At 27.7% G+C, this 230,686-nt stretch carries 246 protein-coding genes, 8 tRNA genes, 1 rRNA gene, 8 pseudogenes and 1 riboswitch (1 of these 264 cut by a window edge); of the genes and pseudogenes, 223 read left to right on the top strand and 40 right to left on the bottom strand.

Going from position 1 to position 230,686, the window contains the following annotated elements; translation table 4 throughout:
- Positions 1-143: 143 nt before the first annotated feature.
- The 30 genes from rpsJ to SCITRI_RS01705 all read left to right on the top strand — a co-directional run bounded on the left by rpsJ (position 144) and on the right by SCITRI_RS01705 (position 15,941).
- Entirely contained in the window at positions 144-452 is a 309-nt protein-coding gene (rpsJ, locus tag SCITRI_RS01560; protein ID WP_071938046.1) for a 30S ribosomal protein S10, read from the top strand.
- A gap of 66 nt (positions 453-518) precedes the next feature.
- Positions 519-1,295, top strand: coding sequence for a 50S ribosomal protein L3 (gene rplC / locus SCITRI_RS01565; protein WP_071936944.1), 777 nt, complete (start codon positions 519-521; stop codon positions 1,293-1,295).
- Between the two features lie 22 nt (positions 1,296-1,317).
- The gene (rplD, locus tag SCITRI_RS01570) at positions 1,318-1,944 is read left to right on the top strand and encodes a 50S ribosomal protein L4 (protein ID WP_071936945.1); all 627 of its coding nucleotides are present in this window, start codon (positions 1,318-1,320) and stop codon (positions 1,942-1,944) included.
- The gene (gene rplW, locus SCITRI_RS01575) at positions 1,944-2,231 is read left to right on the top strand and encodes a 50S ribosomal protein L23 (protein ID WP_071936946.1); all 288 of its coding nucleotides are present in this window, start codon (positions 1,944-1,946) and stop codon (positions 2,229-2,231) included. Before rplD ends, rplW begins: the two co-directional genes overlap by 1 nt.
- A gap of 55 nt (positions 2,232-2,286) precedes the next feature.
- Entirely contained in the window at positions 2,287-3,123 is an 837-nt protein-coding gene (gene rplB, locus SCITRI_RS01580; protein ID WP_071936947.1) for a 50S ribosomal protein L2, read from the top strand.
- A gap of 83 nt (positions 3,124-3,206) precedes the next feature.
- Positions 3,207-3,482, top strand: a complete 276-nt coding sequence (rpsS, locus tag SCITRI_RS01585; protein ID WP_004028426.1) for a 30S ribosomal protein S19 — start codon at positions 3,207-3,209, stop codon at positions 3,480-3,482.
- A 29-nt stretch (positions 3,483-3,511) separates the two neighbouring features.
- Positions 3,512-3,850 carry a 50S ribosomal protein L22 gene (gene rplV, locus SCITRI_RS01590; RefSeq protein WP_004028427.1) on the top strand — a complete coding sequence of 113 codons (339 nt, stop codon included), beginning with the start codon at positions 3,512-3,514 and terminating at the stop codon, positions 3,848-3,850.
- A 19-nt stretch (positions 3,851-3,869) separates the two neighbouring features.
- On the top strand, positions 3,870-4,628 hold the full coding sequence (rpsC, locus tag SCITRI_RS01595) for a 30S ribosomal protein S3 (protein ID WP_071936948.1): 759 nt from the start codon (positions 3,870-3,872) through the stop codon (positions 4,626-4,628).
- A complete protein-coding gene (rplP, locus tag SCITRI_RS01600; protein ID WP_004028429.1) occupies positions 4,628-5,041 on the top strand; it encodes a 50S ribosomal protein L16 in 414 nt (137 codons plus the stop codon). Before rpsC ends, rplP begins: the two co-directional genes overlap by 1 nt.
- Before the next feature lie 3 nt (positions 5,042-5,044).
- Positions 5,045-6,064, top strand: coding sequence for a 50S ribosomal protein L29 (gene rpmC, locus SCITRI_RS12410; RefSeq protein WP_071936949.1), 1,020 nt, complete (start codon positions 5,045-5,047; stop codon positions 6,062-6,064).
- Positions 6,061-6,321, top strand: coding sequence for a 30S ribosomal protein S17 (rpsQ, locus tag SCITRI_RS01610; RefSeq protein ID WP_037551401.1), 261 nt, complete (start codon positions 6,061-6,063; stop codon positions 6,319-6,321). The genes rpmC and rpsQ overlap by 4 nt, the downstream gene beginning before the upstream one ends.
- 21 nt (positions 6,322-6,342) lie before the next feature.
- Positions 6,343-6,711: a 50S ribosomal protein L14 gene (rplN, locus tag SCITRI_RS01615; protein WP_071936950.1), complete on the top strand. Its 369-nt coding sequence runs from the start codon at positions 6,343-6,345 to the stop codon at positions 6,709-6,711.
- 11 nt (positions 6,712-6,722) lie between these two features.
- On the top strand, positions 6,723-7,043 hold the full coding sequence (rplX, locus tag SCITRI_RS01620) for a 50S ribosomal protein L24 (RefSeq protein ID WP_071936951.1): 321 nt from the start codon (positions 6,723-6,725) through the stop codon (positions 7,041-7,043).
- A gap of 19 nt (positions 7,044-7,062) precedes the next feature.
- Positions 7,063-7,605, top strand: coding sequence for a 50S ribosomal protein L5 (gene rplE, locus SCITRI_RS01625; RefSeq protein WP_071936952.1), 543 nt, complete (start codon positions 7,063-7,065; stop codon positions 7,603-7,605).
- Positions 7,606-7,618: 13 nt separating this feature from the next.
- The gene (locus tag SCITRI_RS01630; protein ID WP_004028437.1) at positions 7,619-7,804 is read left to right on the top strand and encodes a type Z 30S ribosomal protein S14; all 186 of its coding nucleotides are present in this window, start codon (positions 7,619-7,621) and stop codon (positions 7,802-7,804) included.
- 19 nt (positions 7,805-7,823) lie between these two features.
- A complete protein-coding gene (gene rpsH, locus SCITRI_RS01635; protein WP_071936953.1) occupies positions 7,824-8,213 on the top strand; it encodes a 30S ribosomal protein S8 in 390 nt (129 codons plus the stop codon).
- Positions 8,214-8,237: 24 nt separating this feature from the next.
- Positions 8,238-8,777 (top strand): 50S ribosomal protein L6, encoded by a 540-nt coding sequence (gene rplF, locus SCITRI_RS01640; protein ID WP_071936954.1) that lies wholly within the window; start codon positions 8,238-8,240, stop codon positions 8,775-8,777.
- A gap of 21 nt (positions 8,778-8,798) precedes the next feature.
- The gene (gene rplR / locus SCITRI_RS01645; protein WP_071936955.1) at positions 8,799-9,164 is read left to right on the top strand and encodes a 50S ribosomal protein L18; all 366 of its coding nucleotides are present in this window, start codon (positions 8,799-8,801) and stop codon (positions 9,162-9,164) included.
- 156 nt (positions 9,165-9,320) lie between these two features.
- On the top strand, positions 9,321-9,794 hold the full coding sequence (gene rpsE, locus SCITRI_RS01650) for a 30S ribosomal protein S5 (protein WP_162302579.1): 474 nt from the start codon (positions 9,321-9,323) through the stop codon (positions 9,792-9,794).
- A gap of 12 nt (positions 9,795-9,806) precedes the next feature.
- Positions 9,807-10,244, top strand: coding sequence for a 50S ribosomal protein L15 (gene rplO, locus SCITRI_RS01655; protein WP_071936957.1), 438 nt, complete (start codon positions 9,807-9,809; stop codon positions 10,242-10,244).
- Positions 10,244-11,671 carry a preprotein translocase subunit SecY gene (secY, locus tag SCITRI_RS01660; protein ID WP_071936958.1) on the top strand — a complete coding sequence of 476 codons (1,428 nt, stop codon included), beginning with the start codon at positions 10,244-10,246 and terminating at the stop codon, positions 11,669-11,671. Before rplO ends, secY begins: the two co-directional genes overlap by 1 nt.
- A gap of 18 nt (positions 11,672-11,689) precedes the next feature.
- Positions 11,690-12,328 (top strand): adenylate kinase, encoded by a 639-nt coding sequence (locus tag SCITRI_RS01665; RefSeq protein WP_071936959.1) that lies wholly within the window; start codon positions 11,690-11,692, stop codon positions 12,326-12,328.
- A 24-nt stretch (positions 12,329-12,352) separates the two neighbouring features.
- Positions 12,353-12,571, top strand: coding sequence for a translation initiation factor IF-1 (gene infA / locus SCITRI_RS01670; protein WP_071936960.1), 219 nt, complete (start codon positions 12,353-12,355; stop codon positions 12,569-12,571).
- Between the two features lie 37 nt (positions 12,572-12,608).
- Entirely contained in the window at positions 12,609-12,722 is a 114-nt protein-coding gene (rpmJ, locus tag SCITRI_RS01675; RefSeq protein ID WP_071938047.1) for a 50S ribosomal protein L36, read from the top strand.
- A 17-nt stretch (positions 12,723-12,739) separates the two neighbouring features.
- Positions 12,740-13,105 carry a 30S ribosomal protein S13 gene (gene rpsM / locus SCITRI_RS01680; protein ID WP_071936961.1) on the top strand — a complete coding sequence of 122 codons (366 nt, stop codon included), beginning with the start codon at positions 12,740-12,742 and terminating at the stop codon, positions 13,103-13,105.
- Positions 13,106-13,123: 18 nt separating this feature from the next.
- A complete protein-coding gene (gene rpsK / locus SCITRI_RS01685) occupies positions 13,124-13,513 on the top strand; it encodes a 30S ribosomal protein S11 (RefSeq protein WP_071936962.1) in 390 nt (129 codons plus the stop codon).
- A gap of 15 nt (positions 13,514-13,528) precedes the next feature.
- On the top strand, positions 13,529-14,482 hold the full coding sequence (locus SCITRI_RS01690) for a DNA-directed RNA polymerase subunit alpha (RefSeq protein ID WP_071936963.1): 954 nt from the start codon (positions 13,529-13,531) through the stop codon (positions 14,480-14,482).
- Between the two features lie 15 nt (positions 14,483-14,497).
- Positions 14,498-14,857 carry a 50S ribosomal protein L17 gene (gene rplQ, locus SCITRI_RS01695; RefSeq protein WP_071936964.1) on the top strand — a complete coding sequence of 120 codons (360 nt, stop codon included), beginning with the start codon at positions 14,498-14,500 and terminating at the stop codon, positions 14,855-14,857.
- A gap of 74 nt (positions 14,858-14,931) precedes the next feature.
- On the top strand, positions 14,932-15,675 hold the full coding sequence (map, locus tag SCITRI_RS01700) for a type I methionyl aminopeptidase (protein ID WP_071936965.1): 744 nt from the start codon (positions 14,932-14,934) through the stop codon (positions 15,673-15,675).
- Positions 15,676-15,761: 86 nt separating this feature from the next.
- Entirely contained in the window at positions 15,762-15,941 is a 180-nt protein-coding gene (locus SCITRI_RS01705; protein ID WP_071938048.1) for a hypothetical protein, read from the top strand.
- On the opposite strand, the gene SCITRI_RS12270 is transcribed toward SCITRI_RS01705, so the two are convergent.
- On the bottom strand, positions 15,862-16,383 hold the full coding sequence (locus SCITRI_RS12270; RefSeq protein WP_334199016.1) for a hypothetical protein: 522 nt from the start codon (positions 16,381-16,383) through the stop codon (positions 15,862-15,864). The two genes, SCITRI_RS01705 and SCITRI_RS12270, sit on opposite strands and share 80 nt — an antisense overlap.
- Positions 16,384-16,502: 119 nt before the next feature.
- Between SCITRI_RS12270 and SCITRI_RS01715 the strand changes: the two genes are divergently transcribed.
- The 28 genes and pseudogenes from SCITRI_RS01715 to guaA all read left to right on the top strand — a co-directional run bounded on the left by SCITRI_RS01715 (position 16,503) and on the right by guaA (position 36,382).
- Positions 16,503-17,477, top strand: a complete 975-nt coding sequence (locus SCITRI_RS01715) for a glycosyltransferase family 2 protein (RefSeq protein ID WP_071936966.1) — start codon at positions 16,503-16,505, stop codon at positions 17,475-17,477.
- Positions 17,478-18,215 (top strand): RDD family protein, encoded by a 738-nt coding sequence (locus tag SCITRI_RS01720; RefSeq protein WP_071936967.1) that lies wholly within the window; start codon positions 17,478-17,480, stop codon positions 18,213-18,215. It abuts the gene before it with no gap.
- Positions 18,216-18,253: 38 nt separating this feature from the next.
- Positions 18,254-20,446, top strand: a complete 2,193-nt coding sequence (locus tag SCITRI_RS01725; RefSeq protein WP_071936968.1) for an ATP-dependent helicase — start codon at positions 18,254-18,256, stop codon at positions 20,444-20,446.
- A 128-nt stretch (positions 20,447-20,574) separates the two neighbouring features.
- Positions 20,575-20,838 carry an HPr family phosphocarrier protein gene (locus SCITRI_RS01730; RefSeq protein WP_071936969.1) on the top strand — a complete coding sequence of 88 codons (264 nt, stop codon included), beginning with the start codon at positions 20,575-20,577 and terminating at the stop codon, positions 20,836-20,838.
- Positions 20,839-20,971: 133 nt separating this feature from the next.
- On the top strand, positions 20,972-21,928 hold the full coding sequence (gene tsaD, locus SCITRI_RS01735) for a tRNA (adenosine(37)-N6)-threonylcarbamoyltransferase complex transferase subunit TsaD (protein ID WP_071936970.1): 957 nt from the start codon (positions 20,972-20,974) through the stop codon (positions 21,926-21,928).
- A gap of 5 nt (positions 21,929-21,933) precedes the next feature.
- Entirely contained in the window at positions 21,934-22,749 is an 816-nt protein-coding gene (locus SCITRI_RS01740; RefSeq protein ID WP_071936971.1) for a MurR/RpiR family transcriptional regulator, read from the top strand.
- Between the two features lie 4 nt (positions 22,750-22,753).
- On the top strand, positions 22,754-22,930 hold the full coding sequence (locus tag SCITRI_RS11060; RefSeq protein ID WP_237238016.1) for a hypothetical protein: 177 nt from the start codon (positions 22,754-22,756) through the stop codon (positions 22,928-22,930).
- Between the two features lie 76 nt (positions 22,931-23,006).
- Positions 23,007-23,585, top strand: a complete 579-nt coding sequence (locus tag SCITRI_RS01745) for a MurR/RpiR family transcriptional regulator (protein ID WP_237238017.1) — start codon at positions 23,007-23,009, stop codon at positions 23,583-23,585.
- Positions 23,586-23,665: 80 nt separating this feature from the next.
- Positions 23,666-24,375, top strand: a pseudogene (gene deoD / locus SCITRI_RS01750) (purine-nucleoside phosphorylase).
- Between the two features lie 20 nt (positions 24,376-24,395).
- Entirely contained in the window at positions 24,396-25,763 is a 1,368-nt protein-coding gene (asnS, locus tag SCITRI_RS01755; protein WP_071936972.1) for an asparagine--tRNA ligase, read from the top strand.
- A 125-nt stretch (positions 25,764-25,888) separates the two neighbouring features.
- Complete coding sequence (locus tag SCITRI_RS01760) at positions 25,889-26,206, top strand: helix-turn-helix domain-containing protein (RefSeq protein WP_071936973.1); 318 nt, start codon at positions 25,889-25,891, stop codon at positions 26,204-26,206.
- A 159-nt stretch (positions 26,207-26,365) separates the two neighbouring features.
- Positions 26,366-26,854, top strand: a complete 489-nt coding sequence (locus SCITRI_RS01765; RefSeq protein ID WP_071936974.1) for a hypothetical protein — start codon at positions 26,366-26,368, stop codon at positions 26,852-26,854.
- On the top strand, positions 26,854-27,324 hold the full coding sequence (locus SCITRI_RS01770) for a hypothetical protein (RefSeq protein WP_071936975.1): 471 nt from the start codon (positions 26,854-26,856) through the stop codon (positions 27,322-27,324). Before SCITRI_RS01765 ends, SCITRI_RS01770 begins: the two co-directional genes overlap by 1 nt.
- Positions 27,325-27,565: 241 nt before the next feature.
- Positions 27,566-27,829, top strand: a complete 264-nt coding sequence (locus SCITRI_RS11070; protein WP_237238020.1) for a hypothetical protein — start codon at positions 27,566-27,568, stop codon at positions 27,827-27,829.
- Positions 27,808-28,260 (top strand): hypothetical protein, encoded by a 453-nt coding sequence (locus SCITRI_RS11075; RefSeq protein ID WP_237238021.1) that lies wholly within the window; start codon positions 27,808-27,810, stop codon positions 28,258-28,260. Before SCITRI_RS11070 ends, SCITRI_RS11075 begins: the two co-directional genes overlap by 22 nt.
- A gap of 115 nt (positions 28,261-28,375) precedes the next feature.
- Positions 28,376-28,735 (top strand): 30S ribosomal protein S16, encoded by a 360-nt coding sequence (rpsP, locus tag SCITRI_RS01780; protein ID WP_004028469.1) that lies wholly within the window; start codon positions 28,376-28,378, stop codon positions 28,733-28,735.
- A gap of 27 nt (positions 28,736-28,762) precedes the next feature.
- The gene (locus tag SCITRI_RS01785) at positions 28,763-29,014 is read left to right on the top strand and encodes a hypothetical protein (RefSeq protein ID WP_071936976.1); all 252 of its coding nucleotides are present in this window, start codon (positions 28,763-28,765) and stop codon (positions 29,012-29,014) included.
- Complete coding sequence (locus tag SCITRI_RS01790; protein WP_071936977.1) at positions 29,015-29,506, top strand: ribosome maturation factor RimM; 492 nt, start codon at positions 29,015-29,017, stop codon at positions 29,504-29,506.
- A 1-nt stretch (position 29,507) separates the two neighbouring features.
- The gene (gene trmD, locus SCITRI_RS01795) at positions 29,508-30,239 is read left to right on the top strand and encodes a tRNA (guanosine(37)-N1)-methyltransferase TrmD (protein WP_071936978.1); all 732 of its coding nucleotides are present in this window, start codon (positions 29,508-29,510) and stop codon (positions 30,237-30,239) included.
- 25 nt (positions 30,240-30,264) lie between these two features.
- A complete protein-coding gene (rplS, locus tag SCITRI_RS01800; RefSeq protein ID WP_071936979.1) occupies positions 30,265-30,621 on the top strand; it encodes a 50S ribosomal protein L19 in 357 nt (118 codons plus the stop codon).
- A gap of 70 nt (positions 30,622-30,691) precedes the next feature.
- Complete coding sequence (locus SCITRI_RS11080; protein ID WP_237238022.1) at positions 30,692-31,165, top strand: P-loop NTPase family protein; 474 nt, start codon at positions 30,692-30,694, stop codon at positions 31,163-31,165.
- A complete protein-coding gene (locus SCITRI_RS11085; RefSeq protein WP_237238023.1) occupies positions 31,140-31,328 on the top strand; it encodes a hypothetical protein in 189 nt (62 codons plus the stop codon). The genes SCITRI_RS11080 and SCITRI_RS11085 overlap by 26 nt, the downstream gene beginning before the upstream one ends.
- A gap of 71 nt (positions 31,329-31,399) precedes the next feature.
- Positions 31,400-31,537, top strand: a complete 138-nt coding sequence (locus SCITRI_RS11090; RefSeq protein WP_237238024.1) for a hypothetical protein — start codon at positions 31,400-31,402, stop codon at positions 31,535-31,537.
- Between the two features lie 55 nt (positions 31,538-31,592).
- The gene (gene ylqF / locus SCITRI_RS01810; protein ID WP_004028475.1) at positions 31,593-32,483 is read left to right on the top strand and encodes a ribosome biogenesis GTPase YlqF; all 891 of its coding nucleotides are present in this window, start codon (positions 31,593-31,595) and stop codon (positions 32,481-32,483) included.
- The gene (locus SCITRI_RS01815) at positions 32,476-33,099 is read left to right on the top strand and encodes a ribonuclease HII (RefSeq protein WP_071936980.1); all 624 of its coding nucleotides are present in this window, start codon (positions 32,476-32,478) and stop codon (positions 33,097-33,099) included. Before ylqF ends, SCITRI_RS01815 begins: the two co-directional genes overlap by 8 nt.
- A 197-nt stretch (positions 33,100-33,296) precedes the next feature.
- Positions 33,297-33,914, top strand: a complete 618-nt coding sequence (locus SCITRI_RS01820; protein ID WP_257785694.1) for a DNA-processing protein DprA — start codon at positions 33,297-33,299, stop codon at positions 33,912-33,914.
- Positions 33,915-34,117: 203 nt separating this feature from the next.
- Positions 34,118-34,215, top strand: a riboswitch (purine riboswitch).
- A gap of 103 nt (positions 34,216-34,318) precedes the next feature.
- Positions 34,319-34,843 carry a hypoxanthine phosphoribosyltransferase gene (gene hpt, locus SCITRI_RS01825; protein WP_071936982.1) on the top strand — a complete coding sequence of 175 codons (525 nt, stop codon included), beginning with the start codon at positions 34,319-34,321 and terminating at the stop codon, positions 34,841-34,843.
- Complete coding sequence (gene guaA, locus SCITRI_RS01830; RefSeq protein WP_071936983.1) at positions 34,844-36,382, top strand: glutamine-hydrolyzing GMP synthase; 1,539 nt, start codon at positions 34,844-34,846, stop codon at positions 36,380-36,382.
- Positions 36,383-37,381: 999 nt separating this feature from the next.
- Here the strand turns inward: guaA and SCITRI_RS09800 are convergent.
- Positions 37,382-38,692: an Mbov_0401 family ICE element transposase-like protein gene (locus SCITRI_RS09800; protein WP_071936984.1), complete on the bottom strand. Its 1,311-nt coding sequence runs from the start codon at positions 38,690-38,692 to the stop codon at positions 37,382-37,384.
- Between the two features lie 114 nt (positions 38,693-38,806).
- Here SCITRI_RS09800 and SCITRI_RS01840 point away from each other — a divergent pair, with 114 nt between their 5' ends.
- Positions 38,807-40,543 (top strand): hypothetical protein, encoded by a 1,737-nt coding sequence (locus SCITRI_RS01840; protein WP_071936985.1) that lies wholly within the window; start codon positions 38,807-38,809, stop codon positions 40,541-40,543.
- Positions 40,544-41,154: 611 nt separating this feature from the next.
- Positions 41,155-41,652: a lipoprotein gene (locus tag SCITRI_RS01845; RefSeq protein ID WP_071936986.1), complete on the top strand. Its 498-nt coding sequence runs from the start codon at positions 41,155-41,157 to the stop codon at positions 41,650-41,652.
- Between the two features lie 31 nt (positions 41,653-41,683).
- On the opposite strand, the gene SCITRI_RS01850 is transcribed toward SCITRI_RS01845, so the two are convergent.
- A complete protein-coding gene (locus SCITRI_RS01850) occupies positions 41,684-42,760 on the bottom strand; it encodes a DUF3688 family protein (protein ID WP_071936987.1) in 1,077 nt (358 codons plus the stop codon).
- Positions 42,761-43,703: 943 nt separating this feature from the next.
- On the opposite strand from SCITRI_RS01850, the pseudogene SCITRI_RS01855 reads away from it, so the two are divergent.
- Positions 43,704-44,795 (top strand): annotated as a pseudogene (locus SCITRI_RS01855) (uracil-xanthine permease family protein).
- On the opposite strand, the gene SCITRI_RS09805 reads toward SCITRI_RS01855, so the two are convergent.
- From SCITRI_RS09805 to SCITRI_RS01875, 5 genes are read right to left on the bottom strand one after another with little or no spacing between them, the layout of a single operon-like run.
- Positions 44,752-44,979: a hypothetical protein gene (locus tag SCITRI_RS09805; RefSeq protein WP_147076800.1), complete on the bottom strand. Its 228-nt coding sequence runs from the start codon at positions 44,977-44,979 to the stop codon at positions 44,752-44,754. The pseudogene SCITRI_RS01855 and the gene SCITRI_RS09805 sit on opposite strands and share 44 nt — an antisense overlap.
- Positions 44,960-45,241: a hypothetical protein gene (locus SCITRI_RS01860; RefSeq protein WP_071936988.1), complete on the bottom strand. Its 282-nt coding sequence runs from the start codon at positions 45,239-45,241 to the stop codon at positions 44,960-44,962. Before SCITRI_RS01860 ends, SCITRI_RS09805 begins: the two co-directional genes overlap by 20 nt.
- Before the next feature lie 15 nt (positions 45,242-45,256).
- Positions 45,257-45,787, bottom strand: a complete 531-nt coding sequence (locus tag SCITRI_RS01865) for a hypothetical protein (protein ID WP_167693717.1) — start codon at positions 45,785-45,787, stop codon at positions 45,257-45,259.
- A 25-nt stretch (positions 45,788-45,812) separates the two neighbouring features.
- The gene (locus tag SCITRI_RS01870; RefSeq protein ID WP_071936990.1) at positions 45,813-46,523 is read right to left on the bottom strand and encodes a hypothetical protein; all 711 of its coding nucleotides are present in this window, start codon (positions 46,521-46,523) and stop codon (positions 45,813-45,815) included.
- Complete coding sequence (locus SCITRI_RS01875) at positions 46,516-46,872, bottom strand: hypothetical protein (protein ID WP_071936991.1); 357 nt, start codon at positions 46,870-46,872, stop codon at positions 46,516-46,518. Before SCITRI_RS01875 ends, SCITRI_RS01870 begins: the two co-directional genes overlap by 8 nt.
- A gap of 240 nt (positions 46,873-47,112) precedes the next feature.
- On the opposite strand from SCITRI_RS01875, the gene SCITRI_RS01880 reads away from it, so the two are divergent.
- The 26 genes from SCITRI_RS01880 (at position 47,113) to SCITRI_RS12030 (ending at position 81,320) form a co-directional block, all read left to right on the top strand.
- A complete protein-coding gene (locus tag SCITRI_RS01880; RefSeq protein WP_071936992.1) occupies positions 47,113-50,079 on the top strand; it encodes a chromosome segregation protein SMC in 2,967 nt (988 codons plus the stop codon).
- Between the two features lie 93 nt (positions 50,080-50,172).
- A complete protein-coding gene (ptsS, locus tag SCITRI_RS01885) occupies positions 50,173-51,495 on the top strand; it encodes a phosphate ABC transporter substrate-binding protein (RefSeq protein ID WP_071936993.1) in 1,323 nt (440 codons plus the stop codon).
- 2 nt (positions 51,496-51,497) lie between these two features.
- Positions 51,498-53,612, top strand: a complete 2,115-nt coding sequence (pstA, locus tag SCITRI_RS01890; protein WP_237238025.1) for a phosphate ABC transporter permease PstA — start codon at positions 51,498-51,500, stop codon at positions 53,610-53,612.
- Positions 53,590-54,399, top strand: coding sequence for a phosphate ABC transporter ATP-binding protein PstB (gene pstB, locus SCITRI_RS01895; protein WP_004028485.1), 810 nt, complete (start codon positions 53,590-53,592; stop codon positions 54,397-54,399). Before pstA ends, pstB begins: the two co-directional genes overlap by 23 nt.
- 20 nt (positions 54,400-54,419) lie before the next feature.
- Positions 54,420-55,079, top strand: a complete 660-nt coding sequence (gene phoU / locus SCITRI_RS01900; RefSeq protein ID WP_071936994.1) for a phosphate signaling complex protein PhoU — start codon at positions 54,420-54,422, stop codon at positions 55,077-55,079.
- Positions 55,080-55,603: 524 nt separating this feature from the next.
- The gene (locus tag SCITRI_RS01910; protein WP_071936996.1) at positions 55,604-57,280 is read left to right on the top strand and encodes a phospho-sugar mutase; all 1,677 of its coding nucleotides are present in this window, start codon (positions 55,604-55,606) and stop codon (positions 57,278-57,280) included.
- Positions 57,281-57,321: 41 nt separating this feature from the next.
- Entirely contained in the window at positions 57,322-59,070 is a 1,749-nt protein-coding gene (locus SCITRI_RS01915; protein WP_071936997.1) for a 2-oxo acid dehydrogenase subunit E2, read from the top strand.
- Between the two features lie 44 nt (positions 59,071-59,114).
- Complete coding sequence (locus SCITRI_RS01920; RefSeq protein ID WP_071936998.1) at positions 59,115-60,056, top strand: 3'-5' exoribonuclease YhaM family protein; 942 nt, start codon at positions 59,115-59,117, stop codon at positions 60,054-60,056.
- Between the two features lie 231 nt (positions 60,057-60,287).
- Positions 60,288-61,646 (top strand): FAD-dependent oxidoreductase, encoded by a 1,359-nt coding sequence (locus SCITRI_RS01925; RefSeq protein ID WP_071936999.1) that lies wholly within the window; start codon positions 60,288-60,290, stop codon positions 61,644-61,646.
- 5 nt (positions 61,647-61,651) lie between these two features.
- Complete coding sequence (locus SCITRI_RS01930) at positions 61,652-62,638, top strand: lipoate--protein ligase (protein WP_071937000.1); 987 nt, start codon at positions 61,652-61,654, stop codon at positions 62,636-62,638.
- 37 nt (positions 62,639-62,675) lie between these two features.
- Positions 62,676-63,779, top strand: a complete 1,104-nt coding sequence (gene pdhA, locus SCITRI_RS01935) for a pyruvate dehydrogenase (acetyl-transferring) E1 component subunit alpha (RefSeq protein ID WP_071937001.1) — start codon at positions 62,676-62,678, stop codon at positions 63,777-63,779.
- Positions 63,779-64,768, top strand: a complete 990-nt coding sequence (locus SCITRI_RS01940; RefSeq protein ID WP_071937002.1) for an alpha-ketoacid dehydrogenase subunit beta — start codon at positions 63,779-63,781, stop codon at positions 64,766-64,768. Before pdhA ends, SCITRI_RS01940 begins: the two co-directional genes overlap by 1 nt.
- A gap of 19 nt (positions 64,769-64,787) precedes the next feature.
- Positions 64,788-66,071: a dihydrolipoamide acetyltransferase family protein gene (locus SCITRI_RS01945; protein ID WP_071937003.1), complete on the top strand. Its 1,284-nt coding sequence runs from the start codon at positions 64,788-64,790 to the stop codon at positions 66,069-66,071.
- Between the two features lie 16 nt (positions 66,072-66,087).
- Complete coding sequence (gene lpdA / locus SCITRI_RS01950) at positions 66,088-67,470, top strand: dihydrolipoyl dehydrogenase (RefSeq protein ID WP_071937004.1); 1,383 nt, start codon at positions 66,088-66,090, stop codon at positions 67,468-67,470.
- A gap of 141 nt (positions 67,471-67,611) precedes the next feature.
- Positions 67,612-69,654 carry a hypothetical protein gene (locus SCITRI_RS01955; RefSeq protein ID WP_071937005.1) on the top strand — a complete coding sequence of 681 codons (2,043 nt, stop codon included), beginning with the start codon at positions 67,612-67,614 and terminating at the stop codon, positions 69,652-69,654.
- Positions 69,655-69,736: 82 nt separating this feature from the next.
- Positions 69,737-71,947: a hypothetical protein gene (locus tag SCITRI_RS01960; protein ID WP_071937006.1), complete on the top strand. Its 2,211-nt coding sequence runs from the start codon at positions 69,737-69,739 to the stop codon at positions 71,945-71,947.
- Between the two features lie 112 nt (positions 71,948-72,059).
- Positions 72,060-72,629, top strand: coding sequence for a hypothetical protein (locus tag SCITRI_RS01965; protein ID WP_071937007.1), 570 nt, complete (start codon positions 72,060-72,062; stop codon positions 72,627-72,629).
- A 12-nt stretch (positions 72,630-72,641) separates the two neighbouring features.
- On the top strand, positions 72,642-73,400 hold the full coding sequence (locus SCITRI_RS01970) for a hypothetical protein (RefSeq protein ID WP_071937008.1): 759 nt from the start codon (positions 72,642-72,644) through the stop codon (positions 73,398-73,400).
- Positions 73,401-73,414: 14 nt separating this feature from the next.
- A complete protein-coding gene (locus tag SCITRI_RS01975) occupies positions 73,415-74,128 on the top strand; it encodes a hypothetical protein (RefSeq protein WP_071937009.1) in 714 nt (237 codons plus the stop codon).
- Positions 74,129-74,177: 49 nt separating this feature from the next.
- Positions 74,178-76,919: a hypothetical protein gene (locus SCITRI_RS01980; RefSeq protein ID WP_071937010.1), complete on the top strand. Its 2,742-nt coding sequence runs from the start codon at positions 74,178-74,180 to the stop codon at positions 76,917-76,919.
- A gap of 95 nt (positions 76,920-77,014) precedes the next feature.
- Entirely contained in the window at positions 77,015-77,683 is a 669-nt protein-coding gene (locus tag SCITRI_RS01985; RefSeq protein ID WP_004028503.1) for a hypothetical protein, read from the top strand.
- Positions 77,684-77,696: 13 nt separating this feature from the next.
- Positions 77,697-79,238 (top strand): AAA family ATPase, encoded by a 1,542-nt coding sequence (locus SCITRI_RS01990; RefSeq protein ID WP_071937011.1) that lies wholly within the window; start codon positions 77,697-77,699, stop codon positions 79,236-79,238.
- Positions 79,239-79,264: 26 nt separating this feature from the next.
- Positions 79,265-80,824 carry a VWA domain-containing protein gene (locus SCITRI_RS01995; RefSeq protein ID WP_071937012.1) on the top strand — a complete coding sequence of 520 codons (1,560 nt, stop codon included), beginning with the start codon at positions 79,265-79,267 and terminating at the stop codon, positions 80,822-80,824.
- Positions 80,825-80,890: 66 nt separating this feature from the next.
- Entirely contained in the window at positions 80,891-81,019 is a 129-nt protein-coding gene (locus tag SCITRI_RS12025; RefSeq protein WP_250638254.1) for a dUTP diphosphatase, read from the top strand.
- Positions 81,020-81,045: 26 nt separating this feature from the next.
- Positions 81,046-81,210, top strand: a complete 165-nt coding sequence (locus SCITRI_RS11095) for a hypothetical protein (protein WP_237238026.1) — start codon at positions 81,046-81,048, stop codon at positions 81,208-81,210.
- 26 nt (positions 81,211-81,236) lie between these two features.
- Positions 81,237-81,320, top strand: coding sequence for a dUTP diphosphatase (locus SCITRI_RS12030; protein WP_250638255.1), 84 nt, complete (start codon positions 81,237-81,239; stop codon positions 81,318-81,320).
- Between the two features lie 34 nt (positions 81,321-81,354).
- Here the strand turns inward: SCITRI_RS12030 and SCITRI_RS02005 are convergent, their stop codons facing one another.
- Complete coding sequence (locus SCITRI_RS02005) at positions 81,355-81,600, bottom strand: ferredoxin (RefSeq protein ID WP_071937013.1); 246 nt, start codon at positions 81,598-81,600, stop codon at positions 81,355-81,357.
- A gap of 95 nt (positions 81,601-81,695) precedes the next feature.
- Here SCITRI_RS02005 and SCITRI_RS02010 point away from each other — a divergent pair, with 95 nt between their 5' ends.
- The 12 genes from SCITRI_RS02010 to SCITRI_RS02055 all read left to right on the top strand — a co-directional run bounded on the left by SCITRI_RS02010 (position 81,696) and on the right by SCITRI_RS02055 (position 92,087).
- Entirely contained in the window at positions 81,696-82,397 is a 702-nt protein-coding gene (locus SCITRI_RS02010; RefSeq protein ID WP_071937014.1) for a hypothetical protein, read from the top strand.
- Between the two features lie 13 nt (positions 82,398-82,410).
- Positions 82,411-83,082 carry a (d)CMP kinase gene (cmk, locus tag SCITRI_RS02015; protein WP_237238027.1) on the top strand — a complete coding sequence of 224 codons (672 nt, stop codon included), beginning with the start codon at positions 82,411-82,413 and terminating at the stop codon, positions 83,080-83,082.
- Entirely contained in the window at positions 83,083-84,399 is a 1,317-nt protein-coding gene (gene der / locus SCITRI_RS02020; RefSeq protein ID WP_071937016.1) for a ribosome biogenesis GTPase Der, read from the top strand.
- Between the two features lie 11 nt (positions 84,400-84,410).
- A complete protein-coding gene (locus SCITRI_RS02025; protein ID WP_071937017.1) occupies positions 84,411-85,421 on the top strand; it encodes an NAD(P)H-dependent glycerol-3-phosphate dehydrogenase in 1,011 nt (336 codons plus the stop codon).
- Between the two features lie 87 nt (positions 85,422-85,508).
- Entirely contained in the window at positions 85,509-86,519 is a 1,011-nt protein-coding gene (locus tag SCITRI_RS02030; protein ID WP_071937018.1) for a hypothetical protein, read from the top strand.
- 101 nt (positions 86,520-86,620) lie between these two features.
- The gene (locus SCITRI_RS12035) at positions 86,621-86,923 is read left to right on the top strand and encodes an HAD family hydrolase (protein ID WP_250638247.1); all 303 of its coding nucleotides are present in this window, start codon (positions 86,621-86,623) and stop codon (positions 86,921-86,923) included.
- On the top strand, positions 86,839-87,435 hold the full coding sequence (locus SCITRI_RS02035) for an HAD hydrolase family protein (protein ID WP_250638248.1): 597 nt from the start codon (positions 86,839-86,841) through the stop codon (positions 87,433-87,435). The genes SCITRI_RS12035 and SCITRI_RS02035 overlap by 85 nt, the downstream gene beginning before the upstream one ends.
- 44 nt (positions 87,436-87,479) lie before the next feature.
- A complete protein-coding gene (gene gpmI / locus SCITRI_RS02040) occupies positions 87,480-89,057 on the top strand; it encodes a 2,3-bisphosphoglycerate-independent phosphoglycerate mutase (protein ID WP_071937019.1) in 1,578 nt (525 codons plus the stop codon).
- 128 nt (positions 89,058-89,185) lie between these two features.
- Entirely contained in the window at positions 89,186-90,145 is a 960-nt protein-coding gene (locus SCITRI_RS02045) for a CPBP family intramembrane glutamic endopeptidase (RefSeq protein WP_071937020.1), read from the top strand.
- Positions 90,146-91,288: 1,143 nt separating this feature from the next.
- On the top strand, positions 91,289-91,462 hold the full coding sequence (locus tag SCITRI_RS09810; protein WP_147076818.1) for a pentapeptide repeat-containing protein: 174 nt from the start codon (positions 91,289-91,291) through the stop codon (positions 91,460-91,462).
- A 191-nt stretch (positions 91,463-91,653) separates the two neighbouring features.
- Positions 91,654-91,938 carry a hypothetical protein gene (locus SCITRI_RS02050; protein WP_071937021.1) on the top strand — a complete coding sequence of 95 codons (285 nt, stop codon included), beginning with the start codon at positions 91,654-91,656 and terminating at the stop codon, positions 91,936-91,938.
- Positions 91,893-92,087, top strand: a complete 195-nt coding sequence (locus tag SCITRI_RS02055) for a hypothetical protein (protein WP_071937022.1) — start codon at positions 91,893-91,895, stop codon at positions 92,085-92,087. Before SCITRI_RS02050 ends, SCITRI_RS02055 begins: the two co-directional genes overlap by 46 nt.
- A 150-nt stretch (positions 92,088-92,237) precedes the next feature.
- Here the strand turns inward: SCITRI_RS02055 and SCITRI_RS02065 are convergent, their stop codons facing one another.
- From SCITRI_RS02065 to def, 11 genes are all read right to left on the bottom strand, one after another.
- A complete protein-coding gene (locus tag SCITRI_RS02065; protein WP_071937024.1) occupies positions 92,238-92,909 on the bottom strand; it encodes an ERF family protein in 672 nt (223 codons plus the stop codon).
- The gene (locus SCITRI_RS02070) at positions 92,893-93,546 is read right to left on the bottom strand and encodes a hypothetical protein (RefSeq protein ID WP_071937025.1); all 654 of its coding nucleotides are present in this window, start codon (positions 93,544-93,546) and stop codon (positions 92,893-92,895) included. The genes SCITRI_RS02065 and SCITRI_RS02070 overlap by 17 nt, the downstream gene beginning before the upstream one ends.
- A complete protein-coding gene (locus SCITRI_RS02075; RefSeq protein WP_071937026.1) occupies positions 93,537-93,962 on the bottom strand; it encodes a single-stranded DNA-binding protein in 426 nt (141 codons plus the stop codon). Before SCITRI_RS02075 ends, SCITRI_RS02070 begins: the two co-directional genes overlap by 10 nt.
- Positions 93,962-94,204 (bottom strand): pentapeptide repeat-containing protein, encoded by a 243-nt coding sequence (locus tag SCITRI_RS02080; protein ID WP_071937027.1) that lies wholly within the window; start codon positions 94,202-94,204, stop codon positions 93,962-93,964. The genes SCITRI_RS02075 and SCITRI_RS02080 overlap by 1 nt, the downstream gene beginning before the upstream one ends.
- Before the next feature lie 46 nt (positions 94,205-94,250).
- Positions 94,251-94,514 carry a hypothetical protein gene (locus SCITRI_RS02085; RefSeq protein ID WP_071937028.1) on the bottom strand — a complete coding sequence of 88 codons (264 nt, stop codon included), beginning with the start codon at positions 94,512-94,514 and terminating at the stop codon, positions 94,251-94,253.
- Between the two features lie 2 nt (positions 94,515-94,516).
- A complete protein-coding gene (locus SCITRI_RS09815; protein ID WP_157092843.1) occupies positions 94,517-94,654 on the bottom strand; it encodes a hypothetical protein in 138 nt (45 codons plus the stop codon).
- Between the two features lie 5 nt (positions 94,655-94,659).
- Complete coding sequence (locus SCITRI_RS09820; protein WP_155522077.1) at positions 94,660-94,833, bottom strand: hypothetical protein; 174 nt, start codon at positions 94,831-94,833, stop codon at positions 94,660-94,662.
- 13 nt (positions 94,834-94,846) lie between these two features.
- Complete coding sequence (locus SCITRI_RS02090; protein WP_071937029.1) at positions 94,847-95,035, bottom strand: hypothetical protein; 189 nt, start codon at positions 95,033-95,035, stop codon at positions 94,847-94,849.
- Positions 95,036-95,044: 9 nt separating this feature from the next.
- Complete coding sequence (locus SCITRI_RS02095) at positions 95,045-95,329, bottom strand: hypothetical protein (RefSeq protein WP_147076824.1); 285 nt, start codon at positions 95,327-95,329, stop codon at positions 95,045-95,047.
- Positions 95,330-96,050: 721 nt separating this feature from the next.
- Positions 96,051-97,811, bottom strand: a complete 1,761-nt coding sequence (gene rnjA / locus SCITRI_RS02100) for a ribonuclease J1 (protein ID WP_071937031.1) — start codon at positions 97,809-97,811, stop codon at positions 96,051-96,053.
- A 173-nt stretch (positions 97,812-97,984) separates the two neighbouring features.
- Positions 97,985-98,566 (bottom strand): peptide deformylase, encoded by a 582-nt coding sequence (def, locus tag SCITRI_RS02105; protein ID WP_071937032.1) that lies wholly within the window; start codon positions 98,564-98,566, stop codon positions 97,985-97,987.
- Between the two features lie 70 nt (positions 98,567-98,636).
- Here def and rsmD point away from each other — a divergent pair, with 70 nt between their 5' ends.
- The 13 genes from rsmD (at position 98,637) to SCITRI_RS02165 (ending at position 112,084) form a co-directional block, all read left to right on the top strand.
- Positions 98,637-99,251, top strand: a complete 615-nt coding sequence (gene rsmD, locus SCITRI_RS02110) for a 16S rRNA (guanine(966)-N(2))-methyltransferase RsmD (RefSeq protein ID WP_257785695.1) — start codon at positions 98,637-98,639, stop codon at positions 99,249-99,251.
- The gene (gmk, locus tag SCITRI_RS02115; protein WP_071937034.1) at positions 99,230-99,805 is read left to right on the top strand and encodes a guanylate kinase; all 576 of its coding nucleotides are present in this window, start codon (positions 99,230-99,232) and stop codon (positions 99,803-99,805) included. Before rsmD ends, gmk begins: the two co-directional genes overlap by 22 nt.
- Positions 99,806-99,822: 17 nt before the next feature.
- Entirely contained in the window at positions 99,823-101,094 is a 1,272-nt protein-coding gene (rsmB, locus tag SCITRI_RS02120; RefSeq protein ID WP_071937035.1) for a 16S rRNA (cytosine(967)-C(5))-methyltransferase RsmB, read from the top strand.
- 54 nt (positions 101,095-101,148) lie between these two features.
- Positions 101,149-102,822 carry an arginine--tRNA ligase gene (gene argS / locus SCITRI_RS02125; protein ID WP_071937036.1) on the top strand — a complete coding sequence of 558 codons (1,674 nt, stop codon included), beginning with the start codon at positions 101,149-101,151 and terminating at the stop codon, positions 102,820-102,822.
- A gap of 47 nt (positions 102,823-102,869) precedes the next feature.
- On the top strand, positions 102,870-104,396 hold the full coding sequence (locus tag SCITRI_RS02130) for an MFS transporter (RefSeq protein ID WP_084566872.1): 1,527 nt from the start codon (positions 102,870-102,872) through the stop codon (positions 104,394-104,396).
- A 71-nt stretch (positions 104,397-104,467) separates the two neighbouring features.
- Entirely contained in the window at positions 104,468-105,826 is a 1,359-nt protein-coding gene (locus SCITRI_RS02135; RefSeq protein WP_071937037.1) for a BMP family ABC transporter substrate-binding protein, read from the top strand.
- Between the two features lie 67 nt (positions 105,827-105,893).
- Positions 105,894-106,154: a hypothetical protein gene (locus SCITRI_RS02140; protein ID WP_037551429.1), complete on the top strand. Its 261-nt coding sequence runs from the start codon at positions 105,894-105,896 to the stop codon at positions 106,152-106,154.
- Between the two features lie 53 nt (positions 106,155-106,207).
- Positions 106,208-107,920: an MSC_0882 family membrane protein gene (locus tag SCITRI_RS02145; RefSeq protein ID WP_071937038.1), complete on the top strand. Its 1,713-nt coding sequence runs from the start codon at positions 106,208-106,210 to the stop codon at positions 107,918-107,920.
- Between the two features lie 492 nt (positions 107,921-108,412).
- Entirely contained in the window at positions 108,413-109,492 is a 1,080-nt protein-coding gene (hemW, locus tag SCITRI_RS02150) for a radical SAM family heme chaperone HemW (protein ID WP_071937039.1), read from the top strand.
- Between the two features lie 114 nt (positions 109,493-109,606).
- Complete coding sequence (locus SCITRI_RS11100) at positions 109,607-110,143, top strand: M20/M25/M40 family metallo-hydrolase (protein ID WP_237238028.1); 537 nt, start codon at positions 109,607-109,609, stop codon at positions 110,141-110,143.
- Positions 110,144-110,152: 9 nt separating this feature from the next.
- Entirely contained in the window at positions 110,153-110,908 is a 756-nt protein-coding gene (locus SCITRI_RS11105) for a M20/M25/M40 family metallo-hydrolase (protein ID WP_237238029.1), read from the top strand.
- Between the two features lie 271 nt (positions 110,909-111,179).
- On the top strand, positions 111,180-111,410 hold the full coding sequence (locus SCITRI_RS02160; protein WP_071937040.1) for a hypothetical protein: 231 nt from the start codon (positions 111,180-111,182) through the stop codon (positions 111,408-111,410).
- Between the two features lie 44 nt (positions 111,411-111,454).
- The gene (locus tag SCITRI_RS02165) at positions 111,455-112,084 is read left to right on the top strand and encodes a hypothetical protein (protein WP_071937041.1); all 630 of its coding nucleotides are present in this window, start codon (positions 111,455-111,457) and stop codon (positions 112,082-112,084) included.
- A 36-nt stretch (positions 112,085-112,120) separates the two neighbouring features.
- Here SCITRI_RS02165 and SCITRI_RS02170 read toward each other — a convergent pair whose 3' ends face one another.
- Positions 112,121-112,384 (bottom strand): hypothetical protein, encoded by a 264-nt coding sequence (locus tag SCITRI_RS02170; protein ID WP_071937042.1) that lies wholly within the window; start codon positions 112,382-112,384, stop codon positions 112,121-112,123.
- Between the two features lie 292 nt (positions 112,385-112,676).
- Here SCITRI_RS02170 and SCITRI_RS11110 point away from each other — a divergent pair, with 292 nt between their 5' ends.
- From SCITRI_RS11110 to treC, 9 genes are all read left to right on the top strand, one after another.
- Positions 112,677-112,979 (top strand): hypothetical protein, encoded by a 303-nt coding sequence (locus SCITRI_RS11110; RefSeq protein WP_237238030.1) that lies wholly within the window; start codon positions 112,677-112,679, stop codon positions 112,977-112,979.
- A 3-nt stretch (positions 112,980-112,982) separates the two neighbouring features.
- Positions 112,983-113,426, top strand: coding sequence for a hypothetical protein (locus SCITRI_RS02180; RefSeq protein ID WP_004028532.1), 444 nt, complete (start codon positions 112,983-112,985; stop codon positions 113,424-113,426).
- 165 nt (positions 113,427-113,591) lie between these two features.
- Complete coding sequence (locus SCITRI_RS02185) at positions 113,592-114,302, top strand: hypothetical protein (RefSeq protein WP_071937043.1); 711 nt, start codon at positions 113,592-113,594, stop codon at positions 114,300-114,302.
- Between the two features lie 20 nt (positions 114,303-114,322).
- Positions 114,323-115,111, top strand: coding sequence for a TrmH family RNA methyltransferase (locus SCITRI_RS02190; protein WP_071937044.1), 789 nt, complete (start codon positions 114,323-114,325; stop codon positions 115,109-115,111).
- Positions 115,111-115,710, top strand: coding sequence for a ribosome biogenesis GTP-binding protein YihA/YsxC (gene yihA, locus SCITRI_RS02195; protein WP_071937045.1), 600 nt, complete (start codon positions 115,111-115,113; stop codon positions 115,708-115,710). The genes SCITRI_RS02190 and yihA overlap by 1 nt, the downstream gene beginning before the upstream one ends.
- Before the next feature lie 83 nt (positions 115,711-115,793).
- Entirely contained in the window at positions 115,794-116,057 is a 264-nt protein-coding gene (locus SCITRI_RS02200; protein ID WP_071937046.1) for a TIGR04570 family membrane protein, read from the top strand.
- Entirely contained in the window at positions 116,047-117,036 is a 990-nt protein-coding gene (locus SCITRI_RS02205) for a LacI family DNA-binding transcriptional regulator (protein WP_071937047.1), read from the top strand. Before SCITRI_RS02200 ends, SCITRI_RS02205 begins: the two co-directional genes overlap by 11 nt.
- 68 nt (positions 117,037-117,104) lie before the next feature.
- Positions 117,105-118,673: a PTS transporter subunit EIIC gene (locus SCITRI_RS02210; RefSeq protein ID WP_071937048.1), complete on the top strand. Its 1,569-nt coding sequence runs from the start codon at positions 117,105-117,107 to the stop codon at positions 118,671-118,673.
- Between the two features lie 28 nt (positions 118,674-118,701).
- Positions 118,702-120,351, top strand: coding sequence for an alpha,alpha-phosphotrehalase (gene treC, locus SCITRI_RS02215; protein ID WP_071937049.1), 1,650 nt, complete (start codon positions 118,702-118,704; stop codon positions 120,349-120,351).
- A gap of 127 nt (positions 120,352-120,478) precedes the next feature.
- Here the strand turns inward: treC and SCITRI_RS11115 are convergent, their stop codons facing one another.
- Both SCITRI_RS11115 and SCITRI_RS11120 read right to left on the bottom strand, forming a co-directional pair.
- Positions 120,479-120,721 carry a hypothetical protein gene (locus SCITRI_RS11115; RefSeq protein WP_237238031.1) on the bottom strand — a complete coding sequence of 81 codons (243 nt, stop codon included), beginning with the start codon at positions 120,719-120,721 and terminating at the stop codon, positions 120,479-120,481.
- A gap of 87 nt (positions 120,722-120,808) precedes the next feature.
- Positions 120,809-121,072, bottom strand: coding sequence for a hypothetical protein (locus tag SCITRI_RS11120; protein WP_237238032.1), 264 nt, complete (start codon positions 121,070-121,072; stop codon positions 120,809-120,811).
- Between the two features lie 452 nt (positions 121,073-121,524).
- Between SCITRI_RS11120 and SCITRI_RS02225 the strand changes: the two genes are divergently transcribed.
- From SCITRI_RS02225 to SCITRI_RS02320, 23 genes are all read left to right on the top strand, one after another.
- Positions 121,525-123,408: a prolipoprotein diacylglyceryl transferase gene (locus tag SCITRI_RS02225; RefSeq protein WP_071937050.1), complete on the top strand. Its 1,884-nt coding sequence runs from the start codon at positions 121,525-121,527 to the stop codon at positions 123,406-123,408.
- 46 nt (positions 123,409-123,454) lie between these two features.
- Positions 123,455-123,979, top strand: coding sequence for a ferritin (locus SCITRI_RS02230; RefSeq protein WP_071937051.1), 525 nt, complete (start codon positions 123,455-123,457; stop codon positions 123,977-123,979).
- 182 nt (positions 123,980-124,161) lie between these two features.
- A complete protein-coding gene (locus SCITRI_RS02235) occupies positions 124,162-124,371 on the top strand; it encodes a hypothetical protein (RefSeq protein ID WP_071937052.1) in 210 nt (69 codons plus the stop codon).
- Positions 124,372-124,682: 311 nt separating this feature from the next.
- A complete protein-coding gene (gene rny / locus SCITRI_RS02240; RefSeq protein ID WP_071937053.1) occupies positions 124,683-126,212 on the top strand; it encodes a ribonuclease Y in 1,530 nt (509 codons plus the stop codon).
- An 86-nt stretch (positions 126,213-126,298) separates the two neighbouring features.
- Complete coding sequence (gene ffh, locus SCITRI_RS02245; RefSeq protein ID WP_071937054.1) at positions 126,299-127,657, top strand: signal recognition particle protein; 1,359 nt, start codon at positions 126,299-126,301, stop codon at positions 127,655-127,657.
- Between the two features lie 147 nt (positions 127,658-127,804).
- Entirely contained in the window at positions 127,805-128,017 is a 213-nt protein-coding gene (locus SCITRI_RS11125) for a hypothetical protein (protein WP_237238033.1), read from the top strand.
- A 72-nt stretch (positions 128,018-128,089) separates the two neighbouring features.
- On the top strand, positions 128,090-128,461 hold the full coding sequence (locus SCITRI_RS11130; protein ID WP_237238034.1) for a hypothetical protein: 372 nt from the start codon (positions 128,090-128,092) through the stop codon (positions 128,459-128,461).
- A 276-nt stretch (positions 128,462-128,737) separates the two neighbouring features.
- Positions 128,738-128,977, top strand: a complete 240-nt coding sequence (locus tag SCITRI_RS11135; RefSeq protein WP_237238035.1) for a hypothetical protein — start codon at positions 128,738-128,740, stop codon at positions 128,975-128,977.
- Between the two features lie 125 nt (positions 128,978-129,102).
- Entirely contained in the window at positions 129,103-129,828 is a 726-nt protein-coding gene (gene pyrH, locus SCITRI_RS02255; protein ID WP_071937055.1) for a UMP kinase, read from the top strand.
- Positions 129,829-130,377, top strand: a complete 549-nt coding sequence (gene frr, locus SCITRI_RS02260) for a ribosome recycling factor (protein WP_004028567.1) — start codon at positions 129,829-129,831, stop codon at positions 130,375-130,377. It abuts the gene before it with no gap.
- A gap of 61 nt (positions 130,378-130,438) precedes the next feature.
- Positions 130,439-131,146 carry a polyprenyl diphosphate synthase gene (uppS, locus tag SCITRI_RS02265; RefSeq protein WP_071937056.1) on the top strand — a complete coding sequence of 236 codons (708 nt, stop codon included), beginning with the start codon at positions 130,439-130,441 and terminating at the stop codon, positions 131,144-131,146.
- Positions 131,127-132,215, top strand: a complete 1,089-nt coding sequence (locus tag SCITRI_RS02270; RefSeq protein ID WP_071937057.1) for a phosphatidate cytidylyltransferase — start codon at positions 131,127-131,129, stop codon at positions 132,213-132,215. Before uppS ends, SCITRI_RS02270 begins: the two co-directional genes overlap by 20 nt.
- 3 nt (positions 132,216-132,218) lie before the next feature.
- A complete protein-coding gene (dxr, locus tag SCITRI_RS02275) occupies positions 132,219-133,361 on the top strand; it encodes a 1-deoxy-D-xylulose-5-phosphate reductoisomerase (RefSeq protein ID WP_071937058.1) in 1,143 nt (380 codons plus the stop codon).
- A gap of 39 nt (positions 133,362-133,400) precedes the next feature.
- Positions 133,401-134,750 carry an RIP metalloprotease RseP gene (gene rseP / locus SCITRI_RS02280; protein ID WP_071937059.1) on the top strand — a complete coding sequence of 450 codons (1,350 nt, stop codon included), beginning with the start codon at positions 133,401-133,403 and terminating at the stop codon, positions 134,748-134,750.
- A gap of 24 nt (positions 134,751-134,774) precedes the next feature.
- Positions 134,775-139,136: a PolC-type DNA polymerase III gene (locus tag SCITRI_RS02285; protein ID WP_238336040.1), complete on the top strand. Its 4,362-nt coding sequence runs from the start codon at positions 134,775-134,777 to the stop codon at positions 139,134-139,136.
- A gap of 59 nt (positions 139,137-139,195) precedes the next feature.
- The gene (era, locus tag SCITRI_RS02290; protein ID WP_071937061.1) at positions 139,196-140,080 is read left to right on the top strand and encodes a GTPase Era; all 885 of its coding nucleotides are present in this window, start codon (positions 139,196-139,198) and stop codon (positions 140,078-140,080) included.
- 10 nt (positions 140,081-140,090) lie between these two features.
- Positions 140,091-140,249 (top strand): recombination protein O N-terminal domain-containing protein, encoded by a 159-nt coding sequence (locus SCITRI_RS11140; RefSeq protein ID WP_237238036.1) that lies wholly within the window; start codon positions 140,091-140,093, stop codon positions 140,247-140,249.
- Complete coding sequence (gene recO, locus SCITRI_RS02295) at positions 140,213-140,836, top strand: DNA repair protein RecO (protein ID WP_237238146.1); 624 nt, start codon at positions 140,213-140,215, stop codon at positions 140,834-140,836. The genes SCITRI_RS11140 and recO overlap by 37 nt, the downstream gene beginning before the upstream one ends.
- Positions 140,837-140,887: 51 nt before the next feature.
- The gene (locus SCITRI_RS02300; RefSeq protein ID WP_071937062.1) at positions 140,888-142,255 is read left to right on the top strand and encodes a glycine--tRNA ligase; all 1,368 of its coding nucleotides are present in this window, start codon (positions 140,888-140,890) and stop codon (positions 142,253-142,255) included.
- An 18-nt stretch (positions 142,256-142,273) separates the two neighbouring features.
- Complete coding sequence (gene dnaG, locus SCITRI_RS02305) at positions 142,274-144,154, top strand: DNA primase (RefSeq protein WP_071937063.1); 1,881 nt, start codon at positions 142,274-142,276, stop codon at positions 144,152-144,154.
- Between the two features lie 5 nt (positions 144,155-144,159).
- Entirely contained in the window at positions 144,160-145,497 is a 1,338-nt protein-coding gene (locus SCITRI_RS02310; protein WP_071937064.1) for a sigma-70 family RNA polymerase sigma factor, read from the top strand.
- Positions 145,498-145,508: 11 nt separating this feature from the next.
- Positions 145,509-146,171 (top strand): tRNA (adenine(22)-N(1))-methyltransferase, encoded by a 663-nt coding sequence (locus SCITRI_RS02315; protein WP_071937065.1) that lies wholly within the window; start codon positions 145,509-145,511, stop codon positions 146,169-146,171.
- On the top strand, positions 146,171-146,914 hold the full coding sequence (locus SCITRI_RS02320; protein WP_071937066.1) for a Nif3-like dinuclear metal center hexameric protein: 744 nt from the start codon (positions 146,171-146,173) through the stop codon (positions 146,912-146,914). Before SCITRI_RS02315 ends, SCITRI_RS02320 begins: the two co-directional genes overlap by 1 nt.
- 9 nt (positions 146,915-146,923) lie before the next feature.
- Here SCITRI_RS02320 and ispH read toward each other — a convergent pair whose 3' ends face one another.
- Positions 146,924-147,805 carry a 4-hydroxy-3-methylbut-2-enyl diphosphate reductase gene (gene ispH, locus SCITRI_RS02325; RefSeq protein WP_071937067.1) on the bottom strand — a complete coding sequence of 294 codons (882 nt, stop codon included), beginning with the start codon at positions 147,803-147,805 and terminating at the stop codon, positions 146,924-146,926.
- 287 nt (positions 147,806-148,092) lie between these two features.
- On the opposite strand from ispH, the gene SCITRI_RS02330 reads away from it, so the two are divergent.
- From SCITRI_RS02330 to SCITRI_RS02355, 8 genes are all read left to right on the top strand, one after another.
- Complete coding sequence (locus tag SCITRI_RS02330) at positions 148,093-148,473, top strand: hypothetical protein (RefSeq protein WP_071937068.1); 381 nt, start codon at positions 148,093-148,095, stop codon at positions 148,471-148,473.
- A 158-nt stretch (positions 148,474-148,631) separates the two neighbouring features.
- Positions 148,632-149,309 carry a hypothetical protein gene (locus SCITRI_RS02335; protein ID WP_071937069.1) on the top strand — a complete coding sequence of 226 codons (678 nt, stop codon included), beginning with the start codon at positions 148,632-148,634 and terminating at the stop codon, positions 149,307-149,309.
- 137 nt (positions 149,310-149,446) lie between these two features.
- Positions 149,447-150,829 (top strand): DEAD/DEAH box helicase, encoded by a 1,383-nt coding sequence (locus SCITRI_RS02340; protein WP_071937070.1) that lies wholly within the window; start codon positions 149,447-149,449, stop codon positions 150,827-150,829.
- 300 nt (positions 150,830-151,129) lie between these two features.
- On the top strand, positions 151,130-151,987 hold the full coding sequence (locus SCITRI_RS11145) for an ABC transporter permease (protein WP_237238037.1): 858 nt from the start codon (positions 151,130-151,132) through the stop codon (positions 151,985-151,987).
- 57 nt (positions 151,988-152,044) lie between these two features.
- Positions 152,045-152,941, top strand: a complete 897-nt coding sequence (locus SCITRI_RS11150) for a hypothetical protein (protein ID WP_237238038.1) — start codon at positions 152,045-152,047, stop codon at positions 152,939-152,941.
- Positions 152,934-153,572, top strand: a complete 639-nt coding sequence (locus SCITRI_RS11155) for an ABC transporter ATP-binding protein (RefSeq protein ID WP_237238039.1) — start codon at positions 152,934-152,936, stop codon at positions 153,570-153,572. The genes SCITRI_RS11150 and SCITRI_RS11155 overlap by 8 nt, the downstream gene beginning before the upstream one ends.
- A gap of 102 nt (positions 153,573-153,674) precedes the next feature.
- Entirely contained in the window at positions 153,675-153,887 is a 213-nt protein-coding gene (locus SCITRI_RS11160; RefSeq protein WP_237238040.1) for a hypothetical protein, read from the top strand.
- A 164-nt stretch (positions 153,888-154,051) separates the two neighbouring features.
- Entirely contained in the window at positions 154,052-155,647 is a 1,596-nt protein-coding gene (locus SCITRI_RS02355) for an MATE family efflux transporter (protein ID WP_071937071.1), read from the top strand.
- A gap of 86 nt (positions 155,648-155,733) precedes the next feature.
- On the opposite strand, the gene SCITRI_RS02360 is transcribed toward SCITRI_RS02355, so the two are convergent.
- Positions 155,734-156,849, bottom strand: a complete 1,116-nt coding sequence (locus SCITRI_RS02360) for a GNAT family N-acetyltransferase (RefSeq protein WP_071937072.1) — start codon at positions 156,847-156,849, stop codon at positions 155,734-155,736.
- A gap of 242 nt (positions 156,850-157,091) precedes the next feature.
- On the opposite strand from SCITRI_RS02360, the gene SCITRI_RS02365 reads away from it, so the two are divergent.
- The 17 genes and pseudogenes from SCITRI_RS02365 (at position 157,092) to SCITRI_RS02445 (ending at position 172,977) form a co-directional block, all read left to right on the top strand.
- Entirely contained in the window at positions 157,092-157,487 is a 396-nt protein-coding gene (locus SCITRI_RS02365; protein WP_071937073.1) for a hypothetical protein, read from the top strand.
- A complete protein-coding gene (locus SCITRI_RS02370; protein ID WP_071937074.1) occupies positions 157,468-157,725 on the top strand; it encodes a hypothetical protein in 258 nt (85 codons plus the stop codon). Before SCITRI_RS02365 ends, SCITRI_RS02370 begins: the two co-directional genes overlap by 20 nt.
- Positions 157,726-157,886: 161 nt before the next feature.
- Positions 157,887-158,177, top strand: a pseudogene (gene rplU, locus SCITRI_RS11165) (50S ribosomal protein L21); the annotation flags it as partial.
- A gap of 204 nt (positions 158,178-158,381) precedes the next feature.
- Positions 158,382-158,696 carry a ribosomal-processing cysteine protease Prp gene (locus SCITRI_RS02380; protein WP_004028591.1) on the top strand — a complete coding sequence of 105 codons (315 nt, stop codon included), beginning with the start codon at positions 158,382-158,384 and terminating at the stop codon, positions 158,694-158,696.
- 2 nt (positions 158,697-158,698) lie between these two features.
- On the top strand, positions 158,699-158,989 hold the full coding sequence (rpmA, locus tag SCITRI_RS02385) for a 50S ribosomal protein L27 (RefSeq protein ID WP_071938050.1): 291 nt from the start codon (positions 158,699-158,701) through the stop codon (positions 158,987-158,989).
- 727 nt (positions 158,990-159,716) lie between these two features.
- Positions 159,717-160,685: an SLC5/6 family protein gene (locus SCITRI_RS12040; RefSeq protein WP_250638249.1), complete on the top strand. Its 969-nt coding sequence runs from the start codon at positions 159,717-159,719 to the stop codon at positions 160,683-160,685.
- 8 nt (positions 160,686-160,693) lie between these two features.
- Positions 160,694-161,209 (top strand): hypothetical protein, encoded by a 516-nt coding sequence (locus SCITRI_RS12045; RefSeq protein WP_301338130.1) that lies wholly within the window; start codon positions 160,694-160,696, stop codon positions 161,207-161,209.
- 3 nt (positions 161,210-161,212) lie between these two features.
- On the top strand, positions 161,213-161,425 hold the full coding sequence (locus SCITRI_RS02400) for a hypothetical protein (protein WP_071937076.1): 213 nt from the start codon (positions 161,213-161,215) through the stop codon (positions 161,423-161,425).
- Positions 161,426-161,676: 251 nt separating this feature from the next.
- Complete coding sequence (locus tag SCITRI_RS02405) at positions 161,677-164,343, top strand: valine--tRNA ligase (protein ID WP_071937077.1); 2,667 nt, start codon at positions 161,677-161,679, stop codon at positions 164,341-164,343.
- Positions 164,324-165,659 (top strand): annotated as a pseudogene (gene trmFO, locus SCITRI_RS02410) (methylenetetrahydrofolate--tRNA-(uracil(54)-C(5))-methyltransferase (FADH(2)-oxidizing) TrmFO). Before SCITRI_RS02405 ends, trmFO begins: the two are co-directional and overlap by 20 nt.
- Positions 165,660-165,719: 60 nt before the next feature.
- Positions 165,720-167,138: an NADP-dependent glyceraldehyde-3-phosphate dehydrogenase gene (locus tag SCITRI_RS02415; protein ID WP_071937078.1), complete on the top strand. Its 1,419-nt coding sequence runs from the start codon at positions 165,720-165,722 to the stop codon at positions 167,136-167,138.
- 59 nt (positions 167,139-167,197) lie between these two features.
- Entirely contained in the window at positions 167,198-167,536 is a 339-nt protein-coding gene (locus SCITRI_RS02420; protein ID WP_071937079.1) for a hypothetical protein, read from the top strand.
- A 31-nt stretch (positions 167,537-167,567) separates the two neighbouring features.
- Positions 167,568-168,023, top strand: coding sequence for a peroxiredoxin (locus tag SCITRI_RS02425; RefSeq protein ID WP_071937080.1), 456 nt, complete (start codon positions 167,568-167,570; stop codon positions 168,021-168,023).
- Between the two features lie 142 nt (positions 168,024-168,165).
- Positions 168,166-168,857 (top strand): annotated as a pseudogene (locus SCITRI_RS12415) (type 1 glutamine amidotransferase domain-containing protein).
- Positions 168,835-169,762: pseudogene (locus SCITRI_RS12420) on the top strand (NAD-dependent epimerase/dehydratase family protein). The pseudogenes SCITRI_RS12415 and SCITRI_RS12420 overlap by 23 nt, the downstream one beginning before the upstream one ends.
- Before the next feature lie 434 nt (positions 169,763-170,196).
- A complete protein-coding gene (locus SCITRI_RS02440) occupies positions 170,197-171,795 on the top strand; it encodes an MATE family efflux transporter (protein ID WP_071937081.1) in 1,599 nt (532 codons plus the stop codon).
- Between the two features lie 138 nt (positions 171,796-171,933).
- Positions 171,934-172,977, top strand: coding sequence for a hypothetical protein (locus SCITRI_RS02445; protein WP_071937082.1), 1,044 nt, complete (start codon positions 171,934-171,936; stop codon positions 172,975-172,977).
- Between the two features lie 146 nt (positions 172,978-173,123).
- Here SCITRI_RS02445 and SCITRI_RS02450 read toward each other — a convergent pair whose 3' ends face one another.
- Positions 173,124-173,480, bottom strand: a complete 357-nt coding sequence (locus SCITRI_RS02450; RefSeq protein ID WP_071937083.1) for a hypothetical protein — start codon at positions 173,478-173,480, stop codon at positions 173,124-173,126.
- Between the two features lie 139 nt (positions 173,481-173,619).
- On the opposite strand from SCITRI_RS02450, the gene thyA reads away from it, so the two are divergent.
- The 9 genes from thyA to SCITRI_RS02495 all read left to right on the top strand — a co-directional run bounded on the left by thyA (position 173,620) and on the right by SCITRI_RS02495 (position 181,167).
- Entirely contained in the window at positions 173,620-174,489 is an 870-nt protein-coding gene (thyA, locus tag SCITRI_RS02455) for a thymidylate synthase (RefSeq protein ID WP_071937084.1), read from the top strand.
- Positions 174,489-174,971, top strand: coding sequence for a dihydrofolate reductase (locus tag SCITRI_RS02460; protein ID WP_071937085.1), 483 nt, complete (start codon positions 174,489-174,491; stop codon positions 174,969-174,971). The genes thyA and SCITRI_RS02460 overlap by 1 nt, the downstream gene beginning before the upstream one ends.
- A 1-nt stretch (position 174,972) precedes the next feature.
- Positions 174,973-175,758 carry a lysophospholipid acyltransferase family protein gene (locus SCITRI_RS02465; RefSeq protein WP_071937086.1) on the top strand — a complete coding sequence of 262 codons (786 nt, stop codon included), beginning with the start codon at positions 174,973-174,975 and terminating at the stop codon, positions 175,756-175,758.
- Positions 175,759-175,783: 25 nt separating this feature from the next.
- Positions 175,784-177,094: a thymidine phosphorylase gene (locus SCITRI_RS02470; protein ID WP_071937087.1), complete on the top strand. Its 1,311-nt coding sequence runs from the start codon at positions 175,784-175,786 to the stop codon at positions 177,092-177,094.
- Between the two features lie 100 nt (positions 177,095-177,194).
- The gene (locus SCITRI_RS02475) at positions 177,195-177,956 is read left to right on the top strand and encodes a segregation and condensation protein A (RefSeq protein WP_071937088.1); all 762 of its coding nucleotides are present in this window, start codon (positions 177,195-177,197) and stop codon (positions 177,954-177,956) included.
- Between the two features lie 5 nt (positions 177,957-177,961).
- Positions 177,962-178,510 (top strand): SMC-Scp complex subunit ScpB, encoded by a 549-nt coding sequence (gene scpB / locus SCITRI_RS02480; protein WP_004028618.1) that lies wholly within the window; start codon positions 177,962-177,964, stop codon positions 178,508-178,510.
- A complete protein-coding gene (locus SCITRI_RS02485) occupies positions 178,510-179,247 on the top strand; it encodes a pseudouridine synthase (protein ID WP_071937089.1) in 738 nt (245 codons plus the stop codon). The genes scpB and SCITRI_RS02485 overlap by 1 nt, the downstream gene beginning before the upstream one ends.
- A gap of 15 nt (positions 179,248-179,262) precedes the next feature.
- The gene (locus tag SCITRI_RS02490; RefSeq protein WP_004028620.1) at positions 179,263-179,871 is read left to right on the top strand and encodes a deoxynucleoside kinase; all 609 of its coding nucleotides are present in this window, start codon (positions 179,263-179,265) and stop codon (positions 179,869-179,871) included.
- Between the two features lie 102 nt (positions 179,872-179,973).
- On the top strand, positions 179,974-181,167 hold the full coding sequence (locus SCITRI_RS02495) for an IS3 family transposase (RefSeq protein ID WP_071937090.1): 1,194 nt from the start codon (positions 179,974-179,976) through the stop codon (positions 181,165-181,167).
- Positions 181,168-181,202: 35 nt separating this feature from the next.
- Here SCITRI_RS02495 and SCITRI_RS02500 read toward each other — a convergent pair whose 3' ends face one another.
- Positions 181,203-181,766, bottom strand: coding sequence for an inorganic diphosphatase (locus tag SCITRI_RS02500; protein ID WP_071937091.1), 564 nt, complete (start codon positions 181,764-181,766; stop codon positions 181,203-181,205).
- Between the two features lie 519 nt (positions 181,767-182,285).
- Here SCITRI_RS02500 and SCITRI_RS02505 point away from each other — a divergent pair.
- The 20 genes and pseudogenes from SCITRI_RS02505 to SCITRI_RS02595 all read left to right on the top strand — a co-directional run bounded on the left by SCITRI_RS02505 (position 182,286) and on the right by SCITRI_RS02595 (position 205,237).
- Entirely contained in the window at positions 182,286-182,672 is a 387-nt protein-coding gene (locus SCITRI_RS02505) for a hypothetical protein (protein WP_237238045.1), read from the top strand.
- Between the two features lie 88 nt (positions 182,673-182,760).
- Entirely contained in the window at positions 182,761-183,354 is a 594-nt protein-coding gene (locus tag SCITRI_RS02510) for a hypothetical protein (protein WP_237238046.1), read from the top strand.
- Positions 183,355-183,723: 369 nt separating this feature from the next.
- Positions 183,724-184,428: an ECF transporter S component gene (locus SCITRI_RS02515; protein WP_071937092.1), complete on the top strand. Its 705-nt coding sequence runs from the start codon at positions 183,724-183,726 to the stop codon at positions 184,426-184,428.
- 59 nt (positions 184,429-184,487) lie between these two features.
- Positions 184,488-184,564: transfer RNA gene (locus SCITRI_RS02520), tRNA-Arg, on the top strand.
- Positions 184,565-184,680: 116 nt separating this feature from the next.
- Positions 184,681-185,439 (top strand): DUF3196 family protein, encoded by a 759-nt coding sequence (locus SCITRI_RS02525; protein WP_071937093.1) that lies wholly within the window; start codon positions 184,681-184,683, stop codon positions 185,437-185,439.
- Positions 185,440-185,557: 118 nt separating this feature from the next.
- A complete protein-coding gene (gene tig / locus SCITRI_RS02530; protein ID WP_071937094.1) occupies positions 185,558-186,853 on the top strand; it encodes a trigger factor in 1,296 nt (431 codons plus the stop codon).
- Between the two features lie 316 nt (positions 186,854-187,169).
- Positions 187,170-189,488: an endopeptidase La gene (gene lon / locus SCITRI_RS02535; RefSeq protein WP_071937095.1), complete on the top strand. Its 2,319-nt coding sequence runs from the start codon at positions 187,170-187,172 to the stop codon at positions 189,486-189,488.
- Between the two features lie 179 nt (positions 189,489-189,667).
- Complete coding sequence (locus SCITRI_RS02540; protein WP_071937096.1) at positions 189,668-190,186, top strand: hypothetical protein; 519 nt, start codon at positions 189,668-189,670, stop codon at positions 190,184-190,186.
- Positions 190,187-190,546: 360 nt separating this feature from the next.
- On the top strand, positions 190,547-190,837 hold the full coding sequence (locus SCITRI_RS02545) for a hypothetical protein (protein ID WP_237238047.1): 291 nt from the start codon (positions 190,547-190,549) through the stop codon (positions 190,835-190,837).
- Positions 190,838-191,114: 277 nt separating this feature from the next.
- Positions 191,115-191,411: a hypothetical protein gene (locus SCITRI_RS02550; protein ID WP_004028632.1), complete on the top strand. Its 297-nt coding sequence runs from the start codon at positions 191,115-191,117 to the stop codon at positions 191,409-191,411.
- 112 nt (positions 191,412-191,523) lie between these two features.
- Entirely contained in the window at positions 191,524-193,569 is a 2,046-nt protein-coding gene (locus SCITRI_RS02555; RefSeq protein ID WP_237238048.1) for a type IV secretory system conjugative DNA transfer family protein, read from the top strand.
- A gap of 415 nt (positions 193,570-193,984) precedes the next feature.
- On the top strand, positions 193,985-196,651 hold the full coding sequence (locus SCITRI_RS02560) for an Mbov_0397 family ICE element conjugal transfer ATPase (RefSeq protein WP_071937098.1): 2,667 nt from the start codon (positions 193,985-193,987) through the stop codon (positions 196,649-196,651).
- A 15-nt stretch (positions 196,652-196,666) separates the two neighbouring features.
- Entirely contained in the window at positions 196,667-196,828 is a 162-nt protein-coding gene (locus tag SCITRI_RS10485) for a hypothetical protein (protein WP_004028635.1), read from the top strand.
- A gap of 140 nt (positions 196,829-196,968) precedes the next feature.
- On the top strand, positions 196,969-197,187 hold the full coding sequence (locus SCITRI_RS02565) for a hypothetical protein (protein WP_071937099.1): 219 nt from the start codon (positions 196,969-196,971) through the stop codon (positions 197,185-197,187).
- Positions 197,175-197,486, top strand: coding sequence for an Mbov_0395 family pilin-like conjugal transfer protein (locus SCITRI_RS02570; RefSeq protein ID WP_071937100.1), 312 nt, complete (start codon positions 197,175-197,177; stop codon positions 197,484-197,486). The genes SCITRI_RS02565 and SCITRI_RS02570 overlap by 13 nt, the downstream gene beginning before the upstream one ends.
- A gap of 6 nt (positions 197,487-197,492) precedes the next feature.
- A complete protein-coding gene (locus tag SCITRI_RS02575; protein ID WP_071937101.1) occupies positions 197,493-198,971 on the top strand; it encodes an Mbov_0396 family ICE element transmembrane protein in 1,479 nt (492 codons plus the stop codon).
- Positions 198,972-198,998: 27 nt separating this feature from the next.
- Positions 198,999-199,565, top strand: a complete 567-nt coding sequence (locus tag SCITRI_RS02580; protein ID WP_071937102.1) for a hypothetical protein — start codon at positions 198,999-199,001, stop codon at positions 199,563-199,565.
- 210 nt (positions 199,566-199,775) lie between these two features.
- Positions 199,776-202,706, top strand: a pseudogene (locus SCITRI_RS12425) (Mbov_0399 family ICE element protein).
- Positions 202,707-202,778: 72 nt separating this feature from the next.
- Positions 202,779-203,819 carry a rod shape-determining protein gene (gene mreB / locus SCITRI_RS02590; protein ID WP_071937103.1) on the top strand — a complete coding sequence of 347 codons (1,041 nt, stop codon included), beginning with the start codon at positions 202,779-202,781 and terminating at the stop codon, positions 203,817-203,819.
- A 182-nt stretch (positions 203,820-204,001) separates the two neighbouring features.
- Positions 204,002-205,237, top strand: a complete 1,236-nt coding sequence (locus SCITRI_RS02595; protein WP_071937104.1) for a replication-associated recombination protein A — start codon at positions 204,002-204,004, stop codon at positions 205,235-205,237.
- Between the two features lie 206 nt (positions 205,238-205,443).
- On the opposite strand, the gene SCITRI_RS10490 is transcribed toward SCITRI_RS02595, so the two are convergent.
- Positions 205,444-206,085 carry a hypothetical protein gene (locus SCITRI_RS10490; protein ID WP_162302544.1) on the bottom strand — a complete coding sequence of 214 codons (642 nt, stop codon included), beginning with the start codon at positions 206,083-206,085 and terminating at the stop codon, positions 205,444-205,446.
- Positions 206,085-207,494 (bottom strand): hypothetical protein, encoded by a 1,410-nt coding sequence (locus SCITRI_RS02605; protein ID WP_071937105.1) that lies wholly within the window; start codon positions 207,492-207,494, stop codon positions 206,085-206,087. Before SCITRI_RS02605 ends, SCITRI_RS10490 begins: the two co-directional genes overlap by 1 nt.
- Positions 207,495-207,553: 59 nt before the next feature.
- Here SCITRI_RS02605 and SCITRI_RS02610 point away from each other — a divergent pair, with 59 nt between their 5' ends.
- Positions 207,554-208,468, top strand: coding sequence for a hypothetical protein (locus tag SCITRI_RS02610; RefSeq protein WP_071937106.1), 915 nt, complete (start codon positions 207,554-207,556; stop codon positions 208,466-208,468).
- Between the two features lie 7 nt (positions 208,469-208,475).
- Here the strand turns inward: SCITRI_RS02610 and SCITRI_RS02615 are convergent, their stop codons facing one another.
- The 8 genes from SCITRI_RS02615 to SCITRI_RS02645 form a co-directional block, all read right to left on the bottom strand.
- Positions 208,476-208,802: a hypothetical protein gene (locus tag SCITRI_RS02615; protein ID WP_071937107.1), complete on the bottom strand. Its 327-nt coding sequence runs from the start codon at positions 208,800-208,802 to the stop codon at positions 208,476-208,478.
- A gap of 326 nt (positions 208,803-209,128) precedes the next feature.
- The gene (locus SCITRI_RS09830; RefSeq protein WP_155522079.1) at positions 209,129-209,299 is read right to left on the bottom strand and encodes a hypothetical protein; all 171 of its coding nucleotides are present in this window, start codon (positions 209,297-209,299) and stop codon (positions 209,129-209,131) included.
- 149 nt (positions 209,300-209,448) lie between these two features.
- The gene (locus tag SCITRI_RS02620; RefSeq protein WP_071937108.1) at positions 209,449-210,981 is read right to left on the bottom strand and encodes a hypothetical protein; all 1,533 of its coding nucleotides are present in this window, start codon (positions 210,979-210,981) and stop codon (positions 209,449-209,451) included.
- Positions 210,982-210,984: 3 nt separating this feature from the next.
- The gene (locus tag SCITRI_RS02625; RefSeq protein WP_071937109.1) at positions 210,985-211,455 is read right to left on the bottom strand and encodes a hypothetical protein; all 471 of its coding nucleotides are present in this window, start codon (positions 211,453-211,455) and stop codon (positions 210,985-210,987) included.
- Between the two features lie 67 nt (positions 211,456-211,522).
- Positions 211,523-211,822: a hypothetical protein gene (locus SCITRI_RS02630; RefSeq protein ID WP_071937110.1), complete on the bottom strand. Its 300-nt coding sequence runs from the start codon at positions 211,820-211,822 to the stop codon at positions 211,523-211,525.
- A gap of 4 nt (positions 211,823-211,826) precedes the next feature.
- A complete protein-coding gene (locus tag SCITRI_RS02635) occupies positions 211,827-213,119 on the bottom strand; it encodes a hypothetical protein (RefSeq protein ID WP_071937111.1) in 1,293 nt (430 codons plus the stop codon).
- 25 nt (positions 213,120-213,144) lie between these two features.
- Positions 213,145-213,345 carry a hypothetical protein gene (locus SCITRI_RS02640; RefSeq protein WP_071937112.1) on the bottom strand — a complete coding sequence of 67 codons (201 nt, stop codon included), beginning with the start codon at positions 213,343-213,345 and terminating at the stop codon, positions 213,145-213,147.
- Positions 213,345-213,704, bottom strand: coding sequence for a hypothetical protein (locus tag SCITRI_RS02645; RefSeq protein ID WP_071937113.1), 360 nt, complete (start codon positions 213,702-213,704; stop codon positions 213,345-213,347). The genes SCITRI_RS02640 and SCITRI_RS02645 overlap by 1 nt, the downstream gene beginning before the upstream one ends.
- A gap of 227 nt (positions 213,705-213,931) precedes the next feature.
- On the opposite strand from SCITRI_RS02645, the gene SCITRI_RS02650 reads away from it, so the two are divergent.
- From SCITRI_RS02650 to SCITRI_RS02665, 4 genes are all read left to right on the top strand, one after another.
- Positions 213,932-214,924, top strand: coding sequence for an IS30 family transposase (locus tag SCITRI_RS02650; RefSeq protein WP_071937114.1), 993 nt, complete (start codon positions 213,932-213,934; stop codon positions 214,922-214,924).
- Between the two features lie 192 nt (positions 214,925-215,116).
- A complete protein-coding gene (locus SCITRI_RS02655; protein ID WP_071937115.1) occupies positions 215,117-215,575 on the top strand; it encodes a hypothetical protein in 459 nt (152 codons plus the stop codon).
- A gap of 291 nt (positions 215,576-215,866) precedes the next feature.
- Entirely contained in the window at positions 215,867-216,256 is a 390-nt protein-coding gene (locus SCITRI_RS02660; RefSeq protein ID WP_071937116.1) for a hypothetical protein, read from the top strand.
- A gap of 117 nt (positions 216,257-216,373) precedes the next feature.
- Positions 216,374-218,077, top strand: coding sequence for a terminase large subunit (locus SCITRI_RS02665; protein ID WP_071937117.1), 1,704 nt, complete (start codon positions 216,374-216,376; stop codon positions 218,075-218,077).
- Positions 218,078-218,088: 11 nt separating this feature from the next.
- On the opposite strand, the gene SCITRI_RS02670 is transcribed toward SCITRI_RS02665, so the two are convergent.
- Positions 218,089-218,337, bottom strand: a complete 249-nt coding sequence (locus SCITRI_RS02670; RefSeq protein WP_071937118.1) for a lipoprotein — start codon at positions 218,335-218,337, stop codon at positions 218,089-218,091.
- 161 nt (positions 218,338-218,498) lie between these two features.
- Between SCITRI_RS02670 and SCITRI_RS02675 the strand changes: the two genes are divergently transcribed.
- From SCITRI_RS02675 to rpsU, 8 genes and pseudogenes are all read left to right on the top strand, one after another.
- Complete coding sequence (locus tag SCITRI_RS02675; RefSeq protein ID WP_237238149.1) at positions 218,499-219,422, top strand: IS30 family transposase; 924 nt, start codon at positions 218,499-218,501, stop codon at positions 219,420-219,422.
- Between the two features lie 196 nt (positions 219,423-219,618).
- Positions 219,619-220,212 carry an HAD-IC family P-type ATPase gene (locus SCITRI_RS11205; RefSeq protein WP_257785696.1) on the top strand — a complete coding sequence of 198 codons (594 nt, stop codon included), beginning with the start codon at positions 219,619-219,621 and terminating at the stop codon, positions 220,210-220,212.
- Entirely contained in the window at positions 220,209-220,481 is a 273-nt protein-coding gene (locus SCITRI_RS11210; protein ID WP_237238160.1) for a hypothetical protein, read from the top strand. Before SCITRI_RS11205 ends, SCITRI_RS11210 begins: the two co-directional genes overlap by 4 nt.
- Positions 220,482-220,599: 118 nt before the next feature.
- Positions 220,600-221,370, top strand: a pseudogene (locus SCITRI_RS02685) (IS30 family transposase); the annotation flags it as partial.
- A gap of 460 nt (positions 221,371-221,830) precedes the next feature.
- Positions 221,831-222,115 (top strand): DDE-type integrase/transposase/recombinase, encoded by a 285-nt coding sequence (locus tag SCITRI_RS11215; RefSeq protein WP_237238051.1) that lies wholly within the window; start codon positions 221,831-221,833, stop codon positions 222,113-222,115.
- Positions 222,116-222,139: 24 nt separating this feature from the next.
- Complete coding sequence (locus SCITRI_RS11220; RefSeq protein ID WP_237238161.1) at positions 222,140-222,220, top strand: IS3 family transposase; 81 nt, start codon at positions 222,140-222,142, stop codon at positions 222,218-222,220.
- A gap of 87 nt (positions 222,221-222,307) precedes the next feature.
- Positions 222,308-222,430 (top strand): hypothetical protein, encoded by a 123-nt coding sequence (locus SCITRI_RS12105; protein WP_257785684.1) that lies wholly within the window; start codon positions 222,308-222,310, stop codon positions 222,428-222,430.
- A gap of 160 nt (positions 222,431-222,590) precedes the next feature.
- Complete coding sequence (gene rpsU, locus SCITRI_RS02700) at positions 222,591-222,755, top strand: 30S ribosomal protein S21 (protein ID WP_071937120.1); 165 nt, start codon at positions 222,591-222,593, stop codon at positions 222,753-222,755.
- A 29-nt stretch (positions 222,756-222,784) separates the two neighbouring features.
- Here rpsU and SCITRI_RS02705 read toward each other — a convergent pair whose 3' ends face one another.
- The gene (locus SCITRI_RS02705) at positions 222,785-223,747 is read right to left on the bottom strand and encodes a GMP reductase (RefSeq protein WP_071938051.1); all 963 of its coding nucleotides are present in this window, start codon (positions 223,745-223,747) and stop codon (positions 222,785-222,787) included.
- A 220-nt stretch (positions 223,748-223,967) separates the two neighbouring features.
- Here SCITRI_RS02705 and SCITRI_RS02710 point away from each other — a divergent pair, with 220 nt between their 5' ends.
- From SCITRI_RS02710 to SCITRI_RS02750, 9 genes are all read left to right on the top strand, one after another.
- Positions 223,968-224,921, top strand: a complete 954-nt coding sequence (locus tag SCITRI_RS02710; RefSeq protein ID WP_237238052.1) for a hypothetical protein — start codon at positions 223,968-223,970, stop codon at positions 224,919-224,921.
- Between the two features lie 165 nt (positions 224,922-225,086).
- Positions 225,087-225,162, top strand: a tRNA-Val gene (locus SCITRI_RS02715).
- Positions 225,163-225,174: 12 nt separating this feature from the next.
- Positions 225,175-225,250, top strand: a tRNA-Thr gene (locus SCITRI_RS02720).
- Between the two features lie 6 nt (positions 225,251-225,256).
- Positions 225,257-225,340 (top strand) — tRNA-Tyr (locus SCITRI_RS02725).
- 15 nt (positions 225,341-225,355) lie between these two features.
- Positions 225,356-225,430: transfer RNA gene (locus SCITRI_RS02730), tRNA-Gln, on the top strand.
- Positions 225,431-225,434: 4 nt separating this feature from the next.
- Positions 225,435-225,510, top strand: a tRNA-Lys gene (locus SCITRI_RS02735).
- 15 nt (positions 225,511-225,525) lie between these two features.
- Positions 225,526-225,612 (top strand) — tRNA-Leu (locus SCITRI_RS02740).
- Between the two features lie 330 nt (positions 225,613-225,942).
- A tRNA-Gly gene (locus SCITRI_RS02745) sits at positions 225,943-226,016 on the top strand.
- A 69-nt stretch (positions 226,017-226,085) separates the two neighbouring features.
- Positions 226,086-226,673, top strand: coding sequence for a DxFTY motif-containing membrane protein (locus SCITRI_RS02750; protein WP_237238053.1), 588 nt, complete (start codon positions 226,086-226,088; stop codon positions 226,671-226,673).
- Here SCITRI_RS02750 and SCITRI_RS02755 read toward each other — a convergent pair whose 3' ends face one another.
- Entirely contained in the window at positions 226,674-227,459 is a 786-nt protein-coding gene (locus SCITRI_RS02755; RefSeq protein ID WP_084566873.1) for a phosphotransferase, read from the bottom strand.
- A gap of 83 nt (positions 227,460-227,542) precedes the next feature.
- Here SCITRI_RS02755 and rdgB point away from each other — a divergent pair, with 83 nt between their 5' ends.
- From rdgB to SCITRI_RS02775, 3 genes are all read left to right on the top strand, one after another.
- Positions 227,543-228,157, top strand: coding sequence for an RdgB/HAM1 family non-canonical purine NTP pyrophosphatase (rdgB, locus tag SCITRI_RS02760; protein ID WP_071937123.1), 615 nt, complete (start codon positions 227,543-227,545; stop codon positions 228,155-228,157).
- Positions 228,135-228,659, top strand: a complete 525-nt coding sequence (locus tag SCITRI_RS02765) for a tRNA (cytidine(34)-2'-O)-methyltransferase (RefSeq protein ID WP_071937124.1) — start codon at positions 228,135-228,137, stop codon at positions 228,657-228,659. Before rdgB ends, SCITRI_RS02765 begins: the two co-directional genes overlap by 23 nt.
- A gap of 879 nt (positions 228,660-229,538) precedes the next feature.
- A 16S ribosomal RNA gene (locus tag SCITRI_RS02775) occupies positions 229,539-230,686 on the top strand; it runs 372 nt beyond the window's last position.

The following is a 230,686-nucleotide window of genomic DNA, read 5'->3' on the forward strand; positions in this document are numbered from 1 at the left end:
AGACTTGCATTATTAATTATTATCCAATAAAATGAGTAAGCATGTATATTTTGTGGGAACATCTTTTTTGTTCTATCATTGATACACTGATAGGCGTTGTAAATGTTTACACAAAAAATATGAATAAATTAGGAGGAAAAGTAATGGCTCAAACTAAAATGAGAATTAAATTAAAAGGTTTTGATCATCGTGTGGTTGATCAATCAATTAAAAAAATCATTGAAGCAGCTCAATCCGCAGGAGTACAGGTAAAAGGGCCAATCCCTTTACCAACTGATCGTAATATCATTACTATTTTAAGAGCAACTCATAAATATAAAGATTCAAGAGAACAATTTGAAATGAGAACACATAAAAGAATTATTGATATTATTAATCCTGATGGTCCAAAGGTAATTGACACTTTAAAAAGAGTTCAACTACCAAGTGGTGTGGAAATTGAAATGAAATAAATAACCATTTTCTTAAGTTTAATTTATAGACAAGATATACATGACGTATTTTCAAGGAGGAAAGAAATGAAAGGAATCTTAGGACGCAAAATTGGTATGACACAAATTTTTGCTACCGATGGTAGATTAATACCAGTTACAGTAGTTGAAGTAGAACCAAATGTTGTTTTACGAGTGTTAACAAAAGAACAAAATGGTTATCAAGCGCTTCAATTAGCTGTTGAAGATAAAAGAATTAGCTTGGTTTCAAAACCAGACCAAGGACAATTCAAAAAAGCGAATACAACACCTAAGCGCTTCGTTAAAGAAATCAGAAATATGGATGGTTATAATCCTGGTGATATTATTAAAGCTGATATCTTTACTGCTGGGGAATTCGTTGATGTTACAGGAACTTCAAAAGGGAAAGGATTTACAGGTTCAATTAAAAGACACAACTATTCACGGGGGCCAATGGGACATGGTTCAGGTTATCACCGTGGCGTTGGGTCAATGGGAGCTATTGCCCCAAATCGAATTTTAAAATCTAAAAAAATGCCTGGACATATGGGAACCAAAAAAGTAACAATTCAAAATTTAGAAGTTATTGCAATTGATACTGAAAAAAATGCTTTATTAGTAAAAGGTTCAATTCCAGGTCCCAAAAAACAATTTGTAATTATTAAAGAAGCAATTAAAGGTTTAGAACCAAATACACCAACAGAACTAGTTAAAAGAACTGTTGAAACAAAAACACCAGAACCCAAAATAAAAGAAGAAAAACCAGTTGAAGTAGTTGTTGATGCATCAGTTGATACAACACCAACAGAAGTCACTGATGCACCAGCATCAAAGACAGAATAGTTTTGTAGAAAGGGATTTTAAAATGAAATTACAAGTACTTGATGCGAAGGGAACGAGCGTTAAAGAAATTAGTGTAAATGATGCCATTTGAGGAATTGAGCCACATCAGCAAGCAATGTTTGATGCTGTTATTGCGCAACAAGCCGCAATGCGTCAAGGTACACACAAAACTAAGACAAGAACTGAAGTATCTGGTGGGGGGAAAAAACCTTGAAGACAAAAAGGAACTGGTCGTGCTCGCCAAGGTTCAATTAGAGCACCACAATGAAAAGGAGGAGGGATTGTCTTTGGTCCAACTCCGGAGAAAAATTATTTAAAACATGTCAATAAGAAAGTTAGAAAATTAGCAATTAAATCTGCATTATCATTAAAAGTTCAAGATAAAAACATTATGATAATTGATCAATTTGGAATTGATAAACCTTCAACAAAAGCAATGGTTGAAGTCTTAAATAATTTAAAAGTTAATGGTGAAAAACTATTAATTATTACCACAGAAGGTGATGAAGTTAATTTTAAATCATCACGTAATATCGAAAAAGTAAATATAATTACATCAACTGGTATTAATATTTATGATTTATTAAATGCAAACAAATTATTAGTAACAGAACAAGCAGTAAAAGCAATTGAGGAGGTATACGCATAATGCATATTACAAATGTCATTAAAAAACCAATTTTATCAGAAAAAACATATCGTAATATGGCGAATGGGGTTTATACTTTTGAAGTTGCGCGTACTGCAAACAAAGTTCAAATTAAAAAAGCTTTTGAAAAAATCTTTGAAGTAAAGGTTGAAAAAGTTAATGTTATTAATTATGACCCAAAAGAAAAGAAAATGGGAAAATTTGTTGGAGAGACAACATACGCAAAACGTGCAGTTATTAAATTAAAACCAGGTGAGAAATTAGATTTATTAGGAGAAGATAAATAATTCCAGGATACACTATCTGGGACTGTTTATTGGCGAAATAGGAGGATAAATAACAATGCCAATTAAGAGTTTTAAACCAGTCACACCAAGTCGTCGTAATATGACGTCATTAGATTTTTCCGTGCTGACAACTGACCGCCCGGAAAAATCATTAGTTGAAACTAGGAAAAAACATGCTGGTCGTAATAACCAAGGAGTTATTACAACAAGACATAAAGGTGGCGGCCACAAAGTTAAATATCGTATTATTGACTTTAAACGTAATAAGGATAATATTGTTGGAAAAATTGCAACAATTGAATATGATCCAAATCGTAATGCCTTTATTTGTTTAGTTAATTATGTTGATGGTGAAAAAAGATATATTTTGGCACCAAAAACCATTAAAATTGGAATGCAAATTGTTAGTGGTGAGAAGACGGATATTAAAGTTGGAAACTGCATGAAATTAAAAAACATTCCAGAAGGGACTGTTCTACATAATTTAGAATTACGTCCAGGCAAAGGTGGGCAATTAGCTCGTTCAGCAGGTTCATCAGTGCAATTATTAGGGAAAGATGAAGATGGCAAATATGTCACAATTCGGTTAACATCAGGTGAAGTTCGTAAGGTTTTAGGAGAATGTCGAGCAACAGTTGGTGAAGTTGGAAACGAAGATTATGCCCTAGTAAATTGAGGAAAAGCGGGACGAAACCGTTGACGTGGAATTCGTCCAACTGTTCGTGGGTCAGTTATGAACCCAAATGACCACCCGCATGGTGGGGGAGAAGGTAAAGCTCCAGTTGGGCGAAAAGCACCAATGACACCATGAGGTAAAAAAGCATTAGGGGTCAAAACTCGTAACAAGAAAAAAGCTTCAACTAAATTAATCGTTAGAAGACGTACTAAATAATCTTACTAATTAGGGTCAATCCGACAAATAATAGTTGAAAGTAAAAATCAAAATTAGAGAGATTATATATAGGAGGTAAAACGATGTCACGAAGTCTGAAAAAAGGGCCATTTGTTGATAAACATTTACAAAAAAAAGTTGAAGCGTTGAATGCTGCGAATAAAAAAGAAGTTGTTAAAACTTGATCAAGAAGAAGCGTTATCTTCCCAGAGTTTATTGGTCATACTTTTGCTGTCCACAATGGAAAAGAACATATCCCAGTTTATGTTACCGAAGATATGGTTGGTCATAAATTGGGAGAATTCTCACCAACGAGAAAATTTGGTGGACATGGCGACGATAAGAAGAAGAAAAAATAATTAAATTCAGAAAGTGAGTATTTATATAAATGGATGTAAGAGCAAACTTAAGAAGTATTAGAATATCGCCGCGAAAAGTAAGACTAGTTACCGATTTAATTCGGAATAAAAAAGTGGGAGACGCAATAGTTATTCTTAACAACACAAACAAAAAATCATCAGTTCCAGTTCAAAAATTAGTTAAATCAGCGGTAGCAAATGCTGTTAATAATAATGGATTGGATGCTGATCGCTTATTTATTAAAGAAATCTTCGTTAACGAAGGACCAACATTAAAACGTTTCCGTCCGCGTGCACATGGACGAGCATATGAAATATTGAAGAGAACAAGTCATATCACAGTTACTGTTAGTGATGGGCAACAATAAGAAAGGAAGATAACAAGAGATGGGTCAAAAAGTTAGTCCAACAGGATTACGAGTTGGAGTTATTAAAACGTGAGATTCAAGATGATACGCTGAAAAGCAAGAATATGTCAAATGATTGCATCAAGATATCAAGATTAGAAAAGCTCTAATGAAAGAATTAAAAGGAGCAAGTGTTTCTAAAATTGAAATTGAACGAACAAAAAAAGAAATTGTTATCTTTATTAGAACTGCTCGTGTTGGTGTTGTCTTAGGACAAGAAGGAAAAAACATCGCAAAATTAGTAAAATTAGTACATATTACAATTGGCGATCGTAAAATGGAAGTAAAAATTAATGTTGTTGAAATTAAAAACCCGGACACTGATGCACAATTAGTGGCAAATACCATTGCTGAACAGATTGTTAATCGTGCATCATTTAGAAGTGTACAAAAATTGGCAATTAAAAAAGCAATGAAAGCTGGAGCACAAGGAATTAAAACTTCCGTTTCAGGACGTTTAGGAGGCGTAGATATGGCGCGAACAGAAGGATATACCAAAGGAACCGTCCCATTAGCAACTTTACGTAGTGATATTGATTCTGCTTTAGCAGAAGCTTTAACAACCTATGGCCAAATTGGAGTTAAAGTTTGAATTTGTAAGGGAGAAATCTTAAGCAAAGAATTAGTTTCCACAAGTGATGAAAAACCAAAGTTTGAAAAACGCGATTTTAATCGTTCAAACAATAATCGTCGTGATCAAGCACCAAAATCACATCCTGTTGCTAAGGAGGCAAAATAATGTTATTACCAAAAAGAACAAAATATCGTCGTCCGCATCGTATTAAATATGAAGGAAAAGCAAAAGGAAATACGAAAGTAGATTTTGGAGAATTTGGATTAAAATCACTAGATGGAGCCTGAATTACAAACCGCCAAATTGAAGCAGCGCGGATTGCGATGACACGTTATATGAAACGTTGAGGAAAAGTTTGAATTAGAATTTTTCCTCATATGGCAAAAACAAAAAAACCATTAGAAGTTCGAATGGGTTCAGGAAAAGGTTCACCTGAAGAATGAGTAGCAGTTGTTAAAACAGGAACTGTTATGTTTGAAGTAGCAGGGGTTTCCGAAGAAACTGCCCGTGAAGCATTACGATTAGCAATGCATAAATTACCAGTAAGATGTAAGATTGTTAAAAAAGGAGAAGAGTAAGAGATGAATGATTTAACCAAAAAATCAGTTGAAGAATTGAAAAAACTGGAAGAAGAATCACGTGCTGAATTATTTGCGTTACGATTCCAATCAGCAATGGGGAATTTAGAAAAACCACATCGCATTGGGGAATTAAAAAATCAAATTGCTCGCATTTTAACAATCTTATCTGCTCGTAAAAATTCTGGGGAAAATACAGCAATTAATGTTAAAGTTAATTTAAATGAAACATATGCGAAAATTGAAAAAGAATCACAAGCATTTGCAAAACAACGCAAGGCAAAAATTGAACAAATGATGGCTGAGCAACAAGCTGCTGAAGGAAAAATGGCAAATTTAATGGATTTACCAGTAAATGATGCAATGGATTTAACAGAAGAACAAGCTGTTGTTTCAACACCAACAGGAGAAACAAATGGTCTTGATGAACAAAAAGCACCAGTTGCTGCAAAGAAACCAGCCGCTGCTAAAGATTTTCCTAAGCAAAAAGATGTTGTGGAAGAAAAAACTGCAACTGGAAAACCAGCCGCACCATCTGCTAAAAAAGCACCAGTGGCTAAAAAAGATGTTGCACAAGAAACTAAAACTGATAAGGATGCAGCATTAAAAGCTTTAATTAAAGAAAAAGCTGCGGCAAAGAAACCAGCCGCAAAAAGTAAAACATCAACACCAAGCGGCAAAACAACAGTGACTGTTAAATCAGTTACTTCTGCTAAAGCAGATATTGAAGTACCGAAAGAAACATCAAAACCAGTACCAACAAAGACTGTCAAAAAAGCAGCTGAACTTAATGCAAAAGAAAAATTAGTAGCAATTAAAAGTTCTGTTGCGATGGGTGGTACTGCAAAAGAGCCTGGGTCAGGAGTTAAGATTGATTTAGAATTAAAAGCAAAAGATCCTAACGCAAAAGAATATACTTACGGCACAAATTGAAAAGAAAATCGTGATAAAATTTTAACCGCTAGTAAAACAACAAAAAAAGCCGATGACAAAACAACTAAGAAAGGGACAGGAAAAAAATAATGGAAAGAAATAGTCGTAAAGTCTTACAAGGACGTGTTATTTCAGATAAATCTGAAAAAACAATTACTGTTTTAGTCGAAACATATAAAAATCACCCCTTATATAAAAAACGTGTAAAGTATTCAAAAAAATATTTAGCACACGATGAACAAAATCAAGCCCATATTGGAGATAAAGTAAGCATTATGGAAACGCGTCCTTTATCAAAAACTAAACACTTTCGTTTAATTGAAGTTATTGAAAAAGCAATTGGTTAGTAAGAAGAGGATAATAAAAAAATGATCCAACAAGAATCAAGATTAAAAGTTGCTGATAACTCTGGGGCAAAAGAAGTGTTAGTAATTAAAAATTTGGGTGGTTCATGACGAAAGTTTACTAATATTGGGGATATTGTTGTATGTACAATTAAAAAAGTAACCCCTGGTGGAATTGTTAAAAAAGGACAAGTTGTTAAAGCGATTATCGTGCGTACTAAACGTGGTTTGAAACGAAGTGATGGAACACAAATTCAATTTTCAGAAAATGCTGTTGTATTAATTAAAGATGATAAAAACCCACGAGGAACACGGATTTTTGGGCCAATTGCCCGGGAAGTTAAAGATGCTGGTTTTGTAAAAATTGCATCATTAGCACCAGAAGTATTATAGGAGGCTATATTATGGATAAAGTTAAATTTAAAAAAGGTGACTTAGTGAAAGTTATAGCCGGAAAACACAAAGGAACAGAAGGACCAATCATTCGTGTCTTACGTGAAAAAAGTCGTGTGGTAATCGAAGGAATTACAAATATTAAACATGTAAAACCTTCGCAAGATAACACTGAAGCAGGAATTCAACAAGTTCCCGCTTCAGTTCATATTTCAAATGTTGCATTAATTGATCCAAAAAATAAAAAAGAAATTACTAAAATTAGTTATCAAATTGCTGATAATGGTAAAAAAGTTCGCATTGCTCGTAAATCAAAAGCGCATTTAGCGTAGAAAGGAATAATGATTAATAATGAATGTTAATTTAGAAAAAAAATATAAGAATACAATTGTTAAAGAATTATTCAAAGAGCAAGATTTTCAATCAATAATGCAGGTTCCTGTTGTTAAAAAAATTGTTGTTAACATGGGAGCTGGTGATGCAACACAAAATAGTAAAGTAATTGAAGATATTACAAATCAATTAGCATTAATAACTGGCCTACGACCAGTTGTTACCAAAGCTAAAGGTTCAATTGCTTCCTTTAAATTACGTGAAGGAATGCCAATTGGAGCAAAAGTTACTTTACGTGGGAAAAAAATGTATCAGTTTTTAGACAAACTAATTAACATTGCTTTACCACGAGTAAGAGATTTCCGTGGGCTTAATAAAGATGCCTTTGATGGGCGTGGAAATTATACCCTAGGAATCAAAGAACAAATTATTTTCCCTGAAATTGACTATGATAAAGTTAAAAGAGTACGGGGAATGGATATTACAATTGTCACAAGTGCAACTAATGATGCTGATGCTCGAACATTATTAAACAAAATGGGAATGCCATTTAAAAAATAGGAGGAAAGAAGATATGGCCAAAAAATCATTAAAAGTTAAACAACAATGCCATCCAAAATTCAAGGTAAGAGGTTATACTCGATGTGGAAACTGTGGGCGACCTCATGCTGTGTTACGTAAATTTGATTTATGTCGTTTATGCTTTAGAAATTTAGCAAGTAAAGGACAAATTCCTGGGGTTAGAAAAGCTTCATGATAGAAAGAGAGACTAATTAATTATGATGATTGATACAATCGCTGATATGCTAACAAGAATTCGCAATGCTAATCAACGTTTACACAGAAGTGTAAAAATGCCATCAAGTAAAATGAAAGTAAGAATTGCTGAGATTTTGAAAGAAGAAGGCTATGTCGAAGATTTTAAAGTATCAGGGGATATTAAAAAAGACTTAACGTTAACTTTAAAGTATAAAGGTAAAACAAAAGTTATTTCAGGATTAAAACGAATCTCAAAACCAGGTTTAAGAGTTTATGTAACCGTTGAAAAAGTACCTCAAGTTTTAAATGGGATGGGAATTGCAATTATTTCAACAAACCAAGGAATTATGACAGACAAAACAGCAAGACAAGCTCACTTAGGTGGGGAAGTTATTGCTTATGTGTGATAGAAATATTTAAAGGAGAGCAAAAAAATGTCTCGAATTGGTAATAGAGAGTTAAAAATTCCAGTTGGTCTTGAAGTAACAATTCAACCAAATAATGTTATTGTAAAAGGCGTAAAAGGACAATTAGAACAAACAATTCCAAGTGTTATTACTGTTGTCGCCAAAGAAGGTGTTGTGACAACAACTAGAGCAAATGATGTGAAACATAGTAAGCAATTACATGGCACAATTAATTCTTTAATTCAAGGAATGTTAGAAGGTGTCAGCAAAGGTTTCAAAAAAGAATTAGAAATTAATGGAGTAGGGTATCGTGCGGCGTTAGTTGGTGATAAGTTAACGTTAAGTTTAGGATATTCACATCCAGTTGAATATAAAATTCCGCAAGGAATTACAATTACACTTCCAAAGCCAACACAAATTATTGTGGAAGGAATTTCAAAACAATTAGTTGGTGAAGTAGCTGCAAACATCAGAAATTATCGTAAACCAGAACCTTACAAAGGTAAAGGAGTTAAATACAAAAACGAACACATTATCCGTAAAGAAGGAAAATCTGCTGGTAAATAGCAGAAGAAAGGAATATCAACAATGGCAAATTTACAAAGTCAAAGCCGTAGTGCAAAACGAAAAAGAAGACATTTTCGTGTTCGTGCCAAAATTAATGGTACAACAGCTGCTCCTCGTTTAAATGTGTTTAAATCAAATGGGCATTTTTATGCCCAATTAATTGATGATGTGAAGCAAAAAACAATTGTTGCAGCCTCAACATTAAAAATGGCTGGTTTAAAATCAAGAAGCAATATCGCTGCGGCAGAAAAAGTTGGCACTGAAATTGCAAAAAAAGCACTTGAAAAAAAAGTTACAACGGTAGTATTTGATCGTGGTGGATATTTATACCATGGAAAAGTAAAAGCATTTGCAGAGGCTGCTCGTAAAGCAGGATTGAAATTTTAAAAGGAGCAATAAGAAGATATGGCAGAGAATAAAACAGATTTAAAACCAAATACAGGAAACCCAGTTCATCCAGCAGCAAAAAGAGAAGGGCCACAACATAATCCTCGTCAAGGCAATCAACGTTTTGAGCGTAATGATCGCCGTGGCGATGAAAATATGTTTGAAGAAAAAGTCGTAACAATTCGTCGTGTTACTAAAGTAACAAAAGGAGGACGTCATTTCCGCTTTGCGGCAGTTGTTGTGATTGGTGATAAAAAAGGTCGTGTTGGTTTTGGGACTGGGAAAGCAAACGAAGTTCCTGATGCAATCAAAAAAGCAATTAAAGAGGCAAAAAAACAATTAGTAAAAGTGCCACTAGTGGGAACAACTGTTCCGCATGAAGTTATTGGTCATTTTGGAGCAGGAAAAGTATTAATTAAACCAGCTCGCAAAGGGACAGGAGTTATTGCTGGAGGGCCAATCCGAGTTGTGATTGAATTAGCAGGTTTAGCAGATGTTTATACAAAATCATTAGGATCAAATACCCCAATTAATATGATTCGTGCAACATTAGATGGTTTAAGTAATTTACGAACAATTGATCAAATTGCAAAATTACGTGGTAAAACCGTAGAAGAGTTACAAGGATAAGAGGACAGAACAATGAAATTAAACGAATTACAGTATACTGATGGAGCCCGTCATAGTAAGAAACGACTAGGACGAGGAACTTCATCAGGATTAGGAAAAACAGCTGGTAAGGGACATAAAGGGCAAAATTCCCGCACAGGTGGGGGTGTTCGCCCTGGATTTGAAGGGGGACAAACCCCAATATTCCGTCGTTTACCAAAGGTTGGTTTTACTAATTTAACAACCAAAAAATATATCTTGTTAAACTTAAGTGATTTGGAAAAGTTAGGATTAAATGAAATTAACCATCAAACATTAGTTGCCAAAAAAGTGCTAAAAAATGAAAAAGAATTAATTAAAATTTTAGGTAATGGTACAATATCTAAGAGTGTTAATGTTAAAGTTAACAAAGTTTCGCAAACTGCAAAAACAGCAATTGAAAAAGCTGGAGGAAAAGTGGAGGTAATATAGTGAAAACTAAAGCGAAAAAAAGAAAAACAACTCGCCGTAATCGTGAGGTTGATATTGTTAAATCATCAAATTTTTTTGTTAAAAATAAAGATTTGATTAAACGAATTGGCTTTACTTTATTAATTTTAGTTTTAATTCGTTTGGGTAGTTATTTAACAGTTCCAGGCGTAAAAATTTCACCTAACTTTCAAGATTTATCAAACAATGATCAGTTCTTTAGTTTGATTTCGATGTTAGGGGGAGGAACACTTGGAAAGTTTTCAATTTTAGCTTTAGGAGTATCACCTTATATTACTGCATCTATTATTGTGCAGTTATTATCAACCGATGTAATTCCGCCCTTATCACGCTGAGCAAAAACTGGTGAACGTGGGCGGAAAAAATTAGATCGTTTAACAAAATGATTAACAATTCCGTTTGCAATTATGCAAGGAATTGCCACAATTTTTACTATGACAAACCAAGGCATTATTTCTCCAAAATGAGATTCATCTGATTTTGGAACTGGAAGTCCAATCTTTTATTATACATTAGTTCCGACAGCCTTAATTGCAGGAACAATGTTAATGCTTTGATTAGCTGATCAAATGACAATTAGAGGGATTGGTAATGGGGTCTCATTAATTATTTTTGCTGGAATTGTTGCGCAATTACCAAATAATTTACAAACAACCTTTAAATTCTGAATTTCAGCACAAGAAGATATTAACTTATTATTTGATGGAATTTTAAAATTCTTAGTGTATGTCGTAATGTTCTTATTGGTTGTTTTATTTGTTGTAATGTTAAATGAATCAGAACGTAAATTGCCAATTCAGCAGACAGGAAGTGGTTTAGTATCAGGAAATGAAGAAAACCGCCCCTTCTTACCATTAAAAATTAATTCCGCCGGAGTTATTCCCGTAATTTTTGCCTCGGCATTAATTTCAGCCCCAATTACTGTTGCACAAATTATTAGTGTAAGTAATCCAAATAATGGTTTTGTGCAATTTACAAATAATTATTTATTGTTTAGTACATGACCAGGAATTATTATTTATGCAATTTTAACAATTTTATTTACTTTCCTATATTCACAAGTACAAATGAATCCTGAAAAAATTGCTGAGAATTTTCAGAAGGCCGGAACTTTTATTCCTGGCGTTCGCCCTGGGAAAGAAACGGAAAAATACATTAAAGGAACAATCAACCGTTTAAGTATTTTAGGATCAGTCTTTTTAGCAGCAATTGCGATTTTACCCTATGTGATTAGTAAATTAACAGCTTTACCAAGTGCATTAGCAATTGGAGGAACAGGGTTAATTATTATGGTATCAGTAGCATTAGAAACAATGCGTCAAGTTAAAGGGCGAATTACGCAACAAGCGTTTATTGATAAAAAATCACAACAATTAACTGATGATACTAAAGATTCATATTTATGATAGAAAGCCAGAGGAAAGTTAATGCGAAATTTTATTTTGTTAGGAGCTCCTGGAAGTGGAAAAGGAACCCAATCAGACCATTTAGTCAAAAAGTTTGGTTTTACTCATATTTCAACTGGCAATATTATTCGAGATAATATTAAGCAAAAAACACCATTAGGTATTTTGTGTCAACAGTATGCTGACCAGGGAAAATTAGTTCCGGATGATATTATGATTCAAATGGTTGAAAACCATTTACAAATAGTAAGGGGTGATTTAATTTGAGATGGTTTTCCACGCACAATTGCACAAGCAAAAAAATTAGATCAATTATTGCAAAAACTAAATAGCAAAGTTGACCATACGTTATATTTTGAAATTGATGAAGCAAAGTTAATCGAACGAATTATGGGACGTTTAACTTGTCCAACTTGTGGGCGAACATATCATAAAACAGCATTGCCACCAAAAGTAGCATGAGTTTGTGATGATGATCAAACCCCATTAGTACAACGAAAAGATGATAACGAAGAAAAAATTAAAATTAGATTAGCGGCATATCATGCTGATACTGCACCGTTAATTGAATATTATTTAAATCAGCAAGTATTAACCGTTATTGATGCTGATATGGAAGGACATGCTGTTTGAGATCAAATTATGGCAGTTTTAAAATAACGGAGATTGGAGGTAATAGATAAAATGGCCAAAACTAATTTATTAGAAGTACAAGGAACAATTTTAGAAGTATTACCAAATACAATGTTTAAGGTGCAATTAGAAAATGGCGCAACTATTTTAGCTCACGTTTCGGGTAAAATCCGAATGAATTACATTCGCATTTTACCCGGCGATACAGTAGTTGTGGAAATGTCACTTTATGACTTAGAACGTGGGCGTATTGTTTTTAGACATAAATAAACAAAATAACAAAAATTTTGGTAAAGGAGTATACACGATGAAAGTAAGATCATCAGTTAAAAAAATCTGCGACAAATGTCGTGTAATTAGAAGAAAAGAGCGTGTGATGATAATTTGTTCACAGCCAAAACATAAACAACGACAAGGTTAAAAAGGGAGGAAAATAAAATGGCACGTATTGGCGGAGTAGATATTCCAAATGATAAGCGCGCAGTAATTGCGTTAACATATATTTATGGAATTGGAAAACCACAATCACAACAAATTTTAAAAGAAGCAAAAATATCAGAAGATATTCGTGTTAAAGATTTATCAGAAGATGAATTAACAACAATTAGAAATGAAATTGCCAAATTAAAAATCGAAGGAGACTTACGACGTGAAGTTGCCTTGAATATTAAACGTTTAATGGAAATTGGTAGTTATCGTGGAATGCGTCATCGTAAAAGTTTGCCTGCACGCGGACAGTCGTCAAAGCAAAATGCGCGAACAGTTAAAGGACCACGTAAAACAGTTGCTAATAAGAAAAAATAGTAGATAAGGAGAACAATTATGGCTGTTAGAAAAAAAACGAATAAGAAAAAAGTTAAAAAAAATGTCCTAAAAGGAATTGCACATATTCATTCAACTTTCAATAATACAATTGTTACTCTTTCTGATGAAGCGGGTAATGTCATTTCATGAGCATCAGCAGGGGCAATGGGTTTTAAAGGAAGCAAAAAGTCAACTCCTTATGCTGCTCAAATGGTTGCTGAAGCAGCTGGGAAAGCAAGCCAAGAACACGGAATGAGTAGTGTTCAAGTTGAAGTAAAAGGGCCAGGCCCAGGGCGTGATGCTGCGGTACGGAGCATTCAAACAATTGGATTAGAAATCACTTCAATTAAAGATGTAACTCCAATTCCTCACAATGGGGCACGCCCACCAAAAAGACCAAGAGGATAGGAGAAAGATTAGGCGATGAAACAATTTATTAGACCAGAATTTAAATTACAAGCAGAAGATAAAGCCAATAATTACGGAAAATTTTTAGTTGAACCATTAGAACGAGGATTTGGTGTAACATTAGGAAATGCGATACGTCGAACATTACTATCAGCAACACCAGGAGCCGCCGTTTTTGCTGTTCGAATTAAAGGTGCCTCGCATGAATTTACTGCTATTCCTGGTGTTGTTGAACATGTTACAAAAATAATTTTAAATATTAAAAATTTAGTATTAAAAATTAATCAAGATATTATTCCCGATGGAGAATCGGTAATTTTAAAAGTTGTTTCTTCAAAAGAAGGAGAAATTTACGCAAGAGATTTAGTTGTCCCAACGGGAGTAGAAGTTATTAATGGTGATTTATTATTAGCAACAATTGCTAAAGGTGGAGAATTAGATTTAGAGTTACATGCTCGTAATTCACGTGGGTATAAATCATTTACAGATAATAAAAAAGAAAAAAAATATGCTGATTTAATTGTCATTGATTCAAACTATTGTCCAATTCAGCGTGTGGCATATAATGTTGAGCCAACAAAGGTTGGAAAAAATGCTGACTTAGAAAAATTAGAATTAGAAATTCAAACTGATAGTTCAATTACGCCAGTTAATGCTGTTGCAATGGCAGCAAAAGTTATTACTGAGCATTTAGAATTCTTTGTTAACTTGAATGAAGCAATTAAAGCAACCCAAATTATTTCATCGGAAGCAGAGGCTGAAGAAGATGAATTAGAGCGTAGCATTGATGAACTAGAATTTACGCAACGTTCACAAAATTGTTTAAAAAGAGCAAAAATTGATACCTTGCGTGATTTAGTTTCAAAATCAGAAGATGAAATTCAAGAAATTAGAAACTTAGGGAAAAAATCATTAACAGAAATTAAAGATAAAGTGGCCCAATTAGGTTTAAACTTTCGACGTGATTAAGAGAGGTGAAATAGGATGTCCTATCAACAAAAAAGAGGGAAAAATACTGCATGAAGAAATGGCTTAATGCGTAATTTAGCAACCGAGTTAATTATTAATGAACGTTTAGAAGTAACAGAAACACGGGCAAAAGAACTACGCCGCCATGTTGATAAATTAGTTACATTAGGGAAACGACAAGATTTACATGCTCGTCGTCGTGCTGCTAGTTTTTTACGTGATATTGTTGCAAATGAAAAAGAAACTGCATTACAAAAATTATTTAATGGTATTGCCAAAAAATATAAAACTCGTAATGGTGGCTATACACGCATTTTAAAATTAGATAATCGTAAAGGAGATAATGCTCCAATGGTGATTATTGAATTAGTCTAAACCAAAAAAACTAACTGTTATATCGTTAGTTTTTTTCTTTTTATGATAAAATAAAATCTGAAAGGAATTTAACGATGATTACAATTAAAACAGACCAAGAAATTGAATATATGCGCAAAGCTTGCACAACATTAAAACAAATTGACCAAGAATTAAAAGCGATGATTAAACCAGGAATGACAGGCATTATGCTTAATCATCGCGCAGAAGAAATTATTCGAGCAAATAATTGCAAACCAAATTTTAAAGGTTTATATGGTTTTCCAGCTGCAATTTGTGTTTCTTTAAATGAAGTTTTAGTTCATGGAATTCCAAATCATACGCCATTTATGGAGGGTGACCTTGTTTCTGTCGATGCAGGCTGTTCATATGAAGGTTATAATAGTGATGGGGCTTTTACTGTAATTGTTGGTAAACCGCGAACAGCAGAACATGTGAAGTTATTAACTGTTACTGAAACAGCCTTAGCAAAAGCAACTGCAATTTTAAAACCAGGAGTGCGAATTGGTGATATTGGTGAAACAATTCAAACATATGTTGAAGGAGAAGGTTTTTTCTTGCCAACTGAATTTACCGGCCATGGGATTGGGCAAGAATTACATGAAGATCCAATGATTCCTAATGTTGGAACAGCAGGCGTCGGAATGCGCTTACAAGCTGGAATGACAATTTGTATTGAACCAATGGTTCAAATTGGAACTAAAGCAATTAAAATGTTAGATGATAATTGAACGCCAGTGTCAGCTTTGCACTTATGCAGTGCGCATTTTGAAGATACCATTTTAATTACACCAACTGGATATGAAGTTTTAACTTAAATTTTCTTGTTAATAAATTGAAAAATCGGTAATTATTGTGTATCATAAATAAATAGGGCTTTATGTTTAACATGAAGGGAGATATTATGCGATTTAAACAAAGAAATTGAGTTTGAAAAATTAATATTTTTGGCAAACATATTAAAGTTGGAGCAGGGAAAAGAAATCCGTTTGATTATGCCCGAGTTAAAAAAATGACACGAGAATTAACAAAAAAACAACGATTAGAAGCAAAAACAAATAAAAATAATAACTATCAATTTTAAAAAACCATACTAAGAAAGTATGGTTTTTTAAATTATTTATTAAAATGATAACTATTTTTAATTTTTTGATAAATCATTGTTTTGCAATCTTAATCAAGAAATCCAATAAAAGTAAAAACACCAACAAAATGATAACCAATGCCGATTTTTTTTCATTTAATTTTGCAAAAGTAATTAATAAAATAGTAAATTTAAGTTCAATCATCTGACATATAATTTGCATACCCCTTTTAATTGCTAATTCTTTTTGCTGCAGAGGAACAATATTAGGAAATCAAACTTGCTGATAGTGATTAATATTATAACCACTTGTTAAAGTTGAAAGATGATTTTCATCAGTAAACAAGGTGCTTAAGACATCAAAAATTGTCTGAAATATTATTTGATCATCAGTTGTAATTCCTTTTTGTTGTAAAATTTTTTGTAATGTTTCATTTGGCATTTGAGGAATCCTTCTTTTTAAACTTGTCAATTATTTTACTTTTCTAATATAATAATTATACTAAAAAGAGATTAAAATGTTATAATTATGGCAAGAATTGATTGAGAGAGGGGATTACAATGTTTTTATCATTTCTTATTGTAGCACAAAATAATCAGACAAAATTAATGAAAACTTTACTATCAATTAAAGAACAAACAAGTGATGATTATGAAATTGTTTTAATTGATGATAGTGGATTCCAACCAAAATCACCACTCTTAGAATTTATGAATGAATGTTTTTATAATAATATTGGTAAACAAATTCAAATAATTACAAATTTACGAAGTCAAGGTTTTTCATATGGCATTAATACCGCTATTTCAATTGCGCAAGGAGATTTTTTTATGATTGTTGATGAAGGACAAACAATTCATAAAACAGCAGTTGCAGTTTTAAAAGAAAAAGTTGAAACATATCAAGTTGACCATAAAAAAATTGATATGCTTGAATTTTGTTTACAGTATGCTAATTCAAAGGAAAAAAGCGAAATTTGAAATAAATGTAATGTTTTACTATCACCTAAAACTAATAAAGAAGTGTTAGCATATATTAATTCTTCACTTTTTACAAAGATATTTCGTCGAAACCTTATTTTGCAAAAAAATATTACATTACTTGATTATCGTCGTACCGATACTTTCTTTATTTATAACGCATTAGTTTATACTGGTGGTTTTGTTGCAATTAAAGATGTTTTAGTTGAGTATGACTTAGGAATTGTTAATTATAGTGTTTTTGATTTAATTAAACAATGAATTTATATTTTTAATTTATATCGTGATTTAAATTTATATCGTGAATATCAAGAAGAATTAGAGTATTCTTTTATTCGTTTTTGCTTAATAACATTTTTAGAAATTGTTAGTTTACAAAACAATAAAAGATTATCAATTAAAGCTATTCATAGTGCCGAGAACAAGTTAGAACGTCGTTATAAAAGTTTTGTGAAAAATAAATATATTAAAAATGTGAAAGAACCACAATTTAAAATGATTGTTGCTGATATTAAAGGTTTTATTAAACATTGAAAACTGGAAAATACAAAATAAATGATGCAAGAGTTAGCAAACAATAAAAATTCAACCGTTACTACGATATCAGAACCGGAAGAAGAATATCAGCTTCATCAATTAGCGCGTCCAGTTCGTGTGATTTTTGCTCGTTTTTTCGATATTATTTTAGCGAGTTTAATTCCCTTAGCATTAACTTTAACGATGAAATATTGAGATCAAGCTCGAACAATTTGAGCTCCTATTTTAGTTATTGGGATTACTTTTGTTCTTTTCTTTCTTTATTTTATTCTTATTCCTTATTTTTGAGATGGTAAAACAATTGGAAAGTTTTGTTTTCAAATTAAATTAGTTACTAGTGAAACAAAATTAAAATTAGCGGTTATTTTTACTCGTGAGTTATTTATTACATTTTTACCATGATTTGTTGTTTTATTAACAAATTTAAGTTTAAATTTAATTTTTAAAGTTAGTTTAAGTGATTTGTTTCGGGCAACTAATAAAAATCCAATAGCATTAATTATTATTCGAACTATAACAACAATTTATTTTTTATGATATATTGGTTTAATCTTTGGTTTAGTATTAAATCCAAACCATCAAATTTTATTTGATCGTCATTTTCATTTATTTACTGTAAAGAAAAACCCCATTTCTAAAAAAGAACCAAAAGAACCCAAAAAATTAATAACAAGAAAAACAAAACATATTCATTTGCAAGAAAACCAACAAGGAAATATTTCTGATGAAATTTTAAAAGAAATTGATGAATTATAGGGTAAAATGTAATTGTTTGTAAAGAAAGGCAGAATATCATGTTCAATGAATTTATTGAAAATTTAAATCCAAATCAACGCGAAGCTGTTTTAGCAATTACTGGACCAGTGCGAATTATTGCTGGCGCTGGAAGTGGCAAAACACGTATTATTACTAATAAAATTGCATATTTAATTAAATATGCTAATTTGCAACCATGACGGATTTGTGCTGTTACGTTTACTAATAAAGCTACTAATGAAATGAAAACACGTATTGTTGATATGATTGGAAATAGTGGTCAACGTTGTCTGATTGCAACTTATCACGCTCTATGTGTTCGTATTTTACGAGAAGATATTATTCATTTAAATTATGATCGGCAATTTAATATTATTGATATGGCAGATCAAGATAGCATCATCCGCAATATTTATAAAACATTACCTGTGAAATATGATGCACAAGAAGCAAAAATGGTCAAGAATTTTATTTCCAAATGAAAAAATGACTTTATTAGTCCAAATAGTGCAAAACAATTGGCAAGTGGGGATGAAGTACGATGAGCAGAAATTTATGACGTTTATGAAAAACGTTTACGAGAGATAAATAGCGTTGATTTTAATGATTTAATTTTATTAACATATAAGTTATTTAAAAATAATGTGGAAGTATTGAAAAAATGACAAAATCGTTTTGATTATTTTTTAGTTGATGAATTTCAAGATACTAATGAATTACAATTTGATATTATTAAATGATTAGTTGGTGACAATCACAATATTACCGTTGTTGGTGACCCTGACCAAACCATTTATTCGTGGCGAGGAGCAAAAATTAATTTAATTTTAAATTTTGATAAGTATTTTCCACACACCCAAACAATTATTTTAAATGAAAATTATCGGTCAACACAAAATATTTTGTCATTAGCTAATAATTTAATTATTCATAATAAAAATCGAATTGAAAAAGATTTATTTACTATTAAAGCTTCAGGTCAATTACCAATTTTATATCATGGTGCTAATAGTAGCGATGAAAGTGATTTTGTAGCTCATAAAATTAAAACTTTAATGAAAGAAGAAAATTATAATTATAATGATATTTTAATTCTATATCGTGCCAATTACTTATCGCGTGATTTAGAAGGAGCTCTTGCTGATTATGGCCTTTCATATCGTATTTTTGGTGCTTTTAAATTCTATGAACGAAAAGAAATTAAAGATGCCCTTGCTTTTTTAAAAATAATTATGAATAATGATCCTTTAGCCATTGAACGGATTTTGTTGTTAACGCCAAAAATTGGACCAAAAGCATTTGAACAAATTATGCAAATATTAAAAGAACAGCAAATAATGTTTACAACATTATTGGAACAAAATTTTGATTTGTTACCATTAAATCTTCAACATAGTTTAAATAAACTGCGAGAAGCAATTGTAATAGCATTAGGACAATTACCAACTGCTAAGTCAATTGAAAGCCTATTAGTACTACTATTAGATAAAACAGGTTATTTGCAGCGCTTACGTGATAATTTTGAAGAAGAACGAGAAGAAAATATTTTAGAATTAATTGCTTCAGTTGTTAAATTTGATAAGCAAAATAAGTATTTAGAAGGAACGGAATTATTAAATGAATATTTACAATTGATTTCATTACAAACTGACAGTGATAGTGATGATTTAACTGATAATACTATTTCTTTAATGACAATTCATAATGCAAAGGGATTAGAAAAAAAGGTTGTTTTTATTGTTGGTTTAAATGAAGGAATCTTTCCGACAACGCAAGCTATTAAAATGGAAACTGAACAATTAGAAGAAGAACGACGAGCCTTATACGTTGCCATTACAAGGGCAAAAGAATTGTTGTTTATAAGTTATGCTGATGGTTATTCATATATTACGGGTAATGAACGCTTTGAATCACGATTTATTAAAGAATTAAATGGTGATTTTTATGAAAAAGTTAATAGTGAAAGGTTGTTTAGTAAGCCAAAGTCAATTACTATTTCTTTTCATAATCAAAGTGAAAAACAATCACGCACTACTTTTCATCTTAATAAAAACCTTGAGTCATCTTTTAAATCTAATCCATGAAAAGTAAATGATACTGTTAGTCATGAATTATTTGGAATTGGAGTTGTTGTTAAAATCATTGCCCAAAATGTACAAATTGCTTTTCCGAGCCCTTATAATATAAAAATTATTTCAGCAGATAGTCAAGCAATTAAAAAAGTAGAATAATAAAAGAAAATAATAATGTCAATTATTTGAAATTTTTATTTAAAAACATAAAAAATTGTTAAGGGATAATATACTTATTTTTATTTTTTTGATATAATAGGTGAGTATATTTTAAAGGAGGAAATTTAATGGCATCATTTAAAGCTGTTATCGCTGATCCTGTTGGTATGCATGCACGTCCAGCAGCATTGATTGTAGGAGAAGCAGACAAATACCAGTCAGATATTACTATTTTCTCAGGAGGAAAAACTGGTAACTTAAAATCAATCATGACTATTATTGCGTTAGGAATTCATCAAGGTGCAGAAGTAGAAATTGTTGCGACTGGTTCTGATGAAGACGCAGCAATTGTAGGGATTGAAAAAGTAATGAAGGATAACAAGGTTATTTAGGGCAATTTTATTAAATATACAAAAATTAAAAAATAATAGATAAATCTATTATTTTTTTGTATATTTTTGATACTTGTTTCTTTCTTAGTATTTTAAGGGAAAATTATTATATAATAATGAGGAGGTGTATGAAATGGTAATTCTTGCAATTGAGACAAGCTGTGACGAAACTAGTATTGCGATTTTTAAGAATGGAAAAATTTTAGCAAATACTATTTCGTCACAAATTAAAGAACATACAAAGTATGGCGGAGTTGTTCCAGAACTTGCTTCGCGGTTACATTTAAAAAACTTTTCTTATGTTTTACTTGAAGCTTTGCAAAAATCTAAGATTAATATAACAGAGTTACAATACATTGCATACACAGCAAAACCAGGTTTAATTGGAGCATTACATATTGGGAAAATAATAGCAGAAACATTGTCTAATTATTTAGAAATTCCAATTTTACCTTTAAACCATTTATATGGTCATATCTATGCTAGTGCAATCAATAATGATTTTTTATTTCCTCTTTTAGCAGTTCTAGTTAGTGGTGGCCATACTCAGTTAATATTGATGAAAAAACATTTGAATTTTGAAATTTTAGGCTCAACATTGGATGATGCAATTGGTGAATGTTATGATAAGGTTGCCCGAATGTTGGACTTAGGGTATCCGGGCGGGCCAGTTATTGATAAGTTAGCAGCGACAGGCACAACAACACAATATCACTTACCATTACCATTAAATGACCAAAGTTATAATTTCTCTTTTAGCGGATTAAAATCAGCCGTGGCTATTTTAATTGTAAAAGAACAACGTAATACTAAAATTAACCTGTCTAATTTTTGCGCGACATTTCAAAAAACATGTGTTGATATTATTATGCGAAAAACAAAATTAGCAATTCAAAATTTTCAACCGCAAATGGTTACGTTAGTCGGTGGGGTTTCAGCTAATAGCGCATTACGAGCAGCAATTTTAAATTTGGCAGCACCAAATTTAAAAGTCATTATTCCAAAATTAGAATATTGTACGGATAATGCTGCAATGATTGCTCGGTTAGCAGCACAAGAACTACTGGAAAACAACATAAAAGGAGACTAGATAAAATGGCATCATTTTTATCAAAATTAGAAACATTCGATTCAAAGAATTTTACTAAAAAAGAAAATGAAATTATTAAATATATTAAAGAAAATATGAAAGAAGTAACAACAATGAATATTGAAGTTTTAGCACAGCAGGTAAATACTGGTTATAGTGCAATATATGGTTTATTACGAAAAATGCAAATTAATGGTTATCGAGACTTTTTAATTGCGATTGCTGCTGATATTGAAATTAAATCATTAGATTTTGAAAATATGGAAAGTCTAATGAAGAAGACATATTTTGATATTCTTAATCAAAATGATACGATGATTAATAATGAAAAGATGAATCAAACAATTAATGCAATTAAAGGAGCATATCGAATTTTTGTAATTGGAATGGGTTCAACAAATGCTTTATCACAAACATTAGCGTTAGAATTATATCGTTTTGGCTTTAATGCTTTTAATCTAAATGAGAATGAAGAAGACTTAATGGTTCGTTCTCGTTTTATGAATAAAAATGATTTAATTTTAGCCTATTCATTATTCGGTGATAATGAAGCAGTTAATAAAGCATTAACAATTACAAAAGAAAAAGGAGTAACTATTGTAGTAATTTCTGGGAAAGATATGTCAAAAGCAGTTAAATTAGCGAATTGGTCACACATTATTTCAACCCCAAATCAACGGGTAAATGATCATAAAATTTATGTTAACAAATTATTACCTTGAATGTATTTTACTGATGATTTAATTAATAAAGTTTGATCATCAGATATTGTTGATAAAGATTTTGTAATGGATCAACAAGATAATCGTTGAGATTATTAAAACAATGGATAATATTTCAATTCTCTCAAAGTTATCAATGATTCAAGGAACTTGCACAAAAAAAGAAATTAAAATTGCAAATTATATTCGTGAAAATATTCATAATATTCGAAATCTTAAAATTGAAGATTTGTCAAAAGTAACTGGAATAGGTTATTCACCAATTTATTCTTTAATTTAAAAATTAGGCCTTATTTGGTTATCGTGATTTTATTATTGCAATCGTTGCAGAACAAGAACGTTTGGAAACCAATAATTTGTATTTAGATTCAACAGAAAATATTTTTTTATATTATCAAGATATGTTAGAACGTAATCAACAGACTTTTGATAATGTTAAAGTTTTAGAAACAGTTACTTTACTAAAAAAAGCGAAAGTAATTTATTTAGCTGGTTTGGGAATTTCATCGTTAGCAGTAAAAGAATTAGCTACCCGTTTATTTAGTTTTGGGTTTACTTGTAGTTTGTTGATGGAAAATGAAAGCAATATTATTACCCGTGCGAGTTTAATACAACCAGATGATTTATTAATTTGTATAAGTTTAGAAGGAAAAACAATGGCTGTGATAGCAGCAGCTAAGGAAGCTAAAAATAATGGGGTAAATGTAATTGGTATTACATCAAAGTATAATTCGGATTTATCAAAATATACCGATATTATGCATACTATTATTTCTTCAACTTTGTATGAAAAAAATGAAATTTTTATTTCTGCTTTATTACTGTTAATATATTGAAATGATAATTTAATTAAAACTCTTTTATCTGTTGATAAAGAGCATCAATATTTAGAAAATAGAATTAAAAGTAATAAAATTTTAAAAAAATATTGTTAAAATCAAAGGAACTAATGTTCCTTTTTATTTTTTATAGTATAATATAAATTAAATATAGAAAATGTTAAAAGGGAAATAAAATGACACCACATATCAATGCTAAACAAGAAGAAATTGCCGAAACAGTCTTAATGCCCGGAGACCCATTACGAGCAAAGTTTATTGCGGAAACTTTTCTAGAAAAGATAAAATTAGTAAATGAAATTCGAAATATGTATATCTACACTGGAACTTATAAAAATAAAACAATTACAGTTGCTGGAAGTGAAATGGGCTGTCCAAGTATTGGGATTTATTCATATGAATTATTTAAATTTTATAATGTTGATAATATTATTCGAATTGGTTCAGCGGGTAGTTATGATGATGCACTAAAGATTTATGATATTGTTAATGCAACAGCAGCTTATGGTGAAAATAATTATGCTAGAATTGTAGCAGGGATAGAAGATGAAGTTTTAAATTCTTCACAACATCTTTTTGCAACAATTGAAGAAGTTGCTAAAGCAAAGCAAATTAAAACTTTCCCTGAAATTGTTCATTCATCTGATGTGTTTTATCGTAAAAATGAGTATGATTGAAAAAAAATAAAGCCAAGTATAATACAGTATGTGTAGAAATGGAAGCATTTGCTTTGTTTGCAAATGCATTAACATTAAAGAAAAGTGCAGCAGCATTATTAACAATTTCTGATTCCTTTATTACAGGTGAATTAACAACAACAGCCGAACGACAAAATAATTTTTACCAAATGGTAGAGTTGGAATTAGAAAGTGCAATTAAATTATAAAAGAAAAAAGGAGAAAAAATATGACAACAGTTTTACAGTTATATCAAGATCAAATTAAAGATCAAAGTGAAGTTACAATTTTGGGATGAGTGCGTTCTAATCGTAGTAGTAGTAAATTAGGTTTTTTAGTTATGAATGATGGGACTGTTTTTGATAATGTGCAAATTGTTTATAGACCAGAGCAACTTGCTAATTTTTTAGCAATTAGTAGTTTACGAATTTCATCAGCAATTAAAGTAGTTGGAAAGTTTTGCTTAACACCATCTGCAAAACAACCATTTGAAATTCAAGCATCAGTAATTGAAATTCTTGATGAGGCAACCGAAGATTATCCGTTACAAAAAAAAGAGCATTCTTATGAATATTTACGTGAAATTGCTCATTTGCGAGCAAAAACTAATACATTTAATGCAGTTTTCCGAATTCGTAGTAGTAGTTCTTTTGCAATTCATGAATTTTTTAATAAAAATAATTTTATTTATGTTCATACACCAATTATTACTGGAAATGACGCTGAAGGTGCTGGTGAATCATTTATTGTAACAACGAGAACGGATGACAATTATAATGAAGATTTCTTTGGAAAAAAAGCTAGTTTAACTGTTTCAGGTCAGCTTCATGCTGAGGGTTTTGCACAAGCTTTTCGCAATGTTTATACTTTTGGCCCAACATTTCGTGCTGAAAATTCTAATACAACAAGACATGCTGCTGAATTTTGAATGATTGAGCCTGAAATTGCTTTTATTGATCTAGAAGAAAATATGGCATTAATTGAAAAAATGATTAAGCATATTATTAATTATTTATTTGTTAATAATAGCCATGAACTTGCCTTTTTAAATAGTAACGTTGATGATAAATTATTGAAAAGATTAAAAAGTGTTATAAATGATGAATTTGTTCGTCTATCATATACAAAGTCAATTGAAATTTTACAAAAAGCTGTGACAAAAGGCCAAAAATTTGAAAATACGAATATTTTTTGAGGAATGGATTTACAAACTGAGCATGAAAGATATTTATGTGAAATAGAAACAAAAAAACCAACCTTTTTATTTAATTATCCAAAAGAAATTAAAGCATTTTATATGAAAATTAATGATGATAATAAAACAGTTGCGGCTTGTGATTTATTAGTGCCAGGAATTGGAGAATTAGTTGGTGGTAGTGTTCGTGAAAATGATTATGATAAAATTGTCAACCGTTGCAATGAATTAAAAATTCCAACGATAGATTTACAATGATATATTGATTTACGAAAATATGGATATTATAAAAGTGCAGGTTTTGGATTAGGGTTTGAACGTTTTGTTATGTATGTGACAGGAATGACAAATATTCGTGATGTGATTCCATTTCCACGCACCCCACGAAACTTATTATTTTAATTTGATGCATATAAAAATTTTATTTAATTATAATTTTTTTTGTTATAATTTTAGCATTGCATAGATAGAGAGACATAAAATATTTAACTTAGTTACTTATGATAATATGAAAGGAACATATATAAATGAACGAAGTTATTAGACAATTACGAATTCATAAAGGATTAACTCAACGTGAATTAGCCAAAATGTCAGGGTTACAACAATCAACTATTTGTCTAATTGAAAAAGATTGTTCAAAAACAAGTTGAAATAAAATTTTAAAATTACTCGTTGCACTAAAATTAGATGTTAAAAAATTTATTGATAAATTATATACATACAATGAATATAAAGTATATGAGTTTTTATCATTAATTATTGATAATCCCAAAATTCGTAAAGAGCTTGATCAAAATCCACGATTATTAGCATTAAAAGTATTACGAATTTTTACTAATTAAGAAAAAAGTTAGATAATTTTGTCTTACCATGCAGTTGAATTAACTATAAAAATAAAATAAAGACCTATTAGGTCTTTTATCTTTTAATAAACGGTTTAATTAAAAAATGATATAATAATACTACTTAATTATTAATTATAGTAATGTGAGGAATAAAAATTGATTTGAGATTATTATTTTATCTTTGATGGTAATGGTAAAGAACAAAATTTACGATGTATTTGTAAAACAGCTGCTGATGCAGAACAAGCATTAGAGGATTGTTATTTAGATAATAAATATAATGTAGATATTATTAAAGCAATTTCATTTTGTTTAATATTTACATTTGATAGTACAACTGATAATTACGAATTAAACAAACAAGGAACAGAAAGTTTTTTTAAAAAATTATCAATTTGTCAACAATGTAATCGTGTTAAAAATAAATTAGATTGCCATCAACTTTGTTCAGAATGTGAAAGTGAATTAGTTGGTTTGGAAACTTTTCAATGTGATTTATGTAAAAAACACCGTCTTGTTCGTGATGACTTTAATCGCGAATTATTTGGAAAATTATTAGTAAATAATAAAGAGTATATAATTTGTTTTAAATGTGCTGCACAAAATTTTCGAAAGGACGCAAAAACAGAAGGGATGAAAAGATAGTGAATACAATTAAAAATTTATATATTGTTTTTTATACTGATAATGCGCATTATCCTAATCAAGGAAAAATTGTTAAAGTTTTTACTGATAGTGAACCAGCAAGAAAATATTTATTGACAAAAGTTAATTTAAACGGAAAAAAAATTACAAAAGATAATAAATGAATTTTAAAAGTGTATAGTTATGTTGGAGCTAATGATTTTTATGAATACTCAAAATGAGAAACAACTCAATTTAAAAATATGGTTGGCAATTGTATTCATTGTCATAAATATTTTTTACGAGAAAATAATGCTAATATGTGTGATGAGTGTTTAGGGCAAGTAAAACAAGGTTTAAAAGAATGTGAAGTTTGTCATAATTTTTTTAATCCAGCTGGGATTAAATTTGTTTCAAATGGTGATGTTTTTCCATCTTTAGCTTGTCAGGAATGCACACAAACATTATTACAAAATTTAAATATTAAATAGTTTTTTTAAAAATAAAATTTTAACAAAAAGATACCATTAAGATATTAAAATAATATTAATTAAATATTAATTATAGGAGGTTTTTTATGTTAAAGTGGAATACTAAAATTTTATTTTATGTACGGTTAAATGTTTTATTTTTAATTTTATTTTTTTAATTACTGATTTAGTATTAGCAATAATTAGTCCGCAACCCCAATTTTCTGATTTAGGATATGCAGAACGAGTATCAAATTATTATTTGTTTTTTACAACGCAAACTAATTATATTATTGTTGCTGTCTCCTTTTTCATTTATTTATTTGAAAATAAGTTTAAAATTCAAAGTCCTAGTTATTTAATTAAATTAGCGGTGACAACATATATTACAATTACAATGGTAGTTTTTTGACTTGGAATTTTTACAAGTACACAAGATGCTAATCAATACAATGTATATGCTTGAATATCAACAATTGTTTTGCACTTAGTAATTCCAATTAGATGATTATTAGTTATATTTTAACAGCAGGTACTTTTCAATATAATTTAAAACAGCATTATAAATTAGCATTATGATTAATTTTAATTTATCCAGTTTGTTATTTTATTGTAATTTTAATTCAAGGAACATTACGCCATTTAGATGATAGACCATCTGATACTTGATATCCTTATTTTTTTCTTAATGTTTATCAAGAGTGAGGATGATTAATTTTAACTTTTTCTTTTATTTGTATTTTAACTTTATTTATTGGTTTACAATATTTATATATTTTTTTAAATAATAAGTTATATTCGAAATATCAGGGAGAAACATTAAACAAACGAGTAAATGAAAAAATATTTGGTATTAGTGGAAAAAGAATGACATTGCATAAAAAAGATGTTTTCATTCCACAATCAGTGCTAAATGTTTTTAAAAATGATTCTTATGAAGGAGAAAAATATGATTAGCAAAAAATAAAGTGTTAAGTTAAAAAACTTGACTCTTTTTTAATTTCGGGTATTATATAAAGGATGTTAAGTTTTATAGTTTAACATGAACACAGAATTAGAAAGGAAATTATTAATGGTAAAATTACGTTTAAAAAGAATAGGGAAAAAGAAAGCAGCATTCTATCGAATTGTTGCAACAGATGCTCGTGTCAAACGTGATGGAGAATATATTGAGTTAATTGGAACATATAATCCTATTAATGGTGATGTGAAAATTAATCATGATCTTGCTTACAAATGATTATTAACAGGGGCACAACCAACTGATACTGTTCGTAATTTGTTGAGTAAAGAAGGTTTAATGACTAAATTGCATAATGAAAAATATGTTGCTAAAACAACAAAGAGTACAAAAGAAAAGATAGCAACAAATTCAAAAGCAAAGGTAACAAAAAGTACAAAAGCAAAGACAACAACAGAAGCAAAAAAATAGTTGTAATTAAGAATGTGGTGTTAATTAATGTATATTACCGAACTTAAAAATTTAATTAATCCGTTAATTTGTCAGGCTAATAATGAATTATATTATGAAATTCGCCAAATGCCACCGACAAAAATAGAAGAAATTAACTTATTAGTAATGTGTAGTGAAGAAGTGTTTGGGTATGTTGTTGGTAAAGCAGGAATAATTGCTAATAGTTTGCGAATTTTATTAAATATTAGAGCACATGTTGATCAAAATAAAGTTAATATTAAGTTTGAGGTTTTATAGATGGAAGATTTATTAAAAATTTTTAAGATTAAAAAGCCCCATGCAATTAAAGGCGAGGTTAAAGCAACTTTATTAATAAACATTAAAAATATAAATAAATTACTTAATAAATTAATGTTTATTCAAGTTCAAATGATGTATACACCAGTAACATTAATTAAGATTACTGCTACCAAACAAGATTATATTTTAAAGTTTAAAGATTTTACTAATATTAATGAGGTAATATCGTTTAAAGAATGCTATTTGTTTGGTCAAAAAACAGATTTGAATTACGCAGAAGTTATTAATCAAGAAAATTTAATTAATTTTACAGTCTTTCATAGTCATAAAAAAATTGGAGTCTTAGTAAATCAATTTGAAACAAAAGCACATCTTGTTTTTGAAATTAAAACAACAGATGGTACATTAATGATGATTCCAAATGTTGATGCGTATGTTGAACAAGTTAATCTTCAACAACAAAAAATTATTTTAAAAAGGATGATTTAAGATGAAAAAGTTTACAGTATTAACTTTATTTCCAGAAATGTTTAATAATTTTATGACAACATCAATTATTAAAAAAGCACTTTGTGAAAAGATGATTACAATTAAAATTGTTGATATTCGTGATTATAGCATTGGCAAACATCATCAAGTTGATGATTACCAATATGGTGGTGGTGAAGGCATGGTTTTAATGATTGAACCATTAGTAGCAACTATTAAAGCTCACCAAACAAAAGACAGTCTAACAATTTTGTTAACACCACAAGGGAAACAATATGTTCAGGAACAAGTGCAACAATTTGCAGCAAATAATAATGATTTAATCTTAGTTTGTGGGCATTATGAAGGTTTTGATGAAAGAGTTTTATATTATATTGATTACGAATTATCAATTGGTGATTATATTTTAACTGGTGGTGAATTAGCTAGTATGGTTGTAATTGATAGTGTCACTCGTTTATGCAAAAATGTAATTAATACACAATCACATTTAAATGATTCTTTTTCTAACAATCTATTAGATTATCCTGTTTATACAAAACCAGTTGAATATGATGGACATTATGTTCCTGAAGTTTTATTAAGTGGTCATCATCAGAAAATTGCCCAATGACGAGAATATGAAGCATTAAAAAAAACTTGATTAAAACGTCCTGATCTTTTAGAAAAAAAAGTTTTAACCACAGAACAACAAATATTATTAGAAAAAATTAAAAGCGAAAAAAAGGTTTAATTACCGTAGAAAGGAAAAAACAGTTATGAAGATGAATTTAACAGAAGAAATTACAAAGCCTCAACTTCGTAGTGATTTGCCACAATTTTCTTCAGGAGATACAATTAAAGTACATTATAAAATCCAGGAAGGAAATAAGTTTAGAATTCAGGCTTTTGAAGGAGTAGTAATTAAGTTACAAGGTAGCGGAATTGTTAAATCAGTTACAATTCGTAAAATTAGTAATGGAGCTGGAGTTGAAAGAAAATTCCCTTTACATTCACCATTAATTGATAAGATTGAAATTGTAAAATATGGACGAGTTTGTCGTGCTAGAATTTATTACATGCGTAATCGTACTGGTAAAGCTGCTCGAATCAAAGAGATTATTAAAACAAAATAACCCTAAAAGACTGATAAAGTCTTTTTAATTTGTATTAAAATAATAACACAAGGAAGAAACACAATTATGTGTGATAAGAAATTTTCAATTCCCAAATAATTTATTAAAAATAATTAAAAAGGTTTATAAACTTGCTGAAACAGCTGATGTTATTATTGAAATTGTTGATGCAAGAATTGCACATTCTGGTGGTAATCTTTTAAATTATGCAAAATTAAATGATGTGAAAAGAATAATTTTATTTTTAAACACACAAAAAGCTGATGTTGAACAAACAAAAAAATGAATGGAATATTATCAAAACCAAGGAATTTATTGCCAAATGCTATTGTGTCATGATGAGCAAACTAGTAAAGAATATCATCAGTGTTTAGCCAATTTTAAGAAACTTTTAAAAAAGTATGCTAATAAGAAAATATTAATTATTAGTTTACCAGATAGTAATAAAGAGATTTTATTAGAAAAAATATTTGATAATAATGAATTCTTTGAGAAAGCAAAAGGAATATTTTTTGCTCGTGAAAAGATTTATCGTTATAATTAATATTGAATTTATTGACACAGTACCAATTACGGGGATTAATTTTTCTCAACCAAATGTTTATTGAAATACACAAATTTTAGGGCTTTTTAAAATAGAAGATAATACGGAAATAGTGGCAATTAAAGCATTCCAATTATTATTATCAAAATATCAAAAAAAATAGAAACAGCATATAGTGTCCGGATTCAACCAAAATCATCAGTAAAATAAATTGTTAAAGAATTTATTAAATTAATGACAACAAATTTGTCTTTACTAGAATGTGAAACAACCGATAATTTATTTCTTTGTGCTAAATTTTTAGAAGATATTAAAAAAGGGAAAAAAATTCCCGCAATTTCATTAGAATGAGTTGAAGATTACTTTAAATAATTTTTATTTAAAATTATAAAAGTTTTCAAAAAAAGGTTGAAAGGAGGAAAATAAAATGACAACAAATATTCATTGATTTCCTGGCCACATGGCAAAAGCAATTAAACAAATTGATGAACAAAGTAAATTAATTGATTTAGTAATTGAAATCGTTGATAGTCGAATTCCGTTTTCCTCTTCAAATCCATTAGTTGATAACTTAAGGGGTTTAAAACCAAAGTTAATTATTTTAAATAAAAAAGATTTAGCGGATCCAGTTGTGATTAAGGCGTGACTTGAATATTATCAATCTCAACAAATTGCTGTTTTACCATTAGATAGTAAGCATGGCAATATTACAAAATTAATTATTGAAAAAATTTATCATGTTTTATCTGGTAAAATTGAGCGCGACCAAAATAGAGGAATTAAGTCACCAAAACTAAAAGTAATGGTGATTGGGATTCCTAATGTTGGAAAATCTACTTTTATTAATGCTTTAATAAAGCGAAATTCAACTCGAGTTGGTAATAAACCAGGTGTAACAAAAGGCCAACAATGATTAAAATTAAATCATCAAATTGATTTAGTTGATACTCCGGGAATTTTATGACCCAAAATTAATGACCCACAAGTAGCAATAAATTTAGCTTTTACTCGTTCAATCAAAGAAGATATTTTACCAAAAGAAGAAATTTGTTTAGCTGCAATAAAGTGAATGTATAAACATTATTTTTCTTTGTTAGCTAAGCAATATCATCTTACAGCAAGTGACAATTTTGATGTAACAGATGAACAAAAACTTTTTGAGTTATTATTAATAATGCAACAAAACCGTTTTCATAAAGTTAATGAAGATAATGTTAATGATATTGTTACTGATTTTTTAAATAATTTATGAAATAATAAGTTTGGGTTAATGTCTTTTGAGTTTCCACCTGGAAGAGGAATATTTAATTATGAATAAATTTGAAAAAGAGATTCTAATATCATATCCTAATACAACAATTCTGGCAGGAACTGATGAAGCTGGTCGTGGATGCTTAGCAGGTCCTTTAGTTGTTAGTGCTGTTATTTTACCACTAGATTATGTTAACGATGAAATTAAGGATAGTAAAAAAATAACAGCAAAACAACGAATTAAATTAGCAGATGAAATTATGTCCATTGCAATTAGTTATACGATTGAAATTATTTCTGTTGCAATGGTTGAAGAATTGAATCCCAAGCAAGCAAGTATTTTTGGAATGCAACAAGCAATTGACAACTTAATGGTTAAATCAGATATAATTTTAACTGATGCAGAAAAGCTAGGACCTTCTTATAATCACCAAGCAATTATTAAAGGAGATAGTCTTTCGCAATCAATTGCGGCAGCTTCAATTTTAGCAAAAGTAACAAGAGATAATTTAATGCTCAAATTTGATCAGGACTATCCACAGTATGATTTTAAAAATAATAAAGGATACGGAACCAAAAAACATTTATTAGCATTGCAACAATTTGGAATTACATCATTGCATCGGAAAACATATCGTCCCGTTCGTGAAACTATGTTAAAAAATAATGTTAATTATAAATAAAAATAAAGAAAGTAAAACTGTTAATGTTATATTCTTTATGTTAATAAGATTCTAATTATTAAATAGAAAGGAATTAATATGCGTCAAGTTTTACTTTTTTTGCTTTAAAATATGATGGTGATTGACTTAAAATTTATCAAACTTTAGAAACAAAAGAAAAAATTGCTTACGAAGATTTAATTGATATTGAAACTAAAATAACATGTCATTATGTTACTATTATTGACAGTGAATATCCAAAATCATTGTGCAATATTTATCGGCCTCCCTTTGTTTTATTTTATGTTGGTAACTTAGCCGTTCTAAATGACCAAAGACATAAATTAGCAATTTGTGGAACAACAGTACCAAATAAAAGAGGGCTAGTTACAGCTAAGATGTTAACAAAAAAAATCTTAAAGCAAAAAATAACCTTAATTGTTACTTCAGAAGCAGGAGTTAATGAATGTGTGGTCAAAAATCTTGGCAATGGAAGTAGTATTTTAATTCTTAAAAATTTAAACGATTATAAACAAATAACAAAACAATATCCTAATACAAAATTTCAAATCATTATTTCTGAAGCATATCAAAATAGTGTTAATAAAAGTCAGTATGAACTTTATCGTATTATGTCGGGGTTGATGGATGGTGTTGTTATTGTTCAATCAACTTTAGATGATGAAACACATCGGATTGTAACATTGGCTAAACATGATGGCAAAGAAGTTTTTTGTTTTCCAGCTCAAATTACTGTTGCTAATAAAAATAATGGCTTTATTAAAAACGGAGCACAATTAGTAGAAAATGTTGATGATATTTGTGGAAAATTATAATTTTTAAAGGAATATGGATTAATTTATTCCATCATATTAACAAATAAAAAAGATCCAAAAGAGAACTTAGTTATAATGAAAAGTTTAAAAAATTAGTTGATAAATAAAATGTATATATCATATACATTTTTTTAATTAAATTACCTAATTAAAGATTTTACAAATTATCTTGCATTAATACTAAGAATAAGTTATAGTTAACGTGTGATAAAAAATAAAATGCTGATATATGTTAGTATTATGGACTAATGTTTCTACATCTTACCGTCATTAAGATACTATAGGGCATAATTTTTTTTGTTTTATTTTCGGAATTTAACAAAAATAATTTGCATAACCTATTTCGCATTAGCAATGATAGTTTATGCTTTTATTTTTTTATTTTGTAAAGGAGAGTAACAATTGTGCAAACAGACAAATTAGAATTATATCTATCAGAATATAAAATTCAAGATAAAATTAAGGATTATGCGGAAAAAATAAATAAGTTATACGCGGGGAAAAAGTTATATTGTATTGGTTTACTAAATGGGGCATTATTTTTTATGAGTGATTTATTAAAACAACTTAAAATCCAAATTGTGATTGATACAATGAATATTTCAAGTTATATTGGGATCCAGTCTACAAATAAGATTACTATTCATAAGGATATTTCAAAAGATATTACTGGACAAGATGTTTTATTAATTGAAGATTTGATTGACACTGGTAAAACATTATCGGTTGTCATTGAACAAATTCAAGCAAAAAAACCAAATAGTTTACGAGTAGTTTGCTTAGCAGATAAGGTTGCTATGCATTCAAATTTTAATTATCCCTATGATGCACTATTTACTGTTCCAAATGAGTTTATTGTTGGTTATGGTTTTGATTACAATGATCAATTTCGACAATTACCAAATGTATATATATGGAGAGGTGAATAAATGAAAACAGCAAATAAAATTATTATTTTAGATTTTGGGTCACAATATACTCAATTAATTGCCCGTCGAATTCGTCACTTAGAGGTCTATTGTGAAGTATGACCGTATAATACAACATTAGAAAAAATTAAAACAACACCAATGAAAGGGATTATTTTATCAGGTGGCCCTGCTTCTGTTTATGCAGAAGATGCATTTCTAATTGATAAAAAATTATTTGAATTAGAAGTTCCTATTTTAGGAATTTGTTATGGGATGCAATTAATAAGTCATCTGCATGGAGGCACAGTACAACGAGCAACAAAACAAGAATTTGGTTTTTCAGAATTAATTATTGATAATCAAGAAGATTTGTTTGCTAAGGTTCCTATTAAATCACAAGTATGAATGAGCCATGCTGACCACATTGAAATAATGCCAACAGATTTTATTCAAATTGCTCATAGCGAAAATTCAATTAGTGCAATTAAACATTTAGAAAAGAAAATTTATGGTTTACAATTTCACCCTGAAGTAACTCACACTTTAATTGGTGAACAATTATTAAGCAATTTTGTTTTTAATATTTGTGGTTGCGAACCAACATGAAAAATTACAGAGTTTATTTCAACAGCAACAACCGAAATTAAAGGTAAGGTTGGAAGCGATAATGTTGTTTTAGCATTATCAGGCGGTGTTGATTCTAGTGTTTGTGCAGTTTTATTACATAAAGCAATTGGGAAACAATTAACATGTATTTTTGTTGACACCGGATTGTTACGACAAGATAGTGGATGAAATGATTTACAAAAATTTCAAGAAAAATTTAAATTAAATATTATTAAAATTGCTGCTCAAGAAAGATTTTTAACTGCCTTAAAGGGAGTTACTAATCCAGAACAAAAACGAAAAATTATTGGAAATTTATTTATTGAGATTTTTAATGAAGAAGCGATAAAAATTAAAAATGTTAAATGATTAGGACAAGGAACAATTTATCCAGATGTTATTGAATCAATTTCCGTAAAGGGACCCTCAGCCACAATTAAATCTCATCATAATGTTGGGGGATTACCAAAAGATTTACCATTTCAATTAATTGAACCATTACGCGAATTGTTTAAAGACGAAGTTCGCCGAACTGGCGAAGCATTGGGAATTGATTCTAAATTTGTGTACAAGCATCCTTTTCCCGGGCCGGGATTAGCAGTCCGCATTATTGGTGAAATTACAGCAGAGAAAGTAGCCTTATTACAAGCAGCTGATCAAATTTTTATTGATGAATTATATCAAACAAATTTATATGATCAAGTTGCACAAGCATTTGTTGTTTTATTACCTGTTCAGTCGGTTGGTGTAATGGGCGATGTGCGAACATATGGATACACTGCTGTTGTGCGTAGTGTTGATACAACTGATTTTATGACGGCAAATTGAAGTCGTTTACCATTTGAATTATTGGAAAAAGTATCAACTCGAATTGTAAGCGAAGTGCATGGAATTAATCGAGTTACTTATGATATTACATCAAAACCACCAGGAACAATTGAATGAGAATAATAAAAAAATATTAATGAATTCTGTTGATATCTAGCAAAAATTTAGCAGAATGAGTTAGTTGATAATTGCTTCATATTATATTTTTCAGTTCATGGATGATTTGATAGCTGAAAGATTAGGTTTATGAGTTTTGGATTTTGGCAATGCTTTTTCTATATTTTTAATTATAGGAATATATGCTAATAGATTATAAATTTTGTTTTCATACTTAAGATATGAAGTAGTTGTGATTTTGACACCTAATTCATTACAACATTGGTTGAATTGAATAAAGGTGTTTTTTTGTTTTTACTATTAGTTTTTGATATGTAAAAATTGTTTGTTTATCTCTGTAAAATGACATAGGAACGCCATAATTTTTTAAAATTTAATACAAAACATGGCAATAACCATTTAAGGTTTCTTGATAATCAAAATATAATCCAACAATTGTATTTTGTTGTATCATTAATAACACCCACACCATGTCAAAATATTTTAGGATGATTTAATGCTAATCATAAATGCTCACTAGCATCAGCTTGTAATAATTCACCAAAACATTTATTGCGTTCTCTTAAAGGATGTGATTTATCTTTTTTTCATAATTTTTGTTTTTAGGAGATTTTATTTGGTTTAAAAACATTAAATTATATAAAACTGAATAAGAATTTTTATTTCCTTATTTTTAAGTAATTTTTAAATAAATATAAATTATAAATATGCTACAATAATCCTGTATAAAAATTATCATAACATTTTTATAGAGAAAGGAATGATTATTTATATGAAAAAATAATATTTCCGGTAGTATATATTATTTTGAGGTTTTTAATAAAATTAAGTAATTAGAAACAAATTATGTCTCGCTTATGAATAAATGATAACAAAATTTATAAAAAATTCAACTTTTTTAAAAATTATATTTTTAATTAAATAAAATAATTTTATAAAATTATGAATTTTGACACACTAAAAAGTACTTTTTAAAGTTATTACCAATTTTAAAAAGTTTTTTATTTATAAAGATAAAAATTGATTTTGAGATTGATTTATTTTAAAAATATTAAATTCAACTTTTTCTTTATTTTTATTAATTTTAACTTCATTAATTCTGCTATTAAGTCTTAACATTGAAGCAATTAACATATTATTAAATGTTTCTTTACAATATATTTTTGCACCTCGCCCCTTAACAGCCTTAATATAATGTGAAACATCACCTTCAACATGACAACCAATATTATATTCTAATGCTTGATTTTCAATACCATCTTTATTATTTTTAATTAATTCAATAGTTTCTAATAAAAATTTCTTTTTGCTGTCAATAACATAGGGTAAATGACAAATTAAAAAATCTAATAATGTTTCATAATTTCCAGTAAAAAAATATATACTTGCTAATTTATATTTTAATCTATTAATTTTGTTTCTATTTCTATATGAAAATAAGTCTTTAAATCTTTTTACTAAATAAAATTTATCCAAACTATATGATACAGTGTTATTTTTATAGTTTGTTTTTATAGCTTTGTAAATTTTTTTAATTTGTTTTTCGCCATCACTTAATACTAATATTATAGTATTTTCATTAATATCATAAGTATCCATTAGTTTAAAAATTTTGTCAATAAAATTATTAAAACTAGATTTTTTATTTTTAGTAACATTTTTATCCATTATTTGAAAAACACCTTTTTTCTTTTTAATTACTTTTCTTGTTTTAGTTGATTTTTCTTCATCAATACCAATATGCATAGTTGAAAAAAATATTTTCTTTTCAATTCTTTTTTTATTTTCTCGCATAGGAACAAAAGCACCATCAATTTGAATATATAAAACATTATTGGAAATTTTAATTTTATTGTTATTTTTGTTGCTAATATAGTCAACTTTTTCTAAATCAGCTTTTTTAAAAATATTAGATATTATTTTTTCACTGATATTAGCATTTTCTGTTGTGTGCATAATATCTTTATATCGTTTTCCATCACCCATAAAAGAAATAAATTTATCTTTTAAATTTTTTTCAATTCTTTCATATTTTTTTAATCCTAATTCTTCATCTAAAGGATAACAATTTATATATTTTTTATTTTTTTCATTATATTTAACATATCTTCGTCTTTTTATAGGAATATTTCCATATTCTGTTTTGAATGTTTTTGGTAATTTTGATACTACCTTATATCCTTGTAATATTTGTCCTTGTTGATATAATTTAAATATCTCATTATCTCTATTAATTAATAAATTTTTAACTTCATTTTGTGTCTCGATTGTTTTATTTTTTTTATAATTTCCTAACAAATTTTTTTCTAACTCCATCTTATTATTTCCCTATCTTTAAAAAATATTTTTAATATAATATTAATAATACTTAATTTGATATTTGATAAGTTTTATTATTTTATCATAATTTGAAAGCGAGGATATCTAAAAATGCAAAACTTTACTGAAATTAATAACAAAAAACGAATTACTAGTTATGAACATTTAAATACAAAATATGATTTAAATTTTAGTGACTATAATTTTGGTTTTGACTGAGAAGTATTTAAAGACTTTGTTGGGGATAGTTATGCCCGTTATTTTACTTCACCAAGTTTTTTTAAGTTTGTTTCTGCGGGTCGTGGTACTAATAAAACATGAAATCATATAGCAGAAAAATTATTTTATGCTTGTAATTTTACTGATGCTTCATCTAATATTTTACGAAGATATGCTAATACCCACGAAGATACTACTTTTGGAGATACAATTAACGTATGTAACTACTTATATGATAAATATGGTATTGATTTAGGACCCGACAATGAAAATGGCATTGTTTGACCTAAAAATGTTAAAGAAGGTGGAGAAATTGTTTTTCCTGGTGGTGTTCGTATTGCTTTTGCTGGTTATGCAAATGGTAATAAAATTATGGGTAAAGTTGGTAAAGGTAGTGGTATTATAACAGCGTGAACTGATGAAATGATACATGCCGAAGAAAAAGAAATCTTAACTGATAAAGAATTAGATAAAAGATATAATAATTTAAGAGTTTCAATGTTTCGTTCTAAAAGTTTAAAAGTATCTTATGAAAAATACACCGATGAAAATAATAATGAACAATATAATTTAGACAATCCTATTCCTATAAAAGAATTATCTTGGACATTTAAAGAATGAGATAATATAACAAAACAATATACAACAATAACAACATATTTTCATAAAACATATTCTAATCAATTTACTTTTAATCCTTTTGATAAATACCACGTATTTTATGAAAAATTTGTAACCCCATATTTACCTTTAAATGAAAGAATTAAAAATATTTTAAAAGAACATAACCAAATATACTCAGAAAATAAACAAGCATTTAACGGTTTAGGTGTTTTTAATTTACGATTAACAATGGGGGCTGTTTGAAGTAAAATACCTAATATCACTAAAAAACTTGTTTTAACCAACAAAGAAGAACGACCAGACTTATTTGAACTTGAATATTACGGATTTGAATATAACGACAATGACCCCAGTATTTATGTTTTACGAAATTATCGTAAATATATTAAAGAATATAATTTAAAAGATTTTTATAATTCTAATACAAAACAGTATCAATTTGATAGTTATTCAATTGGTGTTGATTATGCTAATGGAAGCGAAGACCATACCGTATTTTTATTTAGTGGATATAAAATTAATGAAAATAACGAGTATGATAAATATTTAATTGAAGAAAATGTTATTACACCAAAAAATGCAATGAATTTAAATGAATTAGTAGAGCATTACGGACAATGAATAATTAATACATTTGATAAATTTGATGGTTTTGAATATGCCACATTTCATTATGATATTAATGCCCACGACTTTATGCAAAAATTACAAGAAGATATTTACCCTTATTTAGGTTATAAGATTAAAATGTTTAAAGCCAAAAAACATCAAACATCACTTAATAAAGAAGCGAAAATAATTAACCGTGTAACATGAATACGAAAAATGTTTGTTCAAGGCAAGATATATGGCATATTAGATAATTTCCCATTTTTAGATAAATGTATTAGTGAATTAAGATTTAGCGATACCAAAACAAATATACCCGATAGTAAAATGTACCACGACCCATATGATGCTTTGTTTTATGGTTCTTATCCATATCGCTTTAAAATGGGAATATAATAAATAATTTGTAAAAATAAAATAAGGTAATGCAAAAGTGAAGTTAAATTAAAAAAATTTATTTATTTAAAATAAATTTTTTTAATTTAACTTCACTTTCTTTTTTAATATATCTTTTATTTTATAATATTTAATAACACTATACATAGTTATTTTTTTTATTTTTTTTAATCATATAAAATTTCTTTCATTTAATGCGTTCCTCTTTTTTTAAAAAAGAGGGATGACCTGATATTTAAAATACCGATCTAGGTATTGAGATGATGATTTACTAATCATCTCTATTTAAAATATATAATTATTTTTTTTAATTTGTCAAGTAAATATAATTTTTGGCCGAGCGGTTGACTTTCTTAAATTGTTGTGATAAAATCACTTACAAGTTAAAAAAAGTTTTGAGGTTCTTTCAAACAAATTTGGGAACCTTTATAAAATTCTTCGCTTACCGCTTAGAATTTTTCCCAAGTACTTTGAAAAGCGCGGCAAAAGTTTTTTTAAACTTTAAGTTATTTTTCACAAAATTCTAGAAAGTCTCCGCGAGGCCAGATTGACCCTTTTCAGATATATATAATTGTGATTGTAAGAAAATTTTAACGAAAGGGATTATAATAATGAAAAAAATATTAAGTTTATTAGGCACAATCACTCTAATTGGAACAAGTACAACAAGTTTAGTTGCTTGTAACACACAATGTAACGAAGATGAATTAGAACAATTAAAAATAGAAAACAAAATAAATACTACTAATCAAGAAATTAAAGACAATTTAGAATGAATAGCACCACAAGAAAAACCATTTATTACTGTTGATAATAAGTGATATTTTGTTGTATGGCGAGGTGATAAAAATGATGATTGAAAAATTATTAAATTTAATAATAATGAAGTTAATATAATAATTGATAATTTTAAAAATTATGAGTTAGAAAAATATGATTTACCTTTATTGGGTAATGATTTATATATTAAAAATAAATCAGGAATTAGATGTGAAAGTTGAAAAGATGATAAGAAAAATAATTATTTTAAAGCAGTTTATCGTTGAAATTTAGACACACAAGAACCTAATTTAATAGTTAATAAAGATGGTGTAATCCAAGTTAGTTAAATATAAAAAGTCATTTTAAATAAATGACTTTTTATATTTCTAATGTAATTAATGATAGTTTTTCATTGTTCTTATTAAATAATTCTAAATTATTAATATTAATTTGTTCTTTTTCTGTATAAATTGTAATATCATAATTTCCATAACCCCATATAGCAGATAATTCAATTTGATTTAAATTAAATAGTTTTTGATAATTATAAAAAGTTATTTTAATATTATCTACAACTAATGTTTTAGTCATACTTATTCAATCTGCTTTTGAATAAAGTAATCTATATCATTGTGAAAAATAATTTAAATAATTTTCTATTTTGTCATTAGAAACAATTAAATTAGTTAAGTATTTTCCATATTCTCCATCTGATAATTTAATTTCTGCTGGAATAAGTGACGGTATATTATTTGTTTCTAATTCGTTTGTTATAGATAACCAATTAAAATAATTTGCTTCTAATTGATAAATAGGATTTTCTGAAATATCTTGTCTTTTAACAGTTACTTTAATTTCATTGTCTTTATTGTTATTAATATTGATTTGTTGTTTTAAATTTCAATTTGTAATCTGTCCAGTTTTAGGGTCAATAATTGGTGTGTTGGGCTCACTGTTATTGTTTCAACGATAAACTGCTTTAAAATAATTATTTTTCGTATCATCTTTTCAACTTTCACATCTAATTCCTGATTTATTTTTAATATATAAATCATTACCCAATAAAGGTAAATCATATTTTTCTAACTCATAATTTTTAAAATTATCAATTATTATATTAACTTCATTATTATTAAATTTAATAATTTTTCAATCATCATTTTTATCACCTCGCCATACAACAAAATATCACTTATTATTAACAGTAATAAATGGTTTATCATCTGCATAAACTTCCATTCAATAATTTATCGGTTTAGGCGGAATAGGACCACTACTAGAAAAATTAAAATACATTGAATTTAATTCAACTTTGCAATCTTCAAATACTCAATATCCAGTTTTTTCTTCTACTGGATTAGAAACTAATTCTAAATAATAAGGAGTAATTAATTTAACATCATCATTACAGCCTTTATTAATGGCATACTTGCTATATGTGTAATTTGATAACATATAGATAATTTGTTTAAATCTTTTGACAACCCTATCATTAATAAGGTACTTGTACATTGGAACTTATTAATATACTTTCTTTAATTGAAAAGAAAGTGTTATTGTTGTTGAATTTAATAAAAATGTTACTAGTGTTGCTAAAAAAACATATAGCAAAAGTATGTATGATGAATTTGTTAAACATATTAATAAATATTAAATTCCAAGCTATATCAACTGTATTTAGTATCAACTTATGATAAGGCATTCTCAATTCAGACACTTAATAAAGGTTTAATCCTAAAATGGTTTAAAATAAAAGTGAAAGAATTGAGGTTTTTATTATGAAACATTATAGCCTATATAAAAAAGAACAGATTGTAAAGGAATATTTAGAAAATAAAATAACTATCAAACTCCAAGTTAGTTTATTTTATATAATGTTAGGGCACCAACTACTTTTCTAATAGTTTTTTATATTTATGTTTTTCTGTTATTGTTAATTTTCTTTCTATAGTTACCACCAAATTAATAAATCATCTGGTTGTGAAATTTTTGCTAGATAAGTATTACGAAATTATCAAAAAATAAGGACAAAGTATTAATGAATCCTTTACATTAGTGCTAAAAAATGTCAGAATTACTGCCAGGGATATTGAGGTATAAAATGCAAATTGGTTTGATGAAAGAATTTGAAATTTTTTTACAAAAAAAGAAGATTCTTTTTGATATCTTTAATATTCTACAAAATAAAACAATAATTAATATTAATAATGCAATTTACTAGTTAGTAATAATTTACAAACTAGTTTTTTTATGCAATTTTAAGAAAAAAGGAGAAAAAATAATGGAAAAAGAACAAACTATTTTGGTTGAAAATAATATTAAGTTACTATTAGGACCACACGATCGCCCAAAAAGTTTTTTTCAATGATCAATTTTAGCATTACAACATGTTTTTGCTATGTTTGGTTCAACGGTGTTAGTGCCATTAATTATTAATCAAACGGCTGGAGTTGAAGTTATGAACATTGCAATGGCCTTGTTTTGCTCAGGAGTTGGAACATTAATTTATATTGCAATTACTGCTGCAAAAGTACCAATGTATTTGGGAAGTTCGTTTGCATATATGGGGGCAATGGGAGTGTGCTATCCTTTCTATGGCAATGCGGTTTTTATTATCGTAATGATGGTTGGTGTTATTTATATCACTTTTGGAATATTAGTATACTTTATTGGCAATAAATTTTTAGAACGAATTTTACCAGCCGTAATTGTTGGACCACTAATTATTATTATTGGAATGTCAGTTGCACTGAGTGCAATTAATAATGCTGGTTTTAATCCAGATGCTTGAAAACAACCTTATTCACACTGAATTGGGACTGGAATTGCTGTTTTTACATTTTTAATAACAGCAATTATTGCTTTAAAATGTAAAGGATTTGCTAAGGTAGTTCCAGTCATTATTGGTGTTGTTGCAGGATATTTATTATGTGTAATTCTTCATTTTACAATTGGAACAGAATATCAAATTTTAGATACATCAAAAATTACCGACCCAAGTCAATGATAATGATATCCATCATTTAAAAAAATTTGAGATTTAAAAGCAAGTAATATTGGACCAGCTATTTTAGCAATTAGTCCCGTGGCAATTATTGCTATTGCTGAACATATTGGTGATCATATTAGTATGTGCCAAATGACAGGGAAAAATTTTGTTAAAGATCCTGGAATGCATCGAACATTAATTGCTGATGGAGTTTCCATTATTTTTGATGGTTTAGTTGGCGGACCAGCAAATACAACATATGGAGAAAATGCTTCAGTCGTTGGAATGACACGAATTGCTTCAGTATGAGTAACAGGATTGGCTGCCTTATTTGCAATCGGATTATCATTTATTGCTCCAGTTAATCAATTAGTACAAATGTTGTCAGCACCAGTAATGGGTGGTATTAGTATGATTATGTTTGGTTTAATTAACACTCGAATTCCGTTTGTAGCAATTAAACCAAACATAATCATACTAACTTTTTCATCATCTTTTTAATTATTTTGTTGATATTGTCTTCTTTATTTTCATCTAACAAAATACATTCATTATTAATTTTTTCTTTTAATTTTAGCATTAGTTTATTAATTTCAGTGAATAAAATTGGCAATCCAAATGTTAAACCGTGAACTATTCAATATGCTAATCGTAGAAAAAATAACTTAGTCTTTTTCTTTTTCATTTTTATTACCATCCTTGTTTTTTTGTCTGATATTTATTTTGTTGTTATTAGCTAATTTATTATTTATAATTGTAATAACATCTAATTTCGTATTAATATTATTAATTTCAATTTTAATATCGTTTATTTTTTCTTTTAATTCTTTATTTTTATCTCTAATTTTTTGTTGTTTTTTACTCAAAATAGTTGCTGTTATGCCGGTTGTTCCACCAGTAAAAAGTGATATAACCAAAACAATAATTTCTAAAATAGTTTCACTCATTTTTTATTCTCCTTATTATCAAATTAATCAATATCCAAATGCTCGCAAACCAATAGCAGCCGTTGTCACAATACCACGCTGTGCTTTTTCTCATGTTTTAAAATCTTTTCATACCCAAAATTTAATCATACCCCCTTCATCATCATATGCTAATATGGGTGATCACTCTTCCCCACCATTTCAACGATAAACTGCTTTAAAATATTTATTATTAATATTTGATATTCATTTCTTTAAAATATTATATCCAACTTGTAAGTGTCTGCCATAATCCATATTATAAAGTATACTAAGTTCACCATTTTTTATTTTTTTAATAACTTTAAGCTTATTATCTATAAAATCATTTTTAAATTTAGCAATTTCTCAAACATCATTTTCATTGCCACGACAAACAACATAATATCATTTATTATTAACTTGATTAAAAGGTTGTTCGTCTGGTGTCATTTCTTTTAATCTGCTTTTGACATATTTGGCACTGCTTTCTATTTCGTAGGGCATTTCTCTAATTCTTTTGTCTAGGTGTGCTATTTTTTGATCCATTTTTTCCATTTCTTTGGTTCATTTTTTATTGAATTCTTCTTTTTTCTCGGGCATATTCTCAAAAATTAATAAAATTGTTGGGGTCTTTGATTGATTGATAACGAATGGGAACTCGTGCGGTATATTCTCAATTAAAGGATTTTATTTTTTCGCCTTTTAGGGGTAAATTAAAACTAAGAATAGGGAATTCACAAATTCCGTCTTTATGTTTTGTGTTTAAGTTATCTTGGATTAATCTTCCTTTGTCTGTTCATACAAAATATTCGCTAGCACATTTATTTTGATAAATTGCTCGGTATTTAAAATCATTTACTTGATTAATGTTATAGATTATGGCTGTTGCTATTGTTTTTGAATTATCGTTTCAAGTCATGGCACTTTTAATATTTTTTCATGGTTTGTTTTCTTCTTCTTTGGTTTTTTCAAAATAGAATTTATTGTCAATTCCGCTTGGTTCAACTTCGTCAATTTTAGTGTTAATGTGGCATTGTTCTAATAAATCTGTTAATTTTTCAATTTTTTCGCTTTTGTTTTCTCCTAAACTTTCAATAAATTTTTTATTAATATATTTGTAGTTTTCATCTGGGTTGTCTATATCAGGGATTGGATATACTAATGGTGCTTTTGACATATCTATTTTAATTGTTAAAAATATTGTTGTTGTTTCTGCTTGGTTTTTTGTATAGGGAATTAAGTCGTTGATATCATTTGTGGTGTTGTTTTCTACTTTAATCATTTTTCCGCAAATGATTAAATAAAAAAATGGTATTTCTTTGTTTCCTTTTTTTTGTTTTTATTTTTTCTTGAATTTCGTTGTCTTCATATTTGAATTCTGCTTCTAAGTTTTCTTGTTGGCCAAATCCGTAAAATAAAAAACCAGTTGAATTGTTATCACATAGTTTTAATATTTCTTCGTTATAATTATCGCTATTACCTAATAAGTTTATAGCGTTTTTATTGCTTAATTCTTTATTAGCATAGTAGGGAATTGTTTGGTTTCTTAATAAAAAATCATAGTATATTGCTTGGTCGCGGTCTGTTAAATAATCTTCTGTATTGTCAAATGTTATAAATATAAATGCCATTTTTTACCTCTCTTTTATAAATATTTTTTTCTAATTTGTTAGATGTTTTATCTTATTCACTATGTAATGCGTTATTAGTAATCATTATTTTATTCATTGTTTCTTCAATGTTGTTAAAATTATTGTTTAGATTGTTTTGATGTTTTTATTAATTTTAGTTGCAAATAATAAACTTTTATAGAATAATTATTAAAGAATAATTTGGTTTTTTAATTTTGAAATTTAAGGAAGTGATGAGTAGTGTTATTTTTAAAAAAATTAGAGGCATTTGGTTTTAAATCATTTGCTGATCCATTAACAGTTAATTTTGATCATGAAATGATAGGAATTGTCGGACCAAATGGGAGCGGAAAATCCAATATTAATGATGCAATTCGTTGATGTTTAGGAGAACAATCAATTAAATCACTTCGTGGAAATAATAGTGAAGATGTCATTTTTAATGGTTCAGAAACAAAACAAGCATTAAATATGGCCGAGGTTAAACTAATTTTTGATAATACAAACCGGATTTTTGCAATGGACTATGACGAAATTGAAATTATTCGTCGTGTTTTTCGAGGAACTGGTGAAAATGAATATTTTATTAATAAACAACGAGTTCGTTTAAAAGACATTCAGGATTTTGCGATTGATAGTGGCTTAACAAAATCATCATTAGCAATTATTTCGCAAGGAAACATTAATGCTTTTGCAGAAGCAAAACCATTAGAACGACGTGCTTTATTTGAAGAAGCTGCTGGAGTTGCAAAGTATAAACGCCGCAAATTGGAAGCTTTAAAAAAACTAGACCGTTCAAATGAAAATTTAGCGCGTTTAAAAGATATTTTGAATGAAATTGAACGAAAATTACCAAGTTTAAAACGTCAAAGTGAAAAAGCAATCAAATATACAACATTGAAAGACAAATTAAATCAAATTGAATTAGCGGTTTTAGTAAAAGATATTACTTTTTTTAATGACAAATTATTAGAATTACGTTTGCAGCAGAAAGAAATTATTAGTACGAAACAAGATGCTGATCGAAAATTAAAAAACAATGAAATTGAATATAATGAATTAACCAAAGAAAATTTTAATTTGGATAGCAAAATTAATGTCTTAACTAAAGAATTTCAAAGTTTAGTTTCAGAAATTAGTGATTTGAAAGTACATAAAATTGAATTAGATAACAAAGAAGCAGCCTTAAAAATGTCTAATAATGATATTACTATTACTAATATGGTTAATGATTATAATGAGTTAACTGTTAATTTACAAAATGAACGGGAAAAATTGACAACATTAGAAACACAGCAACAAGAATATCGTGCGCAACGTGAAGCTTTTAATACAAAGCAAGCTGTGTTAAATGAAAAATTAGGAGCAATTAATAAAACCATTATTCGCTTAGAAAGTGAATTAGAACGTTCTCAACATAATCTTGAAAATCAAGATAATTTACATGAAGGGGTTAAAAATATTATTAACAATAAGACCGTTCTGCCTGGAATTATGGGATTAGTTCAAGATATTATTAATGTTGATGAAAAATATGAGCAAGCGATTGTAACTGCTTTAAGTGGGCGTTTACAAGATATTTTAGTTAAAAATGTTGATAGTGCAAAACGAGCAATTTCATATTTAAAACAAAACCGTGCTGGACGAGCAACATTTATTCCGTTAGATGTAATTTCGCCCCGTTATCTTAACAGTGATGAAGCATTTGTGATTAAATCAGTGCAAGGATATTTAGGATTAGGAAATAGTTTAGTTAAAGTAAAAAAAGAGTTTCGAATTGCAGTTGATTACTTGTTAAGCCGGTATTTAATTTGTACTGATTTTGATAGTGCGCAGGAAATTGGAAAATTAACAAAGTATCGCTATAACATTGTTACCTTAGATGGAGAAATAGTTCGCCCGCAGGGAGCTGTTACAGGGGGTTCACGTCGAACACGAATGACAATTGTTAATCCAGAAAAGGAATTAAGAGTTCTTAATGAAAAATTAGCAATGCGAACTGAAGAACATCATCATGTATTAAAACAATTAAATATACTTCGACGCCAATTAGATGAAATTAATGAAGTTATTGCTGAAAATCAAGCTTCAATTGGAGCAGGAAAACGACAAATTGAAATTATTATGTATGACCAAACGAAATTGCAAAATGAATATCAGTTACTAACAGCAAAAAATATTGATGAAACAAAAATAGTTGAAAATAAAGCAGTACTTAATATTGTGGATCAAATTAAACAAAAAGAACTTTTAAAAACAAAAATTGAACAACAATTAAATGTTGCACGCAGTTTGAAAGATAAACAGTCATTAGCAATTAATGAACTTAATAATCAAATTGCTGAAAAACGATATTATATTTCAGCTTTACAAGAACAAATTAGCAAAATGAATACTGATGTATCAATTATTAATGTTAAGATTCAACAAAATCTAACAAGACTAACAGAAGAATATCAAATGACATATGATCATGCTAAAACGTTGGAATTAAAGGTAATTGATAATGAAGATTTAATTCGTGATGAAATTAAGCAATTACGAAGTGATTTAGCTCAAATTGGAAATGTTAATTTAGAAGCAATTGAAGAATATAAAGAAGAAGATGCTCGTTTTCAATTTATGAATAATGAATATAACGATGCAAATGATTCAATTAAAAATTTATTAAAGTCAATTGATGAGATGGATAGTATTATGAAAGAAAAATTTGATAAAACAATTAAGGAGGTTAATGAGAATTTACCATCCACCTTTGAAGTATTATTTGGTGGTGGTTCAGCACGAATCATTTATACTGAGCCAGAAAATTTATTAGAAACAGGGGTTGATATTAAAGTATCGCCACCAGGGAAAAATATTACTAACTTAAATTTATTATCTGGAGGAGAAAAATCATTGGTTGCTCTATCAGTTCTTTTTGCGATTTTAAAAGTACGACCAATTCCATTAGTAATTTTAGATGAAGCAGAAGCACCATTAGATCCAGCTAATGTTGAACGATTTGCTAAGTATATTCGTAGTTTTGTTGAAACCACTCAATTTATTGTTGTTACCCATCGAGTTGGGACAATGGAACATTGTGATGTATTATATGGGGCAACAATGCAACAAAAAGGTGTCACAAAAATTGTTGGAATTAAATTACAACAAGCGGCAGAAATGATTAAAGAATTTGAAAATAAACTTGAAAATAAAAAAGCATAAATTATTTATGATTTTTTATTTTTTTGATACAATTAATACAAATAATTTTTAAAGGATAAAACCATTTACTAAAAAGGGGAGGAAACTTAACGAATGAAGCCAAACGAATCTACTAAGGCTACTGAGGAAAAGAAAGAAAAAAAGCATTTTCTTAAGACTTTAGTCGGAGAGATTAGCCATCATAAAATGCTTACTTTAGTTGGTTCTGCTTTGGTATTAGTAATATCAATTATTATTTGAACAATTGCATCGGCGAGTAATGTAATTGTTGCTGGAGGAAGTACATCAGTTGCCCAAGTAATGGCAAATATTACGGAACAATATAAACGTGATAACAAAGAAGATATTTTATATAATTCATTAGGAAGTGCTGCTGCCCTAGTTGGCGTAAAAAATGGTAGTTATGCTTTTGGTTTTTTATCAAAAGATGTTAATTCAACCCCTAAAGCAGGAGATAACCGTGTGAATGCTCAACAACTATGAGCAGAGTATCATACTGGTCGTTTTGTTTTTGCCCGTGATTATATTATCTTGGTATATCATTTACCAAATGGTTGTCAAATTAATCCACAACAAGATTCCTTACAATTCAAAAGTTTTTTTGGTGGAGAAGGAACTGAATTAATTCGCAAAATTTATACCGATCCAACTTTTACTTGACAACAAGCCTTTGGGTCGCAATTAGTTTGCAGTAGTGGCAGCAATAAATTTTATACTTTAACACGTGAGTCTGGAAGTGGGACAAGAGATTTTTTTGAATCAGCAGTAATTAAAAGCAAAAAATATGAAACAAATCAAGTAGCTTCATCAAATGGTTCAATGTATCAAGCAATTTCAACTACTCCTGGTTCAATTGGTTATATTTCTTTTTCATATATTAAAAGAATTATTAGCAATGAAGATTTAGGGGCAAAAGCAATTGCTAGTGTTATTAGCAAAGGAAGTGCTAAACCAGAGTTACCATATAAAGTTGTTAATAATAATTATGAATTTAATCCGGCTTATTCTTTAACAAGACCCTTTACTGGAATTATTAATTATGAAGGAAAGCAATTCAATTGTGCCTTATCATTTATTGCGTGAATGCTAGATCCATTACCATATTCAAAAACAAAACCAAAACTACGAAATGGGGAAGTTAATCCTTATTATGACCCATATTTTATTTTAAGTCCATATGATGCTGCATATTGATATATTGAAGAAGGTGAAGAACCATTATCATTTGATGATTTTTTCTTCCGAAAGTATAATAATAATACAACATTTGCAAAAAGCGGGAAAACAACTGAAGATGAAAAAACACCTTGAAATTTTAAATCAGATTATAAGAGCACTTGAGATATTATTGTGGAAAAATTTCCCACAAAATATCAAGCATATTTTGAATATGAATATAATGGAATGGAGAATTAACTATGGCGAAGAAAGAAATCACGAAAGAAAAACAACCGTTTTCCCAAAAAATAGAATTATGAAAAATTCGTTTTGCAAATAATTTTCGTGGGCGAAAACAAATTATTGATTTCACTTCAAAAATTGTTATTTATTGTTTTGCGATTTTAACAATTTTAATTTTGTTGACTTTAGTTGGATTTATTATTTATAAATCAATTTATTTTTTTCAACATTATCCTGGTGGTTTTTGAGGCTTTTTATCGAGTAATACTTGAAATGCTAATAACAGTCAATTTGGAATTTGACGAATTATTATTGCAACATTTTTTGTCTTATTAATTGCTTTACTATTTGCAATTCCATTAACTATTTTTTCATCATTATATATTTCAGAGTATTTAAGTCCAAGGATTAAACGTAAAGTAATTGGCATTATTCAATTGCTAGCTGGAATTCCTTCTGTTGTTTTTGGATTATTTGCCTTAGCAATTTTAGGACCCATTTTTATGTTGATGGGAGCTCCCTCAACCTCAAACTTATTAGTAACATCAATTACCTTAGCTTTTATGGGTTTACCAATTATGATTTCATTATCAATCAATGCTTTAGAAAATGTTCATGATTCATATCGATTTGGTTCGTTAGCATTAGGATTAAGTAAAACCCATACAACTTATCGTATTGTTTTACGTTCAGCTTGATTTAAAATTATTACTGCCATTATGATGGGAGTTGCACGGATCATTGGAGAAACAATGGCGGTGATGATGATTGCTGGAAATGCACCAGATGGCTTAAAACTTGGAAATGGTTTTATTAATTTTATTTTTTCATCAATAGCAACTTTAGCATCAACAATTGGATTAGAAATGCTAGAAAATTCCGGACCAATGCATGAATCAGCATTATATGCAATTGGGCTAGTATTATTTATTATTGTTTGTATTATTAATATTTTTATTATTTCGTCACAAGCGTTTCATAATCGAAAACGAAACTATCATTCTCGAAAAACAACAAAAGGTTTACGATTAAGTAAATCATATAATGCTAATAAAATTAATAAATTATTTTATGAACATATTGAAAAAACAAGAGGATTAAAAAAGTTTAAAGATGGACTTGGAATGTTCCTTTTAATCTCTTCAACTGTAATTGTCGTATCATTTACATTAGTTATTTTAGCCACAATTATTTGAAAAGGATTATTTGGAATGGTATGAAGTGATTTAATTTCAACATCAACTTTTGATGGTGGAGCAGGAATTCTTTCAACATTTTTAGTTACTCTGTTATTAGTAATTTGTTCAATAATTTTTGCGATACCGCTATCATTAATGGTTGCCATTTATTTAAATGAGTATGCCCGCCAAAATAGTATTTTTGCAAAAGTAGTTCGTTTTGCAATTGATGTTTTATCATCAACACCAAGTATTATTTATGGAACTTTTGGATTAGCTTTCTTTATTGGTGTTTGTCATTTACCATTATCCATTTTAAGTTCTGGTTTAACATTAACAATTGTTATTTTACCAATTATGATTCGTAGTATTGAAGATGCTTTATCAGGTGTTGAAAACTCATTGCGACATGCATCATTAGCATTGGGAGCCAATAAAACAGCAACAACATTGAAAGTTGTGTTGCCTAATGCAATGCCAGGTATTATTACAGCAATTATTTTAGCAATTGGCCGTGTTATTGGTGAATCAGCCCCAGTTTATTTAACATTAGGAACAGCGGTGCGGTTACCAATTGCTGGTTTTATGTCACCAGGGGCAAGTATGACAACCCAAATTTTAATGCTATCAAAAGAAGGAGCAACAGCAGGAGCAATGCGAATTATGTTTGAATTAGCTTTTGCAATTATGGTTTTGATTTGATTATCAAATAGTTTAGCACATATTTTAGGAAAGAAATTTGCACCAAACTATGTTAATATTGGATTTAAAGCAAAATGAAAAAATCGCATTAATAACTTAAAATTCTTCTTTTCAAAAGAGAATTATCTTCATCAAAAACAAAGTTTTAATAATTTTTGAAAAAAAATTTTACCAAAGAAAAAAACAACGCCATGAAAAAAAATAAAACAAAGAAAAAGGGAGAAAAATAATGGACCCAAAAGTAATTATTAAGAATCCAACATTTGATTCATCAGATAATAATCCAGATTTAATTACGGTTAAAAATGTTGACTTTTTTTACAAAGGAAACAAACAGGCGCTTTTTAATATTTCAATGAAAATTAAAGAACATACTGTTACTGCTTTTATTGGTTCATCGGGATCGGGAAAATCAACATTGCTGCGCTTATTTAATCGAATGAATGATGTTGAACCAAAGTCAGTTTTTAAAGGCGAAATTTTAATTAATGGAAAGGATATTTATAGCCCTGAAACAGATATTGTTAAATTACGAACAGATATTGGAATGGTATTTCAAAAACCTTCACCATTTCCAATGTCAATTTATGATAATGTTGCTTATGGGCCACGGAATCAAGGGGTTCGTGATCGAAAATTAGTTAATAGTATTGTTGTTGAAAGTTTAAAACGAGCAGCATTATGAGATGAAGTAAAAGATAATTTACGAGATTCTGCTTTTGCATTATCAGGGGGGCAACAACAACGTTTATGTATTGCCCGGGCAATTGCAATGAAACCGAAAATTTTATTAATGGATGAACCAACTAGTGCGTTAGACCCAATTTCGACATCAAAAATTGAAGAATTAATTACCCAACTAAAAAAAGATTTTACAATTGTTTTAGTAACACATCATATGCAACAAGCAGCACGAGTTGCTGATTATACAGCTTTTTTTGCAAAAGGGAAATTAATTGAATATAATAAAACTAAGATTATTTTCTCTCGTCCCGCTAATAAAAAAACAGAAGATTATATTACTGGGCGTTTTGAGTAATGAAAGGATGGTGACAAAATATGAGCATAAAAATTGAAAATGATTTAGCACAAACAAAACAAATGATTATTGATATTATTGCGATGACAAAAAATCAATATGATGATATGGTTAAATGTTTAGAAACAAATGACACTGAGCTTGGTCAAAGTGTTATTTCCGCTGATGAAACAATTAATAAAATGCAAGAAGCTTTCATTGAAGTTTCATTATGAAAAATTGCAAAACAACAAATGGTTGCAAAAGATTTACGCCGAATAGTTGGTTTCATTTTGATTGTCAAGGAAGTTGAACGAATTGCAGATTATGCAAAAAGCATTTGTCGTTATTATATCAAATATAAACCTTCAACAAAGTTAATTAATTTTTTAAAAAAATTAGTTGCAAAAGTCATTGAAATGTTAACAGAGGTATCAAATATTTTTGAAGAAGAGCGAATTGAATCAGCATATAATATTTTAAAATATGATACTGAATTAGATAAGATTTATAAAGTTGAAAATGATGCTTTAATTGAAAAAATTCGTGAAGCAAAATCAAAAGAAGAAATTAAAGTTATTACTTTAACAATGCAACAATTACGTTCAATTGAACGTGCCGGAACACATATCATTAATATTGCTGAAACATTAATTTATATTATTGAAGGAAAAATTTATGATTTTGAATTACCAATTTAATATGGTCTTCATTATGAAGATCATTTTTAATGCAAAATTATAAATGAACTTATGGGTGTAACAAGATCATATTAATATGATTAAAATCATTGTTAAATATTTAAAAATAAAAGTATAATTTATAATGGATATAAAAAAATAAAGAAGGTGACAAGAAAATATGAAAATATGGAATAAATGCAAAAAAATATTGAAAATGAAGAATCACGTTTAACAGGATCGTTAATAGGAAATGGACAAATTGACAATTTTTGTAAAGATTGTTTTGAGCTAAGAAGAAAATGATATTGAATTATAGTTGGTATTTCAATTATTGTTTTACTATTACTAATTATTTTAAGTATACATAAGATTATATAGATTACATATTTCATTGAATAATATGAAAACAATAAAATGACTAACATCAAGATAGAAAAATTCACAATATAAGGTGAAAAATGTTGGTTGAAGAGAACAAGGTTATATTTATGGTCAAACCCAAAAACCTTGCTCCTTGTTAAAAAAATAAAAGGAGAATTAAGATGTCATATTTAGATAATTTAAATTTATGAAAAAATGCTAAAAATTTAGATCCAACGTTAGCCACTGAATTTCAACAAATGTCTGAAGCAGATTTAATTGCTGCTTTTTCAGATGATTTAGAATTTGGAACCGCTGGATTACGAGGTTTATTAGGACCAGGAACCGGAAAAATGAATTTATATACAATTCGGAGAGCAACATTAGCTTTTATGCAGTATTTAAAAACAATTTATTCTGAGACAGATTTAAAAACAAAAGGAATCGTAATTGGACATGATAACCGTTATTTTTCAGCTGAGTTTGCGCAAGCAGTAGCAAATATTTTTGCTAGTAATAATATTAAAGCAATTTTATTTGCGAATAATGATCTTCGGCCAACACCAATGGTTTCATATACCATTCGTAAAATAAAAGCGGCAGCGGGTGTTATTATTACGGCAAGTCATAATTCACGTGAATATAATGGTTATAAAATTTATGATCATAATGGTTCACAATTTTTGCCAGTTGCAACCGATATTATTGGTGAAAATTACTTAAAAATTAAAGAAGAAGTTTTTACTTTAACTTTAAACCCAAATTCAACTTTAATTACATATGTTCCAAAAGAGGTTGAGGATAATTATGTTAGTGATGTTAAAGCAATGCAGTTTTATCCAAATCAAAAACGTAATATTAAGATTGTTTTTTCTAATTTGCACGGAACAAGTAAAGAATGAACACCACGAATTTTTGAAGAATGTGGTTATGATGTCACGATTGTAGAAGAGCAATTTGACAATGACCCTAATTTTACTTTTGCACCTAATCCAAATCCAGAATTAACAGAATGTTATGATTTAGCATTAAAATATGCGAAAAAAGTTAATGCTGACGTTATCATTTTAAATGACCCTGATGCTGATCGGTTAGGAATTGGTGTTAAAATTAAGGACAATGAGTATTATTTAATGACTGGTAATGAAACAGCTCCGGTATTAATTGAATATTTGTTTTCTCATTATCAACGTCAAAAAACATTACCTAAGAATGGAGTTATGTATAATACCTTTGTTACTGGTAATTTATCAGATAAAGTTGCTGAAGGCTATGGTGTTCAAGTTATTAAAACATTAACTGGTTTTAAATGAATTGGTGATCAAATGAGCAAAGCATCAGCTAAAGGATTACAATTTTTATTTGGATTTGAAGAAGCATATGGTTATGTTTTAAAAGACATTACTCGTGATAAAGATGGAATTCAATCGTCATTAATCTTAGCAGAAGCTTGCTGATATTATCATAATCAAGGAAAAACATTATATGATGTTTTAGTTGAACAATATAATAAATTTGGTTATTTTTATTGTAAAACAGTTAATTTAGTTCGTGATGGAATTGATGGCAAAAAAGTTATTAATAATATGTTAAAAAAATTACGACAAGAAACAATTACTAGTTTGAATCAAATTAAATGTATTAAGAAAGAAGATTATTTGAATGGCTTGTATGAAATGCCAGGACAAGACTTATTAAAGTTTTATTTTGCAGATGGTAGTTGATTTGCAGTTCGGGCAAGTGGAACAGAACCAAAAATAAAATTCTATTTTGTTTGTGTTGATAAAACAAATGAAGAAGCAAAAATAAAAATGGAAGCAATGTACCAAGAATTAGAAACTACTTATTTAAAAGAATAAAAGTTATGCTAATATATAGTTAGAAAATAGGGGGTTTTGGTATGTCAAAAATTATTTTTGAAGCTGATGATAATCGTAAAGGAATTGTTGATAAAATTTTTGTTACAAATAAACAAGTTGTCCAAAAGGGCGATAAGATTGCTAACATTATTACACAAAATAAGGTTTATGAAATCAAAGCACCAATTACTGGTGAGGTGTTAAATATTATTGTTTATGAAAATAAAGTTATTAATAGTGGTGATGTTTTATTAGATTTATTGCCATTTGAGCCAACCCTTAATGAACAGCATAATCATTTTGAGCAACCCTATAATACTGCTTCCTTTAATGGTTCTGGAAAATATAATATGCAAAATCGACCACCAATTGATGTTAAAAAGTCAGAAACAGAAATTTTTCGAGAAGAGTTAATTGAAACATTATTGGCACGTGAAGTAGCTGGTGAAAATCTTCAAGATGATTTTGATGATTCAATTGAAATTGATTTACCAGAAGAAAATATAGAACAAGATTCAACGCCATTTTTTAGCCAGGATAATAATTCAAAGACATTTCCTTTTAAAGATAAAGTTGAAAATATTCTTGAAAATATTCCTAGTGAAGAGAATATTGAAACATTGCAAAAAGATTTGGGTGATTTAAAAGAAGATTTGGCAATTGTTAAAGATGATTTAACAACAATCACAATTGAAGAAGAAATTATTGAAGATCTTGAAAATTTAGAACGGGATTTAGCATTTAAAGCAGAAATGGCCGAAAAAAAACAAGTTGATGATAAAATATCAGAGCCATTAATTTATCATCACCCCTTTGATGTAAAAAAAGAATGCAAGCCAGAAAGTAATACAAAAGAAGAATTAAAAAGTAATTTTGCTTCAATTCAAAATAATGCTGATGATTCAAAAATGCAACCTATTATAAATTTAGAAAAAGATAAATTAGTAGATGATGAGTCGAAGGGACATCATGGAGAGCATTCAACGGTGCATTCGTCTGCTCCAACTTATCTTAAAAAACATAAGGCAGAAGATGTAACATCAAGAGAACATGCTGCTTTTTCAGGCCATAAAACCAAAGAAAACACGCAGAGTTTGCAAGTTGACAAAGTTAAATTAAATCAAGAAGCAATTATTCGTGCAAAAGAAATTATGGAAAGTAAAAAAAATATTGCTCATAGTTTTATTGATGTTGAAGTTGATGTTAGCGAATTAGTTAGTTTATTATCAATTATGCGTGAAGCATATTCACAAAATGATATTAAATTAACATTATTACCTTTTTATGCTAAAGCAGTCTATGATGGATTAAAAAAATTTCCTATTTTAAATGCATCTTTTATTAGTCAGGAAAAAGCAATTTTATTAAAATGATTTTATAATATTGCTTTTAGTGTTGATAGTGATACTGCAGTGAAAATGCCAGTTTTATATAATTTAAAAAATGTTTCAATTAAAGAAATTGCTTCAAAGGTAACAAAATTAATAGGAAAAAGTATTAATAATGAATTAAAAGAAAAAGACTATCAAGATGCTTCATTTTCAATTGTAAATTATGGTGAATATGGAATAACACGGGGAACATTTACAATTCCAGATGATAATGTTGCTGGAATTGCAATGGGTATTATTTTTAAAAAACCTGTTGTTGTTGAAAAAAATGATATTGCAATTCGTGATATTATGGTAATTACATTAGGGTATAATGAAGCTGTAATTGATATTACCGAAGCAAGTAAATTTGTTCATTATGTTGCATATTTATTATCAAATCCAGGACTTTTATTATAAGATAAAAAGTCATTACTCACTTTTTTATTTTTAGGAGGGGAAAAATGAATATTAAAGATTTAAAAAAAGAAGTTAATAATGTAGAATTAATTGTGATTGCTGATAAGGTAACCCAAGGAACAGCTTCCAATGGAAGCACTTATTTATTAATAACCCTGAAAGACCGTACTGGAACAATTGAAGCAAGGTTATGAGATGCTCGTCCAGCTGATATTGAGACTTGAATTAAAGGTAATTGTTACAAAGTAAATATTAATATTATTGAATATCGTAAAGTTTTACAAGCAAAAATTAATATTTATGATATTATTGATAATGCCAATATTAATTTAGATGATTTTATTGAAGTTGCGCCACTTTCAGCAAATGCAATGTATGATGAAATTATTACAACAGTGAAAAAAATGAAAACAACTGAATATCGTGAAATTATGACTTTAATTTTAGAAAAATATGGTGAGCAATTTAAAATTTGACCAGCTGCCATTCGTAATCATCACGAAATTAAATCAGGTTTAATTTGACATAGTTTAACTATGCTACAAATGGCAAAAAATGTTGCCAATGTTTATCATGATCGTTTAATTGATTCGGAATTATTATATTGTGGTGTTATTTTACATGATTTAGGAAAAGTTATTGAAATTACAAGTGGAGCGACAAATGATTTTTCATTTGAAGGAAAATTACTTGGGCATATTTCAATTATGGCAAATGAATTAAATCATCTTGCCCAAAGTAATAATTTAAATTCAGAAAAAATTGTTTTGTTAGAACATATGATTTTAGCTAGTCATGGCCGTTTGGAATATGGTTCACCTGTTGAACCACATTTATTAGAAGCAGAAATTTTATCATTTTTAGATAATTTGGATGCACGAATTTACCGCATTGATAAAGAGTTAGAAAAAACATTGCTTAATGAACAAACACAACGGTTATTATCTGTTGAAGGTCGTTGATTTTTAAAACATTTTGAAAAATAAAGATTAATTTAATTGCAAAAAGTTTAAAATTTTTTTAAAATTTTAAACTTTTTGCAATTTTTTTCTGTTTTTCATTTCTTTTTTTCTGTTTTCTTTTTTCTGAAAGGTATATAATAACATTACGGTATGATTTAATTTTCAGGAATAAATGTCCTAGAACTACCGGCATATTTAGTTAGTTATATCGAAAGAACTATTAATACTGCTAAGAATAGAAAAGGAGAATATAAAATGAAGATTATTGTAGTTGGAACTAACCATGCAGGTACAACTGCTGTTAGAACCTTAAGACGATTAGATCCAAAAGCAGAAATTGTTACTTATGATAAAAATAACAATATCTCATTTTTAGGATGTGGAATTGCACTATGAGTTTCAGGAGAGGTAAAAGATTCAAATGGTTTATTTTATGCTTCACCAGAGGTGTTAAAAAATGAAGGTATTAAAGTAAACATGGAACACGAAATATTATCAATTGATAATAAAAATCAAAAAATTCGTGTAAAAGATTTAAAATCAGGAAAAGAATTTGATGATAATTATGATAAATTGATTTTAGCGATTGGTTCTTGACCAATTATTCCACCAATTGAAGGAATTAAGCAAGAAGGTGTTCATATTGTTAAATGATATCAACATGGGGAATTAGTAAAAAAAGCAAATGATGACAAAAATATTCAAAATGTTGTTGTATGTGGGGCAGGATACATTGGCGTTGAATTAGTTGATGCTTTTCATCAAAAAGGAAAAAATGTTACTTTAGTTGATATTTCAGACCGAATTATGCCACGTTATTATGATCAACCTTTTACTGACAAAGTTGAAGGAGCAATGCGTAAAGCGGGTGTTAATTTACGTGGTGGCGAAAAAGTTATTAAATTTGAGGGAAATGATAACAAAGTAACAAAAGTAGTAACAGATAAAGGTTCATATGATGCTGATTTAGTAATTTGGTCAGTTGGTTTTAAACCTGCAACAGAAATTTTAAATGGTGTTGTTGATTTAGATAAAAATACAGCCATTAAAGTTGATCAATACATGCAAACATCAGACCCAAATATTTTTGCAATAGGTGATTGCATTGAAGTTTATGATAATTCTAAAAAGCAACCAGCATATATTGCTTTAGCAACAAATGCTGTACGAACAGGAGTTATTGCAGCTGTTAATGCTTTGAAACCAGCAGGTTTAGCATCACCAGGATTCCAAGGTTCAAATGCAATTAATGTTTTTGGTTGAGCATTAGCATCAACAGGAATGACAGAAACTGTGGCAAAAGATTTAGGATTTGACTACGAGCAAATTACATTTACAGATAATGATCGTCCAGAATTTATGAATTCTTATCAAGAAGTTTTAATTAAAATTCTTTGAGACAAAAAAACAAGAAAAATTATTGGTGCACAAGTAGCTTCAGAAGCTAATCATACCGAAGTTATTTATATGTTTTCATTAGCGATTATGAAGGGAGTTACAATTGATGAATTACCATTAATTGATATTTTCTTCTTGCCACATTTTAATAAGCCATATAACTTTATTACTTTACCAGGCTTAGAAGTATTAGGATTAAATTACTTTAAAAAGTAAGCAAAATGATTTGTTTTAAAAATTCTTCTACAGATGTTTATTTTAATTTGGCTTTAGACGAGTATCTTTTAAAAAGTGATATTAACGACAATATTTTCTTTTTGTGAAAAAATTTTAATACAATTGTTATTGGCCAAAATCAAAATACAATTGAAGAAATTAATTTACAAGCGGTTGAAGCTGATAAGGTGAATGTTGCACGGCGAATAACAGGTGGCGGGGCTGTTTATCAAGATGATGGTAATTTATGTTTTTCCATTATTGTTAATAAAGATGATAAAATAGCAAAAAATTATGAAAGTATTTTACAACCTATTATTAATGTTTTGCAAAAACTTGGTTTAAATGCTAAATTTGCTGGCAAAAATGATATTGAAATTGATGGCAAAAAAATCTCTGGTAATGCACAAATAAAATATAAAAATCGTTTGCTACACCATGGAACATTTTTATTTGATGTTGATTTAAGCAAAATGGAAAAATACTTAAATGTTAGTCAGGATAAAATTATTTCAAAAGGAATTAAATCAATTCCAGCACGAGTAACTAATATTCGTCCATTATTAGTAAATGATATTACAATTAATGAATTTATGCTGTTTATTACTAATGAGTTTTTGGCACAAGGAACGCCAGTGTTAGATTTACCACCAGATATTATTGCTGCAGTTAATAAACTAGCTGATGAAAAATATCGAACATGGGAATGAAACTTTGGTAATTCACCTGAATTTAGTTATCAGAATAAAATTCGATATGAAGGAAAAGGTACTGTTGATGTGCGTTTAAATGTTACTGAAGGAAAGATTACAAAGATTAAATTTTTTGGTGATTTTTTAGGTTCTGGTGGAACAGAACCACTTGAAACTCTTTTAACAGGTTGTGAATATAATCTGGATAAAATTAAAACAAAATTATTAGAAGTGAATATTAAAGATATTTTTGGTGAAAAATTTGAAACACAAGAAGTTTTAGATGTTATTTTTACTTAAAAATATTTAAAAAACAGGAAAGGCAGGAATCAAAAAAATGTATTTTGACAAATTTGATTCGTTAAAAAATGAAATGCTTCAAATTATGGATGCAACTGGAAAGATTGTTAAACCAGATTTGATGCCAAAAATTAGCGATGATGAGGTTTTAACAGCATATAAATTAATGTGCTTATCACGTCGCCAAGATGATTTTCAAAATAAAATTCAACGACAAGGAAGAATGCTATCATTTCTTTCATCAACTGGACAAGAAGCAACTGAAGTGGCATATGGAATGCAAATTATTAAAGGAAAAGACTGATTTTCATCAGCATATCGAAATAATGCTGCTTGATTAGCAACAGGTGTTCCAATGCGTAATATTATGTTATATTGATGTGGAAATGAAATGGGAAGTTACATACCAGAAGGAATTAATACTTTACCTATTAATATTCCAATTGCAACACAATATTCGCATGCAACTGGATTAGCATTTTCTGAAAAATATAATAAACGCGATGGTGTTGTTATTACAACAACCGGTGATGGGGGTTCTTCAGAAGGAGAATTTTATGAAGCAATGAATTTTGCTAAGTTACATGAAGTTCCAGCAATTTTTATTGTGGAAAATAATCAGTATGCAATTTCAACTCCTAGTCGTAAAGCAACAAAAGCAATAAACTTTGCAGTAAAAGGGATTGCGGTTGGAATGCGTAATATTTTAGTTGATGGGAATGATTTTTTTGCAGTTTATGTTGCTGTGCAAGAAGCTATTAAATTTGCTCGTAAAGGTGAAGGACCATCATTAATTGAATGTAGTACTTATCGAATTGGAGCACATTCCTCAGCTGATGATCCTAATGTTTATCGTGATGAAAAATTACATCAAGAAGCATTAAAAAAAGACCCATTAATTCGTTTAAAAGCTTATTTAATTAAGCAAAAAAAATGATCAGAAAAAGAACAAGAAAAATTAGATGCTGAACAAGATAAATTTATTAAAGATGAATTTGCTTGAGTAGAAGCAAACAATACTGTTTCAATTCGTGATATTTTTGCTTACAATTATGCTGAAATGCCAAAATTCTTAGAGGAACAATATCAAGAAGCCGAAGCATTTTTTGCAAAATATCCAAGTAAAGGAGAAAACCACTAATGCCAGTTGTAAATAATATCCAAGCATTAACACATGCTTTAGATTTAGCGATGGAAAAACATCAAAATATTGTGATTTATGGTGAGGATGTTGGTTTTGAAGGAGGAGTCTTTCGTGTTACGATTGGTCTACAAGCAAAATATGGTGAAGAGCGTTGTTTTGATGCACCAATTGCAGAAGCAACATTAGTTGGAACAGCAGTGGGAATGGCTATTAATGGAATGAAACCAATTGTTGAAATGCAATTTGAAGGATTTTCATATCCAGCGTTTCAACAACTTTTTACCCATGTTGCACGATTACGTAATTGCTCACGCGGTCGTTTTACTTGTCCATTAATTGTTCGTATGCCAATGGGTGGAGGAATTCGTGCGTTAGAACATCATTCTGAAGCAGTTGAAGCAATGTTTGCGCATAATCCAGGTCTAAAAGTAGTTATTCCGTCAACGCCATATGATACCAAAGGATTATTATTAGCAGCTGTTCAATCACCTGATCCAGTCATCTTTTTAGAACCAACGAAGATATATCGTGCTTTTAAACAAGAAATTCCTGATGAATATTATACTTTACCAATTGGTGAAGGTTATAAAATTCAAGAAGGAGAAGATTTAACAATTGTTACTTATGGAGCACAAGTTAGTGAATGTGAAAAAGCTTTAGCACAATTAAAAGAAGAAGGACTCCCTATTAATGTTGATTTAATTGATTTACGAACAATTCAACCATGAGATCGTGAAATTGTTATTGAATCTGTTAAAAAAACAGGGCGAATTCTAGTTGTTCATGAAGCTGTTCGTTCATTTTCAGTTGCATCAGAAGTTATTACAACTGTTAATGAAAAATGTTTTGAATATTTAAAAGCCCCAGCGGGACGGGTAACTGGTTATGATATTATTATTCCATTTGATCGTGGTGAGCATTATCATCAACCATCAGTTCAAAAAATTGTAGTTAAAATTAAAGAATTAGTTAACTACCAATTTTAGATAGGAGTTGAAAGTAAAAATGGTTAAATTTAAATTCGCCGATATCGGAGAAGGATTAACAGAAGGAAAAGTGGCCAAAATTATGATTGAAGTTGGTGACAAAATTAAAGACGGAGTTGAAATGTTCGCCGTTGAAACTGATAAAGTTAATACGGAAATTTATGCGCCATGTGATGGTATTGTTAGCAAAATTAATATGGCAGTTGGCGATACAATTTATGTTGGTGATGTCGTAGTTGAAATTGATGATGGCACTGCCGGTGATAGTCCAGCACCAGCTACATCAGAGCAACCAACGACAGTACCAGTTGAAGAGGAAAAAGCAGCAGGAGTAGTTGGTGCAGTATCAATTTCTAATACCGTTTTAGCGCCACGTCATTTACCAAACAATGGTAGTGCTAATGTTGATAGTAATAAAAATGTGTTATCAACGCCAATTGTGCGAAAAATGGCAGCTGATTTAAAAATTGATTTAACAAAAATTCAAGGTTCAGGACAAAACGGTAAGATTATGAAAGCTGATTTAGTCCAAGGGGCAAAAAGCACAACAACTGGCCCTACTTTATCAACAATGCCAATTAATATTCCGCAAATTAATGCAACAGGTGCTGTTCGTCGCGAAGCAATGTCACCAATTCGTAAAGCAATTGCAAAACAAATGACTTTGTCAAAAACTGTTATTGCTGAGGCAACATTAATGAAAAATATTGATGTAACAAAATTAATTGAAATTAGAGCACAATTAAAAGGACAAGCAGAACAACAAGGAGTTAAGTTAACATATATGCCCTTTTTTATGAAAGCTTGTGCAATTGCTTTAAAAGATTTTCCAATTTTAAATGCAGCATATGATCAAGAACAACAAGAAATTATTTTTAAAGACTACTATAATATTGGAATGGCAACTGACACACCGACTGGTTTAATGGTTCCTGTTGTTAAAGGAGTTGATCAGTTAAATATTATGCAAATTGCAAAAATGATTAATGATTTAGCAACAAAAACACGTGAGCGTAAATTAAAACCTGATGAAATGAAAGATGGAACCTTCACAATTACTAATTTTGGGTCAGCGGGCATTGAATTTGCTACACCAGTAATTAATTTCCCAGAAGTAGCAATCTTAGGAGTTGGAATTATTAAAAAGGCACCAGTTATTAATAAAAATAATGAAATAGAAATAAGTTCAATCTTACCATTATCGTTAACGATTGATCATCGTTTAATTGATGGTGCTGATGGTGGTCGCTTTTTAGCACGAGTAACAGAATTACTAGAATCACCAGCTTTATTATTATTGTAAGAGAAGAGGTTATGAAATGGAAAACAAATATGATGTAATTATTGTTGGAGCAGGCCCAGGTGGCTATGTTACAGCGATTAAAGCAGCTCAAGAAGGTTTAAAAACACTAATTATTGAAAAGGAATATTATGGTGGTGTTTGCCTAAATGTTGGTTGTATTCCAACAAAAGCGTTGTTAAAAAGTAGTAAAGTATATGATATGATGAAACATGCTGACAACTATGGTATTGATGTTGCAAAAGCAGCAGTCGCCCCAAATTGAGTAAAAATGCAAGAACGAAAAGCAAAAGTAGTGACGCAATTAACAAAAGGGGTTGAATTTTTATTGAAAAAAAATAAAGTTGACCTAATTAAAGGCGAAGCGAAAGCAATTGACAAAAATACCGTTGAAGTTGCTGGGAAACGTTATTTATGTGCTAATTTGATTATTGCAACAGGAAGTGTTTCGCGTAGGCTACCATTACCAGCTTTTGAACAAGCTGAAAAAGCTGGTTATGTTATATCATCAACAGAAGCTTTATCATTACCAACAATTCCAAAAAAATTAATTATTATTGGTGGTGGTGTCATTGGCATTGAATTTGCTTGTTTATATCATCGTTTAGGAACAGAAGTAACAATTTTACAAGGTTTAGACACTATTTTAGAGTTATTAGATAAAGACATTCGTGAAGAATTAACAAAATTGTTAATTAAAAATAAGGTAAAAATTGAAACTTCAGTTAAGATTAAAGCAATTAAAGGTAAATCAGTAATTTATGATAATAGTGAAGGAAAAGAAGTAAAACTAACATCAGATTATTGTTTAGTTTCAGTTGGTCGAACACCAGTAACAACTGGTTTTGAAAACATTGGACTAAAAATTGGAGAGCGAAAAAACATTGAAGTTGATGAGCAATGTAAAACAAACTTGCCTGGTGTATATGCAATTGGCGATGTTGTGGGGCGTGCAATGCTAGCTCATGTTGCTTGAGCACAAGGAATTTTAGTAATTGATAATATCAAGGGAAAAAATGTAAAAATGAATTATAATAGAATTCCTTCTTGCATTTATTCATTCCCAGAAGTAGCAACAGTTGGAATTACTGAAGAGCAGGCAATTAAAGATAAAATTGCTTATAAAGCATTTAAATTTCCACTAGCAGCAAATGGTAAAGCAATAGCTGACGGAGAAACTGATGGTTTTGTTAAAATTTTATGTGATCCAAAATATGGTGAAATTTTAGGAGCTCATATTGTTGCTGCAACAGCAACAGATATGATTTCTGAAATTACTGCTTGTATGGAAACAGAAGGAACAATTCATGAATTGGCAAAAACAGTTCACCCACATCCGACGCTATCAGAGATTATTATGGAAGTTTCCCATGGTTTAGAAGGCCGTGCAATTCATATTTAAAGTTACAGAAGTAACTTTTTTATTTAAAAATAATAACTAAAAAGATTAATTTTGTTTGAAAAGTCTGCTTTTCATTTAATATTAATTTTGTTATAATAAACACATTAAATCGGTCTATAAAGTTTACTAAAGGAGATTTCAATGGCAAGAAAACCAGGCAGTTGACATAAACTTAATAATTTAACAAAAAATGTTACTGTAGTATCACGTAAAAAGGGATGACTTGCTGCAATTTGTGCTGTATTATACCTTAGCGCTTTAATTCCCTCTGCTTATTTTGCCGTGGCATTTTTAGCAGATATTTTAAATTATGGTGGTATTGAAACCGATGGGCCCTTGCCCGATGTTAATGATGGAGATTATTTTGAAGTTAACTTTGCAAAAACAGAATTGCGAGATAATACAATAACAACTCCAGTCTTTGAAACTTATGAAACTCCTCCTGACCCTAATAGTGGGCAAGTTGCACAAACTCGTGTTCGTGCAAGATCATTACGATTAGAATATGCTTATAATTTAATTTTTGAAAAAGCACCTAGTTTATATATTGCAAATAATATCTTTTTTAAACATAAATATAATCAGCCTAATCAAATTCAAATTTTAGATATTTTTACTGATTCACGAGGCACACAGCGGTTAAGTCTTGCTGATGTGCAGCAAAATCAATTTAATTTAATGAAAAATTTATTATTTTTAAAAATCAAATACCAAGGGGTACTACAAAAAAATTTAATTTGAATGCCAACATTATTTGTTGGTAATGAAGGATTTTTATCAAATTTTTTAAGCTTTAAATTAGGAGAAACAAGAAACAAAGATGATTTAAAACCAATAGTTTGAGAAAAACAAACAAATATTCTAGGTGAACAAGCTAATAATATTATGATTAATGGTACTAATGATAGTTTAGCGTTAGCAGATAGAGTTTATGCTGCTTATAAAGAACGTTTTGCTGCTTTTTATGCAGAAAATAAAGGAAATGATAAAGAATTTATTGGCGATTATAATCCATATAGTAATTTTTCTATTTCAAGTGTTAATCCAAATGACCAACTGTTTCCAAGTACTTTTATTGATAGTACACATTACATGCTTGATATTAATCGGGTAATTCAATCAGTATATAAAAAAGGTGATTCAGAGCAAAGTTTTGCAAAAACAGATACTCAGATTAATGGTAAATATATTCCACAATTATTAATTTTCTTAATTAACATTTTAGAAACATCACAAAATCGTGGTTTAGTGTTACCAACAGAACTTGTACCAACAGATTGACAAATTTGATATCAACATCTTCAACCAAAACGTTTAAATGTTAATCAGCCAGAGCAATTTTATTTTATGTTTTTACCACAAGGTGAAACAATTAAAAATGTGATTGTAAATCGATTGGGGCAAGAAATTAAAGATGTTTTAAATGGTAAATATTCATTATCAACAGCAATTAGAGAATTGGAAGAAGATGTTTTGAGCAATCCTAATGGATCAAAATATAAATGAGTTTATGATTGAAATATTTTACCATTTCAATCATATGGAATAATTGAGAAAGCAGATTATACTGTTGTTAAAAGAACAATTCAAGAAAATAGTGATTTAACAATTAATTTTAATAACAATCAAGCGAAAAAATCAGACTATGTAATAATTGATCAACCATCATTACATTCAATTACTAATTTAGTTAATCCTGGTGATCGTGATGCCTATTCAATTAGTAATAAACAGAAACGAAATACTTTATTTACAAAATATTGAAGTGCTAATTTGTATGGCGCACAGAAGCCATTAAATTATATTGACATTGATGTTTCAAATATTCCAGGTGATATAACTTCATTCAAAACAATGCTACAAAACCAAATTGTTAATCGCACATGAGAATTTATCCAAAATATTATTCAGAAGGTAGGAAACAATTTAAACATTAGTGATAATGTATTAGAAATAGATTATGCTAAGGCGATTGCAGAAGATATTATAACATTTACACCTTTAAATAATTATCATAATGCTGCTGCTACTTTTAATGAATGATTTTATGCATTGCAAGCAAAAAGTGAAGAAGAATATAGTAATTTAACTGTTATTGATATTAAATTAGAATTAAAAAAGAAAGAAAATGTTCCACAAAATTTCCAAGTAATTACTTTCCGTTTTAACATTAATTATATTTAAAATTTATGTATAAAATATAAAAATGTATATAAAGTGTATATAATGATAGTAAGTATTAATGTTTGAAAAAGAAGGGATTTAAATGCGTAAAATTTTAACACTTTTAACAACATTTCTAATTACAAGTGCTTCGATAACTAGTGTTATATCATGCGGAACAATTTCTCCACCAAAAATTGCTGGAAGAGAAAATATTTCAACAGAATTCACTTTAACTAATAATGTTATTGTTACTGATGACAATATGACTGTAGAAGAATCAATATTTAATCAAGCAAAAAGTGAAGGAAGGATTTCTCAAGATTTATCCTTAGATTTTTTTGAAATTACTGATGCGGAAAATATGGTAAAACCAACTGCTGCTAATACGCCACAAACTGGAGATGTTGTTTTAACCGTTCGCCAAGATGAAGATATTCCATATATTGGTTCGATTACCATTCGTTTTACTTTAGTTAAAAAATTGTCAATGGACATTAGTCAAACTGTTAACTTAAAAAATGTGTGAGATGTAACAAAATATGAAAATGTTGAGGAATTATATAATGATATTTGGGAAAAGGCAGTTGGTAGTTTTAAACCAGAAACACCAATTGATATAGAAACTTATGATATCTCAGGTTTTGATTTACCAAGCGTTTATAACACAAAGTTACCTGTAACAATGTTTGCTGAATATAATGGAAAAGCAAATACGCCAACAAGTCTTTTTAGTGGAACAATTATTACATTCAACTTAAACATTATCAGTTATCGTGCTATGGTTAATTTGAAATTACAACAAAATAACTTAGATCCAACATTGTTATATGATTTAGTGTGAAAAGAAGTTAAACAACAATTTAGTGATGATCATGGAGTTTCAAGTGATTATAATGACTATCAAGTTGAATGAAGTGATATGATAGAACCAGATATTGGTGGCAACACACAATTGAATTTTTTAGCAACACCAAATAATGAAAACATTCATCATTATATGAGAGTTGAGGGGTTTATTTTTAAAGACCAAATTGAATTACCATCAACAATAGAATTATCAATTCCAATTGTTGTAACTCAACAAGAACGGCCAAATGTTGATAAAGATTGAATTTGAAAATTAGCAATGCGAAAAGTAAACATTAATGGTGGCCCAGCATTAACTAATTTTAATACAACAGATTGACAAACAATATTTAGTAAGAATTGACCTAATATTGGGCGAACAGAAACAGTTACTTTGCGTGCAGTTAATCGTAACACTGATCCAATGTTTAAAGGCGATGTTAAAATTACATTAAAATTAATTAATCAAGGTATTGATCCTGGTTTATTAGAATTAGACCCAATTTTATTAGTTAAAAGTGATAATCATACAACAGATTCAGTCTTACATTTAGTATGAGATAAACTTATTAATAATAAAGCATGAAATCCGCATTTATCACGTGATTTAGTGAATTTTAAGCCTGAAGACCTAGATAGATTAAGTAATGCTTTACGAGACGCTGAAAACAGTGAAGAATGAGAATCTTATGCAATTAATATTTCTGGAAAACAAGAGGATGCTGGTGGTGACTTTAAAATAACTGTTCACGGTAAAATTAAGATGGTTAATAAAGCGATAGAAAAAGATGCCATAATTGATTTATCCGATAAAACTTATAACTTTATGCCAAGAAAACAATTTGGTTCAGATAATCAAGTGTCTTATTTAGTTCATCAAATTTGAGGTGATATTATTAAAAATTCAATATTTACTGCTAACGATGAACAAACTTTTGGTCTTTCAAAAATTCAAACTGATTGAAATTACTTTGAACCAATTTATCAACAAATAGATGAAGCAATTAATAAATATGATGCAAATAGTAGTGGCGATAAAATTCCATTAGAGTTGAAGTTTTCATTTAGAAACAATGCTATTTATACAGGCCAAGTGACTGTTAAATTAAATTTAACAGCAAGTGAACCAATTAATCTTGATTTTAATTTAACAAGTTCAATGTTACCAATATTTATTCGTAGTTTACCAACACCATCAGAAGATAAAAAAGAATTGGTAAAAAATATGGTTAATACAATACTATATGATGGAATCATAAAAAATCCAGACTTAAAAGCACAACAACGAAATATTTTATGACAATTATTATCTTATGATACAACAACGAAAGAATTTATTGAACAATTTAATTTTCCAACAGAAAGTAATCCACAACGAGAATTAATTATTAACATTAAAACATCATATGGCCAATTCGTTAATGGTTCATTTATGTTAAAAATAAATTTAATTTATCAACCTTAAAACTCTTCAAAAAAGAAGAGTTTTTTTCCTTTTAATAAGGGGATAGTATTTTTAAAAGAAAATGCTATAATCATTGTAAAAGAGGGAGAAATTATTAAATTAGGTGGTATTGATGGAAAAAGCAACACAAGATTTTCAAAAAAATGATGTTCGGTTAACGAGAATGTATTTTACTACGCCAATGGAAATTATTGCTAGAATTATGATTTTAATAGGTCAAGCAGTTATGTTGGGAGTAATTATTATTGTATCAGCTTCTTTAGCAATGATTGCAACTAGTAAATTACCAATTCCTGCAGTTTTTAATAATTTTGGTTTAGCTGATGGTGTTTTTCGTGGTCTTACCATTGTTATTGCTTTGTTTGGAATTCTCTTTTCCTTAATTTTTGTAATTCCAACGTTAATTGTTCGTAATATTAAGCTTCTAAAGGTAACTGGAATTATTTTTAATACGGTTGGATGCATCTTTGTTTTTCTAATGTTAGGATTAAGCATTATTGCATATCTTTATATTCCTGTTCGATTAAATTTACCAGGGGTAATTATGGCTGAGATTTGTATGTTAACATTATTTTGAGGTAGTTTTTTATTATGATTATCAGCAATTCGTCAGCAAAAACGAATTAACCTTGCTGTTGCTGAAAGTTTAGATTTTAGTTCTAAATTAAAAATAGTTGAATAGGAAGGTGTTTTAATGAAAAAAACAAAAAATAGTAAAACAATAAATCAAGAACAATCAGCAAAAGTAGTGAAAACAATGCAGCTCATTGTTGATAATCGCCCGCCAGTGTTAAAAAATTTAGATAAAACTGTTATTGATAAAACAGTAAAATCATTAGGAGAATATGAATTAAATCGAAAACAGCAAATTCGGCCATTACCTTATCAATACAACCTTGAAGCAAGTAAATATTATTTCTCTACTAAGAGTGAAACAATAGCAAGAACTTTAATTGTCTTCTCACAATTATTATTAATTGTAGTTGCACTAATATATCTTCCAACATTAGGGCAAGTAGGAGAACAACTTATTATCTCTTTATTATCAAAATTTAAAACTCCATTTACTGAACAAATTGTAACAATTGGTCAACCAATTGTAATTGGAATAATTATTTTATTAGCTATTTTATGAATTGCAACATTCTTTTTTATCACAATTCCAATTTTAATTACCAAAACATTAAAAACTGTTAATATTTGAACAATTATTGTTAGTATTGTTGGTAATATTAATTGTTTTTCAGTTCTTGGGTTAGCCATTTTACAATTTGTTTATGTTAAGAATTCAGTTGCCGGATTAAATATTAATACATTTATATTACCGTCATTTGCGATTATTGCTTTTTGTTGTTTTATATTGGGTTGCTTATTTTTAAAAAGTGATCGCAAAAAATACCAAATAAACTTAGAAAATGAAATAGCAAATCAAATTAGGGCGCTGAGAGAGTAAGGAGAAAAACTATTATGTTAACAAAAATTAGTTCAAAACGAGACGAATTAGCATTGCAATGAAACACACGAATTGAAGTTGCAGCACGTTTATTAGTTCTTAGTTTTTCAATTTTAGGAACTTTTATGGGTTATTTTATTGGGGCTGGTTCTGCAATGGCTTATAATAATATTAAGAATCTAACGGGTGTTATTTCACATCGAACTTATGAATTACATTATATTATTGCTGGAATTGTTGGTTTTATTTGTGCTGTTTTTTTCTTTTGTTTTATTGGTTTACCATATTTAAAATTAAAAAAAGCAACTAGTTTTAAAAGCTGAATTATTATTTCAACTATTTTTGCAACAATATATTACACAACATGTTTTACTTTAGCAATAATTTTTATAAATATGTTTAATACTATTAATAATTATTTTATTGTTGGTTTTACTTTGCTTATTATTTGTCTGGTCGTAATTTTTTCGTCGTATTTTTCACTTTGACGTGAAATAAAAAAACAATGGATTTTACGAAAAAAAATTGAGTATTTAGCAGATGAAGAACAAATGAAAAAAGTAGAAACAAAATTAGCAACTTTAGAATTACAACGTGAACACCTTGTTGAATTAGAAACAATTAAATATAATAAAGAAAAGTATAGTTTAAATAATTTAAAGGAAAAAAAGAAACATATTTATGTTCAAAAGCCTGTTTTAGAAGAACAAGAACAAGAAGAAATTTAAAATCATCTAAACAAAAAAATATAATAAATAATTAGAGGAGACCCTATTAATGAATAAAGAAGATAACAATAATAATGTCGTGGAAGTAACAATTCAGCCTGTTCGGCGAAAAATTTCTCGGAAAACAAATTTAAATCTTTTTGCTATTATTGCAATAATAGCAATTATTGCTGGGCTAGGTGGAGTTATTTACTCAATTATTGCTGTTTCTTTTTATCATAATAAAAATCCATGAGCAAATGCTATTTTGCTAGATGATAAAATTACAAAGATGGTTAATTCACAATTATCAAAAACATTAGTTGATTCTAATGGAGTTGCAAAACCAGAGAATTTAACTAGTTATGTTCAGTTTAATGTCGGTGAAAAAGATGGAATTGATATTTATGCTAATTTAACTAATATTCAAATTATTCAAGATATTTTTGCAAAAAGTAATTGAATTGAAGATAATTTAAGTATTGTTGAAACAATGCTAAAGGGAACAGGTGCTAGTTTATCAGGAACCAAAGTAATTTATCAAAATAATATCTTGAATTTAGTTTTGCGACCAAAAATTTTATCTTATCCATATAATGATGGTGATGATAAATATGGTTTGGTAACAGTTGTTCCAGTGGATTCTCAACAAGGGCTCTTTACATATAAAGTTCGTTTTCTTTTGCAATTAATTGCGACTGATTTTGCTGGTTATTATATTGATTTAAAGAAAACATTTGATTATACATATGATACAGTAGAAGGAGTTTACCCAGTTGCTTTAACATTAAGTCAACTTTTAAATTTAATTAGCAATCAAAAAATTATTAATTTAGTGCAAAAATATAATATTAGACTAGACAGTGGTAATGAATTAATTTTAAATAGTCTTTTAAGTGAATATTATCCAATTGCAAAACCAGATAATAGTATTTTTATTAATGAAGAAATTGTAAATAAAGATGGTGTTTCTTTTGCACCAATTATTTGAACGCCATCTGCCAGTGACTTAACATTAAATATTAAGTATGATTTTAAAAAATTTAGTTCATTACAACAATTTGGCGCTAATCTTTTTAATTATCATGATAAAAATTACTCAGCAATTGCTAATATTTTTACTAAAATTGGAATTACAATGCCAACATTTGAAAATGTCAAAAATAGTTATGATTTATATGATCGAAACAGTGAAAATACTTTTCTTACTGATGCAATGATTGACCAACGAGTAAATTCTTATCGAGGATTTGTGAAAGAAATGGGCGTTGATTCTGATAATATTGCTGATAACTTTAATTATGTTACTAATGATAATAGCCAGTATGTTTGAGGTTCAGAACATCAAATTTTTTATAATGAAGTTAAAATTAAATTTTTAAATATTAATAACAATTTGGGAAATAATATTTATCGTAGTCCAACTAAAATTTACTATGACCAACAACGTTACACTAATACTTCAATTAATTTCCAAGATTTTGATTTAGCGGCAAATGTTAAAAATGTTATTGAAAAAGTTCAATATGATGATTCTGAATCAGAAATTGATCGCCGATTAACAAATCAAAGTGGAGTTATTAAAGCAAATTTAAAAGATTATTTATTAAAGCAATTAAATAATCCCGATATTAAAATTGACAATATTGTGAAAGAAATTACTGTTGGGGTTACACATAATGCTTCTACAATTGAAGAAACAGTTTTTGCAAAACAGGTACCTATTAATGAAACTTTGCGGGGGAATAATAATAAAGTATATCAAGATAAATTGTTAACCTTACCGAAAATTGACATCACAGTACGTTTTTCTTATGATGGCACTAACAGCAACACTTATAATTTATCTTATCAATATGATGTGGCGCCAAAAGTAGTTAAAGATTGACGTGGTGTTGATAAAAATAGTCTTAATGTTTTACAAGGTGATTTTAACTTTTCACGGAATTATACAACACTTGACAAAATAACAAGTTTAGAAAATGATTATCGTAAGGAAATAATTAGTGTTGCTAATATATGAGAAAATAATAATCCGATGGGAGCAGGGAATGGAGATAATAATTATCCCGTTGAATTTTCAAATTGAAATTCTTTTGCAATTAAGTTAAATCAAATTAATGTTGGACGAAATAATAACAATAATTTAAGAGTTGGGTCTTATAATGCTAGTGTAACAGCAACAAAAGAATCGTTAAATTATCAAGGAACATTTACAACTAATTTAATTTATGTAAAAGCAGCACCAATTGAGCATATTACAGTGCAGTCATTGTTTGCAAATAGTTCATGAACACAGCAACAAGCTTATCGACAAATTAAAACTAATATTTTAAATCAAGCTGCAAAGTATGGTTTAAATTTAACAGATCGTGATTTTAGTATTAGTGGTATTTCAGAAAATAATGTAGAAAAATTACCAGTTGGAAATAAAGAAATTATTATTACTGCTTTGGGAAATGATAATGTTGTAACTGGAACGGCAACTATTAATTTAATTGTAAATCCAGTTAATATTAGAAAATATGATAATGTTCTTAAACTAGGCTTTCAAAAAGTTAATCATTCAATTGGCGAGACAATTAACATTATTTTTGCGCAATTACAACAACCAATTAGGAAAGATGGGTATAACATTATAAATCCACGTCAATATTTTGATGTTATTATTTTAACTGAAAATAACCGTGAACTAAGTGCTAATGATATTTTTTTAGTAGAAGGTAAATATTGGTATTATATTAAAGTAACAAGTTTTGGAGCAAGATATTTTGATGGAACAATATCAAATAATTTAATTGTTAAAAAATAAGAAAAAAATAATTTAATTGCCTAAATTTAGGGAAAATGTTAAAATATTTACACAAATTAAAATAAAATAGGGTTAAATACCAGAGGGGGAATAAAATGTTTAAAAATAAGCCCACATATGGAAGTAAATTTCCAGATTTAGAGTTGCTTGATACTGAAGAAGAACGCCGAAAATATGAGGAAGAAGTTAAAGAATTATCTAAACAAGAGCAAAAACGTTTTAGTTATTTGTCGCCAACTCAGCATAATGATTTTTCACAACGACGAATGTTTTGGGATAGTCCACTTGAACGAGTAGGGCGAAGTTTTATCATTTTTGGACAGTTGATAGCAATTGTTTTAGCTTATTTTATTGGTCAAAAAGCAATTTTAGTTGCTTTAAGTAATTATCTTGATCCAAATATTAAAGTTTTTGCTGAGCTTTATGTTAAAGATCTTTTAAGTTATGGCTTCTTATTTCTTAGTTTATTATTTAGTTTATTATATTTTATTCCGATGGCAATGGCTCGAACTGCGGGTGCTATTTATGGATGAGGTATTGCATATATTATGTTAGCAATTTTATATTTTTTATTTGTTGAAATTTTATGTGCAATTTTATTGATTTTAGGAAGTATTAAAGGAAATCCGGCTGAACCAATTAATATTTGATTACTAGTTTTTATTGTTTTGGTTCTAATAATTACTTCCATTTGAATTATTGGAGCATGCCTCTTGATTGTTAAATCAGATGATGTTAAACGAAGAATTAATTTAGAAATTTAGGAGAAAAAAGAAAATGATGACACTTACAGAAAGATTAGAAGAATTAACAAAGCAACTACAGCAAAATGTTTATGAAAAAGAAGAAATTTTTAATTTAGCAATGTTAGCAATGCTAAGTGGTGAATCAATTTTTCTTTTAGGAAAACCCGGAATTGCTAAATCATTAGTTTCTCGTCGTTTAAAACATGCTTTTAAAAATGGTACTATTTTTGAATACTTAATGAATCGTTTTTCTACACCAGAAGAAATTTTTGGTCCAATTTCAATTGAAGATTTACAAAAAGGAGTATATAAACGTTTAATTGATAAATATTTACCAACCGCAGAAATTGTATTTTTAGATGAAATTTGAAAAGCAGGACCATCAATTCAAAATACTTTATTAACAATTATTAATGAAAAGATTTTTCGTAATGCTGGAGTAGATATTAAAGTACCAATGAAATTATTAATTTCCGCATCAAATGAATTGCCAGCAGAAGGGCAAGGCCTTGAAGCTTTATATGACCGCTTTATTATTCGTTATATTGCCCAAGGTTTAAAAGATGAGGAAAACTTTAATGAGATGATTGCTGGGGTAACTGAATTGGATGTAAAAGTTGATGAGGCTTTACAAATTACACATGAAGAATATGATGTGTGACGAAAAGAAATTAATAAGATTAAAATAACATCAGTAACCTTTGATTTCATTTCACGATTTCGAAAAGCAATGTATATTGCTACTGAAGGTGAATATTATATTTCCGATCGTCGTTGAAAGAAGATTGCTCATTTAATGAAAGCTTCAGCATTTTATAATGGTCGTGATACAGTTGACAAAGTTGATTGATTAGTAATTCCATATTGTATTTGAGATGATGAACAACAACAAGAAGAATATAATGCTATTTTTAATGAATTTTATTTAGATGCTTTAACATATGATGTTCGTGAAAAAAAGAATCGTTTAAGCAAAGAATTAGAAGAATTATCAGCTCAATATGAAGATATTCAAGAAGTTAATAGTCGTAAAAGTGAATATTTAGATGTTTTTGATGGAAAATTACAAGGAACATTTCATCGAATTTTTTGAAAAAATCAACAATATCCAATTTGTTTTATCCGTGTTGAGGATTTCATTGATGCTCGTCATAATAAAACACAACCAACTTTAATTGAATTATATTATGGCGAAGATTTAGATAATATGGCAGATGTTTTACAAACAGAGATTAGTTATGTTAATGATAGTACTTTTAAAATTATTAAAACAAATGAAGAAATTAAAATTGAAATTAAGAATTCAAAAGTGGATAATAATTCAAAAGTGGAAAAAAGAATTTTAGCTATTGAACGGGAAATTGATAGTTTAACAACTGCTTTTCCTGATGAAAAGGAACGATTATTATCTTTAAATTGTCTCTTTTTTAAAGAACGTTTTACGTTAGCAGTTAACAATGCTTTTAGTGATAGTAAATTAAATTTTAATGAAGATGGGTTAGAATTAGAACATTTTTCAATCCCAGAACAAAAAATAAGTAATAATAATTTTGAACAATCAACAAAAAATTAAGTGGATAAAACAAGGGAGGATTTAACATGAATCCATATTTAGAACAAAAAGCGGGAGTTCAATTAGCTAATAAGTTAACAGCATTAAAAAATAGGGATTTAGTTAATCCAAAGTTTGCTCTGATGAAAACAACAAATCGTTGATTAAGTGAAATGTTTGATCAAGCTGTTAATAATTTTTATGATCACCAAATTGAAAATGAAATTATGAAAATTAAGTTAGACTCAAATATTGAAAAAGAAATTTATTTGTTTCATTGAATTAAAGTTAATGGTTATGATGGTTTAAAAAAGAATTATGCTTCAACACAAGACTTTTTATTTAAAGTTAATTCACCATTTTATGATCGGCTAAATTATTATCGCTATGAATTTAATAAAAAACAAAATAATAATACAAATATGTTATTTCGTGATTTTATTGGAATTTGAGAATCAATTTTAATTAAAAGAATTAATGATTATCGTTTTGCAAAAATTGAAGAATTAAGAACAAAGTTTATGCAAGATTTATATAATAAAGTGGAAATATATAATAAAGCTAATAGTTTATTAAAAACAGTATGAAATTTTTTTGGTAAAATATGAAATCCAACAGAACTAAAAAAAGGTGTTAATATGTCAGCCATTGATAAGTTTGCAAAATTTTTAGAAACTAATCCAGCAATTATGGAAATTGCAACATTATTAGGACGTTTCCAAGGTGAAAGTAATTTAATTGAACAACGCATTTTAGAAGAAATTGTGATGGATTATGAATGAAAACCAATTGGCTCTTCACCAGAAGAAATTATTGGGGCAACTGAGTCAAAGGATTTAGAACATATGTTCGCAGCCGAATTAGTTTTATTAAAAGATCCAGTTTTAAAATATATTTTTTATAAAAAATATATTGAGGGAAAATTAACAACATTTGAATTTTTATCACAAGATAAAGTTCCTAAAGAACAAATTAAATTACGGACAATTGAAACATATGTTCCCGAAGAAAAAGGACCAATCATTTTATCAATTGATACTTCTTCTTCAATGCGAGGTAGTCCTGAACAAATTGCCAAAGCACTTGCTTTAGCAATTGCAAAAATTGCTTTAGGAGAACATCGTCCTTGCTATATGATTAATTTTTCTAAAAGTTTAGATGTCTATAATTTATCTTCTTTAAAAGATTCACTCCCAAAATTAATTGAATTTTTATCAAAAAGTTTTGCTGGAGATACCAATGTTGAACCAGCTTTAGAACATACCTTAACAGTAATGGATAGTAATGAATATTTTAATGCTGATTTATTATTAATTAGTGACTTTTTAACTTCTGATTTATCACCTGAATTAATAACAAAAATAAATTTATTAAAACAACGTCGGAATCGATTTCATGCTATTGTAATTGGCACAATGGGAGCAGAAAATGTAGAAACAATTTTTAACAATGCTTGAATTTATGACCCACGTGATCCATTTGCTTCAGAACTAATTATTGCCTCGTTAACAGGCCAAATTGTAAAGAAATATGATAAAGTTTCTGGGGCAAAAGCAATTTTAGGACGAATGATAACTGCAAAGGAGATTAGCAAAAATGTTAAGTAAGGATACTTTTAATTATTTGTTAGAAAATCAAAAAAATTAGATGAGCACATTTTAACAAAATTTAAATTAAATGATGATGAAACATTTGAGAAAAGAATTTTAGCTTTCTTAGTTGAATTAGCAGAATTTATTAATGAACAACGTGATTTTAAATATTGAAGTGTTAAACCAGCTTCAACAAAAGATGTTTTATAGAAGAATATATTGATGGAATTCATTTTTTGATTAGTATTGGTAATAGTTTAGGAGTTGATTTTAAAACATATCAATATTGTAATGAATGTTGTAAGGAAAATATTAATTTGACGAAACTTTATTTAGATTGTTTTGCTGTTGCGACAGAACTAATTAAAATCAGACACCAGAAATTTATTTTAAAGTTTTAAATCAGTATTTAATAATTGCTGAACAGTTAAAATTTACTGAAGATGATTTACTTATCGCTTATAATAAAAAAAATAAAATCAATTTTACTCGTCAACAAAATAATTATTAAAAAAATGTTTTATAATTTTTTATAAAACATTTTTTTAATTCGTATCAAGACTACTTTTACGATTTTCCTTAAATTCTTCTAATGTTTTAATAAAAATTGCCGCCGTTGGACACACCATTTGTGCTTCCACTAATTCCTTTTCATTATCAATTGTATTTGCGAAACCATCATCATCCATAAAAAATGTTTCGGTTTCATCAATCATAATACAGCTTCCACAAGAAATGCATAAGTCAGTATTTACATATGTTCTTTTTTTTGATATATCACGATTTGCCATATTTATCACTCCATTATTTATTTACTATAATAATAACAAAAATTTTAATAATAATATATAATTTTAATGTAGTTTAAAAAAGTTGGAGGTTTAACATGGAAACTAGAATGGAGAAATTTGCCCAGCTACGTGAAATGATTAAGAAAGAGATTGAGATTGATCAAGAAATTAATCAAACAAGTCAGGTCATTAATAGTTATATGGCGAAATTAAACGCTATTGATGATAATTTTTTTGGTGGTGTTAAATCAAATTTTGAACAAGAATTTAGTTGAGAAAAAGTGTATTTGGATAAAAACCCAGATGAACAACCATATCCATCTGATTTTAAATATGATTTACAACAGTTGCTAGAACAAGTTGTTAATACAACCAAAGCAACAATTCAAACTAATCAAAAAAATGACCAAGATGCCGGTGATATTATGCATAATATTTTAATTGCTGAAACATTGTTAAACAAACCAACATATCAAAAATATCAAGCAATTTTAGAAAGTATTTTAGCAGAAAAAATTATTTATCATCGTGTAAGTGATAAAATTAAAGCAGAAAATAGTAATTTTAAAATTAATTCAGCTAATATTGAATTTAGTACAATTGCACATATGCGTAAAAATGACCAACGGTCAACAGCAGAAATGCTAAAAGAATCAAGTGCTCTTTTAGAAGAAAAGCATAATAATGTGTTAGTTGTTTATCGAAAGATAAAACCAGGTTATAAAATGTTATTTAGTACTATGGTTTTGCTTGTTGTTTTATTGGCTATTTGTTTAGTTTTAATCTTTATGTTATAGAAAATAGGAGTAGATGATGAAAATAAATATTGCGATTGATGGCCCGGCTGGTAGTGGAAAATCTTCTGCTGGTTATGAATTGGCCAAAAAACTAAATTATCAGTTTATTGATACTGGTCTAACTTATCGTGCTTTTACTTATTTTTGTGTAAAAGTTGGAGTTGATTTTACAAATCATCATCAGTTGCAAGCACAATTAGCAAACTTTAAATATCAAGTAATTAATAACCATGTTTATGTTAATAATGAAGATATTACTTATAAGTTGCAAACTAATCTTGTTCTTGATAATATTAACAAAATTACTGGACTTGATTTTATTCGAGCAGCAATGGTTTGTTTACAACGAAAATTAGTGGTTAAAAAAGGTAATGTTGTTGTTGGGCGAGACATTACTACTGTTGTTCTCCCTGATGCGGAAGTGAAAATTTACTTAACAGCTAGTATTACAGCACGAGCTAACCGTCGATGAAATCAAAATCAAGAAAACAATATTGTTCCAAATAATTTAGCAGAAATTAAAGTCAAATTAAAAGAACGAGATTATGTTGATACAACACGAGCGGTAGGACCATTAAAAATTGCTCCTGATGCGGTTGTTGTGGATAGTAGTAAGTTAACATTTGAACAAACAGTAACTAAGATTTATCAAGTAATATGTAATTATAAGAAAGCAGGAAAATAAATGGCACAAAAAGGAACTGTTGCAATTGTAGGGCGGCCAAATGTTGGGAAATCAACATTATTTAATCGTATTATTAAAAATCGTCTTGCAATTGTTGAAGATACTCCTGGCGTAACACGTGATCGAATTTATGCTTTTTCAGAATGATTAACAAGGGAATTTTTAATAATTGATACGGGTGGAATTACATTAAATAATACGGCAATGTTTGCCCAAGAGATTAAAATGCAAGCAGAAATTGCAATTGCAGAAGCCGATATTATTATTTTTGTTTTATCGTACAAAGAAGGAATTACTCCAGATGATGAAATGGTTGCAAAAATATTATATCGTTCTAAAAAACCGGTTCTTTTAGTTATTAATAAATATGATAAACAAGAAAAAGAAAGTGAATTATTTGAATATATGACATTAGGATTTGGTGAGCCAATTGCTGTATCTGCTACGCATGGGATTGGCATTGGTGATTTATTAGATCAAGTAATTTCTTATTTAGATCAAATTCCAATTCAGCCAAAAACAGAAGGAATTCATTTTTCTTTAATTGGAAAACCAAATGTTGGGAAATCTTCGTTAACAAATGCAATTTTAGGTGAAGAACGAGTTATTGTATCACCAATTGCAGGGACAACAACAGATTCAATTGATACATCGTTTAAACGTAATAATCAACTTTATACTGTGATTGATACAGCTGGGATTCGACGAAAAGGGAAAGTTTATGAGAAATTAGAAAAATATAGTGTTCTTCGTGCTGTTAGTGCAATTAAACGAAGTGATCTTGTTTTATTGATTATTGATGGAACAGTTCCTATTACTGACCAAGATACAAATATTGCTGGAATTACATTTGAACAAAATAAACCAATTATTTTAGTAGTTAATAAGTGAGATGCAGTGATGGAAAAAGATGAACGGTCAATGAAAAAAATTGAGCAAAGTATTCGTGGATATTTTAAATATCTAAATTATGCAAAAATGGTTTTTGTTTCTGCTTTAGAAAAAAAACGATTACATATTTTATTTCAAACAATTGATGAAGTTTATGCTGGTTTAACCCAACGAGTAAAAACTAGTATTTTAAATGAAATTTTAGTAAAAGCACAATTGTTAAATCCACCGCCAGATTTTAATGGTGGTCGTTTAAAAATTTATTATGCTACCCAACCCGAAGGTATTATTCCGACTTTTATTATGTTTTGTAATAATCCAAAATATCTTCATTTTTCTTATAAAAGATTTCTTGAGAATCAACTTCGAGAATATTTTGGATTTGAGGGAGTACCAATTAAAATATTATTTAGAGAAAGAAAGTAACGAGGGAAATTATGATGAAAAAAACACAAAAAAATATTACTATTATTGGAACAGGAGCATATGGGACAGTTTTAGCAAATGTTTTGACAGATAATGATCATAACGTTATTATGTATGGAATTAATAATAAAGAAGTTGATGATATTAATAATGCACATTTAAATCGTCATTTTTTTGGTAATTTAAAAATTAATAAAGAAATTAAAGCTACAACAAATTTTGCTGAAGCAGTTGAAGATGCTGAATATATTATTTTAGGAATCCCTGTTGTTGCTATTAAATTAATTATTGAAAAGATTAATAAAACAGTAACTAAACCAGTTGTTATCATTAATGTTGCTAAAGGATTAGACCCTGACACGCATGAAGTTTTATCAAAATCAATTATAAAATTAGTGAATCCAAAAATTTTAAAAGAATATGCTGGTATTTATGGTCCAAGTATTGCAAAAGAAGTTTTACAACGAAAACCAACATGTATTATGGCGGTTTCACAGGATTTTGCAATTGCACAAGAAGTTCGTGAATTATTTAACAATGAATATTTTGTTACTTTTGCTAATACGGATGTTATTGGTACTGAATATGCTGTTGCTTTGAAAAATGCATTAGCAATTGCCTCAGGAATATTTAATGGTCTTTATGAATCAGATAACGCTAAAGCATCATTAATTACGATGGGATTAAATGAGATTCAACTTTTTGCCAAAACAAAAGGAGCTCAAATTGAAACTTTTTTTAACTTTGCGGGATTAGCTGATTTAATTTTAACAGCTACCTCAAGCAAATCAAGAAATTATTCTCTTGGTTTTGAAATTGCTCAAGTTGATAATGCTCAAAAAGTTTTATCAGAGCAGGTAAAAACAGTAGAAGGCGTTTTAACTTGTAAAACAATTGTGTTAGATGCGCGAGCAAATAATATTACTCTACCTCTATTTGAAGCTTTATATGATATTTTATATCATAATAAACGGCCAAGTGTAATTATTAATAATGTTTTTACAAAAGCAATATTGTCCTAAAAATGCCACTATTTTATGTTATAATTACTACACAAAGTATATAAAAATAAAGAGTATGTAATTATTGATGAAATGGAAGGGCACAAAATGAATTTTAAACATTCTTTTAACAATGATTCGGGGAACAGACCAGAAAGTAATCAACAACAAGTTTCTCTTAACCAGGGAAATAATTTTAGTCTTTCACAACAACAGTATCAACAACAGAATGGTAATAAGCAAAATTATAATCCGCTTAGTACTAACCAAGGGGCTCAACCATCACAACAATATCAACAACAAAATTTAATGCAACGTCCACCTCAGAATATTGGACCACAGCAATTTAATCAACAATCAAATCTTGGCTCACAATATCAACAACAGAATGGTAATAAGCAAAATTATAATCCGCTTAGTACTAACCAAGGGGCTCAACCATCACAACAATATCAACAACAAAATTTAATGCAACGTCCACCTCAGAATATTGGACCACAGCAATTTAATCAACAATCAAATCTTGGCTCACAATATCAACAACAGAATGGTAATAAGCAAAATTATAATCCGCTTAGTACTAACCAAGGGGCTCAACCATCACAACAATATCAACAACAAAATGTGAATCAACAATATTCTCCTAATGCTAATAATTGAGGACAACAAAATAGTCAACCAATAAATACGATGCAGGAAAATCCACAACAATTATCGGGGCAAGGAACCCAACCGCAAACAATTGCTGAATGAATTGCCAATAGGCAAAATAGTACCTTAATGAAACCATCAGATTTCTTAAATGCACCAATTGATCCAAACATTAAAGTTGGTCTTGGTAAAAATATGAATATTGGGGTATCAGGGTCATCTGATTTATTTGATGATAAGCAGCAAAAAGGAACCAATAGCAAAAAATATCAATCAAATATTGAAAAAATTCAATGTCAATGTAAAAATTGTGTAAAGAAAGCACGCCCCTGATTAACTGTTTTTATTACTATATTAATTGTTTTAGCTATTTTAGGTGGTTGTGTTGGGGCTATTTATGGTTTTTACCCTCAACTGAGAGATTGATTATTGAAAGATGAAGTAGCAACTGAAAATGCAGTTGCTTAGGGGATAATTCTTTTTTATGATTTAACTTTTAAAACATATTTAAAAATATGGTTTTTTCTTTTACAATATAATTATGAGATTTTAATAGAAAGTAGGAAATTATGACTAAGATTAAATTAATTGCATTAGATATGGATGGAACTGCTTGTTCTTTTCATCGGGGGATTTACGAGACAAATATTATGCCAATTATTAAAGCACAAGAAATGGGTATTCGTGTTGTTTTTGCAACGGGACGGCCAGTATTAACTTCGTTGTCAGAAGCTATTAAAGTAAAAATGGATTATTTTCAGCAATATTTTATTGGTTTTAATGGTGCATGCATTTATATGATATTAAAAATAATACAATTGTTTATCAACAAACCTTATCTGCTTCTCAAGTTAATTTTTTATTTCAATTAGCAAAAAAATACCATAAAAAATTATGATGTTATGTTGATGATTTAACTAAAGTTATTGTTAACTTTAATCCTGTTGCTAAAAATAATCCTGAATTAGCATTTTTTCATGGGGAATTCATTCAATATGATTCTACATTAGTAATTCAAAATGAGAGTTATAAGTGTATTGTAATGAATGTACATGAAAACGATGATTTTATTATTGCAGCGCGTGGACAAAATATTGAAATTGCAATTGATGCCTCAGGAACAGCAGAAATAAATGCGCCAGGTATTAGTAAACTAGCTGGTTTAAAATGAATTTCAACCCAATGGGATATTGCTTTATCAGAAATGATGGCAATTGGCGATAGTATGAATGATTATTGAATGATTAAGAATGTAGGGTTAGGAATTGCAATGGAGAATAGCCAAGAACAAATTAAAGCAGTTGCAAAAGAAGTAACTACTACCGTTAAAACAGGTGGTGTTGCAAAAATGATTGAAAAATATATTCTTAATAATAAAAAATAATTATATAATTGTTAAGGAAAGAGAAAAAGAGGAGGAATAGTAAAATGAAAGCTAAACAACCAATTTTATTGGCAATTCTTGATGGATGAGGAATTGCTCCTGATTCAAAAGGAAATGCTGTAACACAAGGGCATATGGTGAATGTTGAAAAATTAAAAACAAAATATCCATGAGTTTCAGCACATGCGGCAGGAGAATGAGTTGGTTTACCAGAAGGACAAATGGGAAATTCTGAAGTTGGACATATTCATTTAGGAGCAGGTCGCATTAAATATGAATCATTAACTTTAATTAATAAAACAATTAAAGATGGAACATTTAATCAAAATCCAGAACTTTTAGCGGCAATTAATTTTGCAAAAAAAAGTAATGGTGCCTTTCATATTATGGGGTTATTTTCAGTTGGTGGTGTTCATTCGCATTTAAACCATATTTTTGCTGCTTATAAATTAGCAGCACAAGAAGGAATAAAAGAGATTTACTTGCATATTTTTGGCGATGGACGTGATACGAAACCAGAATGTATTAAAATTTACCTTGAACAATTTCAACAATTACAAAACCAATTAAAAGTTGGGGAAATTGCAACAATTGGTGGTCGTTATTACGCAATGGATCGTGATAAAAAATATGACCGAGTGCAAATTGCTTATGATGTTTTAGTTTCAAGAAAGGGTTCAGAATTTAGTGACCCAATAGAGTATATTAACCGTGAATATCAAGCTGGTCGCAATGATGAATTTTTAATGCCAGCATATAATATTAATACCCCAAAAGGTTATATTAAATCAGGTGATGGTGTCTTTTTTGCTAATTTTCGCCCGGACCGTGCTATTGCAATAGCTTCAGCTTTAACAAATCCTAATTTTCCGGGTAATGAAGCACAAACTTATTTTATGCCGAAATTACATGATATTTATTTTGTTTCAATGATGGAATATGCAGAAACAGTTGCTTCAAAACATGTTGCTTTTAAACCAATTAAAGTTGTTAATGGTTTAGGAGAATGATTAAGTAAAAAAGGCTATCGACAATTACGAATTGCTGAAACAGAAAAAATTGCTCATGTTACATTTTTCTTTGATGGTGGAAAAGATTATTTTAAAAATGGTTTAGCAACACAAGCCGAAATTACATTAACAGGGGCTTCGGCAGATTTAATTCCATCGCCAAAAGTAGCAACTTATGATTTAAAGCCAGAAATGTCAGCATATGAAATTACTGATAAGTTAATTACTGAACTTAATCAAAATGAATTTGATGTTATTATTTTAAATTTTGCAAATTGTGATATGGTTGGTCATACTGGAATCTTGCCAGCGGCAATAGAAGCAGTTAAAACTATTGATAATTGTCTTGGCAAAATTTATACAGCAATTCAAAAAGTTAACGGAATTATGATTATTACTGCTGACCACGGAAATGTTGAAATTATGATAGATGAAACGGGTGGTCCTAATAAAAAACATACTTCACAATTGGTTCCAATTATTATTACCAAAGAAGGGTTACAATTACGACAAGATAATCCGGCAATTGCTGATATTGCTCCGACAATTTTAGATTTATTAGGTGAAGGGATTCCTCCTGAAATGACACAACCATCATTAATTATTAAGTAAAATGCATTGAAAAATGTCTTTTTTAGTGGATATATTAAAAATTTTTTAACAAATAATTTTAAATTTTCAATGGATTTTTAACTAATTTATTATATAATAAAAAGTAAGATTTAAAGGAGTAATAAAAAATGACTAATAATGATAATGGATATAATTCTAAAAAAGCATGATATGAGTTAAAGCCAACACTAGTTGATCGTGCTGCCCCCTTTGATTTTAATTTAGTTAAACTTAGAAACACGGGTTATATTTTTTTAAGCACAGCTATTTTTGCCCCCTTTTTTATTAATATTTTGATTTCATATATGTTTGCACACAATGAATATGTTTTAGCAGGAATGAACTTTATTAGTTGAATTATTGTTGGATCTGGTTCATATTTTGTTATTAGTGGGGCCCAAAATGAAATTATGCGGTCAGGTGCTATTGCCTTTTATTATTTTTATTTTATTCCAAATATTATTGGTTTAGTAATTGGGACTATTGCAAACCAGTTTGATCCAGCTGTTAGCGTTAAAACAACAATTAATTTATTAGCATCAATAATTGCAGGATTGGTAACAATTTTTATTCTTTATAGATCGTCACCATCAATTTTTAAAAAAATTAAATTAACTTTAAAACAGAATTATAAACGCATTCTTGTTGTCTATACAATTGGTATTATTGCTATTTTTTCAATTCATTTATTTTTTGTTTATTTAGAATCATTAATAACAACAACAATTTCAAACAATCAAAATAATTTAATTGTATGCTTAGATAAATGGTGAAATATTGTTTTCTTATTTATTTATACAATTTGTATTGCTCCAATTGTTGAAGAATTAGCAACTAGACATGGGATTTTTAGTTTAAGTGGTAACAAATGACTTGGATTTGTTTCATCAATAATTTTCTTTGCTGGAATGCATGTTTCTGGAACAGGAGATTGAGAACATATTATTGGATATATTGGAGCATCATTAACACTAGGAATGTTATTTCTAATTGTTAATGGAAATGTTACATATACAATAATTTCCCATGCTGGTTATAATTTGATTGTTGCCATTTTAATGCTTGTTGCACCAAAATTTTTATCATAATTAATTTTAATACAAAAAAGATGATACATAATATCATCTTTTTAATCCATTTCTGCTTTTTTATTGTTACTATTAAAAGGTCCAAAAATGTTTTAATATCATTTTGAAAGGTAAAACTAATAAATCCATAGTGTAAGGTTGAATTAATAAAAATTAGCAAGTTATTTTCGTATTCTTGTAAAAATTTATTTAATTTATTGCGTATTAATTCAAGTGTTATTTTTTCATCATTAATAATAATTTCTTTGATTATTTGTAATAATAATTTGTATTTTTCTTTTGCAATTTCATTTAATTGTTTTTCTAATTGTTAAATTTCTATATTTAAATTATTTTTTGCAAGTATCGTTGTTGGAATTACAAAATTGGGAATTGTAAAATTAAATTCAGCATCATAATTCTGGTAGTAAGAAAAAAAGTTGAGGTTTTATAAAAAATATAAATTAAAGTAATTAAATATAAATTAAAGTAATCGCTTATAAGAGCGATTTTTTTAATTGCATTATTCATCAGATAGTATCTTTAAAATTAAAAATTAACCTATTTTCTCCATCAATTAGTTAATTTTTATAATTTCCTTTCTGTGATTTATTATATTTTTTCGGTTTAATAACTAATAATATCACTTTTAAATAAAAGATACTATCTGATGAATAATGCAATACTAAAACTTAATATTTTGATGCTTAAAGATGGATAACTCATCTATGGCACGAAGCCTTAAAGAAAGTGTGAAAGCGATTGGATTTACTACTCCTATTTATTTCTTTAATTCTCGGCGGGGTTAGTCGCCCGCGAAATGTCAGAGCGTGTGTTTTTGGCTTGTTTCATAAAAAGAGTGCTGTTAAACCGAAAAAAACAATATCGGACACTAAAAAAACAAGAGGGAGGAGCTCCAAAAGGTTATTTTCTTTATATAAAGTTGTGTAGGGATAGATGAAGCGTAATTAATAACTGGATAAGCTGTTTTTTTGTTTATTTCCGTGGGGGTAAACTCTATCAAAATATCCTATCCGCCCCCGCTCACCCCCGAAGTGAAGCGGGCGGCGAAGTAATTAAATACTAAAATAAATTATCTACTAAATATCAAAATATTAACCAATAAAGGAATACTATGTTTTTTTACAGAAAGGAAATTATAAAATGAAAACATTACACGAAATGATAAAAGATTTAACAGGAATTGATGTTGAAAAAAATAAAATCAGTAAATATTTAGAATATGAAGCATTAGATTTAGAAGATGCTAATTTACGTTGGGCTGATTTACAAGGTGCTAAATTATGATGTGCTGATTTACGTTATGCTGATTTTTAAAAAATATTAAAATTACAAAAAAACAATTAGAACAATTAACTGTTATTGAGGAGAATGAATAATGAAAAAGTTAAATAAAAAAAGTATTAGCAAAATAAATGAATTAATGCTTAGAAGTTATCCAGTTTCATTTGAAGATATTACTGATGAACATTGAGCATTAGGTAAAACTAATTAATGAATTATTTATAATGTCAGAATATAAAAGTAAATATATTAATAAAACTTGAGATGAAATAACAACATCTTTTGATTGAGTTAATTGTCAACCTATTGATTGTCGTATTTCACATCATAAAAAACATTATGATTTGCAATGTTTAGAATGAGCAAAAATGTACTTAAATTTATTTAAAGACAAGTGAAATCTTATTGCTTCTTATATGGAACATTACAAAATTAACGATATTTTAGATTTAGCATCAGATGGATGAAAAATATTACAATTTGAGAAAAAAATAAATCAAGTAAATTAAAATATATTATTGCAATTGACCCTGCTGGAATTGGACAAACTGGTATTATTATTTATAATTTTTTGAAAAAGAAAATAATTAATAATATTACTTTTAGTTCTAATTCTGAAGAAGAAGCAATAAATAATATGTATTTAATATTTCAATAAGATCAAAATCAATTATAAAATCAAGTATATAGTTTGCGTGATTTAATCAAAATTTATCTGTATAAAGAATTTGTTTTTTTAAAATATTATCTTCATACACAACAATAGCGGTAGTACCAGTACCTGATGGGTCAATACCTATTTTTATCATTATTTTAAAAACCTTTCTTTAAATTGATAATAAAAATCTTCACTTTGTTTTTTAATAATAACTGGTTCTAATTTTGTTGCACTTGTAGTTTCTTTAATAAATTTTTTTGCTTCTTCTTTAATATTTATATCTATTTTTGTATTTGTAATAAAATTTTTAATATTATTAAAATGTTCTAAACTCATTGAATTTGGATTATTATTTTCTTTAATAACTTGATTACTATTTTCTTTACTTATTTCAGTACTATCAGGATCTAATTCATCTGTTGCTATACCAAAAGTTTTACATAATCAATAACGAGCTCCATAAGTTAAAGCACTACCAATTGCTTTTGCAATATCTGAATTTTGTGCTGATAAAATAATTCCTAATTCTAATTTTTCACTACCTTTATAAAGTGTTAATAATCCTTTTGAATAATAATTTATTAATTTTCCACCTTTACTACTTTGTGTTTCTGTAAAACTTGGTTCTCCAACTGTTTGAATAGTATAAGTTATACCTTGTTTATGTAATTGTGGTTTTAAGGTTTGATAGAGGTCACTTTCTGTAAAATAATTATAATTATTATGTTCATTTCTGGCATTTTTACTAACAAAAAGATTTATATCAGATTGAATTTCTCCAATACTTTCAATTAAGGTTTTTGTTTTAGTTTCTTGTGGCATTTTCTCACTCCTCTCTTTCTTGTCATATTAAAATGGCTTCTTTAATTTGTTCTAAATCTTGTTTAGTAATATTAACTTTTTCTTTAATTACTATTTTTAATTTTGGATTTATAATTATCATTAATATTTTTTTATTATCTATACAAAAGTTTTTTTCTAATAAATAATAAAGTTTTAATTGTCAAATATAGCGTTCAATATCCGCTTTTTCATTAGAACTTGTAATTTTTCAATCACACATTATATATTCATTATCTGTTGTTATACCAATAAAATCAGTTGTACCACACATTAAAGGACTATAAAGTGTTTTTTCAGTTTCATAATGTCTAAATTTAATATCTTTAAAAGTTTCTTGATATAGTTTTATAAAATTTTTAAATAATTCACGATGTGATTTTATTTCACAATCAATAAATTCAATTAATTCATCATCAAAATTATTTTTTATTCAAACATCAATCATATTATGTATACATATTCCACGATTTTGTGCTAATTTTAAAATATTATCATCAATTTGCGAATAGTCTTTTGGTAATAAAATATTAACAATTTGACTAACACTAGGGATTAAAATGCTATACTTATGTAATTCATCATTATAAATATATAAAGGTTTTAAATTTAATCTCATAAAATTGCTTCATCATTACCAATATTTTGATTATCATTATTAAATAATTCTTTTGTATCAGATGAATTAAATTCTATTTTTTCTTGTGGTTTTTCAAATAAAGTATCTTTTTTTAAATTATTATTAGTTTGTAAAAATTGACAACTATAAACTCTTACCATTCATTGTATTTTATTATCTTTATCTTTATAAGATTTTAAAATACCTGTAATTGCAATTTGACTACCTTTTTGACAATATTGTTGTAATAAATTTGCTTGTTTATTTCAAACTTGACAAGGAATAAAATCAGTATCTTTTTGAATTGAATGTGGTCTTGTTACTGCTAATTGAAACATGGCATATTCTTTACCATTTTGTGTTCTTTTAATTTCAATATCTTTTGTTGTTCTACCAATGGCAATAAATTGATTCATTATTCATCCTCCTCAATAACAGTTAATTGTTCTAATTGTTGCTTGGTGATTTTAATACCTTTTAAATTAGCGCAACGTAAATCAGCACTTCGTAAATCAGTGCCTTGTAAATTAGCATCTCGTAAATCAGCACAAGATAAATCAGCACAAGATAAATCAGTATCTTCTAAATATTCATTGATTTTTTGTTCTTCAACAGTAATATCTGTTAAATCTTTCATCATATCTTTTAATGTTTTCATTTTATAATTCCTCCTTATTTTGAATATTTTGTATGTTGTTTATGTATTAAACAAACAATATTTTTTTCTCAATTGTCTTTATACAATAGTCACATTTGGCAATTACATATATTTTTTTATCTTCGCAACATAATTCACTTCTATATCTACAACATCAACATTCATTTTTAGAACATCAACAACCTTCTTTATTTTCAGTAGATTTTTCATTATTAATTTTATCTTCTTTTACTTTTGAATAATGTTCTGAACAATAATAATCCCAAATATTGCATTTATTTTTCATTAAATATTCTATATTTAAATCCATTATTAAATTTTCTCCAAATTCTTTTCTGCAATTAAAGTATCAATATAGTCATAAGCACCTTTTTCTGAATGATATTCTTCTAATCCTTCATTAAATAATCCTTCTTCTGTATAAACTTTGCCATCTTCATCTTTTCACATATTATTTATTCTCCTTGTCATTTAATATTTTTATCTTCTAAATCAATAATGGTTGTTAATCAACCATGTTTCATTTCAACATTAGCAGTAATTTTTGCTTCTTCTAATGTATAAAATGATTTAGTTAAAATATCATTTGAAAAATCACTTTTCATAATTAATAAGTATCTTTTATTCATAATTTAATTCCTCCTAATTCTTTTTGCGTAAACCTAATGCTCAATGTTCATCAGTAATTTCATCTTGTGAACGGTTGTACAAGTCAACAGCTTCATCAAATGTAAGGGGTATATTTAACCTATTTTCAATTGCTTGTTCTTTTTCACATTTAGAACATAAATAACCTCAATATCTTTTTTTAAGACAACTATTCTTTTTCATCTTTACCTCCTAAATTATTCCTTTTATTTTTTTCTCAAATTGTAATATTTTTCATCCATCTGATGCTAAATCTAAAATATCGTTAATTTTGTAATGTTCCATATAAGACGCAATAAGATTTCACTTGTCTTTAAATAAATTTAAGTACATTTTTGCTCATTCTAAACATTGCAAATCATAATGTTTTTTATGATGTGAAATACGACAATCAATAGGTTGGCAATTAACTCAATCAAATGATGTTGTTATTTCATCTCAAGTTTTATTAATATATTTACTTTTATATTCCATCATTGTTTCTCCTATCTTTAACTCGCTGGCACTCACTCCCAAGTGAAAGTGCCAAAGCAAGAATTAGTTATATAAGTATTTATCTATTTATTTACTACGCCATCCGCTTTACTGGGGGTAAGCGGTGGCGGTATTTGGTAATTGTTGGTATATTAACTACAATGTTCTACAATTTGTAGTTGTTTGTAGTATTAAGTACCTCCTCATCAAGCCCCCACTAGTAGATTAATTAAGAAATCCTTGCCCAGTTCTTAAAAGAACAAACTTCTACGCACACGATTTTATTTTTTCTTGTTAATTAATAGTTATGAATGCGCCACTACGCGTCTATCTTAATCAAAATCATTAATTTACAAAATCGCAAAAAAACAAGTTAACAGCTCTAATGGTTTCGTGCCGGCGAAATGCCTTGCTGGGGAACCTTCCCTAAAAAATATGTAATTGTATAAAATTAAACACTTGTAGAGCCAATATATTTAATTTGTAAAGTTGTTTTTCAAATAAAAAAACAACCCTTTAACAAGAGTTGCTTTTTTACGGGTTCATCGTACACGATACCTAATAATAATTATATTCAAGTTTTTACATACTATTGAGAAAAGTATGACATTCATGGGTATATGGTGGGACATGAATGGGGATTGTTACTGGCATTAGATTATATAATGATTAAATAATAATAAAATATATATTAAAAAATAAAAGAATATTTTTACATATTCTTTTATTTTTTATTTAAAATTACTGGAATAATTAATGGATTACGACGTTTATAACGGTAAATGAAAGGAGATAATGATTGCTTGATAGCATTTTTTAGAGCCCCAAAAGTTGGCTTTTGAGTTTTTAAAACTTCATTAACTGCTTCGGTTGCTAAGCGAATTGATTCATTAATAATATTTCCAGATTCTTTAACATAGAAACTTCCTCTTGAAATAATCCGTGGTGGAGTTAGCAATTGGTTATTTTGTGAATCAATTGAAATAACAACAGCAATTAAACCATCTTTTGATAAGATTTCACGGTCACGAACAACAGCTGTTGTTTGACCTGATAAATCTTTACCATCAACATAGACAGCTTCAGCTTCAATTCGTTTTCCAATTGCTGCTGTTCCATTTAATAATTCAATTTGATCACCATTAGCACAAATAAAGACATTATCTTTTGGCACATTGACACTAATTGCTGTTTCACCATGTTGACGAAGCATACGATAGTCACCATGCATTGGCATAAAGTATTTTGGCTTCAATAGGGTAAATAATAATTTTTGTTCTTCTTGCGAAGCATGACCAGAAGTATGAATTTGATTTAGAGGACTATTTTCTTGTACAATAGCACCGGCACGAACTAGTTTATTAATAACTCGCACAACATCAGCTTGATTACCAGGAATTGGTGATGATGAAAAAATAACAGTATCACCAGGAATAATAGAAATATGTTGATGTTGGTTATTTGCAATTCGTGATAATGCAGCCATTGGTTCACCTTGACTTCCAGTACAAATAATTAATATTTCATTATCTTTATAGTTTTTAGCATCATTAGCTTTAATAAATGCCTTATCGGAAATTTTTAAATGTCCCATTTGACGAATAATTTTAATAATTCGATCTAAGCTTCGACCAAAAACTAAAATTTTTCGTCCATATTTATTTGCAATTTCAACAATATGTTGAATTCGATGGACATTTGAAGCAAAAGTTGAAATTAAAATTCGCCCTTTAGCTTTAACAAATAATTCACTAATATTTTGAATAATTTTTGTTTCAGTTTGAGTATAACCTTCAACTTCAGCATTAGTACTATCAGCCATTAATAACATAACACCTTCTTGCCCCATATTTGCCATTCGTTCAATATCAGCACGATGCCCTAGTGGCGTTCAGTCAAATTTATAATCACCTGTTGAAACAACTTTTCCATTTGGAGTAACTACTGAAATTCCAAAAGCATCAGGAATACTATGATTAACAGCAAAAAAGTTAATTTTAAAGTTTTTCGTTTTAATCACACTCATATTATCAACTTCTTTAACAATTGTGGTTTGTTCCAATTTTGCTTCTTTTAGCCGATCACGAATTAAAGCAGCTGCTAATCGTGGTGCATAAATAATTGGAATATTAACTTCACGTAATAAATAGGGAATTCCACCAATATGGTCTTCGTGCCCATGCGTAATAAATAACGCTTTTATTTTTCGTTGATTTTCTTTTAAATAATTATAATTCGGAATAACAGCATCAACTCCAAGCATTGTTGAACTTGGGAATTTAACTCCTGCATCAAGCATAATTAACTCTTCATCATGCTCAATACAATATGTATTTTTTCCAACTTCTTCTAATCCGCCTAAAGCAAAGACTTTTGTTGGAATTTTATTTTTAACAACATTTTGTGTTGGTTGTTTTGTTACTATACTAGTTGGTTTTGTAACTATTGTTTTGTTTTTACTTGTTTCTTTCTTTTCTTCATTCATTGAAATTATCACCTCATAATTCTAAAATTAACGCATAGCTTTTTCTTTATTAAATTGATTATTATTAAAAAGAAAAAAAATTAATTTACTAGTATCCAAGAAATTATAACATAAAGATTAATAAGATTACAAAAAAAATACTTTTTCTTTAAAAAAGTTAAATAATATTAAATTTATAAAATAATTCAATCATTTTTTTTTAATCAAGGTTCTTTTTTATTAATTAAATCATAATATAGTTTGCCTTCTAAATGTGCTTCTTCATGTTGAAAAACAATTGCTTCATAACTACGAGCAGTAATTGTCACTTGTTGTTGTTTTAAATAATCATAACCTTCAACAATAATTCGAAAACTACGAGGGACAAAACCTTCTTTATCACCATTAACACTTAAACAGCCTTCGCCTTCTTCTATGCAAGCTATTTGTGCACTTTTTCCAATAATTTTAGGATTAATCATTGCATGCTCAATTATTTTTTTGAATCCTGTTTCGTCATTTGTCTCTTCAATCCGAATATAATACATTTTAATATTAAATCCAATTTGAGGAGCTGCTAAGCCAACAGCTGGTCTAATTGTATGGCCACTATTTTTTTGTGGATCTTGGGAATATCTTACAAAATCAATTAATTTTTTCATCACAAGTTCATTTTCAGGTGCTAATGGTAAAGAAACATCAATTGATGATTGCCGAATTGACGGTGTGTCATCAAATACTAGTCAGTCTTTAGTTGGAATTTCGTTTTGCAACACTAAAAATCACCTCTTAAAAAATTATAACATATTCAGCAATTATTAAAGAAAATTCTAAAGTTTTAGTATAATAAAAAAAAGAAAGAAAAGGGTTAAGAAAATGCGCGTGATTAGTGGAAAATATAAGGGTTATCAAATTAAAACATTAGATGGAATGAATACCAGGCCAATGACGACCCGTATTAAAGAAGATGCATTTAATATTTTAGATAATTATTTTATTTATGAAAATAAGATTGGCTTAGATATTTTTGCTGGAAGTGGTCAATTAGGAATTGAAGGCTTATCACGGGGGTTACAACAATGTTATTTTAATGATTCTCATCAGGGTGCTTACAAAATTATTGAAACGAATTTAAATAAATTAAAAATAAATAATGCAAAAATATTAAATTATGATTATAAAATTTTATTAAGTTGAATGATACAGCAGAAAATATCAATTGATATTTTATTTTTGGACCCACCTTTTAAGCAAATTGAGTATTATTATGATATTATTACTATAATATTGAATAACAATATTATCAATAACTATGGAATAATAGTTTGTGAATCAAATCAAGTGTTGTCATTTGATCAATTTAATTTAGTTATGCTACGCTGTAAAACATATAAAAAAAAGTATTTGTATATATTAAGATTAGAAAAAGGAGAGTTAATGTGCAGAAAAAGGGTTTTTTAATTATTTTTTCTGGCCCATCAGGAGTCGGGAAAGGGACAATATGCCAAGAACTTTTTAAATATGAGAAGTTAAATTTGGCTTATTCAGTTTCAATGACAACAAGAGCAAAAAGGCAGGATGAAGTTGAAGGGGTAAATTATTTTTTTGTTGACAGACCAACATTTGAAACTGCAATTAAAAATGATGAATTATTAGAATATGCTGAATTTGTTGGTAATTATTATGGTACGCCAAAATCATATTGTATTGAGCAAATTAATAATGGAAAAAATGTTTTATTAGAAATTGAAGTACAAGGTGCAACACAAGTATTACAAAAAGTAACCGATGCAGTTTCATTTTTTTTAATTCCACCAAGTTTAGAAGAATTAGAAAAACGAATTCGAGGCCGAAAAAGTGAACCCGAAGAAGTATTACAAGCACGATTAGCAAAAGCAGCTGATGAACTTCCGTTGCAAAGTAATTATAATTATGTTGTTGTAAATAACACCGTAGAACAAGCCGTTGCAGAAATTAAAACAATTTTAGAACAAGAAATTGCTAATCGTTCATAAGTTTAAAGGATTAAGAAATGCAAGCAAGAGAAGTAGCATGGAATATCTTATGAAAAATTTTTGCAAAAAATAAGTTTAGTAATCATTTATTATCAAATATCGTAGAACAAAATGATAACTTTATTGACCAAGATAAAACTTTAATTTATCGAATTGTTTATGGTACTTTAAAAAATAAATTGTATTTAGAATATATTGCTAATCAATTTATTGAATCCAAGAAAACTAATCAAAAATTACAAGTTCTGTTATGAATGAGTATTTATCAATTTCGTTTTTTAGATCGTATTCCTAATTATGCAATTGTTAATGAAGCTGTTAATATTAGTAAAAGTGTTAGTCCAAAATATGCTGGTTTTATTAATACTACGTTAAAAAAGATTTTTGACAGTAAAGATGAGATTTTTGAAATTAACATTGCTGATGAAACAAAAAAATTAAGTATTAAATATAGTTTTCCGTCATCATTATATTTAATTCTTCGGAATGAATATAGTGAAGATATTGCTCGACAAGTAATGATTGATAGTTTAACCATTCCAAAACTTTCATTTCGCGTTAATACCTTAAAAATTAGCCGAGATGAATTATTATCCAAATATTCAAATTATAATTTGACAAAAAGTTTAGTGTCTTCTGTGGGGGTCATTGCTGATAAACCAGTTGTTAACTCAGAAATGTTTAAAAAAGGTTTAATTTTTATTCAAGATGAAATGAGTATGCGTATTGCAGAGATATTAGACCCACAAGAAACTGACCGCGTGTTAGATATGTGTAGTGCACCGGGTGGTAAAGCAACGCATCTAAGTCAAATCATAAACAATAAAGGGATTATTGATGCCTATGATATTAGTGAAAAGAAGATTAATTTAATTAAGATGAATGCTAGTCGATTAGGAATTACTAATATTTATCCACACTTATTAGATGCTAGAAAAATTAATAGTGAAATTCAATATGATAAAATTCTTTGTGATGCGCCCTGCAGTGGCTTAGGGGTAATTAAACGAAAGCCAGAAATTAAATATCATACTTTGACTAATCAAGAATTAGCAAATTTAGTTGAGATTCAAGAACAATTATTAGAAAAAGCTTATCAATTATTAAAACCAGGTGGAATTTTGGTTTATTCTACTTGTACTTTTGGTGGGTATGAAAATATTGTTCAAATCCGCAATTTTTTAGCAAAACATTCGGATTTAAAAATTATTACAACAGAACAAATCTTTGGTTATGAAAATAATACAGATGGATTTTATTATTGTAAAATTAGAAAAAAAGATAAGTAATTATAAAAACTATGTAAAATATATATAAATAATAAGAAGAAAGGAAGCACAATTATGAATACGAATGTTAAATTAATTGAAAACCTGTTACAAGAATACTTAAAGGCAAATAATTTAACAATACCAGTGATGGTTGAAAAACCACGTCAAGAAGGATTTGGCCATTTATCAACCAATTTAGCTTTGTTACTAGCAAAAAAATTAAAAAAGACACCAAATAAAATTGCTGAAGAAATTATTGCTTTTATTGAAAAAAATAATAAATCATATTTTAAAAAGATTGAAATTGCTGGCGCCGGGTTTATTAATTTTACCTTAGCTGATGACCAGTTACATCAAGTTATTAATGAGGTTTTAAAACGACAAGCAAACTATGGATATTCAGCAGCGAAGAATTTTACTTATAATTTAGAAATTGTTTCAGCTAATCCAACGGGATTTTTACATATTGGTCATGCTCGGAATTGTGCTATTGGTGACAGTGTTGCTCGAATTTTGCGAGCAGCTGGTTATCATGTCCAAACTGAATATTATGTTAATGATGCTGGTAATCAAATTAATACTTTAGCAGTAACGGTTTTTGTTAGTTATTTAAATTTATTAGGTAAAAAAACCGAATTACCTGCTGATGCATATCGTGGTGATATGTATGATGCTGTTGCACAATACTTTGTTGACAATTATCAAGATAAATTTATTAATTTAACTTTTAACGAAGATTATAAAATTAGTGATCCAAAGGTACACGAAATATTTCGTAAAAAATCAGTTGATTTATTTTTAGATATTATTAAAAAACAATTACAATTATTTCGAGTTGATATTGAATATTATTCTTCTGAAGCTTCAATGTACGAAGGAGGAAAAATTGATGCAACGTTAGCACAGTATGCTAAATTGGGAAAGACTTATCAACAAGACGGTGCATTATGATTAAAAACAACTGATTTTGGCGATGATAAAGATCGGGTTTTAGTTAAATCAAATGGTGATTTAACTTATATTACTCCTGATTTAGCATCACATAATGAACGGTTAATACGAAGCAAGGCCGATAAATTAGTTAATTTTTGAGGTGGTGATCATCACGGTTATATTGTGCGAATGTTAGCGGGATTACAGTTATTAGGTTATAAAAAAGACATTTTAGATATTGATATGATTCAAATGGTACGGTTAATTAAAGATGGTGCTGAATATAAAATGAGTAAACGAAAAGGAACAGCAGTTTGATTAATTGACTTAATTGAGGAAATTGGAGTTGATGCAATTCGTTATATGGTATCTTCAAAAAGTGCTCAAAGTCATATGGACTTAGATATTGGTATTTTAAAACAACATTCTTCAAAAAATCCTGTTTATTATGCACAATATGCAACAGCTCGTTGTAATAGTGTGCTAAAACAAGCTAAAATAAGCAAAATTAATTTTACCGATGTTAAAACCTTTGAGCTATTAACGTCACAAAAAGAATTATACCTTTTAAATGAGATTGATTTATTTAATCGTTGCATTAAAGGAGCAGCAAAATTACGCCAACCACACCTTATTTGTGATTATGTGCAAAATATTGCACGGCAATTCCATTCATATTATAATGAATCAAAAGTTATTAATTTAGATAACTTAGAATTGACAAAACAACGTTTAGTATTTATTAAAGTAATTTATCAAGTTTTATCAAATGCCTTTAATTTATTAGGGGTTAATGTTATTGAACAGATGTAATTATTTAAGTTATGTTATAATCTATAAGACAGAAAGAGGGTGCAGGTGTGTTGCAAAATAATTGAGATGTTTTTTTATTTAATCCATTAATGTTATTATTGTTATTTGTTCTTTACATATTAATTTTAATAAAAAACATTAAAATTAAACATACTAGTCAGAAGGCATTCTTTATTCAAACTTTTTTATATTGATTTGCGTTATCAGCAATTATTGGTGATAATTTTGAGTTCCGTGATTTATTTTTTGCTGCATCAATTAATAAATCAATTAATAATATGGGAGGAATTGCCATTATTGCCACAACTTCTCTTTCTCTTTATACTTTTTTAGCGATGATTCCTTATGTATTTTTACACAAGTTTTTTTCTCGTATTGGCTGACATTTTTTTCAATATACAATGTTTGGAATATCAATGCTAGGAATTTTTATTTTAATTCTTTATCCATCGGCGCCAGCTTTAATTATAGCGGCAATTTTTCTTGGTTTTGGAATTATTACTAAGGCTAGTTATTTTTTATCATATAATGAGGCATATGGTCGTAAGTTTTTTCCATTCAAAACAATTAGTTTAGTGGCACCGCTAATGACATTTGCGCTTATTTTTGGTAGTGAGTTTAACAATATTGTTATTACAATAGGAAGTAATTTAACTAATCATTTACAAATAGGAATTATTGGAATTGGTGCAATAGTTGCTATTGCAGGGGCAAACATTTTATATGCCTTGTTTTCACATAAAGAGTTTACCTCAACATCATTTACAGTTGAACAACAAAAAATGTTTGAACCATTTAAATGAGGGAAAGTGTTAATTATCTTTTTTATGGCAATTTTAATTATTATTTTAAAAGAAGTGTCCCAATCAAATATTTATATTTGATTGTTAGGTCAGCACACATGGGAAAAATACCATGATGTTTGGAAAGTCAACCAATTTGTCCGCTTAAATGAACAATTATTCTTAATTCCACAGTTTTTTGGTGCTTATTTAGCTTGTCATTTACTTTATAATAAAATTGGTGTTAAATATTGTTTTGGGCTAGGGTTATTATTATGATTTATTTTCTTTAGTATTACGGCATTTAATCATTCGCCAGAAGCTTACTTAGCATTGCAAGTTATTAATGGGCTAGCTTTTGCTATGTGTTTTAACATTTTGTTTGCAATGACTTGTGAATGAAAATATCGTTCGCCAACAAACAAACCAATTGTAGCGCAATTTCAATTATTATGATTTGGATTAGAATTCATTATTAAGTTTGTTGATGATGTAATGCGTGATAAAAAGGTTGGTATATTTAAAGAATATATTTATGGTCAACAATATATTTCTCGTGATAGTTTTGCGATTCAAATTGATAATATTACAACAATTATTTCAACTATTTGTGCCACAATTGTTTTACTGTTATTGTTGATATTTTATTATACTTCAGACCTAATTTTAGCTGAATATCGTAATCATTTGCGTTTATTAGTTCCGAAGGTTAATCTATTATTACGAGAAAGTTTTATTAGTCGTGTTAAATCAAATATTACTTCTGAAACAAATAACAAGAAAAAAACTTAAATAAAATAATTTTTGTTTTGATAAAAAAGAATATTTTTAGTATTTTTTAATTATGGTTAAAGGAGATTAGAATGAAAAAAATAATTAAAATGTTAATGGCGTTACAAATAGGCACTACTTCGGCTAGTTTTTTAACATCTTGTGTTAAAAAGTACCAATATATGTATGATATTTGAGTAATTACTAGTGGTGGTTCAATTAATGATCAATCTTATATTCAATCAGCATGAGAAGGAGCAAACAAATATATTGTGTCACAATTTTCCCAAGCTCCAATGGCAAATTGACAAGATAGTCCATTGCGAGCGAGTTATTTTGAACCAAGGGGTATTACACCAGGTGAATTTAAAGCAGCTTATATTACAGCTAGTATTGCTGGGGCAAAGACCTTAATTTTACCTGGTTTTAGTCATGCCAATACAATTGGTTGAGCAGCAAACTTAGTGGATAACGTTATTTTTATTGATGGTAGTGGGCAAAATGTATATAAAAATATGGATCCCCATGGTTCTTTAACTGATAATATTGTAGGAATTTTATTTCAAAAAGAAATTGCTGGTTTTTTGGCTGGTCTTGTCACAGCAATATGACTTAATTTGCATCAAACAGAATTCCAACAGCAATTAAATATTGCAACTTATGGAGGAATGGATAATCCAGTTGGAGTTTCAAATTATTTATGAGGATTTTTATTATCGTCAGATCTTTTTAATGAGATTATTAAGACAGATAATTCATATCATAATTTGCGTCAACTAGGAACAGATATTTTAGCAATAATGCAAAAAATAAACCCCAAAATTAATAATTTATTACCAATAAAAAAAGTTCAGGAAGTATTAAATGACAATGAATCATGGTTTTCACAATCATTTAACCAAGGAGAAGGAAAAGTAATTTCTGATTATTTAATTAATAAAAAAGCAAGTATTATTTTCCCTGTTGCAGGACCACAAACCCAAGATACAATTGACCGAATTAAATATAATCAAACAAAAACAAAAGTTGTCGGGGTGGATACAGCACAATCCCGAATATATGGTGATGAATATATTATTACTAGTGGGTTATTAAATATTGCACAAGCAACACAGGATGCCTTATCTAATATCTATTCATCAACTTGTAGTTATAATAATGCGACTAAGCAATGAGAAAATAATAAACTTGATTATTGTTGGATTAATACTGATCAATCTTCAAAAACAAATCCAAATTGATTAGGTATTGAAAAAACAAAATGAATTGATGATAGTATTATTAATTATATTAATAATGATGCAAAGATTGCCAAACTAACAACAACAATTGGTATAATTTATGATCAAATTAAACAAGCACATTTTACTGATACATTAAAATTAACTTATCAAACACAAAATAAGTTAAAAACTGACTGACTAGAAACTTTAGAAAATGGTTTAAAATAAAAATAATATATTTTTGCATAAATTTTAAAAAGTATAGTATAATACTCATAGATAGTGTGGTGTTTATATGGAGGGCTTCTTGACAACAAGTATAACAATCTTAGATTTAGATATTCCAGTAATCGGGTTAATTGGTTTTCTACTAGGATTTGCAGCGCTATTATTATTTGTTTATTTTACTATTACTTTTTCTTTATTTCGAAGTAAAAAAAGCAGTAGTAATTGAACGAATATTGTAAAATTAAAACAAGAAACTAGTTTTAAGGAAAACATTGAGTATTTTGAACAAGAAATTATGCTAGCTAAAAAAATGGGTGATAAAATCTAGCAATTTCTTTTTTAGTACAATGTTCTTCACATTTAGGGCAGGTGAAACAAAGAATGGGTTTTTTTAATACGGTTAAATCTTTTATGGTGAAAGATAAACAACGTGAGAAACCACCAATGCAATCAGCAAATTGTTTTGGTGACAATTTTAATTCTGAATTAATAAACCAAAATAATGCTGTTTTTAACCAAAATCAACCCTATCCAAGTGAAATTCCCCAAAATCATCGTTCGCCAAATCAATACTTTCGTCCAAATGAAGCATATAAACAAAACCAATTAAATAATACGGAAATGTTATATCAAAATAATAATACAATTCGTCCAGCACGAATGAATTTAAGTAATCAATATAATTATTACGCTAATAATCATGACCGCCAGTATCTTGAAGAAGAACGTGAGGGAATGAATATAAATGCTTCACAAATGCCTCCAGGTTATGTTGAACCATATTATAATCATGATGCTGCGCAAAATTATTCGCGTCCAGTTCAACAACAAATTTTACCACGCCGAATTCAACAGCATACATCAAGTTCTAATTATGGTCAATATTGGTCAGGACAACAAAATCAAGGACGATATGACAATGCGGAATTTATGCGATATCAAAGCCACCGTGAAGGTTATTTTAATGATGATAATATGTATACAAATCAATATCGTCATCCTTATCAACCACGTGTTACATCGCCATATAATCAATCACAAGTTAATGAACAATTTAATCGTTCAGAATTAGGTTATGATAGTAAAGAAGCCTATTATGGTGCAAATTCAGCACAATATTTTGATGATAATCAAATGGTGGCAAATTCAATGCCAACGCCACCATCTTATTATCAAAATGGCCATTATACTCCATCAGCACAATTTGACCCACCAGCTTTAACAAATGGTAGGGAAAATAATCGTTATGCTTATCAGCCACAGTTATCAGAAAAACAACGTCGTCGTCATTTTAGTAAGGAATATGCTAACCGCTTAATTCCCCTAGAAATTGCTCGTGAAATTCGTTCAGAAAAAGTTCGTACCTTAATTATGATTATTATTGGTTTTATTGGAACAATGATGACAAGTTTATTTATTGCCTTATATTTTGTTTCTCATCAACAAGAATTAGAAGAAATTATGGGAATTAAAGCGAAATACATTCCTCATCCATTTTTGACAATTACTTTTTTACTAATCTCACTGGGATTATTATTTGCTGGTATTTTTGATTTATCACGAGTTCGAATTGAAACAAATAGTTATCTTTCTAATTTAACCCGAGGTAATCATACTATTCCCCATTTCTTAATTGATAATTATAAAAAAATGACTATTCGTAGTATTGTTTTAAATTGATTAGCATTTCCTACTTATTTCTTTGGTGGAATTATTTTAGGAATTTTATATGGATTCCAACAACATTCAGGTGAAGAATTCCGGTTTGGTTTTTGAAGTTGAGGCATTGTTGATGATTTAACAGCAGCCATTACAATTACAATTATTATTTTAATCTTAACATTAGGTGTTCATATTGCAAATATTGTTTTAACAAAAAAAAGAAAAGCAAATATTATTGGTTATTATGGATATGAAATTGTTCATCCAGAAGAATTAGCTGCTTTAAAGAAAAAAACAAATCGGATTTGTTTAGTAATTTTTATTATTTTCTTAATTATTTTAACATTAGTAATTTCAATTCCATGATTAATTGCTCGTCGTCGTAAACGAAGTGGTGAGGCATTACTTGGGCGTTGATTTAACCGAAATTAAATATTGTTTTAAAAAAATTATAATGTTTCTTTTAACCAAGATAAATAACAATTGTTATAGTTTATTCTTGAATATAAATGTTAGGAGAAACATTTTTTATATGACAAAAGATAGCACTAAATTTTAATAATGTGATTTCTTAATATCTTTTATTTGCAAGATAAATTTTATCTTGCAAATAATTTGTTGAAGGTACTGCGGTGCTTTTTATATATTCAATATTGTTTTGTTTTTAATATGTGTTAAAGTGATTTTAAAGAATTAGTTAAATGTGTTGCAATTTAGAATCCAAATACCCAATAAATTTTTTATTTCATTCTATTTATAATTTTTTAGGAACAGGTTAGAATTAGAATATAAAACAAGGTTTCAGTCACACAACTGATTTAATTTTTAAATAAATCTTTTAATTTAATTATTAAAAAATATATAAATGTTGCACTTGAAATTATAATCTATATTATTAAAATATAAAAGAAATGAGGATTAATAATGATTGAGCATTTATATGTACATATTCCTTTTTGTGACCATATTTGTTTTTATTGTGATTTTTTTAAAATTAAAAAATCACGTCCAATAATGATTGATGAATATTTAACTTCATTAGAGCAAGAAATTACTCAACCTCACCCTAATTTTGCTTTAAAAACAATTTATTTAGGAGGAGGAACACCCAATAGTTTAGATGACATTCAATTAGAGCGGTTACTACAACTTTTACAAAAAGTTGTGCAAGGTTCAATAATTGAATATACAATTGAACTAAATCCAGAAAAGATTACAAAAAGTCAATTACAACTTTTAAAGAAATATCATATTAACCGTCTTTCAATTGGGGTTGAAACTTTTAATGATCAGTTATTAAAAAAAGTTAATCGTTATCATAATAGTGCTGATGTTGTTAATAATTATTACTTAGCTCGGCAAGAAGGCTTTGATAATATTTCGTTTGACTTAATTTATAATTTATTTGACCAAACACAAGTTGACATTGAAGCAGATTTATTAATGATTCAAAAATTACAACCTGATCATATTAGTTGATATTCGTTAATTTTAAAAGAAAATTCATATTGGGGCAAAACAAAACTTAAATTACCAGAGTATGATATTGCATTTGATGAAATTATTAATACTGCATTAACTAAAATAGGTTATGAAAGATACGAAATTTCAAATTACACTAATAACAAGAAAAAATCACGACATAATTTGGCATATTGAACTAATAAATCTTTTTGATTACTTGGTCCTAGTGCAGCTGGTTTTATTAATAATGATGGATATTATTTATTACAAAATTCGCGAAAATATGCTAATTGAACACAAACTAAAACAGAATTATCGTTAAAGGATTATTATTTTCAAATTTTAATGATGGGGTTACGTGTTTTAGATGGCATTGATTTAGTAAAGGTTAAAGATGCAAAGAAAGCAGTCAATTACTATCAAAGTAAAATTGATGTAGAAGTACAAAAAAATAATTTATTTTTTGATAATAATCATTTACGTTGTACAAGTCAAGGATTAAACATTTTAAATGATATTTTAGTTAATATTATGGATTAAGACTCATGCTATAATGTAAGTAAAGAAGAACTATGAATAATAAAAATTGATAATTAAGAAATTATAATTAATAAAGACTTATGAATAAAAAGCATAATAAAGGAGTGGTATATTATGGAAATTGATGTTGAGAAATTACAAAAAGAATATTTTGATAAAGCTTTACAAAAAATTCAAGATATTATTCGAATTCCATCAGTTTGTAGTGAAGCAAAACCAGAGGCTCCATTTGGTGAAGGCATAAAAAAAGTTTTAGAATATGCTATTAATTTAGGAACAGAATTAGGTTTTAAAACATATCAAGATTCAGAAAATCGCTATGGTTATGTTGAATATGGTTCTGGCTCAGAAATTTTTGCAATTTTAGGACATTTAGATGTTGTTCCTCCAGGCGATCTTAACAAGTGAGAATTTGAACCATTTAAACCACAAATTAAAGATTATAAATTGTTTGGTCGAGGGTCAATTGATGATAAAGGTTTTACAATCATTAATTTGTATGCTTTAAAATATTTAAAAGACCATAATTATCATCCAGATTATACTATTCGTTTAATTTTTGGTTTAACAGAAGAAACAGATTGAGCATCAATTAAAGCTTATATGAAAACAGAAGGAGTGCCTGCCTTGGGGTATACTCCAGATGGATAATTTCCTTTTGTGTATGCTGAAAGAGGAATTATTAATGCTGATATCATCAGTAAAGGTGAACCATTTACATTAATAGGTGGTGAGGCTTATAATTCTGTTGCTGATGTTGTTAGTTACCAAGGTTCTTATTTGGATGATATTAAAACTAGATTAGAACAAAAAAATATTGAAACAAAGGTGGAAAATGATTGCTTAATTGTTAAAGGGAAATCTTCACATGGTAGATTACCAGAGCGAGGAATCAATGCTGCTTTAATTACTTTAGCAACATATGCTGAATTAGATAATAATTCAGTGATTGCAATTTTTGCAAAAAAACATTTATATAATAATTTTCATTTTAGTTATCTTTTCCCAAATATGAAAGATGAAATAGGATTATTAATTGTTAATAATGGAATAGTTGAAATTAATCAAGAAAAAACACGATTAACTTTAAATATGCGCGTTCCAATTTCATATAAATTACATGATGTACAAAATCCATTAATAGAAGAATTAAAAAAATATAACTTGGAATTAAAAAATATTTCTTGGCAAGAACCACTGCATATGCCAGTTGATAGCCCAATGATTAAAAATATGATGAAAGTTTATCAAGAGGTTACTGGTGATAACTACACAAAACCTGTGGCAATCGGTGGTGGAACTTATGCTAAAGCAATGCCAAATTGTGTGGCTTTTGGAGCTGAATTTGACATTAATGAATCAACGATGCATGCTTATAATGAATATGTTAAAGTTGATGATTTAAAAAAATGTTAGAAATTTATAAAAAAGCAATTCCTTTGTTAACAAAAAAATAGCATATTACTTACTTTAAATAATGATATCTATTCATATTTTTCACAAATAAAAAATAGTTATTATATAATAAAATATATAAATTAAAAAATATAAAAAATTGCTAAGCAGAATATTACTAAATATAAACGAAATAGTTATTAATGATATCATATTCTGTATTTTTTAGATTAGTCTATTAAAGTAAAAAGAAAGCGAGAAGTATAATGAAAAATATCATTATTAAGCAAAAATGAGTGAAACTGTTAAAATTATTTTGGGAAGTATAGTTGGAAGTTTCTTTTTGGGATTATTTACATTTTTAGGAATATTTGTTAAGGAAAGAAATAAGACTAAAAGACAAAAATTTAAACTTAAGCATCAAACTTTTATAGAATTATTTAAAAATCAAACTTTAGATAAAACAACAATCCAATTAATGGCTCAAAACATTCTTTTTTTAGAGAAAAAAATGAAAAAATAAAAGAGACAGAAGAGTTTTTTGAAAAAATTAAGAAAATATTTGAAATGTTAGAAACTAAAAACATTATTGATAAAATAGCTGAACTTATTAATCATTTAGAAGAAAGTAAACAAATAGATGTTAATAGGAAAGATAATAGAAATGAGGAAATTGGTTATGAACAAAAAAATGATGAAAAAAAGATTAAAGATGAAAAAAATGAAATTTTATTTAAATTTTATTTAGATAAGTTAAATAAATTAGAAGAAATAGAAAATAAAAGTAAATTAAATATTATTAATAATTTTTCAGTCATTGAATTATTATCAATTTCGTTTACAACTGCCGTTTTACTGTTAAAAAATAAAATTAAGTCTGAACAAGTTAAAGAGTATTTAAAATCTGCTTTTCATTTTTATAATAATAATTTAGAAATTAATCCTAATACTGCAAAATTATTAGTTGAAATGTCAGCAGAAGAAGAAAAGAAATTTTCGGATTTATTAAAAGAAGAAAATGATATCGTTAACAAATATGTTATTAGATTAAACAATGTTTTTTTAGTTAAATATGAAAATGATTCATGAGAACGATTTGATTCACTATATAATATTGAAAAACAATATTTTAATTCTCATAAAAAGGTTCAAAAATTAAATCAAAAATTAGAAAAAGTTTTTAAATTTAATTATTAAAAAAGATAATATTAAATATATTATCTTTTTATTTTATTATATTGTTTTAGCAAGACGTTGAGCAATTGATGGTTCACCTTTTGCCCAGAAAATAATAACAAAAACGGCTCCAATAACTGTTGCCATTAAAATTCATTGTAAAAAGGAACATAATCCATAAATAAACTTTCCTTTTCGATCCTTTGGACAGTCTGTTCCGAAAACTAAAGTCCCAACGGAATTAACATTGAAAATTCATAAAATAACCTTTAATCAACAAAAAAGAATATTAAAAAGAGATGATCACATTCTTTTGGCCATAATATAGCCTCCTTTCAGATATATATAATTATACAATTTTTGTTATAATCTTATTATCTAAATCAAAAATTTTCTTTATTAATTTATGATATAATAATTATACTCAGTTTTTGGAAGAAATAATAATGAATGTAAAAAACTCACAAGAAAATAATGATTTTATAAATTTAAAAAATAATGAAGAACTTGTTAAAAAACATTATAAATATTGAATCAAGTTTAAAGATGAGTTATTTCAGTATTTATTAGAAATAATAAAGCTTGAAAAAATTAAAATGTTTTATTGTAATAATTGTCAGCAGGGAAAAGATGTTGACGATTTAAATATTTATGATCTTTTTTTGGATTTACTTTTGATAAGATCAATGTTAAGACAGAAACAATTGGCCATTTTATTGTTGAATTATGTAACGAATGTAATGAAATGAATGATGTTACTAATTCATATATTAAAGTATTTCAAAACAATTTTTTATGTATTTATTGTAAAAAATTACTTTATCAAGATGATGAGCACTTGTTACTTAATAATAATAATTGTTCACGAGAATGTTTGCGCAAATATTTGAATAAAACAATTAAAGAGGGAGAATAAGTTATGAAAACAAAAGTTTTGACTAATAATAAATGACTAGATAAAATTGCTGAATCAGTGGTAAAAATTCAAACACTAACAAATATTCCATATGTTGATTGTCATACATGTAATTATGAAAATCAATCATCAAATTTACTTTTTGCTAATTCATCATATGAAATATTATCAGTTTTAATTAAAACAACTTGTGGACATGATATTACAAAAGGAGTTAATTTTTCACGCATTGTTAATGATCATGGCCATAATTTTGAATTATTAGGGGAAGCAATTACTGAATGTTGAGTTCATAAAGAAAAACCTTGTAGTCATCATTTAAATGAATCAAAAGCATTTGTCTGCTATCAATGTGATAAACTTAAAGCAAAAATAATGCGCATTGATAATGTTAATGTTTGTTCATTAAAATGTTTAAAAGATTATTTAAATGCTCAAGTAAAATAAATTTTATATTTAAAAAAGGAAATTAATTTCCTTTTTTAAATTATTATGAAATTATGATTATGATAGATTGTTTTGTTAATTTCATATTATTACTTTACTTAACAAAATATCCAAGATAAAATTATAACTAGTATTTGATTTTAACTAAAAAAGGAGGTTTAGGGTATGCCATCATATTATACAGAACATATTTTAAAATTGAAGCAACCAAAATTAAAAGCACCATTAACTGATACCGAAATTAATGCTATTGTAACAGCTTTTAAGCATTTAGTTTGTAAAATTAAAAAAGATGCCATTGTTATTAAGCATCAAAAATTTGGTTATGAACTTTTTCGTAGTAAAGCAGACGACAAATATTGAGCATATGCTTTAACTTTTACTGAACCTCTTAATCCATTAAAACCAATTTATAAACATCATTGAATTGGCAACGCTTTTATTGGTTATGGGTATGATACCTTAGAAGAAACAATTAATCAGACTTTTAAAATGATGGAACAAGGACCAACAGCACAAACAAATTTTCGTGATTATTTAGCTAGTTGAGATGAAGAAAAAGACCGCATTTTCTTAGATTGAGAAGAAAAAGAATGGTCGTTTGAAAAATATCAAAAGTTTCAGCGTTGATATGAAAAAAACAAGGTTAAAATTATGACAAAACAAATTGGGATTAAGGATGCCGAAGATTATAATAAAGAAATTAATAATAAAAATAATAGATCGGGATTAGCAGTTTTATTAGGGAAAATGCAAGACCCACCAAAACGCCCACGAGCAATAGCTGTTGTAATGCGTGAAACAGCAGAGACAAAGGAAAAATGAGATGATCCAAAAACCAAAAAATACCTTGTTGGTTTTATGTATGTTAATTAAGAAAGAAAGAATCCGATATTATGAATTATCGAGAAATTAATTCAGCGCAAAATGAACATATTAAATTATTGGCAAAATTAAAAGAAAAAAAATATCGAAAAGAATTTAATTTAGCCTTAATTGAAGGATGGAACATTATTGATGAAGCATTACAGCACAACCTTGTTGTTGAAATTTTAACAACAAAAATAAATCAACGAAAATTAAAAAATTTTAATAATATTTTATTAACAATAGTTTCCGAATCAATTTTAACTAAATTAAGTCAAAGTAAAAATAGTCAAAATATTATCGGTGTGATTGATTTAACTAAGGTTAAGGAACAAAATAATTTTCAATTCAATCAAAATATTCTTTTATTAGAAAACATCCAAGACCCAGGTAATGTAGGAACATTAATAAGAACTGGGCTTGGTTTTGGTTTTACAAATATTATTTTGTATAATCATACTGTTGACCTTTTTAATGATAAAGTATTACGTGCTAGTCAAGGTGCTATTTTTAAAGTCGCAATTAAAGAAGCCAATTTAATTGAAATTAAAAATTTCCAATTAAACCGATATAAAATTATTACAACTGGTTTAAAACGACAAAGTGTCTTTTTACAAGATTGTCATTGCCAGTTTAAACAAAATGAACGATATATCTTAGCATTAGGTAATGAGGGACATGGACTTTCAACAACATTGCAAGAAATTAGTGATTATAATGTCCAAATTAAAATTAATTCACAACTTGAGTCATTAAATGTTGCTCAAGCAGGAACAATTTTAATGTATGAAATTAATCGTCAGATGGAGGAAAAATAATGTTTAAGTTTAAAAATGCGAATTATATTACATCAGCGGTTAATAAAGCAGGTTGAATTAACGATGATTTATTTGAAATTGCTTTTTTAGGGAAAAGTAATGTTGGTAAATCAAGTTTTTTAAATATGTTAACAAATCAACGTCAATTAGCAAAAGTTTCTCAAATTCCCGGGAAAACGCGGATGCTAAATTTCTTTTCAATTAATAATAACCAATTTCGAATTGTTGATGCACCAGGATATGGGTTTGCAAAAGTTGGTAATCAATATAAGATGGATTTTGCAAAAATGATGGAAGAATATTTAACTCAACGAGAAAATTTAAAATTTGTTTGTTTATTAGTAGACTTACGGCATCCACCAACACAAGATGATTATGAAATGTATCAATATTTAAAGCATTTTAACATTTTAACAGTTTTAATTGGAACAAAACTTGATAAGGTAAAAAAGAATGATATTCAAAAGCATGAAAAGATGATTAAGGCTAAATTAAATTTCGCTGATAGTGATTATTTTATTAAAACATCAAGTCGAAATAAAATCGCTCGTGATGAATGTTGGACATTATTTGCAAAATTATTAAATTTTAATGAATAGTTAAAATATTTTGAATTAAAAAACTTATTAAAACAATTTCTATTAAATTAGCATATAATTATAACACATAAGGAGTGAATAAAATGAATAATTTTTCATTGACAAAAGAAAAAGGCCTTTCACAAAAAATTTTTAAAAAAATTCCATGATTTTATCATGTCATTTTTCTTATGACTGGAATTATAGCTGGACTTTTATTTCAATTTTTATATATTAAACGATGAGATTTTCCTTATTTTTTTATTTTTATTATTGCGATAATAATGCTTTATTGTGTACTATTTTTATTATTTAGTCCCATTATTAAGCAAAATTGATTTTTAAAAAAAGGTTTTAATGAAAAATAAAAAAATTTCAATTAAAACAATTGCTGCTGAGTGTGGCGTTGGTATTGGGACGGTATCACGTTATTTCAATGGTGGTTATGTTAGTCAGGAAAAGCGTCTTTTAATTCAAAAAGTTGTGGAAAAATATAATTTTCAACCTGATTTTGCTGCGCATTCAATTAAAAAGAAAATGTTAGAAGTATATATTTTAATTCCTGATTTAACAAGTAGTAATACGTTTATTGTTAAATCAATTTTAAAACAAATTAATAATGATTTTACTAAAATTGTTCCTTTTGTTGTTGAAACAACTTATGATGAGGATCGTTATTTATTACATTTACAAGAAATTGTACGCCGTAACCCGGCTGCTTTAATTTTATTTACGATTAGTAATGATGGAAATATTAGAGCCTTTTTACAGACAATTAATATTCCAATTATTGTATATGGTCGTCAATGAGGAGATACCGTGTTTATTAATAATGATAATGAAATGATGTATGCTTTACTCCAAGAAATGGCAAATAATCATGAATTTGACAAGAAAAAAGAAATTCTTTATATTGGAGAGAATCCGGTGACAAATTTACCAACTGGATTTGCTCGATATGATACTGTTGCTGATTGATTTAATGGTCGCAATTATCGATTTCAAACGCACTTTTTTTTTGAGAATCAAGAACGAATAATTTGAGAATTAGTCAAAACAATTAATTTAAATAATAAAATTATTATTGCAGGAACACATACTTGCTATAAAGTTGTGATTTCCTTTTTAATGAAAAATAATATTACTAATAGTTTGGTCACAGATATTTGTAATAGTAATGACTTTTTTCTATCAATTTTACCAAAACATTATTATATTGCCATTAACTATAGTGAATTAGCAACAAAAATAATTATTAAGTTAAAGCAAATTTTAGATGGAAATAATATAACAAAAGATAAAACAATTGAATGTTTAAGTTATGAGATTAAAACTTTTTTAAAATAAGTTTATATTTTAAAAAATGTGTATTATAATCAAGATATGGAAATGATTCCATACAGGAGATAAAAATTATGACAAAAAAAACATATACTACTGAAATAGTAGCGTTAATTCCGTTATTGGGAGGAATTGACAATATTATTTCATATACTCATTGTGTTTCCCGGATTAGATTAGTTTTAAAAGACAATACAAAAGCAAATTCAAAGGAAATCGAAGAATTAGATAATGTTAAAGGAACGGTTCAACCAATTGGACAATATCATATTGTAATTGGACCTGATGTCAATAATTATTTTGCTGAATTTAAAAAATACTTAACTTCTAAGACAGAAAAATTAGGAGAAAATATAACAAATGAATCAACAGTAAAAAAAGGAAAATGATATCAACGCTTATTACAACATTTTTCAGAAATCTTTATTCCACTAGTCCCAGCCTTAATAGCGGGGGGATTAATTTTAGGATTTCGTAACATTTTAGAAGCAAATTGGAATGGCGAAGGAACTTCATTGGTAAGCATTTCAGGATTTGCTAAAGGGTTAGATGATTTTTTGTGAATTCCAGCCCAAGCTGTCTTTTGATATATCCCAGTTATAATTTGTTGATCAATTTTTGCCAAAATGGGAGGTTCTCCAGTTCTTGGTATTATTATTGGTTTAACCTTATTATTACCACCATTAGTCGATATTTTTGAAATTGCCAAAGGAGCTAAAAATTCATTATGAATTTTTGATGTAGCACCAACATTTGACTTTGGAGCATGAAGTTTTCCATGGAAAATTCAATATACAGGACAAGTAATTCCAACAATTGGAGTAGCCTTTTTTGGAGTTTATTTAGAAAAAGGATTAAATCGAATTGTCCACGCTGTTTTAAAACAAATTTTTGTACCATTATTAACAATTTTATTATCGTTTACAGTTGGATTATGCTTAATTGGTCCAGTTGGTTATATTATTGGAAGTGCAATTTCAGTTGGATTAAGATGAGCATTAGTTAATCCAATTGCAAAATACTTCTTTGGTCCAATTTTAGGATTATTATATGCACCAATTGTAATTACTGGTGTTCATACGATGCTTAATGCAGTAATGATTCAAGATACAGTTCAAATTGGGGGAACCTTTATTTTTCCAATTTTATGTATTTCAAATATTGCGCAAGGAAGTGCTTCCTTGATGTTTACTATTAATAATCGAAAGAACCCCAAGATGAAAGAAAATGGAATTTCTGCCACAACGTCCGCTTGATTAGCAGTGACTGAGCCAGCATTATATGGAATTAATTTACGTTTTCTTTATCCATTCTTAGCATCAATTGTTGGATCAGCAAGTGGTGCAATGTTATTAACAGTTGCAGGAGTAACTTCAAATGGAATTGGAAATGGAGCATGATTAGGAATTTTATCAATTCAATCATTTAGTCAAGTCCAAGGTGTTCAAACATTTATTGGTACCGGATATACTTGGTTTATTCTTAGTGCACTATTAACAATGAGTGTAACAATGGCCTTAACATGATTTTTAGAAAAACTTCCACGTTTTACAAAGTTACGAGATGAAATATTACAAGTTAAGGGAACAAGTTTAATTAGTTTTAAAAAACAACCAAAAGTGGTTGAAAATATTAGTAAATAAATCTTTGAAACTGTAGAGGAGATTATCAATGAATAAAATAAATTTTCAAGAAGCGATTGTATATGAAATTCATCCGCAATCGTTTTATGACAGTAATCATGATGGTGTTGGTGATTTACAAGGAATTATTCAAAAATTAGATTATTTAGCAATGTTAGGAGTTAATTATCTATGATTAAATCCAATTTATGTATCACCACAAAAAGATAATGGTTATGATGTTTCAGATTACAAAAATATTAATCCACTTTTTGGGACAATGAATGATTTTGAAATGTTAGTTACAGAAGCAGGAAAGCGAAACATTTATATTATGATGGATATGATTTTTAATCATTGTTCAACAGAACATGAATGATTTCAAAAAGCACAAACAGGGAATTTAGATTACTTACAACGATTTTTCTTTCTTCCTGGTGACAAAGCAAAGTGCCCAAATAATTGGCAAAGTAAGTTTGGTGGTTCGGTATGAGAATATCACGATGAATTAAAAATGTTTTATTTACATTTATTTGATAAAACACAAGTTGATTTAAATTGAAAGAATGAAAGTTTACGCCAACATATTTATCAAATTGTTAATTATTGATTACAAAAAGGGGTGCGAGGATTACGATTTGATGTTATTAATTTAATTGGTAAACCAAATATTTTTGAAAATGACTTAACTGGTGATGGTCGGAAGTATTATACTGATACACCACAAGTTCATACATATTTACAAGAAATGGCACAGAATACTTATTTAAAAACAAATGACATTATTACTGTTGGTGAGTTATCATCAACATCAATAAAACAAGCGATTTTATATACAAAACCAGTGTCACAAGAATTAAATATGGCTTTCACTTTTCATCATTTAAAAATTGATTATTTAAATAATGAAAAATGAAAATTAGCTCCCTATGATCCAGCGAAACTAGTAGCAAAAATTAAGGAATGACAAATCCCAGTACAAGCAGCAGGTGGCTGGTTAGCTAATTTTTTAAATAACCATGATCAACCACGGGCATTATCTCGCTTTGGTGATCCAGAAAATTATCGTTTTGAATCAGCTACAGCTTTAGCGGCTGTTGTCTTGTTACTACGAGGAACACCATATCTTTATCAAGGGGAAGAATTTGGTATGGAAAATAATAATTATACAAAGATTGAACAGTTAAAAGATGTTGAATCAATTAATTATTATCACATTCTTCAAAAAGAAGGAGAACAACCAAATGCTATTTTAGAAGTGTTAAGTGCACGCTCACGTGATAATGCTCGTACTCCAATGCAATGAAATAATCAGCAATTTGCTGGTTTTAGTACGCATAAACCTTGAATTGATGTTAATACAAATTATTTAAAAATTAATTGAGAAAAAGATTATCATAGTTCGCAATCAATTTTTAAAGCTTATCAAATGTTAATTCAACTTCGTAAAAATAATCTTGCCTTTAGTTATGGCGAAATTGAATTTGTTGAAATTGATCCAACAATATTAAGTTTTTATCGTTATTATGAAAAAAACAAATTTTTAGTATTAATTAATTTATCTGATCAAACAATTATGATTCCAGATAATTTATTGTCTGAAAAAACAATTTATAACAATTATTCAACTTTTGAAAAAAAAATTAATCCTTATCAAGTTATTGTGTTTGATTATTTAATGGCAAAATCATTTAAATAATAAAACCCTTTTTAAATGAAATAAATCTAGTCCAATTTTAGCAATTAAATCATTAATACAATTTTGAATGTTTCTATTTCTTGCAATGATTGGTTTTCAATGTATTAGTATCAAAAAGATTAGGAAATTATGTTCCTTCTAATTCAATTTCTTTATTATTTAAAATAAATTTTTTAAATTTGCCTTGATGTGGCACAATATTGGCTGCAATTTCAAGATTTTTTGATAAAGTAGCTGTAAAGAAAAAGTAGTTTTCAGAGCGTTTCATTTCAATTCATAATAATAAATATGTTATATTAATTCCATTTGCAATACTATTTGATGTTTTTTGGTCTTTTGATCTCTTATTAGAAAGAGAAGCTAAAACCATTAAAAACAAAACAACAAAAAATTAATGTTTTTAAAAAAACCATTGTTTTACGAACCGTAATAACACCTAACGAAAAGGCGTTATTTTTTATTGTGCCGTTAATAACTTTGTTATCAATTTTTCTTCTAAACTACTAACTTGAATTAAACTTTGTTGCAATAAATTATTTTTTTTCGGATTTTTACTAAAGCTAGTGAAATTTAGTTCTGGGATAATTTTAAAATTATTACTTATTTCATCTAAAATAACTTCATCTTTTCAAAGAACACCAATTGCAATTCGGTAATATTCATTATAATCTAATTGATTAAGGAAAAGACTAATACTAATAGCACCAGCTTTAATCAACATATAAAGAATAATTGTTATTACTAACAGTGGTAAAGGTAAATATATTAAATAAAATGTGAATTCAGGGTCATAATTATTAGCAATAAAGGTAAGAATAATGCCAATAATTAAAGCAGTAGTAAAAAAATAAGATTAATGAACTGAAAATAACATCAATAATAATTGATTTACTCCAAAAACTAGTAATTTTTCGATAATGATTTTGTATGTGTTCTTGATGAAGTGCATTAATTTTATTAATTGCTGGTTCTGATAACGCAGTGCTAGTCATTTGTTATTTCACATCGCTTTCTAAAAGTAATATTGTTTTAAATAAATTATAGTTTAAAAAAATTAAGATTACAATTAAGTCCTAAAAATAAATGGACTTTTTTGTTTGAACTTGGTATATAATAATTATGCATTGTTTTATAATTTAGAAATTAAAAACACTTAAGGAGTGAAAAAAATAAATGAACAGTTTACTATTAACAAGTGGACCACCAAATCCAGGATGAATTACACCAACTAATACGCCACATAATATTTTAGCAACATATGGTGGGTGAATTCATATGTATGCTGTTTTTATTACATTAGGAATGATTTGCTCAGTTTTAGCATGTTTTATTCGACTAAAATTAAAAAAAGTTCCAATTGAACCATTAATTTGATCAATTTTTGCTATTATTCCATTTTCATTATTTGGAGCTAGTTTTTTTGGAAAATTTAATAATGATGTTAATCATCCTTGAGTATTAGAACCAGGTGATGTTCCATTTTGATCTTTATTTGCGTTTTGAAAAGCTGGAATGAGTATTCATGGTGGTGTTTTATTTGGAACAATTACTGGTTTAATTGTTTTTGGCATTGTTGGTCGAAAAGCAAAAGTTTCACTTTGAGTTTATACTGATTGCATTATTCCAAATATTTTATTAGGACAAGTATTAGGTCGTTGAGGTAATTTTTTTAATCATGAATTATTAGGAAGTATTACTTCCTATGATTCATTACGCTGATTACCAGCTTTTATTCGTGATAATTTATGACAGTGGGATGGTTTATCACCAGAAACAAATAAACTTGGTGAAATTGTGTTTCGCCAACCAATCTTTTTATATGAATCATTCTTTAATTTCTTAGCATGATTATTTATTACTTTTTTTATTCCTGTTGCTGGACAATTATTTAGTAAAAAGCCATGAAAAAAAGATGCAAAAGAATATCCTTTTGATTTAAAGTATAATTTTATTCATTTTTTTAATCGAAAATATATTAAACCCGATAAACTGACTTGAAAAGAAGTTTGAGATAAAGCATATTTTAACTATATACCAAACCAAAAACAATTAGATGAAATGGTTAAAAGAAATGAACAAGCGGATAGTTTAAAGGAAGAATCTGGTTTTACAAATAAAATTAAAAAATGATGACATAATGATAGTGCTGCATTAACAAAATTAAATAATCCAGGGCGTTATGCAATTACACGCAGTGGGGTTCAAACTGGTTTTTATTTCTTTTTATGAAATTTAATTCGTTTTATTTTAGAAACACAACGTGATGATGACACAAGTTTATTTATTAAAAGTCATCGCACTCTAGATTATACGGTCTTAATTTTAATTGCTCTGATTGGTTTAGGATTAGCAATTTATGCCCAATGAGGAGCACCTAAAAAATTCCGTAAGAATGGATTTATGTATGAAAAAGAATATGTTGATTTTCATAGCTTGCAAACATGAAAATTTGAGAAATATTTAAATAATAATATTGTTATTGGCGAAGACAATTACATTGATAAACTACCAACAGTCATTAAAATAAAAGTAATGGAATTCTTAGGATATCAAGTTGAACCTTTTGAAAAATATTTTGAATTAAAATATGTTAAAACAAGTGAACACGAAGGAAGCAAAGATGAAGTTATTAATTATAGTTTTAAAATAGTTTCATTAGCAACAGCAAAGAATAAATTTATTGATGAATTAGTTGTTAATCAAACTTTTAAATTTAATTTAAGTAAAATTTTACAACAAACAACATTAGAATTATCAAAACCTGATAATAATAGTTATTTTACCTTAACAAAGAAACAATTGGGATTATTATTAAATGATATTATTCATACTTCTGAAAAGACAAGTGAAATTAAAACAAGTTGGCATCAATTTTATCCTCATATTAATGAACAAAAAACAACAATTTTTAATCTTGATTTTAATGATTTAATTGCTTTTGATGAATTAAAAATTAATCCAAAACCTAAAAAAATTGAAATATCAAAATTCCAATTTAAAGAAAATAAATTTTATTACTTTAATAAAAAGATTTATTTTAAATTAAAATGAAAATAATTAACTTTTAAGAGTGTACAATAAGAATAGAAAGAGAGAAGAAGTTATGTTAACAAAAGATATTGAAAAAGATTTACAACATTATATTGATGAACACATTAAAATGCAATTCTTTTGCTATAATTTGAGTTCAGCCGCTGATAAATTAGGTTTTCCTGGTTTTAGCCATTATTTCCAAGTTCAAGCACAAGATGAAGTTTTACATCAACGTCGAATTATGAATTTTGTTTTAGACCGTGATGGTCATTATCAAATTAAAAATATTGCTGAAGAATATAAAGATATTAAAAATATTATTGAATTAATGGAAACCTATCAAACAAAACGGGCATATTTTGCTGAATTAACAAATAAATTAGCACAACATGCCAATAACGTTGGTGATTTAGTTACTTATAAATTTTATGATTGATTTATTATTGACTTTTATGAAGAATTAGCTGAAGTAAAAGACATTATTGAATGAATTAAAATGTCAAACAATAATTATTATGAAATTGATCGAAAAATGGGAACAAAAAAAGAACCAGATACTTTAACAGTTATTAACCCTTTTAGCCCCCATGCATAAAAAATGTTTTTTCTTTTTAAGAAAAAACATTTTTTAAATTTGTAAATTGTAAATGCAAGTGCAACAAATCCTATTAATTAAATATTGGTATATTTTATATAGAAAAAAATTATTTTCTAATTTTCTAATATAAAATAATGCTATCTTAGTTAAACTAAGACAGAAAGATGTGTGAATTTAAAATGAAAAAAATTTTAAGTTTATTAAGTATGTTAACAGTTTCTGGTGCACCAATTTCAACATTAAGTGCGATGAGTCCATATGATTCAAACAAACAATTAGAATCTTTAACACTAAAAATTCAAAAATTTGAGCAAACAAAAAATAATTTAGAGAAAGAACAAACAGAATTACAAAATAAAATTAACGAATTAGTTATTATTCCATACTAAAAAATAAGTGCAATATGAATATGTTAAGTAAAATAGACATATTCAATAAGAGCACTTTTTTATTTTAAATAGATATATAATTATGAAGTTAAAATTGATTAAAATTAAGTCAAAAGGTGATAAAATAATAAAAAAATATTAAAATATAGGCTTAAAATTAAAAAATATTCTTATAAAATCAAAATATTACGCGAAAATTTTTCTAAAAGAGAGTATAATGATATGTGGCAATGATTTCATTGCTAATATTCCACTTATATATTTACAATTAATACTTCTTACTTAATCTTTTAAGTAAAGGAGAAATAATTATGCAAATACACATATGAGTAATTATCATTATTGCTGTTGCAATAGGCTCTTACTTTCTTGGATATTTATTTGAAAAATATTTAAGATTTAAATTAATCAAAAAAACAAAATTAAAAATTAAACAAGCTGAAGAAAAAGCAAAAAAAATTATTAACGCTGCTAAAGCAGATGGACGCGTTGAAGCAGCACAAATTAGACAAGAAATGAAAGATGAATTAACTCGCAAACGTGAAGAATTTTTAGCGACCGAAAAATTTTTAGTAGATAGAGAACGTTTAATTGTTGAGAGAGAAGAAGTATTAAATGGCAAAGAGCAAGAAGTGTTTCGCAAGAAAGAAGAATTGCAAGGAAAGATTAACTATTATCAAGAAATGGTAGAACGGAATCTTCATCAACTTGAAAAAGTTGCCGGATATTCACTTGAAGAAGCAAAGGATGTTCTTTTTAAAAAAATAGGTGATCGGTATCAAAAGGAAATTGGTGAATTTTTACGAAATGTTGAAAATACTGAAAAAATTAATGCCAAACAAACAGCCATTAACATTATTACTACTGCAATTGAACGTTATGCAGCAAAAGTTGTGGCAGAAAAAACAACAACTTCAATTTATTTAGAAGACGATAATATGAAAGGACGAATTATTGGGAAAGATGGTCGTAATATTCGTACATTTGAAATAGCTGCAGGGGTTGATTTAATTATTGATGATATACCTAATGTTGTCCAAATTTCATCTTTTAATCCAATTCGCCGGGAAATTGCAAAAAAAACTTTAGAAAAATTATTACTTGATGGTCGAATTCAACCAAATCGGATTGAAGAAACAATCAAATTAGAACAAGAAGAAATTAAAATGACAATTCTTGAAGCAGGAAAAGAAATTGCAACTGAATTAGCAATTGATAATTTAGATATTGAATTAATTCGTCACTTAGGAATTTTAAAATATCGAACTAGTTATGGTCAAAATGTCTTGTTACATTCTGTAGAAGTAGCAAAATTAGCAGCAATTATGGCTAGTGAACTGGGGTTAGATCCATCAATTGCAATGAGAGCTGGGCTATTACATGATATTGGAAAAGCAGTTGATTTTGAAAATGAAGGAAGTCATGTTACCTTAGGTATCCAAATTGCAACAAAATGTAATGAACATCCAATTATTATTAATGCAATTGCTTCGCATCATGGTGAAGTACCAATAACTAATCCTTATTCTGTTTTAGTATCAGCTGCTGATACTTTATCAGCTGCTCGCCCAGGTAGCCGTAATAATACTGTTGAAAATTATATTGCTCGAATGAATGAGCTAGAAAAAATTTGTCAAACAGTACATGGTGTCCAATCAGCTTATGTTTTACAAGCAGGACGACAAATTCGAGTTATTGTTAATCCAATTATTAATGACGATGCTCGTACTCATAAAATTGCTCTTGATATTAAGGAAAAAATTAAACAAGCAAAAACAATTCCTGGTGATATTGTTATTACCGTTATCCGTGAATTACGAGTCACTGAAACTGTTATTTAAAGAATAAAATTTTTATTCTTTTTTATGTTAGTTTTAGTATAATTAATAAGAGTGATTTTGTTATAAAAATTAAAGGAGAAAAAAATATGATTGGAGATTTTTTAGCGAATCGATTGAAAAAATCAATTGAAAAAAATATGAAAAAATCAACTTTAACAACTGATGCCATTACTGAAACAATGCGTGAAATTCGATTATCATTATTAGAGGCGGATGTGAATAATGAAGTAGTTAAAGATTTTATTAAAGCTGTTGAAACTAAAGCTCGTGGTGAATATATTCTTGATGGATTAAATTCAACACAAATGATGGTAAAAATTGTGCATGAAGAATTAGTTAATATATTTGGAAAAACAGCCAAAGAATTATCGTTTGCTTCAAAACCAACAATTATAATGATGGTTGGTTTACAAGGAAGTGGTAAAACAACCACAACGGGGAAAATTGCTAAGTTAGTTGAAAAGAAATATCACAAAAAACCGTTATTAGTTGCTTGTGATATTTATCGACCAGCAGCGATTGAACAATTAAAAACAATTGGGAAAAATTTAAATATTGAAGTTTTTGAGCGCGGAATGCAAAACCCAATAACAACTGCGCAACAAGCAATTACTTATGCAAAAGACAATAAAAATGATGTTATCTTAATTGATACAGCTGGACGTTTACACATTGATGCTGAGTTAATGCAAGAATTAAAAGAAATTAAAAATAATATTACCCCAGATGAAATTCTTCTAGTTGTTGATGGAATGACAGGGCAAGACATTATTAATGTTGCAACTGAATTTAATCAGTTATTAAAATTAACAGGAGTAATTGTTACAAAATTAGATGGTGATGCTCGTGGTGGGGCTGCTTTGTCAATTACACATTTGACAAAATTACCAATTACTTTTATCGGAACCGGAGAAGGAATGAGTAATTTACAAATCTTTTATCCTGATCGAATGGCTGATCGAATTTTAGGAATGGGAGATGTTCAAACCTTAGTTGAAAAAGCAAAAGATGTGTTAGATGAACGTGATATCAAAAAAACAATGAATCGAATGATGATGGGACAGTTTGATTTGCAAGATTTATTAAACCAAATGCGTCAAATTTCAAAAATGGGTAAAATGGGCGGAATTATGAAATTGTTACCTGGAATGCCAAAACTAAGTGATGAAAAGATTGCTGATGCTGAACGAAAATTAAAAATAACTGAGGTATTGTTATCATCAATGACAGTGAAAGAACGCCGTGAACCACGGTTATTAAAACATTTATCACGAAAAAATCGCATTTTAAAAGGCTCAGGACGAACTGAAAAAGAATATAATGAGTTAATTAATCAATTTGAGAAAACAAAAAAACAAGTTGATGAAATTGCTCGGCAAATTAAATCAGGGCGTATGCCAAATATTCCTGGTATGGGTGGTTTAAGCGGAATGGGTTTTAATTAATCTATTTTAAGAAAACTGTTTTTTAAACAGTTTTTATTTTGTAACAAAAAAATAGTGTTGTTTTAACAAAATTATTTCTAAATGATAAAATGACTATACAAAATTGAATACTATAAATTATTAAAATATTTAGAAAAGGAAAAACATATGAAAGAAAATAGCAAAAAATTGTGAATGATTAATTCAACATTATTTTTAATGGTAACGGTTTTTGTCAGTTTTATTCTATATGTCTTATATATTGGTTATTTAAGTCCAAGACCACTTGAGTTAGGGACAATTGTTACTAATCCTAATTTAAAAACCCTTAAAACTAATGGTTTACATGTTCGAAAAAAATTCATATTAAAGAAAAACTAAAGCAACAATTTCCGAATTTGAATATTAATAAAATAAAAATTAAAGATAAGATTAGTTCTTCTTCGGCAACACTTGTTTCAAGTAATTTTTCGTTTTATCGGGGGTCATTGATTCTTTATTTATACTGTCTATAAATCAATTGCTAATCATATTGATTTAAATCATCAATATGTTCCAAATAAAACTTGAGTACAAAATCGGGGTTATCGGGGATTGTGAATTAGTAATAATATTGCAACAAAACTTGAACAAAATTTAACAAATGCTTTTTTAAGTCCGGCGAATTATACTAATTTGCCATTTTATGATCAAAAAACATTTATTTCTTATGATGAATTATTGGCATTTTTAGATGAACCGGTTCGTCGTTCTTGGCAACAATTTATTAATCATTATTGTGCAACTTATCAAAATATTAAAAGAAATTATTACATTATTTTATAATATTTGTGCTTTTCTTTGAACAAAACAAGAAATTAATAAAGTTTTAAGTTCTGTTATTATTAAAGATGGACAACTTTTAAAAACAAAGGCCTATACAGATTCAAACACAATCGTCAAATTGAAATTGCAAATGATCTAGTAAATTGTAATTATGAAGAGATATGAAATTGTAATTGAGTTGAAGGTGGAATTTCACAACAAAGTATTTTTTATACTCTATGTCATGAGTTAGGGCATTTACTGCATTATCGTTATAAATTAGATTATAAAGTTAATGTGATTGAACAACTAAAAACATTTTTATTAAAAAAAATTAATAACTTTCAACAGCAACAAAGTTTAACAAAAGAAAAGATTTTTCAATTATTTCATCTTAGTAAATTTTCATTTAAAGATAATTTTGAATTTTTTGCCGAAGGGTTTGTATATTGACTTTTAACAAATGATGCTTTAAAAACAAAAACATGAGAATTTTGACATGAGTTTTTAACATCTTATTTGCCAAGTTTAACTTAATATTAATTAGTTTTATTTGAAAGATAAATTAAATTTCTTCACTAATTTGTAATTTTATTTTGATTATTTGTTAAAACAATTTATAATGTATTAGAATAAAATAGAAAAAGAGAGGAAAAGTTATAATGGCATTACAATATAAGCGAGTTTTACTAAAATTATCTGGTGAAGCATTGGGCAATTCTGATGATTTATATGATGCGAAAAAAATTTATGATATTGCAAAACAAATTGTTAAATTGCAAAAAGAAGGATTACAAATTGCTATTGTTGTTGGTGGTGGTAATATTTGACGCGGTAATCGTGCTGATACAATCAAAATGAATCCAATTAGTGCAGATTATATGGGGATGCTAGCAACGGTAATGAATGCCTTAGCATTAGAAGCTGTATTAAAGAATGAAGGTAGTCAAAATGTTGTCGTAACTTCAAAAATTCAAGTTCCTGAAGTTGCTTCACCATATTTATTTAAAAAAGCAAAAGCTGCTTTAGAAAAAGGGGCAATTGTTATTATGGCTGGGGGAACTGGTCAACCAAAGTTTACAACTGATACAGCAGCAACAATTAGAGCAATTGAAATTGATGCCGATGTTATGCTAATGGCAAAAAATGGGGTTGATGGGATTTATGATAAAGATCCTCGCCACAATGCCGATGCAGTTCGCTTCGATAATATTAGTTTAAATGAATTACAAAAAAAACAATTAAAAGTAATGGATTTAACAGCATCTAGTTTAGCAATGGAAGATGATGTTAAAATCGTTGTTTTTGATATTAATGAACCAGATAATATTTATAAGGCAGTACATGGTAATGCTCGTTCAACGATTGTTACAGGAGGGAAAAAATAAATGTCACAAGAAGTTATTAACCAAACAAAAGAAAAGATGGAAAAAGTAATCGTTTCATTTGAAAATGAATTAATTAAAATTCGTACTGGTCGTGCAAATCCAAATATGTTATCACATATTATGATTGATTATTATGGAACGCTAACGCCAATTCAACAATTGGCTAATATTATGGTGCCAGAAGCACGACAATTAGTTATTAAGCCATATGATCGTTCAATTATTAATTTAATTCTAACAGCGATTAATAAAGCAGATTTAGGTTTAACACCAAGCTCAGAAGCGGATTTAATTCGGTTAAACATTCCTCCGCTAACTGAAGAACGCCGTAAAATGCTGGTTAAGGAAATGTGAAAAGCAAGTGAACAGTTTAAAGTAGCAATTCGTAATGAGCGACGAGATAGTAATGAACATCTTAAAAAAGATTCTGATTTAACTGAAGATGATAAAAAATACTATGAAGGGGAAGTACAAAAATTGACTGACCAATTTATTAAAAAAATTGATGAAAAGGCAACCTTAAAAGAAAAAGAACTAATGGAAGTTTAAAACTTTCATTTTTTTATGAGTCTCGGTATAATTAACAAAACGGGGAAGAAGGGCATAATAAATGAAAATACCACAACATATTGCAATTATTTTAGATGGTAATGGTCGTTGGGCAACTAAGCAAGGGTTAGAACGAACAGTTGGACATGAAGAAGGAGCAAAACGAATTAAAGATGTAGCACTAAAAGCAAATGCTCTTGGTGTTAAGTATTTAACTATTTATTGTTTTTCAACTGAAAATTGAAAACGAAATGCACAAGAAGTTACTTATTTAATGGCAATGCCAGAACGATTATTAAATAATAAACAAGTTAATAATTTTAAGAATGAGAATATTGTTTTAAATCATATTGGTCGCCGTACAAAAATGCCACCAAAAACATTAGCAGCAATTAATAATGCTATTTTACAAACAAAAGATAATAATGGAATGGTGTTAACATTTGCTTTTGACTATGGAGCGATTGAAGAATTATTAACAGCAATTAATCAAATGCTAGTTAAAAAAATAACAAGCATTGATGAAAAAACATTATTTCAACATTTATATACTGCAGATTTACCTGATGTTGATTTAATGATTCGATGTGGTGGTGAACAACGTTTAAGTAATTTTTTATTATTGCAAAATCGTTATGCTGAATTATATTTTACCAAAGCATTTTGACCAGAATTTGATGAAAATGCTTTAACTGCAGCAATATTAGATTATAATAATAGAAATAGAAGATTTGGAGGAATTGAAAGTGATGAACAATCAGGAAGATAATGTTCTTGTGAATGAAAATGAAACATCGACAGAAAAGCACAATTTAACAAATAACGTATCAAAAAATAAGGAACATAAAGGAATGTTTCAAAAAAAATATGTTGCTCGTCATATTACATTTTATTCGTTATTAGTTTTTTTAAGTTTATATTTATTCACAGGAGCAATCGCAACAGAATGGCATAATAATGTTCCACATATTGAAATTGCTAATTATGTTTTTATTGGAATTAATGCTGTTATTTTAGGCTTAGTTAACTATGAAATTTTGCGATTAGTTGGGGGAACAAAGTGACCAATTTATACGCAAATTATTACATATTTATTGATAATTTTTTTATTTTTGTTTCCAGCTGAATCAATTGCAAATGAATATGGTGGAATTGGAGCAATTAATTATCCGTTTTATACGTTATTAAATTGAAATTGATTAAAACCTTGAATTATCTTTGTTATTTATTTATGTGCTATTTTAGGATATTATTGTTTAGTATTTAGTTCAAAAGAAATTACTTTTGGTAAAATGACATTAGTTTTAATTTTTACCTTATATTTAACTTTTGCTTTAAAAGCAATGAATAAATTTATGTTAAATCCTGCTTATGGTTGAAGTAGCGTAGTTTGATTAGCATTAATTATTATTTTAACTGATACTTTTGCTTTTGTTGGAGGTGTTACTTATGGAAAGCATAAATTAGCGCCAACAATATCTCCAAACAAAACATGAGAAGGAGCTGTGACAGGAATAATCTTAGCAGCAGGAATTGCAATTACTTATGCAATTTTAATGTTTCATTTTGCAACTAGTAACCATTGGGTTTTTAACTTTTTCTCAAATGATAATGATAAAAATGTCATGCGTTATGTGATTTATATTTTATTAGTATTTGTATTAAGTATTTTATCACAATTGGGTGATTTATCATTTTCTTGAATTAAACGTCGTTATAATATTAAAGATTTTAGCAATTTATTACCTGGGCATGGTGGTGTTTTAGATCGTTTGGATTCATTTTCATTAGTCTTTTTTGTAATGTTTATCATTTCCAATATAGTATTACAACGATAATTTATGCAAAATATTATTATTTTTGGCGCTTCTGGGAATATTGGTCAACAAGCGTTACAAATTATTGAATCAAATCCAAATGATTTTCAAATTACAGCTGTTAGTATTTATCATAATGTTCCAACTCTAATTAAGATTTTAGAAAAGCATACCACAATCAGGATTGTTCATCTTGGTGATGAAACCCAAGCTATTTTAACAGCACAATATCCAAATATAACTTTTGTAACCGGAGAAACGGGAATTAATGCAATGTTAGCTGCTTTTCCTACAGCTTTAGTTTTAAATGCAATTAGTGGTTTTGCAGGATTATACCCAACATTACAAACTTTATATGGAAAAAATCGTACTTTATTATTAGCAAATAAAGAATCATTAGTAGTGGCAGGGGATTTAATTAACAGTTTATTAACAAAAAATAATAATCAATTATATCCAATTGATTCTGAACATTGTGCTATTTTTCAATGTTTAGAGCAAACCAATCCGTGTTCAGAAATTATTTTAACAGCTTCGGGAGGGATGTTTGCTAATAAAACATTAACTGATTTAAAAACGATTGATGAGCAACAAGCATTACAACATCCAACTTGAAAAATGGGACAAAATATTACCATTGATTCTTCAACAATGGTAAACAAAGGATTGGAAATTATTGAAGCTTATCATTTATTTAAAACTTCGAAAATTACTGTTGTTTTACATCCACAAGCTATTTTACATTCTGCCGTACAATATGCAGATTATTCAATTATTGGCCAATTATCAAAGCCTTCAATGTTACAAGTTTTAAATTATTTTTTATATTATCCAACTCGAAAGAATAGTTCTTTCTTAAAACCATTAAATTTTGAGGAATTAATAACTTTAACATTTCAAAAAGCTGATTTATCACGTTGAAAAGCACTACAGTTAGCCTATCGTTGTTTGAATAAAAATAATTCATTAGCAATTGCTTTTAATGCAGCAAACGAAGAATTACGTTCTCTTTTTGTAGTCGGAAAAATTAAGTTTTATCAAATTGTGGATTATATTGAATATTTTATGGACCAAATTAAGCCACAAAAATTAGTTAATTATCGTGAAATCAAAGAATTAAATGATATCATTAAAAGAGATATTATTAATTATTTTTCTGAAAAATAATGTTATTCTAAATAAAAAAAGTAAGGAGTTAAGAAATAAATGTCAGTAGGAATGGTAGTTTTAGGTTTTGTAATTGGGGTTATAATTTTATTAATGTTGGTTACAATTCATGAATTTGCACATTTTATTATTGCGAAATTAGCGGGAGCTTATGTTTATGAATTTGCAATTGGTTTTGGTCCCAAAATTTTTTCTTGAGGGAAAAAAGAAACCCGTTACTCAATCCGAATTTTTCCTTTTGGAGGGTATGTCTATATTGCGAGTCAATTAGTTGATCCACCAAAGGGGCGTGAAGAGGAACATGTTCCTGAAGAACGAAAAATGGAAAATATTGCAAAATGAAAACGATTAATTTTTATTGTAGCAGGAGCTTTAATGAATTTTTTTATTGCTGTTTTTATTTTTACCACAACTTTTGCAGCATTAAGTTATAAACCATCTGATATGACATATTGAGGAGCTAAATATGATTCGAATGGTGCAGCATATGCTGCTTTTGCAACTAGTGGTCAAAATGTTGCCCAAGATATTGTGATTTTAGATTATTGATTAGGACCTAGCAAAGAAAAACTTAAAGTAGCACAAGAATATTATCGTGATCAAGAGCAGGATAAACCTGATAATAACCAGAATCATATTTTAGCAAGTCACTTGGGAACAGTAGATAAGATTCCAACTTATTTAACAACAGTTTCTAATTTTATTAAAAATTTAAAACAACAATATGATAATAGTGATAACGATAAAAAAATTAATTATATTATTATTGGTTTTGCTCGTGTAAATAGTAAACAAGAAGTTACAATTGCTGCAGATGGTCATTTATTTTATACGGAAGCAGTTGAATTAACAAAAACAAACAATACTTATACAGTTGGAATTAGATCTCCTGATCGTCAGTTTGCTTCAACTGCGCAAGCATATGGATATGGTTGAGGAGAAACCTTTAGACAATCAGTAACAATTTTAAAATCATTTGGGTTATTATTTACTGGCCAATGAGGGCAATTATCTGGTCCAGTTGGAATTGCTAAAACAGTTTCTTCAATGTTAACAGAAGGGCCAGCACTTTTCTTTATGTATGTGGCAATGTTATCCGCTAATTTATTTGTTTTAAACTTAATTCCAATTCCACCATTAGATGGTTATAAGTTTTTTGAAACATCAATTGAAGGAATTGTTGGTGGAGTGAAACGTCTAAATGGTCGTATGAGAATTTGAAAAAAAATTTATGATCCAGCGCAACAAAAAATATTATTAGAAGAATATCAATCAAAAGACCAAAAATGACAGTTACCACATAAAACAAAGATTATCATTAATGTGACGGGAGCAATATTGTTTATTTTATTATTTATTGGAATAACAATTAAAGATGTCTTTTTTTAAGCAGAAAAGCTAGGTGAGGATTAGATGATGGACCAACAATTGATAAAACTATTTACAGCAAATAATTTAGAATTTACAGGAAATTATTTTGATGATGCTAAAGTCATTAAAGCAGAATATAGTACTAGTGAAGGTTTTTTTCGTGTTGTTATTGAAATTAATGATTTTTTACAGCCAGAAGTTTTACTAAAATTAGAACAAACTTTATTAGAAAATCAAAAATTACCCACAAAGATTTCTTTACGGGTTCGAAAAGAACAATATGAATTAGCAACTATTTTTAGTTATTTAGAATATATTCGGTTAAATAAATCGGAATTAAAAAATAGTTTTTTTAGTAAATTATCCCCAGAGCGATTCGCTTTAACTGATAATATTTTAAAAATTACTGTTCATTCAGAAAGTGAACAAAAATTAGTAGGTGAGCATTGTAATTATTATCAAAAAAAACTTCGTTGTTATGGTTTTAGTGATTTACAATTAGCTCTAGTGATTGATTTACGGGAAAATAATATTTTAGAAATTAATGAACAAGAATTAATTAAATATCAAGAAACAGCGCAAAAAACAGAACAGTTAATTTCAAAGCCAACAAATGGGGCTAATTCTGTTCTAAGAGAACCGAATAGTTATCATAGAGCAAAAATTGGAGAAGCAAGTTATGAACGATTAATTGATATTGACCAAGATGTTCCCAATGTTACAATTTATGGAAAAATTTTGAGTAAAGAACGGCAATTAATTTCAACAAAAAAATTTATTTATGTAATAACAGTTACTGATTATAGTGATACAATTGGCGCAAAGTTTTTTACTCGAACAGAACAACCAGATGATTTTATTGAAGAATTAAAAACTAATGAATGAGTTAGTCTTTTTGGTGATATTCGGTATGATACTTATGCGAATGAACAAATGTTTTTTATTAAAAAAATTTCTCGTTTAGATCACGAAGACTTGTATCGTGAAGATAATGCGCCTGAGAAACGCATAGAGTTACATTTGCATACTAAAATGAGTATTATGGATGGAGTAACAGATCTTGCAATGCTTTTTAAAACATTACAGCATTGGAATCATAAAGCAATTGCTTTTACTGACCATTTAAATGTTCAAGCTTATCCGGAAATTTATAATCTTAATAAGAAATATCCCGATATTAAAGTTATTTATGGTGTTGAAGCAGATGTTTTAGATGATAAAGTATCATATGTTAAAAACCCTCATCACCATAATTTACGAACTGCAAAATATGTTATTTTTGACTTAGAAACAACTGGCTTAAGTAGTGGTTATGATGAAATTATTGAGTTTGGAGCGGTTATCATGGATGGTATTAGTGGTGAACGCCAAATAATTAATCATCTGTTCAAACCATCAGTTAAGTTATCATCATTTACAACCGAATTAACAGGAATTACTGATGAATTATTAGCTGATAAACCAACTTTTATTGAATCAATTGACCAAATTTTAGAATATTTTAAGGATGCAATTTTAATTGCGCATAATGCTGAGTTTGACCTTGGCTTTATTCAATCATGGTTAAAAAAAGCTGGGCGCTCAGAAATTAATAATACAGTAATTGATACTTTACAATTATCACGGATTTTAGAACCACATTTGAAAAATTATCGCTTGGGAACAATTGCTCGTTGTTATAGTGTTATTTATAATGAAGAAGTTGCTCACCGTGGTGATTATGATGCAATTGTTTTAACTGACATTTATGAACATCAACTACGGAAAATGATTAATAATTATGGTATTGAGTTTGATAATGACATTGAGAATATTCATGACCCGGCTGTTTACAAAAAATTGCGACCAAAACATATGGCAATTTTAGCAAAAAATCAGGCGGGCTTATTGGAATTATTTAAATTAATAACTTCTGCACATACTAAATATTTTTACTCATCACCAAAATTATTACGAAGTGTAATTGAACAACACCGTAGTAATTTATTAATTGGGTCATCGTGTGTTAACGGTGATGTTTTTGAAGTGGCACGAAATAAAAATTTATCGGAATTACGAGAAACAATTAAGTTTTATGATTATATTGAAGTTCAACCCCCAAGTGTATATAAACATTTAGTCCAAATGGGTGATTTGTCAGAAGAACGACTATTAACGGTAATTAAAGATATTGTTTTTACAGCAAAAGAATTAAATAAATTAGTTGTTGCTACTGGTGATGTTCATTATCTTAATCCAGAAGATAAAATTTTTCGTGAAGTTTATATTAATGCAAAAGGAATTGGGGGCCGACCACATCCTTTATATGACTATAAGAAACGAGTAACGGATAATCCTGATCAGTTTTTAAGAACAACAATGGAAATGATGAACGAATTTAAGTTTTTAAATGATGATGAATTAATTTATGAAATTGTAGTAACAAATCCAAATTTAATTTCTGACCAAATTGAAAAAGTTGAAATTATTAAAGATAAATTATATACGCCTAAGATTGAGGGTAGTGACCAATTATTAAAAGAATTATGTTATCAAAATGCTTATAAAATTTATGGTAATCCATTGCCAAAAATTGTTGCTTCACGTTTAGAGCGAGAATTAAATGCTATTATTAAACATGGTTTTGCTGTTATTTACTGAATTGCGCATAAATTAGTTGATAAATCATTACAAGATGGTTATTTAGTTGGGTCGCGGGGAAGCGTTGGTAGTAGTTTTGTTGCAACAATGAGTAATATTACCGAAGTAAATCCATTACAACCACATTATTTATGTTCTTATTGTAGTTATAGTGAATTTATTGTTGATGGATCCGTTAAGTGTGGATATGATTTATCAGCTCGTACTTGTCCAAAGTGTCAAAAACCATTAAAGGGGGAAGGACATGATATTCCATTTGAAACATTTTTAGGGTTTGAAGCGGATAAAGTTCCTGATATTGATTTGAACTTTTCAGGAGAATATCAACCAATTGCGCATGATTTTACCAAAGAAATGTTTGGCGAGCGTAGTGTTTATCGTGCGGGAACGATTTCCACAGTGGCAGAAAAAACTGCATATGGTTATGTGAAAGGTTATTTTGAAAGTAAAAATATTTTACATTTAAAACGCCGCGCAGAATTAGAGCGAATTGCTAAGGGTTGTGAAGGGGTTAAACGAACAACTGGTCAGCATCCAGGTGGAATTGTTGTTATTCCAAATGAATATGAAGTTGAAGCGTTTACACCAGTTAATTTTCCCGCTGATGATATAAAATCAAATTGGTTAACTACTCATTTTGATTTCCACGCAATTCATGATAATGTTTTAAAGTTAGATATTTTAGGTCACGTTGATCCAACTGCTTTGCGAATGCTACAAGATTTAACGGGAGTGGATCCAAAAACAATTCCAACAAATGATGAAGCGGTTTTAAGTCTTTTTCGAAGTTTAGATGTTTTAAAAATTAAACCAGAAGATATTAATGGTGAAAAAACTGGCGCAATTGGCATTCCTGAATTTGGTACTTTTTTTGTTCGTAAGATGCTATTAGATACAAAACCTACTTCATTTGCAGATTTAGTTCAAATTTCAGGATTATCACATGGAACAGATGTTTGAATTGGTAATGCCCAAGAATTAATTCGAAATCAAAATATTAGTATCTCAGAAGTAATTGGGTGTCGTGATGATATTATGGTTAATTTAATTTATAAAGGGTTACCTGCTCAAAGTGCTTTTAAGATTATGGAAGATGTTCGTAAGGGAAAAGGTTTAACAGCTGAACATGAGCAATTAATGCGGGATAATAATGTTGAACAATGATATATTGATTCATGTAATAAAATTAAGTATATGTTCCCAAAAGCACATGCAACAGCCTATGTTTTAATGGCATGACGGGTGGCATGATATAAAATTAATTACCCAGTTGAATATTATGCAACATTTTTTTCAACTCGAACAGATGTTTTTGACATTAAAACAATTTTAAAAGGAGCAGAAACAATCAAACAAGTATTAAGAGATATTCAAACTCGGTTGGATAATAAAGATTTTAATGCACCGAATAAACCAACTCAAAAAGAAAAAGATTTAATACCAGTTTATGAAATAGCATTAGAAATGTATGCCCGAGGAATTAAAATGAGTAATATTGATTTAAAAACAAGTCGCAATAAAAATTTTACGGTTATTACAACTGAAAATAATGAAAAAATTATTTTACCACCATTTTCGGCAATTGATGGCTTGGGAGGTGCTGTTGGTGATAGTATTATTAATGCTCGTTATGAAAAACCATTTTTATCAGTTGCTGATTTACAAAAACGAACAAATATTACAAAGGCTCATTTAGAATCATTTGAAGAACTTGGAATTTTAAAAGATTTATCGTTAGATGATCAAATTGCTTTTGAGTTTTAAATAAGATAATTTTTTAAGGTATTTTCCTTTATAATTAGAATAATTAAGAGGTGAGGAAAATGGCAATTAAATCAGGCTTTGTTGCAATTGTGGGTCGACCAAATGTCGGAAAATCAACATTATTGAATACAATTTTAAATAATAAAGTAGCAATTGTAACGGCAAAGGCACAAACAACACGTAACCGGATTCAAGGTATTTATAATGATCAAGAATCACAAATTGTGTTTATGGATACACCAGGCATTCATAAAGCTCATAATGAAATGGGAAAATTTATGAACAAAGTTGCGTTATCAGCAACCAAAGCAGCTGATGTTATTTTATTTTTAGCCCCGGCAAATGAACGAATTGGTGATAATGATCGTTATATTATCAAAGCACTACAAGAGCGAGCAATTCCAATTGTTTTAGTTGTCACAAAAATTGATTTAGTTTCCAAAGGTGATTTAATGGTAAAAATTGCTGAATGAGAAAAAATTCATCAGTTTACTGCAGTCATTCCAGTTTCAGCAGTTAAACATAAAAATCTTGAAACATTATTAATTTTATTAAAAACACATTTAGAAGTAGGACCACAATATTATCCCGATGATATGCTAACTGACCAACCCGAAAAGTTTTTAATTTGTGAAATTATTCGAGAAAAAATTTTGTTATTAACAGAAGATGAGATTCCCCATAGTGTTGCGATTCAAATTGATAAAATTGAAGATCAACCACAACTATTAAAAATTATGGCTTCAATTTGTGTTGAACGTGATTCACAAAAAGGAATTATTATTGGAAAACAAGGGCGCCTAATTAAAAAAATTGGAACGCAAGCACGCTTAGAATTAGAACAAATTTTAGGAACAAAAATATTTTTAGAATTATTTGTTAAAGTAGTTGATAAATGACGGGATAAGCCTTCAATGATTGCTCGTTTAGGATATAACAAATAAAGTTATTAAAATGGCCCAAAAATTAACAGGAATAGTGTTCAATAAACAACCTTATGATGATAATAGTGCCATTGTAACGATTTTGTCAAAAGAATTAGGCAAATTAGCTTTTTTGCCCCTGGAGTACAAAAAATTACATCAAAAAATCAGTATGCAGTACAATTCTTAGCAACAAGTGAGTTTGAAATATTTTTATCATATCATAATAATAAGTTAAGTAAATTAAAAACAGGAAATTTATTAATAACAAGAATTAAATTAGCGCAAAATTATGATGATTATTTATTAGCAACATTAATTTGTGAAATTTCTGAACAAGCGCTGGCTGACCGTCAGCCCGATAATGCATTGTACGAATTATTAACAACAACATTAGATAATTTAGTTGCATGAGAAGATAATTTAAGTATTGTAATTGCTTTTATGTTTCGTACTTTAAAATGATATGGATTAGAATGAAACTTTACAATGTGTAAACGCTGTGGTAGCAAACAACACATTAAAACAATTAGTTTTCTTGAGGAAGGATATCTTTGCAAAAATTGTTTATTACCAAGAGATTATCTTTTTCCAATTGAGTTAGTTAAAGTTTTTAATAGTAATTTTCATACTAATTTTTATTTTCACAATAAGATTAATATAAAAGTGTTAATAATATTATTTAAAATGTTATGTGAGTATTATTTAACAAAAGTTGGAATATTTTCGTGTAGTATTTATGAAATTCGACAAAAATCAATTTATTTTAAAGAATAACATAGTATAATAGTATAATTGAGAATAGAAAAATAAGAAGGAGTTACATTAATGCAATATACATTAGAAGAAGTTGTTAATCATTTAAAAACACAAGGTTTTGTGTTTCAAGGTAGTGAGATTTATGGCGGTTTAGCAAACAGCTGAGATTTTGGGCCGTTGGGGGTTGAATTAGAACGAAATTTAAAAAATTTATGATGACAACATTTTATTACAAAATCAAAATATAATGTTGGTCTTGATAGTGCTATTTTAATGAACAATAATGTTTGAAAAGCTTCTGGGCACCTTGGTAATTTTGCTGACCCATTATTAGACTGTAAAAAGTGTAAAACCCGAATGCGGGTAGATAAACTGATTGAAGATAATTATCCGAAATTAAATTGTGGTGGTTGAAGTAATGAACAATTAGAAACTTTTATTACTGAAAAAAATATTTTATGTCCAAATTGTGGTGGACATGACTTTACTGAAATTCGTCAGTTTGAATTAATGTTTAAAACAAATCAAGGTGTAATTGAAGATGAAAAATCAGTTGTTTATTTGCGACCAGAAACAGCACAAGGAATTTTTGTCAATTTTAAAAATGTCCAACGTTCTTTACGAAAAAAAATCCCTTTTGGAGTTGGTCAAATTGGAAAGTCATTTCGTAATGAAATTACCCCGGGAAATTTTATTTTTCGTACACGTGAATTTGAACAAATGGAATTAGAATTTTTTTATGATAGTAACGAAAAGGTTAATTGATTTGAATATTGAGTTAAAGAAGTAACCAAGTTTTTAGAATTAATTAATTTAAAATCAGAAAACTATCGTTTTCGTGAGCATAATGCTGATGAATTAGCCCATTATGCGAAACGAACTATTGATATTGAATATAAATTTCCGTTTGGAATAGGTGAATTATGGGGGATAGCTGACCGTGGGGATTATGATTTACGTCGTCATAGTGAAATGAGTAAAAATGATTTGTCGTATTTAAATCAAGAAACAAATGAAAAAATTATGCCGCATGTAATTGAACCATCTGTTGGAGTTGGTCGTTTGATGCTAGCTATTTTATATGATGCTTACCATGTTGAAAAGGTTGATGAAAATGAGACGAGAATTGTTTTAAAATTAAGTCCGTTATTAGCTCCGTATCAAATTGCGGTGATTCCATTAAGCAAACAATTAAACAGCGAGACTTATCAACTATATGAAAAACTCTTAGTTCATTTTCAGTGTACTTATGATGAAACAGGAAATATTGGAAAGCGTTATCGTCGTCAAGATGCGATTGGAACACCGTTTTGTGTAACAGTTGATTTTGATACTCAAGAAGACCAAAAAGTTACCGTTCGTAATCGTGATACAATGAAACAAGAACGAGTGGCAATTACTAATTTAGAAAGTTATTTCACCGCAGCATTAAAATAATTAAAAGGAGTGAAAGGTATGGCATTAATTAGTAATGAAAAAATTGATTTAATTAAGTCAAAAGTAAATATTGTTACCGTAATGTCAGAATATTTATCGCTTGAAAAACGTGGCCGTAATTATTGAGCAGTTTGTCCCTTTCATCAAGATTCACATCCTTCAATGAGTATTTCACCAGAAAAGCAAATTTATCGTTGTTTTGCTTGTTCAGCTGGTGGCAATGTTTTTACTTTTTTACAAGAATATGAAAATATTAGTTTTATTGAAGCGTTAAAAAAAGTTGCAGTAATGGCCAATATTTCATTAGATGAATTAACTGCTTATCAAGAAAAACCGAAATATGATCAAAGTGAACAGTTAATTTTTGAAATTAATGCCTTAGCAAGTGCTTACTTTAGTAATAATTTAGAAACAAAAAAAGCTTATGATGCAAAAGAATATTTAACAAAACGGAACATTAATAATACTGAAATTGAATTATTTCAGATTGGTTATGCGGAAAGTGGTTTTGATCATTTGTACCATTTTTTAATTAAAAAAGGATATTCAATTAATGATATCCAACAAGCGGGTTTAATTACAATTAAAAATGGTAAGGTATATGATTATTTTAATAATCGCCTAATGTTTCCAATTAAAAATGAAGATAGTTATGTTATCGGTTTTTCTGGGCGAGTAATTGGAACTACCAGCCAAGTAGCAAAGTATCTTAATACTCCTGAAACAAAGGTTTTTAAGAAAGAACAACTAATGTATAATATTCACCGGGCGAAACCCTTTATTCGTCAGCAAAATAATCTAATTTTACTTGAAGGATATATGGATGTTATTAGTTTAGAAAAATTAGATATTAAAAATACCGTTGCTTTGATGGGAACTAATTTAAGTGAATATCATTTAAAAGAAATTAAAAGATTAACGAATGAATGTTTACTTTTTTTGGACGGCGATAAGGCTGGAATTCATGCTAGTTTAAAAGCAGCAATTAAATTGTTAAGTAATAATCTAAAAGTTAAAATTGTCTTGAATAAAACTCAGCAAGATCCTGACGAATTAGTTAATAGTGGTCAAGGGGAATTAATTCAAACAATGTTAGCAAATGCCCAACATCCAATTAATTTTGCTCTTGATTATTTTCAAAATAAATTTAATTTACAAGCAGCAAATGAATTAGAAGAATTTTTTAATATTGTGGCACCTTTAATTAAAGCCAGTCCAAATCCATTGGAACAAGAATTAGCGGTTAATAATTTAGTTAAAATAACAGGAATATCGAAACAAACAATTACAACAAAAATTGGGCAAATTAAATCATATCAAAAAGCAGTTTTTTCACCTATTACATCAGAACCAATTCCTAATGTAACGAACGATAATAATTATCTGCAAAGGTTATCAACAAGGTTCAAACCACAGCAAAGCAAGACTGTTGTAATTAAAAAGACAAAATATAAAATTAAAAATTTAAAGCGATATCTTTTAGCGGAGCAAAATATGGTTTTACAATTACTTGCTTCTCGGAAAGCAGCGGATTTTTATCAAAGAAAAATTGGAAATTTAAATTTTGATGGTTATCGTTTGTTAGCAAATGATATAATTACTTATTATAATAGACATTTGGGGGCAGAAAATGTTAAAATTAATATGTTGTGTGATGAAATAAATGATCCAAATTTAAAAAAAATATTAATGGATATTATTAATAAATCAACGATTAAAATTAAATATAATAAGAAAGAATTAGAAGACTATGCGCTCTTAATTGATGATTTTGCTAATGAAAAAGAGATTGCAATGCTATGAAATAAGTTAGAAAAAGCAAGTAATCTAATTGAACAACAAGCAATTTCAATGGAAATTGACAAGTTGAATCAACGATTAAAATTTAAAAAGGGGTAGAGAGAATGGGATTATCAAAAAAAGAAGTCAGAGATATGAAATCTTTTGATGAATTTAAAGAATATATTAATAAATATTTAGAAGAAAATAACAATGAAATTGAACAAGAAAAATTAATAACATTAATTAATGATCATTTTGAAGTTGATGATAATGATGTTGAAGAATATTTTGAAGAATTAGTCACTAATGGTGTTGAATTTAGTGATGTTAATTTAGAAGAATTAGAAGAAAATGAAGTTCCTGAACCAGAAAAAGTAACAAAAAAACAACCAGATGAAAAATTACGTTATAAAGTTGGTGGTATTTCAAATGAAACAAAAATTCAGGATATTATTAAAGCTTACTTTAATATTTTGGGAACAAGTAAGATTTTAACTCGTGAGGAAGAAATTAAATATGCCAAAATGCTAGAATCATCTGATCCAGAAGAAATACGTTTTGGAAGGGATAAATTAATCACTTCTAACTTAAAGTTAGTTGTTTCAGTTGCCCGCAAACATTTAAACCGGGGATTAGATTTTTCAGACTTAATTGAAGAAGGAAACATCGGGTTAATGAAAGCTGTTGATAAGTTTGATTATAAGCGTGGTTTTAAATTTTCAACATATGCAACATGATGAATTAGACAAGCAACAACACGGGCAATTGCTGATCAAGCGCGAACAATTCGGATCCCTGTTCATATGGTTGAAACAATTAATAAATTAACAAGAATTGAACGTCAATTAACACAAGAATTAGGGCGCGAACCAAGTTACAATGAAATTGCCGAAAAAATGGGGCAAGGAATGGTTGGCGAAAAAGTTCGTGAAATTAAAAGATTATCAATTGAACCGGTTTCATTAGAAAAACCAATTGGTGATGAGGATGATACTCATTTTGGTGATTTTGTTGATGATAAAGATATTTTTACACCGGATGAATATACTGAAAAAGAATCATTACGAGAAGTAATTGATGAAGTTTTCCATGAAATTTTATCAGCCCGAGAAGAAAAAGTAATTAGAATGCGGTTTGGACTTTTACCAACAAAGTTACGAACAGTATTACGGTTAGCAAAAGAATGCGAAGATGAAACTTTTCCTGAATTAGTCCAAACAGTTAAAGCACTTGATATTCACTATGATACACCAATTGAAAAAGTACAAAGTCAAAAACATGCGTTAATTGATAAACATTTATCAAAATATGATTCGCCAAAAACATTAGAAGAAGTAGGCAAAGAGTTTAAAGTTACACGAGAACGAATTCGTCAAATTGAAGCAAAAACAATTCGTAAGTTTAAACCAAACCAAGCTAACTCAAAAGCAAAAGTATTAAAAGACTTTTTTAAAGGATAGAGGTTTTAAAAATGGATAGATTATCGGAACGTTTATTATTAATTGCTAAACAAGTTAATGAAAAAGATATTATTTGTGATATTGGGACAGATCATGCAATGATTCCAATTTATTTAGCAAAAGGAAATTTAATTACCAAAGCTTACGCTTGCGACATTGCTGAACAACCATTAAACCAAGCAAAAAAAAATATTGCAAAATATCATACTGAAGAACTTATTACCCCAATTTTAGCAGATGGCTTAGCAGGAATTTCCCATATTAAGATTGATACATGTATTATTTCAGGATTAGGAAGTGCAACAATTTTAACCATTCTGCAACAAGATTCTGATTTAATTGATCGCTATATTTTATGTCCTAATGATGATCCATTTTTATTACGAGAATGAATTAAAAAACAAAAATACTTTGTTGAAAAAGAATTATTAATTAAAGAAAATGATATTATTTATGAAATTATTGTTGTTAATAAAAGTGCAGGTCAAAAAGTTAAAAATAACAAAGACTTATATTTTGGTCCTTGTCTTCGCAAAGAACATAATAAACTTTTTCAAGAAAAATGATTGTTAAAAAATGATTATTATTTAACATTATTAAACAAGATTCCTTCAAATACTAAGCGCTATCAAGAAATTAAAGCAAAACTAAAAATGATTAACAAGGTGATATAATGTTAATTAAAAAATTATATCAAGAAATTGAAACTGATTTTTCATTGAAAGTAGCTTGTAAATGAGATTATAGTGGTCATCAGTATGGAAATAAAAATCATTTTGTAGCAAAAATTATGGTTTGTTTAGATTTAACGAGTGAAGTAATTACAGCGGCAATAGCTAAGCAAATTAATGTTATTATAACCCATCATCCTTTTTGTTTTGGCAAGAAAAAAAGAATTCAACGCATTCCTTATAAACAAACAATTATTGAGCTTCTTAATAAACATCAAATTGCTGTTTATGCTTTACATACCAATTATGATGGTTTAATGAATGAATTGATTTTACAAGAATTAAATACTCAAAAAATTGTTGCATTTGATGATAATTTAACAAAGATTGGTCATATCAGTTTAACAGCTGATGAAATTATTATGAAATTAAAAGCAATTTTTAAAATTACAACAGTACAGCATAATTTACCTAAGTTAGATCAACCAATTAAAACAGTTGCTTTAGCAGCAGGAGCAGCAGGTAATGTGATTGCAAATATTGACCAAAATATTGATCTTTTTATTACTGGTGAAGTTAAATGAGATCAATGAGTATTAGCAAATGAAAAACAATTAGCAGTTATTTGTTTCAACCACTATATGGAAGATTTTTTTACTGCTGCTTTTGCTGGATACTTAACACGAAAGTTCCCAACTTTAACAATTATTCCATATCATATAAAAAATATTATTAACTATCGTTAATAATATTTTTTATATTTGTTCTAAATAACGAATTACTTCTAATTGGATGATACTAGGTGTTGATGCTCCAGCAGTAACAGCAACACAAGTTTTATTTGCTAGCCAAGTTGGTTGAATATCACTTTTATCATTAATGCGATATGATTCAATACCAATTTGTTCACCCATTGCAACTAATTTTAAGGTGTTACTGCTACGTTCATCACCAACAACAAGTAAAAGGTCAATTGTTGTTGGATCTAAACTTAGGACAGCATTTTGTCGTTCTAATGTTGCATTGCATAAATCATTTTTAAAAATAATTTCATTTGGAACAAGAGTTTTAAGTTTTTCAACAATTGCTTCAATATCAATTTTAGAAAGCGTTGTTTGGTTTGTAATTAAAATCTTTTTGGTTGGATCAAGATTGGGTAAAATGCTAACAACTTCCTGTTCTGTTGTCACAAGATTAATGGTTGGACTAAGTGCTAACATTGCATTTGTTTCTGGATGAAAGTGCTTCCCAATAAAAATAATTTGATAATCTGGTTTTGCTAAATATTCCTTAATTAAATTTTTCGTAACTGTTACTCATTCACATTCAGTATCAACAAGTGTAATATTTTTTTGAACTGCAACATCTTTAATCCGATCATCGCTACCATGAGCACTTAAAATCACAACAGCATTATCTGGCAAAGTTTGAATTAACTCAAGGCGATTAAGTTTAAAATCATTAACAGGAATAACACCTAAGTTAACGATTTCATCAATGACATGTTTATTATGGACAAGATAACCTAACATATAAATTTGTCTCCCGGCATATTTAATAGCAGCTTCTTTTGCTCATTTAATTGACTTAACAACACCAAGACAATAACCACGAGGTGTTACTTTTACAACTTTCATTTTTTCACCAATCCATTTTTATCTATTTATATGATATCATAACTAAAAATGTCTTTTATCATTTTAAAATAATATCTTAAACTTATTCATTAATCAAACTAAATTTGATATAATTAAATCGTCTATTTTAAGTGAAAATTTTATCTTTTTCTTAAAATATTACAATTATCTTAAATACTAAATTCAATTTGGGATAAAAAATTATTTAATGCAAAAACTAATGATTAATGCTATTTTAACACTAGCAACCAACATTGGTTTGATTTCATTATGAAAGGAGATTGAGTATGCCAGTAAGCTCAAAAGCTAAAAGCAAAAAGGTGCCCCAGTCGAAAAAACCAGTAGCAAAAAATGCGACAGAAGAAAAATGATTATTCATTAAATCACAAGCAGTTGTTGATTCAACTCCAGCTATGAAAAGATCAATTGATCGCTTAGTAGGAGATATTTATACAAAAACAGCAGCAGATTATCGGGCAAAAGATGGAACTGCCATTAGAACTGCCATTACAGCAGAAAGATTAATTGCAGAACGTTTAGGAAAAACAGCAACACAGAGAAAAGCAATTGAAGCACAAAGTAAAAAAAAGACCATTCAAATGTTAAATTCAAAGGAACACAAAACACCTGCTAAAAAAGCAGTACCAAAAAAACCTTTGAAAAAGTAGGGACAAAAAATAAGTAATGTTAACAATAACTAGAATTTCTAGTTATTGTTTTATTTAAAGTTTTTATTAATATTTTTCCTGTTTTTACAAAATAGAAAAATAAGATTAAGAATTTGAAATAATTAGGACTATAATAATAAAAGAGAAGAGGTTGGATCATGAAATCATTTGGTAAATGAAGTATAACTTTAATATGAATTATTGTATTAATTATTTTAGTTTTAGCCTTAGTTTTTTTAGGAATGTACTATGATGGTTATTATTGAGAAGGAAAAGGATTGCCGGTTAATATTAATGATATTAAAACATTTAATGGAAATGGTTATCAGTTAATAACCCAATTGGGAATTGGAAAATTAATGCGGTTAGTATCATCCCGGTCATTTATTTGAGGATATTCAAATATTGTTGTGCCTGATGGTGGGCAAGGAATTGATTTAATGACATGATTGCAACAACCGGGTAATGTTAATAATAGTGGTGTGATTCAATGACCCCAAAATTATGAATTAGAAGCAGGGACAAATTTTTCGGAATTAGTTGGTAGTTTATTAATTGTGATATTAGTTGCTATTCCTGTTTTAATCCTAATTGGGATATATGTTACAAAAAAAATGATAAAAGCAATGACACATCCTTACTCAATTGAATATTTAGATACACAGAAAAAATTGAAAAAAACAATAAAAGGAGCTAGAAAGGCATTGAAAAAAATGAATAAAGCTGTTCGCAAAGGACGTGAAACACCAACAACATTAGCACGAGAACAAGAACGATGAGCTAATTTAATTGTTAATGCTGAAGCAGATTTTATTAAACAAAAAGAACTTTTTTAAAAGCAGGATAATAAAAAACCAGTTGTGAAAAAATTAGTATCTGTTGGTAAAAAATAAAAGTTATTATAATGAAATTAGCAATAATTTCATTTTTTAAATATGTTATAATTTGGAAGGTGAGAAAAGAGGGTTAAATTATGAGTAATTTTAATCAATTTGGCTTTAAACGGTTTTTAAATTTCGGTCTTGCTGAATTAAATTTTGTTGAACCAACTATTGTTCAAGAAAAAGTAATGCCATTATTGTTAAAACATCAAAATGTTATATGCAAGGCGCATACAGGAACTGGAAAAACATTTGCGTTTTGTTTGCCAATTTTAAATAATATAAATTATGAGCAAGTGAAAATTCAAGCCATTATTGTGACCCCAACACGTGAATTAGCAAAACAAATTTATGATAATATTCGTTTTTTTAAAAAATTTGAACCAAATTTACAAGTTAATTATTTTATTGGTGGCGAAGATATTAAACGTCAAATTAAACAATTACAACGAACACAGCCGCACATTATTATTGCCACTCCAACTCGGCTAAAAGATTCATTTGAGCAACAAAGTTTAAATTTAGGTAAATTAACAACTTTTATTATTGATGAATGTGATATGCTTTTTGATTTAGGTTTTATTGAAAATGTTGATTATATTTTGAGTAAAGTTAATTCTAATGTTCAAGTATCTGTTTTTTCTGCAACAATTCCGCATGAGTTAAAACCTTTTTTAATCAAATATTTAAAAAATCCACATTATTTAGATTTAAATGCCAATCAATTAACAAATCAAAACATTACACATATTTTAATTCCAACGAAGCATCAAGAACGAGAAACAATTTTATTAAAACTTTTAAAAACATTTGACCCATATTTATGTTTAATTTTTGTTAATAAAAAAACAGACATTAATAAGTATTATGATTTGTTATTAGAACATAATTATTCTGTAGCTCAATTACACGCAGGGTTAGAACCACGATTGCGAACAAAAGTTGTTAAACGGATTCGAAATTTAGAATATAAATATGTTATTGCAAGTGATATTGCAGCCCGTGGGATTGATTTTATTGGTGTTAGTCATGTTATTTCAATTGATTTACCAAATGATTTAGAATATTATACTCATCGTAGTGGGCGTACTGGGCGGGCAAATTATACAGGGTATAGTTATGTTCTTTATGATACGAAAAATTTAACTTTAGTTCAACAATTAATTTCAAAGGGAATTACTTTTAAAACAAAGAAATGAAATCAACAGGGAGAATTGGTTGAAACAGTTATTAGTATTGATAAGTCTAAAAAACATTCTTCTCTTGTGGTTGATAATGAAATTAATAAAATTATTCATCGTTATAAGACAAAAGATAATAATAAAAAAGTTAAACCTGGTTATAAGAAAAAACGTAAAGCAGAAATTGATGAATTTAAAAAACAAGTTCGGCGAAGTCATATTAAGGAATCAATTAAAAGAATTAAAAAAGAAAAAGCGAAAGAACGGGCAACCAAATTATTTGATAAAGATTAAAAAGAAAAACTTCAATTTTTTTGTTAATATTAATTTTTTTAAAACAAGAAACAAAAGTCTTTTTTATATAATTATTTTGTAGTTTTTAAAATTACAAAATATATTATGAAATTAATGAAATAGGAGGAAAATTATGACTCATAATAAAACAGTCGAAGCAACGCAAGGAAAAAAAGCGGATTTAAATAAAAAAATAGTTCATTTTTTTCATTAAAAATGTTTCGTTATACTTTAATTAAAATGTTAAAGGCACCATCAACATGGGTGGTGTTTGTTTTAACATTAGCAGTGGGAATAATTATGGTTTTATCATTAGGATTAGGAATTAGAGATGTCGCTAGTGGAGACTATACTGATGCTACTAAATCATTATTTATTATTTATTCATGGATTTGATATATGCTATACTTTGGGTTAACATCAATGTTTATTGGTTTTAAAGCGGTACAGTTAATTCGTGATGAAATTGATGATGGAACGTTATTAATTTTTTCATCAATTCCAATATCGCGAACAAGAATGATTATTGAAAAATGATTAGCTTTACAGTTATTATGCTTAATTTATTCACTAATTATTTTATTATTACCACCAATTTTTTCATTAGCCATGGGACCGAAAGGAACATCAATTGGAAAAGTAATTTTAAGCAAAGTTAACTTTATGATTTTAACAAGTTTTATTTTACAATTATTTTTAACTACAATTGGTATTTTAATTTCTTTAGGGTTAAATGCAAAAGGTGTTATTGGTATTTTATTTACAATTGGTTTTTTAACCGTAATTGGGGCAATGATTCCTTTTATTTATAATGCAAGTAAAGGTGATCGCGCATCACAATATTTGATCCAAACCGCGGATTTAGCAAAAAATCCAGTTAAATTTAAGGAATCTGATGTTAAAAAAACATACGATGATTTATTAAATCCGACTGGTTGACCAGTATGAAGTGTAACGGACAATAAACTTAGTGTGTCATTTTCTAATAGTAGTGAAAATATGGAAGCTTTTGATGTGACTTCGCTAGCACGAAATATTGATTTAGTGATTACTAAAATACCTAATAATGGAAAAGTTAATGGAAAAGTAATGGAAAAGATATTTCTTGAGACGATGTTGTTGCAGAAGTTAAAAAACCAAATGATTATCCAATATTAGCTAAATTAATTAATACTAATGTATTAGAATTTGATGGTTATAAGTCAAATAAATTTAATGTTGTTAAACCTACAAACAGGTAACGAAGTTACATTTACCAATAATAGTGATAAAGGAATTAATATTTTATCTGATTTTTATAATGATGTAAGTTTACAACAGCCAATTACGCTGTCAAGAACAAAACCATCATCTAATTCTAAAATTGATTTATATGTTTTAGATGAAACAAAATTAAAAACTAAAACAACAAAAAATATTTATCAAATTATTAAAACAATGTATGATAAATCAATTTTTTCACCTACAATTTTTGGTTATCCAAAAAATAGTTATATTTCAGGAGGAATCCTTGCACCAAGTCGAATTGCATCTCTTGTTTTTAACACATTGTCAAAAAATAGTCAAAATAGATTTATTAATTTTTATTGAGATTTTCATGAATTCTTGGCCCATAATTTATATAATGAAAATGTTTATATTAATGATCCAGTTATGTCTTTATATACTCAATTTATTGCGCAAATGTCTTATTGGTCAAAACAAGGAATATATGGTCGATATAATGCTATTCATGATAATGAACAACAGTCACAAAATGAATTAAATAGTGTTAAAAAAGCTCAAACAAATTATAAATTAATGGCATACTTAAATTTATGACAACAATGAGTTGTAATGTGAACAGGAAATGCTAGTGCTAGTGTATCAGGAACAAACGATATGGATGCAACAATGTTGTTACCAATTAATAATTATTTAGATGTTAAAATTGATAGTGTTATTTATCAAACAAGTGATTCTAATATAAAAACAAATTATTTTTTAATGAGGGACTTTAATAAACCAGTAACATTAACTAGTTTAGCTGGATTGTACACAGGTTATTTATTAGTAACTCTTGCATTAGCAGGGTTAACATTATGATGAATTACAATAAAGGATTTTGTATAGTTATGAAAACAAAAAAAGTAATTTTACACCAAATCCTGATTTAGCAATTGAGATTCATGGATTTACAAAAAAATTTAAAAAATTTGTAGCTGTTGATAATATTGATATGAATGTTGCAAAAGGGAAAATTCATGGTTTTATTGGGCCAAATGGTTCTGGGAAAACTACAACAATTAAATCATTAGTTGGGGCCATTATTCCAACAAGTGGTAATTTTAGTATTAATGGTTTAAAATCTATTTCACCAGCAGCAAAGAAACTGATTGGATATATACCTGAAAATGCTTGATTTCCAAAGCACTTAAATGTTTATAAATATTTAATTGAAATAAGTTATTTACGAGATGTTAAGTATAAAGAAGCAAAAGTAAAAGCAAAGGAAATTTTAGAAAATCTAAATTTATGAAAATTTCGAACTAAAAATCCTAATACATTTTCATCAGGAATGAAGAAAAAGGTCTTGTTAGCACAAGTATTAATCGCTGATCCAAAGGTATTAATTTTAGATGAACCAGCTGCTAATTTAGAACCAGCTGCTCGTCAAGAATTATTCAATGATTTAATTAAAGTTAAAAATCAAGGTAAAACAATTTTAATTTGTTCACATATTTTAACTGAATTACAGATTTAGCCCATGAGATTACAATTCTAAATTATGGTAAGGTTGTGTTTTCAGGCGCTGTTATTAATTCTAGTCAAAATTATTATCAATTTACCGTAATGGAAAAAACCAATGCTAGCAAGTTTAGAAAATGTTGTAAAAAAATTAAATCTTCCAGTAATTGAAAAATTAGATGATGGTTTAATTTTACATTTAGAAAATGGTAATGCGCAAATTAAAGAAATTGCTTATCGTGCTTTTGAAGAAAAAGTTATCTTAATTACGATTAAACCATTTGTAACAAATATTACACAAATTTACGATCGTGTTGTTTTTTTCAGTTAATAAAAATTTTGGTAAAGCAAGTGCATTAAGTAATTAATGTTAAAAAACCTTAGTAAAATATTTTTTTTGAGCTATAATTATAACGAAGATTATTAATGTAGTTTCAAAATTACTTTACATCGTAAGGCTTTTTTATTTTTTTTATTGAGGGGAGGGAAATTAATTTGTCAGAAGTTTTAACGGTTCGTGAAAAAAAATTACGGTTTGAAAAACCTTGAAAAACAATAGCCTACTTTTGTGTTCCAACTGTTTTTTTAATGATTGTACAAGGGCTGTATAATATTATTGATAAAAGTTTAGTGTTATCATTTGCCGCACCTGATTTAATTCATGACCAATTTTATATTGATGCATATAATCGGTTAAAAAATATTAATGTTACAGAAATTCCTTTAGCGGATATGCGGTCATTTATTAATGTTGCAACTCAATATGCTTCACAAACATATAATTTACAATGGTCATTTAGTATTATGATTGGAATGGGTTGTGCAATGAATTTTTCAATTGCTTATGGGCAACGGGATATTCCAAGTATGCGCCGGATTGCGGGAAATGGTTTTTCATTAACAGTTCTTTTTTCAATAATGGTAGCATTTGCAATTTTTTGTATTGTGTTTCCAGGATGAAATGCTATTTTTATTACTTCTCAAATGGGAAAACATTATAATCCAATTACAGAAAGTTTATGTTGGGAATATTCATTTCCAATGTTAGCGGCCGCGCCAATGATGTTTTTAAGTTATTATTTTATGTCATTAATTCGTAGTGAAGGACGAATGAAATGAGTAATAATTATGATTTTAAGTTCATTATTAATTAATGCTGCAGCAGCAATTTTATTTATGAAAGTTTGTCATCTTGGTATGTCAGGAGCAATGTTAGGTACAGTCTTTTCTTGAACAGTACAAGTAATCTGAGGATTTATTATTGTTTTTAAAACAAAAAATAGTTATTCAAAATTTTACTGAAATGATTTATTCCAAATTGAAGGAAAAAATATTGCTAATTTTACTAAAGCAGGGCTACCAAATTTTATTAATAATGCTGCTTTAGTAGTTACATCTTATGTTGCGACATCTCTTGTTGTTCAATTACCAAACCAAGAATATCATAATGGGGTTGCTGTTTTACAAGAACTTTATTCTTCAATTGTGCCATGAATGACATTAGTATTATCGGCTGGGGTTGGTGTTACACAAGGTGCTCGTAGTATTATTGCTTATAATTATGGTGCGAAAAAGAATGCTCGAATTTGAGAAGTTTTAAAACGTGTTAGTTTATTAATTATTATTTGATTTTGTTTAATGTTAATTGTCTTTATTATTTTTGGAAAAGATATGATGATGCTATTTGCTTTTCCTGAAAAATATGCGATTAAATATCGTTGATGAATTGTTTTAAACTTTATGACTTATCCATTTTGTTCGTTAACTTATATTGCTTTAACGTTGTTCCAAGGAATTAATCGTTCATTTTTAGCAACATTTACAAGTAGTTTACGTTCAATTGTCGTAATTTTACCATTAATTGGAATTGGTTTTGGGGTTAGCCAAGCAACTGGAAATCCAATTTTCTATTATATCTTTATTGGTTTAAATGATTTAATTTCAGCAGCAATTATTATTCCAATTTTAGTTTACTACTGAAAAAAATATCGGAATAAATTAGTGAATGAACCTGATCCATATTTTAGTGAATATCAAGAAGATTTACGAACTAAAAAAGTTTTAAAAGTAAAACATCAACAAAAAAAATAACAAGGTTTTAATATCGCGAAAATATGCACATAAAAAACAATTTTATGTGCATATTTTATTGAAAATTATTTATTGATAGGGTAAATTTAATTATTATTATCTTTTTCAACTAAAATTACTCATTTATCTTTTGTTGAAAAACTATAACAATTTTGGTGATAATTATTAATAGCAAAATCACTTAATCCTTTAAAAGCCATTAAATATTTATTATCAGTGATTTCTTTATTACATTTTTTACAACTAAAATTATTTACCATATTATTAATTGCTGTTTGATTTAATGTTTGGAGATGTTTAATTTTACCACGACTAATTTTTGTGGCAATTTGACTTAAATTAGTGATTTTTGTTTTTGTGATGTATTCACTTAAATATAAATTAATTGGACGAAATCCTAATTTGCGATAAACATTATATCCTTGTGACGTTGCAATCAATCCAACTAAGTCGTAACCCTGATTATAAACACGATTAATTAAGTGATTCATCATTAGTTTTGCTAATCCTTGTCGGCGAAAATTTTGATGAGTTGAAATATCATCAATAATTGCAATATCTTTTTCAAAGTAAATATTTCCAGTTGCTGCAGGAAGATCATTTTTATATAATAAATCAATTTCAGCCGTATCTTTATTTTTATTTAATTTTAATAAAGTTTTATAAAATGCATAATCTCAACTTTTTGGCCCCATTGCACTTTCAAGAATTTTACTAAAATCAGTTAATCGTTTATTATCATTAACACGTCGGAATTTAAGATTTTTATCAACTTTTAATTTTACTTTTTTTCATTTTGTTAAATCAAAGACCATTCCAACTAAGATTTCATTTTGAATAAATCCTAATGATTCAAAAAAAGCTTGTTCTTTTTCATCAATTTGTTCGCCAATTGTATATCATAAAAAATCTAAGTCATTATCAACATAGTCTTTTACTAACTCTTTTACACGTTCAGCATCTTCTTGGTAATCTAATTGGGTACTAATTGCAATAGTATATGTTTTATCATCATCATTGCTAATATCAGTCATATAAATTTTATTTTCAGTATCAATTAATTCATTTCGAATGCGTTTATCTTGAAAGGGATTGGTCATGTAACGGACAAAATTTTGTGCTAATTTTGTTGCCTCATATTCACCTTTAATTCGGAACATTCGCTTAATTTTAGGATTCTGTCGATACTTTTTTTGTTTCATTTTTTCATCCACCTTAAATTATATATATTATATCGTGTTTTTAAGGAAACTAATATTAAAATCTGCTGATTTTCAAAATAAATTTAATTAAAAGATTACTATTTCCAATTCTTTCTTTATCATATCTTATTGACACTTTATAATAAAAATTGTAAAATCAAGCATAATGTAGATGATTTTAAAAATATTAGTAATATTTTTAAAATAAATTACTTTGATTATATAAAAAAAGGAAATTTAATATGAAATTTATTTCAGAAATAAAATCTACCTTTAAAAGAAGTTATAAAGCAGTTAAAAAAGAACTTAATACATTTTTAAAAAAACTTGGTTTTAATAAAAATGAAACTACTAAAATATCAACTAAAATTTTTGACCATATTGATGAAACCTTAGAAACCTATGTGAATAGTGGGATTAATGCTGAAATTGATACTGAAGCATTAGAACCAATATTTAATGTAAGAAATAAAAATATTGAAAATAATAAAGGATATAATCAAGAGTATGCTAATGAATATAAGAAAATATTTAATGAGGTTAATAACTTTTTACCAGAAGATAGTAAAAAATTAAAACAAACGAATTCAAAATTTATTGTTGAACAAGGTGAGGAAGATGAAACATATAGTCGATAATAAAAAAAGATATTGTAGTAATAATAAAAGAAGAATAAAATTAACAAAAAGATTGGAGTGCAAAGAAATGGGAACGTATATAAACATTATGGGGACATATCGTGAAATCACTTGTGATTGTGGAAAAAAATGCAATAAAATTAATGACTTAGATCCAGATTGTAAAATATGTGATAGTTGTGAAGAATGTTGTACTTGTAATAAAAAAGAAGAACTTGTGTTACAATCTGAAGAATAATTAATTTTTAAGAAAAACATAAAAATTTATTGAATTTTTTTAAGATAACGATATAATTAATTATGGTTGTTTCAGTTTCAACCGCTCTTTGACTTTTAAGTACCTAAAGGATATGCAATACTTATCTACTTACAAGGCGAGTCTAAACTGGAGGTGTAAAAATGTTTGCAATAATTAAAACTGGGGGGAAACAACTTCGTGTTTCTCAAGGTGATGAAATATTTGTTGAAATGTTAAATGGTAATGAAGGTGAAAAAGTTAATTTCACTGAAATTTTAATGATTGATGGCGAAGTAGGAACTCCTTTTATTAAAGGGGCATCAGTAACAGGAACAATTTTAAAACAAGGAAAACAAAAGAAAATTGTTGTTTTCCATTATAAACCAAAGAAAACACAACATAAAAAATATGGGCATCGTCAACCATATACAAAAGTTAAAATTGATCAAATTTTGTTATCAAGTTCTGCTAAAGAAACAACAACAGATGCCAAAACTAAACCTGTGGTAGCAAAAACAACAACTGCTGCAAAATCAACTGTAAAACCTGTTGCTGATAAAAAACCAGTAGCGGCAAAGCCAGCAGCTAAAAGTTCATCAACAACATCAGCAAAAAAACCAGCATCAAAAACAAAACAAAGTGACAAGTAAAACATTATGATTAAGATTATAATTACTAAAACTGAACAAAAAATTAAGAAAATTGAAATTACTGGTCATGCTAAAGCAGCTGAATATGGTAAAGACCTTGTTTGTGCCGCAATAACAGGAATTGCAACTGGTGGCTTAAATGCAATTGATCAAATTAAATCAAATAGTTGTCAATTCATTGTTAAGGAAGGATTAATTATTATTACAGTAAAAAATAATAGTGCTGACTTACAAGTTGTGTTACAAACAATTTATTATCAATTTTTAACAATTTATCAGCAATATCAAAAATTTATTAGTGTAAAGGAGGTTGAAGAATAATGATGAAGTTCGCATTAGGCTTACAGCTATTTGCTTCAAAAAAAGGAGTAGGATCGACTAAAAATGGTCGTGATTCATATTCAAAACGATTAGGTGCAAAAAAAGCTGATGGCCAAACAATTAGAGCAGGATCAATCATTTATCGTCAACGTGGAACAAAAGTTCACCCAGGAGCAAATGTTGGGCGTGGTGGTGATGATACCTTATTTGCCTTAATTGATGGAATTGTTAAGTTTGAAAAATTTGGACGAAATAAAACAAAAGCATCAGTTTATCAAAAACAAGTTAAATAAATAAAAAATACTAATTTTTTGAAAAAAAGTAGAATTAGTATTTTTTTATGGTTATAATGTATCTATTAAAAGAGGATTAGAATGATTTGCAATAAAAAAGCTTGAAAAGCTTGACAAGTTTATTATCAATTATTGTTTGCCATTTTAATCGGGTTTAGTTTTTTATTGTTATTTTACCAATTCAATATATTTATATCATAGGCTCAATTGTGATGATTGTTTATTTCTTATCTTTTATAAAATATCAAAATAAGATGATAATAACAAACATTTATCAACAACGAAATCTTTGAAAATTTTATTTTTACCCAGTTATTGTAAAAATTATTAATATAAGCGATGGAAAATGTCATTCCCAAACAGGGAAGGCATCTCCCTATCAATATTTTTCTTAAATGTGCATCAAGTATTTGCAGGAGTATTTGGTGCACGATGATTTCTGAACACGGTGATAGTTGTTTCAGAATTAGTTTTCTAAACTATAAAACTATTATTCAATTTTTTAGATACAGAATTAATAATAAGAAAAATTTGATAAAGTAATGCAACGAGATCTTTTTATTAAACAAAAGAAATCTCATTAGTTAAGAAGAATTATTAATAATTTATTAGTAATTGTTTTTTATTTTTAAAAGAAAGGAATTAAAGAAAATGAAAAAAGAAGCATGTTAGCAAGTTTGGTTTTATTTGTCTCCACATTCGGTGCAGCAATTGGACTTGGTAATGTATGGGGTTCCCCACCTTATTAAAACAAAATGGAGGTTTAGCCTTTTTTGTTTTATATATTTTGGCAATTATTACTTGTGGGATTCCGTTATTAATTTTGGAATTCAACATTGGTAATATGCGTCGTAAATCGTTAATTAATATTTTTGATGAAGAAAACCCCAAAGCAAGTAGATTTATCGGTTGGTTTGAATCAGCTTTTATGTTTATTGTCGCTAACTACTATACTGTATTAATTGGTTATGTTTTAATTTCATTAATACTAAATTTTACATCGTCAATTAATACACCGTTATGGTTTGATAATAATATTTTAAATCCTGGTGGAATTGGTGTGACCGGTAATGCTAATTTTCAATGATTAGCATACTTAGCCTTTATTGCGATTGTTATTATTGTTGGGACAATTGTGATGTTTCAAGCAAAAGGGATTGAAAAAGCGAATGTTATTTTTATTCCAGTCTTATTTGTTATTTTATTAGTTTTAGCAATTTATGTTTTAACAATTCCAGGAGCATTACAAGAACTGGGAACAGTTTTAATGCCAACGGAAAAAACTTTAAGTTCCTTTGGCAACTTGCAAGTATGAAGTGATGCCTTTGGATTAGGTGTGTTTACTGTTTGCGTCGGATCAGGATTTATGATGTTATTTGCTGGTGCAGCGCCAAAAACACAGGATAATACGAATAAAGCATATATTTTATCATTTGGAGTTTTAGCAACTTCGCTTTTAACATTAATTATGTTTTTTGGTTCAGCAGGAATTTTAGTTCATGAACAAAATTCGGGATTAATTACGATTGATGATTATACCAACGCAATTGATGAAGCTTTTCCAAAGGATGGAGGTGCTAGTTTTATTTTTAATGTCTTTCCACAAACTTTTAATGTTATTAATAAACAAACCTTTGTTGGTTTTGGAAATTTTTTAGGAATTTTATTTTTACAGCACTATTATTTGCTGGATTAAGTAGTATTATTGCAATGATTGAAGTTGTTATAAATGGAATTTTTTCAAATTACAAGGTAAAGGAAAAGTATGTTATTATTATTTTAATGATATTAATGGCAACAATTGGTTTAGTATTGATGTTTAAAGATACTAATCAATTACTTTACTCATTCCAAGCTTTAGCTGGTAGTGTTAACATGCTGGTGATGGCTTTAGTTGAAATTATTTTATTTGTTCATATTTACAAAAAGTTACCAATAATGATTGCATATAATAATGCACACTCATGAATTAAAATTGGTAAAACATATAAATTTGCTATTTCGTATTTAACACCATTATTATTAGCAGTTAATATTACCTTTATGTTTTATGCCTTTATTAGTTCGGGGCTATCAAAATCTTGATGATTATCAGTATTAGCAGTCTTATTAGGAATTATTATTCCTTTAGGATGTAGTGTTTTGTCGGTTACTGTTTTAAAAAAATATCAAATTAAACCACTACCAATTGGAATATGACAAGAAGGATTGGAGAACTAAGCAATGGCAACTTGATTAATTATTACATTGACTATTATTGTGTTATTTCTTGTTTTATTTGGAGGATTTATCTTTTTTATGTATAAAGATTGAAACAATAATATTAAAAGTGCAGAAGAAACAAAACTAAAAAAAGTAAAAATAAAAGTTAATCATAACTTTTATTTTTACTTTAGAATAATATTGTTTGGAGAAACAAAAAATAGTTGCAATTAATTGAAAAAGAATTATAATAAAACCATAAATATTAGAGGAGTAATTAAAAGGATAGTTCAGAGAGTTAATTGTGGTGGTGTGAAATTAATCTATTGTTTTAATGAAGGTTGCTAAATATTTTAACTTGATATTTTAATTAAGGTAATAAGTGATACTTATTAAAAAAAGGATGGTACCGTAATTATTAGATAATAATTGCTCCTATTATTTTATTTAAATAATAGGAGTTTTTATTTAGAAAGGAAACAAAAATGAGAAAAGAATTAACAAAGAAATATGATCATATCTTGGTCGAAACAGGAAAATATCAATTTTGGAAGAAAAAAGGTTATTTTACCGCGGATGTTAAAAGTAAACAACCAAGTTTTAGTATTGTTATTCCACCCCCAAATGTGACAGGGAAATTGCATTTAGGTCATGCATGAGATACAACATTGCAAGACTTGATTATTCGTTATAAAAAATTACTAGGATTTGATACTTTATATTTACCAGGAATGGATCATGCGGGAATTGCTACCCAGGCAAAAGTAGAAGAACGTTTATGTGTAACAAAAAATATTTTACGACATGATTTAGGGCGAGAAAAGTTTATTGAACAAGTTTGAGCATGAAAGGAAGAGTATGCTGAAATTATTCGTGAGCAATGAGCTAAATTAGGTTTAGCATTAGATTATTCACGCGAACAATTTACGTTAAATAATAATTTATCAGCGGCAGTGCAAAAAGTTTTTATTGATTTATACCAAAAAGGATTAATTTATCGTGGTAAACGAATTATTTCATGAGATCCCGTGCAAAAAACCGCTTTATCAAATATTGAAGTTATTTATCAAGAACAACAAGGCAAAATGTATTACTTTAAATATTTTTTAGAGAATAGCACAAGTGAGTTTTTGACCATTGCAACAACGCGTCCAGAAACAATGTTTGCTGATCAATGTGTTGTTGTTAATCCAAATGATAATCGTTACCGCAAATATTGAAATAAAAAGGTAGTAAATCCCGCAAACGGTGAATTACTTCCTATTATTTGTGATGATTATGTTGAACAAGATTTTGAAACGGGAGCAATGAAATGTACACCAGCACATGATGCTAATGATTTTGAAATTGCTTTGCGTCATCATTTAGCGATGCCAATTTGTATGAACTTAGATGGAACAATGAACGAATTAGCTGGGAAATATCATAACCAAGATCGTTTTACTGCTCGTCAAAATTTAGTGCATGATTTAAATCAACAAAAGTTAATTGTTGAAATTAAAGTTCATTCTCACCAAGTTGGTTTTTCAGAACGAAGTGGTGCTATTGTTGAACCATATTTGTCAGACCAATGATTCGTTAAAATGGAATATTTTGCTGAAAAAATTATTAAATTTCAATCATCAACAAATAAAATTCAATTTTATCCACCTCGCTTTAATATAACATTAATTAATTGAATGAAAAATGTTCAAGATTGATGTATTTCACGGCAACTATGATGGGGACATCAAATTCCAGCATGATATTATAAAGATGATTCAACAAAAATTCATGTCGGTTTAACTCCACCAGATAATAGTAAAAATTGAATTCAAGATGCAGATGTTTTAGATACTTGATTTTCATCAGCATTATGGCCAATGACAAGTTTAGGGTGAAATTGAGATAAAAAATTATTTCAACACTATTTTCCAACTAATGTTTTGGTAACTGGTTATGATATTATTTTCTTTTGAGTTTCAAGAATGATGTTTGAATCATTAGAATTTACGAAGGAAAAACCATTTAATGATGTTTTAATTCATGGTTTAATTCGGGATGAAGAAGGACGAAAAATGAGTAAGTCATTAGGGAATGGGGTTGACCCGATGGATGTTATTAAAGAATATGGTGCAGATACATTACGTTATTTTTTAGTTACAAATAGTGCCCCAGGACAAGATTTACGTTTTTCGTTAGAAAAAGTTAATAGTGCTTGAAATTTTATTAATAAGTTATGAAATGCTGCTCGTTATGTTGAAATGAATTTAACAAATAATTTTAAACCATTGGTTAATTTTGAAATAGAAATTAAAAACTTATTATTAAACCATCAAGAAAATGCTATTGACCAATGAATTTTATCAGAATTAGCAAAAACAATTACTAAAGTACAAACTAATATGGAAAAATATGAATTTGTTTTAGTTGGAAAAGATTTGTATGATTTTGTATGAAATAAGCTTTGCTCATGATATATTGAATTAACAAAAGTTAATTTGCAAAGTAATAATGCAACAATTAAAATGGTATCAACTCAAACATTGTTTTATGTTTTAAAACAAATTTTAATTATGTTACATCCATTTATTCCATTTGTAACGGAAGAAATTTATCAAAAATTAAATTTAAAAGAATCAATTATGTTAGAAGTTTATCCAAAAATTAATTTTAATTATAATGTTGATTATTTAAATTTAGTAACAGAAATTGTTGCTGCAATCCGCGAATTGCGAAGCAATTATCAAATTAAAAAAGAACATATTATTGAAATTTGATTTGATCAAGCAAGTAGTAAGAATAACATTACTACAAATGTTATTTCATTAATTAATGAATTTATTTTAAAAATGGTTAATAGTAAAGTTATGGGTGTGCTTCACCAAAAAGATCAAAACCAAAAATATGTAACAATTCCATTAACGAATGTTATTTTAGAAGTTGGATTGAATGATATTGTTGATGAAACAATTGAGCACCAAAAAATCAATGCGGAATTAACTCGCCTAGAACAAGAGCTAAAACGAAGCAAAAACATTTTAAATAATCCAAATTTTTTAGCAAAGGCAAATGCTGAAAAGATTAAACTTGAAGAAGAAAAATATGCCCAATATTTAGAACAATATCAACAATTAAAAGGAAAAATAACAAATGACAATTCCAACAATTAACATTATTGGTGCTGGATTAGCGGGGGCCGATGCAGCTTATCAATTAGCGCGGAGACGTTTTAAGGTTAACTTGTATGAAACTAAACGGTTAATAAAAAATCCAGTACAAAAACAAAATTCATTTGCGGAATTGGTTTGTTCAAATTCGTTACGTAGTGAAAGTTTAACGAATGGTGTTGGGTTATTAAAACAATAAATGTTAGCATTTGATTCATTAATTATTAAAGCAGCGTATGCAAGTCGTGTTCCAGATGGTGGAGCATTAGCAGTTGATCGTCATCAGTTTTCAGAATATATTACAAAGTGATTAACAAATAATTCAAATGTAACTTTAATTGACCAAGATGTAACAACTATTGATGATAAGGCAATTACATTGATTGCTTCTGGACCATTAACAACATCAAAATTTCAAACTACCATTCAAGCATTATTGGGTCAAGAATATTTTTATTTTTATGATGCAGCAGCGCCAATTATTACAAAAGATAGTATTGATTTTACTAAAGTATATTATAAATCACGTTATGATCAAGGCGATAGCAAAGATTATATTAATTGTCCAATGAGTAAAGATGAATTTGAATTATGAGTTCAAGCATTAATTACAGCAGAAACAGTGACCTTACATGGATTTTAAAAAGAAATTTATTTTGAAGGGTGTATGCCAATTGAAATAATGGCAAAACGGGGTATTAAGTCATTATTGTTTGGACCATTAAAGCCAGTTGGCTTAGAAACCTCAAGTGGTAAACGCCCATATGCTGTGGTGCAATTACGTCAAGATGATGCAATTGATACTTTATATAATTTAGTTGGTTTTCAAACTAATCTAAAGTTTCCTGAACAACAACCGCCTTATTAGAATGATTCCAGGCTTAGCAAATGTTCAAATTGTTCGATATGGTGTTATTCATAAGAATAATTTTATTAATTCGCCAATTTTATTAAATCAATTTTTACAAGTAAAAAAACATCATAATATCTTTTTTGCTGGTCAAATTATGGATGTTGAGGGATATGTTGAATCAGCGGCCACAGGAATTATTAGTGCATTAAATATTACAAGATTTTTAAATAAGAAATCAATGTTAACATTTCCACCTGAAACAATGATGGGAGCATTAGTGAATTATATTGTTAATGCTTCAAAAACTAATTTTCAACCGATGAAAGCAAATTTTGGAATTATCCCTGCCTTTGAACAACATTTTAAAAGCAAAAATGAAAAATATTTAGCATATAGTGATCGTACATTAACAATATTAAAACATTTTATTGTAAACAATAATTTAAATGTGGAAAGTATCTTTTAATAATTTTAAAAAAGCATAAAATATAAGTAGAATAATGCAAACAGAAAAGAGGCGCTAAAAATGAATTTGGAATTAAATGCATTAATTAATGGTGAATTAATCAATAATGGGGATTGATTAGAAATAATTTCACCAATTAATAATAAGCCATATGGTCGTGTTCCAGCTCTAAAAGAAAAAGAAATAAATGAAGCTTTTAAGGGGGTTCGACATTCACAAAAAGCATGAGCAAAATTAACTTTATTTGAACGAATTAGTTATTTGCAAAAATGAGCAAAATTATTAGAAAGTCATAAAACAGAACTTGCGAAAATTATGGCCCATGAAGTTGGAAAAAGTTTAAAAGATGGTCAAATTGAAGTTGAACGTAGTATTGAATATATTGATTATACGATTGAAGAAGCAAAACGAGTTTTTCCAGAAACATTAACTGGTGATGGTTGAAATGTTAAAAATAAAATAGGTATTTTTTCTCGTGTTCCTAAAGGTGTTGTTTTAGCAATTTCACCATTTAATTATCCTGTCAATTTAAGTATTGCAAAAATTGCACCAAGCTTAGTTGTTGGTAATACTGTTGTTTTTAAGCCAGCAACAAATGGTAGTTTAACCGGATTATATATGGCAAAGTTAGCTTTTGAAGTTGGTTTTCCAAAAGGTGTTTTTAATGTTGTAACTGGTCGTGGACGTGATATTGGAGATTTATTAGTTTTAAATCCTGAAATTAATGTTATTTCATTTACTGGGTCAGTTGCCGTTGGGAATCATATTCGCAAATTAGGGCATGGAAAAGACTTAGTATTAGAATTAGGGGGAAAAGATCCAGTTTTAGTATTAAAAGATGCTGATTTAGCAAAAGCGGTAAAAGAAATTGTTGCTGGTGCTTATGCTTATTCTGGGCAACGTTGTACAGCAATTAAGCGAGTATTAGTAGATGAAACAATTGCTGCTGAATTAGTACAATTATTAAAAATAGAAGTTGGCAAGTTAGAAGTAGGTTCGCCATTAGATAATAAAGCAATTATTCCAGTTATTGATTTAAAAGCTGCAGATTTTGTGCAAGGTTTAATTGATGATGCTTTAGCAAAAAAAGCAACATTAGTACTTGGTAATCAACGAAAAGATAATTTACTTAGTGCAACTTTAATTGACCATGTTACGCCAGAAATGCGATTAGCATGAGAAGAACCATTTGGCCCAGTCTTACCAATTATTCGTTGCAAAAATGTTGAAGAAATGATTACTTTAGCAAATAAATCAAACTTTAAATTGCAGGCATGTATTTTTACAAAAGATATTAATGCAGCATTTAATATTGCTAATGAATTAGAAACAGGAACGGTTAACATTAATGGCCGTACTCAACGGGGGCCTGATTCATTCCCATTTTTAGGAATTCATGATTCTGGACAGGGAGTGCAAGGGATTCGTGAAACAATTAATTCAGTTACTCGTTTTAAAGGATTAGTAATTAATTATTAAAACTAATCTTTTTTTAGTTTTATGATATATTATACTTATAAGTAGGTAAAAGTAAAAAAATGGAAAATAAAGTGGAACAAATGTCTTTACGTGAAGAAAAAATTGAACAAACTTTGAATGAACTAATGTCAATAATTCAAGCAATTAATTTAGATATTAGTGAATTACAAGAACGAGCAAGTTTAAAAACGAATGCTGTTCTTGATTATTATGATACTATTGCTGAGCAAATTGCTAATATTGCAAAGGAAATCAATGATTTAAAATATAAGTTTGATATTACGGAAATTTCACTATATTTAATTTTTTTAGATTTAAAATTATCGTTTAATATTTTAAAAAATAAGTTAGAAGTAACAAAATATTTAATCCAACTTTTTTTCAAAGACAGTAATTAATTATTATTGTCTTTAATGGAGGTTATTAAAAATGGATTTAAAACAAGAGAAGTTTTTGTTTACAGATGGGGAAGAACATTTTATTACTGATTTTCAGCAAGGAAAGGGTTATATTTTTTATTTTTTTCCAAAAGCAGCAACACCAGGCTGTACTTTAGAAACAATTGCTTATAATCGTTATTATCAAAAGTTTTTAGCTGCTGGTTATAATGTTATTGGTATTAGCCGTGATAATTTAAAAAAACAAACTAAGTTTCAAAATGATAATAATGTTAGTTTCCCCATGTTATGTGATATTGATTCTAAATTATGTGAAATGTTTAGTGTCTTAAAAGAAAAGAAAATGTTTAATAATGTTTATTTTGGAATTGAACGAAGTACCTTTTTGTTAGACAATGATTTTAAGTTTATTCAAGAATGACGAAAAGTTAAACCAGTTGAGCATATTAAAACAGTGTTGTTAGCCGTAACGGAAACCAATTTATAAATAATAAATATTGTATAGTTTCATTTCATGTAGTTGGCACGAAAAATTTTTATTATTTGTATAATTATACAACTGAAATTGGAAAACTATAATGTTTTTTAACCAAGATAAGTGAAATAATGTATAAGAAGAGAACAAAATAATGAAGAAAATTTTAATTGTAGAAACTAATACAAGTAGATATAAAAATACCAATGAACCTACTGGTTTGTGATTGGGTGAAAGCGCAGAATTTGTTGATGAATTACAAAAACATGGAATTAAATATGATTTTGTGAGTCCAAACGGTGGTTTAGTACCCCTTGATCCTCGAAGCATGAAATACATGGATGAAGCGATTTGAAATGTATATGAAGACAAAGATTTTTTACAAAGGGGCACTCAAAACACATTAAAACCCAACGAAATAAAACCAAATGAATATAGTGCAATTTACTATACCGGTGGGCATGGTGTAATGTGAGATTTTCCAGACAATAGTGAAATTCAAGCAATAGCTAGACAAATTTATATGAATAATGGTTATTTAGTTTCAGTGTGCCATGGAATTGCTGGTTTATTAAATCTAAAAGATGATTAGGAAACTATATAATTGCTGGTAAAAAAATCACTGGTTTTACTACCTCAGAAGAAATTTTAGCGGGAAAGAAAAAACAAGTACCGTTTTTAAATCAAAAAATTGCAAAAAGTCGTGATGCCATTTGACATAAGAAACGTTTTTATAAAGATTATGCCTTGATTGACATAATTACAGGACAAAATCCATTTTCTGTGCGATCAGTTGCAAAACCACTTATTAGGGAACTAAATAATGCAAACAATCTTGGAAAGTAATGGACAAATTGGTCATGAATTGGCAAAGGAACTATATAACAACTATACAAAAGAAATTAGATTGGTAAGTAGAAAACCTGTCAAGATAAATGAAACAGACCAAATTATAGTAGTGGATTTGATGAATTACAATCCCACTCTTAATGCAATTGCAGGAAGCGAAATAGTTTATTTTACTGTTGGTTTACCAATGAATGCAAAGTTAATGGAAGAACAGTTTCCGGTTATTATACAAAATGTGCTTAAAGCTTGTACAGTAAATAATACAAAACTAGTATTTTTGATAATACTTATATGTATCCCAAAACTACTAAAACACAGTTTGAGGACACACCGTTTGAGCCCAAAGGGAAAAAATCAATTTTGCGAGCGCAATTAACTAATATGGTTTTAGCAGCGATGGATAAAAAAAGAAATTGATATCGTTATATGTCGTGCCCCGGAATTTTATGGACCTGGACACACGCAGAGTATTACTAATTCTATGGTGTTTGAAAATATTAAACGCCATAAAAAAATTAAAATTCGAATAACAGTAAAAACGTTACGAACTTTAATTTGAGCGCCCGATGCAAACAAAGCGATGGCTTTAATTGGTAATACAAAAGATGCATATAACCAAACTTGACATTTGCCCTGCGATCGAAGTTTAACATATAAACAAATTTTAGAAATTGCCAATGAAGTTACGAATAGAAAACTACATTATTCAATAATTTAAGGAGTGGCAATTTAAATTTGTAAGTCACTTTAACAGCCAAGTTAAAGAACTTTTGGAAATGTTACCACGTTATAAAGTTGATAATTTATTTAACTCAGATAAATTCAAAACATGTTTTCCACAATTTAAAATTACCCCTTTTGAAGAAGGGATAAAAAATATTTTATTACCAATTACAAATTAAATTTTAAACCACAAAATCTTTTTTGTGGTTTTATTTTTACTAAAATATTTTTCCATGATGCAAGAGGCTATCTTTCATTTTGAAGTTAAAGAATTGTCTAAAATTGCGTTATATAAACTTGCATACAAAAACCTTATTTTGGAACAAAAGGATATAGTGAAATTGTCTTTCGCAATATGTTATCGATGCGAATGGTAAAGGTTAATTTGTATTTTTGCTGTTGCAGAATATAAATATTCATGGTTTAATTAGAATAACTTAAAAAACAAAGCCTTGTTAATGCTTTTATACCAAAAAGCATTAAATTTATGGCTCTTAAACAAATACTTACTTTATTTCAACTACTAAAATAAGCCTTTCCTTTTGACCTAGCATTTTGGCTAAAAATATGATAAAATGATAGATAAATAGTATTGTAAAGGGGAACGAAGATAGTGAACAAAACCATTTTTTCAAAAAACGAGATTAAGTTACGTTATGACAATTTATGAAAAACAATTTTTATTTTTTCTTTACCAACTGTCCTTGTGATGGCAATGACAGCATTATATCCAATCCTTGATAAATTTATTGCCTTAACATTTGTTACACCAAATGTTTTTCATCATCAACCATATTTGGATTGAAATAAAGAACATATTTCAATTAATAATGGTGAATTAACATATGAATCAGCAAAAATTTTTGTTAATTTATCAACCCATTTTGCAATGCAAATTTATAACTTATTATTTGCTTTTGCAATTTTATTTGCGATTGGAACATCAATTACATTTGCCATTAAATCTGGGCAAAGTAATAAACAACAAACACAATCTTTAGCAGGAAATGCTTTAACAATTACCGTTTTATTTTCAATTGTTGCAGCTTTTTTTGTTTTTTGTTTAGTTTTTCCACAATGAGATAATATTATGATTTTAATTCAATTAAGTAAAAAAGGAACATGAATTGTACAAGATTTAACTTGGCATTATGTTTTTCCAATGTTACTTTCTAGTCCTTTAATGTTTGTTAGTTATTTATTATTAACATTATTACGAACAGATGGGAAAAGCCATGCTGCAATTTACATTACAATTGGAGCAATTGCAATTAATGTTTTATTTTCAATTATTTTTGTAAAATATGGTCGAATGTTATTAGAAGGAACAATGTTAGGAACAATTATTGCATGAATTTTTATTATTATTGTTTCATTATTTTGTATTTATTACAATAAGAATTCTTATTTACGATTTCATTGGCGTGATCTTTTTTATTTACATAAAACAACAATTAAAGAAATTTTTCGGTTAGGTTTTTCATCTTTTATTAATAATTTAGGTGCTGTTTTAGTTTCAATTTTATCATCAGCAATTATTTCATCGTTGCCAGGACAATTTGCTCAGCGGCAACAATATGGTTTAGCATCTTTCCAATTATTTAATAGTGCGGTAAGTCCCTGAATTGCCTTCTTTACCGCAATTGCGTTAGAAATTGCACAAGGGATGAAAACAATTATTGGTTATAACTATGGAGCAAAAAAATATTTACGAATGTATCAGACTTGTTGATATGGATTAGCAATTATTAGTGGTTGATTATTTTTTACTCTATTATTATTTATTGCTATTGGCCCACAATTGTTAATGGATTTTGCTTTTCCTTCTGATTTAGTTGATGAATATCGATGAATAGCAGTTCTAATGTTAATGAGTTATCCTTTTGCTGCCATTTCATTTTTAGGTGTTTCGTTATTTCAAGGAATGAATAATGCACGGAAAGCAGCATTATGTTCTTCGTTTCGTGCCTTTATTGTGTTACCAATTTTAATGTTATGTGGATATTTCTTAGCACATGGATTATCGGACGGCACAGACCAGAGTAATATTTATTATTTTATATTATTAGGGTTAAATGATTTAATTTCAGCTATTGTTGTGGGCATTATTTTATATTTCTTTTGATATAAACATCGTCATCATATTTTTAATGAAGTTGATGAAAAAGATCAAGAATATTTACAAAGCAAAAAACAACAAACAAGCTATTAAAATTAAATAAAATAATAATTGATTATATACCTTTCCAATAATTATGACAATGGTTTCATTTAATTTTAGTTAAATATATGGTATAATTCATTTATAAGCAAAGTGGATAATAGGGAATATTGATATGGAGGGTATCGCATGAATAATAATTATCCAAAATTTAATGGAGGAAACGAAAATTATTTTAATTCGTTTGAAAATAATAATGGTTTTGGCAATGATAATTTATTAAACCAAAATTCGCCAGTAACATCATTAACAAAACCAATTAGAGTTTCTGATAATGCAAATGATTTTAAAACAAAAACTAATCCACCCTTTAATTCTTCTTATATTTCAAAAGCTTTAGAAATTAATGGGACGGAAGTTAAACCGCAGCATAATAAACCAATTTATCAACCATTTGTTATGCCTATTATGGCTAACCCAATGAATGCGATGGGAATGGGAGCATATAATCCAATGATGATGGGTTATCCGCAAATGTTTCCTTACCCAATGATGCCACAATTTCCAATGATGATGGGTTATCCGCAAATGTCACAATATCCCGGAATGTTAACTTATCCTCCAATGGCAGGGCCAGAAGTAGAACAACAATTACAAGGAATGCAACAACAATCTGCTAGTCAAGGTTCTAATTTTAATAAAAAACAGTATGCTCAAGATCCAGACCGTCATTTTGCAATTATGAATCCAGATTTAATGAAACAACAACAACAACAACAAGGCATTAATAGCGATTTTGATGAAAGTTTTGATGATACATTTAATGAGGGGCCTCCTTTTGGGGCAAACCATGATTTTAATCAAACAAATGAATTTGGTGGTGGTAATTTTGCTGGTCAAAATGATTTTGGCCAAGGAAATACAAATTTTGGACCAACACCAGATTTTAATGCAGCACCAAGTTTTAGTTCATCACCTGATTTTGTTCCATCAGATGGTTTTAATAATAGCAATGTTTTGGGCAAAATTGATTCAACAAAAATGCTATTTCAATATGATGAAGAAACAACCAAGCGAAAATTACCAGTTTGAGCAATAGTTTTAATTGTTGTGTTATTAGTTTTAGTTTTAGCAGTTATAACAATTGTAATGTTGTATTTTAATTTAGAAGCAGTTCATAATTTAATTAATGGTTGATTTGGGCTTGAAATACCATTTAATCCATGGTTTTAAAATGTTATTTAATAACATTTTTTTATTTATGTTAATAAAATAAAAAAAATCTAGACAAGGGTTAAAATCTAGATTTTTAACTATTATTTAAAATTTGAAAGGTTTTTTATTTGAAAAAATTATTTTGTTATTTTTAGGCCGTTAATTTATTTTGCTTGTATTGTCCTATTAAAATCTTGTGGTGGTAATGTACTATTTTTGATTTTTAAAAACCAAACAACAAAACCCAAAATTACTAAAATATTATTTTTATTAGGTTTTTTAAAACGATTAATTTTTTTAATAATTTGTTTATCATATTGACAATTATTATCTTTTTCTTCTAATGTAACTTCAGTTTCATCAATAGCATTTTGTTGATGAATTGAATTGCTTAAAATATATGCATAATCAAATTCGGTTTCATTTTCATATTTACTACGTAGAGGATTAAATGTGCCAGGAATAAATAAACTTAATGAAAACTTAATTTTTTTAATTATTTTTTTTAAAAATTTATTCATTGCTGTTCACCTCTTGTAATTGGTAATATGATAACATAAAAAAATAATCTTGTTAAGATTTTTTTTATTTTTTCAGATGATTTTATTTTTAAATAAGGTAAGATTTAAGTATATGAAAATAGAAAATAGGGTGAAAATGATGGAACAATATCTCAAAATGGCTCGTTTTATTTTGGAACACGGTCAAGAAAAAGATGATCGAACAAATACCGGAACAATTTCTTATTTTGGTTATCAAATGCGTTTTAATTTAAGCGAAGGTTTTCCAATTTTAACAACAAAAAAAATTCATTTTAAATCAATAGTTTATGAATTATTATGATTTATTAAAGGCGATACTAATATTAAATATTTAGTGGATCATGATGTTCGAATTTGAAATGAATGACCATATAAGAACTATCAAGCATCATCAAAATATAATAATGAAACATTAGCTGAATTTGTTGAAAAAATTAAAACTGATGCAAATTTTGCTGCTGAATTTGGTGATTTAGGACCGGTATATGGGAAACAATGACGAAATTTTAATGGGGTGGATCAGTTAGCAAAATTATTAGAAAATTTAAAAAAGAATCCATATTCACGTCGCCATATTATTAGTGCTTGAAATCCAGCAGAAGTTGATGAGATGGCTTTGCCACCTTGTCATACTTTAATTCAGTTTTATGTTTCAAAAGATAATAAATTAAGTTGTCAATTATATCAACGTAGTGCGGATGTTTTTTTAGGAGTTCCTTTTAATATTGCAAGTTATGCTTTATTAACCCATTTAATTGCTCAGGTTGTTGGCTTAGATGCTGGGGATTTTGTCCATACTTTAGGCGACTGTCATATTTATAAAAATCATCTTAGTCAAATTAAAGAACAATTAAGACGTTCTCTAGGGAAATTACCAACCTTGAAGTTAAATCAAACTATTTCTTCGTTATTTGATTTTAAATTTGAGGATATTATGCTTGAAAATTATGATCCAGCCCCATTAATTAAGGGGACTGTCGCAGTATAATGATTAAGTTATTATGAGCAATGGATGAAAATAATTTAATTGGTCAAAATGACCAATTACCATGACATTTAAGAGAAGAATTACAGCATTTTAAAGAAACAACATTAGGGCAAACAATTTTATTTGGTCGGTTGACTTATGAAGGAATTGGACGACCATTACCAAAACGAAAAACATTAGTTTTAACAAGACATCTTGATTATCAAATTAAGCATCCAGATGTGGAAGTAGTAACTGATTTAACAGCAATTATTAATTTTTATCATCAAAATCCAACGGAAGATATTTATATTTGTGGGGGAAAAAAAATTTATGAGGCAACATTACCATATGCTGATGAATTAATTATTAGTCTTATTAAAGGAAAATACCAAGGCGATACTTATTTTCCTTCGTTTGATTTAAACCAATTTACTTTAATTAAATTAAACGAATATCAACAATTTGTAATAAAATATTATAAGAGAAAGGAACAAAGTTAAAATGTTAAATATTTGAAAAATTATTATGACATGACCACGATTTTTAGGAACAATTACTAAAGCAAGAAGTATTAGCAAAAAAATTAAAAGAGATCCAAATATTGTTTCAGAAGAATATCGTTATCATTGATTGCAAAAACGAACACGTTATATTTTATGAGTACACGATGTTAAAATAATTGTTCATGATTGTGATAATTGAATTGATAAAGGTTGTTTAATGATTGCCAATCATCAATCGAATGTTGACCCGGCAATATTATTTGCTTTAAATGATTTTAATAAAACTGCACCTTGTGCATTTATTGCTAAAAAAGAATTGCAAAATAACCGAACATTTCGGAATTTTTTAACATTAATTGATGTTTTATTTTTAGATCGTGAAAACCCTCGTCAGGCATTAGAAGTTATTAAAGAGGCAAATGATTTAATCCGTGTACCGCGAACAATGGTTGTTTTTCCAGAAGGAACTCGGAGTCGAAGTCAAGAAATGGGAGAATTTCATGCTGGAAGTTTTAAAATTGCCCAGAAAGCACATGTCTCAATTATTCCTGTTTCAATTGTTAACTCTTATCCAATTTTTAATAAAGAATTTAAAAAAAGAGGGAAAAAGTATGTTCATGTTGTGTTTCACAAGCCAATTAAGCCAGATACGTTTATGACCAAATCAACTGAGTTAATTGCAAATAATGTTAAACAAATTATTCAAAAAGGAATCGACCAATATCAAGATGTTGATCACAAAAAAGCTTATGAAGAATATAAAACTTCATTAAAGAAAAAATAACTTAAAAAAAAGAAGGTATCGAATAGTGAATATTTTAGAATTAATTGATAAAAAGAAAAATGGACAAGAGTTATCACGAGAAGAAATTAACTTTATTGTTAAAGGATATACAACGGGGATTATTACGGATTATCAAATGTCAGCTTTTTTAATGGCAATTTATTTTCAATCAATGTCAGTTACAGAAATTTCGTTTTTAACTGAAGCAATGGTTAATTCAGGGGAAGTATATGATTTAACGGGGATTCCTGGTTTTAAAGTTGATAAGCATTCTTCTGGTGGAGTTGGTGATAAGGTTAGTTTAATTTATGCGCCTTTAGTTGCTGCCTTTGGTTTAAAAGTAGCAAAAATGTCAGGGCGGGGGTTAGGCCAAACAGGAGGAACAATTGATAAGTTGGAAAGTATTCCTGGTTTTAAAGTTGAACTTTCTTTTCATGAATTTAAAGATGTTATTAATAAAACAAATTTATCAATTATGGCTCAATCTGATAATCTTGTTCCAGCTGATAAAAAGATTTATGCTTTACGCGATGTGACAGCAACAGTTGATTCATTACCATTAGTGGCGGCAAGTATTATGTGTAAAAAAATTGCAACTGGTAGTGATGGAATTGTGTTGGATGTTAAATGTGGTAATGGTGCTTTTATGAAAACAATATCTGATGCACGAAAATTAGCACAAATTATGGTTGAACTTGGGATTAAATTTAATAAAAAAATTGCTGCTGAAATTACTAATATGACGCAACCACTAGGTCGTACCATCGGCAATGCAATTGAAATTTATGAAGCGTTACAAACATTGCAAGGAAAAGGACCTGATGATTTGACTTACATTGTATGTGAAGCGGCAGCCTTAAGTTTATGTCAAGCAGGGCTTTTTAACGATTTAGCAACAGCAGTTAAAACTTGTGAAGAAAAATTACAAACTGAAGAGCCATTAAATTACTTCCGTGCTTTTGTTAAAAAGCAAGGTGGAGATTTAAGTTTTATTGATAATAATTTAACTTTAAAAGAGGTATTAAAAGTAAAAAATGTAATTGAAATTAAAGCAAACCAAGCTGGTTTTATGGAAATTATTGATACTAATGAGTTGGGATTATTAGCTGTTCGTTTAGGAGCTGGACGTAATACAAAAAATGAAGCAATTGATTATCATGCTGGTATTTATTTAAATAAAAAAACTGGTGAAAAAGTTGCAAAAGATGATGTTGTGATGACTTTATATACTAGTCGCTATGTTACTGCTCCAGTCTATGATTGAGCACAACGAACTTTTCGAATTGTTTCAACAAAACCACCACAAGAAGAATTAGTTTATGAAATAATTCAATAAAAGTGATGCATTAAGTTAATCACTTTTATTATTTTAATGTCTTTAATTTTTTTAAAATAGCGGTATTATTAACTAAGAAAATAAACATGGGAGAGAAAGAATGTTACATTTACCACGCTATGAAGTAAAACTTGATAATTTTTCAGGACCATTAGATTTGTTATTGCATTTAATTAAAGAAAAGGAAATGAATCTTTTTGAAATTAAGTTAACAGAAATTACTGATCAATTTTTAGCGTATATTAGGGAAATTGAACAATTGAATATTGAAATTGCATCGGAATATTTAACAATGGCAAGTTATTTAGTTGAGACAAAAACAAAGTTAGTGTTGCCAAAAGAACAGGTTGAAATTGATGATAATTATGAAAAAGATGCTCGCGATGAAATAATTAATCGTTTGCTAGAATATAAAAAAATTAAAGAAGTTAGTCAATATTTTAAAGATCAACATCAAGAGGGAATTCGTTATTTATCAAAACCACGAACAATTATTAAAGGAAATTCAATTAAAGAAGAAGATTTACCATTATCACCAAAAATTAATATTGATAAATTAACGAATAGTTTTTTAAAAATGTTAGAACGAATTAATGCGGCAAAACCATTAGAATCAAATGTTGTTATTACTGAAGTTTCTCCAGAAGAAATGGCTGAACGAATCATGATGTTATTAGCACAAGATGATAAAGAATGAACATTAGAAGAATTACTAGGTAATTTTACTTTATCATTACAAGCTTTTGTTGCTTGTTTTATTGCTTTGTTAGATTTATCTCGACACCAAAAAATTGAAATTGAGCAATACCAGCATTTAGAAGCAATTTACATTAGACCATATTTACAGAAAGAGGGGAATTAAATTTGATGAATTTAAATGAAAAAATGGCTGTTTTAGAAGGGCTATTATTTATTAGTGGCGATGAAGGAATTAATTTAAAAGAAATTGCTCATATTCTTGAAATTTCTGTTCCTGAGTGTGAAGAGGTTTTAACAAAATTAAAAGCAGAATATCAAACTAGTAATAATCGTGGATTAACAATAACATCTTTTGCTGATAAATATCGTTTAGCAACAAAGCAAGAATATTATCAATTTTATTTAAAATTAGCTAATAATAAAATAGAAGCACGGTTATCACAAGCAGCATTAGAAACATTAGCAATTATTGCATACCGTGGACCAATTAGTAAGCCAGAAATTGAAGAGTTACGAGGAGTTAATTCTGACAGTGTTATTAACAAATTACGAGCACGTGATTTGATTGATGAAGCAGGTAAAAGTGACTTGCCAGGAAAGCCAATGACATATCATATTACTGAGGAATTTTTAAAAGTTTTTAATTTAACTTCATTAGCAGATTTACCACAAATTAAAGAAACTGTTGTAGAAAAAGAGCAGGATTTATTTAAGTAATGGAACGCTTACAAAAAGTTATTGCAGCAAAAGGTTATTGCTCACGACGAAAAGCAGAAGAACTAATTATTCAAGGAAGAGTTAAAGTTAATAATGTTGTGGTAACAACATTGGGCACTAAAGTTGGCAAAAATGATCAAATAAATAATCAAATTCTTATGAATGAAAATTCAAATAAAATTTATTTAATGCTGAACAAACGACGGAATTGTGTTTCAACGATGTATGATCCGCAACATCGCAAAACAGTTTTAACTTATGTTAAAGGTATTTCAGAACGAATTTATCCGGTAGGTCGCTTAGACTATGATACTAGTGGTCTTTTACTATTGACTAATGATGGAGAATTTACTAATATTATTACACACCCAAGTCATATTATTAATAAGACATATCATGTTTTACTTTCTGGTTATCTTTCAAAACAACAATTACAACAATTAGCAACAGGAATTGAAATTGAGCCAGGAATTATAAGAAGCCAAGCACAAGCAAAATTAGTAAAATATGAAGAAGTAAAAAATGTTTTGATTCTTTTATTAACTATTCATGAAGTCAGAAAACATCAAGTTAAAAAAATGATACAATCATTAGGGCATGAAGTTATTAAATTAAAACGAATTGCAATTGGTTTTTTACAATTAGATGAAACATTAAAGCCTGGTGAATGACGTTATTTAAAGCCCAAAGAAATTAAACGTTTTTTTGGAATAGCATCACACTTAAAAACAAAATAAAGGAGAGAAAAAACAATGCGGATTACATTAGCAGGAGTTGTTGGAGTTGGAAAATCAACTGTTAGTAAGCTATTGGGAAAAAAGCATCATTATATGGTAATGGATGAGCCAGTTGAGGAGAATCCATATTTAGATCAGTATTATGCTGATCCAAAAGATATGGCTTTTAAAATGCAAGTATATATGGTAATGGCGCGTAGTAAACAATTAAAACAAGCAAAAATAACATCTAATATTATTTTTGACCGTAGTATTTTAGAAGACCCAATTTTTGTTGATGTTTTATATGAGTTAGGATATATGAATACAACAGATTATAAAGTTTATAAAGAATTTTATGATGTTGTTGTTTTACAAAGTTTATATTTAGATGAAAACATTAAACCAGAATTAGTTGTTTATTTACGAGTTGATCCAGAGATAGCAATGGAACGAATTACCAAAAGAGGCCGCGCTAGTGAACAAAATATTGGCAGCGCTTATTGAACATTATTAAACCGAAAATATGAGGAATGATATGAACGCTCAAAAGATAAGTTTAATTTTTTAGTTATTGATGCCAATCATAAAACACCAGAAGAAATTGTTGCCATAATTTCAGAAAAATTAATTGAAAAGAAATAATATAAAAAAACTAGTGTTAATGAACATCTAAAATAAAATTGACAGAAAAAAGAGACAAACATTTTCTATTATATAATTTTATTGAAAGGATGTTCTTTTCTTATGGCAAAACAATGAAACAAAAATGAAAAACTAGAAATTTTAACATTTGCTGAGTTAAATGGCATTAGACTAACAGTTCAAAAATATAACATAGCCAAATCTACTATCCATAGATGACGTGTAGACGCACAAAACAATTTTGATAACCTAGAATGAGGTCGTGGATCTCAAAGTAAACAAAAGACAAAAAGAAGAATTAGTATTTCAACAATTGACTCAAATGATGTCAAAAAAATGTCACGTTCTGAATTAGAAGATATTGCTAAATTACATTTTGCATTAAAAAAGTATGAGGCGAAGACTATTAAAGAAAAGTTCTTCGCCGTAAATAAATTATCAACAGACTATTCTGTTGATTTTTTATGTAGAAAATTAGGTATTACTAGACAAGGTTATTACTTATGGATTAAACAAGGAAAACCTATGTATAAAAACTATAATTTTGTTTTAGCAGAAATAATACTTGAAATATTTAATAAATTTAAAGGTATTTATGGGTACCCAATGATTACGATTTTGTTAGAAAAATATAAAAATATCAAAGTTAATAAATGAGTAGTCTATCGCTATATGAAAATATTAAAAATTAAGTCTATTCGGAAGAAAATAAAACCGAATTATTTTAAATCAGGTCCTCTAAGATTCCCAAATATCTTAAAACGAGATTTTGTTACATCTGAACCAAACAAAAAATGAGTGACAGATATTACATATTTACCTATTAAGAATGGAATGGTATATTTATCAATTGTTCGTGACTTACTCAATGGTGAAATAATAGATTGAAAATTATCAAATCATGCTGATGCTAATTTGAGTTTTAAGAATTTAGTATCAGCTTGAAATTATGCAGGACGTCCCAAAAAATTAATTATTCATTCAGATCAAGGCTATGCATATACATCCCCGCAATGAAAAGAATTGTGTGAAAAAATGGGAATTATTATTTCGATGTCTCGCCGTGGTAATTCACCAGATAATGGTGCTTGTGAAACTTGATTCAGTTTATTTAAAAATGAATGTTTTTTCTTATATAAACGAAACAGCCTTAATTTTAGTAATATTATGAACATTGTTTCAAATTATGTTGATTTCTATAATTTTGTCAGACCTAGAGTTAAACAAAGAAAAACTCTATTCGAACAACGAATGGAGTTTCAAAATAAAAATGTCTCTTTTTTCTGTCAATTTTAATTGGCATTGTCATTAACACTAGTTTTTTTATATGTTTAAATTTGCCCTAATCCTTTTTCTTTTCAAATTTTCATCACAGCATCTTTTCCTTTTGTTTCTAAAATATCTTTGTATTCTAAATAACGTTCTTGGCATTCTTTAATTTCTTTTAAAGCTTGGTCTAATCCACTTCAACCATTAATTTTAACTTCTTTTTTTTGTAATGTTTTATATTGTAAAAAGAAAGTTTCAATTTCATTTCGTATTGCTAATGGAACATCTTCTAAAGTTTGAATATGATTAAAACGAGGATCATCTCCCATAACAGCCATTAATTTTGTGTCAATTTCACCGTTATCAATCATATTAATTGTTCCTAAAATACGAACATTAATTTGACAGCCAGGAATTGTTGGATAAGTGCTTAATGAGATTACATCAAGGGGGTCGCCATCTCAATCTAATGTATTTTCAATAAAACCATATTCTCCTGGATAAAAATTAGCACCATATAAAACACGATCTAAAACGATTCGTCCTGTTTTAAGATCGTATTCATATTTATGACCAGACCCCTTAGGGATTTCAACGATAATTGGTAAAACATTATTTTTACTCATTATTTTTCTTCCTTTCATTAATTTCCTAATTATTAATATAGCATAGAAAGGCAAATAATGTTATGCCTTTTTAATCCTTTTCATTTTTTTGTAGTAATATTAAACAGAATTATTGTGTTATATTCGGGAAAATAAAAGATAATTATTATTTTTATGCCAATTATAAATTTAAATAAAGTAAGAATTATATTATATACTAACACATTTTTAATAAAACTATTAAATTATTTTTATTTATTTTAAAAAAATGAAAAATTTTGGTAATTTGCTCAATTTAGGTATACAATGAAAGTAAGAAAGAAGGCTATGAAGAAACAAATAAAATTGTATTAAAAAATGTATCAAATTACCAACTTATCAAACTTATAAAAAATAAAAAATTGATAAATTAGGAGGCCAATTACTATGAATACATTAAAATACATTACATTAGTAGGACTTGCAACAACACCTGCTGTGACTGCAACTTAATTACCAATCTTAGAAACCAATAGCAATATTGCTATTTCATCAAATAGTTTGTTACAAGATGCGGCCACTATTGAACAAAAAGCTGCGAAAGCTATTGCTAATCAACTTCGTATGGAACCAGCAGATGGATCATCATTAAAAGAAGGACAAAAATTAAATGAAGCAAAAGAAGTAATTTTCAAACACATTGATGGAGTTAAAATTGATTCCATCGCTTCAATTGAAAATGACCTGGATGCTAGAGAAATTACTAATGCTATTATGAACATCACTGTTGGCAATATAGAAATTCCAAATGGAGATACTAAACTTTTAAAAGCTGGATATCAAAAAATAACAATTAATCTAAAAATTAATGAAACAAATAATATTATGTCTATAATCTTAGTTAATGTTAAAGCATTTGAAGTTTTAATAAACAGTAAAAATAATTAGAATAAAATTAATGCTAAAATTGCTTCATATAAATTGTATGAAGCAATTTATTTAATTATTAAAAAAGAAAAAGGAGATCAATTAAATTATGTGTAAATTAATTAAATGCCTTACATTAGCAGGATTTTTAACTGGACCTATTGTTACAACGACTTCATTACCAAGTTTCAATTCAAATCAAGAAGTTTTTAAAGATTTCAATTATGATTGTGGATTAGAAGCAATTGCTTTAACTTATATTAAAGAAGCAGTTAGTGAAATTGAATCAGTTGATGGATCAAGTTTACATGCCGGACAAAGTTACGATACTGCTTTTCAATTATTATGAGTTGCAATTGAACAATCAAAAATTAAAGCAATAGAAAAAGCAAACAATATTGGTGATAAAAAAGTTAGAGAAGAAATTATTACATTAATAAACAGCTTAAAAGATAATGGTGATGCAAAAATCATTGAAAAAACTGCTGTTTTAAGAACAGGAAATAATGAAATCTTAATGGATTTATACCTTGGTTCTGCAAAAGATACAGTACACATTATATTATATAGTGTTCAATTGTCACAAGACCCTGATACATTTTTGGTTCAAGTTCTTAATAAAGGAATGGCTTATGGTTCAGAATTGAGAGCAAAACAAAAATTAGAAGCCGGCATTACCTTACTTATGAAGCTTTATTGATAGCAATAAAAAAGATGCAATAGAGGCAATAACAAACAGAGAAGATATTAAAAATATTAAAATTAAAGAAAAACTTGTTAATTTAGTAAAAGAGTTATCTAGTGAAAACTTAACAATTGCAAAAACTAATAAAACTAAAATTTTAATTGAAGGATTTAATAGCATTATAGTTACTATAAATTTTCCTAAAAATGAATACAATGCAACAATCAAACTAGGAAATGTTAAACCTGAAACAGAATAAATTGTTGGATATAAAATGCTTTGTATATAATTTATACAAAGCATTTTATATCCAACCTAATAATTTTTATAGTTAGTTTTTACTTTGCTATATTTTAAAAATAATTTATAATTAAATAAGGTGATAATATGCAGACAAAAATAAAAGATTTATTTTACTTAGATACAAAAAGAGTTGTTGCAATGGCAATTGTGATTGCTTTATATGTTTTATTGTCATGATTAAGTAAAATAATGAATTTGACAGTTTTTCCAGTTGCTTCGTTTTTGAAAATTGAATTAACTGATTTTTTAATGTTATTAGCTCTTCGTTTGTTTGGTATTATTTATGCTACTTTTTTAACTATTAGTGTTAGTTGGTTAAGAATTGTTTACTTAGCTGATACTCCAATTGCTGTATTTGCTTTAATGTTATCTGATTTAATCTTTTTATTAGTTTTTTGATTAGGTGATAACTTTTTCCGAAAAGGAATTAATCGCTTGTTTAAAAATAATTTTTCAAAAAAAACTGATTATTTAATTACAACAATAAATGTTGGATTAGCAACAATTACTGTTTCATTTGTAATGGCATTATTTAATTGATTATTTATTTATGATATGTATGCTCATTTTTTAAATCTTTCCCGCGAAATAGTACAAGGATTTAAAAGTATTTTAGTACCAATAATTATTCCTTTTAATTTATTGAAATTTACAATTAATAGTATTGTTTTTATCTTAATTTATCGCGCAGTAATTCACCTGCAAAAGCAATTTATAATAATAAAACCAAGAAAAGAAGTAACAGAAGCATTACATGATTATAATATTATTGATGAAATTTATTTTTAAAAAAGCAAACTTATTTTCTTGAAAATATTCTTTAATTTATGTTATTATTTCTATGGTATGCCCACGTAGCTCAGTAGGAGAGAGCATGCGCCTTCTAAGCGTAGGGTCGGGAGTTCGAATCTCTCCGTGGGCGCCATTTTTTAAATTGTAATTAAATTAAAAACCTTATTTAATCATTTAAATAAGGTTTTATTTTTTTAAAATTGTTATAATAATATAAATGATTATTTTTTTCTAAGGAGGATTTATTAAATGCAAACACCATTGAATTATTATGATGAATTAATTGATGAGATTAAAAAATTAATTAGCAATTATGACTATAATGGTGCCTTTGTTAAAATTAATGATGAATTAATGATGCCTTATATTCCTCAACAAGTTGAAACAGTATTGAGAAGATTATTACAAGAAGTTAATGAAAAAATGCAAGAGCAAAAACCAAGAGAAACAACAGTTTGAACATTAGCAAAAATTAGTGATATTTTAGCAAATCCAGCTGATGAAGAAACACAATTATTAGCTTTTCAATATTTAAAAGACCAAAATTTACGACAAATTTTACCAGTAATTTGTAAATATTTTTTGAATAAAAAAGTAACTGATTTTGCAAAGATTTATTTATTATATTTATTAAAAAAACAAGAAATTACAGAAATCTTTGAAGTGAAAAAAACAAATGGCACTTTTCACTTGAATCCAAGCCAAATAATACCATATAAAGAAAATGAACAAGTTAAGACCATAATGAAATTATTAGACCAATGAGTTTATAATGATAATCCTAGTTTATATCATACTTGCTTATATTTGCTAGAAACATACTATTATAATTTATATCCTTATTTTTTAGAAAATAATGAAGAAAAAGCACTAACTGTAGCTATTATATATCAAGGTCATCGGATGTATGGTGAGCAAATAGTAGTCCAAGATTTGGTAGAACAATTTAAAGTCCAAGTTGAAATAGTAAAAAAATATCTTCCTTACTTAGATCAAGAAGGATTATAAAATAAATTATTATTTAGAAATAAGTCATAAAAGCAAAATAAATTGGGAAAAAAAGTTATTTAAAGTCATTCTTTTTGTTATAATAAATTATGTGCAATAATTAGTTAAGGAGTAAAATATGAAATTTAAAGCGGAAAAAATACAAGATAAAGGAATTGGAAAATGATATGTAATCATTGATGGTACAGAATGAACAGATTATATTCAAAAAGCTGAAAAAAAAGCAGCAGAGCAATTAGAGGTCCCTGGTTTTCGAAAAGGGAAAGTACCTACCGATTTAGTTAAAAAACATTTAACTGAAGCAAAAATTTTAGATGCAGCGCATCATTTAGTTGTTAATAAAGCTTATAAGTTTGCATTTGATCAAAAATCAGATATTGAACCATTTTCATCACCAGTTCCAAGTGTACAAAAAATTAGTAAAACAGAATATATCTTACAATTAGAATTTGATTTAAAACCAGAAGTTAAAATTAGTAAGTATACTAGTTTTACTGATAAACAGTTAAAGAAGACAAAAATTGAAGTTAAAAAAGCAGAGATTGAAGATAATATTAATCAATTACGTAATCGTTTTGTAATTTTTAAACCAAAGATAACAGAAATTACAACTGGAGACACAGTAATTTTTGATTTTGAAGGTTTTGTTGATGGAAAACCATTTAAAGGTGGTAAAGCAACAGATTTTACGTTAGAGATTGGTAGTGGTCAATTTATTCCAGGCTTTGAAGATGCCATGATTGGTTTAAAAACAGGTGATAAGAAAGAAATTAATGTTACTTTCCCAGCAGATTATCATGTTGAAGAATTAAAAGCAACTCCTGCTATTTTTAAGTTAAATATTAAGGAAGTTAAAACAAAAGAGTTACCAGAATTAAATGATGAATTAGCAAAAGATGTTAATTTAAAAGGCATTGATACATTAGCTAAATTGGAAGTGCATGTTAAAAATAATATTTATGAGCAATTATTAAAACAAGAATATGATCATTTTATTGGTAATTTATTCCGCTTAATTGCAAAAGATTCAAAGATTGCTTTACCAGAATCAATTATTCGTAAAGAAGCAAATCAATTAAAACATGAATTTGAACAAAAGTTACAAGGTCAACAGCTGGATATGAAAACTTATAAAAAACGAACAGGAATGTCAGAAGAAGATATTTTTAATGAGTTATTTAAAGACGCTAAAAATCGTTTAGAAAATGGTGTTATTGTTGATGCAGTTGTTCAAAATGAAAATATTACGGCAACTGAAGCAGAAATTGTTGAACAATATGAAAAGTTAGGAAAACAATTTGGAATTGATGGTAAAACATTAAAAGAAACAAAATTAGTATCCGATCAACAAGTAAAAGAACAAGTTATTCATGATAAGGTATTTGCCTTTTTATATCAAAATAATGGTGAATAGAATAAAAACTAACATTATTGTTAGTTTTTTTATATAGTAGGACAATTTGAAGTAGTATGAAAAGTGCTGAATTTTCTTTCTTTTTGTGGTATAATAAGAGTATTATTAATTAAAAACTAGTATTCCTTCATTTTCGGATAAAGATATAATAAACAATAGGGGTGATGATTTTTTAAAAATTAGCACTTATCTATTGCAAGTGCTAATTTTTTTGTTATAATTTTTGTGTAACTTAAATTTATATTGCGATATTTTTTAAGATAAGATAAGATATTTTCAATATAAATGAAGAAAAGAAACAGGAGGTGTTTTGAAGATGGATTCAAAAATAACACAATTAAAAAATGTACCAGTTCTTGTAACGCGGGGTAGTTATATTTTTCTAGGCTTTGAACAAGTATTAGAGGTAGGGCGAGATAAATCAATTTTAGCGGTAAATACAGCTAGCAAGGATTTTGATAATCATATTGTTTTAGTTAGTCAAAAAAAACCGTTAGAAGATAATCCAAAGTTATCTGAAATTTATCGAATTGGGATTTTAGCAGAGTTAAAAATTCGTAAAGTGTGGGAAGATGGTAGTTTAACAGTTAATTTTAAAGCAGTTGATCGGGTAAAAATTTTAGATTTACGCGAAGGAGAATTTTATGCTGCTGATATTGATATTTTGAAGTCATTTGTTAAATCAGAAGATAAAATTGTTGAAAAATTAACAGCTAATATTAAAGAATTAATGGAATTACAGGATATTTTGCCAGAAGATTTATTAGATCAAATTGGTGATTCAGTTGATGGGGATGAAGTTGTTGACACAATTGCCCAATTTTTACCATTTATTCCAGTGGCGAAAAAACAAGAAATTATTGAGGAATTAGATGTTGAAAAAAGGCTTCAAATTATTTTTGATCATTTAGTTAATAAACAACAAGCAAATGATATTGATAATAAAATTAGCAAAAAAATTAAAGAACGAGTTGATGAACAACAACGTGAATATTACTTACGGGAAAAATTAAAAGCAATTAAAGATGAATTAGATGAATTTGATGGTGCAGCTGATGAAATGAAATTATATAAAGAACGATTAGCAAATGAATTATTTCCAAAAAATATTAAAGAACGAATTGAACAAGAAATCACTCGTTATGAAGCATTGCCACAAGCATCAAGTGAATCAAATATTATTCGAACTTATATTGATTGAATGATGCAAATTCCATGACATGAAAAAACAGAAGAAAAAAATGATTTAAAATTTGCAAAAGAAGTGTTAGATAAATATCATTTTGGTTTAGATAAAGTTAAAGAAAGAATTATTGAATACTTAGCTGTTAAAACAATGACTAAATCTTTAAAAGGACAAATTATTTGTTTAGTAGGGCCACCAGGGGTTGGGAAAACAAGTTTAGCAAAATCAATCGCTGAAGCAACAGGGCGAAAATTTGTTAAAATGGCCTTGGGAGGCGTAAAAGATGAGTCAGAAATTCGTGGACATCGTAAAACATATATTGGAGCGATGCCAGGGCGTATTATTCAGTCAATGAAACGTGCTGGTTCAATAAATCCATTATTCTTATTAGATGAAATTGACAAAATGGCCTCAGATTATCGTGGTGATCCTGCTAGTGCGATGTTAGAAGTATTAGATCCAGAACAAAATTCAACATTTTCTGACCACTACTTAGAAGAAACATATGATTTAAGTGATGTTATGTTTATTGCAACAGCCAACTACTATGATAATATTCCAGAAGCTTTAATTGATCGAATGGAAATTATTCAATTATCATCATATACTGAGTTGGAGAAATTCCATATTGCAAAAGATTATTTAGTGCCAAAAGTATTAAGTAATAATGGTTTAGCAGATGGGCAATTAACAATTACTGATGATGCAATTAATGAAATAATTAAATATTATACGCGTGAAGCAGGAGTTCGTCAGTTAGAACGAGATTTAAATGCCGTTGCACGGAAATTTATTGTTAAGTTCTTAAATAAAGAAATGGTTAATTTAACAGTCAAACCAAACACTGTTAATGAACTATTGGGCAAACGTCGTTTTGAACATACTGAAAAAGAAAAAGAATCACAAGTTGGAGTTGTAACAGGATTAGCATATACTCAATTTGGTGGTGATATTTTACCAATTGAAGTTAATAGTTTCTTAGGAAAAGGTTCATTAGTGTTAACTGGAAAATTAGGTGACATAATGAAAGAATCAGCATCAATTGCATTAGACTATGTAAAAGCAAATTCTGGTAAATTTAACATTGATTCAAAATTTTTTGAAACACATGATATTCATATTCATGTTCCAGAAGGAGCAGTTCCAAAAGACGGTCCATCAGCTGGAATTACCTTAACAACAGCAATTATTAGTGCTTTAAGTAATCGACCGGTATCAAAAGATATTGGAATGACGGGTGAAATTACTTTGCGAGGACAAGTTTTACCAATTGGTGGGTTACGAGAAAAATTAATTTCAGCTAACCGTAGTGATTTAAAAACAATTTTAATTCCACATAAAAATATTAAAGATATTGAAGATATTCCAAAAGAAGTGCAAGAAACATTGAATATTATTCCAGTTGCAACATATGATGAAGTTTTCAAAAATGTTTTTGGCACAAACTAGATTTTAAAATGTATCAAATTTGATACATTTTTATTTTCTTTTGTTTTAACTCTAAATTGACAAAATAAATTAAGTATAGTAGTATCTTGTTGTATATGATTTAAAAAATAGTTTTTTAAAGTACATGACTTATATTTATTAATCCTTAATAAATATAATAATGATAAAGGGTAAGAACTATGCGTGCTATGGTAAAAATTGAAAAATTAGTAAAAAAAATTCTAAAAAATACCAGAAAACAAATTAAAAAACTTGCAAGAGCATTAGGCTTTAGTAAAAAGAAATCAGTGCAAATTGCAACAAAAAATACACATAATTTAATAGAAACAATGGAAAATTATCGAAAAATTTCTAATTCAGACCAAAATCTAAATTTTGAACCAGGTTTTTTAAACAATATATCTTGATCTTTTTTGAATAATTATAGTACTAAAGATGAATATGGATATGAAATCCCAATTAAATTAAATAATACGCCAATTTATGAATCAATTGCTGAGCCAATTTATGAAAATATTCCATCTTCTAAAAATGAGCCAATCTATGATTATTTACCACCAGCTAAACCAGTTTCAGAATTAAAAAAAGAAACAATTGTTCCAGTTTCACAGTTAGATTCAGCAAAAGTTAGCAATGTGTATAAAAAAATAACAGAAAATGAAAATAGTATAGTAGAAGAAAATACTGTTGAAAGATAAAATGATAAACTAAGTTAAAATCTTTAAATAATATTATTTTTCTTTTAAATATTCGTATTAAATGTTTAAAATAATTTTATTTAAAAGATTTTTATTTTTATTTATTTTAAAAATAAAAAATTTCTGATATAACTATTAGGAGGGTATTTTTAACAATTCACAACATATATTTAACGATAAAATGATTTAGAATTGCCAAAGGAGGTTTAATTTTAAAATTGTTGCTAAATTAATATAAATATGATAGAGTGAAAATGTATATGATTTAAAAATATAAATATTGATATTTTTAAAATAAATGACTTTAATTAATTATTTCATTAAAGTAATTAATTAAATATTTAAAAGAAAGAAGAATTTATGGAAATTACTTCAGAATTTAAAACAACTTTAAAAAAATATTACAAATCAATTAAAAAAAGAATTAATATATTTTTAAAAAAACTTGGTTTTAGTAAAAAGAAAACCTATGAAGTATCAAACCAAGTTGTTACTGAAATGCATGGAACAATAGGTAGATATGTTCAAAAAAATATCGATGATCAAATTGAACCAAAAAGTTTCGGACAAGGAACAATTAAAAACAATTTGGAATTATTTAATCAAACAAGTGGTTTGCCATCATATAGTGAAAGAAAATGAAATATATAGTTTATAAAATAGAAATTTTTCTAAATATTTTTATTTAAAATTTTATTATAAATAAAGACAATATTAAGAAGGGGTTAGGTTATTAAAAATCAAATTTACTACTTTAAATTTATTCAAAAATATACATATACATATTAGTTTTTACAGGCAATTAATATTTTAATTGCTTTTTTATTTTTTTAAAATAATAAGGTGATATATGATATTTATGCTATAATTCTTTTGTATATGGCCAAGGTTACTGGTAAATTACATTAATTTATTTTTTGGAGAAAATATGAGTGTAAGAACTTGACTATCTTCAGTAGCAATTTTATGTTTAGTTCTAGTTATTTATGAAATAATTTTATTAATAAAATATAAAAGAGCTCGGAAAAAAAATTTTAGTAATATGCTAAATGAAACAATAAAAAACTCAAATAAAAATTTAATAAATAAAGAAAAAGATATTGAAAATATTAAAACTAAAGTAGTTAGTATTCTTAGTTATAAAGAAAAAATTAATATTATAGTATTAATTATTGGAATTGTAGGAATGTTCCTTTTTTCTACACTAAGTTTTTTATATGCATAAAAGTAAAAGATTTTCAAAACACCAAAAAGATAGTTTAATCGCCGCGTGTGTTTTTTTTCCGATTGCTAATATCTTTGGTACCATTATTATTTCATTTTTCAAAGTATGAAAAATGCCAGGTTTTACTTTTAGTAAATTTTTTCCTTATTTATGAAAATTTATGTCTGAAAATATCACTTTTGTCTTGATTTGCATTTTAGTTATTTCACTCCTTTTTTGATTAATTGCTTGTTTTATAATATTTGTTGCTGCAAAACATTTTGAAAAAACATATGTTAAAAAAACAGAAACATCAGAATATGGAGGAGCAAAATGAATTGTAAATGAACTAGACAAGAAAGGAAGTATTAAGGAATTTAATAAATTATATCCTGTTCATAATTTACATGATGTTAAAAATAAAGCAGGATGAGTAGTAAGATTTTTGAGAAAAAACAGTAAAATTAATTTTAATGTTCGTGGTAATACACATGCAATATGTTTAGGAACAACTAATAGTGGGAAATCACAAAAAATTGTAATGCCTTCTGCTATTTATAATAGTTGTTTACCAGAAAGATATAAACCATGTCTAATTTTTACTGATCCTAAAGGAGAATTATATGATGTTTTATCAAAACTATTACAAAAAAATGGTTATGAAGTACTAGTTTTAAATTTACGTGACCCTAAAAATTCGTCTTCTTGGAACCCACTGGCAATTTCTTACAAGTATTATTATGATTCAGTTACTATTGCAAAAGAGTTAAAATATTTTATAGTTAAAAATCAAAAACATTTGGAAAAATATGTTTGTTATTATCATGATGAATTTAATTGTGCAGAATGTTTTAGAAACATTGTTAATAAAAAAATTGCAATTTTTCGCAATCAATGATTTTTTGATTTAAAAGAAGCACAAGAATTTGTTGAAGCAACTAGAAATGAATTAAAATCATTAGCAATTGAAGAAATTAACGATTTAGTTTTAACAATTTGACCTTTAACTGGTGGGGAAAATGACCATTTTGCAAGTATGGCTGCTAGTATTGCAAAAACAATTATTTTAGGATTATTAGAAATATTAGATGATAATCCAGCGACATTGCCATTAGAAAAATTTAATTTTCCATTAATTAATATGCTTTGTAGTGACCGTAAAAAAATGAAAGCCTGATTTGCTAGCTTACCATCAACATCATTAGCAAAAATTATCGGGGCTAATGCATTAGCAACCGGAGAAAAAGAATTAGGTTCAATATTTTCAACTTTAGATCGTGGATTACAAATATATCAAGATCTTGGTATTCAATCTATTGTATGTAATAATGAAATTGATTTATTTAAGTTTACTGAAAAACCAAAAGCTTTATTTTTAATTATTCCGGATGAAAAAACTAATCGTCATATTTTTGCTTCGTTAATTATTTCTCAGTTATATAAAGCAAATGTAGCAATTGTAACAGAACGAAAAAGTAAACGTTTACCACGAGATATTCAATTTTATTTAGATGAGTTTGGAAATATGCCAACAATCCCTAATTTCCAATCCTTTGTTACGGTTGCTCGGAGCAGGGGAATTTTTTTCCTAATAATTGTTCAAGATTTAGATCAAGTTTATCAAAAATATGGGAAAGAAAATGGAACAGTTATTATTTCAAACTGTAATTTAAATATTTATATTCAAACTAATAATTTTGATACTGCAAAAACATATTCAGATATGTTAGGAACTGAAACAGTTGAAATTTTATCTCATTCACGTTCACGTAGCTTGCAAACAAAACGAATTATGATTGATCCTGTTCAAAGAAGAAAAGAAGGAATGGAATTAATTAAACCTAGTGATTTAATGAAATTAAAAAATCCTTATGGAATTATATTTAGTTCAAAAGAAAATCCGGGTCTAGTTTATATGGACTCAGCATGAAAATATAGTAAAGTATTTGGCTTAGGTAAACTTAAAAATACAAAAATAATTAAACCGTTTAATTTTCTTAATAATCATTATTTTGATTTATTTTCATATGTCACATCAGGTCAAGTTGAAATGATGAAAAATGAAATTGAAGAAAAAATTGCAACTATTTTAAAAATTCCTCTTGCAGAACGAACACCTGAACAAATTAAATTGTTAGAAAAATGTAAAAATATTGGAATTAATGTTAATGAAAGTTAATAAATTATTATCGTAGTTACTATCTTTTTAATATACTATCTTTTTAATATTTAGTAAGAAAGATAATAATAGTTATTGAACATCTAAAATAAACATAAAAATTATGTTAAATATTGATTTAAAAGATGTTCTTTTTGTTTTTTTACTTAAATTCTAAAATAAATATTTATAAAATAAATAAACTAGTAGATAACATAGGCTATTGTTAGTTGTTTTCTTCTTAATACTGAAGAAATATGAAAACAAAAATTAAAGTAAAAATTTTTTAATTTTAATAAATTTTTTTAAATAAATGTGATAAGATGAAAATTTATATTTTTTGAAATAAATAATTTTAAAGTAGAATTTCATATTAATTTTTAATAGTTAAAATGTTTATAATTTTAGACCCTTTTCGCGAGAAAGGAAAACTTAAATGAATAACAGTATTATTCCACCGCAGTTGAAAAAACAAAAGCTACGCTTAAAGGATAATTTTTCGTTACTTGATTTAGGTTTAACTTTAACATATGCAATGTTTGCATTTATGTTAGGTTACAATTTAATCACATTATCAATAATGTTAAGAGTAATTATTGGTATTACTTTTTTCTTATTTTTAATGATGACATTAATTCATTCTGATAAATATAGTGGAAAAATTTATATTATAATTTTTCGAGCATTTGTTTTTTTAGCTAAAAAAAGAAAGTTTGATATTTATAGTAAAAATAATAACACATCCTTATTAATGCCATATAAGAAATTGCATGACATGTGTATTGAAACTACTGTTTTAGAAGGTGGTAAAAAATGATATGTTGGTGCAATTGAAATTAAAGGACTTAATATTACAACATTAGATACAAATGAACAATTATTAAAATTTAATCAATTGGCAAATATGTTTCGTTTAACAGATTGTCAATTAAGTTTAGTAAAATTTGAAAAACCTTATGATTTAGAAAAAAATATTATTAATTTAGATAAAACAGTTGATAAATTAATTAATCTTCGTAGAGACGAAATTTTAACCGCAAAAGGATATAAAAGCCGTTTTGAACAATTAGAAGGTTATCGCAAGCTTTATGAAGATCAAGCTGGTATTTTAGGTTATTCTTTTACTAATAAAGTATTTGTTTTATTTGTATATGATACTTCATTAAGTAAATTAGAACGAGACATTCATATTATTAAAATGAAGTTAACTGAAACTAATTTGCGAACTATTGATTTGGATAAATATGAGTTAGTTAATACAATTAAACTGATTTTTAATCCATTTGATGAAAAGTTTTCAAATGAAAAAATTGATGAGTATCAAGATAATGTTAATGAGTTATTAGCATTAGATAATATTACCTTTACTAAAAGTGGCTTTCGCATAAATGATGCCCAATTTTCTATTAAAGGAATTCAAAATTATCCAATCTATCCACAAAGTGGCTGAGCTGCAAAATTATGTACAACAGATAGTACAGTTATTTTTAACATCTCTAATACAAATATCGATGCGGTTAAAGAACAATTACATCGAGCAATGATTAATGCCCGAACTAATTATTTTTCTGTTAAAAAAACGGTTAATCGTTCAGAAAAAGAGCGTGAATATGAATCGTTTGAAAACTTAGTGCAATTAATTGCATCAGGAGAAGAACAAATTAAACGGGTAAATGTTATTTTCTTAAATTATGGTTTTAATCGACATATGTTAAAACAATCAGAAGAAAGACTACATATCTTATTAAAAAGTCTTAATATGAAAATGGATTATTTATTTTTTCAACAAATAAGTGGGTATAGTGCCTTATTACCAAAACCAACTGATCCAACTGCATATCATAATTCTTATGAAATGCCATGTGCAACATTAGGAAATTCATTTCCATTTTTAAATAATGCTTTAGAAGATGAAAAAGGATTATTTGTTGGTTATAACACTACGGGTGATGTAATTTTTACGGACCAATTTAAACGTGGTGGTGATTTTCAAAATTCAAATGCACTATTTATTGGCACAACAGGAGGTGGTAAAACAACAACTGTTAGCAAATTTTTAAATTATCATATCATTAATGGTAGAAAAGTAATTATTATTGATCCAAAACGAGAGTTTGGGAAACTTTGTGATTATCATGATGGAAACTGAATTGATGTTGGTTCTGGACATAAAGGAAATTTTAATCCGCTACAAATTAATGCAAAAATTGATCAATATCAAAATATTAATACAATCATTGGTGACCATTTACAAATTTTAGAAACCTATTTTCATTTTACCCACCCAAGTTTAAAAATGGATGAAGTTGGTTTTTTAACACAACGAATTTTAGATTTATATTTAAAACTAGGTATTAATAATGAAGAAAAATTTAATAAAATGGAAAATAATGACTGACCAATTTTTGATGATTTACTCAATTTTTTAACAAAGCTAGAACCAGATCTTGGTGAAGCAGAAATGCTCCACAAAATTACAAAAATTATTCAATATGATTTTACTGGTTATGGAAAATATGCTGCCTTATGGAACAAACACTCAACTATTACCTTAGATGATAATTTATTAAATGTTTTAGATATTCAAACACTATATTCAAAACAAAAAGTTTTAAAAGCACAAATGTTTTTAATGCTTAATTATATTCGAACAGAAATTAATAATAATAGATTTAATACAGACAATGAAATAATTTTAGCAGTCGATGAAGCACATATTGTTATTGACAAAGACAATCCACAAGCGCTAAAGTTTCTATTTGAAACAGTAAAAATGATTCGTGGTTTTAATGGCGGGGTAATTTTAGTAACACAAAATTTAACCGATTTTAGAATGACTGCCGAATTAGAGCGAGAAGCATCTGCCATTCTGAACAATGCGCAATATGTTGGAATTTTAAAATTAAAACAAAAAGACTTACATGATGTAAGTGAATTGTATAGTGCAAGTGGAGGTTTATCTGAATCAGAAATTAATTTTTGTGCTGGTGCACAACGAGGAGATATGTTATTTATGGTGACAGATTATAATCGCCATTGTTTACATGTTGAATTATCTGATTTTGAACAACAAGCCTTTGGAATTAAATTATTAGAAAACTAAGATGAGGGAAGAAAAATGGAAAGACTAAAACGTAAATCTTATAAAGTACAATTAAAAGTTCCGATTGAATTATATGAGGAATTACAAAAATTTATTGATGATGAACATTCATTAGCTTATGTAATTAAGCATCTTATCAAAAAAGGAATTCAAAATTACTTTGGTGATGACGAATAATAATCTTTTAATTTATTTGTTAAAAGTAATAAGTTTATTTTTGTAAATGACCATTTTTTATAAGAGAAAAGGTATTTGGTAAATGACAAGCTATATTTTAATAATTCTTATTAAAATATTACAAAAGGAAAGGAAAAAATATGCAGGGGATATTTTTGATTAACAAGGCACAACCATTTAGTTGACAATTAAAAAAAGAAGAAAAGATAGTTTATCATAATGTTAATATTGATAAGTCATCTTGCAAATTTAATAAAAAAGGGACAAAACAATTTTTTATTAAATTAAAAAGTAAAATATTAAAATTAATTTTAAAAATACAAATTGCTACAAAAGGAGGATTATCATGAGTCTATTAAGTTTACTAGCTGATGCACCTGATTTTTCAAAAACTGCCGATTTAGTAGTTGTATTATTAAATGCGATATTATCACCAGTTTCAATTATTGCTGGGGCAATTTGTATTTTATATATTATTAAACATGGTTTAAAAATTAAAAAATTTGCTGATGATCCTGAACAACGAAATATTCAAATTTATGCTGTTTGCTGATGTGTTTTTGGGTTAGCATTATGTATTTTTGCACCAATATTTATTAACACAATTCTACCAGAATTAATTAATAGTTCAGGAAGATATGAACCTCCCACTAAGTAGGGGTGTATGGAATTAATATTTAATTTACCTTTTTTAAGTATCATTGACTGAATTTTAAATGGGATATATAAAGCAGTATGAGGAATCTTTATTACTGGCCCGTTAGGGTTGGTTTCAGTTTTTACAAAAGTTCTTGAATTTTTATCATCAGGAATAATTTTTAGTTTATTATTTAACTCACAAGAAGGCTTTTCTTGGTCAAATATTCCAATTGCATTTTGGCAATTTGCCATTGTTTCAGTAGCTTTCTTAGTAATAATTTTTATTACCCAATATTTAACATTACAATTTAAAGATGCAAAAGAAATGCAACCAAGATTACTGGCGTGCTTTAAATATACTGGTTTAGCTGGAATTTTTGTTCTTTTCATTCCAATTGGTTTTTTCTTTTTAAATGGAATTATTACTTGGTTTATGGGAATGTTAAGTACGATTTTTGGAACTAGTGACCAAAATTTAGCTGATCTATTATATTGAATTGGAAATAGCAATGGTGTTGCTGGTAAACCAGGCGATTATGGGCCACCAAGTAATATTATGGATTGAAGTTTAATTATTGAAATTTTTTCCATTTGTTTTGTTCTTTTTGCCATTGCAATGTTGGGAATGTCATTAACACAAAAGATTTTTGAATTATTATTTCTTTTTATAGTTGCTCCAGTTGTAATGGCAACGATGGTGCAAGATGAAGGGAAAAGAGCATTAACATGAAAAGATATGGTGTTATCAAAAATGTTAGCAGCCTCAACAGCCTTAGTGGCTTATTATATTTTTATTATATATATTAATGTTATTTCAGGTCCTAATTTTGGTCCCTCTGATTTTCCTGGCTATGCCAAAATGCTTTTACAAATTATTTGTATTTTAGGAGGAGCATTAGGTGTCTGAGGCATTACAAATTTACTTTCAGCTTTTATTGGTGAAGCAATTGGAATGTCAGATGGTCTTAATTCAATTCGAAGTACAATGGCAGCAGGAATGTTCGCAATGGGAGCAGGGAAGGTAGCTAAAAAAGCACTTGGTTTTGTGAAAAAGAAAAATAAAAAAGGTTCATCAGGTATTCCTGGCATTCCAGGAATAGATACTTTTAGTGGTGGCGGGAACCAAAACCAAAGTCAAGGAATATCACCACTAAGCTTTTTAGAAACAAGAACAGGAGCCTTAGGAATGATTGGAAAAGGATTACGGGTTGGGGGTAATGCGCTTGGACGTTCAATATGGGCAGTTAAAAATGGATGAGAATCAACAAAATCTGCATGAGGAGACTCATATGATGTTAATCCAACATCAACAGGAAGGTTAGGGAAAGTTAAGAAAAATCTTAATCAAACTAAAAACTTTATGAAAACAGAAGCACGCATTGGAGCAAATTATCTTGGTAGAAAATCTATGAAGATAGCTGCAAAAGGAATAAAACAAGTTAAAAGACATTCTTATGATCATGTCCAACGAGGATACAAAGCTGGCAAAAGAAAAGAACGTTAATTAAAACTTAGCAAGAGGATAAAAATTATGAAAAAAGTATTATGAATTTTATTATGCAGTATACCAATGCAATTAACAATTTATACTTTTGGATGTAAAGGTTTTAATTATGGTTCAAATCCACCTAATTTAAAACCAATTGAACCACCAGAAGAAGTAAAAGATATCAATTATTATTTGCAACTAAAAGAAAAAAATCAAAAATTATTTGAAAAAGCAAAAAAAGAAATTGATCAACTAAATTCATCAGAATCAATTCAGGAAATATGTGGTAGTTCAAGAATGTGTTCTGAATTGCAAGAAATAATAGATGCAAATATGGTTGAAATGTATGAATATCAAGCAATTGTCTATGATTGTGATTATCAAATTTTATTTTTAGAAATTGATGGTGATTTTAGTGATAAGAAAATTAGAGAAAATGCAATTGCTATTATTAAAAATGAAAATGATATTTTAAAAAAACAATTAAAATTAATGACAACTTCATCTGACCCATATCGAGAAGATGAAATTAATAAAGTTAAAGATTTAATTAAAACCTGTGAAGAAATTTTAGAAAAATTAAATAAAGAAAATGAAAATAAAATTTAATTAAATAAGTAAAATAATAAAATAGGTTTTTTAAACAGTAAATTTTAAATAATTAATATTAATAATATTAATTATTTTTTTTATGATAAGAATATGATAGAATTACGTGTATGTAGATGGACATCTTATTTTGACAAATGACTAGGTTAAAAATAAAATAATTAAATTTAATAATTATATGATTTTATTTTTGGTTTATGGAGAAATAAAATGAAAGTATTTTTAGTTTTGTTAACTGGAATAAGTTTGTGAACATATCCATTAATGGCAAAGTTTAGTCAATTGCCATTTATTTAGGATAAAACAACAATGTCAATGGATCCAACTCATCCAACCATAACAATTGATCCGGGTGTAAGTGTTGAAGCTTATGCATGGGTTAGTGCTGCTGCTGTGCGTGATGGCGAAGAAAAATTAGTTGAAAAAGAACATATTTATGAGCTAGATACCACAAAATATGGTTTGACACAAAGCACATTTTTAAATTATTATAAAAAAATTATTGTCAAAAATCCTTATGGACGAACACATTCTGATTGAGATAGTCTTCATAAAGAATATCGAAATGATTTTACATTTGATATTACTAAAGCAGGTGAGTATATGTTTTATGAATGATCAGGAACAGGGGGTTGAATGTTTGCTTCTGCTAAAGGAAGAGTTAAATGAGAATGAAATGGAAATACCCTCAAAATAAAATTTTGGGCAACAGTGCTTGACATCATTCATTCGGGGGATATGATGCTGATTCTCGTTCAACTTTTATTGTTAATCAAATGGATGTTGTTTCTAATGCTGAAAGTGAAAGTACAACTTATAGTCGTGTTAAAAATGCTTTAGAAAAAAACTTTCGTTTGCAAGTGATTATTCTGGCAGTCTTGAAGATGAGCGCAATATTTATGACCCAAAAGGTCAGGGGAATGATTTAACAACGGCAATGAATAAAGTTTTAAAACAAGGATTTGGAAAAGAATATTCTTATTGAGAAAAATTTATTCGACCATTTAGTTTTAGTGATGCCAAACATGAAATAACAACAGTCATTGCTTTTAATCGATTATCAACTGGTGAAGCAGTAACTTGGACATTTAAAACACCTGTTGCAATATCACTTTCGGGAAATTATTGGGGAAAACAGTTGAAGGAACGGTTAAATATTATTCCAGGTAAAGTTGTTGATCAATTTGATCCCTTAAATGGAATGGTTGAAGATAAATCAATTTTAGCACCTGATTCACCGCCAATTACTGATACATATGGTAGAAAATGACAATATCATACTACAGCTTCTGTTCAATTTGATGCCCTAGTACCAGGGGCCCCAAATTATGGAAATGAGTATTTAAAAGTTAATGACATTAAAGTTCCTGTTTTAGACTATAAGTTTAATTATAAAATGGAAGATTTAAGAAATAATGATAAGGATTCAAAAGAGAATAATCTTTATCAAGTGGAAATTATTCATGAAAGTGGTAATCAGAATGTGAGTTATAAAATTGATTATGAGATTAATAACCTAGTTCCAGAATTATCAATTCAATGGTATGCTTGAAATCCAAAAGAAAATAAGGATCAAAAGGAATTAATTACCCCAACAATTGATGGGAAACCAAATCCAAAATATGATCCAGAAATTAATCCAGAAACAGGAACAAAATCCCAAATCGTATGAGTTAAAAGAAAAACTGACCATAATTTCCCATTTGACCCTTTAAATGAAAAAGGTGAAGTAGTTAAAAATAAAGCAGAATATGATTTGGGATATATTGTTGAAGGAACGGCAGTGAGTATGGGAATTCGACAAATCTTTGATACACCAGAGATTGCTAATGTAGCAAGAGAACAAGTTGGCGATGATTTAAAAGGAAATAATCCAAACAGTATTACTGGTAAAATGCAACAAATTCCAAGTGATCAAGAAGGTCACTATTTATCTGAAACTGGGAAATGACATTATATTACAAAAACAAATGATCAATTAACATATGAAAAATATGCAATAATTGGGAAAAATGGTTTTGATAATTATCCTCGTTTCTTAGACATTATGAATAATCCAGATTTAGTTGTAAATTTTTGAACAACTATTCATGGGAAACATCTAAAGAATTTTTTAATTACTTATAAAAATTTAAATTCAAAAGAAATCTTTGCTTTAACATATGAGCAAGTGGTTTCATATTGAAAAGAGTATACTAGTGATATTATGGCACAAAAAATCCCTGCTATTCCAGAACCAGATAATTATTATAAATTAGAAAAAAACTTACCAATTGTAAAGATGAATGAACATGAACTTGGTGAAATTGTTCGGATAATTAAAGCAGAAGTAGCAGAATTTATTACTTCAAAAGTACCAAAAGCAGTGTATACAATTGATTATAAAATTTATAATAAAGATCTCATATTGATATTACAGAGAATAACAGTGTTTTAGCAGATTTGTTAAATAATGCTGAGCAACCACAGTATATGAATTTATTTGTTGAAGCATCTCCAACCTCAACATTACTAATTGAACCAGCAAAAGTTGAAGTTAAAAATTCAAAAAATTATGATCCAAATAATGTTTATAATCTTTCAAAAGTACGTTTTCGTAATCAATCTTATAATTTTCCAGATTTCTCACCTAGTCAATTACGAATATGAATTGAAGAATGAGTAGCAAAAGGTATTGCAGTTTATCAATATCCGATTACTTTAAATGCTGATTATGGAATTTCAGCAAATGGTATTCCAGATGAAGATCCAATTAGTCATAACAATACACCAGGTGATTTAAATTATGCAATTTTAACAGAGTTTATTGATAATACTGAACATAATAAAGAATTAGAATTAATTGTATATTCAAACAATGCTAGTGATTTAACAAAAGATTATACTGAATTTAAATTACTAAATAATATTGATAGTTCAAAACCACCAGTTGATCCAACTGACCCAATTGATCCAACAGATCCAACAGATTCAGATAATCCTTCCCATCCAATAGTTCCAATTCAACCAGGAGAAGAAGAAATTAATTCTAATACTAAAAAATATTTAGCATGAATATTACCAGCAGTAATTATTCCATTGATGGGTGGTGAAATTACGATTGCCATAATTATTATTCGGAAAAGAAAACGAATTCGTTAGTACTAGTTTAGGAATGAACTTATTGTTTTTATTAAGAAAAAAGATTATAATATTAACTAAGGAGGATTTGATATGGCCATATTTAATAATAAGAAGCCAACTTTTGTATCAATGGATTTAGGAACAGCTTACACTCTGGTTTATATTTCAGGGAGTGGAATTGTTTATAATGAACCATCCATTGTGGCATATAAAATTAAAGAGAATCGGATTATTGCTGTCGGAAATGAAGCATATAAGATGATTGGGAAAGGAAATAAAACAATTAAAATTGTTCGGCCAATGGTTGATGGAGTTATTACAGACATTCGTGCAACAGAAGCACAATTAAAATATATTTTTAGTCGGTTAAGAGTTACGAAGCAATTAGCTAATTCAATTATGTTATTAGCCTGTCCATCAGTTATTACCGAACTAGAAAAAAATGCTTTAAAAAAAATTGCGATGAATCTAGGCGCAACAAAAGTTTTTGTTGAAGAAGAAGTTAAAATGGCTGCTTTAGGTGGTGGGGTTGATATTTATAAACCGTTTGGTAATTTAGTGATTGATATGGGAGGAGGAACAACAGACATTGCGGTTCTTACTTCAGGGGATATTGTTTTATCAAAATCAGTTAAAGTTGCTGGAAATTATTTAAATGATGAAATTCTAAAATATGTTCGTTCTCAATATGGGCTAGAGATTGGAATTAAAACAGCCGAAATGATTAAGATTGAAATTGGTTCATTAGCAAAATATGGTGATGAACGAAAAATGAAAGTTTATGGCCGCGATGTTGTTTCAGGATTACCACGAGAAATTGAATTAACTCCAGAAGAAGTCCGTGAGGTTTTAAAAGTTCCAGTATCACGAATTATTGATTTAGCAGTTCAAGTGTTAGAAGAAACACCACCAGAATTAGCAGGAGACATTTTCCGAAATGGAATTACCATTTGTGGTGGTGGTGGTTTAATCAAAGGAATTGATCACTACTTTGAAGAAACATTACAATTACCAGCCAAAATTGGAGAACAACCACTATTAGCAGTTATTAACGGAACAAAAAAATTTGAATCAGATATTTATGATATTATTCGCCAAGAACATCATAAAACAAAAGAATTAGATTATTAAAAATGTTACAAGTTGCTATAAGAATTAACAAGCATATCAAAATAGCAAATATAGTCAGCATAGAGCAACTATGAATTAAAATCAAAACCAATATTGCCAAGTTTAGCATTGGTTTATTATAAAACTGATAATTATCAGTTTTTTTTATGCTATAATGTAAAAAAATATTTAGGAGCGAAAAAATGTTTGAACCATTAGCATTTGTCTTACGACCAACTACAATAACTGATATCATTGGGCAAAGCCACCTTATTAATGAACAAAATGGTGTTATTTCACGAATGTTGAAATATAATTATGCAAGTTCATTAATTTTTTATGGTGATCCGGGCGTTGGGAAAAGTAGTATTGCTCGAGCATTAGCCAATGATTTACAACTTGAGTATGCAATTTTTAATGCTGGAATTAATAAAAAACAAGATTTAGAGAAGATTATTAAGCAAGCAGCAAATTTTGAACGATTTATTATTATTGTAGAAGAAGTACACCGGATGAATAAAGATCGGCAAGATATTTTATTACAGTATTTAGAAAATGGACACCTAATTATGTTTGCTTGCACAACAGAAAATCCATATTTTGTGATTAATCCAGCTTTACGGTCACGAGCTAATATTATTAAATTAGAACGAATTACTGTTGATGAAATGCTAACTGGTTTACAGAAAATAATTACAAAGAAAAAATTGCCACTAACAATTACTAATGATGCTTTACTATTAATTTGTCAATTAGCAAGTGGTGATTTAAGAATTGCAATTAATATATTAGAATTATGTTTAAATTTATATCCCACAGAAGAAATTACTGTGACAATTATTAATAATCTTGCTACATCGGCTAATTTAATTAATTTTGCAGAGGGTGATGAACATCATGATTTAAAATCAGCCTTGCAAAAGTCAATTCGGGGTAGTGATGTTAATGCTGCTTTATATTATTTTGCACGCTTATTAGCAAGTGGTGATCACGAAGCATTATTACGCCGAATGTTGATTATCGCTTATGAAGATATTGGTTTAGCTAATCCAGCAATTGCGGTTCATGTTAAAACAGCGATTGATAGTTTTCGTCAAATTGGATTACCAGAGGGGCGAATTCCATTAGGATTAGCAATTGTTGAAATGTGTTTAAGTGAAAAATCAAATAGTGCTTATTTAGCAACAGATCAAGCTTATGAAGATGTTTTAAAAGGTAACCTTTATCCAATTCCTCATCATTTACGTGATACGAGTTATGCTTCCGCAAAGAAATTAGGAAATGGTCGTGGTTATCAATATCCACATGATTTTCCAAATGATTATGTTGCGCAACAATACCTTCCGAAGGAAATGCGGGGCACGGTTTATTATCAACCGAAATTACATAGTGTATATGAAAAACGAATTAATGAATTATATGGACGGTTTACAAAATAAACCAAGTAGTTCTTTTAAAAGAACTACTTGGTTTATTTTTCGTTAGTGCTAGAATGAAACTATATGAAATGGAGATGATAAAAATGACAGTAGTAAAAATTCATGTGCCAGAATTAACATGTAGTAGTTGTGCGGTGGCAATTGAAAAAAAGTTAACAAAAATTCCGGAAATTAAATTTCAAATTGGAATTGTTATAAGATTGTTATTATTTAATGAAAAAGCAGCAAAAAGCAAAGTTAACAAAACGGCGAATTCGAGATCTGTATGAATTAATTATTGCGATAATTTTAGACATTCCTTTATTATTGAGAATGATACCAGGGTTAGGATTGCTCCATAATGAATGATTACAATTTTTTTCTCAAATATCATTAACTGGATAATTATTTTCAGGTTCTTCTGAATTAATAAAAACTTGTTTTGTTGCATCTCATAAATAAGTTTTTTCAGTACTAGTAATATATAAATAACTAACTTTATCCGTTAAACTATTTTTAAATTCATTAATAGAATAAGTAAATCAATCTTTATTATTTTGTAAAAAATCATAATTTCAAATTTCAGGTATAGCACGAGATTTAATTTTAATAGCATTTTTTCATTGTGCTATAATTCCCTCTTTCCCAGTAAATATTTGTGACATTTGCGTAAAATTTTGTGGTACTCCATTATTAGGTTGAAAACCTTTATCAGTAATATTTACTAAACCAGTTTTAATAATAAATGGAAAAAAGAAATAATTACTTTTAATATCAATATCTAATTTAGTTAAATCAGATCTAACACTATTATCCATTATTCTTTCATTTAAGTTTTTAAAAATACTATTAATATTTGGTACTTGCATTATTGTATATCTCCTTTAATATCTTCTTCTCTTGTTTGATTATCATCAATATAACTCATTTCTTGCTCTAATTGCTCTAATTGTTCTTTTTGTTCTTTTTTAATTTCTTCATACATCATGCGTGCTTTTTTATTTGTTACTTTTTCTTGTTTATGAATTGCTCTAACATGAGTAATAGTTCCATTTTTTATTTGTCTATCAATTACCTCAGATTGAGTAATTTCATTAACTATTGATATATCTATAAATTCTAAGGTATAAGGTCTAAAATTATCATTATTCTGACTGTTATCATCTAAACTATCTCATTTTTTATAATGCTTAAATATATAATCAAATAAGCGATATAATTTAGGAAATCGTAAAGATCTTTTTTGTAAAGTAGTATGAATATCTAATTTATTATTCATTAATGACTCTGTTTTATTTGTATAATTATTCCCTGAAAAATTATCATATTCATAACCTGCACCATTAAATATCATTTTCATAGAATAATCACTATCAATAGTTATTTCAGTATAATTTTGTTGAGCATGAACTAAACCAACACCAGTAGTACCAGTCATAGCATATTGTTGAACTGTACTACTAATTAAAGCATCTGCTTGTACTAATTCTTCATCACCATTACCATTATCACCAAGTGGAGATGTATTTTTTCGTCCTACAAAATGAGTACGATTAATAATTCTTTCAATTCTTTTATAATAAATATTATCTTGTACATCTTTAATTAAATTAAATACAGGTAAACAATCGGGTACAGCATCTGCTGTTGTTTTTGTACCTTGAACTAATTTAGGTAAATTTGTAAATTCAACAATAGGCAATATATCTATTCCAGTATCATATTCCATTATAGAGACTGGTCTTAATTTACTTTCTAATTCTCCATAAGTTTGTCAAATACCAATTTCTAAATCTTTTGCTGTATAGTAAGTTATTTTTGCTTTTCTTGGATAAAATTGTACTTTTTGATATCACATATAATCAGATTGAGCAGGTAATATTCACATTTCTGCATATTGTTCTATTTCTGAATATTTAGCAATCCGAACATTTGACCCAATTGGAGCAACATCAATAGTTAAATCACCAGTTTCTGTTTTTAATAAATACATTACACTACGCCCATATAAACTATTTGCTAATTCATTTTGAAATAATTTAGAATAAACATAGTTTTTTTCGTATCATTCTTCTATTCAATCTTGTGTATCATCATTATCACAATTAAACATTAGACCTTGTCCAATAGTTAATGGAGCTGCTTTTCTATTAGCAATAATTCAAGGAATATCAATATAATATTTTTGTTCTGGTAATATTGGGTATTTTCCTTTTTCTAAATAATTTAAATATTCAGGTTGTTTATTTAATTCTTTAAAATTTATTTCATTATTCATTTTTACACCTCTTTTTGTCATCACCCATTATATAATCACCATAAGGAGAGTGTCAAAATATGTGAAAATTATTAACATTAATTACTAGTATTTTAGAAAACCCTAAAATAGCATTAAGAATTATAAAATTATTAGAAAAATATGGGAATTCTAAAATAAAAGCAATTTTGCAAAGTATTAAAGATATTGAACATCAATTAGCACAAATTCAATATTATTTAAACCCAAATATATTAAGTGATTTATTAGCAAAAATACCTAAAAGTTTAGAAATACAATTATTTAAAGATATTAGTTTTTTAGATAAAAATAAATATAAAGAAATTATAAATTCATTAACACCAACAGAAAGTAATTGAACTATATTATCTAGTAGTTGATGTAAAAAGGGATTTTTTCAAATAACTAATAAACAAAAATTAATAGGTAATTTAACTATTTTAATTCAATCAGATAATGATAAACAAAAAAGATGATATGGGCCATATACATATCCAAAAGTACATATCCAAGTATGACAAGCAATGAAATCAGCAATAGGTAAAAATGGAACTGGAGCAGGATCAGTATTTTGAAATATGTGATTACATGTATGATTACGCAGTGAATTAAGAGAATATGTTAATTGACAAATATATACACAACAAAATAAAGGCGGCGGTGATGTTAAATTAAGAGCAAGTAGAATTAATAAAAACTTATTAGAATTAAATAAAGAAATAAATCGTTATAGTACTAATTTTTATAATACAAAAGATGCTAAGTTAAATAAAAACAATCAATTTATTGATAATAAAAATTGATTAATTCAACAACGAGAATATGCTACTAATTTAAAATTAGGTTATCAAAAATTACATACTAGAATAATATCAAAACCAAAAACCATCAATATTTATAATGAAATTAAAAAAGGATTTAATATAATTAAAAACCCAATAAATACAACAAAAAATAAAATAAAAAGGAAATAAATCCTTTTTATTTTTTAGTAGCAGCAGGAACAGTTAAATTAGCACCTACTGTTTCATCAGTTAATCAATTTGTACCAATTAAACTGTATAAAATATCTACATCTTTACTAAAATCACCTTCATCACGGTCATTAAAGATTTTATGTTCATAATCTAAAATATTAACAGTATAATCTGATGTTCTTAAACCAGCATTAAGTTTTTGAATTGCTGTTAAAATACCAGTATTCATTTCTGCAATTACATCTGCTTTTTTAGTTAAATTAGGAATATCACTATATCAAGGTTTTTTTAAAGGTCCAACTCAACTAAAACTAATTTTTTTAACACTCATTTTATTTACTTTTTGCACTTTATAAAACTGAACTTGGGAAACACCAGTTGCTTTATTTTTACCAGCAATATAAATATCAACTTGAATATCTGTTGTAGTAATATCATAAGTTGATGGTGAACCTTGATAATATAACGGTCATCAATCATAATCATCTGTTGTTAAACTTGCATCAACTGTTTTAACTGCTTTTAAAACTTTATCATTTAAAAGTGGTCTTAAATCTTCACTTGCTACTTTTTGAGGTACAATAATTCCTTTAATTATTTCATCATCTGTTAAACTATCAACATTTTTAATTTTATCATGGATATCTACGGCACTACTTACTTTGAATAAATTAAAGAAACTGTTCCACTATATTTATTTGGATTTCCAGTTGCTAATGTGCCAGTAGATGTAATATTAGAGAATGTTGCATCTCCATTTTGATAATTAGTATTTTTTACTTTAATAGCAGTTTCTAATTCTGCTGTTGTTGGTGTATCACCAGCCATTGTAATTTTACCTAAATTAGGTGTTGTAATAACTGTTGATAAAGAAGGTTTTGTTGTACCATTAAATTAATATTTTTTTATCATTAATATTTTGATTATCAATAATACCTGCATTAATATGTAAATAAATATTTCCATTTACAATTCCATTAACTGGTAAATAAATACCTGCTGAATTTATTTGAATTGGATAATCACTTGAACCATCACTTAATATTATGGCAGAACGCATAAATGATATAACTTTGTTTTTTTTGATATGTAGTTAAATTATTATCTAATACTTTATCAAATAATTTTTTAATTTCTGCTGTGTCAAGAGTTGATGGAGTAATTCCAAAGAATTCATGATATTTTTTCTTAACATCCATATTTAATGCTGTTTGATCTACATCTAAATTATTAATATTATTAATAGTATTTTGCATTGCAGTTTTAAATATAGGATTATAAAAATCTTTATAATTTGGATCATAATCTAATAATTGATAAGTTAATTCATTTTCTCATTCACCAGTAAATTCATTATATTTTTGTCATGAGTCACCAGTTGGATTTGTATTATCTCATAAACGAGCAATGGCATCATTTTGATCTTGTTCTGTAAACATTTCTTTAACAATTAAGAAACCTAATTCAGGTCTTGTTAAAGCAGGTAATGAAAATAATACACGACTTGTAAATGCTGGTTCTTGTGTATCATTATCAACATAACTAATATTTTCAGTAAAAATAGTAATCATTGCTGCATTTTCTCTATGAATTACAAGTCCTTCAATTTTTCCATCAATAGATAAATCAAAGCCACGAGTTCTATTCATTCCCTCTAAATTAACTTGTAATTGCCCATCTGATGTTTTACCATATAAAGGTTTAATTTCTTGCCCAAGTCATAATGATTTAGAAATCATATAACCCATTACTTTATCTTGAAATAAAGTACCTGTTACCATTGTATTTGCTGAAATATTTTCACCAATTAATTGAGTATATGCTCGTGTTAAATCTAAATATGAATGTGGTTCTCAAATCATTTCTCAATCACTAGTATTTGTACCAATTTGAGATGCATTAATTTTTCTTGTTTCATCAGTCATACGATGTGCTAATTTATACATTAAATCTAATGCATCTTGTTGAGTTTTAATTGTACTTGTATCATAAATAAAAGCATAATCAGGATTAAATTTTGATCTAGCAATATAATTATCAATTACACCTTTTAAAAAGTATAATTCTAAATTAAACATCATATTTTCTGTAATTGAACCAGTTCATTTTGCTACTAATTCTCCTCGTAATGATGGATCAGTATTTTTTAAACGATCTAAATCATATCGTCTTCATTGTGTTTTTAATCCAATTGTATGATCAATTACTAAACGACCACGCTTAGCATTTTGATTTTGTTTTGGATTTCCTTTTTCATGATTTCATTCACTATCACCATAAAATAATCGTTCTGGAATTGTATAAATTGCTACTGCATAATCTGCACTTTCCATATTAGGACTTGATTGTGCTGTTGCTGTTAAACGATGAAATGTATAATAATCAGGATTAGTTAAAATATTTTTTACTCGCATTTCTTGTGCTGATAATAATAAATGTCCTTCTTTTGTTAAATTTGCTACTCCATTACCAATAACAAACCCTTCATGTAATTCTATAATTGATGCCATATTTTATTTTCCTTTCTGGTATTCTTTTTGAACTAATTTTTTAATTCTTTCATTAATAGGAATATTATGATTATCTTGTAAATTTTCTTTAATTTTTTGTGATAATTCTTCAATAAACATATTTTCATCTTTAATTTGAATTCCACCATTCATTAGGTTTTTCATATCTAATTGTGGTTTTTTCTCAATTAAATCTTTAAAGTTAGTTTTAACATATTCCATATCTTTACCACTATTTAATAGTTCTTCAACTAATTTACGATTTTCTTGTGGTACTTGTGATAACTCATATTCTTTTATTTTTGACTGATAATTACTAATTTTTTCTTCATATTGTTTTTCAGTTTCAGTTTTAATACGAGTTTCTACACTTGGTAAGACATTAGATAATATTTGCTTTTCTTTTTGTTCTAATAAAGCATTAATTTCATCTTGTGTCATATTTTCTTTATATTCATATTTAAAGTTTGACATACTTTAATCCCTCCATTATTTTTTTATAGAAAATTTCAAAAACTATCGTCACCATCTTACCATCATTTTAATTTTTGTAAACTTGTGGATATTTTTTCTTAATTTCATTTCTAGTTTCTTCAATACCTTTTTTAAAACCTTTTTCATATTGATCTAAATATTCTTTTTGATTATTTACACCATAATCATAAGTTTCTTTCATTAATTCTTGAAATATTTTAGTATGTTCTTCACAAGCAGGAACACCAATACCATTTCAATTTTTACTTACTTTTTTAAAACACTCTTTACCATCAATTATCATTCAACAAATATTTTTATCCATTCGCATTTTTTCAACATTTCTTTTAATTTGTTTTTTTGCCATAATTTTAACCTCGCTTTCCAAACTGTTTACTTATTAAAAATGGATTATCTAATGTTTTTATAAAATATTCCATTATATCCATAACAGCATAAGTCATAGCATCGAAACCATCATCAAATAATTTATTATCTTCTAATTTATAAGTAGATTTATTTGCTGGCGGTTTTCTTCATTCCATTTTTAACATATCTTTAAATAATTCTGGTGTTAATCTTTGACTAATTTGTAAATAATTCTTATTTAGCAGGATGATTATAGCATCAATTCTATCAGTTCTATATCATATTTCTTTATTAACTGGTTTAAATCTTAATCAATTAGCATCAGGGAAAAACTTTCGTCTAATATTATTTAATGTATCAACCTCTACTAAATGACCACCACCAGTATCAACATTTATTTCTAAACCATTATATAAATCATTTCATTGTGTAGCACATATTATATAAAAATGTACTATTTCATGTAAAACTTTCATTATATCTTTTTGTACCATTTCAGCATTACTATGTTTATATTCCATTAATGGTGCCATTTTTTTATAATCTTTATCTATTCCCATTAAAATTGCATGAGTAGCATGTCCTAATGGTGATTCAGCATAACCTAAATCTAAACCTGCTCTAAAATTAACTGGTTCAAAATCATATAATTTACTAAATAAATAATTAGCAAAAATACTACCATCTAATGCACCTGGCATTCCAATTCCTCAAACCTCATATTTTTTAGGTCATTCTGCTTTTAATTCATATAATTTCATTAATTCATCATAATTTAAATTATCTTTATTAATTAAATAATTAGTATAATGATTAATTACTTTTTTATCATATGCTTTTTGACCTGTTTTAGGATCTAAGACTGGCACTATTAATTTAGATATTTGCTCACCATTACTTTCTAATTCTTTACGATTAAATGGCATTAATTTATTTAAATAATCAATATGATCCTGATAAATACTATCAGGATTAGTACTTGTAATTAATATCATTTTTTTATAATCACGAACTGCTTGCATAATTGCTTCTTTTTCTGCTTTACTAAATTCATTTGCTTCCTCTAATCAAATAATACATAAATCAGCACCATTTGCTCGTGCTGTTCCTTTACCTAATACTTGCGATGAATTACTTTTTCTTGCTCCTTGTAATTTAATAAAACTACCATTAGGAAATAATCAAGTAGGTTTATTAAACCTAGCATTATATTGATAATGACCACCTTTTCATTTTTTAGTAGGATTAAGAATTAAACCTATTTTATCTAATGCATCTTGAATATCTTGTTGCATTTCAGCAGTATCAGCACTATTTAATCTAAAACCATATATTACTATTTTTTTTATCTTTATTTGCCAACACACCACAACTTAATAATGCTATTAATTCATCAATAGAATATGTTTTACCCGCTTTCCGACTACCTGCTAAATTAATCTCATCTGCAATATATTCTGTATTTTTTAATAAACTAACTACTATCTTATTAAGATAGCTATATTCATATAACATTGCCATTATATATCTCTTCCTTTATCTATATTAATCACTGGGGGAGCATAATTTATTTCAGTTTCATTTTCACGACCATAATACTGAGCATATACAGATACACCCCCCTTAGTTTTGTTTAAGAGATGTAATTTTATATCATTTTCTAATATTCGTATTTTCATTTTAAGTTCATTAAATGCTAATAAATTAGTGTCTTTTAAGGTATTATATTCATCTTCTTCTAAATTACAAAAGATTAATAAGGTTTCTTTTGTGGCAAGTTTAATATTATTTTCTTTACAATATTCATCAAATTTTGTTAATTTTTGCTTTATTTTTGTTAAATTTGCCATTATTCATCACTTTTTATCTACTTTTGCCATCTTTTTTACCTCTTTTGTCATCACCATTCTACAAAAAAATATAAAAAAGTAAAATAAAAAAAGACTTTTTCAAGTCTTCATTTTTAGTAATTTTTAAACAAGAGATTTAAGGTTGGATAATCCTACTTGTATTAAATTACATCACCATCCTAACATCTTTTAATAAAATGTCAACAAAATTTTAAATTTTATGATAAAAATATTTTCAGAAAGGTTGGTTTAATCTTATGAACAAGAAAAAATATAAACATTTTAGTCTTGTTGAAAGATATAAGTTAAAAGAATATTTAATATCAGAAACATTTAAAAAGAAAAATGGTACATCTAATTATTCTAAAATAGCAAAAGTAATGAATAAAAGTCCTAATACTATTAGATTAGAGGCTCAAAGACTTGGTGAAGAATATAATCCTGAAAAAGCAAATGATGATTATAAAAAGAAAAGAAAAAAATCTATTAAATGTACTACAATTTCAACAAAAGTTGTAAATTATGTAAGAGAAATTTTAAGTAAAAAAATTTATTCACCAAGATTAATTATTTATGAATATGAAAAAAAATATAATGAAAAGTTTCCATTTTCACATGTGACACTTTATAAATATATTGATCATAAAGTTTTTGATGATGAAAATAATGAAATTAAGAAAAAATTACCATTTAAAGGTAAAAAATATAAAACAAAAAAGAGAAAAGATGATCGTGGTCAATTAACTAATATTAGATTTATTGATGAAGCAGAACATGAAAAGGGAACTTTTGGTTGACTTCAAATGGATTGTATTGTTGGAAAAGAACATCAATCTGCTTGTTTAACTATTACCGAAGAAAAAAGTTTATATACGATTTGTTTTAAATTAAATCAACATAATTCAGAAGAGGTTAATAAAGCTCTTAAAAGTATTATTAGAAATAAACTTTATAAGATAAATATAAAAGGAATTATTACAGATCAAGGTAAAGAATTTAGTAAATGAAAAGAAATTGAAAAAATTACTAATGCTAATGTTTATTTTTGTGATGCTGGAACTCCGACACAAAAAGCAAAAGTTGAAAGAATAAATAGAGATATTAGAGAATATTTACCTAAAGGAACTGATTTTAATACTGTTACTCAAAAAGAAATTAATAAAGTTATGAAAATTATTAATGAAAAACCGCGACCGAGTTTAGGTTGATTATCCTCCAAAGAGGTATTTTTACAAAATATTAATATTTAATTTTTTTAAATATAAATTATATATTTGTAGCAAACTTTTCTTTTTGTCGTGCTTAAATATTAACTCATATTTAAAAAAGTTATTTTTTTTTGAAAAAATATTGCATTTTAAAATAAAAGGTATAATATCATATTAACAAGGTTGGGAATTACCTACTTGCATCTTTACAATACAAATAAAGGAATGATATATATGAAAAAAATTTTAGGATTATTAAGTTCATTTACATTATTAACTGCTGGAGTAACACCATTAATGGCAATGATGCCAAATAATAAAAATAAAGTACCAAGTTTAGAAGAAAAAATTACTACAATAAATATTGAATATATAAATAAAGTTGATAAAGAAACAATCTTTAATAAATTAAAAGAGAAAAAAGAAACATTTCTTTCTCAACCAATATTTATCGAAAATTTAGAAATTATAGATATATTTTTGGAAAAAAAAGATTTTAATTATAGATTTGTTCATGGTATTTCAAAAATTAAATTAAAAGAAAATAGTAATATTTGTATTAAAAATAATAATAAATGAATACAAGTACCAGAAAATATTATTTACACTATTAACTTTTATACTCGAAATAAAAATTATGTTTCTTCTATAAAATTTTATAATTGAAAACCAAGTTTTTATATTTATAAATAAAATTAGAAAATCATTCTTATAAAAAATATAGTTAATTTATTTAAAACAACATTTAATTTTGTTGTTTTTTATTTGACAAATAATTCTAATGACGCTATCATCACGGTGTAATTAGTTATATAAATATTAATTTTATTTTACTTATATACCCCCCCTATAAGTCCTTTAAAATAAGGACTTTTTGGGTTCCGATGTGGTGGGGTTCCGTGTACACTTTTTTTAATTTTGAAAAAAACCGCACTTTTATACTAAAAATAATAAAAAACCCCGTAAATAAAGGAGTTTTTATAAATGAATGAGTTAAAAAATAGCAAAAAACAAGCAAAAAATAGCCAAAATTTAACAAAAAATGCCCCTTTTTTGACAAAAAATGAAAGCATTTTAACAAAAGAAAACAATAACTTAAACCAACAAAAAAACCTTTTAAATTGAGAAAAAGATAAAGAAAAATTAATAAATAAATATAAACGATTTTTAAAAGAAAAAAATGTTATTTTAGATATTATTAAACTTGATTTTTTAGAAGAATTTTGTACCCTTAAATTAACTTTAAATAACATTAATAATGAAATCCAAACCTTAATTAATGACGGTAAATTATTTTCTGAAACCGATAATAATCGCGGAAAACCAAAAGAAGTAAGACACCCCCGCTTTAATTTCTTATGGACAAGCATATAAAGATTATAAAGCTGGATATGAAATAATAGAACAATGAATAAAAATAGCTAATCAAAAAGATAATTCCGATACTTTTAATTTTAATAATTTATATGATAATTCAGAGGAAAAATAAGAATGCAAGCAAATAATGAAAAAACAAATTTAGAACTATATTATGAATGAATAAATAAAAACTCCAATAAAAATAAAGTTGGAATAAAAATTAAAAAAATTGTTTCCACATTAGTAAAAGAATTAAAATCAAATAAAGATTATTATTTTAATCACAAAGAAGCAAATAAAACAATTAGCTTTATTGAAAAATCTTGCTTTCATACAACTGGAGAATATAATAAACAAAATTTTAAATTAGAATTATGGCAAAAAGCATTTTTAGAAGCATTATATGGTTTTTATGATAAAAAAACAAATTTAAGAAGATTTAAAGAAGCACTCTTAATTGTCGGAAGAGGAAATGGAAAAACCGCCCTTGCTTCTGCAATCGCTTTAAAAAGTTTAATTTTAGATAATGAAGCAAATGCCGAACTTTATTCTATTGCAACCAAACGAGATCAAGCAAAAAGAGTTTATGAAGAAATGCGAAGAATGATTTTTATTAATCCTAACTTAAATAAAATTTTAAAAGTTAAGCGAGATAAAATAGAGTTTATACATAATAATTCTTTTTTTCAACCACTATCATCAGAAACAAAAACATTAGATGGTTTAAACCCCTATTTTGTTGTTTTAGATGAAGTAGCAATGATGGAAAAGCGTGACATTTATGATGTTATGCGAACAGCAACCGCAAAAAGAAAAGATTATTTAATGTTATTAATAACAACCAATGGATCTATTAGAGAAAATATTTTCGATGAAAGATATTCTTATGCTGAGAAAGTTTTAGAAAACACAATAAAAGATAATAAATTTTTACCTTGAATTTATGAACTTGATGAAAGAAATGAATGAAAAAATTTTAACAATCTTTATAAAGCTAATCCAAATTTGGGTATTTCTAAATATATTGATAATTTTAAAGCCGAATGACAAGAAGCATTAATTACACCAACTCAACAACCAAATTTTTTAATTAAACATTGTAATTTAAAGAGCAATTTAGATAGTGCCCTTTTTAGTCGATTAGATTTAGAAACTAAAAATAATAAAATTATTAATACCAATGAATACTTAATAAAAAATAGAATTTGTACTATTGGAATTGATTTATCAAAAACAAACGATCTAAGTGCAGTTGTATTTTTAATCCCAAATTTAGACACAAATGAATTTATATTATTATCACAATTTTTTATGCCAGAAGCAAGAATAATTGAAAAAACAACAGAAGATAAAATACCATATAAACTTTACCAAGAACAAGGAATATTAACATTATGCAAAGGAGAAGAAATTAACATTAGTGAAATTGTTAATTATATTATAAATATAATGAAAAAATATAATTTAATTTGTTATGGTATAGGATATGATACTTTTAACTCATATCTTTTAAAACAACATTTAGATAATGCAGGATTTTATCTTATAAATAATTTAATTAGATTTGGAGTAAGAACAATTAGTCCAATTATAAAAGCCCTTAAATTAGAATTTGATGACAATAAATTTGTTTTTAATCAAAACCCATTATTAAAATTACACTTTAATAATGTTGATGTTCTTATTGATGAAGAAAAAGAAAATATGATGCCAATTAAAAGATCAAAAAACAAACGAATTGACGGTTTTATTGCCCTTTTATTTGCTTATAAAATCTTTCGCGATAATAAAGACCGAATTTATATTGAATTATATAAAATATATTCTCAAAAATAAAAAAGAGATAATTAAATCTCTTTTTTTAGGTGGGGAAACAAAGTAGAAGCAATTATTTTGGGTGGTACTAAAACATCATTAACCCTAGGAATTAATTTTCAATTACTATCTTTTGGTGGTTGTTGTGGATTATATTGTGGTTCTGGTTTATTATCCCCTCCACCGTTTTCATTATTATTTTCTTTTTTACAACTGATTAGTGTTGTTGTCCTTGTTGCGGTTAATCCGATTGCTCCTATTATGCTAAGTCATTTTTTCATATATATTGCTCCTTTTTATTTTTTTATATATGATTGATTTTATCACATATCAATTATATATCAATTATTCGTATTAAATATTAATTTTATAAGTTAATGAAAGGTATATAAATGTTATGTATAGTCATTTAAGTTTTATGGATAAAGTTAAATTAGAATAATTATTATTATCAAAAATTTTTTTAAAAAAGAATGGTGAGCAGAATATTTCTGCAATTGCTAAATATTTGAATAGACATCGTAGTACTATTTTACGAGAAATTAAGCGTTTTAAAACTATTGATGAATATAGTGCTTATAAGTCAGATAAAATGTATTATGAGAAAAGAAAAAAGAATAATAAAAGATTTAAGTTTACAGAAGAACAATTAAATTTTATTCATCTGAGATTTAATGTTTATCATGATTCACCATCAGAACTTATTTATCGTTATTTTTTAAAATTTAAAGTTAAATTTCCCGTTTGTGTTAAAACATTGTATAAATGAATTCGTTTAGGTTTTTATGGTTTTTTAAAACAGAATTTACGACACCATGGTAAAAAATACAAAAGAAAAGGAAAATCTGATAATCGTGGTAAATTAACTGATTTTAAGTCAATTTGAGATATTGATAATAAAGTTTCTAATGTTGGATGACTTGAAATGGATACAGTGGTTGGTAAAGACCATAAATCTGCTATTTTAGTTTTAGTAGAACAATTAAGTAAAAAATATTTTGCAATAAAATTAGAAAATCATACTGCTAGGGAAGTTGAGAAAAAGTTTAAAGATATTATTATAAAAAATAATTTAATTGGAAAAATAAAAGGAATAATAACAGATAGAGGGAAAGAATTTAGTAAATGAAGAGAAATGGAAATATTTTCTGAAACACAAGTATATTTTTGTGATGCTGGTTCACCACAACAAAAACCTTTAATTGAATATATGAATAGTGAATTAAGACATTGATTTCCTAAGGGAACTGATTTTAATAAAGTTAGTCAAAAACAAATAGATTGAGTAGTTAATGTTATAAATGATAAACTTCGACCGTGTTTAAATTGAATAAGTTCAAAAGAAATGTTTTTGCAGAATATATAAACAATAAATATTTAAAAATGTATATTAAATTATAAAATATGTATTTATTAATTAAAATTAATAAATTATTTTTTAGTTTGTTTAAATATTGATAAAATAATTAATTTTTTTAAATTTATGGTTGATTTTTGTAATTTTTATTATATTATTTAATTAATAAAGATTTGTTGCACTTCATTTTACATAATTCAATGTTATTAATACTAAAGATGTCCAAGTTAATGATCTTTTATTAATAAAAAAAGGTGAAAAAATTCCAGTTGAAGGAATTGTTACAAAAGGAATCGCATATTTAAACGAAGCAATGTTAACTGGTGAAAGTAATATTATTGAAAAGCAAATTGGTGATGAAGTGATTGGTGGAACCGTCAATATGGGAGAACCATTTTATTGTCAAGCAAAAAAAGTTGGTGCTGATACTGTTTTGGCAAATATTTTACAAAAAGTTGATGAAATTCAAAGTCAAAAACCGCGAATTCAACGAATTGCTGATCAAATTGCAAAATGATTTACACCATTTATTTTAATTATTGCAATTATTACCTTTTTATGTCAATATTTTGTTTTTCATCCTTATGATATCGCAAAAGCAATTGATATTGCCATTACTGTCATTGTTATTAGTTGTCCTTGTGTATTAGGTTTAGCAACTCCCTTAGCAGTTGCAGTTGGGTTTGGAAAAGCTTTAAAAGAAGGGGTTATTTTAATACTACAGATGCATTTGAAAAGATTACTAAAATTGATGCTATTGCTTTTGATAAAACAGGAACAATTACTAATGGTCAATTAACTGTTCATGATTTATTAGGAGATAAAGAAAATATCAAATACATTTATAATTTAGAAAAATTATCAGCACATCCAATTGCAAGAAGTATTCATCATTATTTTGCTAATTGTCAAGATGAAATTATCTTTGAAAAATTTCAAGAACAACCCGGACTTGGTGTGAGTAGGATATACCAGTATCAAATGTATCAATTATTATCTTATCAAACATCAGTATCCAAAGGTTTTCAAAATGAAATGGAATTAGCAGTTCAAAAAAACTGTTGTTAATCCAATTTTAATTGCCCTTGTAATTAATAAAACAATTACTAATGTGATTATCTTAACTGATACAATTCGGTTTGATGCAGAATTGTCAATTGCAAAGTTTACTAAAAAACATGTATAATTTACGGAAGAACAGATTAATTTTATGAAAATTAGACTTAATAAATATCGTGATTCTCCGAGAGAATTTATTTATCGTTATTTTTTAAAATTTGGTGTTAAATTTCCCGTTTGTGTTAAAACACTGTATAAATGAATTCGTTTAGGTTTTTATGGTTTTTTAAAACAGAATTTGAGACATCGTGGTAAAAAATATAAAACAAAAGGAAAATTTGATAATCGTGGTAAATTAACTGATTTTAAGTCAATTTGAGATATTGAAAATAAAGTTTCTAATGTTGGATGATTTGAAATGGCTACTGTTGTTGGAAAAGAACATTTATCTAGTTGTTTAGTTTTAGTAGAACAATCAAGTAGAAAATATTTTGCAATAAAATTAGAAAATCATACTGCTAGGGACGTTGAGAAAAAGTTTAAAGATATTGTTATAAACAATAATTTAATTGGAAAAATAAAAGGAATAATAACAGATAGAGGAAAAGAATTTAGTAAGTGAAGAGAAATGGAAATATTTGCTGAAACACAAGTATATTTTTGTGATGCTGGTAAACCTCGTCAAAAAACTTCAATTGAAAATATGAATGGTGAGTTTAGAAAATGATTTCCTCCCGGAACTGATTTTAATAATGTTAGTCAAAAACAAATTGATTGAGTAGTTAATAATGTAATAAATGATAAACTCCGACCGTGTTTAAATTGAATAAGTGCAAAAGATATTTTTTTTGCAAAATATATAAATAATAAATATTTAAAAATATACATTAATTGATAAAAAATATGTCATTAAAATAATAAAATATGTATTTATTAATTAAAATTTAATAAATATTTTTTTTGGTGTGATTAAATGTATTTAAAATAAAAGAAAAATTAAAATATTTTTAATTTTTTTAAATTTATGGTTGATTTTTGTAATTTTTATTATATTATTTAATTAATAAAGATTTGTTGCACTTCATTTTACATAATTCAATTAATAAAATCTATAATTTATCTTTAAAAGCTCATATGGTATATAGATATATGAAATATTTGAATCTAAAATCTGTTCAAAGAATTAAAAAATTCAAATATAAACTTTCATCTGGACCTTTTCGATATGAAAATTTATTGAGTCAAAACTTTAGGACTACTTAACTTAATCAAAAACTAGGAACCGATATTACATATTTGCTAACTAATAAAAAACTTATTATTTATCAATTGTCAAAGATTTTCATAATAACCAAATTTTGGACTATCAAATTAGTAATAATTTAGGTACTAATTTTGTTTTAAAAAATATTATTAATGCTTGAATAAAAGCTGGTAAACCTAAAACATGAATTTTACAATCTGATCAAGGATTTCATTACACAAATCAAAATTATCAAAGACTTTGCAATTATTTAGGAATTAAAATATCAATGTCTAAACGAGGTAATCCATATGATAATACCCATACTGAATCATGATTTGGTACAATGAAAAGTGAATTTTTAAATCAAATTTCAAGAAAAAAGAGAACTACAAAATAAATTATAAGTAATTTACCTAAGTATATTTATTTTTATAATAATTTTAGACCACAATCAAAATTAAAAGGTCTAAGTCCTGTTGAATACAGGAACCTAAACCTTTAGTCATTTTTTATTAGTCTACTTTTCTTGACTAATTCACTTGAAAAAGACCTTTTTCAAGAAATTGTTATAACAGATTATGAACAAGCAATGGCAGGGTTTCTTTTTTTAACGCAAAAAATTAAAACAGTTGCCCAAGAAAAATTAGCAATTGGTAATAATAATTATGAAATTTTAACAAAGGTTAAAAAAAGAATAAAAATATGTTATTAAGGTAATTTATGATATGAATATTAGGAGATTAATTTAAATATTTACATCCCAATAAATATTTTAATTTTATGCATACATAAAATCAGAAAAGTTTGTTTTGTTAAAAAAAGTGTGATAAGATGATATTGTTAATTTATATAGTTTTAGGAGTTGAAATATTATGGCTACTGTTGTTGTCAAAGCAGGAGAACCGCTAGACAAAGCGTTAAAACGATTTAACAAGGCTTCTTCAGTAAAAAGAAAAGAAGCCCGAAAACGTGAACACTGAATGAGCAAAAAAGAAAAAAGACGTTATAAACAAGAACAATCACGTAGTTTTCGTTAAAAAAAATCCCATTTTAAATGGGATTTTTTTTAAAAATTAATATCTTTTAAAATTACATAATCAACTTTTTTAATGGCCGAAAGATCTTTACCTCCAGCATATGAAATTGATGATTGCAAATCTTCTGTCATTTCACGTAATGTTTCAAAAATGCTGCCACGAATTTCAATTAATTCTTTTTTACCTTCAACATAACGTTTTTCACCTTTATTATATTCACTTGCTGAGCCAAAATATTCTTTATATTTAATACCATTATTATCAACTTGTTTACCAGGTGATTCTTGGTGTGCAGCAAATAAACTCCCAATCATGCACATTGTTACGCCCATTCGGATTGATTTTGCAATATCACCATTAACCCGTAATCCACCATCAGCAATAATTGGTTTTGAGCTACCTTTACTGCATCATTTAACAGCAGATAATTGTCATCCACCATTACCAAAACCAGTTTTTAATTTAGTAATACATACTTTGCCCGGTCCAATTCCAACTTTTGTTGCGTCAGCGCCTCATTGCTCTAAATCACGAACAGCTTTTGGCGTCCCAACATTACCTGCAATAATAAATGTTTTATGACCTAAATGTTTACGGATATGTTCAATCATTTTTTTTACACTAAAAGCATGACCGTGAGCAATATCAATTGTAATATAGTCAGGTACTAATTGCTCTTTTTTTAATGTTTCGATTAATGCAGCATCATCTGATTTAACCCCAACTGAAATTGATGTAACTAAGTTTTTACTTTTCATATGTTTAATAAACTTAACTTGATCTACGTTAAAACGATGCATAATGTAAAAATAATTTTTTTCTGCTAATTTTTCACATAATTCTTCATTAACTACCGTTGCCATATTTGAAGGGACGACAGGTAAATTAAAAGTATGTTTTCCTAATTTAACAGTTGTATCACATTCTTTTCGAGAATTGACAACACATAATTCTGGAATTAATTGAATGTCTTCATAATCAAATGCTTTCATTATTTTAATTTCACCTCACTTATTAAATGTACCATAAAATAAGGCGAAAAACCCGAGTTTTCTTTTTAAAAAATGCATTTTGTAATCGAAGTGCAACAAATCAACTCCTTTCAAAGTTGATTTGTTGCACTTCATTTTACATAATTCAAAAAATAAAAAAATATCTTGTAATCACCTTAAAACCGGCATATAATTAATTATGTAATTGTAGAAAGGAATAGTGATTATACAAATGATGACAAGAAATTTTGGTTTTACTAGATTTTGAATTGTGCTATCAAGTATTGTAGGTATTGTTGGAATGACAATAGCAGGAGGGGCTTACTTTTATTATTTAGACCGATATAACAATGGGACTTTTCCCGGTGATATCAATGCTGCAAATACTTGATTAATGGATTCATATGCAGATTTAACAAGTCGTAAAGTTATATTTTTACTAATAGTGATTTTTTCATTTTTTACAACAATAATTTGTAATATTGGCTTAATCCGCTATGCAATTAGCAGTACTGATGCTGAATTATGTGCAAACAAATGAAGTTTAGCGGTATTATCATTATCACTTGGTGGTTTTTTTGCACCATTTGCATTAACATGATTACCAGATACTGATGTTAAAGCTACAAAAAATGCCCGTGTTGTGATTGTGCGTTATTTCGGAACCGCTTGATTAGTATCAGCTATTGCTAGTATTGTTGCAATTATGATTTTTTACAACAAAGCAACAGATAAAACTTGAGTTGGAAACTCAAAACAAAATTTTGCCATTATGATGGGAGTTTTAGCTGCTGTTAGTGTTTTAAGTTTAATTTTTGTCCCTGGCTTTTATAGTAATAAAGTTGTCGCTAATATGATGGCTGAAACTTCTTATGGAAAATGATTACGTTTCGTTTCAACTATTTATACTATTTTAGTTACAATAATGTTAGTGATTCAAATTATTACGGCATTACTAAAACTAATTGAAGCATTTAGCCGTATATTTCAAAAAGGACAGAATGGATTATCAATTTTTGCTAATATTTTAAACTTTACAGCAACTTTAATTGGAACAATCTTTATGATTTATCTAATTACAAAAGTAATTAAAGGATTATGACGTCGTGAAGATGGTTACATGATTAACATTCCACAATATAAAGCATCTGATCATACGCAACGTCAGTATTAATAAAATTTTTAAAATGGATTTTATAACACTAAAATCCATTTTTTATTAGTTACTTTAAAGAATATAATCTTTTAAAAAAATAAAATTAATAATATTTTAATTGACAAAAATTATTGTTTTATATAAAATTAAAAAGGTTTCAACACAATACTTAAATTGTGTCATCGGGTGTTAGCTCAGTTGGGAGAGCGCCTGCCTTACAAGCAGGTGGTCAGCGGTTCAAGTCCGTTACACCCGACCATTAATGATTTCTGCTGGCTTAGCTCAATAGGTAGAGCAACTGACTTGTAATCAGTAGGTTGGGAGTTCGATTCTTCTAGCCAGCACCATTCTTTGGAGGGGTAGTGAAGTGGCCAAACACATCTGACTGTAACTCAGCTCCTTCGGGTTCGGGGGTTCGAATCCCTCCCCCTCCACCATCTTTATATATATTTTGGGCTATAGCCAAGCGGTAAGGCAAAGGACTTTGACTCCTTCATGCGCTGGTTCAAATCCAGCTAGCCCAGCCATTGTCTCCTGTTAGCTCAGTCGGTAGAGCAACTGGCTTTTAACCAGTGGGTCAAAGGTTCAAGTCCTTTACAGGAGACCATTTATAAAAATATATGCCCGAGTGGCGGAATAGGTAGACGCAACGGACTTAAAATCCGTCGGTTTTACAACTGTACCGGTTCAAGTCCGGTCTCGGGTACCATTTATTTTATTTAAAAAAAATGTCAATATCTAGCTAAAATTTCGTAAATTTATTTAATTGATAATTGTTTCATAGTATATCTTTCAGTTCATGGATGATTTGATTTGGGTTTATGAGCTGGCATCGTACACGATGCCTTTTCTGTCATTGTTAATTTTCTTTCCATAGTTATCACCAAATTAATAATATAAATAATTGCGAAATTTTTGCTAGATAACTATTACGAAATTATCACAAGATAAAGACAATTTTTTTTAAATAAAATTGACATTATGTCAAGACAGTGGTATATATATTACTGTAGTTTAGGATAAAATTTAAAATTAAAATGCAGGTGTAGTTTAATGGTAGAACTTCAGCCTTCCAAGCTGACTGTGAGGGTTCGATTCCCTTCACCTGCTCCATGATATTAATTGTTAGTTTAACAATTTTTTTATGTTAAAATAAAAAGGTAAGGTGCAAAAGAGGAGTTAATGATTCTTATGAAAGTCATTAAAAACAATAATAAAAAAGAGTCTACTAGTAATTGAGAACATTTACCACCAGAAATGCAACATGATTTAGAATTTCATGCTTCACGAACAGTGTTTTGAAAAAGTTTTTTATTTTTAATTATTGAAGCAGTAGGGCCATTTTTATTATTGTTTTTTTTAACTTCCCCTGACTTAAGTTTTACTTACCATTATGATGTTGGAATTGGAATTGGTTTTGGTTTAACAATGGTTTTTAGTGTTTTTTTATTAACTTGTCTGGGGTTTTATTTTCATTTTCATCAAGCTGACCAGTTTACTTATACAATTGCATTATCTTGAATGCTATATGGCATTTACTTAACTGGATATTGATGAGGATGAGATAAAATTTTATATCGTTGTTTAGTATCATTTCTTTTTCTCTTAGGTGCTATTTTTGTTGGGACATTTATAACCGTATGAATACGTAATCTTCGTGGATATTTTCAAATGAAAAAAAATAGGAAACAATCTGGATTACCAGTTAGCAATGAAAAAGAAAGCAATAATTCACCGGTTGATTCAGCAGTAACAAAAAAAGAACCCTAATTATTTTTTTTGTAAATTAGTTAATTTTAAATCAATAATTGTTAAGAAAATTTTTTCTTTTGTTTGTTCATACATATAATTCGCTCAATAAATTCATAGAATGTTTTGGTAATACATTCATGCTGCTACTTTTTCTTGTTGCTGTGATGTTAAATTAAAAAGATTAAATCAATAAGTTTGTTCAGCTTTTGTTGTTAATGTTTCAGAAGCAAATGAAGCAATATCAAAAAATTTATCATTTAACATTGCATATTCAAAATCAATTAAGTAGAGTTTTTGATTTAAAAAAACTAAATTGCCACTATTTAAGTCATTATGGCATAAAACAAGTTCTGTTGGTTGCAATTTTGAATAATCAAGATTTTTTTCATATGTTGTTAAATTGACCAATTGCTTACAAATTGCCGATTTTAATGTTATTAAAAATTGTTTGGGATTAAATGTTTTAATTTGATTATTTGTATTAATTTTAGTTTCTCATAATTGTTTAATTATTGTAGCAACTTGGGTTAGGACTTGGTTTGTAAGCTTAACCATACTAAGGGAATGCAAAGTTGGATAATATGGTGTAACCAAAAAGAAATGTTCACCATCATAACCATAATCAACAATTGGTAATGTTAAATCACTATTTTTAATTTGTTCTAAAACAAAAATTTCATTTTGATGATCAATGAATAAATTAGTGAAAGGACTACTATAACGGATAAAAAGATTATCAATACTTTGATAATTTTGGTTCGTAATACCTAAATTTAATTTTGCTTTAATTTGGTATTTAATCATATTTCTGACTTCCATTCTGTATGATATATATTATTAACTTTATTATACAATATATATAGTAAAGAAAAGCGGGGAAATAAAAAATGGAAGAAATTTGGATTGCTACTAATAATAAGAACAAAGTACGAGAATTTAAAGAAATGTTTGAAGGTATTAATATAATTGTTAAATCATTATTAGATTTAACAACACCTGTGCCTGAAATTCCTGAAACAGGAACATCCTTTGAAGAAAATGCATTTTTAAAAGCTGATTATTTAAGTAAAATGTTAAATAAGCCAGTATTAGCGGATGATTCTGGGTTAGAAATTATTGGTTTAGGAAATTTTCCTGGTGTTAATACTCGCCGTTGAGCAGAACCAATTACTGATAATAATATTATTAATAATTTATTAATTGAAAAATGTCGATCACTAGAACAACGTGATGCACAAGCAGTTTGTGTTTTATGTTATATTAATCCAATTACAAACGAAACAAGATATTTTCGTGGAGTAACAAAAGGCCTTATTACTGAAGAACCAAGTGGTACTAATGTTTTTGGTTATGATGCCATTTTTTTCTTACCTGAAATTGGCCAAACTTATGCTGAATTAACTATAATAGAAAAAAATAAGTATTCACATCGTTCAAAGGCTTTTCAGATGTTTAAAAAATGATGATTAGGAGGAAAAGATGAAAACAACAAAAAAAATTAACATTATTTTATTTGAACCAGAAATTGCACAAAATGTTGGAGCCATTATGCGAACTTGTGTTGCAATTAATGCTAAATTACATTTAATTGAACCATTTGGATTTATTTTTGATGAACGATTTATTACTCGTAGTAGTGCAAATTATGTTGATTTTGCTGATTATGAAACATATAATGATTGAAATCATTTTTTGCAATTAAATCCAAATCTTAAATTATATTGTGCAACTCGTTATGCTCAACAGCCACATAGTGCAATTGATTTTACCAAGGATGAAAAAATTTTTATTTTATTTGGACGTGAATCAACTGGTATTCCAACAGCAATTTTGAAAGAACATTTAGCACGAACTTTTCGCATTCCAATGTCAGAAAAAGTTCGTAGTTTAAATGTTGCTAATACAGTTGGAATTGTTGGTTATGAAATTATGCGTCAATTAGATTATCCCGGTTTATCTAAAGTTGAAATTCAAAAAGGGGTTGATTTTTTAAAACAAAAATAACAATGCTTTTTGTGAATTTTTTTCTTACTTTTGAAAAAAGTTTTTTATAATTCTTTTAAGTATTGAGTTATATTGGTTGTTTTTAAAAAGGATGATAAAGAATGAATCAAGTAATACTGGTTGGGCAAGTAGAAGGAACTTATGAAATTATTTATGATAAAAAAGAAGCAGAACGAAAACTAATGAAATTTTTACTAAAGATTCAGCGACCTTTTTAAAAAAAGATGGTAACTATGACAGTGATTTAGTTAATGTTAAAGTATGAACAAATAATATCGATGATTTAGATATTAGTTTACGTGATAAAGCAATTATTGCCGTCAAGGGGCGAATTCAATCATTTCGTTCCAATAATTTTGATGAAGAAAATTATTATAACGATATAATTGATGACCGTGTTACGTATTTAAGCAGTTTTAACTAATATTATTAATATTATTAACTTAATACCAATTAGCCATTTCCTTTGAAATAGCTTTTTATATAAAAAAGTTAAAATTTAGTAGTAAATAAACAATAGTTTCAATGAAAAAAGGCTAAAATAAGCTCTTTTTAAGTAATTAGTTTTTTGTAAAAAAAATTAATATTTTTACTAAAAACGATTGCAAAAAAAATGAGGATTTTATATAATTATAAAGGTGTCAGTTGGGAGTAATTTATTACTTAATCATAATAAATACTTACTTGCATTATCAAAAAAAATACTAAAAATATGAAAAAAAGAGTCAAAAGTTATTGACAATAAACGCATAATTTTGTATGATTTAAAAGGTGTTTTGCTGACACAATAACGATCTTTGAAAACTAAACATAACAACAAAAGATAATCATTTAATCAATGAATATCCGTCATTAAAGCTAGGAACAAAAACGATATTTTTTAATGAGAGTTTGATCCTGGCTCAGGATGAACGCTGGCGGCATGCCTAATACATGCAAGTCGAACGGGGTGCTTGCACCCAGTGGCGAACGGGTGAGTAACACGTATCTAATCTACCCATTAGCGGGGGATAACAGTTGGAAACGACTGATAATACCGCATACGACATTTTCTGGCATCAGAGAATGTTAAAAGGTCCGTTTGGATCACTAATGGATGAGGATGCGGCGTATTAGTTAGTTGGTGGGGTAATGGCCTACCAAGACAATGATACGTAGCCGAACTGAGAGGTTGATCGGCCACATCGGGACTGAGACACGGCCCGAACTCCTACGGGAGGCAGCAGTAGGGAATTTTTCACAATGGGCGAAAGCCTGATGGAGCAATGCCGCGTGACTGAAGACGGTCTTCGGATTGTAAAAGTCTGTTGTAAGGGAAGAACAGTAAGTATAGGAAATGATACTTATTTGACGGTACCTTACCAGAAAGCCACGGCTAACTATGTGCCAGCAGCCGCGGTAATACATAGGTGGCAAGCGTTATCCGGATTTATTGGGCGTAAAGCGTGCGCAGACGGTTTAACAAGTTTGGGGTCAAATCCTGGAGCTCAACTCCAGTTCGCCTTGAAAACTGTTAAGCTAGAGTGTAGGAAAGGTCGATGGAATTCCATGTGTAGCGGTGAAATGCGTAGATATATGGAGGAACACCAGTGGCGAAGGCGGTCGACTGGCCTATCACTGACGTTTAGGCACGAAAGCGTAGGGAGCAAATAGGATTAGATACCCTAGTAGTCTACGCCGTAAACGATGAGTACTAAGTGTCGGACTAAGTTCGGTGCTGCAGCTAACGCATTAAGTACTCCGCCTGAGTAGTATGCTCGCAAGAGTGAAACTCAAAGGAATTGACGGGGACCCGCACAAGCGGTGGAGCATGTGGTTTAATTCGAAGCAACGCGAAGAACCTTACCAAGGCTTGACATCCAGTGCAAAGCTGTAGAAATACAGTGGAGGTTAACATTGAGACAGGTGGTGCATGGTTGTCGTCAGCTCGTGCCGTGAGGTGTTTGGTTAAGTCCAGTAACGAGCGCAACCCTTGCCGTTAGTTACTCCATTAAGTTGAGATACTCTAACAGGACTGCTAGTGTAAG

Source organism: Spiroplasma citri, assembly GCF_001886855.1.
In the GTDB taxonomy this organism is placed as follows: Bacteria; Bacillota_I; Bacilli_A; order Mycoplasmatales; family Mycoplasmataceae; genus Spiroplasma; species Spiroplasma citri.